Annotated in this window: 228 protein-coding genes, 7 pseudogenes, 3 riboswitches and 1 other annotated feature (1 of these 239 cut by a window edge); of the genes and pseudogenes, 49 read left to right on the forward strand and 186 right to left on the reverse strand. The window is 35.0% G+C overall.

Going from position 1 to position 230,686, the window contains the following annotated elements; translation table 11 throughout:
• Nucleotides 1–183: 183 nt before the first annotated feature.
• From AC1Q8M_RS11725 to AC1Q8M_RS11740, 4 genes are all read right to left on the reverse strand, one after another.
• The gene (locus tag AC1Q8M_RS11725; protein ID WP_000857802.1) at nt 184–1,341 is read right to left on the reverse strand and encodes a serine hydrolase domain-containing protein; all 1,158 of its coding nucleotides are present in this window, start codon (nt 1,339–1,341) and stop codon (nt 184–186) included.
• 503 nt (nt 1,342–1,844) lie between these two features.
• Complete coding sequence (locus AC1Q8M_RS11730) at nt 1,845–3,176, reverse strand: erythromycin esterase family protein (RefSeq protein ID WP_025118610.1); 1,332 nt, start codon at nt 3,174–3,176, stop codon at nt 1,845–1,847.
• A gap of 521 nt (nt 3,177–3,697) precedes the next feature.
• Nucleotides 3,698–5,287, reverse strand: coding sequence for a bifunctional metallophosphatase/5'-nucleotidase (locus AC1Q8M_RS11735; RefSeq protein WP_016512618.1), 1,590 nt, complete (start codon nt 5,285–5,287; stop codon nt 3,698–3,700).
• Between the two features lie 609 nt (nt 5,288–5,896).
• Nucleotides 5,897–6,733 carry a bromoperoxidase gene (locus AC1Q8M_RS11740; protein WP_098366012.1) on the reverse strand — a complete coding sequence of 279 codons (837 nt, stop codon included), beginning with the start codon at nt 6,731–6,733 and terminating at the stop codon, nt 5,897–5,899.
• 502 nt (nt 6,734–7,235) lie between these two features.
• On the opposite strand from AC1Q8M_RS11740, the gene ycaC reads away from it, so the two are divergent.
• The 4 genes from ycaC (at nt 7,236) to AC1Q8M_RS11760 (ending at nt 11,163) form a co-directional block, all read left to right on the forward strand.
• Nucleotides 7,236–7,880, forward strand: a complete 645-nt coding sequence (gene ycaC / locus AC1Q8M_RS11745) for an isochorismate family cysteine hydrolase YcaC (protein ID WP_000131214.1) — start codon at nt 7,236–7,238, stop codon at nt 7,878–7,880.
• Nucleotides 7,881–8,079: 199 nt separating this feature from the next.
• Entirely contained in the window at nt 8,080–8,724 is a 645-nt protein-coding gene (locus AC1Q8M_RS11750) for a hydrolase (RefSeq protein WP_000067162.1), read from the forward strand.
• A complete protein-coding gene (locus AC1Q8M_RS11755; protein ID WP_492334146.1) occupies nt 8,721–9,314 on the forward strand; it encodes an antibiotic biosynthesis monooxygenase in 594 nt (197 codons plus the stop codon). The genes AC1Q8M_RS11750 and AC1Q8M_RS11755 overlap by 4 nt, the downstream gene beginning before the upstream one ends.
• A gap of 13 nt (nt 9,315–9,327) precedes the next feature.
• Nucleotides 9,328–11,163, forward strand: coding sequence for an amidohydrolase (locus tag AC1Q8M_RS11760; protein WP_001052853.1), 1,836 nt, complete (start codon nt 9,328–9,330; stop codon nt 11,161–11,163).
• A 304-nt stretch (nt 11,164–11,467) separates the two neighbouring features.
• Here the strand turns inward: AC1Q8M_RS11760 and AC1Q8M_RS11765 are convergent, their stop codons facing one another.
• The 4 genes from AC1Q8M_RS11765 to AC1Q8M_RS11780 all read right to left on the reverse strand — a co-directional run bounded on the left by AC1Q8M_RS11765 (nt 11,468) and on the right by AC1Q8M_RS11780 (nt 14,669).
• Complete coding sequence (locus AC1Q8M_RS11765) at nt 11,468–12,346, reverse strand: LysR family transcriptional regulator (protein WP_061660758.1); 879 nt, start codon at nt 12,344–12,346, stop codon at nt 11,468–11,470.
• A gap of 219 nt (nt 12,347–12,565) precedes the next feature.
• Nucleotides 12,566–13,009: a MarR family winged helix-turn-helix transcriptional regulator gene (locus AC1Q8M_RS11770; RefSeq protein ID WP_061660759.1), complete on the reverse strand. Its 444-nt coding sequence runs from the start codon at nt 13,007–13,009 to the stop codon at nt 12,566–12,568.
• A gap of 559 nt (nt 13,010–13,568) precedes the next feature.
• Nucleotides 13,569–13,940, reverse strand: coding sequence for a hypothetical protein (locus AC1Q8M_RS11775; RefSeq protein WP_000929330.1), 372 nt, complete (start codon nt 13,938–13,940; stop codon nt 13,569–13,571).
• A gap of 60 nt (nt 13,941–14,000) precedes the next feature.
• Nucleotides 14,001–14,669, reverse strand: coding sequence for a lipoprotein BA_5634 family protein (locus AC1Q8M_RS11780; protein ID WP_075720177.1), 669 nt, complete (start codon nt 14,667–14,669; stop codon nt 14,001–14,003).
• 217 nt (nt 14,670–14,886) lie between these two features.
• Between AC1Q8M_RS11780 and AC1Q8M_RS11785 the strand changes: the two are divergent.
• Nucleotides 14,887–15,184: pseudogene (locus tag AC1Q8M_RS11785) on the forward strand (IS4 family transposase); the annotation flags it as partial.
• A 5-nt stretch (nt 15,185–15,189) separates the two neighbouring features.
• Here AC1Q8M_RS11785 and AC1Q8M_RS11790 read toward each other — a convergent pair.
• The 5 genes from AC1Q8M_RS11790 to AC1Q8M_RS11810 form a co-directional block, all read right to left on the reverse strand.
• On the reverse strand, nt 15,190–16,140 hold the full coding sequence (locus AC1Q8M_RS11790) for a magnesium transporter CorA family protein (RefSeq protein ID WP_098360721.1): 951 nt from the start codon (nt 16,138–16,140) through the stop codon (nt 15,190–15,192).
• 305 nt (nt 16,141–16,445) lie between these two features.
• Nucleotides 16,446–17,471 carry a ParM/StbA family protein gene (locus AC1Q8M_RS11795; RefSeq protein WP_000839448.1) on the reverse strand — a complete coding sequence of 342 codons (1,026 nt, stop codon included), beginning with the start codon at nt 17,469–17,471 and terminating at the stop codon, nt 16,446–16,448.
• 35 nt (nt 17,472–17,506) lie between these two features.
• The gene (locus AC1Q8M_RS11800; protein WP_000683216.1) at nt 17,507–17,908 is read right to left on the reverse strand and encodes a hypothetical protein; all 402 of its coding nucleotides are present in this window, start codon (nt 17,906–17,908) and stop codon (nt 17,507–17,509) included.
• A gap of 85 nt (nt 17,909–17,993) precedes the next feature.
• Entirely contained in the window at nt 17,994–18,380 is a 387-nt protein-coding gene (locus AC1Q8M_RS11805) for a YflT domain-containing protein (RefSeq protein WP_000557322.1), read from the reverse strand.
• A gap of 335 nt (nt 18,381–18,715) precedes the next feature.
• Nucleotides 18,716–20,254: an alpha/beta hydrolase gene (locus AC1Q8M_RS11810; RefSeq protein ID WP_000516847.1), complete on the reverse strand. Its 1,539-nt coding sequence runs from the start codon at nt 20,252–20,254 to the stop codon at nt 18,716–18,718.
• A gap of 573 nt (nt 20,255–20,827) precedes the next feature.
• Here AC1Q8M_RS11810 and AC1Q8M_RS11815 point away from each other — a divergent pair.
• Nucleotides 20,828–21,193, forward strand: a complete 366-nt coding sequence (locus AC1Q8M_RS11815; RefSeq protein ID WP_000714887.1) for a YxeA family protein — start codon at nt 20,828–20,830, stop codon at nt 21,191–21,193.
• A gap of 87 nt (nt 21,194–21,280) precedes the next feature.
• On the opposite strand, the gene AC1Q8M_RS11820 is transcribed toward AC1Q8M_RS11815, so the two are convergent.
• From AC1Q8M_RS11820 to AC1Q8M_RS11875, 12 genes are all read right to left on the reverse strand, one after another.
• Complete coding sequence (locus tag AC1Q8M_RS11820; RefSeq protein ID WP_000758821.1) at nt 21,281–21,991, reverse strand: alpha/beta hydrolase; 711 nt, start codon at nt 21,989–21,991, stop codon at nt 21,281–21,283.
• A 103-nt stretch (nt 21,992–22,094) separates the two neighbouring features.
• A complete protein-coding gene (locus AC1Q8M_RS11825; protein WP_141532439.1) occupies nt 22,095–22,550 on the reverse strand; it encodes a TspO/MBR family protein in 456 nt (151 codons plus the stop codon).
• A 111-nt stretch (nt 22,551–22,661) separates the two neighbouring features.
• Nucleotides 22,662–24,092 carry a cryptochrome/photolyase family protein gene (locus tag AC1Q8M_RS11830; protein WP_071714143.1) on the reverse strand — a complete coding sequence of 477 codons (1,431 nt, stop codon included), beginning with the start codon at nt 24,090–24,092 and terminating at the stop codon, nt 22,662–22,664.
• Nucleotides 24,093–24,202: 110 nt separating this feature from the next.
• The gene (locus AC1Q8M_RS11835; RefSeq protein ID WP_001093176.1) at nt 24,203–24,784 is read right to left on the reverse strand and encodes a PadR family transcriptional regulator; all 582 of its coding nucleotides are present in this window, start codon (nt 24,782–24,784) and stop codon (nt 24,203–24,205) included.
• 76 nt (nt 24,785–24,860) lie between these two features.
• Complete coding sequence (locus AC1Q8M_RS11840; RefSeq protein WP_000225812.1) at nt 24,861–26,384, reverse strand: MDR family MFS transporter; 1,524 nt, start codon at nt 26,382–26,384, stop codon at nt 24,861–24,863.
• Nucleotides 26,385–26,608: 224 nt separating this feature from the next.
• Complete coding sequence (locus AC1Q8M_RS11845; protein ID WP_061660766.1) at nt 26,609–27,826, reverse strand: NAD(P)/FAD-dependent oxidoreductase; 1,218 nt, start codon at nt 27,824–27,826, stop codon at nt 26,609–26,611.
• A gap of 172 nt (nt 27,827–27,998) precedes the next feature.
• Nucleotides 27,999–29,024: an alpha/beta hydrolase gene (locus AC1Q8M_RS11850; protein ID WP_098360719.1), complete on the reverse strand. Its 1,026-nt coding sequence runs from the start codon at nt 29,022–29,024 to the stop codon at nt 27,999–28,001.
• 326 nt (nt 29,025–29,350) lie between these two features.
• Nucleotides 29,351–29,872 carry a carbonic anhydrase gene (locus AC1Q8M_RS11855; RefSeq protein ID WP_098360718.1) on the reverse strand — a complete coding sequence of 174 codons (522 nt, stop codon included), beginning with the start codon at nt 29,870–29,872 and terminating at the stop codon, nt 29,351–29,353.
• A gap of 63 nt (nt 29,873–29,935) precedes the next feature.
• Nucleotides 29,936–32,542 (reverse strand): DUF2309 domain-containing protein, encoded by a 2,607-nt coding sequence (locus tag AC1Q8M_RS11860; protein ID WP_098360717.1) that lies wholly within the window; start codon nt 32,540–32,542, stop codon nt 29,936–29,938.
• Nucleotides 32,542–34,074 carry an NADH dehydrogenase subunit 5 gene (locus AC1Q8M_RS11865; RefSeq protein WP_098360716.1) on the reverse strand — a complete coding sequence of 511 codons (1,533 nt, stop codon included), beginning with the start codon at nt 34,072–34,074 and terminating at the stop codon, nt 32,542–32,544. The genes AC1Q8M_RS11860 and AC1Q8M_RS11865 overlap by 1 nt, the downstream gene beginning before the upstream one ends.
• A gap of 607 nt (nt 34,075–34,681) precedes the next feature.
• Nucleotides 34,682–35,044 carry a Na-translocating system protein MpsC family protein gene (locus tag AC1Q8M_RS11870; RefSeq protein WP_000842548.1) on the reverse strand — a complete coding sequence of 121 codons (363 nt, stop codon included), beginning with the start codon at nt 35,042–35,044 and terminating at the stop codon, nt 34,682–34,684.
• A 176-nt stretch (nt 35,045–35,220) separates the two neighbouring features.
• Nucleotides 35,221–36,381 (reverse strand): MFS transporter, encoded by a 1,161-nt coding sequence (locus AC1Q8M_RS11875; protein ID WP_176523641.1) that lies wholly within the window; start codon nt 36,379–36,381, stop codon nt 35,221–35,223.
• A gap of 137 nt (nt 36,382–36,518) precedes the next feature.
• Between AC1Q8M_RS11875 and AC1Q8M_RS11880 the strand changes: the two genes are divergently transcribed.
• On the forward strand, nt 36,519–37,394 hold the full coding sequence (locus AC1Q8M_RS11880; protein ID WP_065229043.1) for a LysR family transcriptional regulator: 876 nt from the start codon (nt 36,519–36,521) through the stop codon (nt 37,392–37,394).
• A 262-nt stretch (nt 37,395–37,656) separates the two neighbouring features.
• Here AC1Q8M_RS11880 and AC1Q8M_RS11885 read toward each other — a convergent pair whose 3' ends face one another.
• The 3 genes from AC1Q8M_RS11885 to AC1Q8M_RS11895 all read right to left on the reverse strand — a co-directional run bounded on the left by AC1Q8M_RS11885 (nt 37,657) and on the right by AC1Q8M_RS11895 (nt 40,534).
• Nucleotides 37,657–38,850, reverse strand: a complete 1,194-nt coding sequence (locus AC1Q8M_RS11885; protein ID WP_097946985.1) for a YhgE/Pip domain-containing protein — start codon at nt 38,848–38,850, stop codon at nt 37,657–37,659.
• A gap of 62 nt (nt 38,851–38,912) precedes the next feature.
• Nucleotides 38,913–39,497, reverse strand: a complete 585-nt coding sequence (locus AC1Q8M_RS11890) for a TetR/AcrR family transcriptional regulator (RefSeq protein WP_001004645.1) — start codon at nt 39,495–39,497, stop codon at nt 38,913–38,915.
• Nucleotides 39,498–39,691: 194 nt separating this feature from the next.
• Complete coding sequence (locus AC1Q8M_RS11895; protein ID WP_098360714.1) at nt 39,692–40,534, reverse strand: polysaccharide deacetylase family protein; 843 nt, start codon at nt 40,532–40,534, stop codon at nt 39,692–39,694.
• Nucleotides 40,535–40,929: 395 nt separating this feature from the next.
• Here AC1Q8M_RS11895 and satA point away from each other — a divergent pair, with 395 nt between their 5' ends.
• On the forward strand, nt 40,930–41,487 hold the full coding sequence (gene satA, locus AC1Q8M_RS11900) for a streptothricin N-acetyltransferase SatA (RefSeq protein ID WP_001054993.1): 558 nt from the start codon (nt 40,930–40,932) through the stop codon (nt 41,485–41,487).
• A 79-nt stretch (nt 41,488–41,566) separates the two neighbouring features.
• On the opposite strand, the gene menA is transcribed toward satA, so the two are convergent.
• The 7 genes from menA to AC1Q8M_RS11935 form a co-directional block, all read right to left on the reverse strand.
• On the reverse strand, nt 41,567–42,478 hold the full coding sequence (gene menA / locus AC1Q8M_RS11905) for a 1,4-dihydroxy-2-naphthoate polyprenyltransferase (RefSeq protein ID WP_000536385.1): 912 nt from the start codon (nt 42,476–42,478) through the stop codon (nt 41,567–41,569).
• A 279-nt stretch (nt 42,479–42,757) separates the two neighbouring features.
• Nucleotides 42,758–43,162, reverse strand: coding sequence for an arsenate reductase (thioredoxin) (gene arsC / locus AC1Q8M_RS11910; RefSeq protein ID WP_000428341.1), 405 nt, complete (start codon nt 43,160–43,162; stop codon nt 42,758–42,760).
• A 26-nt stretch (nt 43,163–43,188) separates the two neighbouring features.
• A complete protein-coding gene (gene arsB, locus AC1Q8M_RS11915) occupies nt 43,189–44,229 on the reverse strand; it encodes an ACR3 family arsenite efflux transporter (RefSeq protein ID WP_000826547.1) in 1,041 nt (346 codons plus the stop codon).
• 18 nt (nt 44,230–44,247) lie between these two features.
• Complete coding sequence (locus AC1Q8M_RS11920) at nt 44,248–44,685, reverse strand: ArsI/CadI family heavy metal resistance metalloenzyme (RefSeq protein ID WP_016512601.1); 438 nt, start codon at nt 44,683–44,685, stop codon at nt 44,248–44,250.
• 60 nt (nt 44,686–44,745) lie between these two features.
• Complete coding sequence (arsR, locus tag AC1Q8M_RS11925; RefSeq protein WP_000046018.1) at nt 44,746–45,051, reverse strand: arsenical resistance operon transcriptional regulator ArsR; 306 nt, start codon at nt 45,049–45,051, stop codon at nt 44,746–44,748.
• A 532-nt stretch (nt 45,052–45,583) separates the two neighbouring features.
• Nucleotides 45,584–46,093, reverse strand: a complete 510-nt coding sequence (locus AC1Q8M_RS11930) for a DinB family protein (protein ID WP_001076303.1) — start codon at nt 46,091–46,093, stop codon at nt 45,584–45,586.
• A gap of 752 nt (nt 46,094–46,845) precedes the next feature.
• The gene (locus AC1Q8M_RS11935; RefSeq protein WP_001968611.1) at nt 46,846–47,766 is read right to left on the reverse strand and encodes a Nif3-like dinuclear metal center hexameric protein; all 921 of its coding nucleotides are present in this window, start codon (nt 47,764–47,766) and stop codon (nt 46,846–46,848) included.
• Between the two features lie 234 nt (nt 47,767–48,000).
• Between AC1Q8M_RS11935 and AC1Q8M_RS11940 the strand changes: the two genes are divergently transcribed.
• Entirely contained in the window at nt 48,001–49,431 is a 1,431-nt protein-coding gene (locus AC1Q8M_RS11940) for an IS4 family transposase (RefSeq protein WP_098360713.1), read from the forward strand.
• A gap of 418 nt (nt 49,432–49,849) precedes the next feature.
• On the opposite strand, the gene AC1Q8M_RS11945 is transcribed toward AC1Q8M_RS11940, so the two are convergent.
• The 5 genes from AC1Q8M_RS11945 to AC1Q8M_RS11965 all read right to left on the reverse strand — a co-directional run bounded on the left by AC1Q8M_RS11945 (nt 49,850) and on the right by AC1Q8M_RS11965 (nt 55,412).
• Complete coding sequence (locus tag AC1Q8M_RS11945; RefSeq protein WP_000052084.1) at nt 49,850–50,794, reverse strand: acetyl-CoA carboxylase carboxyltransferase subunit alpha; 945 nt, start codon at nt 50,792–50,794, stop codon at nt 49,850–49,852.
• Nucleotides 50,795–50,826: 32 nt separating this feature from the next.
• Complete coding sequence (locus AC1Q8M_RS11950) at nt 50,827–51,273, reverse strand: MarR family winged helix-turn-helix transcriptional regulator (RefSeq protein ID WP_002094076.1); 447 nt, start codon at nt 51,271–51,273, stop codon at nt 50,827–50,829.
• A gap of 517 nt (nt 51,274–51,790) precedes the next feature.
• On the reverse strand, nt 51,791–53,647 hold the full coding sequence (locus AC1Q8M_RS11955) for an alpha/beta fold hydrolase (RefSeq protein ID WP_098360712.1): 1,857 nt from the start codon (nt 53,645–53,647) through the stop codon (nt 51,791–51,793).
• Nucleotides 53,648–53,705: 58 nt separating this feature from the next.
• Nucleotides 53,706–54,272, reverse strand: a complete 567-nt coding sequence (locus AC1Q8M_RS11960; RefSeq protein ID WP_001072309.1) for a TetR/AcrR family transcriptional regulator — start codon at nt 54,270–54,272, stop codon at nt 53,706–53,708.
• A gap of 375 nt (nt 54,273–54,647) precedes the next feature.
• A complete protein-coding gene (locus AC1Q8M_RS11965) occupies nt 54,648–55,412 on the reverse strand; it encodes an SDR family oxidoreductase (protein WP_065229047.1) in 765 nt (254 codons plus the stop codon).
• Nucleotides 55,413–55,580: 168 nt separating this feature from the next.
• Here AC1Q8M_RS11965 and AC1Q8M_RS11970 point away from each other — a divergent pair, with 168 nt between their 5' ends.
• Nucleotides 55,581–56,021: an Lrp/AsnC family transcriptional regulator gene (locus AC1Q8M_RS11970; protein ID WP_065229048.1), complete on the forward strand. Its 441-nt coding sequence runs from the start codon at nt 55,581–55,583 to the stop codon at nt 56,019–56,021.
• 166 nt (nt 56,022–56,187) lie between these two features.
• On the opposite strand, the gene AC1Q8M_RS11975 is transcribed toward AC1Q8M_RS11970, so the two are convergent.
• Together AC1Q8M_RS11975 and AC1Q8M_RS11980 are read right to left on the reverse strand one after the other, a co-directional pair.
• Entirely contained in the window at nt 56,188–57,393 is a 1,206-nt protein-coding gene (locus tag AC1Q8M_RS11975) for a M20 family metallopeptidase (protein ID WP_000501367.1), read from the reverse strand.
• Between the two features lie 88 nt (nt 57,394–57,481).
• Nucleotides 57,482–57,583, reverse strand: a riboswitch (SAM riboswitch).
• Between the two features lie 76 nt (nt 57,584–57,659).
• Nucleotides 57,660–59,969, reverse strand: coding sequence for an AAA domain-containing protein (locus tag AC1Q8M_RS11980; protein WP_141549490.1), 2,310 nt, complete (start codon nt 59,967–59,969; stop codon nt 57,660–57,662).
• A 111-nt stretch (nt 59,970–60,080) separates the two neighbouring features.
• On the opposite strand from AC1Q8M_RS11980, the gene AC1Q8M_RS11985 reads away from it, so the two are divergent.
• Complete coding sequence (locus tag AC1Q8M_RS11985) at nt 60,081–60,473, forward strand: VOC family protein (RefSeq protein WP_001145271.1); 393 nt, start codon at nt 60,081–60,083, stop codon at nt 60,471–60,473.
• Nucleotides 60,474–60,722: 249 nt separating this feature from the next.
• Here the strand turns inward: AC1Q8M_RS11985 and AC1Q8M_RS11990 are convergent.
• Nucleotides 60,723–60,910 (reverse strand): annotated as a pseudogene (locus AC1Q8M_RS11990) (hypothetical protein).
• Nucleotides 60,911–61,009: 99 nt separating this feature from the next.
• On the opposite strand from AC1Q8M_RS11990, the gene AC1Q8M_RS11995 reads away from it, so the two are divergent.
• Nucleotides 61,010–61,141: a hypothetical protein gene (locus tag AC1Q8M_RS11995; protein ID WP_000416932.1), complete on the forward strand. Its 132-nt coding sequence runs from the start codon at nt 61,010–61,012 to the stop codon at nt 61,139–61,141.
• 1,207 nt (nt 61,142–62,348) lie between these two features.
• On the opposite strand, the gene AC1Q8M_RS12000 is transcribed toward AC1Q8M_RS11995, so the two are convergent.
• From AC1Q8M_RS12000 to AC1Q8M_RS12050, 11 genes are all read right to left on the reverse strand, one after another.
• Complete coding sequence (locus AC1Q8M_RS12000) at nt 62,349–63,089, reverse strand: YrrS family protein (RefSeq protein WP_098855386.1); 741 nt, start codon at nt 63,087–63,089, stop codon at nt 62,349–62,351.
• A 237-nt stretch (nt 63,090–63,326) separates the two neighbouring features.
• Complete coding sequence (locus AC1Q8M_RS12005) at nt 63,327–63,761, reverse strand: hypothetical protein (protein WP_002094078.1); 435 nt, start codon at nt 63,759–63,761, stop codon at nt 63,327–63,329.
• A gap of 551 nt (nt 63,762–64,312) precedes the next feature.
• The gene (locus AC1Q8M_RS12010; RefSeq protein WP_090977659.1) at nt 64,313–66,397 is read right to left on the reverse strand and encodes a serine hydrolase domain-containing protein; all 2,085 of its coding nucleotides are present in this window, start codon (nt 66,395–66,397) and stop codon (nt 64,313–64,315) included.
• A gap of 93 nt (nt 66,398–66,490) precedes the next feature.
• Nucleotides 66,491–67,657, reverse strand: coding sequence for a serine hydrolase domain-containing protein (locus tag AC1Q8M_RS12015; protein ID WP_072939515.1), 1,167 nt, complete (start codon nt 67,655–67,657; stop codon nt 66,491–66,493).
• A 375-nt stretch (nt 67,658–68,032) separates the two neighbouring features.
• On the reverse strand, nt 68,033–68,338 hold the full coding sequence (locus tag AC1Q8M_RS12020; RefSeq protein ID WP_016512594.1) for a monooxygenase: 306 nt from the start codon (nt 68,336–68,338) through the stop codon (nt 68,033–68,035).
• A gap of 223 nt (nt 68,339–68,561) precedes the next feature.
• Complete coding sequence (locus AC1Q8M_RS12025; protein ID WP_033657524.1) at nt 68,562–68,912, reverse strand: DoxX family protein; 351 nt, start codon at nt 68,910–68,912, stop codon at nt 68,562–68,564.
• 329 nt (nt 68,913–69,241) lie between these two features.
• Nucleotides 69,242–69,661 carry a MarR family winged helix-turn-helix transcriptional regulator gene (locus tag AC1Q8M_RS12030; protein WP_001048563.1) on the reverse strand — a complete coding sequence of 140 codons (420 nt, stop codon included), beginning with the start codon at nt 69,659–69,661 and terminating at the stop codon, nt 69,242–69,244.
• A gap of 479 nt (nt 69,662–70,140) precedes the next feature.
• Entirely contained in the window at nt 70,141–70,539 is a 399-nt protein-coding gene (locus AC1Q8M_RS12035; protein ID WP_000589730.1) for a DUF1259 domain-containing protein, read from the reverse strand.
• Between the two features lie 336 nt (nt 70,540–70,875).
• A complete protein-coding gene (locus AC1Q8M_RS12040; RefSeq protein WP_029442740.1) occupies nt 70,876–71,037 on the reverse strand; it encodes a hypothetical protein in 162 nt (53 codons plus the stop codon).
• Between the two features lie 241 nt (nt 71,038–71,278).
• On the reverse strand, nt 71,279–71,602 hold the full coding sequence (locus AC1Q8M_RS12045) for a PepSY domain-containing protein (protein ID WP_000912137.1): 324 nt from the start codon (nt 71,600–71,602) through the stop codon (nt 71,279–71,281).
• 20 nt (nt 71,603–71,622) lie between these two features.
• Entirely contained in the window at nt 71,623–72,093 is a 471-nt protein-coding gene (locus tag AC1Q8M_RS12050) for a hypothetical protein (protein WP_000521297.1), read from the reverse strand.
• Between the two features lie 267 nt (nt 72,094–72,360).
• Between AC1Q8M_RS12050 and AC1Q8M_RS12055 the strand changes: the two genes are divergently transcribed.
• Nucleotides 72,361–73,035, forward strand: a complete 675-nt coding sequence (locus tag AC1Q8M_RS12055; protein ID WP_001264528.1) for a response regulator transcription factor — start codon at nt 72,361–72,363, stop codon at nt 73,033–73,035.
• Nucleotides 73,032–74,405 (forward strand): sensor histidine kinase, encoded by a 1,374-nt coding sequence (locus tag AC1Q8M_RS12060; RefSeq protein ID WP_072938990.1) that lies wholly within the window; start codon nt 73,032–73,034, stop codon nt 74,403–74,405. Before AC1Q8M_RS12055 ends, AC1Q8M_RS12060 begins: the two co-directional genes overlap by 4 nt.
• Nucleotides 74,406–74,596: 191 nt before the next feature.
• On the opposite strand, the gene AC1Q8M_RS12065 is transcribed toward AC1Q8M_RS12060, so the two are convergent.
• From AC1Q8M_RS12065 to AC1Q8M_RS12075, 3 genes are all read right to left on the reverse strand, one after another.
• Nucleotides 74,597–74,812: a hypothetical protein gene (locus AC1Q8M_RS12065; protein ID WP_001104104.1), complete on the reverse strand. Its 216-nt coding sequence runs from the start codon at nt 74,810–74,812 to the stop codon at nt 74,597–74,599.
• 346 nt (nt 74,813–75,158) lie between these two features.
• The gene (locus tag AC1Q8M_RS12070; protein ID WP_001064063.1) at nt 75,159–76,604 is read right to left on the reverse strand and encodes a L,D-transpeptidase family protein; all 1,446 of its coding nucleotides are present in this window, start codon (nt 76,602–76,604) and stop codon (nt 75,159–75,161) included.
• Between the two features lie 636 nt (nt 76,605–77,240).
• Nucleotides 77,241–78,119: a CPBP family intramembrane glutamic endopeptidase gene (locus AC1Q8M_RS12075; protein WP_072938992.1), complete on the reverse strand. Its 879-nt coding sequence runs from the start codon at nt 78,117–78,119 to the stop codon at nt 77,241–77,243.
• Nucleotides 78,120–78,478: 359 nt separating this feature from the next.
• On the opposite strand from AC1Q8M_RS12075, the gene AC1Q8M_RS12080 reads away from it, so the two are divergent.
• The 3 genes from AC1Q8M_RS12080 to AC1Q8M_RS12090 all read left to right on the forward strand — a co-directional run bounded on the left by AC1Q8M_RS12080 (nt 78,479) and on the right by AC1Q8M_RS12090 (nt 82,500).
• Complete coding sequence (locus AC1Q8M_RS12080) at nt 78,479–79,816, forward strand: erythromycin esterase family protein (protein WP_016512591.1); 1,338 nt, start codon at nt 78,479–78,481, stop codon at nt 79,814–79,816.
• Nucleotides 79,817–80,019: 203 nt separating this feature from the next.
• Nucleotides 80,020–80,598 carry a sensor domain-containing protein gene (locus AC1Q8M_RS12085; RefSeq protein ID WP_072938994.1) on the forward strand — a complete coding sequence of 193 codons (579 nt, stop codon included), beginning with the start codon at nt 80,020–80,022 and terminating at the stop codon, nt 80,596–80,598.
• Nucleotides 80,599–80,712: 114 nt separating this feature from the next.
• A complete protein-coding gene (locus AC1Q8M_RS12090; RefSeq protein WP_000886414.1) occupies nt 80,713–82,500 on the forward strand; it encodes a helix-turn-helix transcriptional regulator in 1,788 nt (595 codons plus the stop codon).
• A 161-nt stretch (nt 82,501–82,661) separates the two neighbouring features.
• Here the strand turns inward: AC1Q8M_RS12090 and AC1Q8M_RS12095 are convergent, their stop codons facing one another.
• The 6 genes from AC1Q8M_RS12095 to AC1Q8M_RS12120 form a co-directional block, all read right to left on the reverse strand.
• On the reverse strand, nt 82,662–84,491 hold the full coding sequence (locus AC1Q8M_RS12095) for an FtsX-like permease family protein (protein WP_098855389.1): 1,830 nt from the start codon (nt 84,489–84,491) through the stop codon (nt 82,662–82,664).
• 16 nt (nt 84,492–84,507) lie between these two features.
• On the reverse strand, nt 84,508–85,269 hold the full coding sequence (locus tag AC1Q8M_RS12100; protein ID WP_016512588.1) for an ABC transporter ATP-binding protein: 762 nt from the start codon (nt 85,267–85,269) through the stop codon (nt 84,508–84,510).
• 192 nt (nt 85,270–85,461) lie between these two features.
• Nucleotides 85,462–86,538 carry a HAMP domain-containing sensor histidine kinase gene (locus AC1Q8M_RS12105; protein WP_071714290.1) on the reverse strand — a complete coding sequence of 359 codons (1,077 nt, stop codon included), beginning with the start codon at nt 86,536–86,538 and terminating at the stop codon, nt 85,462–85,464.
• Nucleotides 86,535–87,221 carry a response regulator transcription factor gene (locus AC1Q8M_RS12110; protein ID WP_098855390.1) on the reverse strand — a complete coding sequence of 229 codons (687 nt, stop codon included), beginning with the start codon at nt 87,219–87,221 and terminating at the stop codon, nt 86,535–86,537. Before AC1Q8M_RS12110 ends, AC1Q8M_RS12105 begins: the two co-directional genes overlap by 4 nt.
• Before the next feature lie 190 nt (nt 87,222–87,411).
• On the reverse strand, nt 87,412–88,380 hold the full coding sequence (bla, locus tag AC1Q8M_RS12115; protein WP_098360709.1) for a class A beta-lactamase: 969 nt from the start codon (nt 88,378–88,380) through the stop codon (nt 87,412–87,414).
• A gap of 308 nt (nt 88,381–88,688) precedes the next feature.
• Nucleotides 88,689–89,120: a DUF5412 domain-containing protein gene (locus AC1Q8M_RS12120; protein ID WP_098360708.1), complete on the reverse strand. Its 432-nt coding sequence runs from the start codon at nt 89,118–89,120 to the stop codon at nt 88,689–88,691.
• A gap of 551 nt (nt 89,121–89,671) precedes the next feature.
• Here AC1Q8M_RS12120 and AC1Q8M_RS12125 point away from each other — a divergent pair.
• A complete protein-coding gene (locus tag AC1Q8M_RS12125) occupies nt 89,672–91,783 on the forward strand; it encodes a TerD family protein (protein WP_141533036.1) in 2,112 nt (703 codons plus the stop codon).
• Nucleotides 91,784–91,994: 211 nt separating this feature from the next.
• Here AC1Q8M_RS12125 and cypD read toward each other — a convergent pair whose 3' ends face one another.
• Nucleotides 91,995–95,192: a bifunctional P-450/NADPH--P450 reductase gene (cypD, locus tag AC1Q8M_RS12130; protein WP_098360707.1), complete on the reverse strand. Its 3,198-nt coding sequence runs from the start codon at nt 95,190–95,192 to the stop codon at nt 91,995–91,997.
• A 534-nt stretch (nt 95,193–95,726) separates the two neighbouring features.
• A complete protein-coding gene (locus tag AC1Q8M_RS12135; RefSeq protein WP_098360706.1) occupies nt 95,727–97,205 on the reverse strand; it encodes a DHA2 family efflux MFS transporter permease subunit in 1,479 nt (492 codons plus the stop codon).
• A 396-nt stretch (nt 97,206–97,601) separates the two neighbouring features.
• On the opposite strand from AC1Q8M_RS12135, the gene AC1Q8M_RS12140 reads away from it, so the two are divergent.
• Nucleotides 97,602–98,198 carry a hypothetical protein gene (locus tag AC1Q8M_RS12140; protein WP_098400755.1) on the forward strand — a complete coding sequence of 199 codons (597 nt, stop codon included), beginning with the start codon at nt 97,602–97,604 and terminating at the stop codon, nt 98,196–98,198.
• Nucleotides 98,199–98,578: 380 nt separating this feature from the next.
• On the opposite strand, the gene AC1Q8M_RS12145 is transcribed toward AC1Q8M_RS12140, so the two are convergent.
• The 55 genes and pseudogenes from AC1Q8M_RS12145 to AC1Q8M_RS12415 form a co-directional block, all read right to left on the reverse strand.
• Nucleotides 98,579–100,369, reverse strand: coding sequence for a S9 family peptidase (locus AC1Q8M_RS12145; protein ID WP_098400756.1), 1,791 nt, complete (start codon nt 100,367–100,369; stop codon nt 98,579–98,581).
• Nucleotides 100,370–100,659: 290 nt separating this feature from the next.
• Nucleotides 100,660–101,082 carry a YhfM domain-containing protein gene (locus AC1Q8M_RS12150; RefSeq protein WP_001178454.1) on the reverse strand — a complete coding sequence of 141 codons (423 nt, stop codon included), beginning with the start codon at nt 101,080–101,082 and terminating at the stop codon, nt 100,660–100,662.
• Between the two features lie 220 nt (nt 101,083–101,302).
• Nucleotides 101,303–102,298, reverse strand: a complete 996-nt coding sequence (gene cuyA / locus AC1Q8M_RS12155; protein WP_090977601.1) for a D-cysteate sulfo-lyase — start codon at nt 102,296–102,298, stop codon at nt 101,303–101,305.
• 355 nt (nt 102,299–102,653) lie between these two features.
• Nucleotides 102,654–103,886 (reverse strand): DUF4073 domain-containing protein, encoded by a 1,233-nt coding sequence (locus AC1Q8M_RS12160; RefSeq protein ID WP_098855391.1) that lies wholly within the window; start codon nt 103,884–103,886, stop codon nt 102,654–102,656.
• A 302-nt stretch (nt 103,887–104,188) separates the two neighbouring features.
• Nucleotides 104,189–104,602, reverse strand: a complete 414-nt coding sequence (locus tag AC1Q8M_RS12165) for a DUF6892 domain-containing protein (protein WP_098855392.1) — start codon at nt 104,600–104,602, stop codon at nt 104,189–104,191.
• 69 nt (nt 104,603–104,671) lie between these two features.
• A complete protein-coding gene (locus AC1Q8M_RS12170; protein WP_098855393.1) occupies nt 104,672–105,784 on the reverse strand; it encodes an aminopeptidase in 1,113 nt (370 codons plus the stop codon).
• A 113-nt stretch (nt 105,785–105,897) separates the two neighbouring features.
• Nucleotides 105,898–106,176, reverse strand: a complete 279-nt coding sequence (locus AC1Q8M_RS12175) for a hypothetical protein (protein WP_492334147.1) — start codon at nt 106,174–106,176, stop codon at nt 105,898–105,900.
• Between the two features lie 77 nt (nt 106,177–106,253).
• On the reverse strand, nt 106,254–107,213 hold the full coding sequence (locus tag AC1Q8M_RS12180; RefSeq protein ID WP_098855394.1) for an RtcB family protein: 960 nt from the start codon (nt 107,211–107,213) through the stop codon (nt 106,254–106,256).
• Between the two features lie 285 nt (nt 107,214–107,498).
• Nucleotides 107,499–107,714 (reverse strand): annotated as a pseudogene (locus tag AC1Q8M_RS12185) (RtcB family protein); the annotation flags it as partial.
• A gap of 143 nt (nt 107,715–107,857) precedes the next feature.
• Nucleotides 107,858–108,724: pseudogene (locus AC1Q8M_RS12190) on the reverse strand (class I SAM-dependent methyltransferase); the annotation flags it as partial.
• Between the two features lie 44 nt (nt 108,725–108,768).
• Nucleotides 108,769–109,560, reverse strand: a complete 792-nt coding sequence (locus AC1Q8M_RS12195; protein ID WP_098855395.1) for an N-acetylmuramoyl-L-alanine amidase — start codon at nt 109,558–109,560, stop codon at nt 108,769–108,771.
• 58 nt (nt 109,561–109,618) lie between these two features.
• Nucleotides 109,619–109,906: a hypothetical protein gene (locus tag AC1Q8M_RS12200; RefSeq protein WP_000427019.1), complete on the reverse strand. Its 288-nt coding sequence runs from the start codon at nt 109,904–109,906 to the stop codon at nt 109,619–109,621.
• A gap of 9 nt (nt 109,907–109,915) precedes the next feature.
• Nucleotides 109,916–116,086, reverse strand: a complete 6,171-nt coding sequence (locus AC1Q8M_RS12205) for a phage tail spike protein (RefSeq protein WP_255291843.1) — start codon at nt 116,084–116,086, stop codon at nt 109,916–109,918.
• A 3-nt stretch (nt 116,087–116,089) separates the two neighbouring features.
• Nucleotides 116,090–117,604, reverse strand: coding sequence for a distal tail protein Dit (locus tag AC1Q8M_RS12210; RefSeq protein WP_086385031.1), 1,515 nt, complete (start codon nt 117,602–117,604; stop codon nt 116,090–116,092).
• Nucleotides 117,605–117,615: 11 nt separating this feature from the next.
• Nucleotides 117,616–120,459, reverse strand: coding sequence for a phage tail tape measure protein (locus AC1Q8M_RS12215; protein ID WP_098360698.1), 2,844 nt, complete (start codon nt 120,457–120,459; stop codon nt 117,616–117,618).
• Between the two features lie 2 nt (nt 120,460–120,461).
• Nucleotides 120,462–120,734, reverse strand: coding sequence for a hypothetical protein (locus AC1Q8M_RS12220; RefSeq protein ID WP_061660386.1), 273 nt, complete (start codon nt 120,732–120,734; stop codon nt 120,462–120,464).
• Between the two features lie 20 nt (nt 120,735–120,754).
• A complete protein-coding gene (locus AC1Q8M_RS12225) occupies nt 120,755–121,174 on the reverse strand; it encodes a hypothetical protein (protein WP_061660387.1) in 420 nt (139 codons plus the stop codon).
• A gap of 65 nt (nt 121,175–121,239) precedes the next feature.
• A complete protein-coding gene (locus AC1Q8M_RS12230; protein ID WP_061660388.1) occupies nt 121,240–121,905 on the reverse strand; it encodes a hypothetical protein in 666 nt (221 codons plus the stop codon).
• Nucleotides 121,906–121,923: 18 nt separating this feature from the next.
• Entirely contained in the window at nt 121,924–122,325 is a 402-nt protein-coding gene (locus AC1Q8M_RS12235; protein WP_061660389.1) for a hypothetical protein, read from the reverse strand.
• Nucleotides 122,322–122,738 carry a hypothetical protein gene (locus AC1Q8M_RS12240; protein WP_061660390.1) on the reverse strand — a complete coding sequence of 139 codons (417 nt, stop codon included), beginning with the start codon at nt 122,736–122,738 and terminating at the stop codon, nt 122,322–122,324. The genes AC1Q8M_RS12235 and AC1Q8M_RS12240 overlap by 4 nt, the downstream gene beginning before the upstream one ends.
• The gene (locus tag AC1Q8M_RS12245) at nt 122,738–123,070 is read right to left on the reverse strand and encodes a hypothetical protein (RefSeq protein ID WP_061660391.1); all 333 of its coding nucleotides are present in this window, start codon (nt 123,068–123,070) and stop codon (nt 122,738–122,740) included. Before AC1Q8M_RS12245 ends, AC1Q8M_RS12240 begins: the two co-directional genes overlap by 1 nt.
• A 3-nt stretch (nt 123,071–123,073) precedes the next feature.
• Entirely contained in the window at nt 123,074–123,439 is a 366-nt protein-coding gene (locus tag AC1Q8M_RS12250; protein WP_000782183.1) for a head-tail connector protein, read from the reverse strand.
• Between the two features lie 36 nt (nt 123,440–123,475).
• Nucleotides 123,476–124,312, reverse strand: coding sequence for a major capsid protein (locus AC1Q8M_RS12255; RefSeq protein ID WP_061660392.1), 837 nt, complete (start codon nt 124,310–124,312; stop codon nt 123,476–123,478).
• A 76-nt stretch (nt 124,313–124,388) separates the two neighbouring features.
• Complete coding sequence (locus AC1Q8M_RS12260) at nt 124,389–124,985, reverse strand: DUF4355 domain-containing protein (protein ID WP_098855396.1); 597 nt, start codon at nt 124,983–124,985, stop codon at nt 124,389–124,391.
• Nucleotides 124,986–125,077: 92 nt separating this feature from the next.
• Nucleotides 125,078–125,278 (reverse strand): hypothetical protein, encoded by a 201-nt coding sequence (locus AC1Q8M_RS12265; protein WP_061660394.1) that lies wholly within the window; start codon nt 125,276–125,278, stop codon nt 125,078–125,080.
• Nucleotides 125,275–126,315, reverse strand: a complete 1,041-nt coding sequence (locus tag AC1Q8M_RS12270; RefSeq protein WP_061660395.1) for a minor capsid protein — start codon at nt 126,313–126,315, stop codon at nt 125,275–125,277. The genes AC1Q8M_RS12265 and AC1Q8M_RS12270 overlap by 4 nt, the downstream gene beginning before the upstream one ends.
• A gap of 66 nt (nt 126,316–126,381) precedes the next feature.
• On the reverse strand, nt 126,382–127,881 hold the full coding sequence (locus AC1Q8M_RS12275; RefSeq protein ID WP_098400757.1) for a phage portal protein: 1,500 nt from the start codon (nt 127,879–127,881) through the stop codon (nt 126,382–126,384).
• Between the two features lie 13 nt (nt 127,882–127,894).
• On the reverse strand, nt 127,895–129,217 hold the full coding sequence (locus AC1Q8M_RS12280; protein WP_061660397.1) for a PBSX family phage terminase large subunit: 1,323 nt from the start codon (nt 129,215–129,217) through the stop codon (nt 127,895–127,897).
• Nucleotides 129,218–129,322: 105 nt separating this feature from the next.
• On the reverse strand, nt 129,323–129,799 hold the full coding sequence (locus tag AC1Q8M_RS12285) for a terminase small subunit (protein ID WP_061660398.1): 477 nt from the start codon (nt 129,797–129,799) through the stop codon (nt 129,323–129,325).
• A 213-nt stretch (nt 129,800–130,012) separates the two neighbouring features.
• Nucleotides 130,013–130,115, reverse strand: a pseudogene (locus AC1Q8M_RS12290).
• A gap of 1,198 nt (nt 130,116–131,313) precedes the next feature.
• Complete coding sequence (locus tag AC1Q8M_RS12295) at nt 131,314–131,523, reverse strand: hypothetical protein (protein WP_086385036.1); 210 nt, start codon at nt 131,521–131,523, stop codon at nt 131,314–131,316.
• A 552-nt stretch (nt 131,524–132,075) separates the two neighbouring features.
• Nucleotides 132,076–132,216: a hypothetical protein gene (locus AC1Q8M_RS12300; RefSeq protein ID WP_154698406.1), complete on the reverse strand. Its 141-nt coding sequence runs from the start codon at nt 132,214–132,216 to the stop codon at nt 132,076–132,078.
• Nucleotide 132,217: 1 nt separating this feature from the next.
• A complete protein-coding gene (locus AC1Q8M_RS12305) occupies nt 132,218–132,397 on the reverse strand; it encodes a DUF4625 domain-containing protein (RefSeq protein WP_224980107.1) in 180 nt (59 codons plus the stop codon).
• 20 nt (nt 132,398–132,417) lie between these two features.
• Nucleotides 132,418–133,017, reverse strand: coding sequence for a DUF1064 domain-containing protein (locus tag AC1Q8M_RS12310; RefSeq protein ID WP_098365982.1), 600 nt, complete (start codon nt 133,015–133,017; stop codon nt 132,418–132,420).
• Nucleotides 133,004–133,177 (reverse strand): DNA cytosine methyltransferase, encoded by a 174-nt coding sequence (locus tag AC1Q8M_RS12315; RefSeq protein WP_228496055.1) that lies wholly within the window; start codon nt 133,175–133,177, stop codon nt 133,004–133,006. The genes AC1Q8M_RS12310 and AC1Q8M_RS12315 overlap by 14 nt, the downstream gene beginning before the upstream one ends.
• Before the next feature lie 260 nt (nt 133,178–133,437).
• Nucleotides 133,438–133,617 (reverse strand): hypothetical protein, encoded by a 180-nt coding sequence (locus AC1Q8M_RS12320; protein WP_061660403.1) that lies wholly within the window; start codon nt 133,615–133,617, stop codon nt 133,438–133,440.
• A 9-nt stretch (nt 133,618–133,626) separates the two neighbouring features.
• Complete coding sequence (locus AC1Q8M_RS12325; protein WP_098360694.1) at nt 133,627–133,809, reverse strand: hypothetical protein; 183 nt, start codon at nt 133,807–133,809, stop codon at nt 133,627–133,629.
• A complete protein-coding gene (locus tag AC1Q8M_RS12330; protein WP_224980105.1) occupies nt 133,806–134,009 on the reverse strand; it encodes a hypothetical protein in 204 nt (67 codons plus the stop codon). The genes AC1Q8M_RS12325 and AC1Q8M_RS12330 overlap by 4 nt, the downstream gene beginning before the upstream one ends.
• Before the next feature lie 7 nt (nt 134,010–134,016).
• Nucleotides 134,017–135,333: a replicative DNA helicase gene (locus tag AC1Q8M_RS12335; protein WP_098365981.1), complete on the reverse strand. Its 1,317-nt coding sequence runs from the start codon at nt 135,331–135,333 to the stop codon at nt 134,017–134,019.
• Nucleotides 135,330–135,554 carry an NINE protein gene (locus AC1Q8M_RS12340; RefSeq protein WP_098360692.1) on the reverse strand — a complete coding sequence of 75 codons (225 nt, stop codon included), beginning with the start codon at nt 135,552–135,554 and terminating at the stop codon, nt 135,330–135,332. Before AC1Q8M_RS12340 ends, AC1Q8M_RS12335 begins: the two co-directional genes overlap by 4 nt.
• 132 nt (nt 135,555–135,686) lie before the next feature.
• Complete coding sequence (locus tag AC1Q8M_RS12345; protein WP_172794254.1) at nt 135,687–135,836, reverse strand: hypothetical protein; 150 nt, start codon at nt 135,834–135,836, stop codon at nt 135,687–135,689.
• A 2-nt stretch (nt 135,837–135,838) separates the two neighbouring features.
• Complete coding sequence (locus AC1Q8M_RS12350) at nt 135,839–136,012, reverse strand: hypothetical protein (RefSeq protein ID WP_153593040.1); 174 nt, start codon at nt 136,010–136,012, stop codon at nt 135,839–135,841.
• Nucleotides 136,012–136,254, reverse strand: coding sequence for a hypothetical protein (locus tag AC1Q8M_RS12355; RefSeq protein WP_098360691.1), 243 nt, complete (start codon nt 136,252–136,254; stop codon nt 136,012–136,014). Before AC1Q8M_RS12355 ends, AC1Q8M_RS12350 begins: the two co-directional genes overlap by 1 nt.
• A gap of 298 nt (nt 136,255–136,552) precedes the next feature.
• Complete coding sequence (locus AC1Q8M_RS12360; protein WP_098365980.1) at nt 136,553–136,816, reverse strand: hypothetical protein; 264 nt, start codon at nt 136,814–136,816, stop codon at nt 136,553–136,555.
• A 201-nt stretch (nt 136,817–137,017) separates the two neighbouring features.
• Nucleotides 137,018–137,680 (reverse strand): Rha family transcriptional regulator, encoded by a 663-nt coding sequence (locus tag AC1Q8M_RS12365; protein WP_061660409.1) that lies wholly within the window; start codon nt 137,678–137,680, stop codon nt 137,018–137,020.
• Nucleotides 137,681–137,765: 85 nt separating this feature from the next.
• Nucleotides 137,766–138,521, reverse strand: a complete 756-nt coding sequence (locus tag AC1Q8M_RS12370) for an LvrA C-terminal domain-related protein (RefSeq protein WP_061660410.1) — start codon at nt 138,519–138,521, stop codon at nt 137,766–137,768.
• A gap of 11 nt (nt 138,522–138,532) precedes the next feature.
• Nucleotides 138,533–139,108, reverse strand: a complete 576-nt coding sequence (locus tag AC1Q8M_RS12375; RefSeq protein ID WP_061660411.1) for a hypothetical protein — start codon at nt 139,106–139,108, stop codon at nt 138,533–138,535.
• Nucleotides 139,105–139,647, reverse strand: a complete 543-nt coding sequence (locus AC1Q8M_RS12380) for a hypothetical protein (protein ID WP_061660412.1) — start codon at nt 139,645–139,647, stop codon at nt 139,105–139,107. The genes AC1Q8M_RS12375 and AC1Q8M_RS12380 overlap by 4 nt, the downstream gene beginning before the upstream one ends.
• Nucleotides 139,648–139,681: 34 nt before the next feature.
• A complete protein-coding gene (locus AC1Q8M_RS12385; protein ID WP_061660413.1) occupies nt 139,682–139,990 on the reverse strand; it encodes a hypothetical protein in 309 nt (102 codons plus the stop codon).
• A 3-nt stretch (nt 139,991–139,993) separates the two neighbouring features.
• Nucleotides 139,994–140,695 (reverse strand): Sak single strand annealing protein, encoded by a 702-nt coding sequence (locus AC1Q8M_RS12390; RefSeq protein ID WP_061660414.1) that lies wholly within the window; start codon nt 140,693–140,695, stop codon nt 139,994–139,996.
• 15 nt (nt 140,696–140,710) lie between these two features.
• A complete protein-coding gene (locus AC1Q8M_RS12395; protein WP_061660415.1) occupies nt 140,711–141,193 on the reverse strand; it encodes a siphovirus Gp157 family protein in 483 nt (160 codons plus the stop codon).
• An 11-nt stretch (nt 141,194–141,204) separates the two neighbouring features.
• Nucleotides 141,205–141,399 (reverse strand): hypothetical protein, encoded by a 195-nt coding sequence (locus AC1Q8M_RS12400; protein WP_086385038.1) that lies wholly within the window; start codon nt 141,397–141,399, stop codon nt 141,205–141,207.
• A complete protein-coding gene (locus tag AC1Q8M_RS12405; RefSeq protein WP_061660417.1) occupies nt 141,399–141,674 on the reverse strand; it encodes a hypothetical protein in 276 nt (91 codons plus the stop codon). The genes AC1Q8M_RS12400 and AC1Q8M_RS12405 overlap by 1 nt, the downstream gene beginning before the upstream one ends.
• Nucleotides 141,667–141,906, reverse strand: coding sequence for a hypothetical protein (locus tag AC1Q8M_RS12410; protein WP_061660418.1), 240 nt, complete (start codon nt 141,904–141,906; stop codon nt 141,667–141,669). The genes AC1Q8M_RS12405 and AC1Q8M_RS12410 overlap by 8 nt, the downstream gene beginning before the upstream one ends.
• A 248-nt stretch (nt 141,907–142,154) precedes the next feature.
• Nucleotides 142,155–142,391 carry a helix-turn-helix domain-containing protein gene (locus AC1Q8M_RS12415; RefSeq protein ID WP_042598360.1) on the reverse strand — a complete coding sequence of 79 codons (237 nt, stop codon included), beginning with the start codon at nt 142,389–142,391 and terminating at the stop codon, nt 142,155–142,157.
• Nucleotides 142,392–142,686: 295 nt separating this feature from the next.
• On the opposite strand from AC1Q8M_RS12415, the gene AC1Q8M_RS12420 reads away from it, so the two are divergent.
• Together AC1Q8M_RS12420 and AC1Q8M_RS12425 are read left to right on the forward strand one after the other, a co-directional pair.
• The gene (locus AC1Q8M_RS12420) at nt 142,687–143,319 is read left to right on the forward strand and encodes a LexA family protein (protein ID WP_061660419.1); all 633 of its coding nucleotides are present in this window, start codon (nt 142,687–142,689) and stop codon (nt 143,317–143,319) included.
• Nucleotides 143,319–144,692: a recombinase family protein gene (locus AC1Q8M_RS12425; RefSeq protein WP_098360688.1), complete on the forward strand. Its 1,374-nt coding sequence runs from the start codon at nt 143,319–143,321 to the stop codon at nt 144,690–144,692. Before AC1Q8M_RS12420 ends, AC1Q8M_RS12425 begins: the two co-directional genes overlap by 1 nt.
• A gap of 26 nt (nt 144,693–144,718) precedes the next feature.
• On the opposite strand, the pseudogene AC1Q8M_RS12430 reads toward AC1Q8M_RS12425, so the two are convergent.
• Nucleotides 144,719–144,784: pseudogene (locus tag AC1Q8M_RS12430) on the reverse strand (methyltransferase); the annotation flags it as partial.
• Between the two features lie 203 nt (nt 144,785–144,987).
• Between AC1Q8M_RS12430 and AC1Q8M_RS12435 the strand changes: the two are divergent.
• Nucleotides 144,988–145,471, forward strand: a pseudogene (locus AC1Q8M_RS12435) (ATP-binding protein).
• Between the two features lie 150 nt (nt 145,472–145,621).
• Nucleotides 145,622–146,734, forward strand: coding sequence for an LPXTG cell wall anchor domain-containing protein (locus AC1Q8M_RS12440; RefSeq protein ID WP_098365977.1), 1,113 nt, complete (start codon nt 145,622–145,624; stop codon nt 146,732–146,734).
• A gap of 49 nt (nt 146,735–146,783) precedes the next feature.
• On the opposite strand, the gene AC1Q8M_RS12445 is transcribed toward AC1Q8M_RS12440, so the two are convergent.
• Both AC1Q8M_RS12445 and AC1Q8M_RS12450 read right to left on the reverse strand, forming a co-directional pair.
• Nucleotides 146,784–147,455 (reverse strand): ABC transporter ATP-binding protein, encoded by a 672-nt coding sequence (locus AC1Q8M_RS12445; protein WP_000202606.1) that lies wholly within the window; start codon nt 147,453–147,455, stop codon nt 146,784–146,786.
• A complete protein-coding gene (locus tag AC1Q8M_RS12450; protein ID WP_098365976.1) occupies nt 147,455–148,519 on the reverse strand; it encodes an ABC transporter permease in 1,065 nt (354 codons plus the stop codon). The genes AC1Q8M_RS12445 and AC1Q8M_RS12450 overlap by 1 nt, the downstream gene beginning before the upstream one ends.
• A 185-nt stretch (nt 148,520–148,704) precedes the next feature.
• On the opposite strand from AC1Q8M_RS12450, the gene AC1Q8M_RS12455 reads away from it, so the two are divergent.
• Complete coding sequence (locus AC1Q8M_RS12455; protein ID WP_043352887.1) at nt 148,705–149,328, forward strand: ArsR/SmtB family transcription factor; 624 nt, start codon at nt 148,705–148,707, stop codon at nt 149,326–149,328.
• A 69-nt stretch (nt 149,329–149,397) separates the two neighbouring features.
• Nucleotides 149,398–150,657 carry an MFS transporter gene (locus tag AC1Q8M_RS12460; RefSeq protein WP_098360687.1) on the forward strand — a complete coding sequence of 420 codons (1,260 nt, stop codon included), beginning with the start codon at nt 149,398–149,400 and terminating at the stop codon, nt 150,655–150,657.
• Between the two features lie 104 nt (nt 150,658–150,761).
• Here the strand turns inward: AC1Q8M_RS12460 and AC1Q8M_RS12465 are convergent, their stop codons facing one another.
• The 4 genes from AC1Q8M_RS12465 to AC1Q8M_RS12480 all read right to left on the reverse strand — a co-directional run bounded on the left by AC1Q8M_RS12465 (nt 150,762) and on the right by AC1Q8M_RS12480 (nt 154,241).
• Nucleotides 150,762–151,232 carry a DinB family protein gene (locus AC1Q8M_RS12465; protein ID WP_086396821.1) on the reverse strand — a complete coding sequence of 157 codons (471 nt, stop codon included), beginning with the start codon at nt 151,230–151,232 and terminating at the stop codon, nt 150,762–150,764.
• Nucleotides 151,233–151,436: 204 nt separating this feature from the next.
• On the reverse strand, nt 151,437–152,813 hold the full coding sequence (locus AC1Q8M_RS12470) for a sensor histidine kinase (RefSeq protein WP_000839489.1): 1,377 nt from the start codon (nt 152,811–152,813) through the stop codon (nt 151,437–151,439).
• Between the two features lies 1 nt (nt 152,814).
• Complete coding sequence (locus AC1Q8M_RS12475) at nt 152,815–153,492, reverse strand: response regulator transcription factor (RefSeq protein ID WP_000781961.1); 678 nt, start codon at nt 153,490–153,492, stop codon at nt 152,815–152,817.
• An 80-nt stretch (nt 153,493–153,572) separates the two neighbouring features.
• Complete coding sequence (locus tag AC1Q8M_RS12480; protein WP_492334148.1) at nt 153,573–154,241, reverse strand: YczE/YyaS/YitT family protein; 669 nt, start codon at nt 154,239–154,241, stop codon at nt 153,573–153,575.
• A 114-nt stretch (nt 154,242–154,355) separates the two neighbouring features.
• Here AC1Q8M_RS12480 and AC1Q8M_RS12485 point away from each other — a divergent pair, with 114 nt between their 5' ends.
• Genes AC1Q8M_RS12485 through paiB form a run of 3 tightly spaced genes read left to right on the forward strand, consistent with a single transcriptional unit; the run spans nt 154,356 to nt 155,998 of the window.
• Nucleotides 154,356–154,808, forward strand: a complete 453-nt coding sequence (locus AC1Q8M_RS12485) for a MarR family winged helix-turn-helix transcriptional regulator (protein WP_000658984.1) — start codon at nt 154,356–154,358, stop codon at nt 154,806–154,808.
• A gap of 25 nt (nt 154,809–154,833) precedes the next feature.
• Nucleotides 154,834–155,352 (forward strand): spermidine/spermine N(1)-acetyltransferase, encoded by a 519-nt coding sequence (gene paiA, locus AC1Q8M_RS12490; protein ID WP_098360685.1) that lies wholly within the window; start codon nt 154,834–154,836, stop codon nt 155,350–155,352.
• A 22-nt stretch (nt 155,353–155,374) separates the two neighbouring features.
• Nucleotides 155,375–155,998, forward strand: a complete 624-nt coding sequence (paiB, locus tag AC1Q8M_RS12495; protein WP_098360684.1) for a protease synthase/sporulation negative transcriptional regulator PaiB — start codon at nt 155,375–155,377, stop codon at nt 155,996–155,998.
• A gap of 195 nt (nt 155,999–156,193) precedes the next feature.
• Here paiB and AC1Q8M_RS12500 read toward each other — a convergent pair whose 3' ends face one another.
• Both AC1Q8M_RS12500 and AC1Q8M_RS12505 read right to left on the reverse strand, forming a co-directional pair.
• Entirely contained in the window at nt 156,194–157,033 is an 840-nt protein-coding gene (locus AC1Q8M_RS12500) for a YitT family protein (protein WP_000747488.1), read from the reverse strand.
• Nucleotides 157,034–157,364: 331 nt separating this feature from the next.
• Nucleotides 157,365–158,006: an ATP F0F1 synthase subunit alpha gene (locus AC1Q8M_RS12505; protein ID WP_065484458.1), complete on the reverse strand. Its 642-nt coding sequence runs from the start codon at nt 158,004–158,006 to the stop codon at nt 157,365–157,367.
• A gap of 494 nt (nt 158,007–158,500) precedes the next feature.
• On the opposite strand from AC1Q8M_RS12505, the gene AC1Q8M_RS12510 reads away from it, so the two are divergent.
• A complete protein-coding gene (locus AC1Q8M_RS12510) occupies nt 158,501–158,911 on the forward strand; it encodes a DUF3224 domain-containing protein (RefSeq protein ID WP_090977593.1) in 411 nt (136 codons plus the stop codon).
• A 185-nt stretch (nt 158,912–159,096) separates the two neighbouring features.
• Here AC1Q8M_RS12510 and AC1Q8M_RS12515 read toward each other — a convergent pair whose 3' ends face one another.
• The 10 genes from AC1Q8M_RS12515 to AC1Q8M_RS12560 form a co-directional block, all read right to left on the reverse strand.
• Nucleotides 159,097–159,474, reverse strand: coding sequence for a MaoC family dehydratase (locus AC1Q8M_RS12515; protein ID WP_000776354.1), 378 nt, complete (start codon nt 159,472–159,474; stop codon nt 159,097–159,099).
• Nucleotides 159,475–159,558: 84 nt separating this feature from the next.
• A complete protein-coding gene (locus AC1Q8M_RS12520; protein ID WP_001063081.1) occupies nt 159,559–160,806 on the reverse strand; it encodes a DUF1015 domain-containing protein in 1,248 nt (415 codons plus the stop codon).
• A gap of 13 nt (nt 160,807–160,819) precedes the next feature.
• Nucleotides 160,820–161,992 (reverse strand): 3-phosphoglycerate dehydrogenase family protein, encoded by a 1,173-nt coding sequence (locus AC1Q8M_RS12525; protein WP_000490222.1) that lies wholly within the window; start codon nt 161,990–161,992, stop codon nt 160,820–160,822.
• A 12-nt stretch (nt 161,993–162,004) separates the two neighbouring features.
• On the reverse strand, nt 162,005–163,087 hold the full coding sequence (gene serC, locus AC1Q8M_RS12530; RefSeq protein WP_098360683.1) for a 3-phosphoserine/phosphohydroxythreonine transaminase: 1,083 nt from the start codon (nt 163,085–163,087) through the stop codon (nt 162,005–162,007).
• 209 nt (nt 163,088–163,296) lie between these two features.
• Nucleotides 163,297–163,488, reverse strand: a complete 192-nt coding sequence (locus AC1Q8M_RS12535; RefSeq protein ID WP_000670804.1) for a DUF378 domain-containing protein — start codon at nt 163,486–163,488, stop codon at nt 163,297–163,299.
• An 89-nt stretch (nt 163,489–163,577) separates the two neighbouring features.
• The gene (locus AC1Q8M_RS12540) at nt 163,578–164,645 is read right to left on the reverse strand and encodes a glycoside hydrolase family 113 (protein ID WP_141532511.1); all 1,068 of its coding nucleotides are present in this window, start codon (nt 164,643–164,645) and stop codon (nt 163,578–163,580) included.
• 295 nt (nt 164,646–164,940) lie between these two features.
• Nucleotides 164,941–167,331: a penicillin acylase family protein gene (locus tag AC1Q8M_RS12545; RefSeq protein ID WP_098360682.1), complete on the reverse strand. Its 2,391-nt coding sequence runs from the start codon at nt 167,329–167,331 to the stop codon at nt 164,941–164,943.
• Nucleotides 167,332–167,406: 75 nt separating this feature from the next.
• Complete coding sequence (locus AC1Q8M_RS12550) at nt 167,407–168,255, reverse strand: DnaD domain-containing protein (protein WP_141532512.1); 849 nt, start codon at nt 168,253–168,255, stop codon at nt 167,407–167,409.
• Between the two features lie 365 nt (nt 168,256–168,620).
• The gene (locus tag AC1Q8M_RS12555; protein WP_097998419.1) at nt 168,621–170,420 is read right to left on the reverse strand and encodes an S-layer homology domain-containing protein; all 1,800 of its coding nucleotides are present in this window, start codon (nt 170,418–170,420) and stop codon (nt 168,621–168,623) included.
• Nucleotides 170,421–170,741: 321 nt separating this feature from the next.
• Complete coding sequence (locus tag AC1Q8M_RS12560; protein WP_000591650.1) at nt 170,742–171,200, reverse strand: hypothetical protein; 459 nt, start codon at nt 171,198–171,200, stop codon at nt 170,742–170,744.
• A 282-nt stretch (nt 171,201–171,482) separates the two neighbouring features.
• On the opposite strand from AC1Q8M_RS12560, the gene AC1Q8M_RS12565 reads away from it, so the two are divergent.
• The gene (locus tag AC1Q8M_RS12565) at nt 171,483–172,190 is read left to right on the forward strand and encodes a DNA alkylation repair protein (RefSeq protein ID WP_000346347.1); all 708 of its coding nucleotides are present in this window, start codon (nt 171,483–171,485) and stop codon (nt 172,188–172,190) included.
• 104 nt (nt 172,191–172,294) lie between these two features.
• Here AC1Q8M_RS12565 and AC1Q8M_RS12570 read toward each other — a convergent pair whose 3' ends face one another.
• The 7 genes from AC1Q8M_RS12570 to phaZ all read right to left on the reverse strand — a co-directional run bounded on the left by AC1Q8M_RS12570 (nt 172,295) and on the right by phaZ (nt 178,534).
• Nucleotides 172,295–172,633, reverse strand: coding sequence for a DUF3895 domain-containing protein (locus tag AC1Q8M_RS12570; protein WP_001071899.1), 339 nt, complete (start codon nt 172,631–172,633; stop codon nt 172,295–172,297).
• Between the two features lie 594 nt (nt 172,634–173,227).
• Nucleotides 173,228–173,959 carry a M15 family metallopeptidase gene (locus tag AC1Q8M_RS12575; RefSeq protein ID WP_000241993.1) on the reverse strand — a complete coding sequence of 244 codons (732 nt, stop codon included), beginning with the start codon at nt 173,957–173,959 and terminating at the stop codon, nt 173,228–173,230.
• A gap of 48 nt (nt 173,960–174,007) precedes the next feature.
• A complete protein-coding gene (locus AC1Q8M_RS12580) occupies nt 174,008–175,243 on the reverse strand; it encodes a CapA family protein (protein ID WP_098352374.1) in 1,236 nt (411 codons plus the stop codon).
• Nucleotides 175,244–175,843: 600 nt separating this feature from the next.
• On the reverse strand, nt 175,844–176,044 hold the full coding sequence (locus tag AC1Q8M_RS12585; RefSeq protein WP_000166303.1) for an NETI motif-containing protein: 201 nt from the start codon (nt 176,042–176,044) through the stop codon (nt 175,844–175,846).
• A complete protein-coding gene (locus AC1Q8M_RS12590) occupies nt 176,028–177,224 on the reverse strand; it encodes an MFS transporter (RefSeq protein ID WP_061660430.1) in 1,197 nt (398 codons plus the stop codon). Before AC1Q8M_RS12590 ends, AC1Q8M_RS12585 begins: the two co-directional genes overlap by 17 nt.
• Before the next feature lie 118 nt (nt 177,225–177,342).
• Complete coding sequence (locus tag AC1Q8M_RS12595; protein WP_000549496.1) at nt 177,343–177,570, reverse strand: hypothetical protein; 228 nt, start codon at nt 177,568–177,570, stop codon at nt 177,343–177,345.
• Between the two features lie 67 nt (nt 177,571–177,637).
• The gene (phaZ, locus tag AC1Q8M_RS12600; RefSeq protein ID WP_000594880.1) at nt 177,638–178,534 is read right to left on the reverse strand and encodes an intracellular short-chain-length polyhydroxyalkanoate depolymerase; all 897 of its coding nucleotides are present in this window, start codon (nt 178,532–178,534) and stop codon (nt 177,638–177,640) included.
• Nucleotides 178,535–178,723: 189 nt separating this feature from the next.
• Here phaZ and AC1Q8M_RS12605 point away from each other — a divergent pair, with 189 nt between their 5' ends.
• The 3 genes from AC1Q8M_RS12605 to AC1Q8M_RS12615 all read left to right on the forward strand — a co-directional run bounded on the left by AC1Q8M_RS12605 (nt 178,724) and on the right by AC1Q8M_RS12615 (nt 181,715).
• Nucleotides 178,724–179,140 (forward strand): MarR family winged helix-turn-helix transcriptional regulator, encoded by a 417-nt coding sequence (locus tag AC1Q8M_RS12605; RefSeq protein WP_000343680.1) that lies wholly within the window; start codon nt 178,724–178,726, stop codon nt 179,138–179,140.
• A gap of 15 nt (nt 179,141–179,155) precedes the next feature.
• Entirely contained in the window at nt 179,156–180,355 is a 1,200-nt protein-coding gene (locus AC1Q8M_RS12610; protein ID WP_001190321.1) for an MFS transporter, read from the forward strand.
• Nucleotides 180,356–180,455: 100 nt separating this feature from the next.
• Nucleotides 180,456–181,715, forward strand: coding sequence for a serine hydrolase domain-containing protein (locus AC1Q8M_RS12615; RefSeq protein WP_098360679.1), 1,260 nt, complete (start codon nt 180,456–180,458; stop codon nt 181,713–181,715).
• Nucleotides 181,716–181,769: 54 nt separating this feature from the next.
• Here AC1Q8M_RS12615 and AC1Q8M_RS12620 read toward each other — a convergent pair whose 3' ends face one another.
• Genes AC1Q8M_RS12620 through AC1Q8M_RS12630 form a run of 3 tightly spaced genes read right to left on the reverse strand, consistent with a single transcriptional unit; the run spans nt 181,770 to nt 183,696 of the window.
• The gene (locus tag AC1Q8M_RS12620; protein WP_061660432.1) at nt 181,770–182,558 is read right to left on the reverse strand and encodes an ABC transporter permease subunit; all 789 of its coding nucleotides are present in this window, start codon (nt 182,556–182,558) and stop codon (nt 181,770–181,772) included.
• Nucleotides 182,555–183,460 (reverse strand): ABC transporter ATP-binding protein, encoded by a 906-nt coding sequence (locus AC1Q8M_RS12625; protein WP_098360678.1) that lies wholly within the window; start codon nt 183,458–183,460, stop codon nt 182,555–182,557. The genes AC1Q8M_RS12620 and AC1Q8M_RS12625 overlap by 4 nt, the downstream gene beginning before the upstream one ends.
• Nucleotides 183,457–183,696, reverse strand: coding sequence for a PLD nuclease N-terminal domain-containing protein (locus tag AC1Q8M_RS12630; RefSeq protein ID WP_000690914.1), 240 nt, complete (start codon nt 183,694–183,696; stop codon nt 183,457–183,459). Before AC1Q8M_RS12630 ends, AC1Q8M_RS12625 begins: the two co-directional genes overlap by 4 nt.
• 122 nt (nt 183,697–183,818) lie before the next feature.
• On the opposite strand from AC1Q8M_RS12630, the gene AC1Q8M_RS12635 reads away from it, so the two are divergent.
• Both AC1Q8M_RS12635 and AC1Q8M_RS12640 read left to right on the forward strand, forming a co-directional pair.
• A complete protein-coding gene (locus tag AC1Q8M_RS12635) occupies nt 183,819–184,364 on the forward strand; it encodes a transcriptional regulator (protein ID WP_492334149.1) in 546 nt (181 codons plus the stop codon).
• Nucleotides 184,365–184,961: 597 nt separating this feature from the next.
• The gene (locus tag AC1Q8M_RS12640; RefSeq protein ID WP_000490008.1) at nt 184,962–186,308 is read left to right on the forward strand and encodes a short-chain fatty acid transporter; all 1,347 of its coding nucleotides are present in this window, start codon (nt 184,962–184,964) and stop codon (nt 186,306–186,308) included.
• 40 nt (nt 186,309–186,348) lie between these two features.
• On the opposite strand, the gene AC1Q8M_RS12645 is transcribed toward AC1Q8M_RS12640, so the two are convergent.
• The 4 genes from AC1Q8M_RS12645 to AC1Q8M_RS12660 all read right to left on the reverse strand — a co-directional run bounded on the left by AC1Q8M_RS12645 (nt 186,349) and on the right by AC1Q8M_RS12660 (nt 188,264).
• Nucleotides 186,349–186,702, reverse strand: coding sequence for a hypothetical protein (locus AC1Q8M_RS12645; RefSeq protein ID WP_001006466.1), 354 nt, complete (start codon nt 186,700–186,702; stop codon nt 186,349–186,351).
• On the reverse strand, nt 186,699–187,274 hold the full coding sequence (locus tag AC1Q8M_RS12650) for an NAD(P)H-dependent oxidoreductase (RefSeq protein ID WP_001101578.1): 576 nt from the start codon (nt 187,272–187,274) through the stop codon (nt 186,699–186,701). The genes AC1Q8M_RS12645 and AC1Q8M_RS12650 overlap by 4 nt, the downstream gene beginning before the upstream one ends.
• 28 nt (nt 187,275–187,302) lie before the next feature.
• Entirely contained in the window at nt 187,303–187,686 is a 384-nt protein-coding gene (locus AC1Q8M_RS12655) for an SWIM zinc finger family protein (protein WP_000271532.1), read from the reverse strand.
• A 260-nt stretch (nt 187,687–187,946) separates the two neighbouring features.
• Nucleotides 187,947–188,264 (reverse strand): hypothetical protein, encoded by a 318-nt coding sequence (locus AC1Q8M_RS12660; RefSeq protein ID WP_002094089.1) that lies wholly within the window; start codon nt 188,262–188,264, stop codon nt 187,947–187,949.
• A 40-nt stretch (nt 188,265–188,304) separates the two neighbouring features.
• A riboswitch (SAM riboswitch) is annotated at nt 188,305–188,403 on the reverse strand.
• A 121-nt stretch (nt 188,404–188,524) separates the two neighbouring features.
• Between AC1Q8M_RS12660 and AC1Q8M_RS12665 the strand changes: the two genes are divergently transcribed.
• Nucleotides 188,525–188,716 carry a hypothetical protein gene (locus AC1Q8M_RS12665; RefSeq protein ID WP_000554029.1) on the forward strand — a complete coding sequence of 64 codons (192 nt, stop codon included), beginning with the start codon at nt 188,525–188,527 and terminating at the stop codon, nt 188,714–188,716.
• 32 nt (nt 188,717–188,748) lie between these two features.
• On the opposite strand, the gene AC1Q8M_RS12670 is transcribed toward AC1Q8M_RS12665, so the two are convergent.
• From AC1Q8M_RS12670 to rraA, 7 genes are all read right to left on the reverse strand, one after another.
• Complete coding sequence (locus AC1Q8M_RS12670; RefSeq protein WP_000779946.1) at nt 188,749–189,471, reverse strand: YwiC-like family protein; 723 nt, start codon at nt 189,469–189,471, stop codon at nt 188,749–188,751.
• Nucleotides 189,472–189,654: 183 nt separating this feature from the next.
• The gene (locus AC1Q8M_RS12675) at nt 189,655–190,356 is read right to left on the reverse strand and encodes an ECF transporter S component (protein WP_000044914.1); all 702 of its coding nucleotides are present in this window, start codon (nt 190,354–190,356) and stop codon (nt 189,655–189,657) included.
• Entirely contained in the window at nt 190,329–191,990 is a 1,662-nt protein-coding gene (locus AC1Q8M_RS12680) for an ABC transporter ATP-binding protein (protein WP_061660435.1), read from the reverse strand. Before AC1Q8M_RS12680 ends, AC1Q8M_RS12675 begins: the two co-directional genes overlap by 28 nt.
• On the reverse strand, nt 191,963–192,841 hold the full coding sequence (locus AC1Q8M_RS12685) for an energy-coupling factor transporter transmembrane component T (protein WP_061660436.1): 879 nt from the start codon (nt 192,839–192,841) through the stop codon (nt 191,963–191,965). Before AC1Q8M_RS12685 ends, AC1Q8M_RS12680 begins: the two co-directional genes overlap by 28 nt.
• Nucleotides 192,842–192,863: 22 nt before the next feature.
• Nucleotides 192,864–193,700, reverse strand: coding sequence for a DUF4430 domain-containing protein (locus AC1Q8M_RS12690; protein ID WP_071714308.1), 837 nt, complete (start codon nt 193,698–193,700; stop codon nt 192,864–192,866).
• Between the two features lie 57 nt (nt 193,701–193,757).
• Nucleotides 193,758–195,659: a DUF4430 domain-containing protein gene (locus tag AC1Q8M_RS12695; protein ID WP_340865043.1), complete on the reverse strand. Its 1,902-nt coding sequence runs from the start codon at nt 195,657–195,659 to the stop codon at nt 193,758–193,760.
• Nucleotides 195,660–195,998: 339 nt separating this feature from the next.
• Entirely contained in the window at nt 195,999–196,478 is a 480-nt protein-coding gene (gene rraA / locus AC1Q8M_RS12700; RefSeq protein ID WP_029442832.1) for a ribonuclease E activity regulator RraA, read from the reverse strand.
• Between the two features lie 199 nt (nt 196,479–196,677).
• On the opposite strand from rraA, the gene AC1Q8M_RS12705 reads away from it, so the two are divergent.
• Entirely contained in the window at nt 196,678–198,108 is a 1,431-nt protein-coding gene (locus tag AC1Q8M_RS12705; RefSeq protein ID WP_023522512.1) for a YfcC family protein, read from the forward strand.
• A gap of 157 nt (nt 198,109–198,265) precedes the next feature.
• Here AC1Q8M_RS12705 and AC1Q8M_RS12710 read toward each other — a convergent pair whose 3' ends face one another.
• From AC1Q8M_RS12710 to ybaK, 8 genes are all read right to left on the reverse strand, one after another.
• On the reverse strand, nt 198,266–199,093 hold the full coding sequence (locus AC1Q8M_RS12710) for an endonuclease I family protein (RefSeq protein ID WP_000672183.1): 828 nt from the start codon (nt 199,091–199,093) through the stop codon (nt 198,266–198,268).
• A 500-nt stretch (nt 199,094–199,593) separates the two neighbouring features.
• A complete protein-coding gene (locus AC1Q8M_RS12715) occupies nt 199,594–199,950 on the reverse strand; it encodes a hypothetical protein (RefSeq protein WP_001229424.1) in 357 nt (118 codons plus the stop codon).
• A gap of 212 nt (nt 199,951–200,162) precedes the next feature.
• Nucleotides 200,163–201,041: a 5'-methylthioadenosine/S-adenosylhomocysteine nucleosidase gene (locus tag AC1Q8M_RS12720; RefSeq protein ID WP_072939085.1), complete on the reverse strand. Its 879-nt coding sequence runs from the start codon at nt 201,039–201,041 to the stop codon at nt 200,163–200,165.
• 163 nt (nt 201,042–201,204) lie between these two features.
• Nucleotides 201,205–201,308: riboswitch (purine riboswitch) on the reverse strand.
• Nucleotides 201,309–201,488: 180 nt separating this feature from the next.
• Entirely contained in the window at nt 201,489–202,499 is a 1,011-nt protein-coding gene (locus tag AC1Q8M_RS12725) for an alpha/beta hydrolase (RefSeq protein ID WP_072939088.1), read from the reverse strand.
• Nucleotides 202,500–202,515: 16 nt separating this feature from the next.
• The gene (locus AC1Q8M_RS12730; RefSeq protein WP_097822602.1) at nt 202,516–203,640 is read right to left on the reverse strand and encodes a helix-turn-helix domain-containing protein; all 1,125 of its coding nucleotides are present in this window, start codon (nt 203,638–203,640) and stop codon (nt 202,516–202,518) included.
• Between the two features lie 354 nt (nt 203,641–203,994).
• On the reverse strand, nt 203,995–204,501 hold the full coding sequence (locus AC1Q8M_RS12735) for a DUF6141 family protein (RefSeq protein WP_072939095.1): 507 nt from the start codon (nt 204,499–204,501) through the stop codon (nt 203,995–203,997).
• A 25-nt stretch (nt 204,502–204,526) separates the two neighbouring features.
• Nucleotides 204,527–204,709 (reverse strand): hypothetical protein, encoded by a 183-nt coding sequence (locus tag AC1Q8M_RS12740; RefSeq protein WP_000875160.1) that lies wholly within the window; start codon nt 204,707–204,709, stop codon nt 204,527–204,529.
• A gap of 270 nt (nt 204,710–204,979) precedes the next feature.
• Entirely contained in the window at nt 204,980–205,456 is a 477-nt protein-coding gene (gene ybaK, locus AC1Q8M_RS12745) for a Cys-tRNA(Pro) deacylase (protein WP_000710860.1), read from the reverse strand.
• A 345-nt stretch (nt 205,457–205,801) separates the two neighbouring features.
• Between ybaK and AC1Q8M_RS12750 the strand changes: the two genes are divergently transcribed.
• The 3 genes from AC1Q8M_RS12750 (at nt 205,802) to AC1Q8M_RS12760 (ending at nt 208,374) form a co-directional block, all read left to right on the forward strand.
• The gene (locus AC1Q8M_RS12750; protein ID WP_098284688.1) at nt 205,802–207,079 is read left to right on the forward strand and encodes a histidine--tRNA ligase; all 1,278 of its coding nucleotides are present in this window, start codon (nt 205,802–205,804) and stop codon (nt 207,077–207,079) included.
• A 161-nt stretch (nt 207,080–207,240) separates the two neighbouring features.
• The gene (locus AC1Q8M_RS12755) at nt 207,241–207,552 is read left to right on the forward strand and encodes a hypothetical protein (protein WP_098360672.1); all 312 of its coding nucleotides are present in this window, start codon (nt 207,241–207,243) and stop codon (nt 207,550–207,552) included.
• A 222-nt stretch (nt 207,553–207,774) separates the two neighbouring features.
• Nucleotides 207,775–208,374: a hypothetical protein gene (locus tag AC1Q8M_RS12760; protein ID WP_065229113.1), complete on the forward strand. Its 600-nt coding sequence runs from the start codon at nt 207,775–207,777 to the stop codon at nt 208,372–208,374.
• 90 nt (nt 208,375–208,464) lie between these two features.
• Here AC1Q8M_RS12760 and AC1Q8M_RS12765 read toward each other — a convergent pair whose 3' ends face one another.
• A complete protein-coding gene (locus AC1Q8M_RS12765; protein WP_000340576.1) occupies nt 208,465–208,845 on the reverse strand; it encodes a winged helix-turn-helix transcriptional regulator in 381 nt (126 codons plus the stop codon).
• Between the two features lie 129 nt (nt 208,846–208,974).
• On the opposite strand from AC1Q8M_RS12765, the gene AC1Q8M_RS12770 reads away from it, so the two are divergent.
• Together AC1Q8M_RS12770 and AC1Q8M_RS12775 are read left to right on the forward strand one after the other, a co-directional pair.
• The gene (locus AC1Q8M_RS12770) at nt 208,975–209,658 is read left to right on the forward strand and encodes an NAD(P)H-dependent oxidoreductase (protein WP_000185605.1); all 684 of its coding nucleotides are present in this window, start codon (nt 208,975–208,977) and stop codon (nt 209,656–209,658) included.
• A 153-nt stretch (nt 209,659–209,811) separates the two neighbouring features.
• Nucleotides 209,812–210,093 (forward strand): DUF1292 domain-containing protein, encoded by a 282-nt coding sequence (locus AC1Q8M_RS12775; RefSeq protein ID WP_025118598.1) that lies wholly within the window; start codon nt 209,812–209,814, stop codon nt 210,091–210,093.
• Nucleotides 210,094–210,132: 39 nt separating this feature from the next.
• Here the strand turns inward: AC1Q8M_RS12775 and AC1Q8M_RS12780 are convergent, their stop codons facing one another.
• Nucleotides 210,133–211,191, reverse strand: coding sequence for a pyruvate kinase (locus AC1Q8M_RS12780; protein ID WP_025118597.1), 1,059 nt, complete (start codon nt 211,189–211,191; stop codon nt 210,133–210,135).
• A gap of 282 nt (nt 211,192–211,473) precedes the next feature.
• Here AC1Q8M_RS12780 and AC1Q8M_RS12785 point away from each other — a divergent pair, with 282 nt between their 5' ends.
• Both AC1Q8M_RS12785 and AC1Q8M_RS12790 read left to right on the forward strand, forming a co-directional pair.
• Complete coding sequence (locus AC1Q8M_RS12785) at nt 211,474–211,950, forward strand: hypothetical protein (RefSeq protein WP_001056361.1); 477 nt, start codon at nt 211,474–211,476, stop codon at nt 211,948–211,950.
• A gap of 71 nt (nt 211,951–212,021) precedes the next feature.
• Complete coding sequence (locus AC1Q8M_RS12790) at nt 212,022–212,960, forward strand: hypothetical protein (RefSeq protein ID WP_000810149.1); 939 nt, start codon at nt 212,022–212,024, stop codon at nt 212,958–212,960.
• A 61-nt stretch (nt 212,961–213,021) separates the two neighbouring features.
• On the opposite strand, the gene AC1Q8M_RS12795 is transcribed toward AC1Q8M_RS12790, so the two are convergent.
• The 5 genes from AC1Q8M_RS12795 to AC1Q8M_RS12815 form a co-directional block, all read right to left on the reverse strand.
• Complete coding sequence (locus AC1Q8M_RS12795) at nt 213,022–213,732, reverse strand: hypothetical protein (protein WP_000782546.1); 711 nt, start codon at nt 213,730–213,732, stop codon at nt 213,022–213,024.
• Nucleotides 213,733–214,070: 338 nt separating this feature from the next.
• On the reverse strand, nt 214,071–214,829 hold the full coding sequence (locus AC1Q8M_RS12800; protein WP_002094093.1) for an SDR family oxidoreductase: 759 nt from the start codon (nt 214,827–214,829) through the stop codon (nt 214,071–214,073).
• A gap of 57 nt (nt 214,830–214,886) precedes the next feature.
• Nucleotides 214,887–216,545 carry a putative ABC transporter permease subunit gene (locus tag AC1Q8M_RS12805; RefSeq protein WP_000036853.1) on the reverse strand — a complete coding sequence of 553 codons (1,659 nt, stop codon included), beginning with the start codon at nt 216,543–216,545 and terminating at the stop codon, nt 214,887–214,889.
• The gene (locus AC1Q8M_RS12810; protein ID WP_000570204.1) at nt 216,538–217,263 is read right to left on the reverse strand and encodes an ABC transporter ATP-binding protein; all 726 of its coding nucleotides are present in this window, start codon (nt 217,261–217,263) and stop codon (nt 216,538–216,540) included. Before AC1Q8M_RS12810 ends, AC1Q8M_RS12805 begins: the two co-directional genes overlap by 8 nt.
• 88 nt (nt 217,264–217,351) lie before the next feature.
• Complete coding sequence (locus AC1Q8M_RS12815) at nt 217,352–217,546, reverse strand: hypothetical protein (protein ID WP_000958863.1); 195 nt, start codon at nt 217,544–217,546, stop codon at nt 217,352–217,354.
• Nucleotides 217,547–217,725: 179 nt separating this feature from the next.
• Here AC1Q8M_RS12815 and AC1Q8M_RS12820 point away from each other — a divergent pair, with 179 nt between their 5' ends.
• The gene (locus AC1Q8M_RS12820; protein WP_000859208.1) at nt 217,726–218,085 is read left to right on the forward strand and encodes a DUF3796 domain-containing protein; all 360 of its coding nucleotides are present in this window, start codon (nt 217,726–217,728) and stop codon (nt 218,083–218,085) included.
• Nucleotides 218,073–218,273 carry a helix-turn-helix transcriptional regulator gene (locus AC1Q8M_RS12825; RefSeq protein ID WP_063675548.1) on the forward strand — a complete coding sequence of 67 codons (201 nt, stop codon included), beginning with the start codon at nt 218,073–218,075 and terminating at the stop codon, nt 218,271–218,273. The genes AC1Q8M_RS12820 and AC1Q8M_RS12825 overlap by 13 nt, the downstream gene beginning before the upstream one ends.
• Nucleotides 218,274–218,352: 79 nt before the next feature.
• On the opposite strand, the gene AC1Q8M_RS12830 is transcribed toward AC1Q8M_RS12825, so the two are convergent.
• From AC1Q8M_RS12830 to AC1Q8M_RS12850, 5 genes are all read right to left on the reverse strand, one after another.
• Nucleotides 218,353–219,318 (reverse strand): tubby C-terminal domain-like protein, encoded by a 966-nt coding sequence (locus AC1Q8M_RS12830; protein WP_098855400.1) that lies wholly within the window; start codon nt 219,316–219,318, stop codon nt 218,353–218,355.
• A 226-nt stretch (nt 219,319–219,544) separates the two neighbouring features.
• Nucleotides 219,545–220,255, reverse strand: a complete 711-nt coding sequence (locus AC1Q8M_RS12835) for a YjjG family noncanonical pyrimidine nucleotidase (protein ID WP_071714313.1) — start codon at nt 220,253–220,255, stop codon at nt 219,545–219,547.
• 89 nt (nt 220,256–220,344) lie between these two features.
• Entirely contained in the window at nt 220,345–221,364 is a 1,020-nt protein-coding gene (locus tag AC1Q8M_RS12840; protein WP_098360668.1) for a tyrosine-protein phosphatase, read from the reverse strand.
• 89 nt (nt 221,365–221,453) lie between these two features.
• Complete coding sequence (locus AC1Q8M_RS12845; RefSeq protein ID WP_071714315.1) at nt 221,454–222,293, reverse strand: hypothetical protein; 840 nt, start codon at nt 222,291–222,293, stop codon at nt 221,454–221,456.
• A 49-nt stretch (nt 222,294–222,342) separates the two neighbouring features.
• The gene (locus tag AC1Q8M_RS12850) at nt 222,343–223,065 is read right to left on the reverse strand and encodes a GNAT family N-acetyltransferase (protein WP_071714316.1); all 723 of its coding nucleotides are present in this window, start codon (nt 223,063–223,065) and stop codon (nt 222,343–222,345) included.
• A gap of 123 nt (nt 223,066–223,188) precedes the next feature.
• On the opposite strand from AC1Q8M_RS12850, the gene AC1Q8M_RS12855 reads away from it, so the two are divergent.
• Together AC1Q8M_RS12855 and AC1Q8M_RS12860 are read left to right on the forward strand one after the other, a co-directional pair.
• On the forward strand, nt 223,189–224,028 hold the full coding sequence (locus AC1Q8M_RS12855; protein ID WP_000355455.1) for a DUF2785 domain-containing protein: 840 nt from the start codon (nt 223,189–223,191) through the stop codon (nt 224,026–224,028).
• Between the two features lie 17 nt (nt 224,029–224,045).
• Nucleotides 224,046–224,501 carry an NUDIX hydrolase gene (locus AC1Q8M_RS12860; RefSeq protein ID WP_000540454.1) on the forward strand — a complete coding sequence of 152 codons (456 nt, stop codon included), beginning with the start codon at nt 224,046–224,048 and terminating at the stop codon, nt 224,499–224,501.
• A gap of 86 nt (nt 224,502–224,587) precedes the next feature.
• Here AC1Q8M_RS12860 and AC1Q8M_RS12865 read toward each other — a convergent pair whose 3' ends face one another.
• The 6 genes from AC1Q8M_RS12865 to AC1Q8M_RS12890 form a co-directional block, all read right to left on the reverse strand.
• Complete coding sequence (locus tag AC1Q8M_RS12865) at nt 224,588–224,842, reverse strand: YbeF family protein (RefSeq protein ID WP_001289515.1); 255 nt, start codon at nt 224,840–224,842, stop codon at nt 224,588–224,590.
• A 97-nt stretch (nt 224,843–224,939) separates the two neighbouring features.
• The gene (locus AC1Q8M_RS12870) at nt 224,940–225,320 is read right to left on the reverse strand and encodes a VOC family protein (protein WP_000687575.1); all 381 of its coding nucleotides are present in this window, start codon (nt 225,318–225,320) and stop codon (nt 224,940–224,942) included.
• A 61-nt stretch (nt 225,321–225,381) separates the two neighbouring features.
• Entirely contained in the window at nt 225,382–226,410 is a 1,029-nt protein-coding gene (locus tag AC1Q8M_RS12875) for an ROK family transcriptional regulator (RefSeq protein WP_000003038.1), read from the reverse strand.
• Nucleotides 226,411–226,532: 122 nt separating this feature from the next.
• Complete coding sequence (locus AC1Q8M_RS12880) at nt 226,533–227,726, reverse strand: MFS transporter (protein ID WP_071714317.1); 1,194 nt, start codon at nt 227,724–227,726, stop codon at nt 226,533–226,535.
• A gap of 12 nt (nt 227,727–227,738) precedes the next feature.
• Nucleotides 227,739–228,302 (reverse strand): maltose O-acetyltransferase, encoded by a 564-nt coding sequence (locus AC1Q8M_RS12885; RefSeq protein ID WP_098366147.1) that lies wholly within the window; start codon nt 228,300–228,302, stop codon nt 227,739–227,741.
• Between the two features lie 210 nt (nt 228,303–228,512).
• Nucleotides 228,513–229,511: a tryptophan--tRNA ligase gene (locus tag AC1Q8M_RS12890; RefSeq protein ID WP_071714318.1), complete on the reverse strand. Its 999-nt coding sequence runs from the start codon at nt 229,509–229,511 to the stop codon at nt 228,513–228,515.
• Between the two features lie 44 nt (nt 229,512–229,555).
• Nucleotides 229,556–229,763, reverse strand: a binding site (T-box leader).
• Nucleotides 229,764–229,901: 138 nt separating this feature from the next.
• Here AC1Q8M_RS12890 and AC1Q8M_RS12895 point away from each other — a divergent pair.
• On the forward strand, nt 229,902–230,686 hold the 5' portion of the coding sequence (locus AC1Q8M_RS12895; RefSeq protein WP_065229116.1) for a 1-deoxy-D-xylulose-5-phosphate reductoisomerase. Its footprint extends 373 nt past the window's final position; 785 of the gene's 1,158 nt are visible here — the first part of the coding sequence; its start codon is at nt 229,902–229,904; its stop codon lies off the right edge, out of view.

Consider the following 230,686-nt stretch of genomic DNA (forward strand, 5'->3'; position numbering starts at 1 on the left):
ATATCTGTTACTTCTTTAATCGGCTGGAGAGAATACAATATATAAACCAATCCTTTTACTTAGCCATCTCTCATTATCGGATTGATTGTTTCTAGATACTTAATTCCCTCTATACTAATTTTAATCGGTAATCTATTCCGATTAAAATTACAAATGATAAATGTATCCAGTTTTCCTTTTTGCCTACTTGCTAAATTCAGCAATTAAAACGTTTTTAAAAGACTCTGGATTATTAATCTTAAAACTGTTCGAATTGACGGCCAATGTATGTTTGCCTCCAAGTGTTCCACCAGCAAAAGTGGAAAACCCTAGAACGCCACCTCTGTGTCCCCATACCGAGACACCATTCGGAAGCTTAATTTCAAGGATTCCAAGACCATATCCGGTTCCCTCTCTATTTGTAGGAACTGTAGTAAGCATTTGTTTTAACTGCTGTTCCTTCAGTAATTTACCACTGAGTAAGTAAGAGAAGAATTTGTTTAAATCGTCAGCAGTAGAAATCATATCTCCATCCGAGCTACCTGGGTTAATATAAGTAACGTCTTTTAACTCACTCGCTCCGTCTAGTTGCAAATAGCCACGGGCATGCTTGGTGCCTGGAATCACGCTTGAATTACCAGGTAGAAATGTATTTGACAAATCAAGCGGTTCAATAATTCGGTTTTCAACCTCTTCCGCATAACTGTTGCCAGTTACTTTTTCAATAAGGATCCCCAGTAATACGTAACCTGTGTTTGAATAAGACCAACCCTTTCCTGGTGCAAAATCTGGGGGAAGAGAAATCCCCATTTTGACGAATTCTTCAGCCGTATACGATTTTTTTGTATCCATAATATCGAAGTCTTTTGAATTTATATAATCAGCAATACCACTTGTATGATTCAATATTTGCCGGATAGTAATCTGGTTACCATCATATCCGTTTCCTTGAATAACACCAGGTAACCATTTTTCAATGGAGTCGTCTAGATTCAAACGGTTCTCTCCAGATAATTGAAGTAGAACTGTTGCAATGAACGTTTTCGTCACACTGCCAATGCGAAAGCGAAAATCTGCTTTCATTGGTTTCTTAGTTCTCAGATCCGCTATCCCAGCGGTATAACTCCAAGTTTTACCACCCTTAGAAATTTGAGCGAGTATTCCCGGGTATCCAAGTTGCAGTTCATCTCGTATTGCTTTCTTAACGGAATTACGATCGCTTTGCGTACTTGTTTGTAACGAACTAGATACATTTTGCGTAGGTTCTGCTTTTACAACTGATGTTGGTGTTATGTATAACAGGGAACTTCCACCTATTAAAAGTGCTAGACTTGCACATGTAATTTTACTGCGTGTTTTCATAAAAAATTCCTCTCTTCTATTAAAATTGTATAGATAGTTGATAGAAGTGTCATATACGAACCACACAGCTATCCATTCTCCAAATGATGAAAAGGCAACAATGCATTTGCAATCATTGTACTCATTATTTTCACAAAACACTCTTGTTACTGATTGTTTGTTTTATATGTAGGCCGTAATTGTTCCCCCCTTCACGCCTCCTTATATTTTTATCCTACACAATGAAAATCTCTTTTTTCTTACCTATTCCTTACAAATTCCTTACATACAAAATCACTTGTACAATAGGGTTGAAGTAGCATCTGTGCCCGAAAGCGCAAAAAACACCGATGCTTTTCGCTTCAGTGTTTTTTGCGCTTTACATATTGAAGATTCGTTTTACTCTTAACAGCTTAAATTGCTGATTTTTTCTAATGCGATTATTCTTCTTGCTATATAAAACAAATTTCATAGTGTTATATGAAACACTATGAAATTTGTCATTAAGGCACATTATTCTAAATTTATTGATGTAGTTGAGATGGACTCACTTTTTGAATTTGAACAAGTATATCAAACGCTTTACCTAATGATATATCAACAGTTTTTGGTATATCAGGCCCTTCGGTAGTTATTCCAGCGAAAATTGGATGTTGTTCGTTTAACCAAGTTTTTGTCACGCCGTTCGCCTTACGTAAATCAATAAAAAATTGATCTTTTTTCACCTGTCCAAAAATGTAGTTATAACTGTTTAGATCATCTAATTTTAATGTTCCATATGGGCCGAATTCACCATTGCTATTCTTGACATTGTATTGTCCTTCATAAACTGACGTTCCAATAGATACGTACCGTTTTCCGTAATATTCTGCTAAATGCTGCCCAGCTACTTTAGGATATATAAAAGGAAGCATATTTGTTTTCGAAATGTGTCCATTATGTCCCCATACAATGGTTTTTCCTAAATGTTCTTCAGTCCACTTCGCATTTTCATACATTGCAATATCATGTTTCAAATAAAAATCCGCTGGTTTATCAGGAGGTGTCGCTAACATTGTAGTAAACTGTTCAATAATACGAGCATTTTGCTTTATCCATGCAAACTCTTTAGATTTTCCATTTAAATAGCTTTTATTTTCCTCTAATAAAGCACTAATTTGTTTAGCATCTAAAACATACTTTTCTTTTTCTTCTTTCGTAAGACTTTCAAAAGTATTCATATCCTTTGTTACAGGAATAAGACCTTTTATCTGCTCTTCTACTCTAGGCAATAGTTTTGAATTGTTCGCTTTAATATATTCTGTTATATTATTATAAACATTCTCGTTTACTGATTGAATGTCCATCCCGATGATACGTACTTTAGATTTATGTTTTGGATTAGCATTATATTGCCGAATCCAATCAAGTAAATCTAGCATTTCTTTCGTCTTAAATACAGGTGTTAGATGTTGGCTTGGGTTTCCCTTACCAGTAAGAACATATCGATCAAGTTCCAAGGCCCTGTCCCATCCCTCTTCTAAAACTAGATTGGTAAAGCCCTTTTCAGATACTAAATACTTAACAATGCGGTGTTTCATCGTAAAAACTTCATGAGCCCCATGCGTAGCTTCACCTAAACCTACAATTGAAGCTGAACCTACCATATCCTTAAGTGGTTTCAAATCATTAAGAGATGCAGTTGGATTAGTTGTTTTTAAAGGCTTTGCATGTGCTTCTAACCATTTCGCTATTTGATTTGTATTATAGGGAGCTGTAACAGAAACCTCTGTTTTCGAATCTGCATAAGTATTTCCTACAAAATGAGTCATTGTTATAGCAGAAGCAACAATTGCAATAATTATTTTCTTTTTCATAAAAAACCTCCTGAAATATTTACTTATAGCTTTTTGACATACTCTGCCAACTTCCGTTTAAAACATTCATTTTCTTATTACTGTTCAGATACATTTATTCTAGTTCCTAAAACTCACTTATTTCTTAATAGGTTCTTAAGAAATTCTTAATTCACTTATACGAATATAAAACTAAATAAGCTTCAATTCATTGTATTGTAAATTCCTCATTGCATAACATTATAATGTACAGATATTTGTTATAAATGATGTTATCTAAAGTATTCAATTTCAGTATGTATTATTAACGTAGTTAATATATGGTTAATATGAAGTTCCAAATTTTGATTGTTTGTAGTCTCTTTATCATAGAGTTAATTTAGGGGTTATTTTTTGTTCACTTCATTTTTTTCGGCACTCTGCATCTAGACAGTATACCCATTGGCCACAGTTAGACTATTTCAAATCAAAAAAATAGATTACCTGCACACTAAAGAGTATAGTGCACAGGTAATCTAGTTGTTTTTGAGATTAATAAAAAACTAATTTATTTTTTGAATTCTTCCATCAATAATAGACTGAATTGGTTCTTTTGATTTTTTTATATAATCTACTAATGCTTCAAAATCAGTTGGTCCTGTTTCAGCATCTTTACCGTTTTTAAAGGATACAAATCCATCTCCACCTGAAGCTAGAAATGCGTTCGCAACGACGCTGTAAGTTTTAGAAGGAATGATTTCTTCTCCATTTGTTAAGCGAATACTTGTTACTTTTTCTCCATTAGGCTTGTTCGCATCCCAAGTGTATTGGATTCCTGAAATTTGAAGCATTCTTGTTATGTCTTTTTGCCATTGTTGATTTAAAATATCACGAATGTCTTGACCTGTTAAATTTACTTTTATTAATTGATTTCCGAATGGTTGAATACCATATATCTCTCCCCATGTAATATCACCAGCATCTAAGTCATTACGAATACCACCAGGATTCATAAGTGCAATTTGAGATTGCATTGTTGTACGCTGGGCATCAGCAACTAAATTTCCAAGAGTAGATTCACCAGCCGTATTGAGTTTGCGATCTAGTGGCGCAATAGACTTACCTACAACTTCATTAACAAGAGGTGCGATTTTTGCTTGATATTTCTCCATCTTCTTCTTGATTTTTTTATCAGGCTCTATGCCTTCATGGTAAGTTGTAACAATTTCTGCTTTTTTCTCAACAATATCTTGTGTTTTACGATCAATCTTTACATCAACATCAGCAAAAGCCATACCATATGAATTTGCTTGTACGACAAGTTTATTATTAACAGTTCCATTTACATAGGTGTGGCTATGCCCACCAAAAATAACATCGACTTCTGGATCAGTCTCATTTGCTAATCGGACGATATCACCATTTGTTACGCCGTTCCCATCTGTTATACCTCCGTTATGTGCAAGTACAACGATAGATTTAACGCCTAGTTTTTTTAATTGCTTTACGGATTTGTTAATAGCTTCAACTTCATCTGTAATTTCTACATTCTTTAGCATAGTAGGCATAACAAGATTAGGAACATCCGTTGTTACGACTCCGATAAATCCAACAGGAACTCCTTGTACCTTTTTTATAGTGAATGGTGGTAAAAATAAACGACCGGTGGATTTATTATAGAAATTTGCAGCAACATATGGGAATTTTGCTCCTTTAAAATTCCCTGTTTTCTCATGGTATCCACCATAAATAAGGCGGTTCATTTCTTCAACACCTTCATCAAATTCATGATTTCCTATCGTTCCAACATCGAATTTCAAATCATTTAGAAATTCAATTGTAGGTTCGTCTTGTAATAATGCTGAAACAGGAGTACTTGCTCCAACAACATCTCCAGCATGTACCTTTAATGTATTTGGATTTTGTTTTTCACGATCACGTAAATAAGCCCCTAAGTACTCAATTCCCCCTGCATCTTTATTGTTAATTTTTTTTACAGTGTCTAGTTGCCCATGAAAATCGTTAATACCGAGCATTTGTACATCTATGTAGCGGTTTTGTTCTGTACTTGCTTGGATTGAAGGCGCAGCAAATACACTAGTAAAAGTAACTGTACTTAATGCTAAAGCAACTGGAATGATTTTTTTCAACATAAAATTTCTCTCCCCTAATTAAAATCTGACATAATACGATGTTATTTTAATATATTAAGAGAATTATTTCTACAAAAATTCTACTAATTATAAAAATTAATAAGATTTTATTGTTTTCTGACAAATAACTCCTTCCTCAAAAATGTGAAGGTGTAAAACGTCAATTTTAAGTGGAGGATGAATATTTGTAAGCTTAAGCCTACACTTTTTTATTAGGATGTAAAGGGCCCCACTCAACTTAAGAAACTTCACTACCCAAAACAAGAAAATGTGCGTTTCTTTGTTTGGAGGATTATTCAAAATATTATCTTGATCGTAATATAGCAATACATCTAAAAGACCTAAAAAAACTCTAATCAATAAATTTTTGCTTTTAAGAAAAATATTCAATTCGAAACTAATGAATATTTATCAACCTAACATATCATTACCACCATTAAAAAAAGAATAGAAATTTCGTTATGAAAGATTTCTATCCTTTGAATTGATTACGGTGGTGCACTACTCCGCATTAAAAAAAGATGCTCCTGGCTTTATCCAAGAGCATCTTTTTTTTAGATTTATTTTTACTTGTTTATAATTTATCAATTAACAATTATATAGTTGTAATCAGTCCTTTAAAAATAATAGGAGTGCTTCATTAAATTCTTTAGCATGCGTTGCATTTAGCCCATGTGGACCACCCTTTATTAAGGCTACTTTAGAATTAGGAATTGCTTCATGTGTTAATTTCCCACTATATTCATATGGTACAGTTGCATCAGAATCACCGTGAATAATAAGAGTAGGTATATTAAACTTCTCCAAGTCTTTTCTAAAATCTGTCTTACTAAAGGCGGTAATACAATCAAGTGTTCCTTTAGGTGATGCACTGGCTGCAATATCCCAATTATATAAACGGAATGGCTCACTAACTAAATCTGTTCGATTACCAGCCGCGAAAAATCCCTTAGTAAATTCATCAAGAAATGCAAGGCGGTCATTTATCACACCACTTTTGAATGCTTCAATTGTTGCATCATCTAAGGCCCCTTCAGGATGATCCTCTGATTTGTATAAATATGGAGGAACTGCCCCAGCAAAAACAACCTTTTCAATACGATCTGTTCCATACGTACTAATATACCGGGCTACTTCGCCTCCCCCCATAGAAAAACCAACAAGTGTGACATTTTGAAGCTCTAAATGTTCTAATAGTTGATGTAAATCAGAAGTAAAGGTATCATATTCATACCCTTCCCACGGCTGAGATGATTGTCCAAATCCTCGACGATCATATGTTATAACTCTGTATCCAGCCTCAACAAGAGCGGGAACTTGGTATTCCCAAGATCGACCACTTAACGGCCAACCATGAATGAGTACAACTGGTTTTCCTGTGCCATGATCCTCATAATATATCTCAATTGGTTCTTGATTTTCGGTTCCTACAGTAATTTTAGCCATGCTTCTACCTCCCAAAAATATTCTAATATGTATCCTTTTTTTCAATAATCCGGATGAATGTCATAACCTATTCATGCACGTTTATGTTGTGAACTCTAAGTATGAAACTCTATTGTTCCAATGCATTCATTTTCTCCTTTTGGAACAATCCCCCCTCTAATACCTTTTTCATCATAAAATAATTACTGAACATTACTCCTATTCAATTGTAATAACAAAAATAGGTGACTATCAATATCATTCTATCTATAGGATGTATAGGTAAAACCAATCTATTTTATAGTGAAAACAACTATAGTTACAACCTATACAAATTATAGATAATTTAGAATTGATTAACGAATCAGTTTTCAAATACTATAAATTTGTATAGCACTTCATGTTCTGTGAATGCTGCTATAACCAATATTATTGGTCAGCTTAGTTATAAACGAAGAAACTTATGATAGTATTCGACTATTTAAACTTTCTTTGATTACTTAATTTTTAGGAGGAATACATAATGACTGATCTCTATTCTCGTATTAACAAAGATGATGCTGTCGTGCTTTTAGTAGATCATCAAACTGGTCTTATGTCCGGACTAGTACGTGACTATGGTGTTGATGAATTCAAGAACAATGTTTTAGCTCTTGCTCATACTGCTAAGTTTTTTGATTTACCAGTTATTTTAACAACAAGTTTCGAAAACGGGCCTAATGGACCTTTAATGCAAGAATTGGTTGATCTCTTTCCTCATGCACCAAAAATAGCTCGACCTGGACAAATTAACGCATGGGATAATGATGATTTTGTAAAAGCAATCGAAGAAACTGGAAAAAAACAACTTATCATCGCAGGCGTAGTTACGGACGTTTGTGTTGCTTTCCCGGCACTTTCCGCTATAAAAGCTGGATATGAAGTATTTGCTGTTACGGATGCTTCAGGAACTTTCAGTAAACAAGTTGCAGATGCTGCCAATACTCGTATGGCACATAGTGGTGTGCAACTTATGAACTGGTTTAGCGTAGCTTGCGAATTACAACGCGATTGGCGCAACGATGTCGAAGGTTTTGGCAATTTGCTTGCTAGCAATCTTCCAGGCTATCAAAATATAATTGGAAGCTATAGGGGAGCTCAGCGAGATCTTAGTAAACAAAATGCATAAATGTATTTCAAAGAAATAGCTTTAAATCACTTTCAAAAAAATGGATAGTATACATTTAGTGCTGATTAAATCAGCACTCTCTTTTAATTTAAAAGGTATAGCAAAAATTTTATTTTTACGATTACAATTTCAAATTAACAGAAAATATATTATTTTCAATAATATCTATTTTAAACAATTAAAAAAGGGGCGTTTTATTATGAGTAATTTAGAATTGTTAAATCCGGAGAACAGTGCATTAATTTTGATTGATTTTCAACCTCAAATGACTTTTGGAGTTGCAAGTATTGATAGACAAACATTGATTAATAACGTTATGCTACTTGCTAAATCAGCAAAAACTTTTAACGTACCTACTATTCTTACTACAGTTGAGACACGCAGCTTTTCTGGTTATTTTTGGCCACAAATTCTTGACATATTCCCAAACCATGAAATTATAGAACGCAGTTCAATGAACTCTTGGGAAGATCCAAAATTTGTTGAAGCAGTTAAAGCAACAGGTAGAAAGAAATTAATATTTGCAGCACTTTGGACTGAAGTTTGCCTTGCATTCCCTGTGCTTGAAGCAATTAAAGCTGGCTATGAAGTGTATGCAGTTGATGATGCTTCAGGTGGTACTAGTCTGACAGCACATAACGCTGCTATGCGTCGTGTAGAACAAGCTGGTGCAATTCCAGTGACAGCAATTCAAGTTTTACTTGAATACCAACGTGACTGGGCACACAAAGACACTTATGATGCTGTAATGGAAATTGTAAAGGAGCACACTGGCGCTTATGGTCAAGGAGTAGAATACGCATATACTATGGTGCACGGCGCGCTTCCAAGCAGGAAAATATGAAACAAGAAGGAGTAGCTGTCGAAGAGACTTATACAGGGAACACGATGGATGCTGCTGATCCAGTAACAACGATTGTTACATGGGAAATTCAACAAGGTAAAGAAAAACAGTTTGAAACATGGAGACATGAAATCGAAGCTGCCGCTACTAAATTCCCAGGGCATTTAGGTGTAAATCTAATAGTTCCAAGTAACGAATCGAGAGAGTATACTGTTATTTTTCGATTTGATACGTATGAGCATCTACGTGCTTGGCAAGAATCAGACATTCGCCGGGATTTGTTAAAAACGGCAGCACAATTTCAAGCTACTAATCCAAGTTACAAAACTGAAAGTAGTTTGGCTTATTGGTTTGTTACTCCGAAAACGCCAGTTCCACCGCCAAAATGGAAAATGTCTATCGTTACCCTTCTGGGTGTATGGCCTCTTAGCATGTTAGTTCCTAAAGTGATAGGACCTATTATAAAACATATGAATCCTATTATGTCCGCTTTTTTCGTTTCTGTATGTATAGTGTCCTTGCTATCATGGGTAGTCATGCCGATTTTCGGTAAATTATTTCATCCATGGTTACAAAATAATAGAAAGTAGACGAGGTGTGAACATGAATTTACCGGATATGATCTTATATAACGGAAAAATTACTACCCTTGACCCATCTCAGCCTGAGGTATCTGCTATCGCCATAACTGATGGTTTAGTCACTGCAGTAGGTGGAGATGAGCTTCTTAATAGTGCCACGGAAAAAACAAAAAAAATAGACCTTAAAAGAAAGAGAGCTATTCCAGGCCTGAATGACTCCCATATACACGTTATTCGTGGTGGTCTGCATTATAATATGGAATTACGTTGGGAAGGCGTGCCATCACTTTTTATTGCTCTAGAAATGCTCAAAGAACAGGCAAGGCGTACACCTGCTCCTCAGTGGGTAAGAGTAGTTGGAGGTTGGTCTGAATTTCAATTTAAAGAGAGACGGTTGCCAACTTTGGAAGAAATTAATGCCGTTTCTGAAGACACTCCTGTCTTTGTGCTACATCTTTACGATAGAGCACTTGTAAATCGTGCAGGGCTACGTGCACTGGGATACACGAAAGATACCCCAGACCCTCCAGGCTGTTTAATTCAGCGGGATAAAAGAGGTAATCCAACGGGCCTTTTAATTGCTAACCCTAACGCTTCTATTCTTTATTCAAGTTTGGGTAAAGCTCCAGTACTTAATCTTGACGACCAGATTAACTCAACTCGCCATTTTATGCGTGAATTAAATAGATTAGGTATTACAAGTGCCATCGACGCAGGTGGTGGATTCCAAAATTATCCGGATGATTATAAAGTTGTTGAACATTTAGCTGAGAAAGATCAATTAACTTTGCGTATTGCGTATAATCTATTTACGCAAAATCCAAATCATGAATATGAAGACTTTGCTTCATGGGCAAAAATTGTTTCTCCAGGTCAAGGAACTGATAAGTATAAAATGAATGGTGCCGGAGAGATGTTAGTATTCTCAGCAGCCGATTTTGAAAAATTTCAAATGCCACGGCCTGAACTAGCTACGATGATGGAAGCTGACTTAAAGAAAGTAATTTCTCTATTGGTGGAAAACCGTTGGCCCTTCCGTTTACATGCAACTTATGATGAGTCAATCACACGTTTCTTAAATGTATTTGAGGAAGTTAACAGAGAAATTCCTTTTAATGGTCTACGCTGGTGGTTTGATCATGCAGAAACAATCTCAGATCGTAGTATGGAACGTGTTAAGGCTTTAAATGGCGGTATTGCCATCCAAGACCGCATGGCTTTTCAAGGTGAATACTTTGTTGATTTATACGGAAAGGAAGCTGCAAAGCATACACCTCCGATTTATCGTATGTTAGAACTTGGTATACCTGTTGGCGCCGGTAGTGATGCAACTAGGGTTTCCAGCTATAACCCTTGGGTTGCTCTTTACTGGATGGTTGCTGGAAAAACCATTGGTGGTCTTTCGATATACGATGAAAAAAATAAACTTGATAGAAAAGTAGCCCTGGAATTATATTCAAAAGGAAGTGCGTGGTTCTCTGGTGATGAAGGTAAAAAAGGAACCCTGGCAGTAGGTCAGTTTGCTGATATTGCTGTATTGTCTGCTGACTACTTTACTGTGCCAGAAGAAGAAATCAAAAACCTTGAATCATTACTCACCATTATGGGTGGACAGGTTGTTTATGGAAATGATGAATTTAAAAATTTATCACCTGAATTGCCGCCAGCATCACCTGATTGGTCACCGACGGGCATTTACGGTTATGGTGGTGCTAACCTAGCCAACACTATACTTTCCCACGATTCCCATGATAACAAGTTACATAGTTGTAGTAACCCTCTCCATCAACACACTCATACCGTAATAGGAAAAGATGGAACTAAATGGGGGATTGGTTGTACTTGCTTTGCTTTCTAAGTCAAAACCACCGGTATAATGCCGGTGGTTTTCTTTCTACAATAAGGGTATGTAGATTCGAAATAACATTGTATATCCCTACATGGAACCTGTTACTATGCGATAAGACCGAAGAATTGATTGATTAACTTAACTTGTTTTTGATAGCCTTCTCTCCTTGCAAAGTCTGTCCTTTTTTCCTTAATTAAAAGTCAATGGTATCCCCCTCTTGATCGACTACACCACACATATAAATCCACTGCCCTTTGACTTTAATATAGATCTTAATTTTTCAATTGTTACACTAGAATCATTATTATTTCTATTACACTGATACTTTTTGCGAATCATTTAACTTCTGCATAAAGATACGTGCTGCAAAACTTAAAAATTTATCATCAAAGTGAATAAGATTAATATCTTGGCTTGGTGTTGGGTCAGTAATACGAACTATGCTCAAAGTATCATTATTAACAAAGTTAACCAGTGAAAGAGGTATTATGGCAACCCCATGTCCATTGTATACAAGGCTCAATAGAGAAATAGAAGATTTTGTTTCTATATTTGCTTCAGATAAAGATAACCCTAAACTCTCACAATATATCTTAATAGATTCACGACAACTACATGAAACCATTATTCTACTCAGCCCTACTAATTCTCTAAAAGAAACAAATGATTTTTCATTCAAAGGATGATTTTTTGGAATTACAAGGACGAGCTCTTCACTATACAAAAGGGTGCTTGTTAATGTGTCTGGAATTTGAGCACTACGTGTAATCCCGAAATCAATATTTTTGTCAACGATTTGATTTACAGCAACTTCGGATTCTATAATTTTTACTACGATGTTGGGATAATGTTGTTGAAACTTCATAATATAAGGTGTTAAATAAGTGAGATCCTCTAATAGACCTCCTATAGTAATCACACCTCTTTTTACACCCTTTAATTCAAAAATTTCATTATAAACGTCATCAAATTGTTGCATAATAAATTTTCCTTTATCAAATAGCAGCTTACCCGCTTCTGTCATTTTGATACCTCTTCCAACTCGATGAAACAAGGGTGTATCAAGTTCACCTTCTAAAACACGTATTTGTTGACTTAAAGTCGGCTGTGAAATACCTAGAACTTCCGCAGCTTTAGTGAAACTATTATTATTACAAACTTGAATAAAATACTCTAAATGACGTAATTCCATTCTTGATACCCACTCTCCGCTTTATGAAAGATTTATAATTTAAAGGACGATATGTATACGTTAACATAACAACTTCATTTCATATTATACCGATTGAAATTACACGCTTTATTCATTTTGTATTATAATAAATTTACTACCATTTATTAATTTTTCCTCCTATTTATTTAATTTATATTTAATTAGGACATTACTAATTCGAGATATATTTCTAAACTTTTATAGTTCTAGTGCATAATACCCTAATTTTTTCAACTTTTCGATTATCATTTTTTTCTCAATATAGTCCAAACCACCAAATATTTGCCGAATCGCCTCTTTATGCTGAGGAAAAATAATATCCATTAATTCAATACCTTCTGAAGTAATTGACGCATACGTGACACGGCGGTCTTTAGGATATGGTTTTCGTATTAAGAACCTCTTCTTTTCCAACTTATCCACTACATACGTGATACTACTACTTGCAAGTAATATTTTATCTCCAATTTTTTGTATAGGCTGATCGCCTTTACTATATAGTAGCTCAAGCACTGCAAATTCAGTTGGATTAAGTCCATAACTTTTTATATCCTCTTCAATACGCTTAGTAATTGCCTGTGCTGCCCTTGATAATGTAACAAATAACTTTAAAGATAAGCTCTCATCATTAATCACACTCATAATTACCAATCCTTTACAAGTTATCTTGAATTCGAGATTTATTATATTATCGTCTAAATATTATGTCAATCATTCATTTTAGCTTTATCAATCCATTTATAATTTATTTCTCAACATATAACATATGGAATTAGAAGAAAACAATTGTTAATATATAAGTATCTCAATTACGTTATTTCTTTTAAAGAGAGCTTGTATTCTAACGCAAGTTCTCCTTTTTTATATTCTAAATTGAATCCGGACAAAGTTCACATATTGAGTCTGCCCATGTATATGATATAGTTTTTAAACAAAGATTAGAGCCCTCCTACAAGAAGGAGAGCTCTAATCTTTCATATAAATATTCACCATTTTTATCATTGCGGGGACATCAAAACTTTAACTTGATGGGGATATGGGACTACCCCATCGCCATCAAGCTAAGATTTTGAGACACCCCCATAACGAAATTTTTCCCTTTACAGTTATTTGTGAGAATTTAGCCTCTATATAAAAAAACCACTCCTTACAATAAAAGAAGTGATATTCCTAAATTATATATTTCATTAAAATCAAACTATTATAATATAGTTCCATTCAGCCATCCGTTTATGGCAATAAGGTCCATCAATACATGTAATTCTGTACCTATTAAAGCAGAAATAAAAATAATTTTTAATGAAGAGCTCTGTTTATAAGTAAACAGTTTCATTAATCTAGGTATTGTTTTAAGACCTATCATAATTAGTAAAGTCAAAACTAAAGCGCAAGCTAGTCCACCTATAAAACTCTCATCTACCGCTCCTCCTGGTATAAGCGGTACCTTTCCAATGAACATGCTTATAGCATCTGGAATCGCCATACCGAAAAATAAAGTTGTGATATTTAAATGTTTTTTATATACTAATCCTACAGTTGCTGTAACTACTGTATGTCCTATAACGCCAGCCATATGAATCCTCCGTAATATTTATATTATTTTTTAGTTAGTTTTCACCTTTTTTTAGGCTTATTATTTTATAATTGATAACGCTTCTAAAAACTGTGAATTATCTTTTCTACTCTCAATAATCTTTTGAAATTCTTTCTCCACTTGTACTGATTTTTTATCCTCGGTATCAACAACTCCATGATTATTTCCATAAACTTTGTTAAGTTCAAAAATTCCCATATAGGTTTCTTGTATAGGAATTTGAGTAAACATAGAATTATTGACAATTAAAATACACTGTTCATAATTCGAGTTACGATAATGCCCAAACCAAGTATTACTATCATATTTTACCGGTATTTCCTTGTCAGCAATTACTATTTTTTTTATATTTTCACTTTTTTCACCCGCGAATAACACAGCAGTATCATTTGTTATTGTAGGCATAGACTTTATTGGATCTGAAATCGGTGTAAAATGATCTTCTCCCTCTCGTAATATCCCTTTTTTTATTACGGCTTCACCTGTTTTTTGATCCATAATAAATACTGATTCTCCATTATATTGTGCTGTTTTAACTTTATATAAATCGATAGACTTAATTTCACTTTTATTTTCACTTCGTATATCTTGTAAAGCTTGTTTATCTCCTAACATCAAAATTCCATTTCTTGGTTCTTTAGGCGTGAACGCCAAGTATAAACCAAATAAGAGGGCTCCAATCATACATAGGTTAATGATTTTTCTCATTTCTAATCTCCTTAGAATTATTGTTTAAAGGTGGTTTAACTAGTTAAGATAATTGCTGCAAATCATCTATACGTATACCGTTTCTTTAATTCGTATTTGCTCCTTATATAGAATAATTGTTTTATGGAATTTTACATATTCATTTACCTTTCATTTGTATTACATTTATGTAAGGTAAAATTATTAGCAAACTACAATTATCGGAATAGCATCCTACTATTTCTATGGGCAACTGATCGCGATCCTACTCTGTTCGGCTACTATGGTTCAAATGCATCAATTACTTCTTATGAAAAGAAACAAGAACTGAGTGAATATAAGGTCATATATAGATTAAAGATTATTTTCTTCTTATTTATCAAGCCATACAGAAAAACACCTAATAGCTATCAAAGGTGTTAATTCGCCTGTTCAATCTCCTATAACAAAACGGACGAAAATCTCATTGGTATGAGAGGAAAACAGTCTTTGATATATTAGGTGTCGTTTACAATTGTACCAAGTCTAATAATTAAGCGGATTAATTAGATTTAAAAAAAGATTTCTTTTTCTTTACTCGTAATAAGTCACCTGTCCATCCTTTGAATCGCATATACATATACATCCCCCCTGTTGTGAGAATAATAAATAAGAGAGCGATTAAATAGCTATATTTCCATTCCAGTTCAGGCATGTATTTAAAATTCATACCCCATAATGCTCCTAAGGCTGTCAAAGGCGTACTCACAGCAGTTAATACAGTAAGAGCTTTCATAATTTCATTCCCACGATGAGAAGAAACAACTTCTTGCAAATGAATCATCGTGTCTAATTCTTCTTGGTACTCTTTAACAAGTTGTAATCCACGCTCTAATTTTACGTGTGTTTGTTTATAACAAAGGGTGTTTGTTAGTTTTTCTAACCAAGCTTCTTTTAGGCCTTGTAACACTTCTTGTATTAAGCGAAACACATGTGTGTTCATAAATAATTCATGACGAATATGATAAATCCTTTCTAAAACTGCTATGTTATTATGATGATAAAAATCCCATAATACATTTCTGAAATTGTTTTCAAAGTAGTCAACCTTTCGCAAATAATGAGATATAAACATTGATAAGATAGCACATAATCCTTCAGCAGAACTATTACAATTTTTTGTACCCATAGGGATATTATGTATTAATTTTTGGAAATCCTCTTCCTCCTTTTCCTGAACTGTTATCAGTATTCCATGAGCTACGAAATAATGAAGAAATTTTTGAATTTTGGCGTCCTTTTTATCTTGATCATATAAAAACGAACCATATACACAAGTTTGACTTGGTGATAACGTATAAACATATAATCCATTTTCACAAGGAGAACTTATTTTCTTTACAAATTGAGAGAAATAAGATGTTACATCACGAGGGATTATAGAAGAAAGTTTTTCAAGCTCACTAGTTTTCACATGATACCAACTCCATTTCGTCATTTTTATGCATTCCATACTATTCTTCCTTTCTAAATAGTTTTATGTTTGATCGAATCATATCCGTAATACGAAATTTGTATGTAGGTATTCATGTCTTGAAGGAAAAGTTTTTAGATCATCTAAATTATAAAATAAATGACATAGGAGGTCTTATTCTTTTAAAAGGAAGACCCCCTATATATTAGTTATTTTTATTTTCAATTTTAAACATTTCCTCTATACAAGCACTTTTTATCTTTTCTTATAAAGAATTTATTATATGTGGAAAAGAAGCTACATAATTTGGCACGTCTATTCAACGAACTCCATTTCAGTCGTTATTATAATTTGGATTCATATGCAGATTGATTGGTGATGTCGTCAAATACTTGACTCCCAATAATGTAGTATCCATGAAGTGCAGCCTCTTTCGAAGCGTCTACCATACGGAAAGAAGAAATTTCACTTTGCATTTTTTCAATTCGTTTTTTGTGGAGATCTACTATTCCTCCTGTCCAAATGATAGTATCATACTGTTCTAACGTAAATTGTTCTTGTAATACACGTATGACGTCTTGGAAGTGTGCATCCAACTCTTTTTGAATCAAAGTATGAACCTGACTTGTCTCATGATTTTCTTCTCGACATTCATATCCTTTTTCTAATATGTTTGGCATGTCGTTAATATGCAATTGATTACTTTCACCCTCATGATTCTGCACGATATTCTTAATATTTTTCAAAGGCTTGCTACATCCTAGTTCCGTCTCATAATGATTTAAAATGAGATTCTGTTTCATATCTGTCATTTCTAATGTACGAAATCCACCATCAATAATTAAGATGCGATCTCGTTCCTGAATGATTCCCTCTTTTAAGAGATAGGCATGTAAAGCGACCGGTTGCTGAAGAATCAAAGCATTTTCCACCGTAATATTAATAAATTTCCCATCAATTTGCACGGAAGTTTCTTTTTTTAGTGCACGTTGTAATTGCTCATGCTGACTACCAAAACAAGTGATGGGAAGCCCGGTAACAACTAGAGGTAACACGACATTTTCTTTATAATCCTTTGCAATGCAACCAAATATTTGTTGTTTAAACTCTTCGCTTTCATAATAATTTTCTATTTCATCGTCAAATGGAGGAAGAAATGAAGCGTCAGATTGATGTGCTTCATTTCCCATGTAGTATGCAAAGTCTAAGTCTATAAAACTTACCTTTGTTAAATCTTCACTTTCAGCATGATTAGGTACAGGGGCTAGTGTGGAAGCTTCACTCTTGACCGTCATCTCAGAATCTACATCCTGTCGATATGCCCTTTTGGTAAAGCCAATTCCTACATCAATTGCATACAGAGATTTCATACTTTTTTCCTCACTTTCTATTTTTAGAGTTAAATCTAGGCACTCTCTTCTTTCCCTTCTTTCACATATTTCTTTTCATTTTTCGTTTTTTCCCCGTCTAAGTTCTTACTATTTTCATTTATTTCGTAATCCTTTTCACCTGTTTTCTTTTTATTATTTTCGTTTTCTGTTAAGTCTTTAATGGTAGAAATGACAACTGGTGTGGCTGTAAGCAGTTGTGGTAATGTTTGTTTTGCAACATTAGCTGCAGTTACAGAAAATTGTTTACTTGTCTCAGTTACCTTCTCCAATGTTTCCTTTATGTTTCCTTCTTGTAGTTTTTCTTTTACGCTTTTTCCTTTTGTTTGTATAGCTTTCCGATTTTCTTTTTTTAATAGGGAGACTATGACTCCGGTCGTAATTCCAATCACAGCATATTTAAATATTGTATGTTTCATTTTTCTCATCCTTTTCTATTTTTATTTTCTTCAATGCTACAACCTAAAATAATTACCTTACCTATTTATCAGATGTTGCAATCTATTAGAGAGAATGATAGTTTTGCGGCTGCCTATCACTCGCCGTTAGTGTTTCATCTGTTACTAGGAGTAAAATTCTCCCTTGATCTAGTTTTTCTTCATATAAGTTAGCTTCCTCCTTCGACAACCCCATTTCCTCCATTTGATTTCGGAGCTCGTCCCCTTTTTTGGAGAAAAAGTTGATAATACTTGTGCCCAATCCTTGTTCTTTTACTCCAATCGTATTTGTGTTTGTATCATCCGCAATCCTTTTTGTTATATGTTTTTCATGTGCTAAAACATAAATGTCATCGTGGCGAACCCCTTGCAATTCTAGCTCTTTTACTTTCATAACTACTTCCTGTTCATTTTGATATTCATAAACTACCGTTTTTCTTTCATTCGTATGCATGGTATCTTTCCTCCTTTAGATTTTTTATTTTTTTATTTAGTTGTTATGTAATATGTAATACACCTATTTTAAAGATGTTAAACCTAAATTTTCGAAAAATTTTACACAATAGGTTATTCATGTTTTTAATATCAAAGAAATGTCACAAGAACTTTGCTTTGATAAAAGCGCTCCAAATAACGATTTGTTTGGAAGGTAAGCACATTGTTTTATAGAAATCATAGAAAAATAAAAAAGCACTCCTTTTCAAAGAGTGCTAAAAAAAAACATATAACCTAATAAAAATATTTCTATTTTGATTACAGAAAGAAAGTCTTTATTAAAACATATGGTTGCTAATTTAATTGCGATCTGCCTTGCACCCAAGCAGCAATATCATTTATAACATACTCAGGTATATTAGCAGGACTATAATATTCATCCGGCTTACTTATTTCCCCATCGCCCTCTGTAAAGAAATGATTTAACTTTGGATATAGTCGATAATCAACGTTATTTCGTTCTTTTAATTGTTCTTTCCAAAGAGGAATTTCGATTTTTGATTGAACTTGATAGTCTCTTTCTCCTTGAATAATAAGAAGTGGTGTCTTTTGTTCTTTTGACATTTCTGCTGCTTTAATTTTCCGAATAGAATCCCAAAATACTGCTGATCCTAAGTAAAAATCTTTTGGAGGATTCTGACCAGAGAAATTTGGATCATTTAATAATTCAAATTGCGATTTGTAGAATTTATATTGCTCCTGGTTCATTGCTCCAATAGAGAAAAGGTACTCAAATTGATCTAAAACAACGTCTTGGATCGTACGAGCTGGCCCTCCCATTACAATTGCTCCAGCAATATTTTTATTTTGGTCTTTTTCAATCATTTTCGGAAGCATCATTCCACCTTGACTATGACCCAAAATATAAATTTGATTTTTATTTATTAGAGGCTCATTTTTAAGAAATTGAGTTACAAGAAGAGCATCATCTGTTGTCTCTTTATCAACTGTATAAAAGGGACTAAATTGTGTTTTCAACCCATGTTCATAAGTTCTTTTATTATAGCGAAGGACAGCAATTCCCTTCGATGCAAGACCTTCAGCTAAATCGCGAAACGGTTTTAAAGCAAACGCTGTTTCATCCTGATCAGTTGCTCCTGATCCTTGAACAAGAATAACCGCTGGAAAAGGACCATTTCCTTTTGGAACCGACAATGTTCCTGGTAATGGAAATGCACCACTTCCAACTACTACTTCTTTATCAACAAATGATTCAGGCTTACTATATGACGGACGCTCAGCAACAGGACTAAACGACATGCTGAGTTGAAAATCGTCTATTTTTCCAGATGGATCTAGTTTAATTAGTAAAGGTACAGTCATTTTTTCAAAAACTAATTGAATCTCCACATTTGTATGAACAGGATTTGTCTCTTTTTGTGTAACCTCTCCAATTTCTATAAAAGAACCTGCTTGTAATTGAACTGGGAGTCCCTCCCAATAGCTCTTCAGCCATTCTTCGGATATTATTTTCTGTAATGACCTTGAGGTTAAATCAAATGCAGATTTATAATCTTCACTATTCATATGGCGAATAAATGAAAGAGTAGTAGATATAATAGGATTTTCATCATCACTATTGTCTATTTTTTTTATATTTGTGTTTACTTCCTTTAATTTTGAAATAAATTGGTGGTTAAATGGATTATTATATGTATTAGGATATAAATTTGTTTTCAAAATTTCCGTATTCCGTCCCTCATACAAACTTGAAGAACTCGTAAACTTTTCAGGTGAAATTACTTCCTCCGCATATGAGACTGAGGGAATTGCTATTGTAAAAATTGCACTGATAAGTAATAACTTATTACTTATTCTTCTTTTCTTACCCATACTTATTGATTCTCCCTTCAAAATTTAAAATTTCTAATACAATATGCCAACTATAAGGAAAATAAAAATTACCAAAGAGATTAATAATCTATTTTACGATCCCCCTCTCAAGTTAAAAATCTATCATTAACAAACTTCAATAAAAAACGCCTTCCCCCTCTTTTTTTATTGTTGGATTTTCCAATGACCTAGAAGCACAGCACGAAATCACATGTAACCTACCCATGAGATTCTCTGTTTCAAAAGAAAAAAGCACCCCACTAGATGCTTTCTTTAATTGTTCTCACTATCATTTATTTAGGTAATTCTCTTATTACTGTAAGATAAATTCATTCTATTTCCTAAATCTCACTTATTTCTTAATTCACTCATACCAATATAAAGCCTAATAACCTACCATCAAAAAATAAAGAAAACAGGTTATTTGGCTATTCATTTCGTAAACTTAATGCTCAAATTAGTTTTTTTCACAAAGTTAAACTTTATTAAGAAAAACTTAAAGAATTTCCCTCTATATTCATAAGAACTTTTTTCTATACTCAAAAATGTAAATAGACAAAAGGAGAAACAATCATGAAGAAATTTGTAATTTGCATACTAGGAATAGGCCTCCCTATATACTTACTACCTTTCATATTACGTGGAGATTTAGACAGATTTAATCCGATTGCTGAAGAAAAAAATGTATATGCCGTTGCGAAAGGATATGGTGTTCCAGATTATCATCATAAAGGAAAAGCTATGTACTCACTAAAAGCTGTTGACGAATTAAGTAATGAAAAAGAATATACAGTTGGAACGAACACGCCTAATGATTTTATAAGAAAAACTTACTTAAAAATTCATGTGAAAGGAAAATATGTGTATTCTTACGATATTATTTCTAAAGAGGATATTCCGGAGAAAATAAGGGGACAATTGGAGATAGCAAATAAATAAAAGAGCCAATTCATACGATTTGGCTCTTTATTCTCTCTCCCATCTACCGTTTGGATAATTCTTTCGGTAGATTTATTAAATTCGTTATCATTGTTCCAATAACCATTGTTCAATTACTTTTACTGTTTCATCTCGTTGTGCTTTTGCCGTAATTAAACTCGCATTATCACCTTTTTGCTCACCATACATGCCAAAATGAGCATGATTTCCCCCTTTTATCATGTGCATAGTTGTATTCTTTGACATGAACTTTTTATTGTTCTCTATTTTTTCTACAGTTGCTAAAGCATCTACTTCCCCATAAATTGATAACATCGGAATCGATTTTGTAGAAAAGTCATCTGCAGGATACGAACCTAAGAAAATAATCCCGTCTACCTTGTCTTCATGTTGGAAGGCATACTTAGAAATCATAGCTCCTCCCATTGAATGCCCTGCAACATACCATTTTTGAACTTCCGGATACTTTTCAATTACACTGTCTACCTCATTTATTCCAAGTATCGCTAAATTTAATGGTAACTTAGGCATTACTACAAAGTGCCCATCTTTTGCAAGCGCTTCTCCTAAGTAACTATAAGCCTCAGCTTCTACTTTAGCTCCTTGATAAAAAATAACCCCTACTTTCGCATCTTTCGCTCCAAAAACGATATTATCTTCATCTTTTTTATCATCTACTAACGACAAAGCCTCTTTCGTCGGTTTATAAGTAAACTGAGACCAAGTCAAAAAAGTAAAACTTCCTATAATTAAAATAGCTAGTAAAGAGTACAGCGTAATTTTTATCCATTTCTTCACAAAGATGACCTCCATAAGATGTATATATTCCATATTTCGGATTATCATTAACACACATAAAAACTCGAGCATTTTTATTGTGCTCAAGTTTTTAGTTCCGTCTTTAATTTATACTATAAATTGTCCAAGATAAATATGTAGCAAATGCAGACCATAAAAAATATGGTATTAGCAACCATGTCGATACTTTAGATAATTTGGAAGAAACCGCTATGAGAAGTAACGTAGTAATAGCGACAAGTAAACAATCTACTGTTGCTAAAAACAAATTCTTTTGGCTAAATTGAAAATAGCTGAACGCTTGATTGAATATATAATTTAAAAGGAATAAAAACCAAAATGTTTTTGGCTTGAATCCATAGTTTTTGTAAATAATTGCAACTGATAATGCAATAAGTCCAAATAATACAGCCCATATCATTCCGATTGTCATACCAGGAGGTGTCCAAGGCGGCTTTTCTAACGCATCATACCAAGTACGATCAATAGGGAATAAAACACTAGAAACATAAAACAAACCATATGTTAGTAAAAATACTATAATACTAGATTTTTTCATAAACATTCTCCTTTTTACTAGAAGATTATAGAAACTTTATATGATTAGTATGCCCTTGTAATGGATAAAATTCTAATATTTAAATTCCAAATACATATTGTTTAACCCATTTTATACAAATTCTTTCATACTTTTATATGCACAAAGGGCTCTCTCTCGTGCTGCCTTATGATCAACAATCGGATAAGGATATGTATCCCCAAGCTTTATATTGGCCTTTTGTAAAATATGCACAGGCGCTTCCCATGGTTTATGTATATATTTATTCGGTATATCGCTTAATTCTGGTACCCATCTTCTTATATACTCTCCATTTTTATCAAACTTTTCTCCTTGTGTGATGGGGTTAAAAATACGAAAGTACGGTGATGCATCTGCCCCACTTCCAGCAACCCATTGCCATCCCATTGTATTATTTGCAATATCAGCATCTAGTAGTGTATCCATAAACCATTTTGCTCCTTCTTGCCATGGAATTAACAAATGCTTTACAAGAAAAGAGGCTACAGCCATTCTTGCCCGATTATGCATAAAACCTGTTTGCCAAAGCTCCCGCATTCCCGCATCAATAAACGGATAACCAGTTTCACCCTTCTGCCATACGCTTAATAACTCCTCTTCCTTATCCCACGGGAAATTTTCAAAGCTCTTATTAAGAGGTTTAGATACTGTAAATGGATAATGATATAGTAAATAATAAGAAAACTCTCGCCAAATTAATTGACGTATAAAGCTATTAACTTGTTTTTCAAAAAGACTACATTGTCTTTCGGTACTTTTATTTATTAAGTAATGAAACATTAGCTTTACTGATATTTGACCAAATGAAAGATACGGTGCCAACATCGAATGGACATTTTGATCTGGAAAATCTCTTCCTTCACTATAAGAGGCTAATTTGCTAGAGAAAAATTTCTTGAATGTTTTATATGCCCCTTCTTCTGTCGGATCCCATATTGCTTCCATATGAGATGTCCACGGTATAGTCGGCAACAAGTGTAATTCTGAAACAGATAAGCTTGCTGGTAAAGAGTTTCCCCACTTTATACTCTGCACTCTGCTAATAGGTTTAGGTATTACCTGCTTTTGAAATGCATTGTAAAAAGGCGTAAACACCTTATATTCAGTGTTATCCTTCTTTTTTATAATCCACGGTTCTAATAATAAATGCGAATTAAATTCCTTACAGATAATACCTTTATCCTCTAACATCATTTTCATTTTTTGATTAGATTGTAATCTGTCCGGATCATAACAAATATTCCAATATACAGCCGTTATATCTAATTGTTCTATGAGAGAAAGTATTTCTTCCTCCGTACGTCCTTTACGAATTATTAAAGTAGAGCCCAATGCCTCAAGTTGCTTCTTTACATCTTTTACAGCATGGTGTAACCACCACTTTGCCGCACTTCCTATTGAAAAAGTTTCATCTTGTATATATACCGGAAGAACCTCACCAGACTGAACAGCTTCAAATAGCGCTGGGTTATCATATAAACGAAAATCTTTTTGAAACATAACAATAATTTTATTTTGCATGGCTATCCCTTCTAATTCTTAAAGCACAATTCATTCTTTATGAGAACAAGTACTTCTGTTATTTTTAAAATACTATAAGAATCATCCTTTTTATTTTATAATCTTCTTCACTATAAACATTGATTTTCTATCTCTCTAAGTACATCATTTCCTATATTATCTATCTTTTCATTTTTTATGGTGTTATATAAACTCTGTAAAACTTTTAACTCTGTTCTTAAATGTAAAATGACACTAGATAATATATATAACTTAGCTACACTCTCTTTTCCACACTTTTCTTCATATACTTTTTGAAGGGTAGTAAGATATAACGTCAGTTGAGAAATTTTAGTTTTTAGCTGTTCTAGAATTAATTCTTCCTCCCCATATTGTGCAAAAAGTAGCGCTTCATATATAGGACGATGCATATCCTCTTTCTTTATCATTTGCTCTAATAATAAATGCTCAAATTCTTGTTTACCACTTTTAGTAATACCGTAAATAGTCCTTTCAGGGCGTTGTTCATTACGAATAATATCAACAACCTCTATAAAGCCCTTCTTTTCAAGTTGCTCAAATGTATAATATAAAGAGCCTTTAGTAATTTTTATATAATATTTCATTTCACTATTTTTTAAAAGTTGCTGGACTTCATACGGATGCCTATTTTTCTCCATAAGAAGACCCAGCATAAAAAGCTTTGTATTCATAACTCTCCACTCCTTAATAACCTATACCAATAGTATAAGCTAAAAATAAGTAAAGAATCTTTTTGTTTTATAAAATTTATGACTTCAAATTCACTTTATTATCCTTTGTACCAGCTTTGGAATTTCCCATAAATAATATTGCTATAAACGAAACGATAATTGGAATTAAAGCTAATAGAAAAACAGTAGTAATTGAAGATGACATAGCAGCTATAATTTTTTCAAGAATAAACGTAGGGATACTGGATCTTACATCTGAGCGAAATATTGCACTTGGATCACCTAGATTATTTAACATGCTGGAACCATGTTCTATTCCCTTAAAAGCATCCTTTAAGTTAGCTGTAAAGGTACTATTTTGAATGGAGCCAAAAATCGTTACTCCAATTGTCATACCTAGTGAACGAAAGAATGAATTTGTCGAAGTAGCTGAACCACGGAATCTCGGTTCCATATTATGAATAGAAACTGTGGGAAGCAAAGAGAACGAAAATCCAACTCCAAATCCCGTTATAATCATGTATATCGTTAAAAGTACACGGCTTGTTTGCGGATCCATCGTTCCTAACAAATACATACCTATCCCAAAGGATATTATAGATAATAACATCAAGTTGCGGTAACTAATTTTCGTTTGAAATATTCCACCAATTGCACTACCTACTACAGAACCTAACATCATTGGGGTTAAAATTAATCCAGCATTAGTTGCTGTTCCACCATATACAGCCTGAACAAAAATAGGAATAAATACTGTTAAAATAACAAATGTTGCTCCATAGAAAAACGTAATAATTTGTGATATTGCAAACTCCTTACGCTTAAACATCCAAAATGATATTATCGGATCTTTCACTTTTCTTTCTACCAATAGGAAGCCAACAAAAAATACAATAAACGATGCAAATAACCCAATGATTTGTATCGAATCCCACTTAAATTCTTTTCCTCCCAATTCTAAAGCGAACATTAAGCTAATTACTGCTATGACGAGTGTTATCGCCCCCCACCAATCAATATTTTGCTTAGTAGGTGGATTATTTTCTTTATAAGCTTTTAAAATAAAAATTAATGACATTAGACCAATTGGAATATTGACGTAAAAAATCCAATGCCAACTAATATTTTCTGTTATATACGCACCTAATAAAGGTCCTAATACACTTGAAGAACCAAATACGGCCCCTAATAATCCAGTCATTTTCCCTCTTTTTTCAATAGGAAAAATATCAAATACAATGGTAAAGGCGATTGGCATCAGTGCCCCCCCACCTATACCTTGAATTGCACGATAAATACTTAGCTGAACAATACTTTGCGCAGTACCACATAATGCAGAACCAATTAAGAAGATTAATAAACCAAAAATATAAAACCTCTTTCTACCATACATATCAGATAATTTCCCGAAAATAGGCATACCCGCCATAACTGCAACCATATAAGCAGAAGTAACCCATATGAATTTATCCAATCCACCCAAATCTGAGACAATTGTACCAATTGAAGTGGCAACAATTGTATTATCCATTGCAGCCATTAAAATGCCTAGCATTAACCCAGCTATCACTAAGCGTAAGTTGCTCTCTTTTGCAACCATGCCTCTTTCCTCCTTTTTTCACACTCAACAAATTATATAGTCTAATTAAACTATATACTCATTATAGTCTAATTAGACTATTTTTCAATAAATCATAAAAAAAAAATAAATCCCCCCAAATATATTGGAGAGATTATAATTGTAGAATTGCTTCCTATATAAAGTAATTAAAACCGTAAAAACTATTACTTTTTTATACCACCTTGATTTTGCATACATGCAACTTACTCATTTAGTTTTGGTCTAGTTTGTAAATATAAATTCAAATCCGGACTTGAACCTTTAATAATTATATCTCGAACAATTTTAGAAAGTACCATACTATATACTAATCCATTATCTCCATACGCATAGATAAAGTGACAATTTGGAAACTCTTCATACATTCCAATTATAGGTAAACCATCATGAGTACCACCATAAAAAGCACTTAAATAAAATTCAGGTTCAACTGTTATATTGGGAAAGAGCTTATTAAATTCATTTACTAATTTCTCTTTTTTATGGATTAATTTTGAATCTCTTTCTTGAGCAATGTTTGTATCTTCATCTAGCCCACCTATAATAATCCTGTTATCTGCAGTAGTTCTCATATAAATATATGGTCTCGCAGTTTCCCAAATGAGAGTACGTTTATACCAAGAAGATAAATCTTCTACAGGATTAGTAACAACTGCATATGAGCTAATCAGTGTAGCGTTCTTTTCCTTTTTAAATTCCAATCCTTCATATCCTGCAGCTACAATTACTTTATTGGCAGTAATAGAATTGCCCCCCTTTGTATAAAAGATAGCACATTCTTTCTCTAACTTTTTGCCAACAATCTCTGTATCTTCATAAATTTGAACTCCTTTATTAGAAGCTTGTTCTAATAAACTATGTGTAAATTTATAAGGATTTATTTCACCATCATTATACGTATAAATAGCTGCACGTTTTTTAAATGGATATCTCTGTCCAATTTGTTCCTCTGATAGCCAAGTCGCTTTAAAATCATGCTTATGTAAATAATACAGTTCTTTTTCTAATTTCTTTATATCCTCTTCATAACTTGCATAATATAAACTGTCACGTCGTTTAAAGTCAGAGCAATAAGGTAAATTTTGATCAGCATATTCAATATCATTAATAGCTTGTTCACATAATTTCATATGCTTAACTGCATACTCTTCTCCAAATGTATTTACAAGTTCAAAAAACATCTTATCTCCTAAATATTGAATAAGTGCTGTATTTGTAAGGTTACTCCCGTGTCCTACCTTTCTTTTATCAACGACAACAATATTTAAATCTGATTCACTCAAATAATATGCTGATTGAGCACCTGAACTTCCTGCTCCTATTATTAGTACGTCACATTTTATATCTTCTTCCAACCGAGGATAAGAAGGTGTATTAGAAAAAGTTGTGTTCCAATATAATTTCCCTTTCTGTAAATCCATTTAAAGTGCACCGTCCTAAATAAAATAGTTATATCCCCATCTGTATTTCCAAATCATTCTTACTATATACTTCTTATCAAATTTATTTTTGCTACCATTAGATTATTAATGCAATATTTTGTTCACCCATATATGGTATTAAACTAGGCTTATAAAAAGTTAATAGTATATATTATTTATTTTCATTTAGAAATTTAAGAACTTGGTTAAAAGCTTCTTCACCTGCTGGAGTGTTCATTTTAAATTGAAATTCATGTGCTAACTCGCCAGAGATATTTTTATCAAAGAAAAGTGTATCTACAGGTACTCCTTTATTTTGTAAAGTAGAAGCTAATGCTTTACCTTGATCTTCGAATGATGCAGTATTTCCATCTGTGATGAACGTTGGTGGGTAATCTTTTGTAACGTGTTTATAAATAGAGGCGATTTCCATTTCAGGTAATGTTTCAAACTTCTTTTTCCCAAAGTAAGCCCAGCCAGTAGTACGCATAAAGTCTTGCACTTCTTTGGATGTTTCCATTTTAGCTAATGCAGGCATATTATACGGGCCACAAAATAGCAGTATACCTTTAATTGTAGAAGGAGCAACAACAGCGTCAATCCCGGTTAATTTCGCATAATCTGGAGATGTTTGAATAGTAACAAATTGTCCAGATATTTGCGCTCCCGCAGAATCTCCTGCAAAATATAGGTCATCTAGTTTTACATTATATTTCTTTGCATTTGCTTTTATATATTCATAAGCCTCACCAAGTTGTAGTACTGGTGTAGGATACTTTCTTTTAGGAGCAAGAGCGTAATTTATATTTATCACTGTATAACCACGAGCAGCTAATTCTACTGCATAACCAGTAATGTCTGATTTATCTCCACCTACAAATCCACCCCCGTGCACCCAAAAAATAACAGGTGTTTTCCCTATAAAATTTTTGGGATAAATAATGTCTAATGTACCATCAGGAAATTTAGAATTATAATTGATATCTTTAACAATTCGTGTCTCTTTTAGAGCGTTTTTATAATTATTAGATTGAACAAACATTCCACCTTCAAATGCTTTTTTTATGAGAAACGCTTTCGGAATAGGTGAAACATTCCAGAAAATCCCCCCCGCAATAATCAATCCGAAAACCATAAAAAGAGTTAGCAACATTCTTTTTTTCCATATCATTTTAGGTTTTAACTGTTTTATTCTCATAATTAAAGAATCTCCATTCTTTTTAATAATAATCTTAAAATAAAGTGAAAATTTAATCAGCCCTCACCAATAGAGCTGCCCGTTAATGCGGGATAAATCACAATATACACTTCTATTTTACGATCAACTTTATTATCACCTGCTAATCCGTCCTTAAAATTTCATGCAAAAGGTTATATATTTTTATTATGTACATGTGAGATACCTCCTATAAAACACATTAAAAATTCAAACAAAAAGAGCAAAAGATCCCCATTTATAGAAGATTTCTTTTGCTCTTTGTAAAGGACACAAGTCCAAATAAAAGTTGCTTATCTATCGATAACTTACACATAAAAATGCATTTGTTTCAGTACTTTATTAGCAGAAATTTTAACAACCGTTTCTTTTTCACCCGTTCTATCAATTATGAAACCATGAACTTTAACATTAGAAGGCACTAATGGATGATGACAAATCATATCTATACTCTTCTCAATATTTTCACTAACATTTTCTTTTCCACTTAACCATTCATCAAGGCTACCACTTAAAAATTCAGGCATGCAATTTTTAAAGAGATAGTCTAATTCTATATTATCTTTTATGAAATCACGTTGAGTTTGTAGATTAACTGAAGAAGTTTCTTTATCCTCTATTCCGACAACAAAAATTTCTTCAACATTTTCTTGATAGATAGCAATAATAATAGATCTCATTATATCTCCATAAGGATGTATAATTGCAGAATCATAGCTGTGTATAGTCAACATGTTTTCTTGTTGAATGTTAGTTACTTGTTGGATACTAGGTTCTATTCTGTGTTCAATGTCTGTTAATAATAAAACTTTTTTATTCTTTGAATTCATATGGAGCACTCCTTCTTCATTATTGTATTTATGAAACTTTTAAGCTAGTAACAATAATAATTGTTACCAGTTTTTCCAGCGTCCCTCTGGATCAACACTTGCAAGTCTAACCCATCCATTTTGAACTTTTTCTCGAAATGTGAAATCATTATTTAGTAAACGTTCTATATATTGAATAGGCGCTTGAATTACAATTAGTAAACGAAGTGGTGAATGATACATCTCACTATCTGACTGCATAACGGATTGCCACGGTAAGCCTGGCAACAAATCACTTGCATTTCCCTGCATAACACCAAGACCCGCCGTTACGGTTTGGGTTGTTTTATTTCCACTACCATAATAATGAGGAGCTACAGTTGAAGCGTAATATTGTAGATTTATCCACTGAGCTACTGTTCCTGGTCCTGCAATAATGTTAGCTAATATATCCCCACTTTCATCCTGTTTCCAATCATAATTATGGAGGAAAGCCCTACCTTCTAAGTCACAATCCTGAGTTAATTCCCGTTGCCCGATAATAAAAGATGCATTACGAGCTAATCCCCATTCTGGACGTATTTCACTCCAATCTTCTGCAAATCGATGTGCCTCTTTACTCGCATTTTTTATTTTCGTTTTTAAATTTGGTAATTGCGTTAAACGCTCTCTATTTGCATGTTGGCTCACATTTGGCATAATCGACTTGATACAATCAAATGCTTCTTGCGCAGTTTCCGAAAGTTCTGGGACGTAAATCCATTCCAATTCATCCACTGTTGTTTTATGTTCAGCTGCTGCAAAAATGGTATCCTCAGGAATTTTAATACCTTCAGCAAACAACGCCTCTCTCACTTCTGGAAGATTACATAAAGTAGCAAAAACTCTTGCATTGAATCCTCCTGCTGCTCCGCCACAAGCACCACACTCAAGTGCTGCAGCATAAGGGTTGTTCGTACTTTGACTACTATGTCCGCACATTACAATTAAAGGAGCAAATTTTTCTGTCAGTCCCACCATTTTTAAAGCTTGACGCACATAGTTCACTTTTTCTTCTTTCGTAAAACCGATAGGTATCTCACCCTTTGTGTCATGAACATGATTAAGCGAGAATGTTGTATCAGGTTTTTGTAACATAGTTTTACGAAGTTTACGAATGAAACCACCAACTCCTCTTGGGACAACGCTTCTTGTCACCATCTGTAGACCAAGTAAAGGACCACTTAACTCAGGTAGCGCCATACTTGTCATTACGTTCTGTTTCATCGTTTTAAATGTATAACGTACCGAACTGCCTACCCTCTTACGCTGCTCATAAGATTTAAGTTCATTTTCATTTGTGAGCTCTTTTATTTGATGTTTCGGTTTGAGTATAACTGGCAAAGAAGGATGGTTGTTATTACTACCTAGTTCACTAGTTGCAATTGGTAATCCAAAGAAACCAGCTATTCCAAATGTTTCAAACGGACCTAATTTTTCAAGGTGGCGACGAAACGGTTCTGAACGTACATCAATACAAAATGCTAATTGAGCTAATACACGCTTTTTATCATTGGTTACACGTTGTTTAGAAGCAATCTTCTCTCTTAATTGCTCTGCATGCGTTTGTTCCCAAGCTTCCAGCCAAAGTTTCCTGCGAATATTTTCATCAAAACGATAAGCGAATGCTAATAATTCACTTTGTTCAGCAGCAGGCATTTGTAACCATTCCCGTGTTGAAATATTCCCCCAATAGATCCAAGAAGCTATAAGTGGGACGATCGGAACTTTTTTCTCAACCTTTTGATTTTTTAAAGGTAAATAAGGTTTTGCAATAGCCAGCTCCATAGAAATTCGAACTGCTAAATATTCTATAAGAAGTTGCTGTTCCTGAATTGATTGTTGTGAGCGCCATCGTATCATTCCTGCCCACCCAGGTAAAGAAAGTAAGTGCCCTTCAAGATAAGCTTGTATGTTAGATTCAGAAATTCCTAGTTCAAATAACGCTCTCGCTAAAGCTACTTCGGCATCTTGTGGCCAATCTTTTAAAACTTTACGCTCATTTTTACTGAGCGCTGGATCAAATTTAATAAGGTGGTGCCATGCACGATAAAAACCTTTCTCTCGATTTGGCATCGTCCAACTTGATCCGGAGTCATCAAGATATAATTTACACCATTTAATGATATGATAATTAAGAATATCAGATAGGTTTTCACTATTTTGATTCTCTATAAGCGAACTTATTGGCTGCATAACAGAGGCTTTCATACTTGCTGTATTTATATAACTCATTTCTTCTGCCAATTTATTTACTTCTGGCGATGTTAATAGACTAGAAGGTAATTTTTCTAACTTTAAAGCTGCTTGGCAAAATCGCTCTGCTTTCTCTCGCGGAATATGAAAAGATTGTGAATCCAGCCAACGAGACAAACTCATTTGTAAAAATGATTCCTCAATCTCACCTTTCGCTTTTGCCGAATGAATCATGGAGGCACTAGGATAAATATCCACATTACGAGCTTCTTTTAACCAATTTGCGACTTGTTCAAATGATTGCTTTTCAAGTCCCATCCAAGGGTGATGAGCTGCAAACGTAGAGATAGGCCAAAGTGGTGCAATAACTTGGCTAGCAGATGCAACTAAATCATTTATATTATGTTCTTGCATATCAATGTTTGTGTCTTCCTTTAATATTGATGGTATGCTCATCACGAATTACCTCCCTTTGATACATAATGTTTCAGATAGCTTGGGTGACTTTCTACTGACTTTCGTCTCGCCTCACCTACTCGAACTAACCAAAGATAAAGTACAGCGAATAAAGTAGAAGATTGATGACGAGTAACGAAAGTACTAATAACACTACTAAATAGTAAAATACATATAACAAAGATAACGGCTGGAGCTGAAGGTTGAACACTTTGATAAATATCAGTATGTAACCATTTATAAAGAGAATTATGAACAGTAAAGTAAATGAGAGAACATCCAATCAAAACAATTACGCCAGCAATTCGTCCCATTCTTCCCTCTCCAAAAACAACAAGCTGTTTCCATGAAAAGTATAGTGACCAGCCTAAGATTAACGCACTAACTAGTTGATACCCATCTCCAGAAGTCATAAACCAGAAAGTAATTGCTATAAATAATCCTAAAACACGCCCGACTATAATCCATAAATTGGCCATCGTTTCATTAGACTGATTCACTACCTCAAAACGTTGCACTGAAGAACCAGCTTGTAAAAACAGTGTAGCTTTAAACAAACCATGTAAAATTAAATGAATAACAGCCGCTAAATAAGCGCCTAATGCACATTGAATAAGCATAAATCCCATTTGTGCAATAGTTGAACCTACTAGCTGACGTTTATAATCAACTTGGACTAAACTAATTCCTGTTCCGATTAAGACAGAAATACTAGAGAAAATAAGTAAAATGATTTGTGCAATATCATCATGAAAAAGAGGTGAAAATCTAGTTAACATGATACCACCAGCATTTACTAAACCTGCATGCATAATAGCTGAAACAGGAGTTGGAGCAACAGCAGACTCAATTAACCATCTTTGAAAAGGCCATTGTGCTGCTGGAATCATCACCGCTAATATAATTAATAAGTTAATTCCTGTTCTCTCCAATGTTCCATATAGCGCTACATTTTCATTCGTTAAAACTGATGTTAATTGCCACTGTCCTGTTATTTGAAAAAGCCAAATGATAGCTGATAGCAACGCAATCCAACTTATTGTAAATAAATAGCCAGAGATTTTAGTTGCTTCACTAACTACTTTCCACCCTTTATTTAGCCCTATGAGTAGAACCAATCCTATAAGCGTTGCTCCCCAACAAATAATCATGAAACGAAGATCATCACTTAACCATGCAACCGAAGATACACCTGTAGTAAATGTAAAAAGTGCAAAGTATTTTCGATATGAGCGATCTCCCATTAAGTAACGTACAGAAAAACGCTGAATGATTAAACCAATTGTAAGAACAAAGAAAGCCATTAACCAAGCTAAAGTATCTAGATGCCAAGGCCCCACAACTCTATCTCCATTGTTATTAACAAGTGCGAGTAAAGAAATCAATGAAGGCAAAGCAGCGATACCAATATGGATATGAACAAAACGTAAAGGCATCCTTGCATTTAAAAACAATAATCCACTTAGCCAAGAAGCACTAAGCGCTATAAAAAATAATGTTAACAGTGTTGATGAACTCAGCGAAATTAACATGTTAAATACTCCCTTCTAAGCGAAAATAACCTATAAAAATTCCTTTTAATTAAGATGTTTTTTTAAATTTCAATTTTCATTCACTCTTTTTAGTGCATCGTTTTTTTCCATAAAAAAAACCGACAACTTCCATAATTCAATGATTTTATATCATCATTGAATTATGGAGATTGTCGGTTTCCCTTCAACTAACTTCAATAAAGTTTTTTGAAGAGCTCCCATTTTATAGAGGATAATAATGTATGTATTACTCCTATTAAAAAGAAATGTATATTTCTGATCTCCTAAATTATGCAATCAATATATCAATTTATGTTATACGCTATCTTTTAATTAAGAAACTTTTTCATTTAGTCAATATTACATATTAAAAAAATGCTAAAGCCTTAATTATAGCAAACTGTTAAAATGAGCATCTATCAATTTTTTAAAACAATTATAAGATAAACCATATTAAGCAGTTTGTCAATTTCTTTATCCGTTTTTTAAGAGTTATTAGAATTAAGATTTATTATACCTAAATAACTTCAAGTTTTTAATTATTAGCCTGTTAATAAAGTGCAAAACTTGTAGGTTTCTTAATCCTTCCACTAACCTTAAGGTATTTTTAAAATTTCTCCTCAAGATTATGAAGCAATTTAAAAATCATTACTCGTTCGCCTGTACGGGAGCTTATATCCGTATGAAAGCTTTTCACTTTCTCTCCAGTTAATTCTAGTATAATCTCTTTCAGATCATCAATTCCAGATTCAACTAGCTCCGAACGATTTTTCTTTATCGTTAGCATACCGTCTTTTGTTTCGCAAACACTATATTCAGCCGGCGTTAAAACACCTTGTAAATTTACGATAATCATATCCCGTAATATATCTGTCTTAACGGATATAGACCCGCGTCCTAGGTAATCCTTTTCCCAGTGAGTAATTGCTTTACTTATCTCTGATTCAATCGAGCCTTTTGAGCTTTTCATCTATGTATCCTCCTTCAATAAAATAAATTTACAATAACAATATAATAATCCGGATTGATTTTATTTTCAATTATTGAGAAGAATTTATTGGGATTGCAAAAAAGAACTCTTATAAAATTAAGAGTCCCTTTTATATTAAATACACTTTTCCTCAGTAATGTAACGCAAAATAGCACTTAGGCATTTGTAGATTTATACAACATATTTCGAAGCAGAATACAAATAAACCCTAATACTAATGCAAACATGCCTACAAATAAAATATATTTCGTTCCAATTTGTGCAATAATTATCCCTGCGATCCCAGTACCAATTGTAGTCCCTAAATTACAAGAAGTTAAAAATAATCCATTAGCGAAATCTGGTGAATTAGGTGCTGAAGACATCATCCAATATTGATTGACATTACCACCAATCCCGCCAAAAATACCCCAAATTACAATAAAAATTACAGTTGGTATCGCAAGATCTGATACAAAGAAAAAGGAAAAATATAATATCATTAGAGCAATGGGATAAATGATTACCGTACGGACAGGAGCTATTGTCAGTAATCTCCCTGCAAGAATATTCCCGATAATATTTGCTAACCCATAAACAAATAGCATGATACTTATCATATACGGCGACATTTTCGTAACTACATCTAAATATTCGGCTAGATAACTATAAATTCCAAATACCGCTCCATTTAAAAAAGTTACAGCAAGTATGGATAGCCATGTGATACCTTTCGTTAAAATCTTAAGCTGCGAACCATAAGAAAGCTTTTCCTGAACAGGCATAGAGGGAATAAATACGATTGTCATAATAAACGCAAAAATATTAACAAGTGCAAAAAATGTTAATGATATTTCAAGTGTGAATACATTTGCTAAAAAGTTGACAATCGGTACACCTAAAACCATACCAGCTGAAACCCCAATAAACACTTTGGCAACTGCTTTTGGAGCTTCTTTTGCACGAACTGAAGTTGCTGCTACTGATAAAGCCATCGATACGTACACTGGATGAAAGAAAGCCGGAATTACTCGTGCAACTAAAGCAACTGTAAAATTCGTTGTAAAAATTGAAATAACGTTGCCGATAATAAAGATTGCTAGTACGAACAACATAACCGTTTTTCGATTTACACCCGAAAAAACTAAAGGAAGCGTTGGAGCCGAAATGGCAATGGCGAGCGCGAACAAACTAACCATTAAACTTACCTTCGAAACACTTACATCAAAATGATCTGATAATGCCGGAAGCAAGCCAATATATCCCATTTCAGTATTAAGAATACCGAAAACCCCTACTGCTAATATAAAAATTAATACACTTTTTGAATTCTTCATAAAAAACACTTCAACTCCTCTTTCACTTCTTATCAATGCTTTTGGTAATGTGATTATAAAATGGTATTATTGAGATAACAAATACCTATATTGAATACATTCCTATAATAAATAGGCATACGAAGGAGAAGAGTTTTTTGGACATACGTGTATTACGCTACTTCATTGCGGTAGCAACGCAAGAGAATATATCTGCTGCTGCAAATGCATTGCATTTATCTCAACCTACATTATCAAGACAGTTAAACAACCTGGAAGAAGAGCTTGGAACTACTTTATTTGTACGAGGAAATCGAAAAATCACTTTAACAGACGAAGGTATGTTTTTATTAGATCGAGCAAAAGAAATTGTGGATTTAGTAGAAAAAACAGAAGCTAATTTTAACCAAAAATCTGAAATTATTAGTGGAGAAATTCATATTGGAGCTGGAGAAACAGAGGCAATGCAGTTCATTGCACAAACTATAAAAAAAGTTGTTTCCCATCACCCTAACATTAAATTTCATTTATATAGCGGCAACGCTGATGACATTACAACAAAATTAGATAGTGGTTTATTAGATTTTGGTATCGTTATTGAGCCAGCAAATAAACAAAAATATGACTACTTAAAGTTGCCAGCTACTGATGTATGGGGCGTACTTATGCGAAAAGACAGTCCCTTAGCGGAAAAAGCTTATATCCATCCAACAGACTTACTAAATAAACCTCTTATCATATCAAGACAAACGGCTGTAAGTAATGAATTATCAGGATGGCTTGGAGAGGAAATTGAAAACTTGAATGTTATAGGTACATATAATTTACTCTATAATGCATCCTTACTCGTAAAAGAAAATATAGGCTACGCACTATGTATTGATAAGCTTATGAATACGTCTGAGGAAAGTACACTTTGCTTCCGCCCCCTATCTCCTAAGCTAGAGGCTGGACTAAATATTCTTTGGAAAAAACATCAAACATTTTCAAGTGCTACAAAGATTTTTCTAACATATTTGCGAGGAGGTATGTAAATATTTTTGATAAACTGTATAGACTTATTTCTAGGACACATCTAGCTAAAAAAGAAAAAATCTTAAATTAATTCTTTTTATAGTTCGATGGTGCTCCCTCATCACCATCGAACTATAAAAAGCAAATACCCCAAAACGAAAAAACAAGCCATTGTCTGTCAAACACACACTGGATTTTCGTTCTGGGGTGCTTATAAATGTTTTAAGTTGATAGGTACGGGGGCTACCAGAAAAAGAAGCCTATACATGTACCACAAGCTTTTTATCTGTTGGCAGTTTGTTTGATCAATTCACTTTTACTATCTGTTTGCAGCATAATTCTCCCCACCGCTATAAGAATGGTAATAATTGAAGTGCAAAGAAGAATATTCATATCGTGTGATAGATTTCCCCCACCAAAAATTATTGTTTGATATCCGTCAGCTACATAAGTTCCAGGGAAAAGAGAACCGACAATTTGGTAAAAATCGGATAGTAACACTTTTGGAACAATTACTCCACAAGTAACTAATTGTACTGACAGCGATATGATATTAAACATCATACCAGCAGGACCGAATAGAACGATAAACATTTGCGTTACGCTTAAAAAAGAGAAAAAGACAAGAGTTTGGAAGATCCATGTTTCAAACAAGCTTGTATTCAATTTAACGTTAAATACGGTCATCAATAATAACGTGATAATAGCTAAAATAACAGATACGACAATATTAATAACTTGTCTTGAGAAAAATATAGACCATTTTCCGTGCGTATTTTTTAATATTGTTGCAACAATATTAAGATTTAAACTCATAAGCATCGCTCCAACCCATGAAGCAAGAACAATTAAAAATGGAATCATGGTTGCTGCAAAGCCATCTGTATTGTTTGTTTTTTCGACAGATGATTGCACAGAATCAATGTTTAATGAACTCATAGCTTTCGTAATGTTTTCTGATAACTTTTGGACCAATTCTTCTGACGGCATCACTGTACTTAGTTCGTTAGATAGGTTAGATGAAATAAGCTTTTGTTTATACGCATATACATTTTTATTAACTGTTTGCGTAATATCCTTTGCCGCGCCTTCCATAATCTGTTTTGCCAAAGATGAGTTTGCTTGATTGATGAAATAGTTAATCTCTGTAGTATTATTTTCTTTCAATAGGCTTGAGAAATTTGCAGGAATTTGAATAACCATATCTAAGTTCCTGTTATCCATATCTTTTTGGGCGTGCGTTACCGAGCTATAGCTTTTAACTTTAAAGGGTAGATTTTCCTTCAAGCTTTTTTCAATATCGGTTCCCATTTGATTATCTTCATTAACTAATCCGACTTTTAATTGGTTTACCCGATCCGTAACACCATCGTATGCAGTCATCCACACACAAAAGAAAATTAACAGAAAGGCAAATGCTGTTGCAATTCCAATGAATGTTGGAGGGAATTTAAAGAAATTTTTTAAAGTTTTCATTGTCGTACTCCTTGTTGTTTTATTATAGCAAGTACTTACTTGCATTAGGTACAAAAAAAGACCTAGGGAGTTAGCCCCCTAGAAAATAGTTGGACACTATGTTTTAAAAAAATCTCTTTTGAATTGGAAAATAAATTGTCACCAAAGCGTGAGTTAGAAAGAAAGTAACCGAAATTCATCCAAATAAAGTTCATCGCCTGAGCTTCCATATCAGTTTCAATAAGCTTTCCCTTTTCTCTCATCTCAATGAAATATGAAACCAAATTATCTTTTAATTGTTTAGGAATTAATGCAATTTTTTCTTTGAGCTCTGGGAACATTTCAGCTTCCTGAAAACTAATCAAAATTAAATCCTTTAACTTTTCTATATATGCAAGATATCCTTCTGCAATAGATAGCAAGTCATCTTCAAGATTCCAAGTCATCTCTCCAGGCATTAATTTATTCAATTCCATATCACGCGATAAAGATTCGACAGCTTTTTCCATAATATTCTTTTTGCTTCCAAAATTCCGAAAGATCGTTACTTCGTTTACGCCCGCTAGTTCCGAAATCGAGCGTGTCGTCGTTCCCTTATAGCCATGAGTGCGGAATAATTCTAAAAAAGCCTCAATAATACGTTCTGATGTATTTGTCATTTCATTCACGTTTCATCCAACTTTCACATAATCTTTATCCAAACCCGAATGTAAGTATTCACTTGCACAAGTAGAATAAACCTTTTTGATCCAAAAGTCAACTTTATAAAAAAAGACGATTTCTTTATTGTATAGGAAATCGTCTTTTGGCTTAATTATTGATTTAGTAATAAAAACACCTTTTTAAAATAACTATGTTTATACTATAGACGTTGATCTTTTTGGAAGTTTAGACGAAAATGATCCTCGTCATTATATACCCCAAATTCATACCCTTGCTCTTTATAAAATTTAATAATTTCAGGAAGAGCTTGTAATGTTTGCGCCTTTTCATGCATTAATACAACTTCAACTTCTTCTGTTGTCTGTTTCTTTACATTTTCGATAATCTGAATGGGATTATCTTTTAATTTCCAATCATTTGAATCTATCGTCCAATCCCAAACTTTTATTCCTGCTTCTACGATTTTGTTACGAATGTCCTCGCCCTTTAATCCTGGTGCAGATCCATATGGGGGACGGACTAGTTTAGGAGTTGTACCCGTAATATTATGAATAAGAGCTAACGTTTCTTTCATCTCCGTTACAAATTGTCCTTTTTTGTATAGCTTATCACTATTATGTGTCATACTATGAGCACCAATATAATGTCCTTCTTTTACCGCTCGTTTTACGTTTTCCTGAAAACCTGTATTTTGTAAATTGCTACCTTGCATAAAAAATGTCGACGCAACATTTTGCTCTTTTAGTACATCTAAAAACTTCGCAGTTAATTCGCTAGGACCGTCATCGAATGTTAAATAAACAACCTTTCCTACCGGTTTTCCATCAGGTCTTTTCTGTTTTGCCGGTGGTGTTTCTTTTTTCTTTTCTTGTTGTTGCGTGTTAACTTGATTACTACTTTCGTTAGCTATTCCCTTCGCTGGGATAGAGTTCCATTTTCCAATTAAAAAGAAGGTGAAAAAGGTCGTTGCTAAAACAACTCCTAGAGATATTATTACCTTAGTTAGTCGACTTGTTTTTTTCTTACTTTGTGATTCTTTCATTATTTTTCGATCCTTTCCCTATTAATTTTTATATTCATTATTTATACAGCTGAGCATTAACTCCAGCTGATGTTTACAATAAATAGATTAATAGAGGAAGGTGAAGATAAAATGCAGATAATGTCGAATTTAGTTAAAGAATAACGTATGGCATCCACTCTTTAAAAAAATATTTGTTTCTCTACTACAGTTAAATTTGAAAACTGGATATACATCCAAAATAAAAGATACTACTCTTTCTAAACAATATTTTTATATCAAGATAACAACATACTGGTATAAAGATAAAATACAAAGATAGCCGTACTATTGAAATTCTATTATAATTTTGTAATTGGAATTCATTTGAACCAAATGAAGAACTAGAAGAAATATTATTATGTGGAGGTGCCCCGATGAACCTTGTAATTAGAGAGTTAGAAACAAATGATTTAGATAATCTCCCGGAGATTGATGACAGTTTTATAGTGAATGCTCGGTTAATTCTTTCTCTTTCCAAAGGAAATAAACGTATAGAATATACAGTAGAAGACGTTCCAAGTTATGAAAAAAGTTATTTACAAAATCAAGATGATAATGAAGAACTGGCTTACAATGAATATATAAATAAACCTAATCAAGTCATTTACATAGCACTGTTACATAACCAAATCATTGGATTAATGGTATTGAAAAAGAATTGGAACCACTATGCTTACATAGAAGATATAACGGTAGATAAAAAATATCGTACACTCGGAGTTGGTAAAAGATTAGTTGATCAAGCAAAGCAGTGGGCAAAAAAAGGAAATATGCCAGGTATCATGCTTGAAACGCAAAATAATAATGTCGCAGCATGTAAGTTCTATGAAAAATGCGGATTTGTAATTGGTGGGTTTGATTTTCTTGTTTATAAAGGTTTGGATAAGACAAGTGATGAAGTTGCAATTTATTGGTATATACATTTCAAATGATAATAGTTTATAACGTAAAAAACTCAAAATAAAACCCCAATTTCTCTATACTAAAATCGAGAAATTGGGGTTAAGTTATTTAAAACAAATAACTAATTAATAATCCTGCTGACAACAAGAAGCCGAAAATCGTATTTGTCATCGCTGTTGATTTCATTGCGATGCGCATATATCCAGGATCCTTTGCCCCTTTTTGGAAACTTTGAATCGCAGAAATTGGCTTTCTCAAACCTAGGAACATAACTAATGCCCAAGGGCTTATATAACCCATTAATACAATTACGGCAATCCATAAATACGCAATGAAAAAGGCTACCGCTAGTGTTACCACAGCTTTTTCTCTCCCAAGGAGGATTACTAATGTCTTTCTTCCACCTTTAATATCTTCTTCGATATCTCGGATGTTATTTGACATATTGATTGCACCTACTAAAATTCCAATTGGAATGGAAATCAATACACTTTCAATCGTTACAGTATTCGTTTGAATAAAGAAAGCAATGAGTACAAAACATGTCCCCATTAACAATCCAGAAACTAATTCTCCAAACGGGGTGTACGCAATTGGTAGTGGACCACCTGTATATAAATAGCCAACTGCCATCCCAATTAAACCAATAACCACTAACCACCAACTACTATTCATACAAATATAAATGCCAATAAAAGCTGCTACGACATATAATAAAAGCGCAACTGTTAACACATTTTTTGGCTTCAATCCATGACGGACAATTCCGCCACCGATGCCAACGGATTCAGCGGTATCTAATCCACGTTTAAAATCATAGTACTCATTAAATAAGTTCGTTGCTATTTGCAATGCTAAACATGCAACCATCATCGCAATAAATAACAGCCAATCAATTTTGGCAACATAAAGTGATGCCACTGTTCCTAAAATTACAGGAGAAAACGTCGCCGTTAATGTATGTGGGCGCGTCATCTTCCATATTAATTTAGCGGAACTAATTTCTTTTTCTGTCCCCATAACTCTGTTCAATCTCCCTACATTTTAAGTATAAATTACTAGCAGTATCTTTCTATCTATTTCCTGCCACGCATCCATTCATTATATCAATAAATGATTATCCTTTCTAACAAATCAACTTTTAATAAAGTAAAAATTATAAAATGAAACTTTACCATCTTCACATAATATTCTGTATTATTTCTAAGAGTGGTTTTAAAGCGATGCGATAAGTAAATGAAATACATAATAAAAAAGAGCCAATCCCCTATAAGATAGAAGATTGACTCTTTCCTTTATTTACTCCCCTGTTTCAGAAAATCGCTTTATACGTTCACCAATTTCATCACGAACACGTTGAAATTCGGACCACTCTTTTCCTGCTGGATCATCAAATCCCCAATGAACACGATTTACATGCGGCGGAGTGGATGGACAAACAGAATCCGCATGACTACACAGCGTAATGACTAAATCAGCACTATTTAAAATGTTTGCATCAATTATATCTGATGTTTGATTTGTTATGTCGATATTTACTTCGTTCATTGCTTTAAATGCATTTGGATTTACTCCATGTGCTTCGATTCCTGCAGAATACACATTCCACTTATCTCCTAAAAATTGTTTGCCCCATGCTTCTGCCATTTGGCTTCGGCATGAATTTCCTGTACATAAGAAATAGATTGTTTTTTTGTTTTCCATGTTGTTTTCCGCCTTTATTTTTAAATTTAGACTGGTTGGTCATTAAAATATTTACGTTTAAACCAAAAAGCAACGTTTACAAGTGCAATCATTACAGGCACTTCCACTAACGGTCCGATAACAGCTGCAAATGCTGCGCCCGAATGAATACCAAACACACCAACTGCTACAGCAATCGCTAATTCAAAGTTATTACTACCTGCTGTAAATGCTAGCGTTGTTGTTACCGGATAGTTTGCACCAATTTTTCTTCCCATAAAGAAAGAAACAAAAAACATTACAATAAAATAGATTAATAACGGAATCGCTATTCTTACTACATCTAGTGGCACGCTAACAATCATCTCCCCTTTTAAAGAGAACATAATGATGATCGTAAATAGCAATGCAAGTAATGTAAGTGGACTAATTTTCGGTATAAACACCTTTTCATACCACTGTCTTCCTTTTAACTTAACGAGTACAAAGCGTGTTAACATACCTGCTATAAAAGGAATTCCTAAATAGATAAATACTGATTTTGCTACTTCTATCATTGTAATATCGACAATAGCACCTTCAATCCCTAACCATTCTGGAATTACAGTTACAAATACGTATGCATAAACTGAGAAAAAGAGCATTTGGAATACCGAATTAAAAGCAACTAAACCTGCCGCATACTCTTTATCTCCATCGGCAAGATCGTTCCAAACAATGACCATTGCAATACAACGTGCTAACCCAATTATAATGAGACCAACCATGTATTCTGGTTTATCAGGAAGAAAAATAATTGCTAAAACAAACATAAGTACCGGACCAATAATCCAATTTTGTACTAAAGATAGAACTAACACTTTTACATCTTTAAATACTCGGCCCATTTCCTCATAGCGAACTTTCGCTAACGGTGGATACATCATTATAATTAAACCAACAGCCAGCGGAATAGACGTCGTTCCAACCTGTAATGTATTTAGTCCATCTACTACACTAGGAAACACAAACCCTAAACCAATCCCAACAGCCATCGCTAGAAAGATCCATAGTGTTAAATATCGGTCTAGAAAAGATAAACGTTTCATTTTATTTTCCATCTCCTATTAACAACAAGAATTTTTAGCTACCTCATTTGAAGTGGTGCAACAAGATGAATCTTCTATTTTGTGAACATCACTATCTGCTTTTGTATAAAAGAACTCCCACTCATTACCATCGGGATCCGTTACCCAAAACTTATCTTGTACTGCATAGCAACAAGTCGTATCCATCTCATCACGCGCAAAGAAACCTTCTTTTTCTAATCGTTCTTTATGTAATGTAATTTCTTCAGCTGTATCCACTTGGAAACCAAAGTGATTTACCTGATTTCCATTCACTTCATCTCGTACGTTCAGCGTGAAATTAAGACCTGGATTTTCTAATAAAAATTTTGCATAATCCGTTTTCACCTTAACTGGTGATACACCAAATACCTTTTCATAAAATTCAATAGACTTTTCTAAATTCGTAACGTTTATACCAACGTGAACATATCTCATACATTATTCCTCCTCTTTATATATCATTAATCAAATTTTTTTGATTAATAACGCAAAATTTTAACAGCAGCTACCTTTGCCTGTTTTTCTAAAGATACAGCACAATTCTTCTGATAATAAATTATTCACTTCCGCATCATTTAAATCATAATAACTCCACGTACCCTTTGTTTCTTTTACAATTAAACCTGCATCTAATAAAATCTTTAAATGATAGGACAACTTAGATTGTGTCATTTCAAAAACTTCTGTTAAATCACATACACATGTCTGACCCCGCTGGCAAAGCTCATACATGATTTCTAAACGTTTCTGATCCGCCAACGCTTTAAACTTTTTCTCATAGAGCTGGAAATCTTGTGCCACTGTAGTTCACTTCCCTTCATCAACTTTTTTTGATGTTTATAGTATATATGCTGTTTAGTTCTTTATGCAACTAATTCATCAATTTTTTTTGATTTAGAAAAAACTTCCTCGCATTATATCTTTGCTACAACTAAAAAGGACCATCTCCTTTTCAAAAATGAAAAACTACGGTTCTTTTTACAACTTAATAGTTACAATATTTCCTAGTAATGGAGTCTCTATAACTATTTAACTTTTAATTTGATTATTATAGAGTAGTGCCCCATTACCATCAATCTAAGAAAAACAAATACCCCCAAATGAGAAAAATCGATATAACTCTTCGGCAAATAAAGATAACTCTTGTTTTTGGTGCATATTCATAAAAAGCACGTCACCCTTTCTCATTAACATAAGAGAATAGTAACGTGCTTTTAATCTCAAAAATAGTCTAAATCCTTAAGTTGATGGTTGTGGGGCGGGACCCCAATAAGAACGGTATCTAAGATTGTATGAGAGGTGTTTGTTCCATTTCAAAGATCTCAGCCGACGATTAACTCAAGTACCGGTTTCGGATGATTCCCATGTGATGAAGTTCGTGTCCTGCGATGCCGTACGCGAGGGCGCGTGCCGTAATGCTTAGGTTGTTGGCTGTGCCCTTACGATTCCATGCCTCAGCCGGTAGCCCGCGCAGCAATGTGATCGTTGATTGCCTTACGGCCCGGTAGTCTTCGGCCAATTGCGCGGTTGTCCAGCTTCCGAAAGGAGGTAGGAACAATTCCTGATCGAAACCGGTCAGAGGCGTCTGGTCCCCTCTTGCGAAACGGAGCAGGCGGTAGGTCATGACGCGTTCCGCGTCTGCAATGTGGCCCACGACTTCTTTCAGCGTCCATTTTCCTTCCGCATACCGATATGCGGCCTGGCTTTCGGTCAACGATGCCAGGAGCTCAGTCATTTGCTTTTCCTGGGCGAGCAGAATGTTGATGATGTTACCGTCCGGCACCAAACGGATATATTCACCGGAGTTCCCGGCGTATTCTTCTTCTGACGGTCTTTGATTCATGCGTAGTCACCTCTTTATGTAAATATAGAAAATTATAGCACTCATCTATGTCTAATAAATTCGCGAAATGATAGAACTTCCCTTCTAATAATTGAGGAGAAGCAACTATTTAGTTGGTCGGTCGCCACACTATCCTGATTCGTTAGCACAATAAAAATTATCTGTTATACAATATTTCGAAGTTATTAATATATATAGGTAACCCCTTCTTTTTTTAATTTAAAGATGAATTTCCAATTATATTTTGAAATGAATTGGAGTAAAACACACTAGTCTAACTACTTTTTTATACAAGATTTTATGCGAAAAAGAATAGCGAGGATCCCTAGAATCTCCGCTATATCAATGATGTATAAAATCTTGTATAAGTGATAGATACACATAGAGACAAAAAATTTAGTAAAAACAAGGATTCTATGAAAAACTTGCTACCGATAATCAAGAATTATGTAAATAAGCTGTCCATGTGGACAGCTTATTGTTTTTTTTGCTTAGCGTGCAAAATTCGCGTCTTGTTGGCGGTACCCCATGCCCATCAAGCTAAGATTTTAAGACACCCCCATAACGAGAATTTTACTTTTTTACAGTTATTTATGAAAATTCCGCTTGTTTTTTTCATTTTTGGGGTGCTAGACCTAAAACTTCAGCAATATGCATAGACTGAAACATCTAGTTTTCACGATATAATTCTCAGCTAAATTCGAAAAAAAGAGCTTGAATTCCCAAGCTCTTTTAAATATTACTTAATAACTTTATAACCACCATTTTTCCTGTGGAATTAAAACTGTTTCAATATCAAAGTTATTCTCAAACCATTCCTTCATCAATGTTTTATGGACCAGATATTCTGATGCAGAATGGGAAACGCCGATTAAAGACATCGAAGTATTAGAAACATAATCCATCATTTGTTTGTATCTTTGTTTACCATATTCGTTATCAATATGGCAATGGATTTCGCCAGTGATATAGGCTTGAACTCCTCTTTCTTCAGCTTCCTCCATCCAACTTACTTTGTCGCCACAACCTGCAACGATAGCTATTTTCTTTACGTTATTTATGTTCTTACCTTCAAAATCAACATATGGAATATCGAATATTTCTTTTAAGTGAGAAGTTAGTTCACTTGTACTCTTTTCTTCGATGTTACAAATTAGAACTAGGTCTTCATTATTTATAGAACTTGTTAAAAACCCATCAATAATTTCTGCATTTAATTGTTTAGCAATAGCCACACTTGTACCTAAATTGGCATGATAATCCATTGGTACATGGCATGTATAGAATGATAATTCCTTTTCTTTTATTTGTTTAATGTATTTTTCTTTTATAGGAACAAAGCCTTTGCCCCATACTCCTTTGGGATCTCCACATTCCATCAATAAGGGATGGTGCATAAAAAGTAAGTCGCCGCTATTACTTTCTTCTATAAAGCGTTCCAACACTTCATCTGTAGGGAAAACGGCAAGAAAAATTTTCTTTACATTTTCATCTCCTTTTAACATTAGACCATTAAATAATTCCACAAAGTCTTTTTCAAAAACTGATTTCCAGTCAAACTTTAAAGGTTCATAGACCATTGGTATGAATTGACTGAAAGCAGAATCCTTCCCAAATGATTTTATATCAAGTTCAATGTCCAGTTTAGACACTATTTCACTTAGTTTAACCATAAAATTATTCCCCCAAAAAATTTTATAATTCAATACAAACGGTTAGAAAAATAACAATTATTATATTCTTTTAAATATTTTAACATATAAATCCATTTTTCTTCATGAAAAAATCACTCCTGTTCTTTAAAGTGGTCCCTCCACATTCACTTCAAGCAAAGTTAAAATCATACCTTCAAAATGAAAAAACGCTATGCTTATTGTAAACAGTTTATAAGAAAGGATGGCGTTTTGATGAAACCTATCATTTTAAATAGATTGAATCTTTTCGCTCAAGAGCTACAATACTTTTTATCTCCAGTGGTCCTACAAGATATTGCCAAACAAGTTGGCTTTGTACAGCGATCTAGTAAGTATCCAGCAAAAGAACTCATTGCACTTTGTGTATGGCTTAGTCAAGAAATTGCTAGCACATCACTTACACAATTGTGTAGTCAGTTAGAAGTTTCCACTGGGGTACTTATGAGCTCAGAAGGACTGAATCAACGCTTTAACCCAGCAGCTGTCACATTTCTTCGAGAAGTCTTTACTTCTCTTCTCACACAAAAACTCTGTTCAAATCACTCACTTTCTGCACATATAATCTCTACTTTCAATCGTATCCGTATTCTAGATGCAACAGTGTTTCAACTACCTGATCAATTCGCCACTGACTATCAAGGTTCAGGTGGGAGTAGTAATAAAGTAGGCGTGAAAATCCAATTGGAATATGATTTACTTAGTGGTCAATTTCTTAACGTGCAGCTTGGACCAGGAAAGAATAATGATAAAACATACGGTACCATCTGCCTTGAAACCGTAGAGGCGGGTGATTTGTGTTTACGTGATCTTGGTTACTTCGATTTAGGAGACTTACAAACTATTCATGATAAAGAGGCTTACTATATCTCGCGGTTGAAGCTGAATACACGCATTTATATCAAGAACCCTGAACCAGAATACTTCGATAATGGTACGTTAAAAAAGCAAACAGAATACATCCAGCTTGATATGACACAAATGATGTCTGGTCTAATCCCCGGTGAAACGATGGAAATCCCCGAGGCATACATTGGCCAAAATCAGAAACTTCCAGCACGTGTCATTATACATCGTTTAACCGATGATCAAACACAAACACGTCTGAAAAACCAAGCGATACGCGAAAAGAAGAAAGGCATTGTCATGAAGGATAAAAGTAAACGTTTAATGGGCATGAATGTATATATCACGAATACGTCGCTAGAAGAAGTACCGACGAACTACGTGCATTCATTATACTCACTTCGTTGGCAGATTGAAATTTTGTTTAAAACGTGGAAGTCATTTTTTGAAATTGATGAATGTAAAAACATTAAAAGAGAGCGCCTAGAGTGCCATTTATATGGACAACTAATCGGTATTCTCCTCTGTTCTTCTACGATGTTTCAAATGCGACAGTTTTTGCTTGAAAAAACAAATCAGGAGCTAAGTGAATACAAAGCGATTTATATGATTAAAGATTACTTTCCGTTACTGTTTCAAGCGATAGCCATTGGCACAGAACAACTTTTGAAAATTTTGCATCGTCTTTATCTATTGCTCAAAAAGAACGGTTGTAAATGTCATCGGTATAAGAAAATGACCGTCTTTGATATTCTAGGGATTGTGTATAAAACGACGGTGAAGCATAGACAAACTGCCTAGCGAAAAAATCAGATTTTAATAGGCTTCTTTAGTATGCCTACTTTTCTATCAATTGTTAGTTTTGAACCAAGGATCGTTTCATATCTAGTAAATTACTTGATTAGGTTGATGGGCATGTGGCGGTACCCCATTGCCATCAACCTAAGCTTTTGTGATACCCCCCATAACGAAATTTTCACCTTTTTACAATTATTTATGAGAATTCAGCTCATTTTTTCGTTTTGGGGAACAATCAATTTCTTAAGTTGATGGGTATGTGATAATGCTTCCATTTGAACAAATTTTCCTTTTCCATACCGATCACACATCTTTTGTAGAGTAATAGTATCAGCATATCCCAGTTTAAGAGGTTACTTACAAAATATTTAAAATTTTTCCGCGAGAATCCTCCGAAATGTAATACGGACTTTAAATATTTTCATTTATAATTCTTTATTTGTCTATACTTTTCATACCGCTGTTGTATAAGCTCTTCTGAGGATAATAGTATCAATTTTTTTAGAGATAATTCGATTACAGATTCAATCATTTTTGCCTGTGATTTTATATCATTTTGTGCTCCACCTTTAATTTCAGGAATGATTTCATCAATAATTCCTAAATGTTTTAAATCTTTTGCTGAAATTTTCATATGTTCAGCAGCTTCTGGAGCATACTTAGCGTCCTTCCATAGGATAGATGCTGCTCCTTCTGGCGAAATCACCGAGTACCATGAATACTCTAACATATGGATATGGTTACCGACACTAATGCCAAGAGCTCCACCACTTGATGCCTCTCCAATTACAATACAAACAATTGGCACTTTAAGTGTAGTCATTTCAAATAGATTTCGAGCTATCGCTTCAGAAATTCCACGTTCTTCAGACCCTATCCCTGGATAGGCCCCTATTGTATCAATAAATGTAATAATAGGGCGATTAAATTTATCAGCTTGTTTCATAAGTCTTAGCGCTTTTCTATAACCTTCTGGATGTGCCATTCCAAAATTTCTTTCTATACTTTCCTTTGTATTTCTACCTCTTTGATGACCAATAACCGTAACGGGCATTCCTTTAAATTTTGCAATACCACCTATCATTGCTTTATCATCACCATATAATCGATCACCATGAAGTTCGAGAAAGTTTGTAAACAATAAAGGTATATAGTCCAATGTCGTGGGTCGGTTACGTAGCCTTGCAATTTGAACTCGTTGAAAAGGTGTAATATTAGAATAAATTTTATCTTGCATTTTATTTAAACGTTTTTCTAATTCATGAATTTCTGACGATAAATCTACATTATTTTCTTTCATAATTTTCTTTAATTCATCAAATTTCTCTTTTAATTCAATAATAGGACGTTCAAAATGCAAACTCATTTTATCCTCCAAATGTTATGACTTACCTCACTCTAATCAAAAGACTTAGAAATAGAATCAATAAATAATTCAAAACCATCCACAACTATTTTTTGTTCTGATTCTGATAAATTATTGAGAATACTTTGATAAAATGTAATGGATTGCTCTCTTAAGCAATTAACAGTTATGTGACCTTTTTCTGTGAGGTGCAGAAAAAGTTCTCTTCTATTTTTTTCATTTACTTCACGATAAACAAGCCCCTTTTTTACTAACTTATCTACCAATCTACTTACAGTTGAAGTCTCTAATCTAAGTTTATTGGATAGTTGCCAAACAGTTAATTTTTCCACCTCTAGTTCCTCTAACGCCATCATTTGAGAAGTTGGTAAAGGTTTTTCAAATGGTCCATTGGGCAAATTTTGAGATTCAAAAACCCCAGTTATTATAATCATTTTCTTAATATCCGTTCTTAGTTTTAAGGCATCTTCTCTTTTCAAATAGGTCACCCTCCTACAACTAATGTATCATACATCAATTGTATTATACATGAATATGTTTTTTTCACAAGCTTAACGTAAGCCAATATTACAACATGGACGAGATATTTCTTCTTGTTAAAATGGTATAAGTGGATTGTTTTCTACAAATGGCAGAACATCAATTATGTATCAGGGGCCTTTATGGGGTACCGCTCATCGCCATCAAGCTAAGAAAATAAAACTACCCAAAAACGAAATTTTGTGATAACTTGTAACAAAAAACTCATAATTTTTTGGGGGAATTCTACATTCTTAAGTTGATGGGCATGGGGTAGCACCACATCGCCATCAAGCTAAAATTTTATAGAACCCCCAGAACGAAATTTTGTACTATCTTGTAATAAAATGCTCATTTTTTCGTTTTGAGGTATTTGCGTTTCTTAGTCTGATAGTGATGGGGTGGGCCCCCACACAGTACGATTTTATTTCAAAAACACAACGATTTTACTACACACTTTTTATTTATCCCAAACTCTCATCTGCTAGTATTACTATTTTTCATTACTAATCTTGCCGTTTCACTCGGATGGCTAAGAGGAAAATGATGGCCATATGGAACAAAATCAACCTTACCAAGATACGATGGAGCAGAATAACCTCTGTCATAATCCCCCCAAATAATGTGAAGATTATACTTTGTTACTTCCTTGAAATCACCTTGATCTTTTTTCAGTAGTAAACTGTTAAGCTGAACCGTAGTATTTAAAATTCTAGGAGAAGTAAAACTGTTACTTACTTTTTCGATATAATGTTCAGGGATGCTCTCCATACTTTCAAACAAACCATTATTTAATAAATAACGCCCTATCAAATTAGGAGTTGCCAATTTTAATGTCCATTTGTTTATAAATTGGGGAACATTTAGCAATTTAGCATTTTTTTTAGCAACAGGTGGCTGAAGTAACGTAATTGAATACTTCTTATCTATGTACTCTTGTACCAATGCTTCCAGAAGAATAAATGCACCGAATGAATGGCCAATTAGATGTGCACCATTCGTAGCTTTCTCCAATAACTTTTTCACTACATTCAAATAGATAGCTAGAAGATTTTTCTCTTGTTTAAAAGGAGAACGTCCCAAACCTGGAAGATCCAAAATCCATACAGGTTGACCAGTTTTTTCATGAAGCTCTTGTGCTAAAGGAAATAAATCCTCTCCATCACTCAATAAACCATGTAATAAAATAAACGGTTTACCCTCTCCTTGTAATTGGTAAAGGGTATTGTTATCGCATAATGTTCGTTTAAATACATGATTATGCTGGCCATATTGATACATCATTCGATAATCCAGATCAGCTACTACGGCAGGGAAAAATTTCATTACACTCGTCTCCTTAAACCAATCTCCTCCCATAATTTTTTTCGCTGAAACATTTGAAAATTTTCGTTTTGTAATAAAATTCAGTCCATCAGAAGGAATTTTTGTTATTTTACTTACTCCACTATTCATAATTGCTTTCATAAGTGGCATTGGGACAGAGATTTTTGGTGCCCTCATATTCATACTTTCTGACATAATACTTAATAACTCAGCAATGTTCTGATCGTGCTGTTTGTCTTCAACAAGTGTATATGTTTGAATAGTCGGTTGCTCTAATCTGAAAACCTGCACAATAAACTTCGCAAGCTCATCGTTTGAAATAAGTGGTAACCTATATCCCTTACCTCCAGGAATCATTGGCATGAGCCCTCTTCGCATACTCATCACAAGCAAACCTAATCCTGCTATCTGCTCTGTACTCCCTGTTTTACTACTACCGACTACAGTTGGCGGATTAATTACAGAAAGCGGATAACCTACTGCTGATGCCTGCTGACGGATATAAAGATCTGCTAAAAATTTTGTTCTCTCATATGGATTTTTTATTTTCAAATAATTATTTCCTTCTTGAAACACATCAATTGCAATCTTGCTATTTTTATCATTAAAGGGACTCATATAACCTACAACATGAATAAATTGTTGCAAGCCCTTCAATTGATGAATACTTTTAGCTAAGTCACTAATATGTTTGGCACCATGTAAAAATACGGAAGCTGCCTCTTTACTTGTCGCTTGAATATCCATGGGGCCTCCTGCGTGAATAATCACATCCGTTTTCAATACCCTCTCCTTATCTTCAGCACTTAGACCTAAATCTATTTTCGTCAAATCACCTTCAATAAAGTGCATAACTTCCTTTTTTAAGTTTCCTCTTTCTTGAAAAAGGCGTATTGCTTTACTTTTCGACCTTACTAAAAGAAGAATTTTAACATCCTCTTTGGCTAATTCTTTCACTAATTGCTGTCCAATAAAGCCTGTTCCACCAGTTAAAAATACTGTTCTCATATAAAATCCCCCTTTTAGTACTAATCAGTACTAATTTGATTTAAAAAAAATGCTTCTTTTATCGAAGCAATTTTAAAAAATGATCTGCTGTTTTCGTGATTACAGTTGCATCCTTCAATGTTTCTGAAATAAATAACGCTCCTTCAAGATTTGTAATAAAAAGTGATGCAACCTCATCAATATGAATCGTATTTCTAAATTCTCCATTCTCTACCCCTTGTTTAAGTAATAGAGAAACTTTCTTTTGTAATCCTGTAAAAAAAAGACCTATTTTTTCTTTTATTTGCGTGGCCTGTTTAGGACTTTGAATATAAAGAGTAATAAATGGACAGCTCCCCTTATACTCTCTCGACTGAACTCCTTGTGATAATTGCTTTAAAAACAGTTGGATACGATCTTCAACTAAAAATTGGTTCTGAGAAAGTACGTCATCAATTGCAGATTGATACATTTCAATCCAATAATCAACGACCGCTTCTAATAATACTTCCTTATTAGAAAAGTGATAATACACATTAGACTTTGAAACTTTGCTTACACGTACTAATTCATCCATACTTGTATAAGCAAACCCTTTTTCTAAAAATAATGTTGCAGCTACTTCAATCACACGTTTTTGATTCATTAATTTTACCTTTGTCATAACTAGAACTATATAGTACTAATTTAAATATTACAAGTATTTATGTTAATTTAGAAAAAAGTTTGTTTAAAAAAGTTCCACTAACATTGATTTTACTGCAAAAAAAATCTTATTTTGAATAAAGTTGAACTGAACCCCGAAATTGTTAATTCACTATCGTCTAATAGAGGTCACCATACATACCCATCAACTTAAGAAAAAGAAATGCCCCCTTATTCAAGTTGCCTAGCCAAAAAATCACGTTTTAATAGACTTCTTTAGCATGCCTATCTTTCTATAAATTACCAGATATGAAACAAGGATCGTTTCATATCTAGTAATTTACTTGATTAGCTTGATGGGTATGGAGCAGTGCCCCTATAAACAAAACCCTCCAGAAACATCTAAAATCTGCCCTGTTATCCAGCGGCTATCAGCAGAAGCAAGGAATGCTACTGCATCTGCAATATCTTCAACTTGCCCTATTCGTTCGAACACAGATGAATTCGTAGCAAAATTTCGTATTTCCGGATCATCTAGCAATTTCGCATTTATATCTGTCTTCGTATATCCAGGCATAATTGTATTCACTGTTATACCTCTTTCTCCAAGATGTTTAGCTAGAGGAAGTGTCATCGTATTTAGTGCACCTTTACTTAAACCGTATGCAATGGACCCTGTAAAACCAAGTCTTACTTCCGCTGATGAAATGTTAATAACGCGCCCTTCTACTCGTAGTAACGGTAATGTTTGCTGAATTAAAAAGAATGGCGCCTTAATATTTACGGCCATAATTTCATCAAAAATTTCTTCTGTCGTATTTTCAATCGTCCCTTGTGTACCTATCCCTGCATTGTTTACTAAAATATCAATCTCTGATGTACCAACTCTTATTTGTAATTCATTCTTCAATTGTTCTACTAACTGTTTGACACCATCCATTGAATTGAGTTCTGCTTCAATTAAAAACGCTTTTCCTCCATTAGATTCAATCTCACTAATTGTTTCATCTGCAGCTGCCTTATTTCGGCCGTAGTGAATCGCAACTAATGCACCGTCGTTTGCCAATCTCATCGCAATCGCACGACCAATTCCTCGACTCGCCCCTGTTACTAACGCTACTTTCCCATCAAGATTCTTCATATATTTCCAACCTTCCTAAATTCCCTTTTGATAAATCCTACACTTATATTTTCATGCAAAAACCAAACATTTTAAATACAGATTTATAGGTAATTTAGTTCGTTCACTTATGATATTATAGTTATAATTTGTGATTCACTTTAGAAAACATAATAAGGAGGCTACACAATGCAAAACGCTGTAAAATTGGATGAAATCGATCATAAAATTATGAACCTGTTATATGAAAATGCGAGAATTTCTGTTTCAGAAATAGGACGGATTATATCCATGACGCAACCTGCTGTAAAGGAGCGTATGAATAAACTTGAAGATCAGGGAGTTATAGCGGCTTACCGAACGAAATTTGAGCCTTCCAAAATTAATAAAAGCATTCAAGCATTCATCATGTTTAAAACGAGCCAATGCTCTGATTTCATCCAATATTGTAATGCCGCTCCTGAAGTAACTGATTTATATCGAATTAGCGGGGAATTTAATTATATGATGAAGGTCATGAGCGATTCGATGGATTCCCTCGCTGCATTTTTAGACTCGTTAATGCAATTCGGATTATCATCTCCTTTAATTGTTTTAAAGAGTGAGTTCGAGGAGAAATTGTCATTCTAATAAAGGGATACGTATTATCCTCACTAACAGTAAAATTTTCTCTTTCTTGAGAAAAACCAACAAAATCAATGACTAGCAAACAAAAAAGAACATTGATTTTTCAATGTTCTTTTTATATCTCTACTTATTAATTAGATTGCTCTTCGAAAAGAGCGCCTTAATCCCCTTACCCCTGATTCCTCTGTGCCTCCCTAAACTCCTCCTTCACCTTCTCTAACAACCCTTCTTCTGTAATTAATCGATACGCTGTATTCGCTAATGCTTTTGCCGATGTAATTAATGCTTTATCTCCTAGTTCTGAACGTGCTGCTTCTCTAAATTCATTCGTATGCGCAATTAAGTCATCTGGACCAATTTTAATGTACGGATGAATTGTCGGCACAACTTGGCTGACGTTTCCTGCGTCGGTTGAACCAATCCCTACTCTTTCTTTACGATTTACATCTTCACCTAATAGTTCTAGTTCTTCCGCTACGATATCGTTATATGTTTTTGTTACGAGTAATTCATCGATTTCATTTTGGAATTGATGGATTTTTACTTTTGCACCTGTTGCTAACGCTGCTCCCTCAGCAATGTTTCTTACTTTTTCTGTTACTTCCGCGCATCTCTTTCGCGTTGCTGCACGGATGAAGAACCTAGCCGCGGCATAGTCAGGAATAATGTTAGGTGCTTTTCCGCCTTCTGTAATGACGCCATGAATTCTCACGTCTGACGGAAGTTGTTGGCGAAGTGCGTTTATACCGTTATAGAGCTGAATAACCGCATCTAATGCATTAATCCCTTCTTCTGGTGAAGCTGCAGCGTGAGCTGTTTTTCCGTAAAAATGAAAATCAAGTGGATCGACTGCTAGTGAAGGACTCGTTGTCGCTGTTTTTCCGCTCGGATGAATCATAAGCGCCGCATCAATGTCTTTAAATAAACCTGCCTTTACATAACTTGATTTCGCGCTACCATTTGGCCCACCTTCTTCTGCTGGTGTACCAAACACGACAACTTCCCCGCCAATTTCTTCAAGTGTTTCTGATAATGCAATTGCTGCTGCAACGCTAATTGTGCCAATTAAATTGTGACCACACGCATGACCGAGTCCTGGTAAAGCGTCGTACTCCGCTAAAAATGCAATTGCCGGTCCTTGTTTTCCAGAACTTTTTCGCGCAATAAACCCCGTTTCATGTCCAGCTATATTGTGCTGCAACTGAAATCCTGCACTGCCTAGCAATAAACTTAACGTCCTAGATGCGTAAAACTCTTGGTTACCAATCTCTGGATTCGCATGAATATCATGACTTGTTTCTATGTACTTTTCCTTATTTCTTTCGATACTCTCTTCAATTGTTTTTCTTTGTGACGTTACTCCTGTCGCTCCCATTGTTCTTCCTCCTTTTATTTTCACGTAAAAAAGCCTCTTTCTAAAAGATAGAAAGAGGCTTCTGTATATACAGTCAAAATGAGCTTCTTTCTTATCTTTCAAGTTACCTTGCTGGAATTGGCACAGTATTCATAACGAATCCGCTGCCGAGGTATCATAGGGCCAGTCCCTCCACCTCTCGTGATAAGAATTTTCATAAAATTATATTAAATTATTTTTTATTCTAAGTTCATTCCAAGTAAAAGTCAAGGAATTCCTATCCGAATTTACCGAATATCTAAAAATCCTTTTAATACACCAATTGTCTCAGGTGCTTGCAGTCTTGCACATACGTACGGAAATTCCGTACTACCTTCAAATATCATTTGAGATGTAAGCGGTGCGCCTGCCCAGAAGATTTCATCATCAATTACTAAGAATGGGAATGCTTTATTTTGTCTTTGTAACTTTACATTTTTCAGCGGAACTGGTCCATCACTATAAACTGTTATTTGTGCATTTGTACGCATTAACGCTTGCCATACTCGTTTATCTACTTGTTTCGTACTTGGCAGTGAAATAATAATTTTTCGTTTTGCGGCTAAAATATCTTTTAATAGCCCTTTCGGCTCTTCAAGATTCATTTCCATAAACCAGCGTAAACGTTTCGAAATTTTCCGTTCCCACAATTGTCTTGATGTCGTGCGATCATACACATCTCCGTGACGTTCTATATGAGCTGTTAATTGTGATAACGCTTGTTTTCTAGAAAGATTTTTACGCATATAATGGCAATCTGATAATTGAATGAACTTCCCTCTCGCCCTTGTCACTGCTACATTGACGAGGCGATGATTTTTATGGTCAAAGAATAACACGCCAGGTCGTTCTTGCGGATAACTGTCAACCGTATCAAAGATCATCATATCTCTTTCAGAACCTTGAAACTTATGAACTGTCGCCGCTAAAACTGGTATGTTTTGATATTTCGTTCTCTGCAACATTTCTCTAATATACGTCGATAAAAAGCGTGACTGCGCCCTGTAAGGTGTCACAACACCAATCGACTGAACACCGTCTAACAATCCGATTAACATCATTTGCATCGCTACTAAACCAGACATAATGTTAAAACGGGAACCAGAAGCAGCATCTTTTAACGAAAAAGCTCCCATTTGGCTCGTATCAAATAAAACACTCGCTTCATTTGCGAACGGCTGCAATTGCGCAAGTTCTTTACGCTCTGAAACAGACGGATGATCGTATACTCTATTTTTATAAATAAACGAATTCGTAAACTTCGATATATCCGCATGCATACGTCTTTGTTCCTGCAACATAAATAGGTTTGGGTGTGCTTCTGATTTATTAACAGACTCAACAATCCCAGCATGGTAAAACATATCTTCCCCAAGCCATTTGCGAACGAGTTCATGGTTCGCCATCGCAATTGGAGGTAACTGTAAAAAGTCACCGCAAACGACGATACGTTTCCCAAGTGAAGCAGCTAATGCGATTTGCGGAACGAACGCCATACTCACTTCATCTACGACAACTAAATCGAATGTACGCTCATAAATAAGTGAATCAATGGCACATTTCGATAAAGTTGCACCAATTACTTTCGCATTTTCAATATATTCTTTTTCTATTTCTTTAATTTTCGCCTTTTGCTTTCGAAGCTCACTTTCAATCTCTTGTATACGCTTCTTATCAGCAGATGTTGCTTTATACGATAAGATTTTTTCACGAAGATCTTGGCGTGTCTCTTCTAAGTAGAGTCTTTCCTCACCCCATGATCCGTTCGTCGTTTCAACTAATTTCGATGCAAGTAACGTTTCATGATTTCGTATATGTTCATGCTGACTATAACCGTAACGAACAATTTCGCCAGGCGTCCATTTCTTTTTCTTTTCAATTTGCTTCGTTACTTCACTCATTAATACGTCTACTGCCGCGTTACTATGAGCTAACACAAGTACCGATTTTCCTTTTTGATAATGAGCCGAAATAATACGTGATAAATTGTAAGACTTCCCTGTTCCAGGTGGTCCCCATACGTACGTTGTCGGATTGTAAAATGCGCGATATGCCAGTTCATTTTTCGGATTTTTCATCTTCTCAATATGTTTCGGACTGCTCGTCCCATCAACGAGACGCTTTATACGATTACGTTTTAGCTTATCTTTACGTGCTTCTTTCAATCGCTCTTGCAGTTGCTCTAAAAGTTGCCACGGTTCACTGTATAAAACCGCTTCTCTTATTTCACCTTGTATATAATCATTTAATTTCAGTTCTATTTCTAATCCATGTACAGATAATACTTCTCCTGTCGCTTCCTCACCATCGAACTCAATTCGAATTGGTGAACCTTCAGGTAAGCTTACTTCCGAAATAAGCTGAAATACATACACTGTATTCTCATAATCTGTATATAAAAAACGACCGTTCATGATAGAAATTTTACTACCACCTATCGTTTTCCAATGTTTAATTTCATATGCTAATGCATAATGCCACTCTTTCATCGTTTCTGATAATGAAGGAGCTTGAGTAGGTGTATTCATCGTATAATCTCCTTCCTTCTCCCCAAACATACTTTCTCACTATACCATACAACACGCTAAAATTTGTAAGGTTTTTATCTTGCTTATTTTCTTAATTTTCAATAATATATTGTATATAATTTTCAGAAAGAAGGAATCTACATGCCAGTTAGAAGAATTGAACACGTAGGACTTATGGTTGCAAACTTAGAAGCATCTATCTCATTTTATGAAGAAGTAGTCGGCTTACAGCTCCTTCAACGTATGGGGCACCCGAATCCAGACTTAAAACTCGCTTTTTTAGGTGTGGAAGAATCGAAAGAAACGATACTCGAATTAATTGAAGGCTACAATTCTTCCTTGCCAGCAGAAGGAAAAGTACATCACATTTGCTTTAAGGTAGATTCATTAGAAGATGAAATCGAGAGACTAAAGAAACACGCAGTAACCTTTTTACTAGGAGAAGAAATCGAAACATTACCAGATGGAACACGTTACATATTCTTCGCTGGTCCTGATGGGGAGTGGATTGAGTTTTTTGAAACGGAGAGATAATCTGAAGAGACTTTTTACTTCAATAAAGTATAATAAAAGCCGTAGGAGTTTAATGCCTACAACTTTGTAAAAGGATCTTGATTCACTATAAAATATCCTCTATAGGTTTATTCTTAAAATTTACTTTTAACTTGATATTGATGTGACGTAACCTTAAATATGTAGAAATTTAAAAAGCCCCCTAATATTGTTAAAGGGGCTTTACTCATACGAATGATAATTTTTATAAATAATTGCTAAATAGTGAATTTACATAAATGCTTTTAGAAGCTCTTGAACTAATGGGATTGCTCCACCTATAAATTTTAAAACTGCCATTGCGATTTCCATATTATTTCCTCCTCTTTTGTTAGTACTGGGATGTGATTAAACTTTATACACTTATTATAGTAAACGCTTACATTTGTAACAATACATTTCTGTATGCAATATTGCATATTTATACGTTTTGACAATATTTGACCTCTATTAGCCATTCTTTAATGGTACCATAACGAAGTGAGAGTCTTTAAGGGTTCGCCTTAATAGGAGGAAATATGGAAAAAGTTCAAGATATTTACAGTAATATAAAATTTAAGAGTTGGTTTAAACAAGTATTAGCTGTAGGAGGAATATTAGGATTCTGCTACTTGGTGTTATATGGTTTCTGTTTTTTAGTTGATATGTAAATATTATACAGCTACACTAGTGGAGTCTTGCCTACAGAGGTAAGACTCTTTTATTGTACTTGAGATGAACAAACTACATACAATAGTTTTCAGGTTCTTCAGATTTCTCTATATGTTTCCTTGTTCCTCTATGTTCTAGACCCACTATTTCCTATCATTGAAAATAAATAAACTTCCGTTTATATTGAACATACAATTTTATTGATGAAAAATGTCTTTTTACTAGATACATATTAAAAAGAAAAGTATAAGTTTTATTCCATTTCGGTACAATCTTTTTATCTTTGAAAAGGACTTAAATCTTATTAATAGATTTGAGTCTTTTTGTATACGCCCATTTCTATATAACCATATAAATATAATATATTAAAAATAATTTAAATGCAAGAATACTTGTAGAGGAAGCGCCAGCACTTCGGAAAAAACAAGCTAAGCCAAAAAATACAATAAGCTGCCCATATGGACAGCTTATTTACATAATTTTCTTTATGGGAAATATACTTAAGGCCATTTTTAACTTAATAGGAGTCTAATATCTCAAGTTTCTTAGCTAATACCCAGCTATTTAGACCTAAATATGCATAAATATTGTAATAAAAATAATTCCGGTTTCTCAGTGTTTCCTATAATCTTTTAATATCTTCATAGAATATAGGCCAACCTTGCATTAAGATATTATATATATATTTCTTACTACAAATATGGACGGTATTATCCTTGTTGCAGTTTTAATTTTAATCAAGTCTATTGTAATTACACAGATTGAAATATCTATTCAATTTCAAAAATAGTAAAGTAAAGGAAATGTATATGAAAAGATCACTTGTCTTAGAAACAAGTGATCTTTTCATTAGATATACTGCAACTTGCTAACAGCAGGTAATTGTTATCCTATTCATCTGTTCAATAGATATTATAATACATTTTTTAGTTATATAGACGAAATTGTTTCTAATGAAATGAGACCAAAAATATTTCAAAAGGTACCATAAATTATTTAGTGCTTTAAAAATGCAATTTTGAACCTTTCGAAGCACTAAATCAGGTAGATTTTAATAAACTTCAAACTTTGTCTGCATCAGGATCTCACAATTGAGCCTGAGTAATTAATGCTGTCAACATAACAAAAAGAGTCCTGATTGAAACAAACTCTTTTATAAGTTTTTACAAGTATAAACTTTTAAACATATAATTACATTTCTATTCTTTATTTTACCACTTGTACAGATGCTGGTTTCCAACCTTGATTCTCTACCCAATCAATATTAACCTTATATTTTTTATTACTTTGTTTATCTCGTACATTACCGTAGGCTTTATTATTACCATTATTTCCAATAAAATCGAAAATCAATTGGCTCTCTGGAACATTAACAGCATAAGAGATTGCTTTTTTCATCTCACTCCAATCTACTGTTCCTTCTTTAAATTTCATTTCAGGTTTTGCTCCTTGCTCTGTACCAATTGGCTTCCATGAAGGATTAGTTTGAGAATCCTTTTCTTGAGATACCGTTTTTTCTTCCTCTTTATTTTCATTTCCGCTCGTTTTTACCGATTTTTCTACTTTTTGTTTCCCTTCTAACTGTGCTGCTTCTTTATCTTCAGTTTTCTTCTCTTGTATCTTTGCTGTTTCTTTATCTTCAGTTTTCTTCTCTTCTATCTTTGCCATTTCTTTATCTTCAGTTTTCTTCTCTTCTATCTTTGCTGTTTCTTTATCTTCGGTTTTCTTCTCTTCTATCTTTGTTGCTTCTTTATCTTCAGTTTTCTTCTCTTCTATCTTTGTTACTTTCTTTTCTTGAGCAATTGCTTTCTTTGATGTATTAGAAGGGGTAAACAACTGGTATGTCACTATACCAACTGTCACTAATACCAAAGTAAATGCAATATTAAAAATTGCCTTTTGACGACGATTCTGTTGTTTTTCTTGAAATCTGCTTACTTGTCCCATTCTTCAAACCTCCGTTTTTACTTTCTCCTCTACTCTTTATGTATTATCCCTAAAATTCTTAATATTTTTATTAAACAATAGAAATAAACTACACTTTCCATACAGGATTTCATATCATAATATAATTTGTGTTTTTTCAAGTATCTGACATATGTTATTCAAAATAGTTTAATACATTAAAAATTGATAAGCTTCTGCACTTAAGAAACCTTCAATTTTATTCAAAGGTGATTCCAATTACGTCCACATTAGATCTCCTGTAGAAAGCTTTTTAACAATTAAGCCTCTTCTTCCCTTATTTATAATTTTTAAATTAAATTTCCCTCTATAGTATAATAAAGATGTTTCGTTTTCTAATGGGGTATGTCGTAAAATCAAAAGAGATTTTATCTCTTTTACCTTCTTTTCAGAGTAAATTTCACCACTAGGAAATTCTATTATTCCTAATGTAATCTTTAATTCGCTCTCATCAAAAGTCCACTCTTTATTAAGTTCTCTTATCTTTTGTATAAAGCTTCTTTTGGTTTGTCCTATATAGAGCAATGTTACATTCTTAGCATATACTCTAGAGATTGCAAATATCCCCTTCTTAGAAGCTTCTTCCCTATTATAAAAGTCATTTATACTATACATGCCATACCACTTAATATGTACTGTTTCTATGAATCTCACCTCGTTTTTAGACAATATTATAATTTCTGAATGTTCAAATTATTATAGGTACATATGCTTGATTACTTGAATTATAAATTGTGCTTTTCAATAATACATTTTATTATTACTAATTTCAATAATGAAGAAAAAATATAATACTATAGTTTAATTACAAAGCTATATAAAAAACAAAGTGATGTCGTGCCACATATTTTCTTTTTTTACAATATCAAACTATCGTGAACAAAATTTTAAAAGTTATGGAATGAAAATACAATGTGTATGTACATACATTTCTATTAATTGAAGAAACCTTCTTAATTGAGGTCGTACCCCAATTAAGAAGAAAAAGAGTAGAAATTTAATCTCTCTACGCTGTTAAAATTATTCAACTCCCAAAAAACTGTACATCTTCTAGAGATACTAATTTTCTAGTTTTGATGTTTTTATAGTGCTTGAGAGTGATATTATTCAAGTTTTTTCATTGAGAATGCATAAATACAAACAAAACCAGTAATACATCTTTTCTGTACCGTACTGGTTTTGTTTAAGATCATCTTAAATTATAGCTAGTTCACCGAGATTGCAAATTCCGATTTCGGTGCCCCAGCGAATACGATTGTTCCGTTCTTCGGAAGTTCCACCTTGTTATTGCCACTCACAATGGTGAAGTTGACGCAAACTCCCTTCTCATCATACACCGCAAATGAACCATTTGATGGCAGCGTTACGGTCATCCTTTTGTCTGTTGCCGCTTGTGGAATTGTAAACCATTTCGCATGTCCATTTGCATCCAACGTAACTTTGGATGATTGGCCTACATCAATTGGTTTTACATTAGATTCACTTACGTATAACAATCCAGCCATCTCCATATATTCATTGCCGCCTTCTGTATAGAAATGCGTTTCCGTCGTATCACGACCATTCATCACGGGTACTTGGATCTGATGCACCGCGGTGTTCGGACCTGTAATTTTTCTGCCATCCCAATAGCCTGCTGGGCCTTCCTTGCGAGTAATTTGAGTACTAAGAAGTTTCGGTTGAACGAGATATTGAATAGAACTAAATTTCTCGTTCACAAGATAAAACTTGACACCTTCCCTCTTTGCCCATGCAGCAGCGGTTTTCTTCGAAAGCACGTTGTCTTCTAGTTTCTCAGCTAAATAGTGGGTCATCACACTTTGCCCTAAACCTGGATGCGATTTATATGCGCTCTCCTTCAAATAAGTTCTTCCATTCTTCTCGGTTACGAAGTTGAGCTTGGAAGTACCCCCCTCATTAATAAAGCTTCCATCAGCAGTATATACATATTTTTCTTGTGGATTAGATGGTAAGAATAGTTCACCGTTCTTCGTAATTTCAATCTTGAAATGAGTTTCGCTATTACCATAAAATCCAGCTTTCTTTGCTACGCCTTGAGGCATTTTGACTTTGACCGGCTTGCCAAAGGATTTGTTCGGCTTGATGTCCTTAATAGTACCTTTTTCTTTAAGCGTGGCGAGTAGCAATTCAGTTGCCATTAGTTGATTTGTAGAGCTCCGTCCACCAGATGACAATACAGCCGCTGCTATTTTCTGTTCCGGAAGCACGACTAATATAGCATGTTGCAGTGCCGTATCGCCGCCCTTAGTCAAAGCTTTGATCCCATATTCACTGAATGGGTATAGTTTCACACTATCCCAGCCAAGACCATAGTTAAAAATATTATCACCATCCCCCGGCCACATTCCTTTTTTATATTCATCTTGCTCCATCGCCTTGACTACCTTATCAGAGAGGATTCCTTTTCCCTGTCCCATAAATAGTTGTGAGAATCGCACCATATCTTCTGCCGTAGAAGATATGCCTCCCGTACCAATAACATTCACCGATTCAATTGGAAGTTGTCCTTGGTACGCCGGGAAATATAGTCCAGCCCGATTTTCATCCCTCCATTTGTCCTGCGGCGTTTTCGTATGATTCATCTTTAAGGGTCCTGTAAAGCTTTGATGTAGATATTCGGTAAAGCCCATACCACTAACTCTTTCCACCAAAATTTCGGCCAGCGTAAAGCCATCGTTACAGTATACCGAGAAAGCACCAGGGTCCGCCTTCAAGTTTTGATTTGACAATTGTTGTAACAAGGTATCATGGGCATAGGTATCATTATCGTTAAATAAAAATGCATTACCTAACGTAGAACCTTGCAATCCAGAGGAGTGGTTCAATAACATACGTGGTGTAATACGTTTATATCGACCGTCTTTCATCTTAAAATCAGGAACATAGCGGACAACAGGAGCATCTAAATCGACTTTTCCTTCATCGACCAATTTCATTACAGCCGCTGTTGCATACATTTTACTGACTGAACCAATCCCATATTGAGTATCTTTGGTTAGCGGCTTTTCCCCTTCCAAATCATTCTTGCCAGCCTGACCCGACAAAATAAGTTTTCCATTATCAATTAGCGCATACTGCACGCTATTCGCTTCATAAGACTTTGTAAGTAGCTCCGCCTTCTCTGCTGCAATCTTCTTCAGTTCCTGACTAGCTACTTCTTCACCAGTTACAACTGTAGTCTCACTTTCAGAAAATGCTTTCACTCCTGTTGGTAGAATCATAGTTACCGCTAATGCAGTGGCTAACACACCAGTTAGCTTATTTTTCATCACGGAATTACCTCCTTAGATAAGTGACCGTTTTCATCATTTGTTTGTTCCACTATGAAAATATGATAAAATTTATCCGTTCTCCTCTTTGACCTACTTGCTAAATTCAGCAAGTAAAATATTTTTAAAAGGATCAGGACTATCAGCTTTAATACTGTTTAAATTGACGGCCAATGTATGCTTGCCTCCAAGTGTGCCCCCAGCAAAAGTTAAAAAGCCAGGAATGGTTCCTCCATGCCCCCATATCGATTCACCGTTTGAAAGCTTCATTTTGAAAATTCCAAGCCCGGAATCGCCAAGCTCATCTACTCCTGTAGGGACTGTTGTAAGCATTTGCTTTAGTTGCTGTTCTTTCAATAATTTGCCCCCAAGTAAATAAGAAAAGAATTTGTTTAAATCATCAGCTGTAGAAATCATATCTCCGGCCGAGCTCCCCATACTTGGGTTATAATAAGTAACATCTTTCGGCTCACTTGCTCCGTCTAATTGGATATATCCACGGGCATGCTTGGTTCCTGGAATGACGCTTGAATTTCCAGGTAAGAATGTATTCGCTAATTCAAGTGGTTCAATAATTCGATTTTCAATCTCTTCCGCATAGCTGTTCCCAGTTACTTTTTCAATAAGAATTCCTAGTAATACATATCCTGTATTTGAATACGACCAGCTCTTTCCTGGAGCAAAATCTGGAGGCATGGATATTCCCATCTTTACTAATCCTTCAGCAGTATAGGATTTTTTTGTATCCATCATATTAAAATCCTTTGACCTTGTGTAATTAGCGATACCACTTGTGTGATTCAATAATTGCCGGATAGTAATTTGTTTATCATCATATCCATTCCCTTGAATGACACCAGGCAACCATTTTTCAATAGAATCGTCTAGATTTAGGCGGTTTTCTCCTGCTAATTGAAGCACAACTGTTGCAGTGAACGTCTTTGTCACGCTGCCAATCCGAAAACGAAAATCTGTTTTCATTGCTTTCTTGTTACTCAGATCAGCTACACCAGCCGCATAACTCCATGTTTTTCCACCCTCAGAAGTTTTAGCAAGTATCCCTGGATATCCAAGTTTCAATGTATCCCGCATGGCCTCTTTGACGGAATTTCGATTTCTTTGGTTGCTTGTTTGTAACGAACTAGATACATTTTGAATGGACTCCGCTTTTACACTTGAGGTTGGAGTTGTATAAAACAGGGAACCTCCAGTTATTAAAAGGGCTAAACCTGTACATGTAATTTGACGATGCTTTTTCATCAAAATAATCCTCTCCCCTATTCATATTGTATAAATGGTTATTTGCTGTTTGGAACTAATCACACAGCTTTCTTCTTAACCCACTGCAAAAGGACGACATTGAATCTGTAATGTCTCTTTTCCTCCAAACAAGTCTTATTAATTGATTTGTTTTTTATAGAAATATATAGTATTTTTCTCCTCTCACTCTTCTTTCCATTTTCATCTTACACAAGGAAAATCTCTTTTTTCTTACCTCTTCCTTACAAATTCCTTACGTTCAAAATCACTTTTATAATTGATTATTTTTTATGTGAGCCCCCTTACCATCAATTTAAGAATTAAAAAAAGAGGGGATTATCCCCCTCCTTTTTACGCTTGCTCCAACTGTCGAAATTATTTAATATACCCACGATTCAGTTCCGTTAATTTTTCATTGATGTTAAAAATTCTTACTCTAATATCTTTAACACCAGCTGCTTCAAGTCTGCTCTTGTGCATTTCCGCGTATTTTTCAGCATCTTGTTTTTCTTCAAATATATAAATGCCTCCAGCTTCTTTTGTTTCTTCATTCTCAGTCCATATTTTCCAGTGGAATCCTTCTTCTTCGTTAATACTATTTGCTAAATCCCAAAATCCTTTTTCCATTTCTTCACCAAAAGGACCTTCAAACGGAAAATCAACTTGTAATAAATATGCCATTTTCACTCACTCCTATTTTTAATATAAAATTCATCGGGAATTCCTTTGTATAAAAATTCTTCCCATTCTTTTACTGATTATGATCCGAATGATCGTAATGTCTAAATTCGTATTGCTATTATTATTCAAGCACTAATTGGAGAATCCCCCTATTTGTAACATAATCACAAAACGATAGTAACTTGAACGCATAAAGTGAAAGTTTAATAGTTTTCAGTTATGTTTAAAAAATGTGATACAAACTTATCCCTAAACTAAGGACAAACAAAACAAGTGCAGGTATTGCTTTCTTAAAGGGATCTCTCGCTAATACAATTAGAGTTAATGCGGCTGCAAGCATCGTACCGCCTAATAACAATCCTGCTAATAAAGCTACTGTTGGAATCCAAATTCCTATCAACATTCCAATCGCTCCTACAATCTCAAAAGCTCCAGTTAAGAAATTAAAAAACGAAGGTAAACCAAATCGTTTGAATTCATCTGCCATTTTCCCGGATATAATTTTCGTTCCTGTCATTAAAAAGAACAGAAACAACACTACTTTTACAATATTGATGAAAATTAAAATAGTAATCACACCTTTCTTATTATTTGATAAAAACTCAGTATTGTTCAGGTAGTAGTCACTACCTTTACCCTATTTCCTGAGATTACCCGTATGGAAGTCGCTTCAATTTACATTACCCTTCTCAATATTAAAGGGCCGAAAATTATATATGCTATAGCATATATAATACAAAAATTTGACTGGTACTAGGCAAAAAAGTGACCCTGAATCAGATATCATACAAAATAAAGTTATCTTCCCATTCGTCCAAACAAAAATTATATGCTATAGCATATGTAATACCTAAAACAAAGTTTGTTCCTTATGAATAGCGTAGCATCAATAAGGAACAAATATTAATAGTGTGTATCATACAATTTGTTTAATAACGATTGTAATACTTTAATTTCTTCCTCGCTCAAATTACTCGTAACGAAATGGTGAGCGTCTTTCACTACAGGCAAGATTGTTTTCTTTAACTCGTCACCTTTTTCAGTTAAAAATAGGTTATGTGAACGCCTATCTTGGTCATTCAAAGCCTTCTTTACAATCCCTTTTCTCTCCATTGACTGTATCATTCTAACAACAGTAGTTTGATCTTTATCAATAGCTTCCGCCAACTCTTTTTGAGTAGTGCTCCTTTGGCTACAAAGAACACTAATAATCCCCCACTGCTCTGGCGTAACTCCATAAGGCTTTAATTTCTTCGTAAAATAGTTGGTCATTTTCACATCAGTACGATGAACAAGATAGCCTATTAAATCATGTAAGTTCATATATCACCTCTATAAATTAAGATATAAAAGGATATAGCATACCAGTCAATCATTCACAATGAATGTATTTGTTTCACCATATATATGCTATGGCATATATATATATTAAAGTAGATTATTTTAATTGTCAAATGATTTACCTATTATTTTTCGAAAACAAAAACGTCCCCTTAGATTATAGAAGGAATGACTAATTTGACGTATTTCTCTGGCGATTTCTCCCCTGTCGTTTTATGATATGCTAATAACATTTGATAAAATATGGTATATACGGACAGTCAAAAACTTTTAAAGATACCTCGTCCAGTTTTTGCTGTTGCAAGATAAACAGCATATAATCCGTTAACCACCCACATTAGTAACGAAAACATAAAGAAAAGGCATTCCAAATATGAAACACCTTCTTTCGTTTTATAAAACCATCCAACACGCTGAACTTTTCAATTTAATATAATCACTCGTTTAACTAAAGAAATTGATTACGTGCATAACGCTCTTCTCACTTTTCTTGCAAAATTTAGTGGATCATCAACGTCTTCGATATTAACGTAAATCAAATTTGGATCATCACATAACCACTCATTGTGTATAGACGAAACGATTATTCCTTGTTTAATAATTGTCGCCACAAATTCAGTGACTTCTTTTTGTAAGAGTGCTACTCGGCCTAGGCATAATGCCCGTCCAGTTTTATTGTCTCGTGATTCGAATGAAAAGGAAGTTGTTACTCTAAAACGTTTTCCTAAGATTGTTGCTCGTATTTCATCCCTGTTTATTGTTGCCACGCATTTCCCACCGGCGAATCCTTCTTGCCCGCCGATAATTCTTGCAAACTGTTGACAAATTAATTCATCATTAAACGCCATACCTTTAATCATCCCCCCTTTTACTGTTAAGTTATGAATGAATACATAGGTCTGAAACGGTAATGAATCTAATCTATTAAAAAAATGATGGCAATCTACCGAGAGCTATTAGCTCAATTATTCTTGATTATTTAAATTAACTCGGCTATATATGTTAAGACATTTTTAAAGAGCGTAAAAAAAGACACCCTAAGGTGCCATCCTCCGACTTGAGAATCGTATCTATGTATGGAGAAATTTAGAAAAGACAAATACAAAAGGGAAGATTCTAACTATAATTTATAGAGCTCTTATGCCATGAATTACTTGCATATTTCCTTATTTACCAGAAGAAGAATCTCAATTACTTTATTTTCTGATCAGTCTCGTTAAAGCCATCCCAAGAAATCCAGCGCCCATTCCTATTAGCCATCCAGTTTGGGCATTACCTAACATAGATCCTACTCCTCCACCAAGGAACATACAGCCAACGAATACTAATCCTCCAATTCCCCAATTCGGCCGTTCCATAATTCAATCACATCCTTTCAATAAAATATATGCGATTAGCTCCCTCAACTTTCTTCCATAGGATAGTTCATTATTTTACTTAGGTTTAGCACTTCAGGGCATTCAAAAGATGCGAAGCTTGAGTCATTTATATAGATTGTAGAAGTATGGAGATTTTCCACATTTTAAAATAGTAAAGTATAAACATGAAAAAACTCCTAACAAATTTTGTTAGGAGTTTTTTCAAATAAGCGATATTTATTTAATCTTCATTATTGAGTTCTATTGTACCTGTTCTAGCACTAACTTTTAAAATATTTAACAGATTATCAGGTGTCTTGATTTCCACTTCATATTCAAATTTTGATTGTGCTAAGTTGTCATCTTCTAATTCAAATTCTTTTTTCACATTAATAATTTCTCCATTTGTATGAGCTAAAGAAATTTCACGAACTTGTTTCTCTGTGTAGTTTTCATTCTTTTTTGCATAATTGTAACCCATACCATAATATCCACCAACAATAGCAATACCACTTACTAAAATAGTAATTACACTTATAATTATTTTCTTTTTATGTTTTAACATTTTCATCCACTCCTTAATGATTAATCCTCTATTCCAAATCTTGCTTCAAGTGCATTTTCTGCTTGCTCTAATTGATCTTCCAGTATATCGTGTTCTTTTTCTTGCGTTTGATATTGCTCAACAGTTATCGTTCCAGCGTGATAATCTGCTTCTAGCTGATTATCAGATAGATCTATCTTGTCATCCAATTGGTCAATTTCTTTTTTTGCTGCTAAGTACGTATTTAAGTTATCTTCTTTTGCTCCAACTGGTTTCGTGTTATTTGCTTTTTCTACAATAGATGTGACTTCGTTTTTGAAATCTTGTGTTTGCTTCGTATCATTCGTAGCAGGCCCTATTTTGTTTGGTTCTTGTTGTAGTTGAGCAACTTCTTTTTGTAATTTATCATTTTCCACTTTCAGTTGTTGTACTTCTGTATTGTTATCAGCTTGAGTAGAACAAGCTGTTAAGAATAAACAGGACATTGCTCCAATCAGCATCCATTTTCCCATTCTGTTTTCCTCCCTTTACAGGTGCACCTTATCCTTGCCTTTATATTACTGAACAAACATTAAAGGAAGATTAATGTACAAAAAAATAAAGTGAAGGCTTTTACAGGCAGTTAATCCCTACCTACCTCGCATTCACCGAATTTTGAGGGAGTAGTCGTACTGCCCGTTAATGCGGGATAAAATGATATAATTAACTAGTTTCTAATCTTTCTTTAATGTTTTGAAATTATAGTGATACATATTAATAAGAAGAAAAGGAGAATGTTAATGCGAGTTCTTATCGTCGAAGATGAACAAGACTTACAAAATATATTGGTGAAACGATTAAATGCAGAACATTATAGTGTCGATGCATGTGGGAATGGAGAAGATGCCTTGGATTATATAAACATGGCTACCTACGATTTGATTGTGCTTGACATTATGATTCCCGGAATAGATGGTTTACGCGTATTACAAAGATTACGCGCGGACAATAATGCAACTCCTGTCTTGCTTCTTACAGCTAAAGATACAATTGATGATCGTGTAACAGGACTCGACTTAGGTGCAGATGATTATTTAGTAAAGCCGTTTGCTTTTGATGAACTGTTAGCAAGAATTCGAGTGTTAATGCGAAGAAAAACAGGAAATACATCTAATGTGTTTGAAATCGCTGACCTAGTGGTAGATTGCAATATGCATAAAGTAACAAGAGGAGACCAAGTTATCACTCTTTCCAGTAAAGAATTTGCTATTTTAGAATATATGATTCGTAATAAAGAAGTTGTGCTGACACGAGATAAAATTGAGCAACATGTGTGGAATTACGACTATGAAGGCGGATCGAATATTATTGATGTTTACGTCCGCTATCTTCGTAAAAAAATTGATAGCCAGTTTGAAACGAAGTTAATTCATACAGTGCGCGGAACTGGTTACGTATTGCGAGTAGAATCATGAAAAGACTATCAATAAAAATGAGAGTGACCCTGTGGTATACGGGGCTAATTGTAATTATTATGGCACTCGTGTTAGCTTTTATTTTAACTTCTTCAGATAAAGTTTTGCTTTTTAATATGAAAGATCAATTGAAGAGCACAGTAAAAGAAAGCATGGAAGATATCAAATATAAGCATGGGCAGTTAAAGATTGACGATGATTTTGAAACCTTAGAAGATGGAGTAAATATTAGTATTTATAGTAAACAAGGTGAGCTGTTGGTAGGACATAGTCCAACAAGCTTTAATAAAAAGATATCGCTTAAATCCGATGAAATACAAACCATTAAAGACGGCAATAAAGAATGGATAGTATATGATTTTCTCCATAATGCAGGCGGCGATGAGCAAGTCTGGGTTCGTGGAATAATGACTATGAACCAATTATCCTCAACGATGAATACGCTTATTGTGGTAACAATCATCTCATTCCCATTACTTATTCTCATTGCGGCAGTCGGGGGATATTTTATTACGCAAAGAGCGTTTCGACCTGTGCAACAAATGAGTGATTCAGCCAGTAAAATTGGTGATGGTAAAGACCTTTCGAAGAGAATTAATTTACAAGGTTCACCGAAAGACGAAATGTATCATTTAGCACAAACCTTTGACAAAATGTTTGAGCGATTGGAGACATCATTCGAAAGTGAAAAACAATTTACATCTGACGCATCTCATGAATTAAGAACACCAACATCTGTTATTATTTCGCAATGCGAATACGCTTTATCGCAGAGAAATAATCCGAAAGAAATGGAAGAATCGTTAGAAGTAATTTTAAAACAATCACGTAAAATGTCCGCTTTAATCTCACAACTCTTATTATTAGCACGAGCTGACCAAGGAAACCATAATACTTTCCAATTTGAATGTATCAATATGAGTGAATTAACGGAAATCGTTGTAGAAGAGCTTTCATTAATGGTTCAAGAAGCTTCGATTGATATAACAACTAATATAGAGGAAGACCTATTTATTAAAGCAGATCAAACATTGATGATGCGTTTATTAATGAATTTACTAACGAATGCGATTGCTTATAGTAAAGCGAGCGGAACTGTGCATATGCAACTATTCCGTGATGAAACCAACATAATAGGTAAAGTCTCCGATAATGGCATCGGCATCAGCGAGCAACATATTACAAAAATATGGGACCGCTTCTATCGAGTTGACGCAGCACGAACATCTTCAAACATCGGAAACACAGGTTTAGGATTGTCGATGGTAAAATGGATTGTCGAACTACATGGAGGAGAAATTACGGTTGAAAGTAAATTAGGAGAAGGCAGTACTTTTACATTTAAACTACCAATTGAAAAAAGAGCATAATTTATACGTGTCTGTCGCTTCAGAATAAAGATTGATTCAAAGGCTCTCTACAATCCTTATGTAAAAATAACTGACGCATTTTAAACATCATCGATTTTATCATTTTGGACAACCTATTCTGTTAAATTAATATACATGCGAAAAAACTATCAAAATAAAACCCCAGAAATCCAATGGTCTCTGGGGCTTCATTATATATTTAGCTCTTTTTGCTTTTTGTTTTGTTTATGTCTATACAGTAACTTTCGACTTATTAGAGAAATCACTAATAAGGTCAGAATTAATAAGATAAGTTGCATAAATGATAAATCAAAATATTTAGCACCTGTAACGATTAAAAGTGTAGAAATCGTGCCTTTTACAACGAAAAAAATAATAACCCATAACCCGCCTTTTTTCCAGTTCATTTTATATTACCCTTTCCTACGTTTAAATTCTTAAAATATTTAATAATAGTTCGTAAATATGACAACTTAATAGAAATCTATTATATTAACAAAAAATTCATGTCTAATTAAATGCGACGATTCTATATTAAGTGAAAATGATATTCATTGTCAATTTTATTGATTATTTGAATACTTATTCTTAATCTCTTTCTACTTTGTTTCTTATAAGCAATACACTCTTGTATTCAAACAAAAACACCTCCATTGCATTTGCACACTTAGTATGCGAATGCAAGAGGTGTTTTTTCATATACCATCAGATAAGATTTCCTGCTTTGTTTATTTCTTGATACGTAGCTATTTTCTAGTACACGATAACTGGATCATACGTGTTCAAACTATCATATACAGTTTTTGCAACATTAGGAAGAAGGTTCACACACCCACCTGATCCACCTGTTAAATAAGCATTATTTGCCCAGTCTTTTCGCCAGCCGGCATCGTGGAATCCTTGACCGCTATTTGTGAATGGAACCCAGTAATCTACTTTAACCGCATAATCAGCTTTCCCTACTGCGCTACCTCTTAGCGTGTATGGTGTTCGTTTGTATAGGACGTACCAAACACCTGGTGATGTATCTTCACCCGTGCTATGTTTACCCGTTACTACATTTGTTGTAACGACTAATTTTCCATCTTTATAAATCCAAATTTGTTGCTCTGCAATTGAAACTTCCGCATACGTGTCTCCGATGCCATTATTCGCTGTTGTTTTATAACCGATACCTTCCTTCTCCCAACCATTTCCGTGAATATTAGAAGCAGAAAGCGACTTTTCGCCTTTCTCAAAGGCTTGTTGAACTTGTTTAGTTTCTTTTTCAACATCTAGTGCCCAGCCGTATCCTTGCCCTTTTACTGATATGACTGAACCGGAATGCGTTTTAAATGAGAAATCTTTATTTAATGTTGATTTGGCATTATTAATTTCAGTAATTTTCTTCTTAATGTCACTCGCATCAATTGTAACTTTCATATCCTTTGACATAGAGGCATTTTGAATTAAATCTTTCGCTTTTAAAGGATAAACTTCATCCTGCACTTTATACTCAACAGACTGCCCAAGAAGATTCTGTAGTGCTTTCTCCTCTTTTTTGACAATCGGATCGTCTTCTTTAATAGGTTTTATGTATGCAGACTTCAGATGAATTTCGCTTTTATATTTTTGCTTATCGTAATCTTTCAGTAGACTAGTAACATCATACTGTTTTCCTTCAACACTTTTCGAGATAACAATTTTCCCTTGTTCTAGCTTCGCCATAGCATCTTGAGGCGCTTTTAATTTTTCATTCATAGAGATGAGCGTTTCTTCTACAAGTTTCTTCATCGTTTCACTACGATACTGATCTGCCTTCTCTGGTAGCAATGAATAATTTTCTCCCTTTGAGGAAGGGAAAAATGTCCACTGACTTTTTAATAGTTTCTTAACTTGAGGCAAATCTTTTTCCGTAAGTTCCGTTTTTGTATCTTTTTCATCTAAAATTTGTTGTTGATCAACATAGACTTTGTTTGCTAGTCCAGATGTCTTTAATTTCTGTATTGCCTGATCAGCGCTCAGACCACCAACTTTTGTGTCATTAATTGTAACATTCGAATTGAAGTGAGTTGCCTGATAATAACTCATTCCCCCAATAAGAAGTGCAATTACACCAATACCCGCTGCGATAAACTTCCAATTTGTATAACGTTTTTTTGATCTTACTCGTTTTTGATCAATTTCTTCAACTGATTCATTTGTTGTATTGTTGTTCATCAATCTTTCCCCCGTATGCATTAACGTCAAACGATTTTTAACTAAAATCATAGACTAGTGTACCTTATTTTTCCTAAAATTTCATTATTTCCGACCACATTTTATCGCAATTTAATGATTTAATTTAGATTTTTTAATAGTACGATGCATTGAACAGCCCTTTACAAGTCATAAAGTGAAACTTAAATTAACCGTCACACCAAGAAATTTAGCTTAATATTCTAGGGGAAAATTTTTCTCTTTACGTAAAATACGAATTATATTATCCATTTTTATGAACATCAACCCCTAATTTTGTCAAAAAAATAAACGATAGTCCTTCTACATTTTTGATAAAAGGACTATCGTTTTTTCAGTTAGAGTATTTGTATAATCGTTTAACTTTTTATTTCCTGAAGGTCAAACTTGATGAAGATGATGAAATTTCATCTCATAGCCTTTAAATGAAAACATTATGTTTTTTATGGCAACCAAGTTTATTTTTATAAATTAAACCCTTAGCTTGATGCCTCCCATATATCCAGCAGCCTAAGATTAAGTAAGAGTCCATTCAACTAGATTTTTTCTAATATTTTTAGGTGCATCTTATTTCGCCTCGTCATATTTCACTAATTGAATTTAAAACACATCCGTATGCTATTTAGTAAAATTTACGATTCGAGACGTAATTATTGCAGTAACCAAGATAATAATAGCGGTTATCAAGCCAGATTCTCCAATCCAAATCTCAGTTTGATATCCTGTACTTGCACGTGCGAAAGGTCCTTGAATAATGGCATTCCAAGTAGTATGGATGATAACCGAAGGCCAAACGCTACCTGTGATAAGTCGTAAATAGGCTGTAATATAACTGAAGGGCACAATACAAAAATAGATGCCAAGTACTGAAAGTAGGACAGATGATCCCTCTACATATAGACCAGCAATAACAATTGGAACATGCCACGTTGCCCAAATCAATCCACTAATAAGGATAGGCCGTGAAAACTCTGCATCGACTAGCCTTGTAAGCATATAACCTCGCCAACCCATTTCTTCTCCTAAAACTGGGATTAAGTTAAGCAAACTTCCTAAAACGCCGCTCAATACTACTAGATAAATAAAACTGAATGGTTCCGGTACATACTGAAGTCCAAGTATATTGTAGATTGGTTCTAACATACCACCTTCGGGATGCTGAAACCCCGCAATTCCGCTCAACCAGGCGATAGAATAAGTAATTCCACAAATAATCATAGGTATTAGCAGAGCAAACCCAATCCCCTTCCATATCTTTAAGTTACCGAGACTAAAAGATACATCTTTAAACCCTTCTTTCAGTATTATGCGAGTCAAAATAGAAGAAAATGCTGGGGTAAACATATATACCACAATAAGCGGCATACTTTTCGTAATTATTACTACTACATTTAGGATAATAGAAGTAATGATTAAGACACTCAAAAAGAGTTGAAGTCCTATTTTAGCACGTTGGATTTTATCTTTATTGTGGAACGATTTTGCGTGTAATATCATTTTAATCCGCCCTTCCCCTTTCATTCACTTGTTTATCGAATTTACTTCTTGTCATTTCCACAGACACAACTTAGAATAAAAATGTTTTTGTATACAGATTCATTCATCTTTAAAATCCCTCCCCAATTTATAGTCTAGTCTTACTTACGACTCATCAATGTAATTATTATTTATAAGTTGTCATAACCGATAGTACAAAAGTGTAATGATTAGTCTATGACCTGTGTCAATTAACCTTATGACAATATGTAACTAGAAAATATGATATGGAATAGATAACAATTGAATTAAGGCAATTGATTCATGCAAGTACAATGAATCAATCTTGCTTTACAAATAATTCAATTGAGGTGGAAAAAATGAATAAGAAAAGCATAATTGCAATGGTTAGTACAGCTTTATTAGTCACAGGATGCGCGGAAGTAGGAAAGGCTCAAACAGTAGCAGTCGAAAATTCAGGTCAATCAATACAAAAAAATATAGTTAAATCCATACAATCACAGGCTTACCCATTAAAAACGATAGAGCCGTCAAAATCATTTGAGGATTTAAAACCACTTAAGAAAATGATTGGGAGCGCACAATATGTAGGATTAGGAGAGAATACTCATGGAAGCTCTGAAATTTTCACTATGAAGTTTCGCCTTGTGAAATATTTGGTTACTGAGATGGGTTTTACAAATTTCACAATGGAAGAAGATTGGGGAAACGGCTTAAAACTAAATGAATATATCCAAACAGGAAAAGGAAACCCTAGGGAATTTTTAAACTTGTTATATCCTACTGATGAAATTATAGCCATGATTGAGTGGATGAAAGATTATAATGCTGATCCATCCAATAAAAAAAAGATCCAATTTATTGGGCTCGACTTAAAGGAGTTGGACCAAGGTTGCTTTAATAAAGTGATTGATTATGTAAGACTACATCGACCAGATTTGCTGGCAGAAGTAGAAGGAAATTATAAAGAATTGTCGGCTTTTAATGGAAGTACAAAGGAATATATGGACCTTGCTCCTGAAATAAAAGAAAAGTTCAAAGCAAACGCTGAGAGAGTAGCCCAATTACTAAAAGATGAGAATGGGCAAGCCAACACAGAAATAGCTTCACCCGAGTACATCTGGGCGCAAGCAACGGCAAGTGCAATAGAGAAATTTACCACAATGCTAATTCCTAACGACTATCCAAGTATGTTAAAGCTACATGAGCAATACTTGGCCGATCATGCAATGTGGGCACAAGAAACATTTGGTGGTAAAACGATGGTATGGGCACACAATATTCATATAGCTAAAGGAATTATCGATGAGAAATTATACCCTTATGTTGCGGGGCAATTTTTGAAGGAACGTTTAGACAATAATTATGTCACAATTGGTAGTACAACTACGGAGGGGAATTTTACCTTATACAGCGAATATGATCCTTCCACTGGAGGTAAGATTACAACCGACACTATTCCACAAGATGTAAAAAGTTTCAATTATACTCTCGGAAAAGTACCATATAACATGTTTTTATTGGATAACCGTCACCTTAAAGGACAAGCTGAAAAATGGGTTAAAGCAAAAAGACCATTACTAAGTATAGGGGGACAAATCTTCCCGAACGAATCGGCATACTTTGATACGTCATTGCTTGAGCAATTTGATATTATGTTTCATATTCGAAAAACAAGTCCATCTCATATTAAATAAAAGTATAAAACAATCCCGTTCTTGCATCTGCAAGAACGGGATTGTTTTATGGTGATTGATATAAGCATCTTTTTTAACCAGAAGTAGGTTACTCTCCCCCTTTTTATCATCATTTAGAAATGTCATATGACACTTTTACACTAGTGAGAATGACAAAAAAAGCAGTACAATTCGGTTATTACATAGATAGGAGCGAGAACTTTATGAAATCAAGATTCATCCAGAATGGTTATTTTTTATTGCTAACTTTCGTTACAGGATTTTTTTATTTTTGTTTTTATCTAATAGCTCTGCTATTCAGCTTCACCCTTTCATTTACGGTAATTGGAATTCCACTAGTTATACGCGTACTACAGACTACTACACCTTTTATCCAATTCGAGCGCATACAGACGAAAATTTATACAGATATTTCAACAGACTCTTATGATAGAAGTATAACAATAGATACATCAAACTGGGCTCAGGTGAAATTAGTGCTTACAGATCGTCGTACTTGGTGTGCTATCTTTTGGTTAATGCAGAAATTAGTGATTGGCATTTTCAGTCTCATTAGCGCAATCATTTTTTATGTAATGCCACTTATGTTGCTATTGGCACCACTACTGTATCAATACATCGAAATGAATATTATATTCATACAGATAGATACCTTTACTAAGTCACTCTTTGTAATGTTTATGGGTATAGTATTTACCGCCATAAGTATTAGAATAGTAGATCGTTTGACAAAGAAAATCGGTGGCTATACACGTAGCATGATTCGGCAACTAAATCGATAGAAGTTTGCAATCTGTGAGTAGTATCGCAGTTTTAAATTTAAAAGTATAATAGGCATGAAGGATTAAATTATAATATATGAAGTAAAAAGGTAGGCTACTTAGGGGGTAAATGACTTGTTAGATATGGTTAAGTATTGGTTTTGGTACGATTGGATTATGTTAGGAGTCCGTATACTTGTTAGTGTCTCTATCGCCATAACCACATTCGATTTTCAGGATAGTTTAACATTGCCACTTTGGATTGTTATTTTTTGGGAGGTTGTTGCCTTCTCGATTCCATGGGTAGCCTTACTGTTCAATTACAAATATTATTTGTTCACAGAAATACTGCTATATGGTGGACTGTGTATATATTTAACCTCTTTATTTCCGGAAGCTAACGTTACATTTCTGATATCGGCTTTTCTAATTGCTGCGAATAGTAAGCATTTGTCCTATTATTGGACAGCTCCAACAACAGTTTTTATAACAACTGGAATTCTCTATGCGGTTGCGCCAAGTAATAGCTATTGGATTTTAGTTACCTACTATGGACTTGCTTATGTAATGGGCTTCGCTTTCCATTTATTAATCGTCAATCATAAGCAAAATGAAGCGATTCGTAAACAAAACGCGGTACTTGAGCAATATATGTCTCAGATTGAACGCATTACACTGGCGGAAGAACGAAACAGACTGTCGAGTGAGCTTCATGATACAGTTGGTCACGCTTATACTTCTATTATTATGGGGATGGAAACGTTGCGTACCGAAATTGCTACTGAAATGGGTATACAGAGGCTAGATTCTCTGCTTGAAATGGGACGTAAAAGCATCGAGGATGTGAGAGGTTACTTACATCAAATGGAGTCTCCGTGTCAATCGCCTTCCTTAATTCAATCTCTACAAAATCTTGGAGTCGAATTTCAGGAGCACGCTCAGGTAAATGTAAGTTTTAGGACATTCGGAGAGGAATATCCACTGTCTCGGCAAGCGAAGATCGCATTCATTCGTTGTTTACAAGAGTCCCTTACGAATGCAGTACGTCATGGTCAGGGAACTGAAATTATAGTTTCATTGCAGTTTGAACAACAATATACGAGATTAGAAGTTCAAGATAATGGAAAAGGAAATGTAGAATGGCAGGAAGGCTTCGGTCTGAATGCGATGAAAGAACGAGCAATGAATTTACAAGGGCAATTGTCTGTATATACAAAGCCAGAGGAAGGAATGCTTGTTACATGTACCATACCGCGACAAACTGAAATAAAAGATGGACTTATTCGTTTGTTAATTGTAGACGATCAACCATTTGTTCGGGAAAGTTTGAGGACACTACTCGATAGATATGAAGATTTAAATGTAGTCGGTTTAGCTGAGGATGGCAATCAAGCCATCGATTTGTGTGGACGTCTTCAACCCCATGTTATACTTATGGATTTAGATATGCAGCACATGGATGGAGTTGAAGCAACCAAAAAGATTAAGCAACAATGGCCACATATCCGCGTATTGATTTTCACAACTTTTCAGGATACCGAACAGGCGTTGGAATCGCTTCGCAACGGTGCGGATGGCTTTTTACTCAAATCCATTGAAACATTGGAGCTAGCTAATACGATCCGACTTATTCACAAAGGTGGGACACTGATTGATCAAGGAATGTCTCACAAAATATTTGAGAAATTTGATGAGCAAAAAGAGACACCACAATCAAAAGCAACCGCTTATGAGCTAACAGCTAGGGAGATAGAAATATTGCAACTAGTAGCAAAGGGACTTCGATACACTACCATAGCATCAAGGTTATATTTATCAAATGGTACGGTCAGAAATTATGCTTCCACAGCTTATACAAAGCTAGGAGTCCGCAACAAAGAAGAAGCTGTGCAAAAGGCTCTAGAAATTGGAATTATTGAATAAAAAAACGTTTTTTGTTTCTTTACAGCAAGGTAAAATGTAGTTACAAGGTACAGTAAAAGATAAAGTGAAACTTTAATCAGTGGGGTTTGTTCATCCCCCACTGATTATCTGCCCTCACCAATCGTGCTGCCCGTTAATGCGGGATAAACAACATCATTACATTAATCTTTTTTAGGGAGTACAATTCCTTTAAATAATTGAACAGTAATCCAGTAATACATCGAATAAATTACTACAAAAATAACAAGTGGTAACCAAATGCGAGAGTACGGATCGATTACAAGAGGGCTAAACATGTTCATACCAACTAATATATGAGTAATCCCTACAATTGCTGGGAATAAGAATATGAAGAATAACTCTTTATAGATTGATTTTGTTAATAATTCTCGGCGAACACCAATTTTACGAAGCATTTGATAACGTGCTACATCTTTTGATGCTCCCGACAGAACTTTAAACATTAAGCAACTTGCCATCATTGCTAAAAATGCAACTCCAACGAAAAAGCCCATAAACATTAGTCCGCTGGAAAAATCCTGACTCGTAATATATTTTTGATACTTACTATCCAATTCTTCTGCTTTCACATTTTTATATTTTGCTATCTGTAATTCATCAAGTTTTTTCCATTCTTTTATGTATGATCCAAAATCATCTGTTTTCCCTATAAACACAGTACTTTCTTTACCCTTCAACCTATCGTATATGTTTTGTTCTACAATTTTGATTTCATAATCAGGATACATATAATTTGGCTGGATCGTTCTGAAAGCCTGAATCCATTGTTTTGTGTCGATCTCTCCTTTAACCCATTTTATTGAAAATGCACCAATTGGTATTTCCTCTGAAACTTTCTCTATTTTCATACCTTGCAAGAAAGGGCGATTTTTTTCTACATCTTCTTTAAGATAATAAACATACCTATCATCAACTTTGTAATGGTATTCGAATTTTTCTTGAAATAAGATATCACCCAAAATTGTCTTTTCTTCCGTAGTTGGATTATGAATGACTGAATCGTAAATTCGCATTTGATCTGTCATGTTTATAATGTTATTTTTAAATGCCATACCACAAGCAATTCCACCAGCACCAAGAGCCACTAAAATTGCTACTGTTGCAAGCACATTTGTTAGACTATTAATGCGGAAATTTAATTGTGCAAAAGTAAAAGCATTGAGGCCTTTTTCACTACGTTTTTTATTACTCTTTAGCTTGTTAATCATAACTGGGAGAAGGGATCCAAATATAAGGTAAGTACCCACGGTTGCTGAGATTAATCCAACGGCCATTAATCCCAAAGCAATTAGCGGATTTGCATATGACATATAGATCAGTGATGCATAACCAATACCTAATAAAAAAATACCAAGGAATGCAATTACAACTGTCATTTTTCCTTTTATGGCAACACGTTCTGTTTGTGCATCTGCATGTACAAGTTGCAGTACAGAAATACGCGATAATTTAATACTATTCATAATTGCAGATAATACAAATAGTGCAAAGAAGAAGACGCAAGTAATAGCTATTGATGGCAGATAAAATGCTTTATAACCTTCACCAGCAAACTCGAGTTGTTTCATTAATAACTGACCGATCCCTTCTGCAAGTCCTACACCAACTGTAATACCAATCGCAAGAGACGCAGCGCCTAATACGATTGTTTCGATAAACATAAGTAATGTAACTTTATGCTTTTTTGCTCCTAACATCATATACATACCAAATTCTTTTTGACGAAGAGCTGATAAGAAAGAGTTTGCATATAAAATATAAAAAAATGTGATAACTGCTAACAAAAAGGAACCAATTTTAAAGACAGCCACAATATCCCTAATAGAAGAGTTAGATTCAAGGAACGTTTTATTGGATGCTAGCGTTTGAAACATATAAAAAGTTGAAATAGAGACAATAAGACCACCAAGTAAAACAATGTAATCTTGCAACTTACTTTTTAGGCCTGACATAGAAAACTTAAATAACATGATTGAACTTCCTTCCTTACGCTTTTTGTGTGCCTAAGTTTGCAAGCACGTCTAAAATTTCTTTATAAAATTCTTCACGGGTACCACCGCGATGAATTTCTTTATATAACTCACCATCTTGAATGAATAAAATACGCTGACAGTAACTTGCGCTGTAAGGATCATGCGTAACCATCATAATGGATACACCTTGCTCTTTATTTAAGCTTGTCATAGCATTAAGTAAACTCGTTGCATTTTTAGAATCTAGAGCTCCAGTCGGCTCGTCTCCCAAAATAATTGCTGGTTCATGAACTAACGCACGTGCTGCTGCGGAACGTTGCTTTTGTCCACCAGATACTTCAGAAGGATATTTTTGAAGTATAGCTGTAATGCCTAACATATCAGCTACTTTTTCTACTTTCTTTCCAATATTACGAGATGAAACACCTTGAAGTGAAAGTGGGAGTGCGATATTTTCATAGATAGATAAATTCTCCAATAAGTTAAAGTCTTGGAAAATGAATCCTAACTTTTGTGAACGAAAATCAGAAAGTTCACCCTGCTTCATCCTCGTAATATCCGTTCCTGCAATTTCAACAACGCCGCCTGTCGCTTTATCTAATGTTGAAATTACATTTAATAATGTTGTTTTACCAGAACCAGAAGGCCCCATAATACCAACAAACTCTCCCTCTTGAATTGAGAATGATACACCTTTTAATGCGTGTGATTGATTCTCACCTTTTTTACCGTACAATTTTTGAATGTTTTTTACATCTACAACTGGCTTTATCATTTATATCCTCCTACATTTTTTTATTTCATTACAATAAGCTACAATGAAATCTTTCCTTTTATCTTCTTTGCTCACCTCATCACTTTGAATACACCCATGATAAACTATGAAAATTAGGAAACACCCCGTAAAATCCTTAAGATTTCTTAAGGTTTAAAAAAAGCTCATGGAACCTGTAGTTCCATAAGCTTTCTATCTAATTGGATGTTCAACAATAAAAGACATCCAACCATCTTTATATTCTGCATGTATATTACCATGATGAAGTTCAACAATTCTTTTTGCGATAGCAAGTCCCAGTCCATTTCCCTGGTCATCTTTTCTTGCCTTGTCCCCTCTGAAAAACCTTTCAAACAATTTATTTGGATCGCTAACAGGCGGTCTCTCAACTTTATTTGATACTTTCAAAATTGCCTTGTTACCTATTAGTTCAAGACATATAGATAATTCGGATGGTTTCATGCTGTACTTTATCGCATTCATAAAGAGATTTTCATATACACGTACCATTTTTTCTACATCTATGAAGATAGGTATTGTTTCTTCCGCGATAGATCTTTGAACGGTTAAACTTTCCTTTTCAAATATAGGTATGTATTCTCCAACTATTTGTTCCAACAAACCTGATAAATCAACTTCATTAAGGTTTAACTTAGCATCTATATCTGATAAACGAGTATACTCAAACAGCTCATCAATTAAATATTTCAGTCTCTGTGACTTTGAATACGTGGTTTCAAGGTATTCCTGTAATTGTATGTTACTGTTGTATTGCCCTCTTTTTAATAAATCTATATAGCCAATAATAGATGTTAAAGGTGTGCGTAAATCATGAGATACATTGGTGATAAGTTCATTTTTTGTACGTTCTAATTGTCTTTCTTGTTCAAATGTATTCTCCAATTCCTTGGACATATAGTTGATATTTTGAGCAAGTTGGGTCAATTCGTCCTTCCCCTTAATCCCAATTGTTAAACCCAGTTTTCCATTTGCAATATCATTCACATTTTCCGAAATGAGCTTCAAATATACTATTTTCTTTCGAACCAATAGCAAAAAGATTACTATAAAGTTTAAGATTGCGAACGTAAATAAGAACAACATTGCGAGTCTCGCTTCAAACATGCCAAAATCTTCGTGTTTTATAAAAAATGGATCTATGACGTATTGCACAATGAGGATTGTTAAACCAAATGAAATAAAAAAACTAATTGCAACAGCACCAAGAAGTTTTATAATGATCTTATTTCTGAAACTAATATTTTTCATATTTTATACCCAATTCCCCAAACAGTTTTAATATAAATGGGATGTTTAGAATCTTCTTCAATTTTGTCTCTTATTTTTGTAATATGCACCATAACGGTATTATCTGATTTATAAAAAACCTCTTTCCAAACTGCTTCATATATTTTTGCTACACTCAGGACAATCCCTTTGTTGCGGGCGAGTAGTTCGAGAATAGCAAACTCTTTTGGAGTTAACCTTGTTTCTTTTCCCCTTATCCATACTTGACGAGTATCTGTATTCACGGTTAAGTCACCAATTTCTAGAATACTTTTATTATGTTCTATGGACGTATTGTATTTTTTAAACCTTCTTAATTGGGATTTTACCCTAGCAATTAATTCTAGTGGGTTAAACGGTTTTGATAAATAATCGTCTGCACCAGAGGCTAGGCCCTGAATTTTGTCTATATCCTCAGATTTTGCAGATAGCATAATGATAGGCATATTGCGATCTTCCCTAATTTTCATACATGCTTCAATGCCATCCATATTCGGCATCATAATATCTAAAATAATCAAATCAAAGTCCTTTTCTTCTAACAGTTGTAAAGCTTGTATAGCATCTTCTGCCTTTTGAATTTTTAGGCCTTCATTTTCCAGATATACCGAGATAAGATTTCTAATCTCTTTATCATCATCAACAATAAGAATTTTCGACTCCATTTTATTCCTCCACATTAAATGCAATAAGTATTCAATAAAGCATATATTTGTTGTTACTTAGTTAATAAACTTAATAGAGATGGTTTCTATCTTCTTTCTTTACTTAAGACGATCTTTTGTAAAATACACAAAAAGACCGTCACAGTATTGTGACGGAAAAACAGGAAAATTTCAATAACTAATACTATTATTATTTATTTTTAGCTTTTAAGACACCCAGCGCTATTTTGGTTGCTTCTGCAATAAGCTTATCATCGTATTTAGCATCCTCTTTATCATGATTAGAAAGTATCGCAAGAACAATTGGCTTTTTATTTGGTGGCCAAATAATTGCGATATCATTTCTGGTTCCATAAGATCCCGAGCCCGTCTTATCAGCTACTTCCCATCCTCCTGGAACTCCAGCACGAATTAAGTTGTCTCCCGTAGTATTCCTTTTCATCCAATCTATTAATAGATCCCGTTTCTCAGTTGAAAGTACATCTCCTAGCGCAAAAGCCTGAAGACTAGTAGCTAATGCCTTTGGGGTACTAGTATCATGTACGTCTCCTGGATGCACTTCGTTTAACTCTGGTTCAAAACGTTCAGGATTTGTAACGGTATCTCCTATTTCTCTCAGTGATTTTTTGAATTCACTAGGTCCACCTAATTGTTTAAGAATAAGATTTTGGGCAGTATTATCACTATATCGAAGGGAAGCATCTGCAAGCTCTTTCAGAGTCATTCCCCTATCAACATACTTTTCTGTAATTGGATTGTAATTAACAAGATCTTCACGAGTATACAAAACTCTTTGATTTAGATCTTCTATTGATTTCTTTTGTAAAAGTACTCCCACAGCTAAAGCTTTGTGGGTAGATGCGTATGCAAACCGTTTATCTGATTGATACGTAACGGTTTGATTCGTATCAGTGTCCAATGCATAAATACCGAGTTTAGCATCAAATTCTTTTTCAAGTTTAGCAAAAGAATCATTACCAGTAGTTTCTTGTTTGGTTTGATTTGTTTGTTTTGTTTGTTTTGTTTGTTTTGTTTGTTTAGATAATTCAGATTGAGTATTACCATCGGAACAGCCTATAAGCGTTGCACACGAAAGAAATACTACAGGTACCATCTTTTTGTAATGTAAAATGTTAAAAAACTTGTTTAAGACTATCATATATTTTCAACCTCTTTCAAGAATATATAGTTTTTCTAGGTGTTATACATATCGATACAATTAAAGAGTGTATCGGATATCACTCTTCTTGCATCTCACTTTTCATAAAATGATTGAACTATCATGAACACCTGTTTTATACGTATACTTAATAGACAACCTAAGTAACAAGTTTGTTCCATTTTTATCAGTAGTCGTATCTAGAAACCTAAAAAAGTCCATTTAGAAGATTTAAATGGACTTTTTCACTCATATAATACTATCTATAGTTAAACAAATAAGATTAAATACATTTAAATTTTCTTGTTTTATCTAATAAACTGTTTAGGCATTTCTTTAACGTGCTTATCATCATCACGCCAATCATAGGTTTCTTTCTGCGAAACATCTAAAGTTTGATCTCCAATTCTAACAATATTCTTATTTACCCATTCAATATATGGATCGGTATCTGGATAATTCCAATATATATTTTTCTCTGAATCTGTATCAAGGTTAACTAATTCACCCCTAACAGCATCCGCACTTAATGATCCTGCATTATGAAAATAAGTCTTGATGAGATATTTTCCATCTGGAGATTTCACTGTTCGAATTAATTCCCCTTTTGGAACACCTTGCAAACTAAAAAGTTTCCAATATCCAAATCCAATTATAATTACTAACATAGTAAGTATAGTTAGTAATAATACTTTTCTTTTTGTTTTTTTAATTTCACCTTTTGTATTTATAATACTCATTCAACTCCATTCCATAATATATCAAAAATAAAAATCCTCCGTTACTACGGGATAAACATGAAAATTCCCCTTTAAGAAAAATATAAAAAATCAGACAGTATACTTGAATTGCTCTTCGCATGAGAATATACTAATAAAGCAGGCTATGACGTTCCTTCCTTCTAACTTCTTTGGCGAAATAGGGATGTTACTTTCCTGCTAAACACATAGGCTATGACAATTCTTCCTTCTTTGTAGAAATTTCAAATTGTTTTAGAGTTGTCAATTTCCTATGAAAATAATTAGACTATAAAACCTCTTTCTTCTTTGGGTTTGAATAAACTTTAGTTTATCAACCATTGATGTAGAGGTTTTCTTTTCTTAATTAACAAATTACCACTTAACAACTAAATGTTATACCCCTAATTTTTCACTAAAAAATAGCTTTATACCCTCAGTGCATTTCTCTACAATTAGTGTGTTTATGCATGTAAAAATAAAAATCTACCACTGAAAGGAGGACAGTCGGACTATTCCCCCTCTTTTATAAGGAGTGAATAATCGGCGTTCTCATGAAAAATTCTATTTATATAAGAAGAAGTTTGAAAGTAATTATAAAAAGAGAAGAAAATAAACTACCGAACATGTATTTAGCCACTGTTTTAAAAAACTTGGAAAGTTTAGGATTTACTTTTTCTGAGCCTTTAATAGAAGAGTTGCAAACACTTTCGGTTGATGCATTCACATCGTTTTACAAAGAGTTAGTAAAACATTTAAAAGAAATGGTTGGTGCACATATTCAGTTTACTCCTATGTATCCAAACTTTCCGCAACAAATGATGGATTTAAGTGACGCTGATTTATACATCAATGCCGTTATTCATTATGTGACGTTACGCATACCTGTATCAAAAGTAGAAGAACGACTTCCTCTTTTAGATAGAGTTGATTTGAAAGTTATTGACTTAGGAAGTGAAGAAGATTTCAATCAAATGATTTCTCAATTGATTAGTGCAAACAGCTCTATTTCCTCAACTGATAAGACAGATGTAGAATGGGCTATTACACACACTGAAGATGTTTCCTGTTTTCTACCTAATGTAATTCCTCATAAGGAAAATATGTCTTTTATAATTGGGGTTTTATTAATAAACAGAAAAATATCAGCCGATGCTGCTGCAAAGTATTTTAAAACAGCAACTGATGTTCTTCGCCTTGCAGTTGCTTTATCTGAAGGCGATGTGAGTTTAGCAACCTCTGTTCGATTCAAGAAGTTTAACCGAACAGAAAGACGCTTCCTTTTAGGCTTGTTAGAGCAATGCGGAAACATTACCGAAGATATGCTTCGATACAAAAAACGTTGGATTCGTTTAGGTGAAATTCTTCATCCAGCAGAATATCATACTCGTTTCCCAAAAACCCACCGAGCGTTTGAGATTCTTCGCAACAACATTAAAGTTGAAACATTTAATGGAAAAATAGAAGCAGCTTTGTTGAATCGTGATATCATGACAGCGAAAAATCTTTTAAAAACTCGCCCGGGGGAATTTGCCAGACGCTTGGATCATTTAATCCGTTTATGTAGTGATAAGTCAACAGATGTTTTCAATATTCTAGAAGAGTTTCTAAGTATAATAGGAAACGTTTCTACTCCTGTATTACTTCAACTCACGGCTCATTTTAAGCATCGAAATGATAAAAATGAATTTCGTACCTTTTTTCCAAAGGGAAATGTAGCAAAAGCTATAGGTATTGAAAATACACTTCCATTTATCTCAGAGGATATTTGTTTAATGATTGTAAAAATGTGTGAAGATACTTTAAAAAATCGCTTCGCAGAACTTCCAAGTCTCGGAAAAGTATTTTTGGATGAACAGTTAAAAAATCACTTAGTTCCCTTCTCTCAACGTTCAGCCAGCAAAGCGCTTCGTACATTATCTCGAGGGAGTAAAGTAGATTTGCCAGAAGGAGATACGATTCGTTTTTTCCTATGGTGGAAAGAAGGCTATGTGAATGGACAACATACAGGACGCGTTGACATTGATTTATCTGCTGCAATGTACGACGAAGATTGGCAATACAAAGAACATGTCTCCTTCACGAACTTACGTTCAAAAAATTTCAAAGCCTACCATAGCGGAGATATTACTTCTGCACCAAAGGGGGCATCTGAATTCATTGATTTCGATATTCCGTCTGTGCTGAAATATGGTGGACGCTATGTAGTTATGACTTTGCTTTCTTACACAGACCAACCATATAAAGATTTACCAGAATGCTTTACTGGTTGGATGGTTCGTCAATATCCTGGTTCAGGTGAAGTATTTGAACCTTCTACTGTTCAAGATAAAGTGGATATTACTGCCGACACCCAAATCTCTATTCCAGTTATTTTAGACTTAAAGGAACGAAAATTTATTTGGACAGATTTGTCTCTTACAAGAGATCTAACTTATGATAATACCATCGAGGCTAATCAAAAAGGTATGATACTAGTTGGAAAGGCTTTAACTAATTTAGTTAAACCGAATTTATATGACTTGTTCCGATTACATATTGAAGCTAGAGGTGAACTCGTTCAAGAAATTGAAGAAGCAGAAAGCATTTTTTCTTTGGATAAAGGGATTACTCCTTTCGATATCGAAAAAATAATATCTGATTTTATTGCTGACCCACAAGACTAACTACATTACAAACATTGATAATGTGTGGAAAATATCCATGTATAATGTCTATGTGAAACAGGACCTGATAGATGAATATCAGGTCCTGTTTTTTATTTAGTAGATACTAAATAGTCCAGTTAATCACTATTCATCTAAATACACTATACTAATAAAGTGAAATTTATTCGAAAGAAATTCATTAGTTAATACGTAACTAATTAAGAAACATTCATATACCAGCCCAAACATCTTTTCCATATCGCCCTTCATCTTGCACACGATCCAACCAATTTCTTGCTTCTTGTTCACTGACTTCATGAATTTCTTGATACGCTTGACAAAGGGTATCTTCTACATCCGGAGCCATTTTACTTCCATCACCACATATATAAAGATGAGCTCCATTATCTAATAACGAAATTAAATTGATTCTATCTTGTTTTATTAAATGCTGTACATATGTTTTTGGATGTCCCTCTAGACGAGAAAAAGCTGTGTGTAAAGAGATTAATCCATCTCTTTCATCATTTTCTAGTTCTGTACGATAGAGATAATCTTTTTCAGGATGACGACAACCAAAATATAGATGCGCTTGTCCTAAGTTAATACCTTTTTGCTTTTGAACACGACGCGCTTGCAAGAATCCACGGAATGGTGCAATTCCAGTACCTGGCCCAACCATAATAATTGGTGTTTCTGGATCTTTAGGCAATTCAAAGTTTGATTGTGGCGTTCGAATGAAACAGATAATCTCATCTTTACTATGACGCTGAGCTAAGTAATTAGAAGCGACGCCTTCATATGTCCCTTCTCCACTCCATGCAGGCGCATTAACAACACCGACCGTAATGCTCAGACGATTGTGTGCAACGAGTGGAGAGCTTGAAATAGAATAGTAACGCGGTTTGAGCGCAGGAAGAAGTTCTAAAAAGCGTTCAAATCGGATTTCACAAGCCTCATACTTTTCAAGAAGGTCCAACATTGAAATCCGTTTCTTTAGTATTTGTTCATGGTAAACTCCTTCTTCTAATAATGCTTCCAATTCTTTTTTATGAGGAGGACATGCTGTGAATGTTACCATTTCTCGTATTTGTGCTCGAGTGGCAGCTTCTTGAACTTCAACACTATAACTAAGAAGGTCCAATAAACTAACAGGACTGTCTAAAGGTATGTGATTTATACTTCGTCCACTTGCACTCAGTATAACTTGATCCTTCCCATTTAATCCAAAACGTTTTAAAATTCGGTTGATATTTTTCTCGCTATTAACTGGCAACACTCCAAGGTGGTCTCCTTCTTTATATGTAGCGCCTTCTGGCAAAGATACCTCGATATGTCGTGTACTTCTATCACTGCTGGGTGATTGGAGTTCACGATTTTCTAGTATAGATGCATAAACTGCTTCATATGTTCGTGCAAGAGGAGATCCTCCAAGACGACTAACAAATTGCAGACTCAAAGTACTGCGCTCTTTTTCCATATTTTTGTTGAGCTCCAATCCAAATGCCTTCATCGCATCAGACCACATGTTTTGTTTCCATTGCTCAAGCTGTTCCTCGAAATCACCACTTGCATCTGCTTCTCCGCGTTTAGAAAATCTTGTTGCTCCTTTTTGATCCATCTGCTCATCAATGTATCTTGGAATCCGTTGGTAGGTACTAGCCCAATTATGATCTCCACAACCAAAAACTGCGTATTGAACCCCTTTTAGCTCATCTGGTTTTAGTTCCTCCAACCATTGCACAAACTGCCCTGCATTACTTGGCGGTTTTCCATTATAAGAAGAAGTCACAATAAGTACCGCTCCTTCTTTTGGCAAACTTCCAATTCGATCGTTAAGAGCTACCACTTCCGTTTGAACTCCTTCTAAACTAGCTGTATCTGCTAATTCTCTTGCAATACCTTCTGCTACACCTGTATCCGAGCCATACAGAACAAGAAGTGAAAGATTATCGGCCCCAATAATAGAAGGTGTCTTCTGGACGTGCTGCTTAATTTCATCGTTTTTCAGCTTGTCCTCTGTAGGTGCAAGAACAGTAGGATGACTAATAGTTTGTTTTCGGGGTAGAATCCTAATCTTAAAATCACCGGGCTTTAGCGTTAATGTTTGTTTTACGTCCAGCTGATAGTTTTGATAATCGATTAATTCAAAATGTTGAAGAAGCATTCCCATTACAAGAGTGGCTTCATGAAGTGCAAATTGCATACCGATACATGCTCTCTGGCCATTTCCAAATGGCTTATAAGCATGATGAGGAACCTTATCCAGCTCTTCAAATCGTTCAGGTTGGAATTCTTCTACATTGTCTCCCCATGCATCTTTATCCCTATGTAGCTGTGGAATAAGAACAGAAATACGATCTTCTCCTTTCTTAATTGGGTATTTCCCGCCAATCACTGTATCTTCTTTTGCATAGAGACTGAATGCTGGAGCGGTAGGCCATAGACGTAGCGATTCATTTAAAATCATCCGTATATACTTCAGTTTCATAACTTGTTGGTATGTTGGAGTAGGATCCGTCAAAACACGGTCTACTTCTTCATAGGCTTTTTTCAACTTATCCGGATTCTTTAATAAAAAGTAAATTGCAAAAGATAACAATCCACTTGTTGTCTCATGTCCAGCTATTAAAAAAGTGATAATTTGGAAACGAATGTTTTCATCATCTAATTTTTCACCAGTTTCCGGATCCTGTACATTTAACATACGGGAAAGTAAATCATTTTCTTCCTGATTTCCACTACTTTTACGTTCAGCAATAATATTATCTACTAAAGAAAACATAGATTGGATATCATGTTGAAATTGACGTTTCGTTCTCCACATGAGTTTGTCTTCTATATCTAGCCGCTGCAATTGGTGCATCGCCTCATCTAGAGCACGGCTCATGCTAGTGATAAAAGGATGAGGGGTCTCACGATAAAAGCTATTAAATCGGTAATTAAAACCACATAGACCAATTGTATCTAACGTAAGACGAGTCATATCCTCCGGAACATCTACGTTTTCATTCGGATTAAGCCGTGCCCATTTTTGAACGAGTTGTACAGCAAGATCGACCATCATGGCATGGTAATCTTTCATTGCCCGTTGGCTAAATGTAGGCATCAAAATATTATGAGCTTTTTTCCAGTTAGGCTCGTGAGTCTCGCTAGTAAATAATCCATCCCCAGCAAAGGCACGAACTTTTGCTAAAGCACCCTCTATACTTTTATCGAACCGTGTTTCATCACAAACTTCTGCTACCAATTCATGTCCAGAAACGACAATGATGGTATCACTTAAAGTTTGAATTTGAAAAATGGGACCATACTCTTCCGCTATCTTGATAAAGGATAGCGTCGGTTTATCTTTATCGATTAATGGGAGATTACCCAGCGGTCCATATGTTTTCGGCTGAGGAATGGTAGATACTTTTTTTTCCATTTAAAACACCCTTTCAAAAAAGCATGAAATAAAGATATGTAATTGATTACCTTATTTTATCTTTTCCCTAACTATTCATGATTATGATATTGCGTATAAGCTTGGCAATTAAATTTATAACTTGTAGAAAAATACTAAATTAAAATGAAGCGAATAAATATAATTGGAGCCTTTTAATGTTGGTGTTAAAAGATAATCTAGACTTGTAATGTTTATGAGAAATTGCAAACGGATCTCATCTCTTGTATTTGTTTATAAAAACGATTATTTTGATTTATTTTCTTCTAAAATACCCCAAAATAGAAAAGTTGATGAGCTTAAGATTGTAGTATTCGAAAAATCAGTAGTTTAGTTAAACCAATACGATAAGCAAGTATACCGTGTTACTAATGAAAGAGGACCTGATATGAACATCAGGTCCTCTTTTACTATATAATTATTTCTCTGCTTCTTTTAGTTCTTTTCCAGCTTTAAATACCGGCGCCTTAGCAGCAAACCACTTGTAGGAATCATTATCTAACGTTTTATTCTTCTCTACCGATTTAACTTCTCGACAGCTTCCGCACTTGTATCTACACGTTTAACGAAAAAAACTAATAGTAGTGCAACAACATTCATACCAAGCGCTACATAAAATGAATATTGAATTCCAGATAATAAAGCCTTCTGAGTTACTATTGCCTTCGTAGTTTCTGTAAAGGTTGTTGGATCTATATCAGACATTAAACTTTCAGCTTTTGTTTTTGTTACAGAGTTCATAATCGTAACAAGAATAGCAGTACCAATCGAACCGGACACTTGTTGAGCCGTATTATTAACAGCTGTACCGTGCGGATTTAAGCGAGTTGGCAATTGATTAAGACCATTTGTCATAAGTGGCATCATAACCATCGCCATCCCAAACATCCGCAGTGTGTAGATAAGAATAATATGTGTGTGACTAGAGTCAATTTGCAGACTTGCCAACATATAAGTTGAAACAGCTGTAATGGAAAGCCCCACTATGCCAAGAATCCGAGGACCATATTTATCAAATAGTTTACCTGTAATTGGTGACATAATCCCCATTATAACCGCACCTGGAAGCATCATCAGCCCAGAGCTCAGCGGCGAAATACCACGGACGTTTTGTACATAAGCTGGTGTTAAAATCATACCCGAAAACATGGCCACCGCGTTAACAATTGCAATTACAGACGCAAGTGCAAACATTGGGTACTTGTAAACACGTAAATCCAATAACGGCTCATCCATTTTTAATTGACGAATAATGAAAGCAATTAGGGCAATAGCGCCTATGATTAAGGTTGTTAAGACAACTTTATTTGTCCAACCATCGGAGCTTGCAGAACTGAATCCATATAACAAACCACCAAAACCGACAGAAGATAATAGTAATGAGAGATAATCAAGTTTTGCATTTTTGTTTTGTTTCATGACATTCTCAGATTTCCAAATCCCTAACAGTAAGCTAATGATTGCTAACGGTAAAATCATTTCAAAAAGCAAACGCCAGTCATAATACTCTACAATATAACCTGATAGTGTCGGCCCAATTGCTGGAGCTGTAATCATAACTAGTCCAAAAATCCCCATTGCTGTTCCCCTTTTTTCTCTCGGAAAGCTTACTAGCATAATATTCATTAACAAAGGCCCCATAACTGAAGAGCCTGCCGCTTGAACCATCCGACCAGTAAGTAATAAACCAAAGTTCGGTGCTACAGCCGCTAAGGCAGTACCAAGAATAAAAATCACCATAGATGTAATAAATAGGCTCCTATTTGAAAAACGCGTTATTAAAAATGCTGATGCCGGAATTAATATACCACTTACAAGCATATACCCTGTAGAAAGCCACTGGATCGTTGAATAATCTTGAATGTTTAAATCTTTCATTATTGATGGCAAGGCTACATTTAAAAGCGAGTTATTTAGAAATGAAACAAATGCCCCAATAAAAAGAATTACAAGCATTAAATATGGTGGTTTTCTTTTATGTAATGTTTCACTCATATATTTAATTGCCCCTTCATTGTAAATTTCATTGATTCGTTTAAATCGTTTACATATTTGCACAAGAAAACATTACCCTTGCAGTATTTTGCCAAACTCTTCGAATGGATATTCTCTTTTTAGCAATTCCACTTGCTCAACATACCATTTTAAAATCTTTTTGTTGATGAAACCTTTATAAAAACGTTTGTTAACGGAATTTAAATTAGGCTGAAATATATAAAAGAAGCAACTGAAAATACCCTTCTAAAATAAAGTGAAACTTTAAATCAACAAGTCCACACACCCATTCCTTTAAATACAGGCTTGTAGATTTAGTTATGTAACCATCCATAAAAAGGAATATTACATAGGCTAAGTCTAACATTACATTTTTAAAGTGAGGAGAATAAGCGTATGCACCAATATTGGTATTTGAATTCAAAGGGAAACGGGGAGCAATATACTAACCAAATTTCATTATATTCACAGCCCGAAATAACTAAATCTGAGGTAATGAATGATTTGAAGATTCCTGAGAATTGGAGTTATCGAGTCTATCCAGTTAGTTGGGATTCATCAGCCAATTATACGGGATTCAATCCCCAACCCCCTCCCTTCTCTTGGGGGCAGCAGCCAATCAATTATGCAGGGATAATGCCACAAGGTCATCCTGCCAATTGGACTCCACTACCAGGTCATGCAGGTTTTAATTTTCAAAAACCTTCCTTCCCCTGGGCCCAACCATTCAATCATACAGGGATGTTCGCACAAGGGCATCTTGCCGCTTTACTATCGCCGCCAGCCAAGTATTTTCATTTCAATACCAATAACTCGGGTGTTTTTGGAAACCCTCCAGGATGGGGTAGTCCGTGGGCCCCAATGGGATGGGGAAATAACGGAGGTAACGGTCAGCTAGGAATGCTTGGAAACTTACTTACAGCAGGAAAAGGCACAATGAGTGGAATAGGAATGATTAGTAGTCTAATCGGGATGGGGAAGTTCTTCTTTTAGTTAATTAAAGTGATAGAATTGGTCCGCAGCTCAGACATTCCAACAAAATATTTCATTCTCCATTGATTTAATGTTTTCAAACATGTACTCCTCAATATATTTATTGTGTGCTTCCAATACTCCATCCAAGTTCGTCTCCTTGTCTTTCAATTTATAAAAAAATCTGTTGCAACTCTTTAGACAACAATTCCAGTTCATACAAAATCAATAAGTTCACAACAAAAACGCTATCCTTTCCTATGATTCTAGGGAAAGAATAGCGTTTTTGTTACGTAACGATTAAGTTGTTTCATTCTTATTTATTCAATAATTTCATTGTCATTTCTCTGCATTTTTAGCCTGATAGCGATATGATTATACCCCGTAAAATGCCATTTCTTTTACTTATGCTTTGCTAAAAATTCTGTTATGCGACGATATACATATATTTCATTTTCTTTTTTTGAAAATCCATGCCCTTCATCGTCTAATACTAGGTATTCTACATCTACTCCTTGTTCTTGCAACGCGTGAAAAATTTGATCCGATTCTTCCTTTACAACTCGTGGATCATTTGCCCCTTGGATGATAAGGAGTGGTTTATTCATTTGATTTAAGTAAGTAATTGGTGAATCTTGTATAAGCTTATCTTTATCATTATTAATATCACCTATTAAATTAACTGCGAGCGGTTTCCAATTTTCAGGCATAGATTCGATAAAACTAAATAAATTGCTAGGTCCAAAAATGTCAATGGCTGCACGGAAATACTCTGAATGACGCCCGTGAAGCAATAAGGTCATATATCCTCCATAACTACCGCCCATAACAAATAATTTATCAGGAGTTGATATCCCCTGTTCAAATAACCATTCGATCCCTGCTACACAATCTAAACGCGGTGCTTCTCCCCAATCACCTTCAATCATTTTTGTAAACGTTGAACCATATCTTGTACTACCTCTAAAGTTTGGCGCAAAAATATTATATCCCTGCCTTAATAAATATTGAAATAATGCTCTGAAATCTTTCGTCTCAGCACTTTGTGGACCACCATGAGGCCAAAATATTGTATATCCGTTTTGTACTTCTCCTTTCGCCCGGAATAATAATGCTTCTATGTTTAACCCATCAAAAGAGACATATGTTATAACATCCGGTTCAACAAAAGAAGATTCAGATAGACCAATAACATAGTTTTTTGTTAATGCTTCCCATTCTGTATCTCTATTCTTCTTGTAATAGATGTTTGCTGTTTTCGTCGCACTTTCACCTAGCAAATATAAATTTTCCGATTTTGTAATTTCAATTTGACTTATCGTATCTACCGGAGAATTCAATAGAATTAACTCTTTTTTATCCCATACAAATTTATATAACCTATCTGTAACACCTATCGACGAAACAATGTAGCCATTTTTTGTTTCAGCATGCCATTTTATATCGGATATATCTTCCTTCTCTATTTTACAGATTGGTTTGAATTCCTGTTTATTTAAATCAAAAGAAGCTACATAGGAAAACTCTTCTTCATAATTTGTAACGAAAATCACTGTATTTTCATCAATATAAGAAATGGAGCCTACAGTATGTTCTTTCTCACTGGAAGGTACTAAACAAATAAGTTCTTCTCCTTTTTTTACATATCCTACATTATATGTATTACTATATGACTTTAAAACAATGTAACTTGATTCATTCGGACTTACTGCCTCTACATATGTAGGTGTCTCCACACCAGTTAACAACAGCGTATCTTCTTTTGTGCGTATATTATAACAACGAGAGTTTAAGAACATTGGGTTATCTTTACTTGTGACATAGTATAATCGTTCCCCATCCTCTGTTAAATGCACAAAGTAATCCTTTTCTGTCTCTCCTGCTGGAATCAATTCAAGCAATCCACCACCCTCTGGTTTTAATGCATAAATATGATAATTTTCATCCCCATCTTTATCAAATCCAGCTAAAATAAATCGATTTAAAGAATCCATTTTAATAAAATTGCTTGATTGATTACAATATGTTAATGGATAAGGGGATAAATTGGGTAAATCCATCGCCCATAAATTAGAATGACCATTTAAGTTTGTACTAAAAATTAATTTCCCTTCATCTTCACTAACTGTAAACCTACCAATACTATAGGATCTAAAAAATTGTTCAGCATCTTCCATAGGAAATTGAATCATCTTTCTTCCTCCACTCTACCTTATATCTAAAAATTCAGAACATCTTATATATAAAGATTCTACATTTTCCTATTTATCCCTTTTGGGTTTTATTTAGATTTACTTCTACCTTCTACTTCTTCTTATTAACATTACATAACGATGCGGAGAGTTTTTTAAACAACTCCTCTTTTAGCCGTGAATATATTCTTTACTATTTCACGATTACTTCTCATTCGATATTTCTCACTAATTATCCCTCAAAGCGAAAAATAAGTGGGGAATTAGAGAGCAAAATCTACCATATACTTTTATTCAGCTAACTTCTCACCAGTAACAATCTTCATAAAAGCAGCTGCGTCTTTCTCTGCTAATTGAGCGTACTGATTATCCCCCGCCATTATTTCTAATTTATCCTTATTAGGACTAATCCACATTTGATATAAAACAGCTTTCGCTTCTATTTTCGGATTTTTAAACTGAAAAACAAACTGATAATCAGCTGAACGAGACATTTCCACCTTTTTATTTTCAAAGTTAGTATCATTTAATATTTTCTTTACTTGCAATACTTTATTCTTGTCTGTAATTACCTTCAAATCCTCATAATGATTATCACCAGCATATTTTTGCACTTCGATTGTTTGATTATGATTTCCTATATTATTTGAACAGCTGGTTACTACAAATAAACAAATCACGCTGAAGACTAAATACAAATTTCTCATTTGCATAGCGCTCTCCGCCTTTAGTGTATATAATAGTTCACTTCCATTACGCTTTTAAAATGTAAAATAAGAATACACCCCATAAGCCACAAATAAGATTAATAGAATAGAAATACCGAGTACCGTATATATAATCCATTTTAAATTTGAATTCATATCATCCTCCTACCTCTCGATAATTCCAGTATATAACAAAAAAGCATTGGATACCCAATGCTTTTTACACTTACGCAAATAGAGACGTATTCGCATATAAAGCTGGTGAACCACCTGAATGTACGAATAAAATATTGTCTTCCTTATTAAAATTACCTTTTCTAATTAAGTCGATTAATCCCGCTACTGCCTTACCTGTATACACTGGATCAAGTAAAATACCTTCTGTTTTCGCAAGTAACTGAACTGCCTCTACCATTTCCGGCGTTGGTAACGCATAGCCTGGCCCTACATATTCATCAAAGCACATAACAGCGTCGCGCGGGATAAAGTTTGGAATACCAACGTGTGCTGAAGTTTCATCTACAAGTTTTGCTACTTTCTCTTCTTGCTCAGCTTTTCCTCTACTTACGTTAATCCCGATTACAGGAATATGGCTTTGCGTTCCAGAAAAACCAGTAATTAAACCCGCATGCATACCAGCGCTACCGCTTACGCAAACAACTGAACTGAAATCAATTCCTTGCTCAAATGATTGCGCCATAATTTCTTGGGCACAAGCAACGTATCCCATTGCGCCCGTAGGGTTTGATCCACCAACTGGAATTACATATGGTGTACTACCTTTTTCACTTACTTCTTGTGCTACTTTATGCATCTCTTCCATCAGGTCTGCTCCGTTCGGTACAACAATGACGTTTTCAGCACCTAATAAGTGATATAAGAAATAGTTTCCGTTAAAGTCTCTCTTCTCTTCTGGCTCAAGCCCTTCCTCTAATACAAGAATACATTTCATTTTTTCTTTTACCGCAGCAGCAAGTGTCAGGCGGCAATGATTTGACTGAATACCACCAGCTGTAATTAACGTATCTGCACCCTTTTCCTGTGCATCCGCAACTAAAAATTCTAACTTTCTCGTCTTATTACCACCGGCTGTTAAACCAAGTAAATCATCTCGTTTAAAATAAATAGTCGGGCCACCAAGTGCTTCTGAAAAATTGTTTAACTTTTCAATTGGTGTATATGATTCTGTATATTTTTTTCTCGGGAATTTAGCTAAATTCATTGTAACGCTCCTTTTGTACTTCTTTCACAATATATGTAACGTTACTATTATTACATGTAAAAATGGTGAAGTCATCTTTCTCGGTTAAAAATGTATTAGAATTTCATTTTGATAAGTAAAACCGTATTAATGATTTTAACTTGATTACGGTACATGAAATTTACATCAACGATTTTTTAAATATATCGTTCATTACTTACAATATATCAACGATTTTTCAAATATATCGATCGTAACTTGCAGTATATCAACGATTTTCTTAATATATCGATCTATCGACAAAAAACGACAGACAAGCAACCCCTTTCTCATCAACAAAAAAGAGCCCACACATTCAAATGCAGACTCCCTCCAATCACTTATTTACCGAAAAACGAAGTAACTGCGTTAATCCCGGCTCTAAATTCATTTCACCTTTATGGCGTACGTATACGACTTTATCTCCATCAAATTTCGGAGGATTTGCTTGACTATACGTATGCCACTCATTCGTTCCTTCTATAGAATACTCCATATATTCATTTGCACCGACAATTATATTTTTACGATCATTTGCCGTTACATTTGGTGCCATCTGCGCAATTTTTGAATCACTAATTAATAACTTCTTTATATCCTTATCACGTTTGTAATCGTAAGCTGTCACAATTACATCGTTACCATATGCTTTCACTTGTAACCCTTGTTTAAATGAATAGCCATCTGGAGCAGTTTTCTCTCCTCCATTTGGTCCCGCTGACATCCAGCCTGTTTCAATCCCGCCCGTATTTACAACAGTGAAACCTTTTTCATCTCCGCCTGTAATTTTCTTTTTACCAGCCCAGTCAGGTAAGTTTAAATCCCAATGTGTATGACTCGTGAAGAAAACAACCTGCGGATAGTCTTTTAATATATCGTACAATTTATCCACGTTTAAATAATCTTGTAAATATGGTGATTGTCTTGATCCAGATACTGTATCAGGTAAAACGTGATGAGAGAAAATAAAGATTGGCTTATTTTTATCTTTTTGACTATACTCTTCTAAATTTTGTTTTAACCAACCTAATTGCTCATCACTCATATATACTTCGTCCCACATTTTTGAATCGTGGTATTTCATATATTTTTCAGTTCCTAAAAATAAAAGTGGATAGCCATCTAATTCTTTTTTATGATATACCTTTTCTTGTCCACTAAATTGTAAGTAGCGACCAAATAGTGTTTCTTCCGTTACACCATTTGGCCATGTACTTTGAGAGAGTTTCCCATCCGCTGTCCATTTACCAGCATAAAACTCATGATTCCCAACAGTAGACCATACATTTTCTGGATGCTTATTTTTATTTAACACACGCTTTACATCATCATATTGTGACTGTTGTCCAGTCGGCGTTATATCCCCATTCATAATAAGCGCTCTAGAAAGTGGCGTCACTTTGTTCATATCTTTTAGCACATGATCAAAATCCCCTAAATCCCCTTGAATATCACTAATAACGTTAAAAGTCGTAGCTGATTTTCGGACTTGCTCTTTCCCTTCCGCATGCACTGAAAACGTCGGTAATAATGCAGTCATAACTGCTAACGAAGCAACCGTCTTTTTCATACAAATTCTCCCCCTAATAATAGAATGTACAAACTGACATGTTCTGCTTTCTCTTAGGTGCTTGTCCAATTCACATTATAGGGGGCGATTGTAAAGATTAATGGAATAAAAAATTAAGTGTTTTTTAAGAGATTTTGTCTTTTTTACACGCCCCATTTAACAATTAACACTAATTTTTCTATTAACCTACTAATATTAACTGAATGTAAATTTATACGATAAATCACTTCGTTTAATATGTTGTGTTTTAATTTCCTTTACACAATTTCAATAAAGTACTTTACCATTTTAAATTCTCTTCATTAATCCTCAATTTCTATTCCAGCTTGTTTTAATGGTTCTAATACTTTCGGGTAACACATTGAAATATATTCCACTGTTTTTAAATTTTTTAGATTTTGAAATCCTTCAACAGATATAACATCAAATAAACTGTCTCCACCGTCCCAATCAGGCTTTAAAATATGATAAATTTCATTCCCAGCATCAAAGCAAAGGGACTCAATCTTTTCCAAATCACTTATTTCCAAAGTTAACGCTTCTAAAAAAGCTTTAATTTCAACAATTGGCCCAACTCCTGAATACCATTCAAAATTATTCGTATGCTTTTCTATTAAGTCTTTCAATTCTTTTAGAAATAGTGGCTCTTTATCTAATAAAGCTTCAATTACCACTAACTTAAAATTAAAATCCTGAAACATTTCACTCTTTCCCATTTTAACTTCCTCCTATCTTGCCCCTGTCCTAGGGTTTTAATCTCCTTTACACAACTTCCAAAAAGCACTTTACCTTTTTAAATTCTCTTCATTTAATCCTAACAGCCCTGGTAAAATAAAACACCCATCTTTTCTAATCAGTACATCATCAAACCAAATTTCACCCCCGCCATACTCTGATCTTTGAATATTCACTAAATCCCAATGTATCGCTGATTGATTCCCGTTTTCTGCACCTTGTAACGAATCCCCAATTGCTAAATGATAACTACCATTTATTTTTTCATCAAATAACGTATTATTCATCGGATGTAGTATGTAAGGGTTAAAAGCCAGTGCAAACTCTCCGATATATCTTGCTCCCTCGTCCGTATCAAGAATTCGATTTATTCGCTCTGTATCGTTTGCATATGCCTCTATTACTTTCCCATCCTTAATATGTAACTTAATATTTTGAAACGCATAACCTTGTTGAATAGATACTGTATTGAACGCTACTATCCCATTCACTGAATTTTTGACAGGTGCTGTATATATTTCGCCATCAGGTATATTATCTGTACCATCTCCCTTTAAAACACCGATTCCTTCAATGGAAAAATTCAAATCCGTACCATTCCCAATGATTTTCACTTGTTTTGTCTTTTCCATTAATTCTTTTAACGGATTCATTGCTTTCGACATTTTTTTGTAATCTAACGTACAAACATCATAATAAAATTTCTCATAAGCCTCGGTACTCATATTCGCTTCTTGCGCTGAAGCCGCATTCGGAATTCGAGTTGTCACCCATCTCGTTTTATACACTGCTTCACTATGAGCCTTTCCAAATACCTTTTGATATAATTTCATTTTTTCTGCTGGTACATCTGCTAGTTCGTATGCATTTCTAGGACTACGGAGATTAATATATACTTGCATCTTACTTAAACGGTAACACTCCCGATCTGCAAATAACTTAAACTGTTCTTCAGATCCAGACAAAATTAATTGCCGCGTAACAGAAACGTCACGCATTGATACATGTGCATATCCACCTGCTTTTTCCACTGACTTAATAATTTCACGAACTACTATAGGGTCTATTTCCGTAACACTTTGAATTAACACATGATCACCAGGTTGCACTTTAGTAGAATGGTTGACTAGTATATCTGCTAATTTAGATAATCCCCTCTTCATTACGTCCCTCATCCTTTCATTTCCGTTTCAATAGCTTAATAAAAAATAAAAAGAGAACTACTCTCTTTAAGCAATTCTCTTTTTCACCCAAACGATAGATATAAAATAAACCCTTAAAAATAATTCCGTAACGTTGGCATTGCAGCTATACTAAAGTACAGAGTCCCAGGTACTAACCACGCGCCACAAAGCATCAGCAACACAGTTTTCCTAACAAGCCCTGCAATAAAAGCTAAAAAAGACGGAAGCACAAAAATAAACAATACAGTGATATATACTTCTTTATCAAGTAATTGAGTGCTATAAGGGTTGAAATATAGAAAAATAATTGAAAGGATAAACATACTTACAGCTGCTTTTACACCTAAATAAACATTTAAATTATTCTTCACAATTTCCCTACTTCCAATAGCACCATGCTTAATACTTTCCAGCACTATACCTCATTACAATAAAAGTTACTCCCCTTCTAGTTCGCTTTAAAATTATAAATCGGCTTAATAATATGTTTAATATCAATTGTGTCCTTTGTATTCTCAACAATCTCATCCATTGGCTTATATACCATTGGTGCTTCATCTAAAGTACTTTCTGCAACAGATGTCGTCCAAACCTCTGTCATTGTATTTTGAAAATCCTCTAAGTTAAGTACTTCTTTCGCCTTCTTACGGCTCATAATACGCCCTGCTCCATGAGGGCCAGAAAAGTTCCAATCTGGATTCCCTTTACCAAATGCAATTATAGAACCGTCTCTCATATTAATTGGAATGATTACTCGTTCATCTTTCTGAGCTGAAATAGCACCTTTTCGTAGAATCATATTTTCCATATCGATGTAGTTATGAATTGTAGTGAATTGATCGGTTACTTTCCAATCCATTTTAGTGACGATTTCATCAATCATTGCTTTACGATTTAACTCCGCATATTTTTGTGCAATTTTCATATCATTCATGTAATCTTTAAATCCTTGTCCTTCTAAATAAGCTAATTCTTTGCGAATCACCGGTTTCTTAATTTCACCTAAAGCTTCATGTATTTCTTGTTGTCTACCTTCTATCGTTAAACGCTCAATCATTTCTTCTTTAATAGATTTAACGTTTATAAGTTGCTCGTAAGCAAAATTTTGATAATACTCTGCTACTTGTTTCCCTAAATTACGCGAACCACTATGAATGACAATGTATACATTTCCTTTATCATCCTCATTCAGTTCGACAAAATGATTGCCCCCGCCAAGTGTACCAATACTTTTTTGAGCACGTTGCAATGTAAACGGGGCTCTTACACTATCAAAATCAATCATTTTTGAAAATCTATGTTCCTTATCTCGAATACGAAAACCACTTGGGACAAATTTACGTATCGTTTCGTCTAAGTGATCGAAGTTGATTTCCTCTTTTTTCTTATTAATCATCACAACTTCCATGCCACAACCAATATCGTACTTACCTCTCAGTTTCCTGAAAGAGTGGACTATACCTTCTCTACAGTCATCGAGATATGCAGTCTCTACTGTAGGCTCACCGTATTAATTATTCCTCTTCAATTCAAAATGGATGAGGAATAATTCTGTACCTTAGTCTGCTAACATCGTACAAGTCTCTGAACCATTCGATTATGTCACCATAACCACTGGCTGCTGATTGCCCTCGCCTTTTATCGTTAGGGTTCCCAGTCAATTGAGTGAGTAGTTTAAAGTCTGAGCCGATTAGTTAACCCCGACTAAATTAGGAACAATTTTATCTTGAATCGTCATTGTTGTCCCAATCGTACAACCTGCGCCCGCATGTGTATCTGGCATAATACGAATCTTGCTATCCTTTACGAATTGTTGGTTACAAAGATCAATAATTTGACCTGCTGCAGTTTTTTCTACATTCGTAGTAAACACTTTCGCTTCATTGTATTTCCCTTGTAATTTCAACATCTTCTATTTCCCCTTTCCTTTAGTTTCTACAAAACATTAATTTATATATATTATATATTTATAATTATATTTTCCAGCACTACAGCTCATTTCCTTTTTTTGTAAAAAAGACACAGAGATTCCTCCCTATGCCCACAAATCATCTATTTCTTCACCGCATGCACATAATGCACCGTCTCAAAAGCTTTCAAATAATCGTTTCGTCCTTCAAAATATAATGTATTTATGTCTTCTGGCGATAAATGCTCATAAATAAGTAAGCCCGCCTTCTCTAACAGTGCTTCCATTTCGGCATAAGAAAAACATGATTTCATTGGTTCTCCGCCTACCGCAACCATTTTCACCATATTTTCAACTCGATTGGACAGTCCCTTTTCCGTAAACAAATTTTCATCGGGATAATCAAAAACGATAGAACTACCTGCCGGAACCATCTCGAATAAACATTCTAATAAACTAGCAAGTTCCTCTTTCGTTAAATAGTACGTAACACCTAAAAGGCTAAAGAAAGTCTTTTTATTTTCAAATCCTTCATTGCGTAACTGTTCATAGGAAAATCCTTTCGTAAAATCCATTGAAACAAAATGAAGGTTATTTGGAACTTCAATTTCTACTTCTTTTATTCTTTCCTTCTTAAACGCCTGCGTAGAAGGATGATCCACTTCAAATATTTCTATTTTATTTTCTAATTCTCGGTGTCTAAAACTGAACGTATCTAAGCCTGCACCGAGTATGATGTATTGTTTTGCTCCTAATGTAATTTCATGTAGTAATACTCTTTCACAATATGCCGCACGTGCTAAAGGTGTTGGTGATAACTGAACTTGCGTAATCCATTTTAATATTTCTTTTGGATTGTCTTGAAACTGCTCTGCAATGTCTTTATTGAAAAAGTGAATCCCTTGAACCATGTTCGTTTCAATATTGTTACGTTCTTTTTGTGAAATGAAATCTTTAGCTACATAATCATCAAAGATTTTAGGATTATCAAATTCACTAGTAAATGTTTTATTAACCCAAAAAAAGAGTCTTCATTATGAAGACTCTTTTTCTTTTATTTAAATGACCCCCAATAATCTACACGCTTTCCGTTTGCGCTCTTACCAGTTGCCATGTAACCATATGTTTCGTTTGCTCGTGGTTGTCTGATCCAAACGTGACCATCTTGCTCAATGCCATAGCCATCATATGAAACTGATTGACCCTTTGAAAGAGTCGCGATTAATGGCGCGTTACTGAATGGAGCTGTACGTAAATTGATAGTTGTATTCAACGTGAATGCTCCGCGCTCCCTAGCAAACCAACTAGAATCATATTGTCCAGAAGGTAATTGTGGTTGAGGTTGTGGTGTTGGTTCAGGTGGTACATAATCGCCAGAAACTAACTGTTGTTTAAACCACTCCACACGACCCTCAGCCAACATACGATGAGGACAATATTTTCCGTTTCGTTCCTGGTGTGTTTTAACGCGGTCGATTGGAATATTGAACTGATCCATTAACTGTCTAATGACAATGATCGCATTTTTTACAGCCTGTTCATAGCGTGAGCCACCAGATTTAGAATAACATATCTCAACTCCAATAGAATGGCGGTTACCGCGTCCGTTTGCGCCGTCTCCAGCGTGCCACGCGTTGCGATTGAATGGAATTAATTGAATTGCTTCTTTATCGTCTACAGCAATGTGAAAACTTGTTCCGGTTGAGTTATTAGCGACATTGTTTCGCTCATTAATTGCTGGGGCGTCATTATAAGTATTATGGAAAGTAATTTCCGTTGGTGTCATAGGATTAGGGCACAATAATTCATATTTATATTCTGGTACTAACATTTGTTTGATTTGCATATAATCAGCCTCTCTCATATTGTTTAATAGAATTGGATTTAAGTGCATTGATATTGAATCAATGCACTTCGTCCACTTCTCTTTCTTTCGTTTTAATTTGTAATATATGTTTAATCTCGCCAATATCTCGAATTGATTCGGCTTGTTGTTTCATAATATCTTGATTATCTCTAATGACTGTTACATATTCTTTTTCTCGTTCGACACCTCTTTCGATAGTGTTTTCTAGTTTTTCTTCCCTTATCTCGTTACGCTTTAAGACATAGCGGAAAAGCCAGGCAAACCCACCGATACACAAGCCGACAACACCACCGCTTGCAAGTTGCTCCATGATGAAATTTTCCATTTTAGTTTCTCATTCCTTTCCTAATAATTCTAACACCTGGTTTAACTTTGTTTCTAGAGTGGAAATTGTATCACTTTGATTTTTCATAGTAATTTCTAAATCTTTCATTCTAGTTTCTTGATCATTTAAACGTTTGTCTTTATCTTGTATATCTTTGTGATTCTCCTGTATTCCTTTCCAACCTAGTGAAATCATCGCGTAAAGATCGACAGCAGAACCATCTTCATTAGCAATTAATTTTGGCGCGAATTCGGAAATAACACCTACACGAACAGGGCCGTATGCTTCGCCGATTTCTTGATCTGATTCAATCACATTCCCTTCCACATCAACAAACTGGGCTGACTCAATGTTCTTGTAACGGTAAGTCATGATGTCAGTTTCTAGAATTATTTCTAATGCTGATCCTTCAAAGTTGCTAATGTCTTTTTTCCAAACTAGTGAAGACGCGTTTTGGAATGATCCCGCCGTAGCGTTAGACCAACCGCCGTCGTCACCTGTACGGAATTCAAAACGTCTTGCATTATTTTGCCATTTGAAAATGGCGTGTGTTCCAAATTGTTGCATCCAGTTAGCGCCTTGAATCCACATTGCACAAAGGCGTGTTCCGTTGTGGTTAAACGCATGACCGCCACCATATGAAGAGTATTCCGTTGTTTGCGATGATCCGACACCGACGCCCGTTATATATTTAAGTCTACCTTGTGCGTCTTTGATAGACCATGTAGACCAATCCTTTGCATATTTACCGCCTACGATATTTCCGAATCCATCAAAGTAAATGGCTTCTGGAGGGTTGAATTGGATTGTTGGACGCGTTGATCCTTGCGTTGCTTGTACCATGATTCCCTCTGGAGCAGTTAAACGCAACCCGTAACCATCAGTTGCAAGCGGTACTTCACCTAATGCGATTGTTGCCAGGTTATTCGGGGCCCAGATTCTAAACTCACTAGGCTCTATAGCTGAAGACCAGCGATCACTAGTAACATTTAAACGGCCCGGCAATGCTTCAACATGCTTCCCGCCATAAGGTGAACCGTTCGGCGCTACTTCGTAAACCTGTAGGCCACCTTCTTTTAACTCGGCATAGTTTTGAGCGTTTCTAGATTTGTCCAACGGGCCAAAACTTTTAATGATACTGTTGAATATTTCAACTCTGTTTGTTGCGTCTTTAGCGTTATGACTTTCATATTTAACACCCTTAATAGTGTTAGCCTGGAAATGTTGGGCCGTAATTGCACCGATAAGGTTTATCTTACTTGCCTGGATCGTTGCTGTTTCTTTTGTCAAGTTAATACTTGCGATTAGGTTGTTTTCTTTTACTGATAGATTGATATTTTTTTCGTTAACCTGGATTCTACCCTCTAACGTTTTTACATGTGCGTCCTTCGCAAAAGTTCCGTCAGCTTGTACCCTTGTGTAAACTTCTGTTTTCGTTGCCCTTAGATCAATGCCGTCTTTATTTGCTTTGATTGATCTTTCTAACTCTGTGACCTTCTGGTTGTATTGTTCTGTTGCGATACGTTTTGCAATATCTTCCCTTAGATCATCCACTTCAGAAACATCGGCAGGGTTTAATTGGAATTCACTAGCAACCTTCCCGCGTTGTAACATCGGTAACGCTGTTCGCAAACGGCCGTTTCTTTGAATATAGAATCTCCATTTGATCCCAACTGTATTAGCTGGCGTTTTTATTGCTAGTGTCGCTCTTTGCCACACTGTTTTTACATCTAACTTTTCTCGCGCCGTTGCAATCCTTGTTCCAGAAGCGTTGAAGTATTCGATTTCCATATAAGCACCATTGTCAATAGACGCCACATTATCAGTAACGAACCATATTGACGCAACAAAATCTTCGCCAGGTTGACACGGATAAAGATTAGAAATAGCGCCCGCCCAATCATCAGCAGTACGGCCCGTTTTCACACTCCAGAATGTATTTTGACTACTGAACTTACTACCTGTATCAACTACAGTTCCAGGCGTTAAACCGAAATAAAGTGTCTTTATGTCTGTTCTCAATCCCGCGTTTCGTAGAATGTTAGTAGCACCAACGCCCGCAACGTAGTCTTCAACTTGTTTAGACGTCATTTTTGCGCTTACTTCATCAGATAACTGTTTTAGACTTGTTTCTGATTGTGTGATCCGTTGCCCGTGCTTCGTCGTTAGATCAGTAATGTTTTTCAGGTTCGTCTTAATCCCGTCAGCGTCCTTCGTGATCTCCGTTACTTTTTGATTAAATAACACTTCTTTCACGCCGTCTTCTGGTGAAGGAGCGAATGCTTTTGGCATTGATCCCTTTAATACAGATACATTCTTGAAATAGCACTCACTACCATCATTTGAACGTTCACCGTAAAGGTATAAAGCGAACTCTTTTTTCATATCAGATTTTTCGTGTAACGTTCTTGTGAAGTGGATTCTAACCCATTTTTTAACAGGGTTAATAACCAATTCTGGCAAACCGCTATGAAAACTTTGTGTAGGGCTACCCTCAATAAAATGATGGAATCCAATAGCCAATTTATTGTTTGCTGTTTCTGTCCATACATCTACAGCGATTGTATATGTATCTCCTGGTTGAAAATCATCACGGAAACTTTTTGGCATACCTTGAGACATGCCCAGCCACCTTTTAGAATTCCCAAACTGGCCATTCTTGTTAATTACAGCAACTACAGGATAGCCAAACTTTTTATCATTTACGTGCATGTGATAACCCTTTGTAGGGTCTTTAGTTCCGCTGTTATAACCGTTAGACCAATTTCCAGCGCTCAAATTACCATTTAGGGCCTTATCCCACTGTATACCGTTATCAGCCCAATAGTGCGTGAAATCCCCGTTTCGTACATAGTTACGATCACCAGCGTCATTAACGACAGACTCTGTTTTTGTTATACGCTCTGTTACACCGTCAACACTTTGTTCTAACTCATAAGTTGACTTACTAAAGTCCGTCGGTACTGATCCCTTTTCCAGTTTAGGACGTTTAAAGCCGAACTTCTTACCTTTAGACGCTTCTGATCTCGCAAACCTTAAACGCATACCCCAACCCGTGGCGCGTCCGTCTATCTGGAATGTAAATGATCTTCTTGACCAACCGCCAGCAGGGAAGCCAGTTTGAAGGTTTTCTGTCCATGATCCATTGATAAATTGGAATACAAGAAAATCAACATGAACATCATTCTGTAGATCGACACTGAATGTCATATCTTTCCCTTTTTCATAGTCTCCCATTTTCGTATTATCTAAATGGAATTGATAGAAAGAGTCGGTTTGATCTGTACATTCGACAATCATGTAATCCTCGTGGAACGAGTGGCCAGCCTTATTAAGCATTGCACCGCCGACCATTCCGATTGTTTGTGGTCTTTGATTTCGACCTGTATTAATGATCCAGTTTTCACCGCCGACCGTGCGCGCTTCAACTTTTTCTAACTTTGTAGAAATTCTTCCCGCTTCTTCTTTGATCTCTGTTGTAACGCTTGTGAATTTCCCCTCACTTACTGTATCTTCTGGCGCTTGTCTCCACGGGTACGCCTTTTTAGTTACTGATAACATAGGACTAGACTGTTGATAAACCCACCCTTTAGCGTGCGAACTTTCCCAGGCTTCAACACGAATAACATTATCTTTAGAGTCAAGGTGTTTTTGTTCAATCTTAAATGATCCACTAACCTGTTTCCATTGGTTTGTGGCGCTCTCTACCTCTGGGCCGAAACCTAAACCATCATACATTCTTTGTTGCATTCTCTCGCCATCTTTAGCGCCTTTTATCCTAACCCAAACGGAATATGTTACCGTGTCGCCTAAATTCAATTTACCTTCATTTTTAAGGGTTGTGAAGTGATAGGCCAGGCCGTGCCATGCTCCCAAAATATCGACTACAGCATTATCATTAAAACGATCTTTAGAAAGGGCAACTGATTCACCTTTAAAATAAGTTGGTGGTATTAATTCCTTTGTACCTCTCATAAGGTTAATTACATCAGTGTCCATGTTCTTGACGTCTGTTTCAACTTTCTGGATCAACTTTTTATTTCCGTCAACTGTACTTTCTAGCGTGTTTATTTTTTGCGACTGACCACTAATGTTTTTGTTAACTTCAACAATAGAATTAGAAATACCCTTGATCGACTGTTCTTGTTTTACGGTGATTTCTTTTAGTTCTCCGTCAGTTTTCTTTAACTGGCTGATCTCATTTGTGAACCCGTTTAAAGATTGCTGGTGTTTAACTAACGTTTCGTTAATTTCTCCATCTTTCTTTTTTAACTGGCTGATCTCATTTGTAAAACCATTTAAAGATTGTTGCTGTTTAACTAATGTTTCATTGATCGTTTTATCAGTGGTTTCTAGTTTCTGAATAGACTGACTAAAGCCGCTTATTGTTTGTTGCTGTTCCGCTACTGTTTTGCTAGTCGTTTCCGCGTCTTTCTTAATCTGACTAATAGAAGTGTTGAAACCTTCTAAAGACTTTCCGATCTGTACAATTGTTTGATCAACTTTTTGGCCGTTAACCTTCAATTCCTTCAATGTTTCTTGTGTACCGCGTTCCGTTTCTTTTATCTCTTTTGTGATCTGATCTAAAGACTGTACACCACCCTTTAAACCTTCTATTTCTTTGTTTAGATCGTTAGCTTTAGTTTCTAATGATTCAGCTTTCTTTTCGACTTCTCCAGCGCGTTTTTCCATATCTGATACACTTTTGTTTAATTGATTTGTCTTTTCTTGCACATCTTTTGCAACCTGGTCACGGATTTCCTTCTCCAGTCCAGAAAAATCTTCTGTTACATCTTCCCACTTACCACCACGCCATATTTTCAGAATGCCAGGTTTTCCGTTTGAAGTGTCCAACCATAATGATTTCCCTTCTTTTAATCCTTCTGTTGGCGCGTTTGGGCCGTCGTGGATCGTAACTGAATTATTTGTAACCATTTCATTTAACTTCTCTGTAATCTCTGTTACACGCTTGTTAGTTTCAATAACTTCATTCATTTTGCTTTCTTGTTCCTGGACAAGTTTGTTGAGCTGATCCAGCATAGGTTTACCAGCTTTATTTTCAAGTAATCCTTGAACACGGTTATACATTCTTCTCATTTCCGCGTCATAATCAACGATTTCATGATATTCACCGAAAGTATATTTGTTTCTATCTGGATTAGTATTAGACTCTTTCCCACCGATCGCTCGCGCTTCTAAATACAAGGCAGGTGTAAACGCCGTGTCTTTAATTCCGATCGTATCACCTTTCATGATCAATTCATGACGTAGGCCGAACACTTCAGCAATATCTAACGCGTCCACCTCATAACCGACTGAAGAATTCTTTCTTTTCTCCATTTCAGTTTTCATAAGAGTCATTAAACGTTTTGCGTCAATTTCTCCTTCTGTTTCTGGTTGATAGAAACCGTATTTATGTTGGCCGTTCTCACTCCAGCGCTGAAATGCTTCATTATCAACAATGTAAGGTGATCCGTTGTTGATCTTTTCTATTGTGATAACTTCATTATCCTCACCACGCGCGAAACCAAGCAGGGCCGTACAAATATTTTTAGTGTGTTCAATACGTGTTACATTGATCAAGTCTTTTCCTAGTTCGATTTCTTTTCGTGTAACGCGTCCAATCTTTTCGACTAGATCAACGAACCAACCTGTTATAGTGTTTCCGTCTACTTCTACACGATAATTCAATTCTAAGTTAAATAAAGTTGCTGTTTTCTTTAATAGAGTTAGAGGGTCTGTGAATTCGTCTAGTGTCATTGTTCTAAAGGAAGCATAAGCAATATTCCCTGGTTGCCACTTAGTACCAGCAGTTGCAAGCGCTACATATTGATGTGCTGTTAACCCTTCTAACTTTTGTGGACGAATAAAGTTGGCCTTTCTTAATCCTGTCCATGATCCGACCGCCCTAACTGTAATAGAACGATCACTTGCCGTTTTTTCAACTTCGTCTTCAATAGTGTATGGAATTACATTTCCTTCACGATCCTGGCGCAACACTAAGTTTTGTTGCTGTAATGCTATAGCCTGGCGCGTTCCGTCAAAGACTTTGAATTCTAGAATGTCAACATTGTTTTTTAATTCCCACTCGCGCATATCATCCCAATAATCTTGATCCTGGAATGTTGCCACGATTGATTGTGTTTTAAAATCTATTATGTGAAGTTCGGTATTTTGCATTTATTATCTGTACCTCTCTCTATATGTTACTTTTGCCTTTATATCTGGTGGCATAATTGAAAGTCTGTTCTCCCCTCTTATGATCTTAGGGAATGAACTAAAAATATCTTTAGCGGAAATAGCGTCCTTTCCATTGATCGTAACAAGCGAACGCTCTGTATCTATTATAATTTTGTCGCCAGTGTCTAGCAAATAAGGCTTGCCACCTGTTCCGACCTTATTAACCTTCCAAATTTTCAGATCATCAATTCTCATATCATTGACAAACCTGTGATCTTGCCAGCGTTGAATACCAATAGCGATTTGGGCCACTCTTCGGCCTGTTACCGTCATAGGGTTGTTTTCATCGTCTGTAAAGAATTGCACCGCGCTTGCGTCGTCTATTTCCGTTCCTGTTCTAAACCTAGCAAAGTATACAGACCACGTTTTCCCGCGTCTAGCTAAAGAGATACGGCCATAAAAGTTATTGAATGCTGTATTTCCACCACCAGCAGAATCATACATTTTTCTAGTGTTGTTCGGTTGCATACTATTTCCGATCCTTGCATATCCGTGCGCGCGTTCTACAGTCCAATAAAGATCATTCATGTTAATATCGGCCACTAAATCACCTTGTTCATCCAATAAGAATAGTGATACACGGCCCATTTCTCCAGGGTCTTTACATTTTAGCGTTACGTATGCTTCAACTTTAAAGTCTGTTAACGGCCCGCCTGGAATTGATCGTTTTAAAATAGGGCCTGTGAACGCTCCCTGTTTAGGCGTCCCAAAATCTTCAACTTCAAATGCATATCTACCAGAATTAACTCTAAATTTACCCGTACTTTCCATTCCTGGTACTGTCTTCCCCGCGTCAGTCCATCCGACCAGGTTGTTCATTTCGTCCCACAATACGCGTTCATTCTCCTGGACAGGTTTGTCATTGATCGACATAGGTTGACCGATACGGAAATACTGGCGTTCTTGTGGATATTTACCAAACCATACATCAAGATTTGTCGCGGGCTTAGTCATTTCTAATTCGATAATAGGCTTAGCTTCTATTGTACCTTTATTGCGAAAATATGCGTTTTGTTCCGTCGTCCAGTCCTGTTTAAAATCAATGGTTTGTACAGCGCCTAATTTATAAGGCATAGGACATATGAACTTCAACGTACCTTGTCCAATATCGACTAATTGATCTGGATCAAGTTCATCGTCAATAACAGCTAAATAAGTACGATCTTTTTCGTCATCGAAAATTAATTCGGCTGGCTGATCCGTATAAAGCCAATCGGCCAATTCTTCTTTTAACTTTTCACCTTGTTCCGATGTTTCATACATAAATGCTACTGGTATTAAAATTTCTCTCATTTTCGTTTCTGTACGCAATAAGCGCCCGCCAGGATAATGTGGTACTTCTAAGAACGATCGTTCAATAGGCGCCCATGCAGGACGTTTAACGCCCTGTAATGGAATCACCTTATCATTTCTTTTTCCATTAAAACTAAAGAATGCTAATTTATCAAAACACTTCATTCTTTCACCTCTTAAAATAGTTTTCTAGTTTCTTTCTTTCTAGTGTTTACACGTTCTACAGTGTCGGCCACCAATTCACCTACAGCCTTTCCATCCATTTCTACAGTTGCTCGCAAATGAATTTCCTTGTCTTTGTCGCTAACACCGCCTAACGATTCCGCTACACCGTTTCCGATCTTCTGGAATACATCGTCATTTAATGGCATGATCGCTTCATCGTAGCCTTTAGCGTCACCGATTTTAACCATACGTTCCATACCTGGTTTAAATACACCACCGTTTGCGAAACCGCCAACACTAGCGGATACAGCCATACTACGGCCACCACCAGATGCAGGAGCAGGAGCAGAAAAACCTAGAGCGCCAGCGACAGCACCGCCAACAGCCTTTGCAGAATCTGCTATACCACTTATGAAACCTTTCACTTTATCTACAGCTTTTCCAATCCATCCGACAACTTTATCAACAATCTTCCAAGCGTCTTCAAATGGCCCGCCTATAGCTTTTGCTACAACTTTGAACACTGTACCTATTGTGTTAACAGTACCCTGAAAAAATGATAACAGGCCGTTTAAAACACCGTCAGCAACATTCACTATCGTATCCCATGTTTGTTGGAAGAATGTAACTATTGAATTCCAGACACCTTCCCAATTTCCAGTGATCAAGTTTAAAACAAGTGATATTACTAATTGTATCGCGTTCATTACCGTTTCGATAATACCACGAACTACAGGAAAAACAGTTGTTATAATGCCCAGGATAACGTTTAGTGCTGTTTGGAATACTACCGAAATTACACCCCAAATAACTTCAGTTATCTGTTTTATTGCCTGGTTGTTATTATCCCAGAATGATTTCACACGGCCGATTACCGATGTTACAACAGAATTCACCTGGTTTACTATAGTTGTTACATATGGAGAAATGGCACCCCAAACAGCATTAGTAACCTGTAAAATGCCATCCCAGCACATAGATATGAACGATCCAATAGGGCCGATAAGAGACATTACACCGCTAGCTAAGTTTGTTACAATACTGATAACGCCTGTTACAACGTCAGCTATTGTTTGTTGAGTTTGTGGCGTTAGTCCGATCTTTTCCGCTATCTTGCTAGCTTCTCCCCAATCACCCGTAACCAGGGCCATGATCAAATCAACACCCTGTTTAACACCTTCAATAACAGCCATTGCCATTTCTTGCGCTTCTGGAGATAGCCCCATCTTTTCAAAAATCTTTACAGCACTATCTGGCACACCTTCACCAGACTTTGCATTCCATAAATCAACAAAGGCAGTACCTAAAGTTTGCAAAGGCCCCATGATCCCCTCAATTACAGCAGACCATTGTGCTTCCTTTTCCTGGGCTAAACGTACAGCTTCGGCGCGTTGTTCCATGACAACTTTCGCTTCTCGCATTTGTGCGTCATATTGCTCTTGTGTGATCAATCCCGCATCAAGTTGTTGAGCCAATTCTTGTTCTTTAGTCGCTAACATACCTTTTGCAGTTAGGTTTTCTTCCATAACTTGTTTCGCTTGTCTTTTTTTCTCCGTGTATTGATCTTCGTTTATAATCCCTTGTTTCAGTTCATTCTGTAAAATCAATTCTTCCATTGCTAACTGGTTTTTCGTACCCGCCAGCAATTGCGTTGCTTCTACAGCTTGTCCAGTTGGATCAAGATAGTTCGTGATGCCTTCTATAAGCCCAGTTGTTCCATTTGTTGCACTCATTAAGGCTGGTGTCATTTTGTCGTATAAAACCAACCCCAGGTTTGACGCACTTGACATCATGTTTTTAGTTGCCCCATCAAGGTTGTTAGACATGACTTTGGCCATCATATCAGCAGACCCGCTCGACATATCCATGTAGCGTTTTAATCTATCAAATTCCGCTGTACCGCCTTTAATAACTGGCAACCATGCAGAAAAGGCTTCTTGTCCAAAAATAGCTTTTGCGGAAACAATTTGTTGTTCTTGTGATAAATTACTGAAACCTTTTGATAAATCGCCGACAATATCGCGTATATTTCTCATTGATCCATCAGTGTTAGTTGTCGAAACTCCCAACGCGTCAAGGGCTTTACTCGCTTCTTTAGGTGGCCCAGCTAAACGAGATAAACCAGCACGCAAAGCAGTACCCGCCATTGATCCTTTTGTACCAGCATTTGCGAATTCACCGAGGATAACGTTTGTGTCTGATAAGTTCATACCAAACGAGTTTGCAACTGGCGCAACATATTTCATTGCTTCCCCTAATTGATCAATACTTGTATTTGTTTTTGACTGTGTAACCGCGAATAAATCAGACGCTTTTCCAGCTTCGTTCGCTTGCATCCCAAAACCAGTCATCGTATCGGTTACAATGTCGGTTGCCCGTCCTAAGTCCATATTACCAGCTGTGGCCATACTTAATAGCGGGCCAATCGCGCTAATTTGCTGGCTAGCATTCCAACCAGCTAAAGACATAAATTCGAAACCTTCAGCAACTTCAGTGGAACTATAGCGGGTTGACTTACCTAATTCACGAGCTTTTGCGGTTAATTCTCCCATTTCATGGCCAGATGATCCGCTAATAGACTGTACTTTACTCATTTGTTTTTCAAATGACATACCTTCTTTTACAGCGCCGACCAATCCAGTTGCTAAACCTAAAGAAGCGCCAGCAACTCCAGCAAGGCCAATCCCCATTGCTACAGTGCTAGCGCCTACCATGCCAAATGTTTTATTAACAGGATTAAAGCCATTAGAGATAGATTGAGAGGCTTTTCGCCCCTCGTTCTCACTCCTTCTTAGGCCGTTCCTGTATTCAGTATCTTTTAAACCTAGTGTTCCAAATATCTTGAATACTTCCAACCTTATTCCCTCCTAAACTGTTTACTTAACTCACGCGCGTTTTTCATGACTTGTTCAACAGGGATTGTTTCTTTTTTGTATTTGTTACCCCTATCGCGGTAACCTGTTTCAATTAAGTAATCACTAAATGACTTATCACGGAAAGGATTATTTATATAAGCGTCCCAGCGCATATCGTATTCAATAGCCTTGTCCGTTACAGTCATATATAAATCTATTAAGAAACTCCAGGGAAGTTCTAACACATCTTTTAACGATCCGTAACGTTTGGCCATGCGATCAATAATAGTACCTATTACATGCTTAGGTTCGTCACGGATTTCATAAAAGCCGAAATACCACCAACACGCTTAAATGCATTGAATACAATGTCAAAATCTGATCCACATAACTCTTTCATTTCACCTTTAGGAAGGTCTGACATACCCGCCATAAGGTTGAACATTGCTTCAGCATCTTCACCCATCATCATCAGAATTTTGTTGTTTAACAGCATTGCAAAGTTGAACATACTTGAATTCTCTTTATCAGTTAGCTTTTTCCCTTCAGCTTGCTTTCGCGCACTTTTAAAGAAGTTATCAACGTCACTCGCAGGTACGTCACCTAATAATTGATGTTTACCAGCTAAACCAGCAATAACCATGCGTTGCATTGCGTTAGGCTCTTTCATATTGTATTTATTACCGTTTAATAGTTCGAATTGTACTGATTCCATTTATATAACACCCTTCTGAGATAAGTATTTTAATATTTAGAAAGAGGGCCTAAACCCTCTGTTTTTTATTCTTCGATCTTTTCAGCGTCTATAAATACGCGCGCATGATTTTTTTCAAAGTCTGGCCCGCACTTACCGTCTGGCTCAAAGATTTCAATTTCAAATGGTGGTGTCATTGGATCGTTTGGATCGTTATGTCCTGTGAATTCCACCTCTGGAGCAACTTCAGCTTCACTGAATACAGCTTCAAAACCAGATGTAGGTAACGCGTTAAACATCGTGATTCGATAAACGTTACCGTCATTACTTCGACCAATTACAGTAATGTCATCAATGTAAACATCATCCCCACAAGCGTTCATAAGGTTTTCATTTCCACGAATGATTACGCCTTTACCTTTTACTTTTCCTGGCCCCGTTCCATCTTGTGTGTACTCTTGAATTTGGGCATTTAACAAGAAGTGTTTGATTAAATCTTTTCTGATCCACTCCAGGAAGCCCGCTTTCATTTTTGTTTCTGATTCAGATACATATTGTAGGCCTTTCACCTTACCGCGCACACCGCGTGCTTTAATAGCTTCTAAAGAAGGTGCGTAAGTAAATGACAAGTCACCTTGTGTAGCGCCTACGTCGATCATTTTTTCTTCGCCTTGTTTCCAGTTAAAGAAAATGCCTGTACCAGATCCCAATACAATGTTTTCTGGCGTGAATTTATTAAATTGTGCAATCATGTTTTGTCACCTCGTGAGTTATTTTGTGTCGTGTCCCGACGTTCTATATTTAACTAGGCTGAATCTAACTTCTTTACACCTCATTTCGAGATCATCGACAGGAAGATTCATTCTAGATATAAAATCAGTTTGGATCGTTAGCGATTTACATGCATTGATCAATGTACGATTTACAACCGCGTCATAGATTTCCTGGCTCGCAACGTCCAGTTTGTTGAAGTGTTCTGAAACACCCCATATATTTACGGTTACCGTAAACTTTTCACTGTACTTACTCATAGTAGCGTCACTTTGCAGATCAAATACCATGTAAGGTAGTTGTATATTTTCGTCTACAGCTTCCTCATAATGCACATCAATTCCGAGTGGATCAGCAATGTCCCACAACAATTCATTGACGTACTCAACAACCTGGATCATTTATCCATACCACCCTTCATTGTTTGCGCAATAATTTGTTTTACTTGGCCTTTTGAACTCTCTCCAGCTTTACGCATGGCCCGTGTTCCTTTTTTACCGCGTGTAACGTACCATTTACCTGTGGTTTTATCCTTGTACTTCCACGGTGTTTTTCGGCCATTTTTTTCGGAATAAATACCCGTTCCGAATTCTTCGTATATTAAATTGTCATCGTTCCCGCCCACAATCGCCTGTAAGTTTTGACCTTCACCAGTTACTTTGCTTGTAATTGTTCTGGCTGTTGCGCCACTCTTTTTCCTGGTGTTTATCTTCGCTTGCGCTTCAATATGTTTGATCGCTCTTTGAAGGGCCACTTTTTGCAATTGCGCCGTTCTTCTTTCACATTCAGCGCGCCTTGATATGAATTCGCCCATTATGACCACACATCCAGCGCGACCTCTATATGATCGTTAGAGTTATAAGGGTTTGACGCTTTAGTTGCACGGTACTCTTTCCCATCTTGTATAACTTTATCGCCAGCCCTTACATCAATAACGGAACAATACATAATAGCGTCAGTTGAGTTAACAATGCGATCCTGTTTAAAGCCCGCTGGTGATCCTGTTACCAATTCATCAACAATGGCTACAACCTCATTAATCTTCTTAAATTCGCCTTTGTCATACGGGTTTTTCTTGTCCCGTTCGCCTTTACGCTGTATTTCCGTAGGTTTGCCGTGTTTGGCCAGTAATCCCGCGATACGCATTTGTTACCTTCCTTCTGGCCTACGTCCGCGAATACGCACACTTGGTGTTCTCATTCGCCTTGATAGCCCTGTTAATAATGTTTTGGGATAAATCCCTTCTGGCCCATATTGAACGCGATACGATCCCATTTGTTCACTTACAACGTCAGCACCTTCGCCAGATAAGTGATAAGTTATTAATCTAAACGCTACAACCTCATAAGATTTAGGGAATTCACGCCCTTCAGCTTCAAAATCAACGCCAGTATAACCAACGATAAACTCTGTCACTACAGGGATAAGAATGTCTTCAATGTATTCCTTTTGCATGGCCGTATACTCTTTTTGAGTAGATTTAGCGTAACGATCAAAAGTAGTTATCATTTTCATGTGTTAATCTCTAAAAAAGGGAGAGCCAAAACCCTCTTAATTTTTAGCAGTAGCCTTTTCAACTTTTCCAGCGTGTGCATAGATTGCGTTTTTCTTCATGTCTAACACGAATGCATCATAGTAGAAACGGCCCTCTACTAACGTTCCAGAAATTCCTGGTGGATCAAGGTGTACTTTTGTTTCAGCCAATTTAACAGGCGCAACAGTTGCCGACTTATGAGTGATAATGAATTCTTGACCATTCATAAATGACTTTGGTGTTTTGATGATAGCAACGCCGTCAACCTCACCGACTTGACCTTTTAAAAGGATTGTTCCTTGTGCTAAATCACTAGCTTTCGTGTAGTTATCGTCTAGCTTTAATTTATTGATATATGCAGGTGTTGCATGACACACGCGGTTTTCTGGTACAAAGTGATCATCCAACGTTTCTTGGCCAGCTAGGAAGGATTCATAAGCATTTGTCTTAGTAATAGCACCGTCTACTTTTGTTCCAGCACCTTCAGACATAACTTTTAAGCGGTATGTTTCAATTTCTGGAATAACAACTTCACGCATTTGACGCGCGATCGCTGGCGCAACCTTTACTTCACTTTCTTCTTCGTTCATTTTGTCCATTGTGAATGTGAATGAGCGGTCTTTTTTCATGATTTCTTCCTGTAGATCGTTGCCTAATTCATCAGCTTGACCGTATCGACCTTGACCAGAACGCTTATAATCATTCATTTCTACAGTTTGAACAGATGTAATTTTGATTCCTTTTGCTCCAGTGAATTCATAATCCTGGTTTGTTGAAGCAGTTGTAACAGCAGACGGCGCGAAACGCTCATCTACTAAAGGTGAAAACTTATGTGTTAGATTTAATGTAGTCATTCTATAAATCCTCTCTCTTTGTTTAATAGTTTTGGAATAGCTTTTATAATGACGTCAATTCCGTTGGTCATTATCCTTATTGCCACTCTTTCATGAAAGCGTCACGGATCGGATCACTACCGCCTTTGTCACCAGCGCCTTTTGATCCACCTGGTGTTTTATCAGTTAAACTCGTTTTAACACGCTTAGTTAATTCACTGTCAAGATTTGCTTTGAATGCTTCTACATTCTTTGCAATCTCTTCTTCAGTGTCGCCGATCACGTTCATAGCAAAGCCAGCACCAAAACCAGCTCCTGCTAACTTAGCAACGGCAACGTCTTTCATTTTAAGATTGTGGGCCGTTTGCTTCTCCTGGTCACGCTCTGTTTTGATCTGGCGCATTTCGTCCATTAATGTTTCCACTTCTGTTTTATTCTTTTCACCGAATTCCTTTTCGGCACTTTCGCGGGCTTTTCGTTGTTCCTCTTTTCGGATTTTACCCGCAACGCGATTTACTTCAGCTTGAATTTGCGCTTCCACTTGCTCTTTAGTAAATGTTTCTGGTGTTCCTCCACCATCTCCAGCAGGGTCATCACCTTCGCCACCTTCAGAAAAGAATTGTAGGCTGTTCTTAAGATCAGATAATCGAATTGCAGGTTTTACAATCCCCGTACTAACTAAAAATTTTTTCATGATATTACCTCCACATTTTAAGTCGGTGTGTGACTATGTTTGCCTCGGTTTTTCGCGTCCGTTTCCACACTTATTATGTAAAAATTATATAGTTATAGACTTTCTAATAAGTTAGTCGTAACTTTTTTAATAGTTTCTCTACGTTGTTTCGGTGTTGTTTCGTCTGTCATTTCGTTTAACACAACAACTTTGTCATTAAATAAATCTTGATCAATTTCTTCCTGGTGTTTTCCTAGCACTCCTAAAAGTACACTAATCAATGCCACCTTCTCTTTTTGATCTAAGTTTTTCATGTTATCACCCCTTTTTTCGGCTGGAATAACTTGTCATATTGCTGATAAGTCATTTCCACATCGTTTGTTTCGACGCTCTTTCCGTTCTTATCTCGTACCATACGTATATTTGCGTATCGTATGCCCTCAAGGTATGGAATAGCTAGCGTTCGACAGCGTGCATGTAATGGAGGGTAGTTGCTTCCTGGGCTTGCATCAGCCGTTATATAAATCTTTCCAGTGTCTAACGATCTACAGCGGGTAGAAGTCCTAGCATCGAATATTACATGTAGTTTGTATTTATCAATGTCAGCTTCTTCATAACTGTCTAACGTGGCCTTTCCGTAGAAATAGGCTTGTTCTGTATAGATCATAGTAATGGCATTACGCAACGGCGCTTTCATCTTCTCCGCAAACCGTACAGCTATTTCATCAGCGTGTAGGCCCTGTAAAACACCTTGTGTCATTTCGCCTCGTAAATGGAATAATAGTGTTCTCTTATTCTCCCATAAACGATCACTGAATTGGTTACCACTCCAAGGGTGACTTAACACATTTTCAATCATCTTGTCATTAATTTCATAGACCTTACTTTGTATACCATGTCTGTAAAAGTCGTATTTATTACTGATCAAAGTGTCCTTAAACGTTGTTGTAAATAGGCTGCAAAGGCTTTTTTCTTCTGTCAACGCTCTTTTTCCTAACTTGATTAGCATTTCACTTTGTACGGCTTCTAATCTACTAAGTTTTTTCATGTCCAGATGGGCTTTCACATCCTGGGCAATGTTCGGCGCTATGATCTGATCACTATTCTGTAATTCATTCAGAAACTCTACTAAACTAATACGCCTGTCATGTTTCTCACGCTTATTAAGAGCCTTGACCAATTCGCTATAGTCAAAACCCTTTCGCGATAGATAGGCCCTCATTTCGGCCGTTACTTCTTTTTCAGCGCGTGCGAATGATTGACGCATACGCTTTTCTAGTTTCTCGGCTTCAATGTATCCTTTCGCTTCCTGGGCTTCAGCACGTTTGGCCCAATATGCTTCACTGTTCATAGGCCACCAGCACCAGCAAGGGCAATAATAGAATCAATCTCTTTTTCTGTAGGTTCGTAGCCTAAACTATTTCTGATTGATCTTTTTACTGTCTCCCTGTCCTTTTCCTGGCGTTTGATATTTGTCACTGTCAGATAGTTGTCGCTCTTGTGTAGCATCGTTCTTTCCTTGTTCTTCCACGTTATCATTTTCCCCACTGAAAGCATCTTTGTACGAGTCATACTCTTCTTCCTCCTGTTCTTTCTTCATTTCTATTAAGTGTTCAATGTCTTGTACAGCAGATAGATATTGATAGATAAACTTATCTGGCAGTCCAGCTTGACGCAATTTCACAACAAGATCAGCTTCTTCTAAATAGTTAGCTGGTAAGTTAGGTGTAAATTGGATTTTAACGTCTTTTAATCCAAACTCTTTTGATCCTGGTAATTTATCAAGGTATCCTTTGATGATCCCTAATTGATCTGTTAGCGCACGATTAAACATACGCTCTTTTTGCCCGCGTACTTGCTCCAGGGCCAACAATTTATATTTAATAGCGATCCCAGACAGGTTACCGCCGAATTCCTTGTCATTCATGTTCGGAACGAATGTATATTTGTGTATATCGTTTTCTACACGGGTTTTCATGTTTTCGTTGAACGTGTCATTGATCTGTTTTACAAGCCATTCAGCATCCCCATTTTCATCTAACAGCATTACTTTATCTTCTTTTAGGCTGTTTATATCATCCTGGTTTGTTTCGTTCATGTTAACTAACTTTAGGATCGCGTCAGTGAAGTCAGATAAGTCTTCCATTGATCCAGATTGCAGATCATTATACGCGTCAATAATCGGAAGAATATCTTCATAGTCTCCTAATTCAAACTTATTGTTCTGTATCTTAATAACTGGAATACGTGGGTTTCCGTCTTCATCTACAATGTTGTGTGCCTGTTCTTCTTCTTGGCTCATGTTCTCAATGGAAATGTCCAGGATTTCGTTTAATGGTTGTCCTAAAATCTTTCCTTCATACACAAACGAGTATTTAATGTATTGCACTTTGTCATAGATCGTCATTTCTACCTTGATTTCATTATCTTTCGTTACTGTCTCACTAAAACGAATAACGTCTGTAATCTTAGGTTTGATAGAGTCATCATAGACAGCAATCGTATGACGCGGATCAATGTCTTTATAATTCAATTCGCCTTCTTCATCGTGATAGAACAAGCGGAATGCACGGCCATAAATAGACATATCAAGGGCATTATCATAATCTACTGTCTGTCCGTCGTTTTCATCCATTATGTCAAGCGCTGGCTCTAACGCTTCAGTTTCCGTTGTATTATACGTTACAGGCATTCCCATGAAATAACCCGTGCTGATCGTTGCTGTGTACTTAGGGAAGTTGTGAACGATCCTAAACGTCTTGTTACCGTTCTTCCTATCCTTCTTATTCTTTATTTCATGATGTCCCATGTAGTATTTGTATAGTTTTTGCAGGGCCAAATACCCCTTACTATTCCCAACTCCTTCTTTGATACGAAAATCAAAGTAAAATTCTTTTGCTTCTTCAAATGTAAGCATCTTATCTTCCTTTCTAGAATCCTAATTGTAATCTGGACATACTTCTTACTTTTCCTTGTTTCTTCATGTCCTTTTCCATTGCATAACGCACCATATCAATTGTGTGATTATCTTTATCTTGTAATCGTGGTCGCGGGTTTCCGTCTTTGTCCGTTTCCCAATCAGCATTTTCAAACTCTTTTAACGTGTTAGGGCAACGTTTCGGATCAATAACGATTGCGTATAGATCGCCTAGCCATTCTGTGCCGTACTCAACGCTATCTGGCCCTTTTTTAGCGCCTTTAACCTTTCGTATGTCATGTTCATTCTTTAACTCGGCTATAGACTTCGGCTCGGCGCTATCACATGTTATTTCAATGTCCTGGTATCCCTTTTTCTTGATCCATTCAGCCAGCTTTCTATTAGATATTTGAACGCCGTATAATTCATCGAATATGTATAACGTGTTCTTCTTTTTATCAAAGTGCATACGGCCAAAAGCTAGCGGATCGGTTGCATAACCAAAATCGACACCTTGACGAATGTTATCAAACTGACTAATCTGTTCGTCTGTTATTTCAGCGCTAACAATATTATCGAATGGTACAACGCCAGACCCTATTGCTTCACCGAGATATTCCCAGCGATATTTTAGCGGGTTCATTTCCTTTTCAATTTCAGCTTCTTCATAGAATGCCTTTGTTAAATGCTTGTTATCTAAATACGTTGAATGATTTACGTGTGTGTTATCTGGTATGAAAGAACTGTTATATTTCTTGTTCAGCCAGTGCGCACGGCGTTTAGGTGGGTTGTAGCTGTAGAAGAATGTATATTCATAGTTTGGTAACTCTGGTCTATGCTCTGGATTGATTTCGAATTCACCACGTAGCACCGACTTTTCAATGATAGATATTTCTTCTTCCGTTCTAAACTCGCCAATTTCTTCCACCCATAAGCCCATGATAGGGAATTTAGCGTCTTTAATAGACTTGATCCTTTCTGGTTCTTCACATCCGAGAAAATATATCTTATTTCCTCTGGGCTTGTATTCGATCACCAGGCGTGACGGAATGCAACGGAATAGATGACTAATGTTTAATATCTCCATTGCTTCTTTTAGCTGTTCAAATACCGATCTAACAACTGTATTCTGTACTTTACGTAATACCAGCCAACTAATCGGATATTCCATAATGTCCATCAATATGCGGAATGGTATGAAGTAACTCTTACCTGAAGCACGACCACCTTTCAATACATACCGCAGGTGTTTCTTCATTTCTGATAGATAATAGACTTTCTTGAAACGCGGTGAAATAACGTTTCTCATGTCAATATGATCAACGTTTTCGTTCATGCTCTTCCCGCGCTTTCTTTTCGTATTTGTCTATTAGCGCCATCGGTACAGTTACTATCAATAACGCAGAGAGAGTTAGTAGCAAGCCTTGATAGTTTTCAATCATTAGCATTCACACTCTTCATAATGTTTTCCGCACTCTTCGCACGTATTACCAATAGAACCGTTGATAATAACTTGTGCAACACCTTCAATTTCGTGTTTTTCAGTCCATAGTCGATAACGTTTACCCAATTGGACAGCAGCATCTTTCCGTTCTCCAATTGACGGCTCTATATCACTGATAACTTGTTCACCCATGCCCACACCCCGTAACGTCTTTCCTGTTGCTTCTCCGCGCATTACCGATGTAAGAAACTCTAAAACTTCATTTGCATCAGCAATACGTTTAGAATCCACGCCAGCCATGTGAGAATCAATATATACTGAAACATTAACATTCGCTAACAGACGAGAAGAACCAGCGGTAATAACCTTTTTATTATCGCTCTTGTATCCCGCCCGCATGTAAGCTTCTGAAGCGTTCCCTGTTTCAATGTAATAATCCGCGAAACGTTTTTGACGTTCGTTTAATTCATGCATGTTACCACCTCTCAATATTTAGTTATACGTTCTTCTTTTCAATATAACTCATATCGTTTAATAAAATTGAATATTTTCCATCATTGTTAAATAGATTTAAAATAGGTTACACATTAAGTGCAACCTATTTCTTTTTATATCCTCCTTCTGATAAAGAAAAGAAACAGAAATGGCGAAATCTCTGCTTCTCAACTTGTAACTATAAAAGATAAAAGCCCACGACTGGAATCGAACCAGTATAACTATAATCATTGACGCTTCCCAGACATTGCCCCAGGTGTTTAATTATTCGCGTTACCAAGTTGCGTACATAGGCACGATAAAGGGTAATTAGCCCCTTCAATCGGTTTATAGTCCGTAGACTCGCAATTCATACCGTTATCGTACTTCATGCAATTTAAGTGATGTTATATTCGCTTAGTTATCATATTTTGCAGCTTCATTGCTGCTCTTTTATGATATTTAACTACCAATTGTTTGATAATAACCTTTGATAGTTATTTCACTTTTAAGGGAAGTGATTACCCGTTTTGTGTTTATAAGTCAGTAATCAGGTATCTGAAAACAGCTTAAAAGGCTTCCACGCCTCATTAAACGCATAAGAGAAAAAGGAGGACGGCTCTATGCCCAAAGCCGCTGTTCACCGTTCCGCACAGCAAACATAAAAAACTCTTATACGCTTAATGAGAAGAAGAAGAAGAAGAACTTCTCATATATGTGTTGGATTCAATAAATGCAGAAACTCTACATCAAGTAATAAAAACTACCTTTACTAACTTTTACAAGTAGATATTCAATAGTTTTATTTGAAGTTATTCACTTCTTTGAAAGTAGGAAGGATTTTAACCTTCTATGCGTTGCAATGCTCATTTTTATTCTACTCTCAAAGAAGGGAAGAACCCTTCTCACAATTTAAAGGAGTTTTTACAATGTTTAAAACAAGTATTGAAGTAAGCAAGTTTATCAAAACAGATAGATTGGAAAGGTGTTATAATCCCCCTGGAAGGTACAAGTACGGTTATGTGTGAGCAAAGTAGGTACTTGAAAGATTAACGTTCTTTTGGAGGTGAACAAGTTTTCAGTACGCCTTATACCTTCCAGGCAGCTTACAGACTGCCTTTTTTGTCAGTTCATTCAATCAGCGTGTCCACTGCTCAAACTAATGACGACCCATTGTGATAAAGACCTGTTAGTTAAAACAAGAAATCAAGACTATTTACATAAACTTAGAACATTTCAGAACAAAGGATAATTTATGTATCTACACTAGTAAGAATGTGAGTAATTACCATGTATCAATAAGAGCAAGGAACCACGTTTATAAAGAAATAGAATAATTTGTATGATACAAAATTTATTTTTATTTACGCGTTTTCCGACGCTTGTAAGATATCCTCATGTCTTACAGTTACTATTGTATAACGTTCCAAATCTATTTAACAAAGATTGTCTAATGATATCTATTGCGTTTTTCAGAATAGGTTGAAAAGCTTTTTGAAAATAAAAAAGAGTCCTCAGACTCCCCCGTTGCTTTCGCCTTCTTTATATTCAGTATAAGTAGGTAAATTAAAATATAGGATAGACTCTATTCTCGCTATATCTTCATTATACTTTTTGCAATAAGCCATCATTATTTTCATCATATCGAACTCACTTAATTTATCTTCATAAATGTAAACATTATATGTATGTTGCAATTGTTTAAAATCTTTTTTTTTGTCCATTATTTCTCCTTTTCCTCTTAAACCTTGATATCATGCATTTGTTCACTGTTTTTAATTGTTTTCTTAAAAGAATAGAGTTGTCCTTAAACCGTTAAAATATATGATGGTTTCACCTCGTTCTAAAAAACTTAAAACATTTAAGGTCAAAAGAACGAGGAAAGCACAATATTAAGACTTTCCTCTAAACCATTATACATAAGAATCTAGGAACTCATTTACTATTTTGTATCGTTGAAAATAGACAACATTTGTTAAATAGAATTGGATTGCGTAAAATTATACATCTTATTTTAATAAGTTAGCCCATAAAGTCTATTTCCACAATGAACATCACAAAAGCCATACTTCACTTGATACCCGTTTCTCGATCCCATTCGTTCCCTGCATTGCTCACAAAATATAGGTATCTTAGTAAACATATAACGTTTGTTTTTATATTGGCTCCAATCACTATCACTCATAATCATTTTTTTACCCATTCTCTCATTTCCTTGATATCTTTCATACTAGGTTTATTTGTTCTTTTCGGCAACTCTACTTTAATTTATCTCATTAAAAACACCCCTCATGCACTTCAAATATAGAATAAATACTAATCTCTTTATCTCGTTTATCTAGTGGTTTCCCACACTCTAAACAAGGATATTGTTTACCTTTCGTGAAATAACGTTTAATTCTCGTTCTTCTATTCATCCTATCTCCTCCATATAGCCTTTTGTGCTAACTCACGTTGTTTAGCTGTTGTTTTTTTATCTAATCCACCATGATAAACATAACGGAACATTACGAACGTTTTAGTTAGGTCCCAGTCTTCTATTTCTTCACGGCGCTCCCATCCTAATTTATCTGTTAAATAGACTTTCATGTGATACATATGCCTTTCATCCTGATAACTCAATGGAATTTCCACCCTTCCTTTTTATCAGGTGTAACAATAACTAACTGTATTCCGTATTTAGATTCAAATAAGTGCCTTCTTAATGACAGGTCACGCGGTATAGATTTGATAGAACCTTTAACTTCAAATGCAATTTCTTCACCTGCCATTAAACATACGAAATCAGGCGTATAACGTTTTTCTCTGACTTTCCTAACACCTTTCTTATTAACGATGCTAGGTATTTCATAACCGTCTAACAGGTGGTATCTGTTATGAATTTCTATGCGCTCGGCTAATTTATTGTTTTGTAGATAGATATAAAAATCACGTTCTGTAATAGAATCAAATTCTTTTCCGTCATACTCTACTTTTGTAGACATTACACGCCTACGTGGTAACTTTTTAATCTTAAATTGACCTTCTATATCAAAATGCTTCTTTAACTCTGTCCGCGCCTGTTCCTTGCTTGTGAAACCATCCACAACGCTGTTCTCATTACCGTTTGCCGCTATAATAACCGCATACTCGTAATGTAAAACGTTTTTATCCCTCCTTTCCCTTATCTCGAATGTTAATTGACCTGTAGCATTGGTCCACGTTTTATTCAGTTTCAATTTTCATTCTCTCCCCTATAAATCTAGCTACGTCCACAGTTAGACCATTCCCAGCCTGTTTGTATAATTGATTGCTAGATGTAACTTTTTTCGCTCGATTGAAATACTCATCAGGTATCCCTTGTAATCTCCACGACTCTCTTTCTGTGAGCCACCTCATACGCCCGTCCTGGATTACGATTTGCTCACGAGAAGTAAGTAATGTTTGTGCTACCCCTTTCTCTACATGCCCACGCCGTGTCTTCGATTTAGGGTTTGATACGTTTATTGCATCACCTTCACGTCCGATATCCCATCATTCATTGTTTTGTAGCCTGTCTGACTTTCACTTCTTTTCCATTAAACTCAAGAATGCAATCGTGACCGCTTGTTCGAGTCCGATTCGCATCATGCCTACACCCCCAAAGAAATCCATAAACCTCATTTGATTTTTCCCTCGCATCTAAACACTGTTACAAATGGATCGTATTGCATAAATTTAGCCCAGGCATTAAACATATCTAATGCTTCTTTACCTGTTGGTGCATTTACCTTTACTGTTTTAAATTCGCTGCTTGCATCATTTTTGTTTACTCTAAAATTAATATGCCAATTCTTCATTTTTTCACCTTAGTTAAATAGATTTGGATATATGTCTAAAATTTTATCTCGTCTTTTTTTAAGAACCCTAACTTCTCTAAGTTCGCGTTCAGTTTGTTCTTTGTAGAACTTATACGCTCTATCATGTTTTATAATCTTATCAGTTAACTGATTTACTTCAACTTGTAACTGTACCTTTGTTTCTTCCTTCATGCTGCAATACCTCTCTTTCTCATTTCATTTATTATAATCCTGTTCCATTTCTCTTTATTTGTACTCATATAGAACATTAAAAGCCCTGAATCATCTTTCCACTTTATCTTTCCATGCTGTAATAGTAAGTCTATGATAACGATTAAAGACATAAGTTTATCTTCCTTCGCGCTCATATAGACTTCTTTAACCGTCACCACAAATGTTTTACTCCTTATCTATAAATATATTTGTCACGGTGTCAAACGTTTGAATAAATGTTCCAGCGCGTCCGTTTCTGTACTTATCAACGATTATCTCCATTTCTTGGTATCGTTCACCTTTTGTTTCGTTGTCGTAATAGTTCTCTCTGTGTGGCATTATAATCATGTCAGCAACCTGTTCAATTTCTCCACACGCTCTTATGTCTGCCATTGTCGGGCGCTTGTCTTCTCTGTTTGTATTCGCTCTGCTCAACTGCACTAGTAGAATGATAGGCACTCCTAATTGTACCGCTGTATGCTTCAACTCGCGTACGATGTGAGCGAACTTGATAATATCCTCTTTCACTCCATCTACGTTAATATGCGAAATATGGTCAATCATAAATACGTGTTTCTTGTCAGGATTATTTTTTACTTCTTTTCTCATATCCGCTTTTATCATGCGTAAATCTTTTTCTTCACTAATATCTAAAGGCATTTGACTTAAATTACCTACAGCCATTTGATACTTAGCAAAAGCCGTTCCTGGTTCGCTGTTCGTATTCTTATCGAATATTGGTAGAAATCTATTAGGATTCTTCATACAAGCTACAGGAAGTTGCGACTGTCCCGCTATCCACCTATCAATACACTGACCTTCAGGCATTTCGGCGGAATAATATTTCCCTTTGTAAATACCTTTTTGGTCCCGTTCGGCGGCTCTGCGCATACTATCCAGGGTCCACGCTGTTTTACCCATACCAGGACGACCGCCAACTATAATCAAGTCGCCTTCTTGCCAGCCATCTGTAAAGTTGTTGAATTTATCCCACCCTGTATCGACTCCTGACAAACCATCTACTTTCATTTGCGCATGTTTGTCTACACGTATAGACAGCTTTTCCATGAACGTTTCCTTACTTACTACCTTTTCTTCACTCGTTTTCATAACACTGTTGATAAAGCGTTCTGAAGCTTCTAAAACATTTCTTTCTTCAGTGTCGCTCAAAAATGTTGCTGCCAGCTTTCTAATCTCTTCTATTTCGATGAAATCAAACATTTTTCGTTGGTAAAATTCAAAGTTAGAAGTCAGAGAGCCATTTGACATAACCCTCATAACATCTTTAATTTCTAATTCACTATGACTTATAATCATTTGCGGGTTGATATCAATCTCTTTATCATTTAATTCGCAAATTGTTTTATAAAGTTCTTTGTTCTTACTGTCCAGGAAATGCTTTTGATTCAAACGACATTCGTCAATCAAAGTATTATCCCCTAGCATTGCTTCCAGGACGCTTATTTCCATTTCCTCATGATTTGAGTATTTAGTTGCGATCATTCCATCACACCTTTCATCATTCTAGCTTGTTGGATTGCTCTGAAGTTCGCCGCGTCTACATCATTGTTAATACTAAATATATCAATGAATAGCCCTATAAAAAAACAGTTAGCTGTAAATAATTTTGTAATCGCGCTAATAAAGTTCCCTGTATAGAACTTGTGCGCTCCGAACACTCCTAAGAATAACCATAATAACCAAGCTGTACTTTTTTGTTTCAATGTAATTTCCTCGGATGTATGTAACAGTCATCGGCTTATAGGTTAACGATTGCCCAACTTAATGCATAACCTGCCGCCCATAAAACTGCTAACATACCTGAACTGACAAATAAAGCTTCTTTAAAATCTTCTTTAATCATTATCAATTACCTCTTGCATATCTATCGTTCTCTCGTAATCACATTCTATAAGTTCGCATTCAAAATGTGCTTCTTCTCCATCAAAATGAATGTATAAGCTGTTGCTACATTTAGGACAAGATAAAGCTGTTGGTTCCCACATAATCAATTCCCCTTTCCGTTCACAATGCTGTATTCTATTTTGAATCCACGGTCAAAATCTATTGATTTACACCAGACAATAAAGTCATTCATTGACTCGACACTTTCGTTTTCTTGTGTATCATAGTATTGAATCTTTCCGCTTTCTAAATCGACTTGTTTAATAAATTGCGCCATTATGCTAACCACCAATCAGTGTTTAAATCTTCAATAATGTCAAACAACGTATTCTTGCACACACGATTGTTAGCCCTTTCAAAATCTTTAGAAAATACATCTTCTGCAAGAGCTATAGCCTTACGTGGCTGCACCCCAACTCTTATTCCAGCGCCCATTAATACCTGAATAAATTGCGCCCTAGTTTCCACTACTTCACTAACTGCTTTACGGATAGCTTTTATAATTTCGTGTTTTCTCATTGTATATTTCTCCTTTTAAGTTAAATAGAATTAGATTTATTCGGTTAACTTACTATGTATCATTTCTAAACGCGGCTGATCAGTGCCGCCGATACTTCTAAAACGCCTTGCATACTTTCCTGAAACCGAATAAATCTCAAAGTGTAGTTTCTTTTATTACTTCGTTAACTCACTTCTGTGATACGCCATAAAATACCGCTATATCTTTCACACTTACCATCATATCCACTCGAAACCAATCAGGTTGTAATTCCATTACGTTCGGTCCTTCAAGTTCAATATAGTTAAATAGATTTGGTTATTCAGCCAATTCAAGTGGATCAGGTTCAAATGGAGCCTTTTCTTTTTCCTTGATTTCCTTGCGTGGACCCCCAGCCTTTTGTAGAACATCTACTTTCCAATAGTCATGTTCAATTGTTGTAATGTGTTTAAAGCCTTCATTACCTAACTTTAAAACCAATGAACCGCGTTCTTCTCTATGTTTACGATCATACATGTTGTATTTAATTGTTGTTACCGTTGTTAATTCATCTATATGTTTTGTTTGCACTTCTACCTTCATTTTCGTTTCCTTCCAATTAAGTGAGCGGCTTTTCTTGTCCATAACCACCCAGGCATTTAATTGCCTTGTCCTTTTGACAAGATTTATCTTACACCACTTTTTTAAACATGTAAACCAATATATTAAACTTCTTACCCAATTAGTTAAATAAATTTGGAATTGACTGTATCTTAGCCTAATCCGAAATCTATTATATTTTATTTAAAACAAACTAGGACGCCACGCCTTAGCGTAATTAATGGCTTCTTCAAAGTCTTTTGCTGCAATATCTCTGTAACTAGAAACAGCGAATGCGTTCTTTAAATCTTTACCAAACTTAGCATACATTTTCCTTTTTGTATCATAGACACGAATCCCTCCGAACTCTTCCCACATCTTTTCAACTCGTTGCATTTTAATATTGTTTAAAACTTGCTGCTGTCCATAATCAATAGTCATAGTGTTCCGTAATATTGCAACGTTACTTTCTACAGTAGATAGACGTTCTTCAGTATCTAGTGAGTTCGCCATTAATAATTTAATCTGATCAATTGGTTTTAGTTGTTGTGGTTGTTTAATGTGTTCTTCCATACGGTTAAACTCTTCTATATAAGCCATTTTAAATTGAAGTGCTTCTTTGCCATTGAATCCCATAACAAGCAAAGTGAAGCCGTCTTTTGTTAAGTCGTATTTCAGTTGCTCTCTATTGAAACTATCTTTGTAAGAGGTCGGCTGAAAAATCAGCTTACCTTTTTCTCCTAACTCGGAATGTAAATTATGTATTGATTGGATAACATTTTTATGCTGTTTTCCGAATACTTCAGCCACCATTAAAGAGTCTGTTACCGCTTCATTGTTGTTGTTTAAGAATACTAAGTTTGTCATTTTGCTTACCGCCTTTTTATTTATTTTTATTTTAATTTAGTTTAATAAATTTGGATTTGTAGAGACTACTCATCCATTGAATAACCTACCATAATGTTATTTCAGCTCCTTGTTTAGCTTCTGCTACTTTTTGTTTCACTTCGTCCATACGTTTATATTCTAAGTATCTTTCATCATTTAGGAAGCCTTCTAACATCTTTATATACTGCATATCTTTATTCGTGCATTCTTCAGCGTATTTAGTTACACCATATAGAATTACCTCATGACTATGATGTTTTGCTCTAACTTCATTATATCTCTGATAAGCTTTAGGTTTGTTTCTTTTTTTAGGATATACAGACCATACTTCTTCAAATTCAGGAGAATAAGTTTTCTTGTTTCTTTTCGTTTTAACATCTTTAACGTTTATATTAGAAGTAGTTTCTGTTATTCTCTGTGTAGTCTCTGGTAATGGTTTAATCATATTGAGCATATCCAATTGTTCATTTTGATTAGTTGCCATTTTATCATTTTGATTAGATGGATTACTCAATCTTTTATAGTCGATAGAATACCATTTTGTACGGTCGATTTTTAATTTATTATAGTTTCCCACCAGCAATAGTCCACTGTTTTCTAACTTTGTGAATGTGCGTCTTATAGTTGCGATTCCCCAAAAAGGAAATTGTTTCTTCCATTCTTCTGCTGAATTGTAAATCCATTTACGCCCATCATATTCATGATTAGATTTCTGAAGCCAGTAATGTATTTGCTGCACTATAATAGCTTCATTTAATCCAATCTCCACCGCTAAAGACGGTAATACAATTAATGGATGTTCATTTAATAAGTTGCTCATTGTGATTCTCCTTACTTGCTTTTAATCTCTTTGTAAACTTTGTACCCTACCTGGTCTTTGTAAACTACGCCTTTGTTACTTCCCATTTCAAAGGTTAAATAACCGTCACTAACTAACGCGCTTAAAGCTTTTCTTACACCCTGTTCCGAAATAATATCCTGGGATTCTTCTATTAAAATTCTAACTAAAGCCGCTTCGTGTAGTTCTATTTCTTTAGGGTAAAGATCACACAAAAGATTATGAACGTAATTACGTTTAATCCCCTTATTAGAAAGGTATTCAACATGAATGTTATTGTCAGGATTCACACGCTCTTTTGTGAGTTTGAAAGAAGGTTTCCTATGTTGACCTGCTCCTTTTTTTAAAACTCCATATCCAGTGTCATGAAGCTTCTCAACAGTATTCTTAAAATGTATTCTGTTGTCCATGTATTCAGGTATTCCAGGTAGAATACTTTCTTTGTAATCAATCACGATTTCAGGACCTTCAACCTTCGAACGTTCATGAAACCTTTCTAATAATATTGCTGCATGTACAGAAAGTGTTTCCTGTGCTACTACTGAACTGAACCATATATATTTACTCATGCTGTTACCTCTGCAATTTTGAACTCAATTCTTTTACCACTTATTCCACTTCCCTTTTTCATTTTTGTTGCATCACGTTTTAACAACTCGCCTTTTCTAAACATGCTGTTTAGTGCCGCATTAGCTGCGTCTTTTGTAAAAATACCTTCAGATGCATCGCCTACTTCAACAGAATTCATCCAACCACCATGTTCATGAAGGATTGTCAGTATCAGCATTCTTTTGGGTGAAAATTGACACTTTAAAGGAAACTTCAACAAATTATTATCAGCTTGAGGAGTTTTTTTGCACATTCTAAAACAGAACTGATTTTTATTAGGATGTGAAGAATATGTAAACAAGCCCGTGTCCCTAACTTTTCTCAATGCCCTTTCAGTTGCTAGTGGTTTAATCCCCATTGCTTCCTCAAATTCTGCACCGGTAATTGTTACCTTCTTTTTCCCTTCTAACTCACAAATATCCCTAATGTATTCCGCTAATAAAGCCGTTGTTAAACTCGCTTCTTTTGCTAATTCAGTGTTAAAATATAGTTCATTCATTGTATTTCCTCCTTTTTAGTTGAATAGAATTGGATTAATTAACTTTAATCATCATGCATTCATAATACATAAGTTCTTTTAACATTCTTGTTCTTATTCCAACATCGCTATTATGTCTAGAAGACTGGTTAAAACGTCTTCTATTTAAACCAACGTTTTCGTTACGTCTAGTTTCAATAACTTGATAGAATTGTGTTTTAAAATCATACCCGCGTTCTAGAAGTGCATTAGTTTTCTTAATCAGTTCCGGAACTGTCGCACCCGTTACAGCAAACGGCAAACCTTTATCATTCGCTGGATTCGATTTACCTCTATTAGAATAGTTTCTTACAACTGTCTTCATTGTTTACACTCCCCAGGATTGTAATAAGTCTTTAGCTTGCTGTAATAATGAAGGGTCTTTAGTATACGGAACCCAACCTACAATATTTTGTGCTAATACTTCATTAACTTCTGTTTCTGTTTTTCCGTGTTTCTGTTCTAATGCTTTTCGTTTTGCATAAACTATTTTCCCTAACTTCTCCTTATCATCATTACGAGAACCTACATTAGCCTTTTCGCTAATAGTCTTTTTGCCGCCTTCTGTATCTTCAGGTAAGTCTTCGCCCGCGTATATATAAAGACCTAAACCGTGTAAAGCGATAGCTTTAACCAGGCAACGTTTCTGATTTTTATTTAGTTCAAACGCGTTAGGATTTGCAATAGGTTTATTTCTGTGATCAAGTACAGGTAACATTTCTGTTTCTGTATGTCCATGAATAGTAACCGATACTTGAACAAAATAACCATTAGGCGTTTTAAGATAAGGTACTTGAATATCATGATTTCCTTCATACGGGAACCAGTGAATTTTTTGTACTGCAAACTGATCAATTTTTTTGGTTTCAGCCCATGCCCACGCCCATGAAAGATAAGTTAAATTTTGTTTCTTTTCTACTACATCATTTACATTGATTCCAAACATTCTTTTGAAGCTATAAAGTTCTTCATCTGTTACCCCCACTTCATCAGGTTTGACTTCTTCAACCGCATTTTTTTCTTTAGTCATTTTCATTTCCTCCAATTATTTAATTTGTAATGTTTTAGTTCGTTTTGTTGTTACACCTTCTATTTGAATACCTTTTTTAACCGCATCTAACAATTGCTTTCTATCTAATGAGGGTTCAACTGACTTGTAATACATTTGCGGTATTTGAGCACCTTCAGCTATGTCTAATGACGGTGCGTTAGTTCTGAATTTAAGTGTGAGAGTTTCGTTTTTCACTTCATCCATTTCAGCCGCTTTTAATGATTGTTCTAAGAATGAATGTAAGTTTTTCGCATTATTTTCTAAAGTTCTTCTTCTTGCCGCTAAACGTTTTTCTTCTATTTTAATAGTTTCTACGTTTCCCTCAATAGATTTGATGATGTAAGCCGTGTTTAAAGCCTTTTGTTCAATAGCTTCTTCAACCGCTTCTAATGTATCTTGAATCACTTCAGGGTCTACTCCGTCAGTAATCATGTTTTGAATGTTTAAAAATTGACCAGTTAAATTATATAAGTTCATTTTATTTCCTCCTAGAATTCAATATATTTGTTTGGTTTACCAGTGATAGTTGATAGAAGTAAATGTAGTTGCACTGCTTCAGCCTTAACTTGAAAGTTACTTCCGAATAACTTTTCGTTTTTAGCTAATGTTTCAAGACGTATATTTATTTGACGTTCAGCTAAATCAAGACGTGCTTGCATGCATTCTTTTTCGAAATTTTTCATTACCTAATCAAATCCTTTTTGTAATTTTCAGATGATACAACTAACTTTTTAGCTCCCATACCGCCACTATGTAGCACTATGTCACCTGTTCTATGACCTTGCACAGCGACACAATCAACAAACCACGTTATTTCCCTGTTTCTATATTCAACCGCTAGGTGATCACAACCCACATCCCAAGCTTCTTGTAATGTGGGTTGTTTATGAATTTCAATTACCTTTTCAACTACTTTAACTTCAGGTTGTTTAGTGCAGTGACGTTTCTTCTTAGCCATTAATAACACGCTCCATTTTTCTTAATTGTAATGTTACTTGCTTCAACTCTTCATTGACTTCTCTTTCTTTGTCCAGCCAGTGAAGCATTGATTTAGCATAACCTCGCGTAACCTCTAAAGGTTCGTTTCTCGCCTTCCTTGCTTGCATTTGCACTAAACGTTGATTAGCAATGTAACTGTTTTTAGCTTGCTTTAACTCTATTACTCGTTCCCTTAATCTTTCGACTCCCATCGTCTTCTCCACCTTCGTTAAATAAATTTGGATTATCTTGTATAAACTTTATGATCGGTTTCAAAAATTGTTGCTGCTGTTCGGTTGTTAAAATTAATTTTTTCATTCAGTGTACCTAACTCCTTACATAACTTTTAGTTTGGTAGAATAATTGTGATTAGTATATAAATTATTATATCCTAATTTGTTAAATAAAAATGGATTTCAAACTAACATAAGTTGTCGCACACTAACAGCAAGTGCAAGTGTTACCTTGCTAAAAACTCGCTTTTCACTTGTTTTATGTAATCTTCCTCTTTGCCATAATAAAGCTTGAATGGATCAATATAATAAATGTCAGCCAGCTTCTTAGCAATTTCCATTTTAATTTTAGAAGTATCGCCTTCTAACTTTTGTAAGGTATTATAGCCAATACCAGCCGCTTTTGCTGCTTCTCTTAATGATAAACCTACGCGCTGACGCGCCAATCTAAAAGTTAACTCCATGGAACTTCCCCCACTATTCTATTATTTTTGTAACATAGTGATGTTCAAATATCCCAATATCAGATATGCAAACAGACCTCGCTCGATACGAACACTTGTTCACCTCTGCTACATGAGTAATCTTACCATGCAAAAAAATCAAATGCAATACTTTTTTGTCCAAATTTATTTAATTTTTTGGGTAAAAAGTTCATTTTTATGAGTGAAAAGTATAGATTTTATTGTTCTTTCTATTATATAATGAATTAAGTAATACTGAGGTAATAACAATAGATGCCAAAAGGAGAAATTTACTATGCCTAGAAATTTCAAGACCGCCAATGATGATATGATGGCTAAAAAAATGAGTGAAAACATTAAAACCTTAATGAAAAGGAAAGGTTTAAGACAAATTGACTTATCTGATAAGACTGGTATAAAACGTTCTACTATAAGTAATTATGTTAATGGAAAAACAATAATACCGATGGTTGCCCTACAACGTATAGCAAATGCATTAGGAGTTACTAAGTCTGAAATCGTTGAATTAGATGAATCCAAAACTATTGAAGTAATTGGGATTAAAAAGGTTCCTGTATATGATGCTATAAAGAGTGAATTTGGATCCACTTCATTTAGTGACCCTATTGAATATATTGATACTCCTTTCAGTTGGATTAGTGAAGGTGACTTCTTCTATATAAATGTAAAAGATAATTCTATGCCTGGTATATTTGAAGGTCATAAAGTTTTAGTAATGCAAACATCAAGTTTAGAAAATGGGGATATGGCTCTTGTTTCTGTAAATAATGAAATTATAATAAGAAGAATTTATAAAGATGGTAATTCAATAACATTAGATTCAATTTATAAAAAAGATATTATAGATGATAGGAAAACACTATTTTCGATAATTGGACGTGTAAAGAAAGTTATTGGTGATTTCTAATGAGATGCGCTATATATAGAAGGGTCTCTACAGATGAACAAGCGGAAAAAGGATTCTCTTTAGAGAATCAGAAATTAAGACTTGAATCCTTTGCAACTTCTCAAGGTTGGGAAGTTGTTGAGGATTATGTTGATGATGGTTTTAGCGGAAAAGATACAAATCGACCTGCATTACAAAGAATGTTCAGTAATGTTGATAAATTCGATGTAATACTTGTATACAAATTAGATAGATTTACTAGATCAGTTAAAGATTTAAACGAGATGTTAGAAACAATAAAAAAAAATGAAATAGCTTTCAAAAGCGCTACAGAATCTATAGATACCACTACCGCAACAGGACGAATGATATTGAATATGATGGGAACAACCGCACAATGGGAACGTGAGACGATTTCAGAAAGAATAAAAGATGTATTTGGAAAGTTGAGAGAAAACGGCATTTTTTCAACAGGTCATCCACCATACGGTTATAGATGCAGTGGTAATAAATCAATTGAAATAGTTGAAGAACAAGCGGAAATGGTACGCTATATATATGAGCTATCCAAGACCATGGGACTATTTAAGATTTCCGTGGAATTAAACGGGAAAGGTATTAAAACAAGGCGGAATAATAAGTTTGGGCAGTCGGCGGTAAAAAGAATACTGCACAACCCTTTCTATTGCGGATATATGGAGGTTGATAACAAATGGGTTCCGATTAAGAATGAAGGTTACACGCCTATAATAAGTGAAGAAGAATTTAAGACGACTCAAAAAATATTAACGAAACGTACTAAGGCACAGACAAGATCGAGAAGCGTTTCTTATTATCCGTTTAGTGGAATTGTACTTTGTCCTGAATGTCAACGGGCAATGAGGGGCGATAGAGCTAAATACGGCGATTATTATTATCGTTACTATCGCTGTGTATACGGACGAGAAAATATTAATTGCACTAACAGAAAGCGAATTAGAGCCGAACAAGTTGACAAAGCTTTTGCTGAATACATTTCAAGGTCTTTTGAGAATACTACAATAAAACTAGATTCCAGAGATATTAAAAGCGATATAGAGTATGAACTGAAACACTTAGATAGTAAGATAGAAAGATTGAGTGATATCTATATAGAAGGAGATATCACTAAAAGTAAATACAATGAAAAAATGAACTCCCTTCTAAATGAAAAAGAGAAATTAAAAAAAGATTTGACATCATGTAAGGAACATGTTGACGCCGAATTTGTTCGGAATCAAATAAACAAACTGGAAAGTATTTGGAACTTAATAGACGATAAAACCAAATCCGAATCTATAAGAAGTATTTTTGATACTATAAAAATAAAACAAGACAAGAATACGGTGACTATTATGGATCATACCCTACTTTAATTTTAGGTTAATGGTCCATTTCCTCTATGATACGCCCTTCCGAAAGCTGATACTAACGACGTTATACTTGCTTCACCTTGTTTCACACACATACACTCTCCTTCATTTTCACAACAAAAATAGGGTTCCCCTGGCCAGGAGAACCCTATTATACACCTTATTTTTATATTGGTAAATTATAGAATAAATAAGTTTTTTTGTAAAATTTTCAACCTACTAACGCTCCAACAATTTGTGTAATCTCTAGCAGGAAGACTTCGATCTACACCGAATATTCCAGTTTATAACAACACAAATGGAGGGCGTCATGAAAAGATTAGTCATCATTACAGTAGGGAAAATTACAGCCGACAGAAGGTTCAAATATACTAAAGCACGGTCTTTCAAAATTCATTGTTGATTATGCGAAAGAACATACAAATTTACACCTTATTATTTGTAACTCCAATCGCAGTAAAAACGGAAGATTCTATTTACTAAACGAAGTATTTCCACAAAATGAATATATACGCATACTCGTTCATTTTGCCATTCCAGATGATGTACTTTACGAAAGAGTGGCTAGAAGCACGCGAAATACGAATATTTTTAGAGGTGGCTATTCTAGTTTCAAAGAAGTACTTGATCGACAACAAACTGAATTACTTCACGATGATGTAGTAGATCCTATAGAAAATGAAGCTGATTATTTGTTTGTTATTCGTAACAGTAAGGATGTAAACTCTACTATATTAAAAATTGTCCATCTTGCTAAAGAGTTCTCCCCTACTCCAAAATAAGAGACTATAAAAATTACATAATCATAGATTATTATGCAAATACTTCCTCTAGACGGCGCAGATGGTATATAATGATGGAAGAATCTACTTCTATATGCTCAATTTTACACAAAACAGCTCATGCATATGAAAGAAAAGAGGTACAAAAATATGAAAACAAAACAAACAATTGCTGCGTCTACACTAGCTTTAGCAATGATTGCTGGCGCGAACTCTGCTCATGCGGAAGTAAATGATGCTACTCCTCAGCAAAGTACGGGAGATCGATTAGCTGAAATTAAGCAACATAAACAAGAGTTAGATGCGAAATTACAGCAACACAAAGAAAACGTGGATCAATCATTAAATGAACTTAACAAAGTTAAGGAAAATGTTGATACTAAGGTGAATGAACTACATGAACGTAAACAAGTTGCTGATGAAAAAATTAACGAGATTAAACAACATAAACAAGAGTTAGATGCAAAACTTCAGCAAGACAAACAAATCGCCGAAGATAAAATCGCTGAAATTAAAGAGCATAAAAAACAAGTAGAAGATAAAGTTGCTGAAGTAAAAGAGCATAAACAAAATATCGATAACAAAGTGAATGAGATTAAAGAACATAAACAAACTGTCGATGAAAAAGTGAATGAAATGAAGCAACATAAAGAGAACATTGATCAAAAGGTTAATGAACTTAAGGAAGTTAAAAAACAAGTAGATGAAAAATTAGCTGAGTTAAAGAAAGCGAAACAAACTGCTGAAGACAAACTCGCTGAACTAAAAGAAAACAAGCCGAATACTGGTAACACGTTAGAGGAACTTAAGAAAATTAAAGGCAATTTAGACAGTCTTTCCGCTAACTTAGAACTAGCTAAACAAGATGTAAAAAACAAACTAGCTGAATTACAAAAGGCTAGAGAAGATTTACTAAATAAAATTAACGAAATTAAACAATCGAAACAAACTGTTTCAGACGATTTAACAAAGAAAAAACAAGACTTAGATATTAAAATCAACGACTTTAAGCATACTGAGAAAAAAATTGACGACAAATTAGCTGAGTTACATACAACGAAGCAAAATGTTGATAACAAGATTAATGAAGTATCACAGTCTAAACAAACGCAAGCAGATAATGGTACTAAAAACAATAACGCTAAAGAACTTCCTAACGCTGGTAGCGAGCAATCAAACAATATGGCTCTAGGAATGCTATCTGTATTAGGTGGGATTTTATTACTTACTCGTAATAAAATTAAAACGTTATTCTCTAAATAAATCCATTAAAAAAAGGAAAACCGCACATACATGTACGGTTTTCCTTTTTTTATATTAACTGTCCATCTCGAAGCGTCAATATACGATCACATACATCAAGCATTCTTTCATCATGTGTAATCATAATTGCTGCTTTTTGGCTCTCTTTCACTTCCCGTTTCATCATTTCAACAACTTCACGTGCGCGTTTTGAGTCTAAGCTTGCCGTTGGCTCATCCGCTAATATTAAATCTGGGTTGTTCATGAACGCACGAGCAATTGCTACCCTTTGTTTTTCCCCACCAGATAGTTGATTTGGATAATGATTCTTTCTTTCTCCTAATCCAAATGCCGCTAATAAATGATCCGCACGCTTTTCGGATTCTTGTTTACTTTCCTTTTTTAGCTTTGCAATGTAAAGCAATTGTTCTTTCACATTTAAATATGGAACGAGATTTGCGAATTGGAAAATGAAGCCGATTTTTTTCAAACGAATATCTGTCATTTCCTTTTCCGATAACTTCGTAATATTTTGCTCACGAATGTAAATATCCCCTTTTGACGGTGATAATAGTGCACCCGCGATTGATAATAATGTACTTTTCCCTGATCCAGAAGGACCGACGATTCCGATAAACTCTCCAGCTTTCACATCAAGCGACATCGGATGAAGGGCTGTTACTTCCGTATTCCCTTCTCCGTACACTTTACTTACTTTGTCTAATTTCAATAATGAAGTCATTACATCCCGCCTCCAATTGCTTCTAATGCATCAACTTTTAATACTTGGTATAACGAAATAAGTGTTCCTAAAATACTAATTACGATAAAGATTGCTGCGTATTGTGCAATCATCGGTGTTGTTAATAAGAACGGCATACCCGCTGGTAAAATTTGTTCTAATCCTTGTACAAGAACGATACTAATTACCATCGCAACGACTGATAAGAATAACGCCTGTACGACTAAACTATTTGCTAAATACGAGTTCTTCGTACCAATTGCTTTTAATACACCTAATTGCTGTGTTTTTTGTAGTGTAATAACATAGAAGAATACACCGATTAATAACGCAGCGATCACAAGTAAGAACGCAATGATCATCGTTAAAGTTCCTTGCTCTTCTTTAAATCCTGGAATACTTTGCAGTACTTCTTTTTTATCGATAACGTGAGCATTTTTAATTTCTTTATCTGTGTTAAGTGCAATTGCACTATAATCTTTTTGGTTTGGTTGTGAAATAGATCCCCATACGTCTTCATTTACATAAACGACTGGTGTATGGCTAAACATTTGATCTTTCGTAAATCCGACGATTGTAAATTCTTTCTTTGAAACAGGATCGATAATTGTATCCCCAATATTGATTCCTTTTTCTTTAATTGATTCATCAGCAACCATTTCATTATTTGCTGTACCTAATTTCTCACCTTTTACAATGTTCGGTTCTAAAAATGAATCGCGTTCACTTGAAAAAATAGCGATATCAACCTTTTTCGAACTATCTTTCTTTTCATATGTTGAAACTTTCACACGAAACGGAACTGCCTCTTTCTCGCCTACTTGACTTACTACATTATCTACATCGTCTTTCTTAATTTGTGAACGAAGTAATTTATTTTCCGCATCATCTGCTAAAACGAACTTATTTGCCTCCATATTTTGAATCGATGAAGCATTATCATATGATAATCCATTTGCTAATCCTGAAATAACAAGGACTAAAAATGATAGTAACACCATAATGAGTCCGATTAATCCGTATCTTAATTTTGATTGTTTCAATTCACGCAGAGCTAAAAACATTTCGCTCGCTCCTTCCTCTTTCTTTCTATGCACTAATCATAAAAAAGAAATATGAACGGAATATGAACAGAAGATTACAGAGTAAAAAAAGAAATTTTCTGAAAGTATTGAAAATAAATAGAATCCTTGATACAATTCAGTCAAATAATATTGACCGAGTAATTTAATTCAAGGAGTTGATCATGTTGAAGCCCGTATTAACACTAACTACTTATAGCCAACTAAAAGCATTAAGCGATCCACTACGTGCCGAAATGATGATACGTCTATGCGAACGTCCTTATACTGGACAGTTACTCTCTGAGAAATTCGGCATTTCAAGGGCGAAAATTCATTATCATTTAAAAGAATTAGAAAAGAATGGTCTTATAGAGATCGTTTATACAGAAGAAAAGAATGGGATTATTCAAAAGTTTTATCAATCTGTCGCTAAAGGCTTCACCCCTGCTACAGATCTATTACCTCATTTAGAAATATTAAGCGAATCAGGTCGCCAAATCTTTTTACAAATGATAGAAAGAACGAAAAGCCAAATTCTCGCTGCACCAGAAGAAGCTTTTACATTACGAAATGCAAGTGAAGATCCAGCTAAGTGGAATTACGTTTCATCCTGCTGGGAATTTGATGCTACGCCAGAACAATTTCAAGTGTGGGTGAAAAAGTTTCATCAATTGATGGCTGAATTAAACGAAATTACAAAAGGTGCAGATAAAGATCCGAATAGTAAACCTTATTATATTTCTACTACTGCACTTCAAATCGCTGAGAGAACAATGCAGCAATTTATTAAAAAAGAAGAAAAATCGTAATACGATTTTTTTTACATAAACGGTCAAATTTATTTTACCGAATAAATTTATTATAAAGGAGTAGATAAAGTGGACATATTAAAAAACCGGAATTTCCTCTTATTATTTTTAGGAAGAATTTTCACCAACATAGGAGATAGTTTGTATTATGTAGCCGCGATGTGGCTCGTATACAAATTAAGTGGTAATCCTTTTTATTCTGGATTGGCTGGTTCCCTTACGTTATTACCTTCTGCATTACAATTTCTTACTGGTCCATTCGTTGATAGATGGTCCATTAAAAACACCCTCGTCATCACACAAGTTTTGCAATGCATTCTTATTTTAATCATTCCTATTACACACTACTTCGACCTATTAACAGTCCAACTACTACTCATCATCATGCCCATCGTAGCCTTTATCGAACAATTCGCCTATCCCGCACAGTCAAAAGCTTTACCACTTCTACTGCATAAAACACAATTATTAAAAGGAAATTCACTTTTCTCATTTGCATACCAAGGCATTGATTTAATTTGCACGACTCTTTCCGGAATATTAGTAGCACTATTTGGCGCAATTACTTTATATGTGATCGACTCTTTTACATTTGCGATTACTGCCCTTTTGTTCGTTTCATTGAAAATGCCAAAACAAACCGAAGCAAACACAGTACTTTCAACTAAGCAATATTTCACTGATTTAAAAGAAGGGTTTTCAATCGTCTTTCGTTCCTTAATGGGCGTCTTCTTAATCGGTTCCGTTGTCGCTAATTTTTCAATCGGTATGACGATGGCCATACTCCCTTCTTTCGCTGATTCTTTAGGTGGTGTGAGATTATATGGGTTCTTTTTAGCCGCTATATCAGCCGGTTGTTTAATTGGAGCACTATTCAGTTCATGGGTTGGTAAACATAATGTTGGCCGTGTCTCCATTATTAGCTTCGCAACTGGCGCTTTCTTTTGGTTTCTCTCTACGATTGTACCATTTCAATGGTTATCCATTTTTTTATTCGGCTTAGCTTGGATACCAATTGGTGCGACCAACATATTATTTGCGACAATTGGTCAAATTGTAATTCCAAACCAATATCTTGGGCGCATCAATTCAGTCACACGGAGCATGGGCACAATTGCTATGCCGCTCGGCTCTTTAATTGGCGGATACACTGCGAATGTATATAGTAGCCAACTTATTTTCGCGCTTGCTAGCATTGGGATTTTATTCATTTCCCTCATATGGCTACTTCATCCGAAATTACGGGCTTTTCCAAAAGCTGATGAAATTACAGCGGATACTTTTGAGCTTCGGTTTAAGGAAGAACGCGGGAAAGGTGCGGCTTTATAGCAGAAACAAGCATAACCCCGTTCTAAATTTAGAACGGGGTTATGCTTGGATGTTAAGTTTTATTCAATAATAACGCCTTTAATAGAACGATCTAAAAAGTTCAATCAACGTTTTGCTGGCCATGCCCCCTGCATTTTCCTTAATTGAATAATTTGGCCCGTATGATAGGCATCATGAAGCATGATATCCAGTAATTTCCCCTCAAGTGAATTTTGTTCAAGCTCTTTTTCAGAAATTGCACTCAATACCTGTCTTAAATTACGTTGAGCATTTTCAGAACGTTCAACGACTTTCTTCCATTCTTTCTCATCATTAGATTGATTGGTAAGATAGAAGGTTTCACCACCATCGAGATTATTTGTCCATTCACGGCCTTCCAAGTTTGCAGCAAGTCGCTCTTTGTAATAAGTGAGATGATTAACGTTCTCCCAAATGGTATTCGTTACCTCTCCTGATGGTTTCCACATAGCCTGTTCGGCTGTAAGCCCTCCTATAGCATGTTTAAACGGTGCATACCAACTCTCTTTATCGAATGTTGAATCTAGTGCGTTTAATAACAAGTCAACTCGTTTCAAAATAATCTCCCCCTAAATAGTTACAGTTCTCATCAGACCCTTATAACTCTGTAGGGATTCTACATGTTCAAATAAACTTCCTGCTAATCTCACTCCACAAACTCATCCGATTATGTAATTAAAATGACTCACATTTTTTCACTTTACATGTATACTAACGATCAAAAAAGAAGAGGCCGCTCCAAACAGCCTCTTCCCTTACATCTATTTCGGAAGCTCCACCCGAACAGTCGTCCCTTCCCCTTTCGTGCTATATACCAAAACGGTCCCTTTATGCAGTTCAACAATCTTCTGCACAATCGACAATCCTAAACCGCTACCTTCTACGTTTCTTGCCCTTGCTGTATCCACCTTGTAAAAACGATCAAAAATACGATCCATTTCTTCTTGCTCCATACCGATTCCGTTGTCTGATATAGAAATTATAACGTTAGACTCTAACTCTTCCACGAAAAACTCAATCGTTCCACCATCGTTCGAAAACTTAATGCTATTCGTGAAAATGTTACTCCATACTTGATGAAGTAAGTTTTCATCACCTTTTATAGTGATATCTGGCACATCAAATTCAACGGCGATATCTTTTTCCCGCCATTTCCATTCAAGCATAAAAATGACGTCTTTAATTTGTTTTTGTAAGGAAAAGTCTTTTATTTGTAAAACCTTTTCCTCCTTATCTAATGAAGCGAGCGTAAGTAACTGTTTACATAAACTAGACATTCGCTTACTTTCGCCTTCAATAATTTGTAAGTAATGATTTCTTTCTTCCTCACTCATCTTTTCTGTTTGCAACGTCTTTGAAAAACCTTGTATGGAAGAAAGCGGCGACTGAAATTCATGTGAAACGTTCGAAACGAATTCTTGTCTCATTTCATCTAGTTCTTTTATACTTTTCGTCATCTTTTGGAAGCTTGTAGATAACGTTCCTATTTCATCTTTTCGTTTTACATCTAATTCAATTTCATATTCCCCACTCGCAATTTTTTGCGTAGCCTTCGTAAATTTACGGATTGGGCGAACGATATAACCTGCTGCAATCGCTATAAAGATAATGCTTAATAGTACGATAAACCCAAGTAATACCGCTAAGAAAATTCGCATTTCGCCAAATTGGTTCTGAATGTCGGGGCGAATAAATAACGCGTACTGTTTATCACCGTGCTTTACCGGTACACCAACACTATTTATTAATTCATTATCGAAAAATCCTGTAATAAAAAGACGCGTTGGATACGTAGAAACACCATTAAACGTTTCTCCTTGCAATACTTTATGAACAGTAGCATCGCTAATAGACGTCTTACGAAACGCATTGCCGATACGCTTTCCATTCTTTTGATCATCGACAATATAAATTTCATACCCTAACTTTGCGATAGAATGTAAGTACGCCTCTTGATTTTCTTCACTTTGCTTTTCATATAACGATTTAACTTCTTCAGCATACTTTAAAATCTTTTCACTGTTATACGGTTTTAACTTCACTTGATAATATACGTTCGTTAATAAAAAGCCGATAATACTACTAAGTAGCATAATGCCGACCGTCATAAATACAAATCTAGAATATAGTGATTTCATCTTATTTCAACTCCAACTTATACCCGAGGCCGCGCACTGTCGTAATTTGAAAATCATCCGTTCGTTTTGAGAAACGATCTCGTAGTCGCTTCACATGAACATCAACTGTTCGTTCATCTCCTTCAAAATCCATTCCCCATACTAATTCAATTAATTCTTCTCTTGAAAATGTTCTTCCAGGATAACTAGCAAGTTGTGATAATAGCTCAAATTCCTTTAAAGGAAGCAAAATTGTTTGGCCGTTACACTTTACTTCCACACCTTTTCGATCAATTGTCGTTCCGTGCAACGTAATAATATCTGCACTCAGCATTTGATAACGACGTAATAAAGCTTTCATACGGAAAATCACTTCAGCTGGTTCAAATGGTTTCACAATATAATCGTCTGTACCAGAAATGAAGCCTTTTTCTTTATCCACTAACTGGTCTTTCGCAGTTAATAAAATAACAGGAATATCATGATACTTCCGTATTTCCTCACATAACGTATAGCCATCAACAAATGGCATCATAATGTCTACAATCGCAAGATGAATATTTTCCTTCTCTAATACGTCTTGCGCTACCTTTCCATCTTCTGCTTCAAAAACTTTAAACCCCTCTTTTTGTAAATGGTAATGCAATAACTCTCTAATATGTTTATCGTCATCAGCTAATAAAATATGTATCATCTTCATTAAACCCTCTCTCGTTCATCCTTCTACATCACTACATTAAGAAACAATTAGATTTTTTGCAAGAAAAAGAAAAGGATTCCTTAGAAGATACTCTTGTTATCATTGTGGTCAGCTGCTTTATTACTCTTATAACTTGGTGATGTTGTACTCTGGTGTACGAATAAGTGATCTATTACTTTTTTAGTAAGTGGCATAAAGAAATTCAGTAATAGCCCACCTAAACAAACAGTTAATATAGTCCCAACACCAATTGGTCCATGTAAAATCGTTGCCATTATTAAGAATATAAGGTAAATACATGTTCGTGCTATAAAGATATTCGTTCTAGTTAATTCTTGTATGATTAAAGTTAATCGGTCAATTGGAATGGGAGCAAAATTTGTTTGTAAATATATTGCAGTTCCTAATCCTGTAATAACTAATCCGATTCCAAAATAAATCATTTTACTGTACCATATTTCAGGTGTAATTAAATTGCGTAATAAAAATAGCCACACATCAATACCAATACCCGTTATGAATGCTGTTAACAACCCTAGTACCTCTGATTTTTTTCTTTTTAATATCGAATTACAATATATTAATAATAAAGCTATTATTATTTCCCAGCTTCCCACAGTAAGCCCCACATTTAAAGAAAGTCCTACTAAAAGTGCATCAAAAGGTGAAGTGCCAAAATCTGATTGTATTGTGAAAGAAATACCAAGGGTTAATATTAAAATTCCTAATACATAAAAAACATACTTCATTTTAATCAACCTCTTCATCGTTATTTTTGTTGCATTTACAATAAAAATATTTTATATTAAATGTAACTTTAAATTGTTGCATTTGCAATAAAAATAAAAGATAAGGAGTTCATTATGAAAGAAATTCTTCGTGAAATTGGCATGATTGCAAGGGCATTAGATTCTATTAGTAATATAGAATTTAAAGAATATGAGCTTACAAAAGGTCAGTATTTGTATCTTGTGCGAATATGTGAAAACCCAGGAATCATTCAAGAAAAGCTATCTGAGATGATAAAAGTAGATCGTACAACTGCAGCCCGGGCTATCAAAAAGCTTGAAATCAATGGATTTATCGAAAAGAAAGAAGATGAATCTAACAAAAAAATTAAAAAACTTTTCCCGACAGAAAAAGGAAAAAATGTTTATCCTTTTATTAAGAGAGAAAATGATTATTCCAATACTGTTGCATTAGAGGGATTTTCGGAAACAGAAGCGGAAACTATTTCTAACCTTCTTCAAAGAGTAAGAAAAAATATAGAAAAAGATTGGGAATTTGTAAAAAAGGGAAATAAGAGAGATTATTGATTATATAAAGGAGCGAACTATTAATATGACTACACATATAGAAAAGTGCACCCTTAAAGATATACACAAACTTCAAGAAATTAGTTATGAAACATTTAATGCAACTTTTAAACATCAAAATTCACTCGAAAATATGCATCATTATTTGGAAAAGGCATTTAACTTAAAGCAATTAGAAAAAGAATTATCCAATAACTCTTCCCAATTCTTTTTTGTCTACTTCAACGATGAAATTGCTGGGTATCTGAAGATCAATACTGATGATGCTCAGTCTGAAGAAATGGGCGATGAATCACTTGAAGTCGAGAGAATTTATATAAAGAGCTCCTTTCAAAAACATGGTCTTGGTAAACACCTACTAAATAATGCTATTGAAATTGCAATAGCAAATAATAAAAAGAATATTTGGCTAGGCGTATGGGAAAAAAATGAAAATGCTATTGCTTTTTATAAAAAATTTGGTTTTGTACAAGCTGGCTCTCACTCCTTTTATATGGGCGATGACGAACAAGTTGACCTTATCATGATCAAAACACTCATATAACTTTTTTGAGAGGTGGGCTATTATGTATATTCCAAAGTATTTTAAAGTCACAAATGTTGATGAAATTTGGGATTTTGTTCAAAAAAACTCTTTTGGAACAATCGTCACAACAAAAAAAGAGAAACCAATCGCAACTCATTTGCCTTTTGGGTTAACTAAACAAGGTGATGATTATTTTATTACTGGACATATGGCTTATGGGAACCCCCAGTGGAGAACATTTGAAACCTGTGAAGATGTTCTTGTAATATTTCAAGGACCACACTCTTACATCTCTTCTTCTTGGTATGAAAATGAAGAAGTTCCAACATGGAATTATCAAGCTGTCCATATATATGGTAAAACAAGTATTTTAGATAAAGAGGAATTAATAGATGAATTAACAACAATGCTGAAAAAATATGAAGAGCATCGTGAAAATCCAGTATTATGGGATAAACTTTCCCCTACTCTCTTAGAAAATGAACTGAAAGGTATAGTTGGATTTAAGGTTAAGGTGGGAGACATCCAGGCTGCATATAAATTAAGTCAAAATCGAAATGAGACGGATTATATTAACATTATTGAGAAATTGTACGATGAAGAAAATCCAGATGCAAAACAAATGGCGAAACTCATGGGGAGTAGATTAAAAAATCACATATAATCCATCGTTATTCAACTATCACATTTCAAAATTAAAGAACAGACTGGAGCGTTCTATCGGCAGTTTTCTTTAAAATGTAAAAGTTTGAACTTAAAGTCTATGGTGTTTAATAAAAAAGAATCTATTTTGAAAAAAGATTATTCAAAATAGATTCTTACGTTTTAGTATTAAGATTATTTTAATGAAAAATAATTTCTATGCTTTAGAAATATCAACGAATCCTTCTCCAAACACATCACGAACATCGTGTATAGCGATGAACGCAGCCGGATCTGTAGTTTGAACAATCCGTTTTAGCTTCACTACTTCTTGCTTATTAATAACAACATAAAGAATTTCCTTCGGAGTTTTCGTGTAATAGCCATGACCTGAGTACACAGTAACCCCTCTGCCCATTAAGGTAGTTACCTTCCCGGCTATTTCATTCGGATTATCAGAAATAATCGTAATGGCTTTCTTCGGATTTAAACCTTCAATTACAAACTCCATCACTTTCGTTGCTACATATAACATAATAATTGTTATCATCAGTTTTTCTGCACCAATGATGAAATACGATGAAAACGCAACGATTAAATCGAAGAACAGTAGACCGTAGCTAATGCTCCATCCTAAATATTTATGTGTCATCCTTGCTAAGATGGTAGTACCTGCAGTTGTTCCGCCAACGCGAATAATAAGACCAATCCCGCATCCAATAAATATACCTCCGAAAATGGCATTTACGAGCATTTCATCCGAAGCGATCGTCCAACCTTCTGTTAAATGAAGAAATAGTGAGTTCGTAACTACAGCGATAATCGTATAAATTGTTGTGATCTTATTTAAAAATTTATAACCGGCTATTAACAAAATCGCATTTAAAATTAAGTTAACTAAACCCGGTGACCATTCAAATAAATAGTACGTAATAATCGTGATACCTGTTACCCCGCCCTCACCAAACTCATTCGGGATAACAAACAAATTGACACCTAATGCAAAAAGAAATGCACCGATAATAATAAAAATAATGTCTGTCGTTCTTTTTTTCATACAGTACCTCACTTCTTATGTAAATATTTATTCTGTCATAAACTCTCACTATTATATCGTGGAATATTCAAATCGAACAGTGGTTTGTTTTTATTTTAATATAAGATAAAAAATCAACATTATTTATTATGTACTGCAAATAAAGTTTTGATTTCACCCGTAATTTACTCTTAAAAAGAAATGCTGAACATTGACTTGCACAAATTTCAAATAAAAAAGTACCCACCTAATTGTCATACGCAATGATAATTAGATGGGTACTGCATGATACATTTAGTTTTCACATGTATTGTTTGGAGAAAATTGCAAATAACGACCTATACTCGCCTTATTAAGACCAAATCCATACATCATCATTATTTTCAGCGTTCGTCTTTGCTTCATGAACTTTTTCAATATGATCAACTGTGTTCCAGTTAATAGAAATACCGCCCCAGCCTACATACTTCATATCAATTTTTACTTTCTCACCCACATTAAATACTTGTCCCTTTGTTAAGAAAACATCAATAATATCTTTCTTCCCGTTTAGCGATGGATACTCAACTACAACATATTTAGTAGCACCGTCTCCCTCATCTTCCATCGTTCCTACTTTTGATACTTCTCCAATTACATAATCGGGCGAGCCATCTTCTTTCATGTGCATACCTAACTTGTTTGTTGTATTTTCAACTGCAGTTGCAACCATATATTCTGTAAAATTACGCATCATAGATCCAATAGCTTTTACTTCATCTCCTACTTTCACGTTTGAAAGTGAATCAATATACACACTAACAGGTTCCTCATATTGCTTAGATTTTACAACAATCACACCGTTATCTACTTCTACTACTCGTCCTTCTAACGTCGAGAAATTCGATTCAATAGAAGCTGCACTTGCTTTTGTTAGTTCTAATCCTGGTACATTTGTTCCTGATAATGCTGCGATCCCTAAAGCACCTGCTAAAATTATTTTTTTCATACCCATATGTAACATCTCCATTCATGATGATTTTATTTTTTTGATTGGTATCGACCAACCTGTAATCATTATAGTTACAGGTTATAGAAAATAGCAACCATCTTTCTTATGCAATGATGCATACTGTGATTTTCAAATATAAATTTTAGCAAAGAATATTTGTAGATTATTCCTATATTCAGCACTAATACTAAATTCTCAAATTACAGCAGGTGAACTTATTGAAGGCGGAGAAACTAATGTCATGTACAATGTTCTTCAACTCTACGGTTTGTATAGCTGTAGTTCATTAAATTATATAGGAGCGGGATTCATATGTTAATAAAGCCAAAGAGGTTACAAGTAGGAGAATATCGTGGCGACAGTAAGTCCTTCATGGGGAGGCGCAGGTGATTCTGAGATAAGATAACGATATGACAGGGCTCAAATAAATAAAAACACTCCTATAAGATATGACTGTGAATTAGTACTTTTCAAATGATAAAGGGGGATTTACGTGTATGGAAGTAACATTTACAGTAAGTAAATGGGATGAAAAACCAATTGATGATACTAGAAAAGATTTCCCTTTTAATATTGCTCATGTCGAATATGATATTGATGGGGAATTAAAAGGAAAGGCTTTTGTTGAATACTTATTATATTATTTAGACTCAAATATAAATGATGGTCACTTAGCTACTGCTAAAATTTCTGGATTTTTACACTTTGAAGGGATTTATAAGGGGCAACAAGGAACATTTACAGCTCTAGAGCAAGGAATATTTGATAAAGGAAATTTAGATTCCCCAGGAACAATTATTAAAGCTACCGGTAACTTAGAAAACCTGAGAGGATCCTATAATTATCAGTTTACAGGTCAAACTAGTAAACTAATTTTAGAGTTTGAATTTCAGCAAAATACCTTATAATTTAGTGGAAAGGACATTTCTTGTAATACTAGGAATGTCCTTTTTGTTGACGAGTTTATTCAAGTTAAAAATGAACAGAGTATATTATCAGTATTCAGCAATGCATAAAATTTTCTTCATGGGGGAATTAAAAATCTACGCCCTAGAGACATCATGCCCCACCTATTCATTTCTTTTTTTACTAATTAAAGAATAATCCCCGAAAAACTCCCCTTCATAACTTCCTTTTCAAGTTGATTCCTACATATAAACGTCGCAATAATTTTTGTACGATTTTTTTCATCAGGCTCAAATTGTTCAATAGTTACGTCACAACGAATCGTATCGCCGCTAAAAACAGGACGTAAAAATTCAAAATCCATTTTGCGAGCTAGTACGTTATAATCACCGCCAATTTTTGTAGGCAATGTTGATGTTAACAGCCCTTGTACAACAAATCTTCCCTGCTCATCTGGTGTAACATGATGAACGCCTTCATCTTTCGATACTTCTGTAAATAACGCAACATCCTCTTTCGTAAAAGTTCGTTCAAAGTTGATTTTTTCGCCTACTTGCAATTTCATTCATACCCCTCCTCAAAAACACTTGTAAAATAAGAAAAACCGAAACTAAAAATCATTTCGGTTTTTCTAACTAAAGAAGTCTATTTATTTTAAAGAATGTACAAACAACCCGCTACGCAGTTTCGGTTCAAACCACGTTGATTTTGGCGGCATGACTTCTCCGGCATCTGCGATTGCTAATAAAGCTTCCATTGATGTCGGATATAGTGAAAACGCCACTTTATATTCACCGCTATTTACAAGACGTTCTAGTTCTTCTAATCCACGGATTCCTCCGACAAAGTCGATGCGTGAATCAGATCGCGGATCATGTATTTCAAGCACTTGGCTTAATAAATGATCTTGCAGGATAGATACATCTAAACCTCTAACAAGATCATTCGCATCAAACGTTTCCTCTTTCACAGTAAGCTTATACCACTTCTCATTTACATACATACCAAATGATTTGGGCTCATTTGGTTTATACGGAGAAACAGTTGCTTCTTCTACATAAAAGTACTGCGTAATTTGATTTAAAAACTGTTCCTCTGATAAGCCATTTAAATCTTTCACAACTCGGTTATAATCCCAAATCGATAATTCATCATGAGGGAATAGAACCGATAAGAAGAAATTAAATTCCTCTTCTCCTGTGTAATTTGGATATTGTTCTCTTCGCATAAGTCCTACTTTTGCAGCTGATGCAGAACGGTGATGCCCGTCTGCAATATAAAGATTAGGAATATCTTCAAATGCGTTTACTAAAGTCGTAATTACATCTTCATCTACAATCTTCCACACAACATGCTTAACACCGTCTTCTGCTGTAAATGTATAAATTGGCGTATGTTCTTCTTTCCAGCTCCTAATTAAATGCTTTACTTCATCTTTTGTACGGTACGTTAAAAAAATCGGACCTGTATTTGCGTCACACACATCTACGTGGCGAATACGATCTAGCTCTTTTTCATGACGTGTTCTTTCATGTTTTTTAATTGTATCATCTTCATACTCATCAATAGATGTACAAACGACAAGGCCTGACTGCGTTCTTCCTTGCATCGTCAGTTCATAAATATATAGCGCTGGCTCTTCATCTTGTATGAACACTTCTTCTCGTATAAATTGCTTTAAATTGTCGCCCGCTTTTTCATACACGCGATCATCATACGGTGACAGTTCAGGATCTAAATCAATTTCTGCTTTATCAACATGCAAGAAAGAATATGGATTCCCTTTTACAACTTCCCTTGCCTCTTCACTATTTAATACGTCATACGGTAAAGCTGCCACTTGTGCCGCTTTTTCCTCTACTGGACGAATGGCCCGAAACGGTCGTATTTTTGCCACATTCCTCTCTCCTTTACACAATCATTCGAACGGCTACAACACCTGTAATTTTGCTTATATTTTCTACAATATTCTCTTTTATTATATCATCAATTCCGTTATCGATATCAATCATTGTGTATGCCCAAGAATGTTTACTACGATTAATCATATCGGCAATATTAATATGATGTTCTGCTAAACATCCTGTAATTTGTCCTACCATGTTTGGAACGTTTTGATGCATAATTGTAATTCGTTTCTTTCCGATATACGGCAATTCTACGTTTGGATAGTTTACTGAATTACGAATATTTCCTGTCTCTAAATATTCACGTAATTGACGTGCTGCCATTACTGCACAATTTTCTTCTGATTCAGACGTAGATGCACCAAGGTGAGGCGTCGCTGTTACATTTTTCATCTTTATTACATTTTCATTTGGGAAGTCCGTTACGTAATGTGTAATAATATCTTCTTCTAATGCTTTTTGAAGAACCTTTTCATCTACAAGTTCTCCTCTAGAGAAATTAAATAGACGCATCCCTCTTTTCATCTTCTCTACAGCGTGTTCCCCAATAATCCCCTTCGTTTGATTCGTAAGAGGAATATGCAGTGTAATATAATCACACGTTGCAAAAATTTCATCAAGGCTAAATGCTCTTTGCACATGTGTAGAAAGACGCCAAGCTGTTTCAACTGAAATATAAGGATCATATCCGATAACATCCATCCCTAATGCTAACGCATCGTTCGCAACTAAAGCACCAATTGCGCCAAGTCCGATAACACCTAGACGTTTCCCTGCAATTTCTGATCCAACAAATTGTTTTTTTCCTGATTCAACAAGCTGTGGTACTTCTTCACCCTCTAAGTTTTTCGTCCAACTTACACCATTAATAATGTTACGTGAAGACATAATAAGACTGGCAATAATGAGTTCCTTTACAGCGTTTGCATTTGCCCCCGGCGTGTTAAATACTACAATTCCTTTTTCTGTACATCGCTCGACAGGAATATTATTTACACCAGCGCCAGCTCTTGCAATCGCCTTTAAGTCTTTTGAAAACTCCTCTTGATGTAAAGAGTAGCTACGAAGCAAAATTCCATCTGGGTGATTGATTTTATCCCCTACTTCATAACGTTCTTCAGTAAAAACTTGTAAACCTTTTTCTGCAATTTGATTTAACGTTTGAACACGAAACATATCCCCATCTCCCTATCTATTCTCAAGCTCAAATTCCTTCATATAATCTACTAATTGTTTTACACCTTCCACTGGCATCGCATTGTAAATACTTGCACGCATACCGCCGACTGAGCGATGTCCTTTTAGCGTAACGAAACCGCGTTCCTTCGCTTTTTGTAAAAACTCATTGTTAAGTTCTTCTGACGGTGTTGTAAATGGAATGTTCATAAGTGATCGATACGCAGGATCAACTGGTGAAGTAAACAATTTAGATTCATCTAAAAAATGATAAAGAAGTGAAGATTTCATTTTATTTTGTTCTTCAATCGCAGATACTCCGCCTTGCTCTTTCAACCACTCTAGTACAAGTTTTGTTACGTAAATACTAAAGGATGGCGGTGTATTATATAAGGAGTTATTTTTACTGTAAGTTTCATAATTTAACATTGTCGGACAAGAGCAATCTGCTCCCCCAATTAAATCTCTTTTTATAATAGCAATCGTTAAGCCCGCAGGTCCTAAATTCTTTTGCGCCCCCGCATATATAAGACCAAACTTCGAAACATCATATCGCTCTGATAAAATATTTGAGGACATATCCGCAACGAGCGGCACTCTTTCTGCATGTGGAATGTCCACATATTTTGTCCCCTCAATTGTATTATTCGTTGTAATATGTACATAATCTAGTTTTTCATCACTTAATAAACCGTCCAGTTTAGGAATCGTAGTAAACTTCTCTTGCTCGGAAGAAGCAATCACTTGTACTTCCCCAACTTTTTCGGCTTCTTGTAGTGCCTTTTTAGACCATGAGCCAGTTAGTACGTATCCAGCTTTTTTATACGTATTCATTAAGTTCAACGGTATCATAGAGAATTGTAATGACGCACCGCCTTGTAAAAATAAAATATCATACTCATCAGGGATGCTCATTAATTCACGAAGTAAGTTACTCGCTTCCTCTATAATACTTTGAAAATAAGAAGATCGATGACTCATTTCCATAATAGACATGCCTGTCCCGTTATAATTTAAAAGCTCCTTTTGCACTTTCTCTAAAACTGGCAAAGGGAGTATTGATGGTCCTGCTGAAAAATTATAGACTCTCTCCATTACCCTCATAACCTCCCTATTTCTCATTTGATTATTTTTTAAACTTTCTGAATTATAACCTAAAATATAATATGTGGTCAATTTGTTTTCTATTATTACGGCGCAAGACGCGATGGAATCGCTTGCAAGTGCAGACTTTTTTATGGACATATAAAAAAGTGTTAAGTACATAATCGTACTTAACACTCTAATAATAGAAATAATAATAGCTAGTCGTTCGTAAAGAACCGATCAAAAATTTGATAAATAGCAGAAAGACCAATGAGCCAATAAATAGTGTCCACAAGCGCCGGCATAGAACCAAACCATTTCTCAACTACATTGTAATCTAACGCTACAAATAACCAATTCAAACCGCCGAGAATCACCAAAATTACTGTAAGGTAAGACAAAAATTTCATTATGATTGCCCCCTAGGTGATAAGATGGTGAAAGGCCTTTCACTAGAAATATATGTAGTAAACTTTAAAACTTACCTATTTTATAAAAATTATTTTCGGTACCACCCGTTAATAACTGCCTCTGCTTCTTTACTATGTATTTGATACGCATGCGTACTATCATTAGAGCCAATAAACCAAATTGAAAAACCTTTAAAATATGGTTTCGGTTCTAATACATCACGGTAAGCACGCCATCCATTTAATTGTACATCTTTTGAAAATACATTTGAAACATCTGGATTCCACGGATTTTGCAACCCAAGTTCACGTGCTGGAACGTTAAACCCACCGAAGTAAACTGGCTTTCCTGTTACATTATGTAATTGTTCCAATTGCTGAACAACATTTTGCCCACGATTATATACTGTTGTCGCAAATAAACTTTGCTTCACTTCTTCGTATGACGGATTCCTTTTTCCTGAAACTTCAAACCAACTATCAATACTAACAATATCCACCTTTTTTAAATACGGGCGATTGATTTTCTCTTTAAACTTTGCTTCATATGAAGGATCCCAACTTGCCGTTAACCACCAGTTCATTTGATACAAAACATTTCCTTTATACTGATTACGAACAAAATCAATTGTATCGCTCCAATATCCTTCTGCATACTCCATATTCACGAAATTAGAAGCAATCTTTAGTCCATACACATTGTATTTACTTGTAATGGAATTAAAGATATCTTGCAGAATAACCGTCTTCCAATTCCAGAAGAAATCATTAATGTTACTTGGGTTCCATTCTGTCTCTCCAACATTCCCCTGTTGAATATACGGGAACGGTTCCACTATAACTTGAATATTACGCTTTAATAATTCTTGAATTAAAATAATAGCTTGTTGCTTTTGCGCTTGATTAATTACCATGTTAGTAGAAGTCACATTTGGGATATCTACTTGAATCGGTACATTTACTGTATTTAAATTTAAGCGCTCCACATCCGCTAATACTTTCGCTACATTTCCAACTTCCCATACTGTTACGTTTCCTGATTTGATTTTTCCAGATTGAACAGTATTTACATCTGCCTGTACATTTCCTTGAAAACAAAAAGAAAACAACATAATAAACACTCCTAAAAAACTTATTAAACTCTTATTTTTCTTCACAACTTTCCCCCTATAATTTTTGGCTTTCTTGATTATTTTATACAACGTTTCACATTTATTCCAGAAAAAAAATGAAGTGCCGTTCAACTATATTCATATAAATCTCCTAAAAATAGTAGGGAAAATAAAAAAGGAGCAGGTTTCCGCTCCTTTTTCCTCTCTTTTCACGATTGAAATTATCAAATTCCTTCTAGTAACTTACTTAAGGAATTTTTTCAAATGAATCAATACTCATAATTAAATTCATATATTCTTCATCTACACTCAATTTTATATTGCTTCATCAAACAACCCATCACTTCGGCTCTAAATTTAATACCTTCCCCTCTATCCCCTCCGTATTCAATGTAGTCGTATGATACGTGCCACTTACCCAATCATCTATTTGATCATGATACCAATCGCTTCTAAAATGTCCCGACTGTCCTGGTCCCACTATATGATAACCGTTTGACATATCTTTCGTATCAATAACGAATCGCCAAGAAGCACCATGATTTACAATACCGTTATCGCCGTAACTCGCTGCTTGGACGGTAACTTGACTTCCGCCAATTGGAACTGGTTTCTCACGATTAAAAGCTAGTAATGCTAACATACTCGATGATTTCGAAATTGGATGTGTAAAAGCGAGTTGATGGTAATCGCCCCACTTCCAGCTCCCAACATCGGGTCCATATTCCTTCTGCAATTTCTTCATTACATTCTCGTACGATGTATGCACAACTTTTGTGAAACCTCCGTACTTCGTAAACCAAGCGCTATTTTCTCCCGCTATTTCTTTTCGAATCAATTCATCAACAACTTGTGACTTCCCTTTAAATAACTCCATCACATCTTTCGGTATTTCTTTTGAAAATAACGTATTCGAAATCTCTTTCATTAATAAATGAAAAATTAGTGGTGCCGCTTCATCTTTACTATCATAAAAATTCCACTTTGTTAATTGGTTTACGCCTTCTTTCTCTAACTCATTTAAAGATGCTTTATTTAACTCTTTTAAAAATATAGGAGTAAACTCTTTCCCATATAAATTCTTTTGATCCATCTGTAACTCTTCTAAATCTTTCACCGTATACTTTTCCTTCTCTTGCAAAAATTCTTGAATACGCATTTGCCTATATGGCTGTGCCCACGTATTGCTAATATGGTACGGATAATCATCATCAACAATTTTATTATTCGCAGTTGAAATAAAACCTTCTTTCGGATTTATAACTTTCGGCAGCTGATCAAATGGAATATATCCTTCCCATTCATATTCATCTGTCCATCCTGGAACAGGCAAGCTACCATCGCCTTTTTTACGCACTGGTATATTTCCATTCGCTTTATAAGCAATCGTGCCATCGTTTGATGCAAACACAAAGTTTTGCGTTGGTGTATGGAAATCTTGAAGAGCGGTTTCAAACTCAGTCCAGTCTTTTGCTTTGTTCATATTTAATACAGCTTTTAACTCAGCTGACGGTTCTAAAGCAGTCCACTTTAAAGAGAATACGGTTTTCGTTTTCTCCTTCCCCTTATCCGCAAACTCTGAAATTACTGGCCCATGCCTCGTAATCGTAACGTTATAAGGAATTGTCTTCCCGCCTTTTACTTTAATCGATTCATCAACTACCGTAGCTTTCTCCCATTTATCGTTATACAGAAATTCATTTTCATTATTAGGATTTCTCTTCTCAATATATAAATCTTGCACATCAGGCCCTGTATTCGTAACGCCCCACGCTATTTTGTCATTGTGGCCTAATATAACACCTGGTACTCCAGCGAAAATAACGCCACTCACATTTAAATCTTTCATTTCAAGTCTCGTTTGATACCATATAGAAGGTGTCGCAAGGGATAAATGAGGGTCATCTGCTAAAATCGGCTTACCTGACGCACTCTTCTCACCGCTCACAACCCAGTTATTACTACCGTTAAACTCCGGGGGAATTATCGTTTTTGAAAAACTTTGTGCTACGTCCACATTTGTAGTTTTTAGTTCAGCTAGCAATCTAGGTGCATCTTTCGGATATGTAGGAAATAGCTCATTTGCTTGCTCTTTCGGAAGATTTTTCAGCGCCCAATATCGAAATGCCTGTCCGTGCCAATGTCCTCCTAAGTCAAACGCCATATACTTCCCGATCGTTAAAGTATCAACAATTGACCACTCAGCAGGTTCATAACCTAATATAGTAAACTCAACTGGTAATTTCTTTTCCTCTTTCGCCTCACGTATAAAAGCGTTCACCCCATCAGCAAATGACTGCAGGGCATATTTTGCTTCTCCATCATATTGACTAACTGAAGCTTCTGCCGCTCGCCGTAAACCGAGTGTTCGAAATAATTTATCTCGGTCAACAGCTGCTTCCCCAACAACTTCACTTAACATACCAGAAGCTTGTCTTCTACTTAAATCCATTTGAAACAACCGATCTTGCGCTTGTACATATCCTTGTGAAAAATATAAATCATGTGCATTTTCCGATTTAATATGCGGGACACCTTTACTATCCCGCTTCACCGTAACAGCGTGTTGTAAATCCTCTAGCTTTATCGTTCCATCTATCTTTGGCATAGATTTCAGCGTATATATATTCAAAAAAATCACAGCGGAAATAACTAACAAGAGAACGATACCACTAGCCCAAATAAAAATTCTTCTTCCCCTTTTTCGTTTCTTCTTTATAACGACTTCCATATAACCACCCCTTTCTCACACTATTCGCTTCTATAGTAAAAGAACCTTTTAGAATAGAAAAAATCCTTATCCAAACTATGGGTCATACAAACCGAATACTTCTCTCCTATGCATTCCTTCACTAAAATCTACTCGTTCTTTCTTACACCAATTCCTCAAAATCCCCCTCACATAAGCTAACGTTTTCTTATTATTTTCAAACGCAATTTTAAGTACCTCTAACACTTTCTCTCCAGAAAGTCTTTGTATCCAATTCTTCAATTCCTTCACAATATATGGGGATAAACTACTAATATTTTGTTCATAAAACTTATAAACTTCACTATTTGGAACGTCCTCTTCTATGGTTTCCACCTCTATCTCTTCCGCTTCTTCTTTCTCTTCAATAACTACTTGTGAACTACTATTATCCTCTTCTTTTGGCATACCAAAATGCTGCAATAATAATGGAATCTTGTATTCTTCTTCAAGGCATTTACGTAAAAATATATGTATGAACTCATTACTTTTTATAGTCTTTAACTCACGTAATACGCACTTCTCCACATTCGTATTTGAAATAGGGTTATAGTGTAACCAATTTATTATGAATACCTCTTTCGTTTCCGTATCATATAAAATCTTTCCATACTCAACAAACCTGTTTAGCAACTTCTCAACAGTCTCCATACTATAACCTGTTTCAAGCTCTGCCACACGCTTCGGTAATATGTAAATACCACATTGCTTTGTTTTCGTACCAGTTAACAAATATATGTAAAAATAACGCTCCTCTGGCGTTAAATCTAATATGAATTCATCTTGCCAAAAGTTCACCTGCACATTACGGTATACCGCCATATGTTTCCCTCCACTCTTTGCTAGTAAATAGGAAAATTTTAATCCTTCATTATAAAGATAGGCATACGGGAATGGTTTTGGCATTCGAATTACAATTTTTTTACTACTACAACGCCGGTTTCATTTTTTCGCGCTTGTTTTGTTCTTGTTTTTGTTTTTGTTTTTTCTTAGTGATTTATTACTTGGTAGGGGCTTATAAGGGGCTTGGAAGGGCATTCTACATTACAATCTATGAAATACAATTTGTTCTTCCTACTAAATAGGAGCTATTCCAAATTATTATTTTGGATAGCTCCTTTCAAATTCTTCTTATTTTTTACTTCTACCAATGTCAGCTTCTACATACCATTTATTCTGCTATTTGCGGGCAGTAAAACTCTCATTTCAAAATTCGGTGAATAAACTGCTCGATTGCAGTGCGAGTGGCCCTCACTGATTAAAGTTTCCTTTTATTTTTGCATTGAATCTAACATCTTCACAATAAAGGCAGCTGCCTGACCACGAGTTGCTGTACCTCGGGGATCAAACTCATTATTTCCAATACCATTAACTACCTTTAGACTGTATAATCGTTGAACCGATTCTTTATATGTTATTAAATGCTTATCTGTAAATGGTAATGCTGCTAACTCACCTGTAATTCCTTTATATCGTAATGCTTTGTCAATCATAATAGATACTTCTTCACGAGTAATTGGTGAGTTAGGATCAAAAATCCCTTCACCACGACCATTAATAATTCCTGCACTTGCACAACGTTTAATACCGTCATGAAGTGATGGATGTGCCTCATTAATATCTACAAATGACTTATTTCCCTCTGGTAGTTTAAGAGCATTCGAGATTAATTTCGCAAACTCCGCTCTCGTTACATTTCGATATGGCGCAAATACACCATTACCTTCGCCTTGCATAATACCTAGACTGTTTAATTTACGAATATGCTCTTCAAACCAGCCACCTGTAATATCATCTTTTGGTTTTTGTACTTCTTCCTTAGGCTTTTGTACTTCTTCCTTTGGTACATTGTAGTTAATTTTAATCCAGCTTGGGTCATAGAAAATCCATTCTCCATTACCTACTTTATACCAACCATTTTTAACCGCTAATACTTTGTAACGATCTCCGGTTGAAGCTTTACGTACAACACGATGTTCAATACCCGCATCACTACGTACATTGATGCCACTACCATTTACCACTAGTTCCATGCTAGGTTCAGCTGGATTATTTTCATTTGGATTAAATGAGTCATTTTTATCTTGTAAAGGCGTATCAATCTGCGCATTTATATTTGCATACCACTGAATTCCTTGTACGAAACCAGCCCAATTACCACGTGAAATTAAAATGTCAGGACATTTTTTCCCGCTCCATTGTTGATGCTTGTAAATATGATCTGCACCAATTCCTTCTTTGTTCATTAAATAACCTGCAAGTCGTTTTGCATTTTCTAAAGCTTTATTGTAATCACCATCTTGGTTAACCGCGATCTCGATACCGATAGACTCCCTGTTTCCTGATCCATCTCCATCTCCTGCATGCCAACCATTTTCGTTTGTTGGTAAGTGTTGATAAATTTGTTTATCGTCTACAGTAAAATGCCATGAAGCTGTTCGGAAAGTGCCTTCAGTTGCTTGCTTGTATAAATATTTCGCATGATTTTCAGCATTAGCACCAGCGGCTGTATTTGCGGTCTCATGAATTGTAATGTAACGTGCTTTCATCGGATTTGCAGGACGAATATCAGGATTTCCTGCTGGAACAATCCACTCCACAAATGGAACTCCTGCAAGTGTTCCATATTTCTTCGTACTCTGTGCACTATATTGAATACCTCTTGGCTTTGCAACAGGTTTCATTTGACGATCAGATCCATCATTTCGACCATCTACAGATTCAAATGCCTTTTCAATGTTTGAAATAGCTTCCTTTTCTGCTACTTGTCCCTTCTTAGCATTTTGCATTTTGTTTAATTCTTCTGTTTCATCATGTTTATGCTTATATTCTTCTAAAAGCATTTTTTCATTTTCAGATACTTCTGCTTCGTTAATTTGTACATGATTAGGAACTTCCAACTTGAAATTAGAATAATTTAATCCGCTCGTTCCGTGTTCTCCTTGGGCAATATTAAGTTGATCAGTTTGAGAGTTGTTTATCTCTTCTGCTGATGCTGATAAAGGTACACTCCCTAAAATCACTAGACTTGTTGATAGTGCGATTACTTGTTGTTTGATTGTCTTATTCATTATTATAATAAATACATACACACTCCCACCGTGTATGTATCTCAACCTCCCTTTATTGTCACATTAATTTTAAAAATACGAATCTATTATGTACTTCTAATATATTTTCTTTTTATTTATATATTTAAATTATATTATTTTATGCCCGTTAAGAAAATATTTATATGTCATCCCTACAAATGAATTTCATCTAACATACTTTTTACAAAATCCGTCAACAAAAATTATTTTACAACTAATTACCAATACCGTCAAAAGCATTTTCAACAATCCACACTTTAATAGCTATAGTAAATGCTATTTCTTTCACATTATATACTATTACAAATTACCTTTAACTTGTCCGACAATTTCGTTTATCGTATTTCGATCAAACTTATCACTAATTTCGTATGGCTCACGATCTCCTACGAATTGCACGCCTACAATATCATTGCGATCCTTACCGTATTGCACTTCAATAATAGATCCACGCTCTATTTGTTTCCAAATGAGACCTACTTCATCTTTATTATCTAAAATAATGCAGTCTTCAATATTTTCATCAATCCCAATTAACTTGTTATCATCTATATATCCAATCTCGTATTGTTGCCGTTCTTTCGCTTTTCCGCTTACTAGTATACCTTTGCTACCATATGAGTAATCCGTATAGTCCTTTTTCTCCTTTTGTACCCCTTTCGGCTTTTGTGCTTCAGTTTTTTCAGCAGCTCCACAACCTGTAATAAGACTGATTGGCATAACCATAGTTAATACTACTCTAGTAAATTTCTTTATCATTTATAACTAACCTCACATACTTAATTTAAAATGCTATTTATTTCCTTATTATAAAATAACATGATAATACAGAGAAAGAGCCAAAGATAAAATATTATTTACATCCGTATTGTCCCTCCCTTTACATTAATATAGTACCCTCATAAGTATGAATAGCTAGGCTTTCAAAATTAATACGGGAATATTATAGAAAGTAGACATCCTACTCACATACGATTAGTATTAGAATTGAAAATATATAAACTAGATGATTACTTATATTAAGGAAGGAAGTGCACAGCTATGGATTTTAAAACAGTCATGCAAGAGCTTGAAGCCCTTGGTAAGGAAAGAACGAAAAAAACATACATCTCTAACGGTGCACACGAGCCGGTTTTTGGCGTAGCTACAGGTGCTATGAAACCAATCGCTAAGAAAATAAAAGTAAATCAAGAGTTAGCTGAGGAACTTTATGCTACAGGTAACTACGATGCTATGTACTTTGCAGGCATTATTGCAGATCCAAAAGCTATGAATGAGTCTGATTTTGATCGCTGGATGGACGGGGCATATTTTTATATGCTATCTGATTATGTGGTAGCAGTAACTTTATCGGAGTCAACTATCGCCCAAGACGTTGCGGATAAATGGATTGCAAGTGGGGATGAGCTACGAATGTCAGCGGGCTGGAGTTGCTACTGCTGGCTTTTAGGAAATCGCAAAGACAATGAATTTGCCGAAAGCAAAATTTCCGATATGCTTGAAATTGTAAAAAATACAATTCATGCTGCGCCAGAACGAACAAAATCTGCTATGAATAATTTTATAAATACTGTAGCAATTTCATATGTGCCACTACACGAAAAAGCAGTCGAGACTGCAAAAGAAGTTGGTATAGTTGAAGTAAAACGTGATAATAAAAAAAGCAGTTTGTTAAATGCTTCCGAAAGTATTCAGAAAGAAGTCGATAGAGGAAGAGTTGGTTTCAAACGTAAATACGTTAGATGTTAGATTATTAAAAAAGGTGTCAATCAAGAAAGATTGGCACCTTTTTTTAATGTAGAAGTAGAAAATGGACTACCTCCCTAAAAATCATTCATTTCCCTCTTTACAACTTATATGTTAGAAATTTCTTCTTTCACTTTATACACCCTATCTCTTTTCTCATCGTTTTTAACAAAAGTAAGCTTTCCTTCTGTAACAAAGCCTTCCAACGCTAAGCATACTTGTCCATATGCTTTTGGCTTATTCGTTGTAAATCTTTCGTCTGATATTTTACCAGATCGTATTAACTGTTCGCATAGCTCCAATGCACTTATTTCTTCAGAATCCATTAATTCCAATATATCTTTTTGCAATGTTGATAAAGGTGCAGGTATCTCGGCTACCTCTACCTTTTCTTGTTTATTTTCTTTTTCGTCTTCAAATAAATCTTCAAATGAAATTTGATTCATTACATCTTTTCCTTTCTCACAACGAATTTGCTTAACATGAACTGAACCCTATATGTACTAGAACTTTTACATTTAGTTATTGTTATGTAGTCCTTACCTCTTTATATAGATTTTATAACTCATGTACATTATTTTAAGTAGTATATTTCCATTATACCAAATATACGTTCTGTCATCTATTGTAGAATTCGTTATTACTGAACTGAAATCAATAGTGAATATCCGGTGCACAAATCATGCAAACAAAAAAATGCTAATCGCATTGTTTGAACTACTTCCACATGTCTATCAAGCTAAGAAAAACGAACATCCAAAATAAAAAAGCGAGGTTACTATTGTAGTACCTGAAAAGCAGGCAGTCTTTAAGGCTTAGTTAAGTAAGTATTATATGTTGTGAATGAAAAAGGATCTGATATGAATATCAGATCCTTTTTCATTGCTTCTTTTATAAATGTAACTTTTTTATACATACATCGTTTCACACGATAACTGGTTCATACGTGCTTACATTATCATACACTGTTTTCGCAATTCTAGGAGGAAGATTAACACACCCTCCAAATCTGACTTTTTATATAGAATCAAAGTGTATTTTTACTTACCAGACTTAATTTTTTCGTTATATTCTTCTAAAGTTAACCCTTTTTCTTTTAGATAAACAGCAACTTCTTTTCCTACATAACGATAGTGCCATGGCTCATACTTAATGCCAGTAATATTCTCTTTATCTTTTGGATAGCGGAGAGTAAATCCATACTCTGCAGCATTCTTATCTAACCATTTGAATGCATCGGTAGTTTCAAATTTTGCATTTAAATCTTCTACAGTATTCTGCCATTCAACTGAAATAATGTCTAACGCTAATCCAGTATGATGTTCACTTGCACCAGGATACTGAAGATATTCCAATGCTTTAGCACTAGCTTCTTTGTCCGACAAACCTTGAGATTTATAGCTTTTAACTGAAGCATCATAATACGTTTGTTGTAATTTTATAGCTCGATAACCTGATCTTAAATAAAGATTGATTCCCTCTTTTTTTGCAGCTGCTACCATATCCTGATAGGAAGTTGCAATTCTACTATCTATTTTCATATTCGGCTTAGCATTTTGGGTAATACTTGTTAATTCAATTCCTAATTCCTTTGATAACATATGCTCTCTATTTACAAGAATAATTCTCCAATCATTAGGATCAGAGATAGGTAAAACATCTTTTTTATTCGCATGTATCTCTTTTTTATTTTTATCGTTATTATTAGTAGTTTCCTGAGATGTTTGCTTTCCACTACAAGCAGCAAGACTCCATCCCATTGCCAATACCAATGCTAAAATTATAAATTTTTTAATTGTATCTCATTCCCTTTTTGTTTATTAGTCTTTATACCAATTTCCCAACACGTCTCTAGGAATCTCCTTGAAATCCTTCAAAGAAACGGGGCCGACAAATTTTTTAATTCCATGTTTTTTAGAATCTTCATCCGAATAATCTTTTAAAAATTGAATTTTAAATTGTTTCTTACCATCAGCGTAGTCGGTTACTGTCGGTACGATTGCCGCTTGTCGTATACCAAAAGTTTTATCTTCATACTTAACAAATTGTACATAAGATAATCCTCCAACCAATGTTTCTAATTTTTCTTGCGCAGAGATAAGATTTCCAAGAGAATAATAGATTAGCGTTTCATGTCCACCTTTATTTTGTTTCCACTCAATTGGTTGAATTACATGTGGATGATTTCCAATTACTACATCTACACCTAAATCTGTTAAATATTGAGCAACTTCTTTTTGTTGCTTTGAAGGTGTAGATGTATATTCTACTCCCCAATGCACCATAACAATCACCATATCAGAGCTATTCTTTGCCTTTTCCACATCATTTTGTATCGCTTTTTTATCAATTAAATTTAAAGCCCAAGACTTATCAGCCGGAATTTTAATTCCATTAGTACCATATGTATAATTTAGTAACGCAAAGCGAATACCATTTTTTGTAATCGTTTTTATTTCATTACGCTCGTTTTGACTCTCATTAATGCCTACTGGGATAACATCCGGATATTTCTTCCAGTATTCTCTTGTATTCGCAACACCTTTAATACCCATATCCATAGCATGATTTGTCGCTTGAGTCACTATATTGAATCCAGTGTCCACTAAAGATTGGCCTACTTCTTCAGGTGTATTGAAAGTCGGATATCCCTGTACTTTTAGATTATTTCCTGCAATTGGAGTCTCCTGGTTCACGATAGCAAGATCACTTGATTTAACAGCTTTTTTGATATTTTCATAAATATAGTTATAATCATATGAACCGTCTTTTTGTTTGCCATCTTTAATTACTGCGTCATGATATAAATTATCACCCGTTGCTAGTAAATTCACAACCGATTTTACTTTTTTATCTTCCGCAAAATTAGGAGACTGTTGGATAGGACTCTTCTCTACCCAATTTGGTGCTTTTAATGATGTATCTATATTAGATTCAGCCGGTGGTAATGAAGCTTTAGATGTCTTAACATCTGTATTACCACAAGCAGTTAAAAGCACTAAAAAAATAAGACATAATAAAAAAAACTTTTTACTTCTCTGTAAAGTATCTAACATGTGATCCTCTTTTCTGTTTTATTACTTATAACCAGTTCTAACAAATCATTCTTTAAAACAACGTATTTTGGTTTTACCCTTAATTATGGAAGGACACTCTGTTACATCTGCTTCGGAATATACAGATAATCATTTTCCATTCTCTAGCAATCTATCAATTCCATCAGAATTGATAGATTGCTAGAGAAACATGATCCATCAGGATGTCGACTAGTTTCATATACCTGTTCCAATTGCAGTAACTCGTTTAATCTAAACAAGATAGAAGAATAGTTCATATAGCCTCTTCTCTTGCTTTACGTTTGTGAGTGGCTCCAAAAAGAGGGGATCGTTGCTGTACCCCCTTTAAATATTATGGAATCTTTGTAACTAATTTCTTTACGTTAAGCGACAAACATTATACCGATAACAATAAGTAAGACCCAAGAACTTATTTTACCAATATACGAAAAAAGTAGCAATCTTTTGACCCATATAATGAAGCCAATTAGGAGAAATGAACGAGAGATTCATTCTATTCAATTCCTGCATTGATTAATAAAAAAACAAGCCACCCAACTATTGGATGGCTCTATACTATAAAGAGAATTTGTTATTGGATTACTTCAATTTCCCTTCAAAAACAATCTTCCTACCGCACGGCTCAACTACTGTTTTGCCGTCTTTCTTTACTTCATGAAAGATCGGCTCTTCCATACGACGAGACGGAGCGTAGCCTTCTTGTTCCATACGTGCTAAGCAGTCTGTAATTGTTTCATTTTCAAGTACTTCAAATTTCTTTTTATTAGGTTGTTTTGTCATGCCCTAACCTACTTTCTATTTTTCTTGATGCGAATTGATTCTTCATGTAGACCATGTATAACATTGCTAGAATTCCCATTATAATCATAACCGCAATAAAAAAGCTTGTATACTGTATTTTTTCTATAAATACGCCGCCTAATACAGGCCCCATAATACTTCCTAAACTAAAAGCGATTCCGGATAATATATTACCTGCCGGTAGTAAGTGTCTCGGTAATAAATCAGTCATAAATCCAAGCCCTAAAGAGAAACACGATCCAATAACCATACCCGCTAAAAGCATGCAGGCAAAGACGATCCAGTAATATTGATCAAATACGGCGGCAAGTAGAAAAATGCCCGTACTTATGCTAAACGTCCAGGTTAATATACGATCCCTTCCGTATTTATCACTCAATATACCGAGCGGAATCTGTGTAATAATACCCCCAACTGCAAATGCTGGTAATAAGAAGGATACATCTGAAACAGACCACCCTTTACGAAGTGCGTATACTGGTAAGTTACTATTTAACATCGCCTCAAGTACACCGTATGCAAGTGGTCCTAGTAACGCAATCCATCCTAATCCAACAACTTGTTTATAACGAGAAAATGATGATTCACTCTTCACTTCTCTTTCATCTTGCGCTGGGAATGCATTTTTTGTTGGTAATAGTAACAGCCAACCTATTAGACAAAGTATAGTAGATATAATAAATGGCGTTGCAAGACCGTACTGTACAGTGCTTGCTAAATACGGACCAACGGCAAAACCAATTCCGAAGAATACACCGTATATCGATACTTGTCTCCCTATTTTACTTGGGTCCGATGTTGTCGTAATCCATGTTTGTGTTCCGACATGAAGCATATGATCTCCGACTCCAACTAGAAATCTAAGGATAAACCATACCCAAAATGAAATTGTTTGTGTAAAAAAGAATAATGAAATAATAACGAGAAACCCACCTATAACAATAATTGGCTTCATTCCAAACCTTTGCATCGGTTTTTCAAGAAACGGCGAAATAACTAATATCCCGATGTACAATGCCGTCGCATGAATACCGTTAATACTTGAACTAACCCCTTCTTGTTCAAAAATCATTGCAATGGCAGGTAAGAGCATTCCTTGTGATAAACCAGAAATTGCTACAATCCCAACCATAATCCAAAATGTAAAACGCATTGACATCCCTTTCCCTCTCCTTCTCACGCTTTCCACTTTTCATTATAAACTGTTTCTGCAAATGCGTGTACGAATATTCGCAATAAAAAACAAGCTAAAAGAATGAACCTTTTAGCTTGTTATCTTATCCTTCCCAAACTTGTGCTTTCACATTATAATGAAAATGTTTAAAATATGGATTTTCATAAAATGATGGTCCATATAAGTAATGTTGCATATGAGCTGTTAGTGGCTGCTGCATTTGTAAAGGAACTACAGCTGGTGAAACTTGCATATACATCGGATCTATCATTATTTTTGTATAGATATGATGATCATATGGCGAATAAGCGATTAAGGATGGTTTATGCATTGATAATCTCCCCTTATACATACAAATGTTATAGTATATGCAAAACTTTTCATTTTGGGGATTCTTTCTATTCTAGCCAATCTTCTACATGTTTTATAAATACATCTAAACAATCAATAAACGGTGAGTGTCCGCAATCTTCTAATACCTTCAACTCTGCATTTGGCAAATGTTTCGCTAATTCCTCACCGACTACTTGCGGTACGACATAATCTCTATCACCTTGTATGACGAGTGTCGGCGCTTTAATATGATGAATTTGCTTACTTCCCTCTACAACCCCATTATGTTCATCCGAAATATTAAATGTAATGAGCGCATAATTCACATCTACGAAATTACGTTGCGTTAACATATCATCTAAATACTTTTCATAACGGTCCGGTTCAGGTTGATTATGTGTATATATTAATAGATTCCATACTGTACGGTAATATAGTTTGTTCATATTTTTTATCGCGTCTAATACTGGAGCGATTTGTACTGGATCTTGCGCAATTTCTTCTTTTGTCTTTACTAAACTTGATACGATTGGCTGCCCATTCGTATCTTTTTTAAAGATTGGGTATCCTTTCATTCCTACTGATTCTACTAAAATTAACTTTTCTACAAAAGTTGGGTGATTCGCTGTAAATTGCATCGCAACGCCACCGCCCATTGACCAGCCCATTAATGAGAATTTCTCTAGCTTTAACTCGTCGATAAATAATTTTACATCTTCTGCAAAGTCTTGTAATGAATCTATCGACTGATTATACGTTGATTGTCCAAACCCTCTTAAATCAAGAGCGTAAATATGGTATTGATCTTGCAACTTTTCAATAACTAAATCCCAATGTTGTGACGATGTCATGTTCCCGTGAATGAGTACAAGAATATCTGTATTTCGCCTTCCAACTTCCTGATATGCAATCGTTTCTCCGTTCGATAGTGAAACAAACTCCATTGTTGCAGGCTTAATCATCACAAGTTCCCCCATTCTATTTAATAGAAAGAAAATTCTTTACTTAATTAAAGAATAGCACGTAGAATATACGTTCGCAACATAAAACCTATAAGAATTTTTCACATAAATCAATATGTCTATTACTAGACAATTATTATAAAAAAGTATATAGTTAGCTAGGTAACTAATTTGAAAGGATCAAAATACATGGACGAAAAACAACATTTTTTTCATATCGTCAGCCAGACTTCTCGAAAGTTTACGAAGAAATTTAATGAACGTGTATCTCCAACTGGGTTATTTAGTGCGCAGTGGGCTGTTATTTTCCGCATTAATCAAACTGGTTCTTGTACGCAAACAGAATTATGCCAATATTTAAATGTTGAATCACCAACGATGACTCGTACGTTAACACGTATGGAAACGATGGGATGGATTATTCGTACAGAAGGTAAAGATCGCCGCGAGAAGCTCATTTCTTTATCCGAAACAGCGATAAAGATGATTCCAGTATGGCAAGAAGAAGTTGATACTTTCGAAGAAAAAACGCTAGAAGGTATTAATGAAGATGATTTACATCAAGCATTTCAAGTGTTACAACAAATTATTAAAAATTTAGATTAAATTGGAGGGATGACGATGCAAAGTGAGAAACTTTGGACGAAGGATTTCCTCGGAACTTGTTTTAGTAGTCTATTTCTCTTCTTAACATTTTACATGCTTATGACTACTCTGCCTGTCTATGTAATAGACGGCCTAAAAGGAAAACCTGAGGAAATTGGTTTAGTTGCAACTGTGTTTCTTATTTCTTCTGTTTTATGTAGACCATTCACAGGAAAATGGCTCGATGATTTAGGAAGAAAGAAAATATTATTTATTTCACTTTCATTATTTTTAGCCGCTACTGTTATGTATTTCGGTGCGCAAAGTTTATTCTTATTACTTGCCCTTCGCTTCTTGCACGGTATTGGGTTCGGGATGGCAACGACAGCTACCGGTACGATTGTAACTGATGTTGCGCCAGCTCATCGACGAGGCGAAGCACTTGCATATTTCGGCGTATTTATGAGTCTGCCGATGGTAATTGGTCCTTTTTTAGGTTTAACAATTATTTCTCATTTTTCGTTTACTGTTTTATTTATCGTTTGTTCCGTATTTTCATTACTTGCATTTTTATTAGGACTACTTGTAGATATTCCGCATGAAGCACCTGTGAGCAAACAAAAACGTGAAAAAATGAAATGGAAAGACTTAATCGAACCATCTTCTATTCCGATTGCACTTACAGGATTTGTTTTAGCCTTTTCTTATAGTGGTATTTTATCCTTTATTCCTATTTATGCGAAAGAACTCGGTTTAAGTGAAATTGCAAGTTATTTCTTTATTGTATACGCACTTGTTGTTGTCATTTCTCGTCCATTTACAGGAAAGATTTTTGATCGCTTCGGTGAAAATGTACTCGTTTACCCCGCTATCATTATTTTCACAATCGGAATGTTCATATTAAGCCAAGCACAAACTTCATTTTGGTTCCTTGGCGCAGGTATGCTAATCGGTTTAGGTTACGGAACATTAATTCCGAGTTTCCAAACGATTGCGATTTCTGCTGCTCCAAACCATAGACGTGGTTCTGCGACAGCTACGTATTTCTCATTCTTTGATAGTGGTATTGGCTTTGGTTCTTTCATTTTAGGTATTGTCGCAGCGAAATCTAGTTATCATAATATGTATTTTATCGCAGCTATTATCGTTGCTTTCACTTTACTTTTATATTATGGATTACACGGACGAAAACAAAAATTCAAGAAACAATCTACAGACGGAAAAATTTCCGCTTAACGTTAATAAGGAAAGTAAACTTCCCCGTTTACTTTCCTTATTTTGTATTTCTTTCAAGACGAGCGTATACTTATAGTAGAAATAAAAAGGAGGGTCATATATGAAACTAAAAAAATCTCCCCTACTCTTACTTATACTAACATTCATATTTGTAATTACAGGACTTGGGTTTACTTACTTCAAACAAAATAAAACGACCCCATCAAAACATAATGTGACAAAAGAAAACTGGTTAAATGACCCTTACTTACGTTGGTCGTATACACATATGAAAGAATTCACTTTAGTTAATGACGTAAAAATCAATCCTGACCAAACTGCTCACTTCCCTTCCGCATTGCAAAACTTAGACGATTTTGCTGTGGAGCGTAGATTCGGAAATACAACTCCTCTAAAAAAACTTTTAGACGATAACAAAACAGATGCTTTTGTCGTTGTACATAATGGACAACTTGTTTATGAACGATATTTCAATGGGTATAAACAGAATGAACCTCATGGTATGGCATCATTAGCAAAAGTCTTTACCGGGGCAATTATACAATCTCTCGCTGAAGAGAATCGTATTGATTTAGAGAAAACAGCTGACACTTACATAAAAGAATTAAAAAATACACCGTTCGGAAAAGCGACACTTCAGCAATTAATGGACATGCAAGTTTCAGCAGAATACCCGACCCACGGATATGAGCAGCCTGGGCTAGAAAATCAAGATGCACAATTATATTTAGCTAGCAATATTTTACCCCGCGGCAAAAATTACGACGGTCCGATGAAAATTTATGATATGTTACGAGAAGCCGAAGAAACTGCACCGCCTGGTTCTTCCTTTTCTTACAATAACGGATCAACAGAAACGCTCGCTTGGATTATTCGAACTATTACTGGTAGATCACTAGCTGAAAATGTAAGCGAACGAATTTGGTCTCAAATTGGTATGGAAGAAAACGCGTATTACGTTACAGATGAAACGAAAATAGAACAAGCAAGCGCTGGCTTAAATGCAACTGCTAGAGATATGGCGAGATTCGGGCAATTACTATTAAACAACGGGGAATATAACGGAAAACAAATTCTCCCTTCTTCTATTACTGGAGATATAAAAAATGTCCAAGAAGGTGAACTTGCAATTGGCCCTGGAGCTTCCATTTCTTATCATAATCAATGGTGGATTCCCCACAATGAACAGGGTGCTTTTGAAGTGTTAGGTAGTTACGGACAAACACTTTACATCGATCCGAAAGCAAATATGGTAATTGTCCACTTCTCTTCTAACGCTACGCCAAGTAATGAAATACATTCAGTTTACTCAAATATGTATGTTGATATTGCACATCATTTGGAGAAGCTTCCACGGTAGTGGAAGCTTCTTCTTATTGCGTTGTTTTATTTGAAACCACTACCCTCATCACGGTTATTCATAATGAAACTTTTTATTAGCAATCCAATAATACGTTACGAAGAGTGTCAATAAAATCCACACTATAGTTAGTAATCCAGTAATTATTGCGTTTGAATTTACTACCCCCGTGACTAACGTTTCCATTGCATACTTACTCATACCGGCTGGATTAAGCTGATCCATTATTGGATTCAAACCGACGATTACTCTGCAGGCTAAAAGGAATACAATTGAAATTAATGCAATAATACCTTGACTGTGAAAAATAGCACTTATCATTGTTGTGAAAGATACGATAAAAAGAACCCAAATTAGATAAAATAGTAATCCAGTAATTAGGTGTGCAAATGGAACGGCAGTAAAAAGAAAATTTACATATAGATAAGAAGCTACGTATCCAATTGTTACACTAAACGCTACCATTAAATAGTTTGACACTATTTTCCCACCTACATATGAAGTAACAGTAACGGGCCTTGTTAAAATAAAGGCCAACATACCATTAGCTTTATCTGTTTGAATTGCACCCATCATAGAAATCACTAGAATCATAAGTCCAAGCTGATCAAACTGGGATCCCAAAGTACTCGCTAATACTTCGCCCCCTTTTTGCGTTGCCATACTCGGATCAATGGTAATTCCCTGTCCTCCACCTAACGCTTCTAAAATTGATGGCAAATAATGAATTACTATCGGTTGTGTTGCGCCTAAAAATATAAAAACAATTGGTAGCCAAATAATCTTGAAATCACGTAACATTTGAACACATTCTTTTTTTATCAATACAATTGAGTTATTCATTTTTGCACCACCAAATTCAAGAAGATTTCTTCTAAAGTATCGTTGCTCATTTCAAATTTAACGATGTTCACTTTCTGTTCGAGTGCATTTTGCAATAACATATTTTTATTTATTTCAATACTTTCAACCTTCACTTTGATTTTAAGCCCAACCACTTCAACGTCCTTCACATACGGTAATTTTTTTGCAATTTCAATCCACTTTTGATCTTTTGCTGTTATTTCAATCATTAATTTATTTTCACTATTACGATGTAAAAGTTCCGTAATCGTTGTATCTTCTATTTTTGTTCCATCTTTTATAATGACAAATCGTTCACAGATTTCTTCTGCATCGCTTAAGATGTGGGTTGATAATAAAATGGTTGTATCTTTTTTTATTTCTTTAATCAGATTCAATACTTCCCGCCGGCCGATCGGATCTAATGCGGATACTGGTTCATCCATGACAATAAGCGAAGGTTTATGCAATAATGCTTGTGCAATACCAAGTCGTTGTTTCATTCCACCAGAAAATGTACTAACCTTTGCATTTTCTTCTTCCTTTAGTCCAACTTTCTCCAACATTTTTGGAATCGACTTTGACAATTCTTCTTTTTTCAACCCCGAAAGTTGGCCCATAAAGGTAAGTGTTTCCCTCGCTGTCATCCAATGAAAAAAATTAGGATATTGCGGTAAATAACCAATTTCACTTTTCATTTTTGATATTTTTATCCCATTCAATAAAACTTCACCAGCAGTTGGATGAATAATATCCGAAATTACTTTTATTAATGTGGATTTCCCTGCTCCGTTCGGTCCAATTAATCCGACGCATTCCCCCGCTTGCAGTTCCATCGAGAAATTATTCACAGCAATTTTTCCTTTAAATGATTTTATTACATTTTTAATCTCTAATTTCATAATTTCTCACTGTCCTTTCTCCCTATAACAAAGTACAAGATAGGTCCCAATATATTAACGAAAAGAATAATTAACGTCCATACAAGTACATTTTTTCTTGTTTTCCTATGTCGATATAAATCAATGAATGCAATTAAAACTAAAAGTGCTCCCACTGCAATAACTGGTAATATAATGGGTAGAAAAGCCATAATATCAATGTCTTTAAGATCATTCAATCCATAATGTATTTTCATTGTCATCACTCCTTTTAAATCTCATTATCATTATTGATAATGATAAAATAAAAACGGATGGATTGCAATCATTATTCTCATTATTTATAATGAGAATAAAAAACAATACATAAGGTGATATAATGAGTAATAAAGTTGAAATTTTAATGCATCCGGTAAGAATGAAAATTTGCCAAGTGTTAATGAGAAATAAAGAAGATGGGTTAACACCATTAGAAATGGTAAAAATCATTAAAAATGTACCACAAGCAACACTATATAGACAGCTACAAACTATGGTTGATTCAGGTATCGTTCATGTAATTAAAGAAAAAAAGGTAAAATCTGTTTCTGAAAAATATTACGCAATCAATGAAGAAGATGCAAAAATTGAAGGAAGTGAATGGAAAGGATTATCTGATGATGAAAAGTTAAACTACATTTCCTATTATCAGTTATCACTTATGACACAATATCAAAGTTACCTTAAGAAATTAGAGGAACAAAACAGTCAAGAAGATAAGGCTACTTTTTCTGTAGTAGAATTAAAGCTAGATGAGGAACACTTTGAAAAATTTCAAAACGAACTTAACGAATCAATGATTAAATACTACAATAACCAAAGTAAAGATGACGAAATAGAGGCTCCGATTCGGACCGTTGCTATTACAATTATTCCAGAAACTTAAATTTAATCGATATAAAAATGCAAATCAATAATCTTAACTAAATCCTGAAAACAGGATACTTCTCAAAACATCTAAACCATCTGCTTCCTATATTCTCTTTAGGAGCTAGGTGGTTTAATTTTTCTTGAATTCGCACACAAATGTAGTAATGAATGTATTATTTTTGTTATCTTTTATAAGTAGAAAGCTTCATCTTTTTAATGAAGCTTTCTATCACTTTATTAAAAAGATAATAAATTAATCGTTTCCTTTAAAACACTTCCCTTACAAAGATTGTCTGTTCATATTGGTCGAAAATTTCTTCTATAGATGAAAATAAAGTTTCTTCAGGGATGATGAACTTTATTTTTTGACCATTTTGCAACAGTTGCTTTGAAGCCAGCTAGTAACCTTTCTCTATACTTATCCTTATAAGTGCTACCCCATTTCCAACCGTTTTCTTCTAGTATATTAAAAGCAGAATCTGATACAAGGCTCTATATCAACCTATCAATAAATTACCACTCTATAAATATCTGAATTTTCTTTACATTAAAGGTTATCTCCCAAACAACCTCGAATAATTTTAATACATATACATAAGGAGGTTGATCTATTTTGTTTCGTTCCTTTACAAATGGTTGCGTCGCCTTAGTGCAACGCTTCTTGCCAGAACCGTTTATTTTATCATGTTTACTAACTGTTTTCGTTATCTTCTTTGGTATGTTTGCGACTCACCAAACACCTGTAGAAATGATTAATCACTGGGGTAATGGAATTTGGGGACTCCTCGCCTTTTCTATGCAAATGGCGCTTGTACTCGTGACTGGATCTGCTTTAGCAAATGCTCCTCTTATTAAAAAAGGATTAACGAAAGCTGCCAGACTACCAAAAACGAATGGCCAAGGCATTATTGCCATTTCAATTGTAAGTTTACTTGGTGCATACATAAACTGGGGCTTTGGAATTATTGTATCTGTTTTATACGCAAAAGAAGTGGCAAGGCAACTGGACGGATTAGATTATAGACTAGCAATTGCCTCTTCTTACTCTGGATTTCTCATTTGGCATGCCGGTCTTTCTGCCTCTATCCCTCTTACGTTAGCAACAGGCGGTGAAACGTTAATTAAAACGACTGCTGGAAGTATTAAAGAGGCGATTCCGATAACAGAAACGTTATTCTCACCATACGCTCTCGTTCCAGTTATTATTTTTCTCGTTACGATGCCTCTCATTAATAAAGCGATGCATCCAGATGAAAAACATACGATAACTGTAGATCCTAGCGTGTTCCATGAAGAAGCTGCTGCTCAAGAAGTAGAAAATAATACGTTCGCTGAAAAGATGGAAAATAGCATTATTATTACACTTTGCGTTGGATTGTTAGGTCTCATTTATATTTTCAATTACTTTTATACGAAAGGTTTTAACCTTACTCTCGATATCGTGATTTTTATGTTATTAATTGCCGGTCTTATTTTCCACCGTACTCCGATTCAGTATATTCGCGCTTTTTCAGACTCTACGAAAAGTGCTTCTGGCATTTTACTTCAATTTCCGTTTTACGCAGGAATTATGGGCATGATGATTGGAGTAAATAGTGAAGGACTTTCACTTGGAGGAGCTATTTCTAATTTCTTTATTAGCATTTCAAATGAAACGACTTTTCCGCTCTTTACATTTTTAAGTGCTGGCATCGTTAATATTTTCGTTCCATCTGGTGGCGGTCAATGGGCCGTGCAAGCACCAATTATGATTCCAGCTGGCGCTGAACTTGGTGTACCTGCTGCAAAAACTGCAATGGCCATTGCGTGGGGCGATGCTTGGACGAATTTAATTCAACCTTTCTGGGCATTACCAGCATTAGCGATAGCTGGTTTAGGTGCTCGTGATATTATGGGATTTTGCGTTGTGAACTTACTATATGCAGGTTTTATCATTAGTCTATGCTTCTTATTTATTTAAACGAAAAGCTAGTTTTATACTAGCTTTTTTACATAATAAATCATTTATTTCCCATGCAATTTATAACTGTATTCCACTCTATGTCCTTAAGATGTAGTGACTCAAATGCAAAAAAATCTTCGCAAATTTTTCCAATCAGGTGTGGATGTTCCCTCAAAAAATTCCACTGTAATACTTTAGGAAGAAAATGCATTTCATATTCTTTACTTCCCCGTACTACCTCATCAACTTCTCTTTCACAAATTCCCCTTATTAAATAATCATTTCTTAACTCTATTTGAATTTGTTGAAATGTATCGCTGCATTTTTTCAATTGAAGTAAACACGTAATATACTTCCGAAAAAGTTCGTTATCATACTGACAACAGTTTATAATACGATCGACTTCATTCATAATGTACGAGCCTTTTCTTCTATTTGTAATAACCATTTTTCGCGCTTTGATACTTTACTCGTTTTCACAGATTGAAAAACTGACCGTTTTATATCACGAATGCCACAAAAACGTAAAACACCTCTCTTCATCATAATCCAATCTGCTGATCGATATAACAATGCGACGTACCATAGAGGCGAGTCTAACGTATTAATAACCCACGTTTTTTTCCCTTGCAATAATCCTTTCGGCAGAGCCCCTTCATATTTATAAGCAAATCCAGCTACGAAAATACGGTCAATAAAACCTTTTAAAATAGCTGGCATCCCCCACCACCATATCGGATATATAAAGAGAAGTGTATCTGCTTCTTCCACTAATTTTCTATACCGCGCTGTCTCTTCTTCATTTATTAAATCACGTCTTTTCTTCTCTTCATTGAATACAAGTACCGGATCAAATTGTTCCTTGTATAAATCAAGCAACGTAACCGAATGATTTGTTTCCTGTAGCCCTTTTTGCACATGCTCTAAAATTGCCCCGTTAAAACTTGAAGGATTAGGATGAGCGTATATAATCAGTACGTTCACTACAAAACAACTCCCTCTATCGTTAAAGTTATCCCTTCTTTAATAACTTCTCTACAATTTGTACGTTTTTCGAACTTTGCAACAGTCGATTTAATACAGTAAGTAACTCTTCTTTTTCTAAATCTTTCAGTTTCTCTTTAACTGCACTCTCACCAGCACCTTGAATATCATAAACAACTGCCGCCATATGTTTACAATAATTTTCATACGGACATTCGCAACTACTTTTTGAAAAATCTTCGAGATCGATAACTACTTCATAATTCCCTGCATTTCCAGTAACGAAAGCAAACACTTTTTTATCTTGTATTTCAACATCTTCTACATGTCCATCTTCATAATATTCATATCCCTTATCTACAATGTACTTTGGGATCCATTTCGTTATATCTTTTAATAAGTAAGCGTACATAATTGTACCCCTTCCTTTAATTCCCTTTTGACTTCAAAAATCCTGCATGTTATTCTAATTACTGTTAAGTAGCAAGTCTACGTGACAAAACGACTGACACCTATTCGGCGAAGGTGTCTCTTTTCATTTGCAGCCGATACGAATTGCCTCTTTCAGGCACATTCAATTTTTGACACTACACACTCAACACCATTCCCTGTATCAGGCTGCTTAAGCAGTCTTTTACTCTACATACTCCGTTATTTTAAAAAAAAGAGAGCTTAGCTCCCTTTTCTCGCCTTATAAAATACCCCTTTTTCAGTATAGAGATATTCATCAGCTAATGTAATTTTCCCATCCAGTTTCAGTTCATCTAATAGTCTTGATAAATAAAATTGATGTAACATCTTTTTCGTGAATTTTCCTTCATGATGCGAAACGATATGTTCTTGAATATCTAACAATGATATTGGCTTATCTTGCTCTATCATATATTCATAAACTGTACTACGCAGTTTTACGTATTTTTCGAGTGTCACAGCAATGCGCAACCCCTTTCTTCTTAATATAAATTTTCGTAATCGGTTTTTTTGCAACAAAAAAACCTCTCCGATAAGAAGAAGTTACGTATATATCTTCGTCTTATCTCCCAGAACAAATATGTTCTGCTGGAATTAGCACCTGCATCGCGGTTGCTGGGTTTCATCGGGCCAGTCCCTCCACCTCTCTGGATAAGAAATATTCACTTAATTCTTACTATACGTAATTTCATTTTAATTGTCAAACAAATATAACAAATAATATTTTCTTCTTTACTGTTCATACTATACATATATGAATATGCAAGGAGGATTATGAAATGCATCAAAATGCTCGCGGATATGTACAAGATTCTTTTCAATCATTACAAGAAGCAAAACATTGTTTAGAAGAAGCACTACAGACTGTTGAAAAAGATTTTAATCGCGCTCGTATTGAGCAATCCCTTTATGCGATCGAACAAGCTATTCAACGCTGCGATTACACCGTTCACATTTTAGAACAAGATTGAAAAAACTTCCCATCATAAGGTGGGAAGTTTTTTCAAATGGCATACTTCATAATTATTGCCGTTATGATTAAAAAATATACAGAATTCACAATTTCTAAAACCCCTACTTTTATAATAGAAATTTTTTTGCCATACAATATAATGGCTCGAATGACACTTGGTATAAAAATAAGGGAGCACCACGGATTAATTGCAAATACAATGATTGTTAATAGAATATGATAACCCCAAGATATAAAACGATACTTCGGATTATTTTTCTCACGTATCATCGTTTTCACATAAAACGTACTTCCTAAAAAGTATAAGAATGAAATAAGTGCAATGAATAATGCTGTATGATCGATTTGTTTCATTGAAAAATAATAACTAATTAACCCACCAACACAAAACACAATGATCGCACAAATATCATTTAATAGTGCCCTTTCATTTTTTTGACGAGCATAATGCATATTTACTATAAATAGTGGAATCATGACTATTACGAATAAAAGAATGCGCCATTCATATAATAGAGAAATCATCCCAAATACGAACGCAATAATAAAATATACAATTGAAGCATGTAAATACTCTTTTTTTCGTTTTTGTTTTATGTACATAAGGAATGGATACGTAGCTAAATAGATAAAGAACCAAGCTATAAACAATGGAATGTGATATATAGTAGGTTTTCCAAGTATGACACTTAATAGAAATGGTATAGCAAGCATCGCCCATGCACCATGTTGCTTCGGAATAACTAACTTCATTAACTATACACCTCCCTTTTGAAAATAGTTCTCACCTATTATTATACAAATAATTTTATATAGTAACGGATATATATTGGACTATTTTTTGACAATAAAAAATGCTCCTTACAATATGTAAGAAGCATGAAAGAGGCAAACGAATATGTAAGTCGCGACCCTACCTTATATGAGTATGCTTTTCTATGCTATGTTATGCTTATCTAATATACCGTATTTCTTTTTAAATCTTGTGAGAATCGTAATCCAAGACGTACTAAATAGTAGTAAGAAAATAACATTCGAAATCGCATGACTTAAATCAAAGTAAAAACTTGCGATGTAATACGAAATGACAGTTTCCCACGTTGCTTCTCGTATAAAACCGAGAAGGCCCCAGAAATTCATAATCCAACCAAATAAAAAACCAACAATTACTCCGTAAAGAAGTCTCCCCCATAGCTTTTTCATTAAAAATGTATTACGCAATAATCCAGCTATAAAACCAATCATACCCCATGAAAACATTTGCCACGGCGTCCACGGACCTTGCCCTAAAAAGATGTTAGACACAATCGCTGCTGTTGCACCGATCATAAAACCCGCTTCACTTCCAAACACAATTGCAGAAACGATAATAACAAAAGAAGTTGGTTGTACACTCGGTAAAATAGAAAATGGTACGCGGCTAACTGCTGCAATTGCCGCTAATACAGCAACGAGAACAATTTCACGTGAAACAAACGACTTCCTTTCAAAACGGATATAGAAAGGTAACATAATAACAACTAATAAAAACAAACTACTTAACATGTAATAACCGTCCATAATAAGTGTAGTAAAGAGTAATGTGCCTATTATTACTGCAAAAATACCTATTATGAATGCAACATATCGTTTGGACACGCTTCGTACACATCCTCCCACGTTAATGCATATGGCAATTCTTTTCGAATGAATCGATTAATAGATGTTGTATAAAAGAAGTTACCACTAAAAAATTCTTTCGGTGCATCATTCATAATGACTGTCCCATCAAATAACATCATACATTGATCCACGTATTTCGCTGCAAACTCAATATCATGCGTTGCCATTACAATTGTTGTACCTTCTTTTTGTAGCTTCCTAAATAGCTCTCCTACTCTTTCTTTCTTCCACGGATCTAGCCCCTTTGTCGGTTCATCCAGTAATAATAAAGTTGGCTTTGATAATAATGTCGTACATAACGCAAGTAATTGTTGCTCTCCTCCGCTACAATCGTGCGGATGGCGTTCTTTAAGCGAGTACAACCAAAACTGTTTTAGCGTATCTTCTGCTATTTCTTTTCCTTGTTCTCCGTATAATTCACGTGCACGTTCATACACCTCATCCCACACTGTATCAAATGTAAAATGATAATATGGATGCTGCGATACATACCCAATACTTTTAAATCGTTCTTTCGAATCAATTTTATGTATCACTTTCCCATTCCACTTTACTTTCCCTCTTCTCACTTTTTGCAAACCAGCTAAAAGCGTTAACAGTGTAGACTTCCCTGTCCCATTCTTTCCAACGAGCGCTACCCATTTTCCTTTTTCAATCGAAACTGATAAATCACGTAAAATAAGCGGACTATTTTTTTCGTACTGGAACGAAATATGCTCTGCGCTTAAAATTACCTCTTGCTTTTCACTTTGTGCTATTAGCTCATTTACATATGATATCGCTGAAAAATTATTCATTTTCATTTGCGCCTCTCGCACCGTAAACGGAATATCTCTCACATTCCACTCTAAAAATAGCCTTGGAATTTGCGGAATAAATGGACGGAATGTTTCTACTCCCCACATATTCGTAATAACAGTTTTAGGACTACCATCATACATAATACAGCCATTATCCATACAAACAACGCGTGTTGCAAGCGGGATAACTTCATCTAAACGATGTTCACTTAAAATAATCGTAATTCCAAGTTCTTCATTAATCCGTTTTAATAATCCTAAAAACTCTTTTGCAGCAATTGGATCTAACTGCGCTGTCGGTTCATCTAATAATAGCAATTTCGGCTGCATAACTAATACCGCAGCTAAATTAACAAGTTGCTTTTGCCCACCAGATAACGTGTGAACAGATTGATGCAATAAATCTTGAAATCCTAAAAAGCTAATAAGCTCTGCTATTCGTTTTTGAATAATATGTGATGGTAACCCAATATTTTCTAAAGAAAATGCTAATTCTTGAATAACTGTATCCATTACGAGTTGATTTTCTGGATTTTGAAATACCATACCAATTTCTTGAGCAGATAACAAATCAGGTACATTTTCTAATAAAGTACCATCATAATATGTATCCCCAGTACGCTTACCAATTGGAAGTAATTCTTTTTTAAAATGTTTTAATAAAGTCGTCTTCCCGGATCCTGATCCGCCGGCAAGTGCAATAAACTCTCCTTTTTGAACAGAAAGAGAAATATGCTGTAACGCTTTTTCGTTTTCATCAGCATATACAAATGATAAATTGTTTATTTCTGCATGCGCCACCATAACCATTCCCTTCCTTCCATTATAATTGGTAAACTAATAAACATCGTAAATACGATAAACATCATCCCATCGTATTGCTGAAATAAAATAGATTCGACTTTCGGATAAATGATTAACTTTCCTCCGCCATACGTACTACATATGATAGCAATTATAAATAGAATACTTAAATAACTGAGCGTATACCAATCTCGTTTTTCCATTCTATAGCGAATATATGTCGTACGTTTCGTTACACCAAATCCACGAGCTTGCATAGAATCTGCCGTTTGCAATGCATCTTCCAATGAACAAATTAATAATACTTGCAGCAATTGCATACCATTTTTGACGCGTTCAATTATCGAACCTGAATCTACCTGCACACCTTTCGTCTTTTGAACGAGTGTGATTTTCTTTAATCGCCTTATAAACAAAGGAACAAATCTCACTGTAATCATCGTTAACAATGCAACTTTCGGTGAAATTCTTGAAAACAAATATAAAAATTTATGACTGGAAATAATATCATTGTATGACGCAAACGTAAACATAACTGCAACTAGTAATAACCCCATTACTATTCCAAACATAATCGTCTCAAGCTTAATACGGCTATCACCTAACCAAAACAACGTAGTTCGACCTCTATGCGTTAATAACGAATTAAATAAAATTACCATAAAAAAGAAAACAATTGTGCTCGGTAGCATCTTTCTTATCTTTTCGCTATTTCCTTGCATCACATTTAACATAATAATTAATACTATTGCTCCAATTAAAAAAAGAGGATGAAGACACATCATACATAGTATCATCACCCCGATATAATAGAAAAAATTCACAAAAGGATGTAAAGAAGAAAAACTTATTTTCATAGCCCTTTACCGAATGCCTTTCTTATTGTAATACGTATACCCACTCAATTGTATCTCCTGGTTTTACCGTAGCTACACCAGCACTATGGTTTGGAAAAGCACCGTTCACACGATATTTCCAACCACTAGTATCCGAAATATCTTTTTCATATAAATCATTAATACCTTTTACATAAATACTATCTCTAGATCCGCTTGCATCAACATCTAATCCTGTACGTTGTAATACTTTATACACAGTATCGCCATCTTGTACATCCATCTTTTTCGCACCCATTATATATCCGTTATTTCCTTTTACCGAGATTGTTACTTGTTTTGCTTTAGGTACTGGTGGTACTGGTGGTGGCACTGGGTTTGGTGGTGGTACCGGTGTTGGTGGAGCTGGTACACTATTGTTCTCTTCTGACTTTTTCTTTTGCTCCTGCTTCGGTGTTTCTTTCGGCTGATTCACAACCTTTGCTTCTTCTTTTACTTCTGGTGCTTTCGGTTGTTGTTTCTCTTCTTGTGCTTGTTGCTGCTCTGGTTGCTTATTTACAGCCGGCTGTTCTTTCGGTTGTTCCTGTTGTTTCTCTTCTTTCTTTACCTCTGGTTGTGCCTGCGGCTTTTCCTCTTTCGGCTTCTCTTCTACTTTTTGTTCTTGTTTCTCTTTCTGCTCTTCTTGCTGCTTTTGCTCTGATTCAGCTTGCTTTTCTTCTGTTTTTTCTTCCGGCTTCGCTTCATCTTTTTGTTCTTCTTGTTTCGCTACCTCTTCTTGCTTCGGTTCTACCTTCTTCTCAGGCTTTACAGCTGCCTCTTCACATCCGGCAAGTAGCCCGAGCGAAAGCAGTAAAGAAATGAACCATTTCACCTTACTCATCCTATCTCTCACCTTTCATACGAAAATTAGGAGCAAATAATTGCTCCTAATTTTTTGTTAAGCTGCTTTACGTCTCCATAATACATATGCAGAAGCAATACATAATACACCCATACCTACTTCTGTTGCTGCACTATGAGAAGATGCTCCTGTTTTTGGTAGACTGTTACCGTTTCCGATTTTTTTATTCTTAACCGGTTCGTTATCTACAACTACTTTTAGATTTTCATCTTTTGTTTCTTGTTGTACTTGGTTTTGTTCTTTCGGTTCTTCAGTAACTTCTTTTTCTACTACATTATTTTCTGGTTCAACGACCTTTTCTGGCTCTTCAATCGGTTTTGGCTTAATTACATCACCAGCGTCTACATTAGACCAATCATAAATAGATTTTCCCATTTCTTTAAATTGAAGTAATGCTAAAAGAGCCTGTTCTGTAGCCATTCCGTTACCATTTTGATCACTTGGTAACCATTTAAATTCACCATTTGACAGTTGATATGATAATAGGTTTTGCATTGCCTTATAAAGACCATTTTGATCTACATCTTTAACAAGTGATAATCCAATAATTGCTTGCGCAGTACTATTTGAATTTTCTTGTCCATCAGCTGAAAAACCGCCATTTTGCAGCTGTTCGTTATATAAATACGCAACAGCTTTTTGTATAGCTGGTTTCACATCTGATCGCTCTTGATAAGGAGCTAATGCTGATAAAACCATACCTGTTACATCAACGCTACTAGCACTATCTTTACTACCTGAACTATTATAAGTCCATCCACCGTCTGTATGCTGATTATTTAACAGTGCTTCCACTAGAGCAACTCTGTTCCATTTTGATTCAACTGGAATCTCATACTTCTTCGTATCAAATGCAAGTAAAGCAAATGCATAACCTGTAACAGAATTCACTTTATCTGACTCATACAATTTTTGAACTAAATTATGTCCACCTACATTTTTAGGGTCTGCACTCATTGCATTCATCATAATAATTGTTCTAGCTAAATCTGTCGCTGAAAAACGATTAATGCGCTTTTCTACTTTTTCAGTTACTGACTTAACATAATTTAATTTTGCCTCAATTGGCACATTCTTTCCAGAACGAGAAAGCGCTACAGCTACCCAATCACTTTCAATTCCATCTTGTAACATCTTGTCTGATGTTTTAGAAATGGCTTCATTTAATTGTGCACTTGGAACTTGAATGTTCTCTTGCTGTGGTTGTTCTGGTTTTTTCCCATCTGGCGTTTTACCGTCTTGATCACCTTGGTTTTTCTCATCTGGCGTTTTACCGTCTTGGTCACCTTGGTTTTTCCCATCTGGTTTTTCACCGTCTTGATCACCTTGGTTTTTCCCATCTGGTTTTTCACCGTCTTGATCACCTTGGTTTTTCCCATCTGGCGTTTTACCGTCTTGGTCACCTTGATTTTTCCCATCTGGTGTTTTACCGTCTTGACCTTCTGGTTTTGGTTCTTCTGGTTTGCCACCGTTAGGTTCTTCTGTTTTACACGTTCCGAACTTATCTAACGTTTCTTTCAATGTTTCCTGGCTTATATTGCTCCAGTCTGAAACAAAACGAAAGACAACAACGTCTCCAGATTTTAATTTATAACTATCTGCTCCGACTTCTGCAGACTGATCATTTACATCATACAGCCAAGCACTTGTAGCCCCGGCCATTAAACCATCGATGCCTTTTACATATGTTCCAAACGACATCGTTTCAGATTCTACCTTGTCCCCCATGACCTTTTGCAGCAAACTTAAAGCTGTTTCTCCATCTTTAATTTGCTCTTCTTTCGGACATAACATAATGCCTTTTTGTGATTCCCCAATAATTGCAAGTTTTGCTGTATTTCCTTCAGCAAACGTAATATGTACTGTATTCGCAAAAGAAACAAATACAAGTGTCACTGCCATTAATGATGTAAGCAGCCATTTTTTCAACATTGCCATCCCAAAATTTCCTCCCTTACTACCATTTACACAAAAAAAGGCCCTTCAAGGGCGTGCGATTGACACTCTCTTTTTGTAAGTGTCGAACAAAAATGTACAACACCTCCTACCCGCATCATTCGCGGCTATATTTGTATAGGAAAAATAATTTTGTTTATGAACGTATCATTGTGATAACATTCACTTTTCTTGGCACAACTTACTCCCATTTAAGTTATCGTAAAACGATAAACCTATACATTCTGTAAATTTTAAATTTCTGTATTATTTTACTATTGACAAAGAATTTTGTCCATGCTTTATCGGATTTATTTTCTAAGAATAATAACTTATTAACTCTTAACTATGTAAACTCTTTTCACTAATAATGACGCCATCTTCATCCGCATAGACATATTCATTTGGATTCCATTCTACTTGTCCAAAGTGCAATGAAATATTTCGTTCTCCTTTTCCTTCTTTCACACTTCTATTTGGCATCGTTCCTAACGCTAAAATACCAATATTAATATTCTTTAGTTCACTAGAATCACGAACATACCCATTCACAATAATTCCTGCTAGCTTTCTTTCTTCCGCAATAGCTGCCAAATTATCACCGAGTAAAGCACAATTCGTAGACGCTCCGCCATCAACAACTAATACTGTTCCTTCTGGTAATGTTTGCAATCCTTCCTTCACTAGTACATTATCATCTTTCACTTTTACAGTTGCGATTTTCCCGTGGAATTGTTCTTTCTTCCCAAAAGACCGAAAAGACTGGCGACATATTTGTAATTCCTTTTCAAATTCATCACATAGATCAGTAGTTTTCCACATCTTGTTCCCTCTTTTCCTTTTTCTTTCTACATAACATATTCTTGGCTTATTATCGTTTCCCTGTCTAATATTGCAATAATTTGTATGTACGGGAAAGGATACAAAAACTATTGCCTTAAGAAGCTACCTTTATTATAATCTATTTCACGGATTAAATTCAGAATATTAAAAATTAACAAAGTGAAGAAGGAGGGATTTTATGCAAATACAAACTGAGGCAAAAAAACAACCTAGTAAACCAAAGTTTAAAATGCCTGATGCGTACGTACTACTATTTTTTATTGCCTTACTTTGCGCCATTGCTACGTACTTCGTTCCTGCTGGAGAATTTAAAAGGGTTACAAACGGGACCGTTACAACGACAATACCAGGTAGCTACCATTCTGTTCCGCAATCACCCGTAGGATTTGTTTCTTTTTTTACCGCTATTGAAAAAGGAATGACACTTGCTGCTCCTATTATCTTTCTAATTTTATTTACAGGTGGAGCCATTGCAATTCTTGAAAAAACAGGTGCTCTTGACGGTTTAATCTATCATGTTATTAACAAATTTCGTAATCAGCAATTACTTTTCATTTGTATAGTTGCTGCGCTTTTTTCTATTCTTGGAACGACTGGTATTATCGTTAACTCAGTTATCGGTTTTATCCCCATCGGCATCATCGTTGCACGCACGTTAAAATGGGACGCTATCGTCGGTGTAGCAATTATTTATTTAGGTACTTATGCTGGTTTTAATGCTACTATTTTATCTCCCTCACCTTTAGGCATTTCACAAAAGATCGCAGAACTTCCGATGTTTTCCGGGATTGGTTTACGCACCGCAATCTATATATCTTTTTTACTTGCCACTATCCTTTATATAAATTGGTATGTAAAACGCTTGAAAAAATCAAATAAAGGAAGCATCCTTGGCGACAACTGGTTTCCCAGTAACGCTCTTTCAAGCGAAAAAGAAACAGAGAAAAAAGAAGTCCCTTGGACGATACGTCATAAATTAATTTTACTCGTTTCAGCTTTATCATTAATTGCATTTTTAATAGGCGCTTTTCGTCTACATTGGACGGACGCAGAAATGACCGCTACTTTTATTTTCATTGCAATTACAGCAGGAATAATAGGTGGCATGAAAGCAAACGATATCGCATCCACTTTTCTAACTGGCTGCCAAAATCTTATCTACGGTGCTTTAATCGTCGGAATGGCTCGCTGTATTTCAGTCATTTTAGAACAAGGCAAATTACTTGATACAATCGTTAACCAACTCGCACAAGCTCTCGAAGGACAAAGCCCTGTATTTGGTGTTATCGGCATGTATGTGAGTAGTGCCGCATTACATTTCCTCATTTCATCCGGGACAGGAGAATCGGTTATTTTCATTCCGATATTAGCTCCATTAGCTGATTTCATGCACATTACACGCCAAGTTACAGTACAAGCTGTTATGCTTGGAGAAGGTGTAGTAAACTGCTTAAATCCAACTTCTGGTGTTTTAATGGGCGTTCTCGCAGCGAGCGGGATTTCTTATGGAAAATGGATTCGTTTCATGGCTCCACTTGCACTCATTTGGTTTATCATTGGACTTGTTTTTCTTATTGTTGGGGTGAATATTGAGTGGGGACCTTACTAAATACTTAACTAGATAAATAAGTACTATCGTTCCATATAAATATCTATTCTATTTCCCTCACTAGTCCTATTAAAATCATTTTTTCTAGTAAAAATATAAGAAGGGATTGATCATAATGATCAATCCCTTTTATCAAACTATAATACCTTTAAAAATCTTAGTTCCAGATTTTATTTACCCATTCAGGATGATCAATAAAAGGATTGCGGTTATGTTGATATTTTGTAAAAATCACTTCATTACGCTTTCGCTCTAAATCATCGACCGGGTCTTGTTCATTCCATTTTAATAAAACCGATAGTTTCCCCATGTATGGATCTTTATTGTTATTCACTTTTTCATTTAGTTCTAAATCTATTTCGCCGTTGTCCCCCTCGTAACGAACAGCCATATAAAACAGCATTCTAGCAATATCTCCTTTTACACTATCACGAGGTTCCCAAGAATCACTATCATATTTACATTCTGTCGCTTCAGAATGATTCACACCACCATTATCAAAATCTAAATTCCCTCGTGAACTATTTACAGATACATCCGTCGCTCTTAAATGATGTAGATCTGTTCCAGGTCCTGCAGTCGTTCCAAAGTCACCGTGAGATTTTGCCCAAACATGCTCACGGTTCCAGTTATTTACTCCTGATCCATTCGTAAGCTTCCCTTGCGAACGACCAGTATATAAGAGTATCACATTATTTTTATTATTTGGATCTTCATCAGTATCTCTTAGTGCTTCCCAAACCGCACTGTATGATAACTTTGTATGATTATCAATAATATTATGCAGTTCCTTCTTTAATTCTAAGCCCGTTTTTCCTATTGCGTTATTATAATATGTATCGTCATAACTTTTTACAATAATCTCTTGTGCTGATGCAGAAGCTACTTCACCGTGTATAGTATCTGTGAATGATAGAGATGCAGAACCTAAAATAAAAAATGAAGATAGTGTAATCATAGCAATCTTTGTATTTCGAAACTTCATATACCCATTCCCCTTTAAAATATAATTTGAAGCTACTAACTAAAAAATGCTTTCTCCCCCAAAACTTTTAGAAACCCATACCCACCCTTTTCTTTTTATTTAATACAAAACTCTATTGAGTTTATATCATTTCCAAACTTTTTGTTTATCTACTTTCCAAACAATTTTACTTTTCACAAGAAATATCCTTCTCCCGTAAAGATTATTAAAATATTCTTTACAATTAAAAAGTAGTTTAATATTAACTTATAAATGTAAATTAATTTATGCAATAATGCATATTTGATAAATACTTAAAAAAAACAGTTTGAATAAAAAGCATTCAAAGAAAACCGTGCAACAAAACAGATACAGTCTAAGACAGAAATAATAAAAATCAAGATGATAACTCGACTTTTCCCGTTTCCATAACTGTCTTTATTTTTGTGTAAAACCTTTCTTTCTCTGAATAATACGTACAAAAATAGATTGGATACCATGTAGGCACCAATCTATTTTAATTAAAGAAACTGTGTCAATTCTGAGTTCACAATACGTTGTGCAGTAATGATAACACTGTCAGCTGTTAGTCCATAAACACTATATAGTCCACCAGGTTGATTAGGAACAATTTGAACTTCATATTCAAATGCTTGTCCAAGAGCAGGATGAACTAAACTTAGAGTTGCAAAAGTAGAAGCATTAGAATTTACATTGAAGTTTACCTGTTCAATTAATACTAATGAACCGTCAAGTCTAAAAACTCTAGCTACTCCAGTAAGCGGGCCCGCAGTACGGTTAAGGATCTTCACCCTAACTCTATTTGCATTAGCAGGTTGATTTCCTACGTTTTCAATTGGTCCTGTAGTAAGAGCCATATAACATCACCTCCATTATATTATTATGATATTCAACGTTATATATTGATGTTATAGTTTAATTACCCAATTTATTTTAAATAAAAAAGCTTGTTTCTTATATTTTCTATAAGAAACAAGCTTTTCTTTTTCAACTACCATTCCTAAGACAAGTTTATCCGTCTCGAAAACATTTACAGTTACTTGACGTTTATGCTGGAACAGAACTACTACTATTTACTTTGCATTGAATCTATATATTTTTTAACTACTTCATATACATATTCTTGATTTGCCGCTGCTGTATTTGGGTTATATTTCCCACCGTTTGTTTTATTATTAGATAATACTCGAATCCCTAAAAACGGGACGTCATAAGCTTTTGCGATTTGAGCTGCAGCAGCTCCTTCCATTTCTTCTACAGATGTACCGTATTTTGTATGGAACCACTTAATTCTATCAACTTCGTTATTCCAAACGTCTGCTGAACCAATCGTACCTTCAACTACTTTACCTTTTGTATATTTATCTTTCACTGCATGAGCCGCTGCAAGTAATTCCTTATCTCCTTCGTAGTATCGGATTTTCTCAGCATTTGGATCTTCTCCTGCACTTCCTTCAGAAGCCATTAAGTCCATAGATATCCATTTTGTCGGCTCAATTCCTTGGTTCTCATCCATATTTGTTGTTTTTAATGAACCTATATTTGCAACTTGTTTTCCTAACACAATATCAAATACATTTAAATTTGGATCATGTCCACCTGATGTTCCTTGGTTAATAATTGCTGTAGGTTTATATTTTTCAATAGCCACCGCTGTAGCAGCTGCTGTATTCTCCATTCCTTTACCTGTTTTCGCAACGATTACAGGATAATTGTCGACAGTTCCTTTATAAAATACAAAAGTTCCAGACTTTTCTTCTTTCACATTTTTTAGCCTTTTCGCAAACTTTTCTGCTTCTATCGGCATTGGCCCTTGAATTAAGATTGGTTTTTGATTGCTTTTTGCCTCAACTTGTTTCGGACTCGCATCACATCCCGCAAGTATCGAGAATGACAATGCAACAGTAGTTACTAGGGTAGCACATTTTTTCAACGTATTCTTCTTCATAAATAATCTCCTCTTTCTCTTGTTGTTTTCTATACTCGATGCTTTTGGTCCAAACAAAAAAGTTCTAGAAATTGTAGAAGATTCTCTACTTTCTAGAACTACGGTAGTCAAAGTTAATTAAGCACATGCAAAATTATAAATCGGTAGCGCACATTACATAGAGCGCCCGAATACTTTAACCCGTAGTCCAGTTCTTTCATTGGGAACTAGGTAGAAACGCTCGGACCATATTACCGAGTATATACGAGTGATGTTATTCAAAATTATTATATGGATAATATAACAAACTACTAGTATATGCGTAAGAAAAAAGTGAACATTTTCAATTAAATAACTTAAAATGTTCGTTTTTAAATGAAGATTAGATAAAAAAGCCTATCTCTTAACAGATTTTTTCATTAAAAACTTTTATATACTAAACTAGATTCCCACTCAACAACCAATCTTTTACAAGCAGTTTCTTTCTTTCCCAACTTCCTCACCTAATTTTGATGTAAAAGCTTTACTGCCCGGGATAAAATGTGCTTCCATCCAATTCACAATTATTTCTTCCAACTCTGGATGAAGTGGCTTTCCTGCCCCTTCTTCATAATTCTTTTTAAACTCTAATGCTTTAAGTTCACCTTCAAAACTTTTTAAACTATGATCCATATTTTTTACTACACGTACTTCAGAATCACCCTTCACATACTCACCGATCCGCTTCGCTCTTTCAGGGTCAGCCTGAATATCTTTATCACCAGCAATAGCTAGTACTGGACATGTTACTTGTTGTAAGTCTTTATAGATGTCATGCTGAAAATGCTCTCTAAACCACTTTGCATTCATCGGTTTAAAACCAACTTTAATCGTATCTTTTTCTGTGTTCATCATTTTCTCTTTTATTTTTTCCATCTGTTTTTCTCCGCGTTTCTCTACATTAAGAAGACGCATTAGTTTTCCTTTTATTCCTTTCTGCTCTTTTAGTTCTTTATAAGCAATTTCTCTTTGTCTTTTTGTAGCTTCTTCTAATGATTCTGCAGCTCCTGTAATAAGTATGAGTCCATTAACTGGTGTTCTTGCGTTTACTACAGTGGCTAACATACACCCTTCACTATGACCAGCTAAAATGATATTTTCTGGATCAACAAATGGTTGTTCTTTTAAATACGTTATCATGGCCTCTATATCACTAACTAAATCCCACATTCCAGTCTTCAGAATTTCTCCGTTACTCTTTCCTACTCCGCGCTTATCGAAACGGAGCGTCACTACTCCAAGTTGCGCCATTACATGTGCTAAATCTTTATATATGTTCGACTCAAGCTTTAGCGGTACTATCGTTCCATCACGATCAACTTCTCCAGATCCAGCGATAATTACAACAGCAGCATACTTCCCACCAGCTTTTGGCTTTGTAATCGTACCTTGCAAAGTTAATTCACTTTTTACCGCTACTTCATATTCATCAAAGATCATTATATTAATCCTCCTTCTATTCCGTTATATCTAATTTGAATTTCAAACTCGCTATTATATTTTTGTACTCTCTTACATCTTTCATCGGAACGAAAACCGGGTTCTCTGCAATGCTTTGTAGCATGCTTCGCTTTATAATCTCTTCATTTCTAACTGTTTTAGCACCAAGTGGAAATTCTGCAAACCATCCATCAATCGCATCAAAATAGGAATCGCCGTGTAAATGCAGGCTATTTACTGTGAAGCTATTCGTACAAACCGCTGCATATTTCCGTAGCATTTCTAATGAACCTTCAAAATTCCCTTGCATGCAATATACTTGTGCAGCAGCATAGTATACTTTTAAAGTCATATTGGGATGTAACGTTTCTAATTCATATATATCTATTAATATAAAAGCTCTATTTAAAATTACCTCTACTTTTTCAGCGCTTGAAGCATTTACTACTACATAATTCGGTATTGTCCCAACGAGTTGTATTAAATGTTGATACATACTAATTTGCATCACTTCATTTGCCTTCTCAGCATTTCCAAGCATTTGATACGCCTGTGCGATTAGATCTCCCTCTGGAAAGTTAGGACGTATCGTTTCGCCAAGTAATTGAAGCACCTCATTTGGTCTATTAAGTATAAGATAGCAAGTTGCTTGAAACGATGCCGCCTCTTTCACAAGAGAAACATCGTCACTTTCTTCCTGCACTCTGCTAAAGAGATTCATTGCCTCTTCTAAAATTTCAATTCCTCTATCCGTGTCCTCTGTTAACATGTGATGATTAATAAAAAGTATTCCTATTTGAATTAATAATGGAAAACAAGAATAATATTTTTTGATTATTCCCCTGCACTCCATTATTACTTCATCAAACGGTTCTTCACTAAAAGCTTCGGCTAGTCGATGATATAAATTTTTAATATCTTCCTGCTCCATTTGTGGTGTATAACTAATTAGTTCATCAATACTTATGTTAAAGTACGATGCTAATAGTGGTAAAAATGTAATATCCGGATAACTCTGCCCCGTCTCCCATTTGGAAACAGATGCCTTCGTAATACCGATATACGCCGCTAACTCTTCCTGCGTAATTCCCTTTTCTTTTCTCTTATTCGCAATGATTTTATGAATATGAATCTCTCTCACTGTATCACCTCATACTTTTATTATATGTTTTATATTTCACACAAAATATGGATTTAAATTCGACTTTCATTTACAAAATCAACTGTTAGGAAACATCTGTCTAAAATCAAAGGCAGGAACATATTTGATATGTTCCTGCCTTTTTAATGTCGGTACCGCTACATAGCCATCTAGCTAAGATTTTGAAGTGCTTCAAAATCAAACATTTCATCTCATCACAGTTTTCTATGGGAATCCAGTGAACAGCTTATTTACATAATTTTCGATATTGGAAGTAAATTTAAGTTGTTTTTAAAGTAGGTATACCTAGTAAAAATTGTTGAATTGTGCCCGTTTGTTAAAGTTTAATTTTCATTATACTTTTTGTACTGAGTCCAGTGCTTTTTTTAATTCATCTGATTTTTGAGTGCCGATTACTACTGTGTTATATTGCAACTTTAACTCTATACCTTTATTTCCATTCATGTTATAGGCTTTTTCATTCTTAAGGTTAAAACGAATTCCCCATCCTCCAAATCGTTTTATTGGACTGTAAGTAATGCATTCATAATGATGTATATCTTTGAAAAGGTACTGCTTATATTGAAAATGAAAAGGAACAAAGCGGACATAAAGACCTTTTTCACGGACCTCAATGATCAGTTTCAATACTCCAAGCATTAATACAGGAAAGGCAATCCCGAACAACCACATAACAATTAAGACACCATTAGAAGCTGGTTTATCTCCAAATGGGATATCAAGAATAATTTGTTGAATAAATCCATACCACATCAGCATGGAGATCCCTAATATGAGTATCCATACCCAAATTGGGGATCTCTGAACCTCACGAAAGATGACTTGTTCTTGTTGTTTCATTAATGATTATAACCTCCTAAAAGGTTTATTTTTTCTCACTCATTTTAAGCCGTTTTGCACTTCCAAAAAATGCGCTCCCAATTATGAATATAACGGAAGAAAGATACATTGTTATCCCTGAGTATTTATTATCAAAAATTGTGAAATTAAGTAAATTAATGAACATCATCAATATAAGTGCTATGTACAATCCATTAATATATTTCATTTATCCCCCCCCTTTACTTTTTTGAAAACCCCTATGTGATAAATAGTGGTTTCTAAAGGTATTATTCAGAATGCCCTTTTCCCTATTTTACCATTTTATAGAGTTGATATGTTGTTTGTTTTCGGTTGAATATTGTATAAACACTCGGTTAACATAACGTCTCATGATCAGTAGCAAGAAAAAAGGATAATCCGTCCTCATAATGGACTAATTATCCTATAAATCTTTATCTAAATTTAATAAAACAAGAACTTCTTTTCCTATGTATCATTACTTCGTTACCTCACCAAACTGCGCTCTCGTCACTTTCGCCAAGTCATCTACTTTAAGCTCAATTTGTATACCGATTTTCCCTCCACTTACAATCATCGTTTCAAGTGATTGGGCACTTTCATCAATACATGTAGAAAATAGCTTTTTCATTCCAACTGGTGAACAACCGCCGCGAATGTATCCTGACACTTTCGTAATATCTTTAACAGGAATCATTTCAATTTTCTTTTCACTTACTGCTTTTGCGGCAGCTTTTAAATTTAGTTCCTCATCTACCGGAATAATAAACACATGATAATTTTTACTATTCCCTTGAGCGATTAACGTTTTATATACTTCTCTCACTTCTCGTCCAATTTTCTCGGCTACTGATACGCCATCAATTTTCCCATCGTCTGGATCATATGACATCATCGAATATTCAATTTTTTCTTTATCTAATATTCGCATCGCATTTGTTTTATCTTTTTTCATAACGTTCTCCTTAAAACTTTATTTCATATCATTAAGTTTTCCTTTATTATACACCCTTTTCCATTTCTCCTACATAACTTCACGTATTTTTCAAAACTAAAAATATTGATAATTCAAAAATCATCTGATATAATTTGGAAAAACTTACGTTAAGGAGAGATTTGCAATGCGAAATGTTAATACTTCTTTCCAACTTCATCATCAAACGTAACGCCGTGTATCCGAAGAAAAATTTTTCTTCGTGGGTACAGGGCTTTTCCTGTTGACCCACGAAGCGTTCATAAAGCTATGTGGGTATTTTTATACCTGCATAGCTTTTTTTAATTTGAAAAAGGAGTGATTATGATGGAAATGAGAAATGTAAAAGGAACGAAAGACTATTTACCAGAGGAGCAAGTGCTGCGAAATAAAATTAAAAGGGCTTGTGAAGATACGTTTGAACGATACGGATGCAAACCGTTAGAGACACCGACGTTAAATATGTATGAGCTTATGTCTTACAAGTACGGCGGTGGCGATGAAATTTTAAAAGAAATATATACACTTGAGGATCAGGGAAAACGTGAGCTTGCCTTACGATACGATTTAACTATTCCATTCGCAAAAGTTGTGGCAATGAATCCGAATATTCGCCTCCCTTTTAAACGTTATGAAATTGGGAAAGTATTTCGAGATGGGCCAATTAAACAAGGAAGATTTCGTGAATTTATACAATGCGACGTTGATATAGTCGGTGTAGAATCAGTCATGGCAGAAGCAGAACTCATGAGCATGGCGTTTGAGCTGTTCCAAACATTAAACTTAGAGATAACGATCCAATATAATAACCGAAAATTGTTAAATGGTATTCTTCAGGCCATTAACATCCCTACTGAATTAACAAGTGACGTCATTTTATCATTAGACAAAATCGAAAAGATTGGGATTGATGGTGTACGAAAAGATGTATTAGAGCGCGGCATTTCTGAAGAAATGGCTGATACAATATGTAATACTGTATTATCTTGTCTAAAGCTTACAATTGTTGACTTTAAAGAAGCTTTCAATAACCAACTCGTTGCCGATGGAGTAAACGAATTGCAACAATTACAGCAATATTTAATCGCTCTCGGAATAAATGAAAATACGATATTCAATCCGTTTTTAGCAAGAGGACTCACAATGTATACAGGGACTGTATATGAAATCTTCCTAAAAGATGGCTCAATTACATCTAGCATAGGTAGTGGCGGCCGTTACGATAACATTATCGGAGCATTCCGTGGTGATAATATGAACTATCCAACAGTCGGCATTTCATTCGGTTTAGACGTTATTTATACAGCACTTTCGCAGAAAGAAACATTATCATCTACAGCGGATCTATTTATCATCCCACTCGGAACAGAATTACAATGCTTACAAATTGCCCAGCAATTACGTTCTACCACTTCCTTAAAAGTTGAACTTGAACTAACAGGACGCAAATTAAAACGTGCCCTTAATTATGCCAATAAAGAGAATATCCCTTATGTGCTTATTATTGGTGAAGAAGAACTTAGTACAGAAACCGTTATGCTAAGAAATATGAAAGAAGGTAGTGAAGTGAAGGTCTCCCTTTCTTCTTTAAGTAGTTATTTATAATACGAACCACCCTCGTTTGGGTGGCTTTTCTATTTTATAGATAATCAACAATTAGTTTACATAAAATAATTACAAGCTACCTAAAACTAAAAATATATAATATCCAATTACCTGTTATTTTTAGTAATATATAGATGTATATTGTTTTAGGAGGATTTACTTTGAAAACTTACATACAAGCACTAAAGTGGATCACAGGAATCTATCATCTTTTATTAATTCCTTGTTATTATTTATTTCCAAGTCTTGTTAACCTATATGGGATACCTTTACTACTATTGATTACTTTACATATCACTACTATTTTATTAGCTAAAAAAGCAGGGATGAATACGTACGCTCATTATATAGGTATTATCGTTACTCTAGTTGCCTTCTTTCCTTATATAGAAATCCTTCTACATATTATAGCAGCCATTTTTCTTTTATTAGATGCTGTTTCTATGAATGCAAAAGAAGTGTATGATTCATAGATGGATAAAATGAAACTTTAATCCATAGAGTTTTGAGATAGGTTGGCAAAAAGGATTTACTTTTTAAGTAAACCTTTTTTTCATTTTTAATTACTTTCCTTACTCAAGACTAATAAAAGAATATTCTGTTTAATTTTTATAAATTTCTAAATATTTATAATATATTCAAATTAACATACATTTTAGTTATGTAAAAAATCTAAGTTTTAAGGAGATGAATCCATGCTGAAAAAGTTGGTAGCAGGTGCATTATTAACTGTTTTGTCGTTAACTGGAGGACTGGGATCAGTATCAGCTAGTACCGAAAAAGATTATACGATTTCCTCTTTCGAATATGTAACTGTAGATGAAAAGACTGTTGATTCGTTTAACAAATTGAGTGCTCCATTAAAGGAAGACGTAAAAATAACGTTAGTTCTACCGAAACAAAATCAAAATGGAGACTGGTTATCTTATGGATTTTCGAGCAAAGAAAGTTTAGAGTCTTTTATTGAAAAAGATAAACAAAGGTTGAATAATTCAATCACTCCCCTTGGTGTTGGAGGAAGCGGACCTGGTAGTACAGACTTCTATAAACTCACAAATCAAGGTAGCGAGTATTTTTCTCTAAGTAGCGGTTATAAAAACTTGTCTGCTGGTTGGCAAAATCAAATTGTTTCTGTACGTACAGCATCCCCTACCGCTAGCTATTCAACAACACTATGGGAACGTACTTCAACTGAAGGATATGGAAAAGGTGTTGTTTTTAAACATGCTGATTGGTATGGTCAAATTGCAAACTTAAATAACTTTCCAACTTCAGCAGTTGAAGTTAAAAAGTAAAAATATAGAAATAAAAGGTGTTTTCACGTATGGAAACACCTTTTATTTCTACAACTATTTCACATATCTCGTCTATACCAATTTCAACTCTTAATTATTATCTTTCGTATTCCTACTCTCCAAAACCTTCTCCATATTATGAGTTGCCCATTCCATCATTAATAGAATCATTGGACGAAGAGATTCACCAAGATCAGTTAATGAATATTCTACTTTTGGCGGCACTTCACGGTATACTTCGCGATGTATGATGCCATCTGCTTCAAGTTCTCTCAGCTGCAGTGTTAACATTCTTTGTGTGATATTTGGTTTTAATCTTTTTAATTCATTAAACCGCTTTGTACCATCTAATAAATGATACAAAATTACCCCTTTCCATTTCCCTCCAATCACCTCAACCATAGCTTCAACTGGACAAGAATATTTATTTAAAAATGGGTAATTTATATTATTTTCGTTTGGACAATCCATAATAAATCCCTTCCCTTAACATTAGTATCTTTTTTGATACTATACCACATAAATGTGCGTACTTGTATCTATGTTACTTCAAAAATATAATTTACTTACAAAAATAAATTCATGAAAAGAGGAACTTTTATGACAAATACAAAAGAAATTACAAAAGAAAAAATTATGGAGGCTTTTCATTTCAGACATGCATGTAAAGAATTCGATCCTATGCACAAAATTTCAGAAGAGGATTTCAAATTCATTTTAGAAACAGGCAGATTATCTCCTTCTTCTTTTGGATATGAGCCTTGGAAATTTATTGTCGTACAAAATAAAGAATTAAGAGAAAAACTACAACCGTATTCATGGGGCGCTGGTGGGCAACTTGCAACAGCTAGTCATTTTGTTATTGTTCTTTCAAGAAACATTAAAGATATGCATTATGATGCAGAGTATATTAAATATATGATGAACGATATTATTGGATTGCCTGAAGACACTCAAAAAATTAGATATGAATTCTTCAAAAAGTTCCAGGAAACAGATTTTAACTTATTACAATCCGATCGTGCTGTATTTGATTGGGCATCCAAGCAATCTTATATCGCTTTAGGTAATATGATGACGAGCGCAGCTCAAATCGGTATTGATTCTTGTCCAATAGAAGGATTTGATAAAGAGGAAGTAGATTCTTTACTTCGTCAAGAAGGCATTATACAAGGCGATAATCTTGAAGTATCAGTTATGGTTGCCTTTGGTTACCGTAAAGAAGAGCCAAAGCGTGATAAAACAAGACAGACTATGGATACAATTGTTGAATGGATTAAGTAATATAGCACAGACAAATAATGCTCCTAATAGCTGTATACTCATACTAAAGAAGAATCAATTGTTTTCTTACGTATGAATTTGGTTTTTCATGGAAAGATATGTTAGTATGTATACAGTTTGAGTGCTCTATTTTTAGAGTCGAACAGGAGGAGAATGAATATGTCTGATATTGAAGTTGGCGAAGTGTTTACTCTTAGTGATGAGAATAACGAAGAGCAAGAAGTAGAAGTACTTGGAGCGATGGATGTCGAAGGCGCAGAGTATATTGCAGTTGCCTTTGTTGAAGATATCCAAACAGAAACTGAGGAAGACATTGATATTTTCTTTTTAAAAGTAGAAGAAGATAATGAGTTTTCATACATTGAAAATGATGAAGAGTTTGATAAAGTATCTGCTGCTTTTGATAAGATTTTAGATGAACAAGAACAAGAGTAAACACGAGGGGGATGCATATCCACCCTCTTTTTTTATTCATCACTCATTCAGTGATTTATGCAGTAACTCCAGTACATCTTTCATCGCAAAAGGTCCATCTTTTTTAACATGCTCCGCAAATTCTGAAACGAGACGTAATGTTCTCACACTTTCGATTGGATGTTCTCCTGATGCACTTTCAGCTGAAAGCATAACTGCATTCGTCCCGTCCAGTACAGCTTGAAACACATCAGTCACCTCTGCTCTTGTTGGAATAGAATGATCTACCATAGATTGAAGCATTTGTGTTGCTGTAATGACATATGTATTCGTTCGATTACATTCCTGAATCATCATTTTCTGTAAAAGCGGAATGCATTGATACGGTAACTCTACTCCTAAATCGCCCCTTGCAATCATAATTCCATCTGCTTCTTTACATATATCTTGAAAATTCTCGATTGCTTCCATCGTTTCTATTTTTGCAATTAAATTAGGTGACGTTTCTTTATACTGTTGTATAAAATCTCGTATTTCTTTTATATGACTAGGTTTTCTTACGAAAGAACATGCGATAAAATCAACATTCTCCTCTAAAAGAAACTGAATATCTTTTTTATCTTTCTCTGTAATAGCTGGTAAACGAACAGCCGCATCTGGTAAATTAACTCCTTTATGAGATGAGATATTGCCACCTGTTTTTACCTTCGTTTCTATTTTGTCCGTACTTATCTTTTCAACAATTAATTCAACTTCTCCATCATTAATTAAAATTCTACTGCCTACTTTCACATCATTCGCAATTCCTTCATAATCAACACTCGCTTCTGTATTACTCCCTGTAACTGGTTGTGTATGTAAAATAAAAGAATCTCCTGCCTGAAGTGTAATTTGCCCTCCTTTCACTTCACCTAATCTTATTTTAGGTCCTTGTACATCACCCAAAAATTTAATAGAGTCATCTAATGATTTCACTAAACGAATGATGTCTTTATGACTTTCATGCGTGCCATGCGATAAATTCAGTCGAACAATTTTCATACCATTCTTTATTAACTGTGCTAATGTTTCTTTATTATTACTTGCGGGTCCAATTGTACAAATTCGATCGATTGTCATTTTTGTCACCATCCTTTTTTTAATAAGTTTCCCATATGAACTTAAAAATAACAGAGATTCTGACATGAATAGATTTAAATTTACATGAATTTCATAAAATTAAACCTGTATCCCTTGCTAGCTAAGCATTAGAAGATATATTCGCTTTTTTGCAAATGAAGACATGTTGAATCGAAAGTAAAAGAAAAGTTAAGTATGGGATAAACCATTGAGAGTTTCGAAATTTTCATATATTGTATGAATTGAGTTCGAACTCAAAAATTTAAAAAGGTGGGAAAATTAGTGAATATGAAAAAATCTTTATCGGTGACAACTTTAGGGTTAGCGGTTTTAGGTTTTGGTTTTACTAATAACGCAAGTGCTTCAGAGGTCGATACTGTAGACAGGCAGCCCGTTTTAGTTGACTTTGATACAATTCAATCAACAAAAACATCTAGTGTTCCTAGTTTGACTGTTGCAGCTGCACCTAAGAATGACTCTAACATTAGCGTATATACTCCCTTTTTTGGTAACCCATATGCAGTTGCTAAATCGAAATCAACTACGACCGAAGACTATGTTTATGCAAAAGCAAGAACTTTCAATGGCGATGGCTCATTAGTAAATACGAAAAGTAATAGTGCAAAAAAATCATCCTTTGTCAGTGCTACAGCGACCAACACAAGCGTTTATTATGGAGATGATTACGCTATCGGTAATCATACCTATAAATTAAGTGGTTATAATGATGTGAATCACGAAACAAAAGCCTTCTGGTAAGAAAGAGAAAAAAGATATGCATCTTGCATATCTTTTTTCTCTAATACTTTACATATATTGAGGTGCTATTTATGAAACAAATATATATTATTATCGGTGTTTTACTCATTTCATTACTTACAATTTATATTTTGTTCAATACTTCAATCATACAACCTCATCCACCTTCTAAAGAAAATAAGAGAGAGCAACAAACCAATACTATTTCTTACGGATTGAAGGATAATCAAGGCCAACATATTAACAACGGTAGCACAATTACTAGTGAGGATAATAAAATTAATGTATCATTATCATTCGTACATACTATTAACGAAAACCGAAAATATGGATTAATTGTTCTAGAAGATTACGAACAAAAACCTTTTAAAATAGAAGATACTACTAATGAAATATCACACTATTTTTTTGATATGAAACCAAACAGCTCAATGACTACGAAAATCTCTTTACACACTTCTCCTAATGCAAGTGAATTAACCTTTTTAATAATTAAAAAACCTGAATACAAATTAAAAGATAATAACTTAAATAAAGCAGCTATTTTAGAAGATATTCTAAGTATGCGATACTCAATGCATCCTCCTCAGAAAGAAAGCGAAAAAATAAAACTCTCCCTTATAGATCCAGATGCTATTTTAAAAGATGGTCTTTACGAACCATTATTTGTTACGAACCGTGAAGAGAACTTACAAACTGTCTTCTTTGAAAAGGAAGGCAAGCAATTAACCCTATCAAACGGTAATGAAACGAATGATGAAATGACTTACGCAATCGTGGCTTTTAAAGATTGGAAACAAGTTGAAATATTTAACAATAGAAAAGTCGTTTATACTAAAGTTGCACCTGAAACGAGGCAAATCTTTAATTTCATATTGCCTTCAGTGGATCAGGAAAGTAATTTTCAACTCGTCGCTTTTCCATTTCCTTTTAAAGTTAGCGAAGAAGATTATGTCAGTCAACAAGCATTCAGTTCTTTTCGCATCGTAATTGAAAATGAAAATAAATAAGTTATACTATGCACAGTATAACAACCAAAAAAGGCCTACTCACACGAGTAGGCTTTTGAAACTACGAAAGTTTCGTCAATAACTGATTTAAATCTTTTTTCGTTTTCGTCGTTAAAGATTTCATTTTATTAATATCGATTTTTTCTTTCTCCGCTCCTACAATTAACGGATACATACTTTGACCGATTGTTTTAGAATCCGTCGGATGTGATGCCTCTAGCTCTTTTTCAATCACATCCCACTTTTCATTAATTTGTTTGCCAAGCTTATTCACTGTTTCCAATTTCGGATTAGCAGCTAACTGCTTGTCCAAGCTATCAATTAATGCTACAACTTCTTTAACATTCGTTTTCACAGCAACACTTTTCTTCGGATCTTTCGTTGTCTTTCCGTTATTGTTTGTACTTGTGCTTGAATCTGTTGTTTTCCCGCTAGTCGTTTGATCATTCGTTTTTCCTGTCGTCTCTTTTTCTTTTGTTTTTACATTCTCGTTTTGAGTTGACGTTTTGCCATTACTTTCTGTTCCTGATGATTCTTTCGTATTTTTTGCATCCTTATCTGTTTTTTCATTTGAAGAAGTATTTGTTTCTTTTTCAGTATCTTTCGTTGTTTTTGACGCTTCATCTGCACTTGTCGTTTTTGCTTCTCCATCATTTTGCGCAGTTACTTGCTCTTTCTTTTCCGTTTCTTTATCTGCTGAAGGACTACAAGCTGCCATAGTAAGCATTGTACCAATTGTTATCGATGCGATAGCGACCTTTTTCATTTTCATATAAATCCCCCTATGTTTTACATAATTTATCCTCCCCTTTACGATTCGATTCCCCCTTAAAAAATCCCTTTTCATACGAATTACCATCTTTCCGACAGTAATCTTCATAATAATACGTACAAAAACTGATAAACTCATTTTAATATTCGAGTTTCTTCTACTTCATTTTTCTACTCGCAAGTAAAAGAAAAAGAGTATATTGTCACATTAAGAATTACTATCTTCATATGACGATATACTCTTCTATCAAATTTTTATGTTTCTTGACATTTTATTTATACAAAAAAATAAAATTTTCTTTCGTTTTTTGTTTCTCAACATTTGTTAACATAATATTTTTATGAATAACCACCATTCGAGTGAATGACTTGCCCAGTAACCCATTTCGCTTCTTCACTTACTAAAAAAGAAATTAAGCGCGCAGCATCCACCGGTTCTCCTACTTTACCTTGTGGGAACTTCCATACTAAATGATGCTTCAGCTCCTCTGTAATCCATCCTGTATTCGTCGGTCCTGGATCTACAGCATTCACTGTAATCCCCTTCTCCATCGCAACTGGTGCTACTGACTTTGTAAATGCTTCAATTGCCCCTTTCGTTGCTGCATATGCTAGTTCATCTGGCATTGGACCTACTGACTGTCCTGAAGTAAGATTAATAATACTCCCGCCCGTTTTAAGTGAATAATGTTTTATAAACAATGAACTTAATAGCATAGTAGCCCGAATATTAACTGTATAATGTTTATCCAACTGCTCTACATCTAATTCCTCAATTCTCGTATGAGTAGAATATACTGCATTATTAACTAGAATAGATGGATCACCTAACCGTTCTGATACCATATAAAACAAACGATTTGGCGAATAAGACTGCGATAAATTGATTTCTGCCATTTCACATCGAACATCGTAACTTTCAATTTCCTTTTTCAGCAAAAAAGGTTCTTGATCACTCATTCCCCATGGCATCGCTTTATCATACTTTGGCCAGTACGTGAAAAAAATGTCTATCCCCTTTTGAGCAAGCACCTTGCATACAGCTGCACCAATTCCATTCAGACGAGTTGCCCCTGTTACAATTGCTATTTTCTTCACCTTTTTCTCCTCCATCTATACACAGATCCCCTGCATGAATACAGAGGATCTATCTTCTTATTGAATATTTGACAGTATACGTTCAGCACCTAATTTTAACATTTTAATAAAGATATAATTTACAATCGTAAACATTACAAATAAAACGATAAACATAACCCACAGTCCGACATGAAGGAAGAAGTATAATACACTTACTCCCCCCACAATAATTAAAGCTATTAAAATATTAGCTAAAAAATTCCACAAAGTTGTATATCGACTTTTAAATAATTTCTGCTCTGTATCCCAATGAATATCTGCAGTTTGCGCGTCCCAGCGTGTTCCGATTAAATTAATTAATAACAACCCGTTCGCACTTAGTAAAAACCACAGTATCATAAAGACTGGAGAAATCCCAGCTACAACTGCCATCGTAATACCGAATACTGCTAAAATGATCACATTAATTAACCAAGCAGTGATTGCTTTCGCAAAAAAGATATCCGAAGCCTTTACTGGTAAATAACGATTCACAAACCAAGAGCTTCCATCTCGCGAAAATGACGTTGTTGCAATGACGTTACTACCCATTAAAAATAACGATGCACAAAGACCAACACCAATTGCAAATCCTGTTGTCTTTGGATTGTTAATATACTCTGTAATAAACTTTAAATTTCCATCTTGCACAAATAAAATAAAGAACAACATAATTGGCATAACGAAAGTTTGTACAATGCAATTTAAGAAAAATTGTGGTGTACGGAATAACGTTTTAAATTCTTTTTTCACATACGCTTTTAAATGCGAACTTTGTACTGTTGATTTCTGTAAACCTTCCGCCGAAATAACTTGTTTCTTTGCTGTACTCGTTGAAAGTCCAATAACCCCTTTTAAATATGTACGCTCTGCTATGTAATAAAACAACACAAAGAAGACAAATGAAATAACTGCAAAGATTATTACATATAAAGGTCCCTTCCAATTTGCATTTTCTACTAATGCCACTGCTCCAAAATATGTAGTTGGAAAATAATTTGTCATTTGTACTAAAAGAGAAGATTGATTATTTACAAGGTATTCCGCAGCCCCATCTCCAGAAAACGCACTTTTATTTCTCCACTGCATAAATACGTTAATTCCTACAATAAATAATATACTTACGATTCCAATAAATATATTTCCTCGATCTTTATTTTTCGCTATATTTGTATACCTCATAATAATTGTCATCAGTAACGAAGCTAATACTAACGGCACGATTGGGAAGAGTAAGTAAATAAAAATCATATATATGTAATATGTAATAAATGCGCCACTTTTTAAACCGTACGTAATGAAGATTGGTAATAAAATAAATGAACTCATTACGTATTGTGTAATTAATACCGTTAAAAATTTTGCCGAAATAATTTGCGCTGGTTTTAATGGTAACGGCAGTAACATTTCAATATCATTGCTGTAGTAAAATACAGTTAAAATGTTCGTTATACTCATTAAAAATACCCATATACTCGCAATCGCAAGTCCCATTGCAATAATCATTCCCGGCCCTTGCCCTAATTGTTTCAGACCTTCATACATTCCGTGCGTCATCGAACCAAATATTAAAAATCCAACAAATAAAATAGCTGCAAATGAAAATAAATACGCCCATCGCTTCTTCTTATCTGCTATAAAATCTGCGTAATTTAACTTTAATAGTACCTTCGTTAACGTCCAAATTTTACTCATTGCCCGTCATCTCCAAGAACATTTTTTCAAGTGATTCATTGGATTTAAAATGATCTCTCATTTCATCTAAATTTCCTTTAAACTGCAAATTCCCCTTATTAATAATAGCAACCCGGTCACATATTTTTTCCGCTACTTCTAATACGTGTGTAGAGAAAAATACAATCTTTCCTTTATCCGCATGTTCTCTCATCATTTCTTTTAAAATATATGCAGATTTCGGATCAAGCCCTGTTAACGGTTCATCTAAAATCCATACATCTGGTTCATGCACGAGCACACCAATAATAACGATTTTTTGTCTCATACCGTGCGAATAACTTTGAATTTGATCAGATAATGCATTATAAAGATCAAACTTCTTCGCTAAAGACTCTATTCGTTCTTGTCTTACTTCTTTCGGCACTTCATACATATCAGCCATAAAGTTTAAATATTCAATTCCTTTTAAACGTAAAAACATATCTGGGCTATCCGGCACATAACCAAACGTCTTCTTTGCTTCCATCGGCTCTTCCATAATATTTTTTCCATTAATCGTAATAGTCCCTTTGTCCACCCCGTGAATGCCAGTAATCATCTTAATTGTCGTGGATTTACCCGCACCATTTGGTCCTAAAAATCCAAAGATTTCGCCGCTAGGTACAGATAAACTTAAATCTTTTACTGCATAAGTAGACCCATTATAACTTTTTGACACATTCGTAATTTCAATCATTCCATCCAATCCTTTCCTTAATTACCAAATAACTATATTGATATTATAGCATACTTCTATTTTAAGATTTTTACATTTTTCAGTTTATTTAACCTTTAAAATAAATATACACCCCTAATCCAACAACTAAAACGACAGCTAGTATAATATAAATCATTGTTAATCGTTTAATATTCCCCTTTGTCGCTTTGCTATAATTTGCATCACCATTCCGCCCAATTAACACCGTCGCAATGACAGTAATCACTACAAGTAATACAACGATCATGATCCAAGTTAGCATTTCTTCCTCCCCCTCCTTACAACCATTTTACAATATTATCCTCTTTATTTCGCAGCATATTTCCTCTTTTTACTATTATTATGAAGCAAACTGGAAAACTATTATTACCATTCCTATCCAATTGTGATATATTTGTAACATAACGTGACTTATTTCTAACAACGTAAGGAGGACCTATCATGAAAACAACTTGGATAAAATATTTAGGATTTCTCGGTTTCTTCGGTTTCCTCGGATTTTTTTATGAAAAAGGATTGTTTACTATGTTCTGTTTCTTCTCCTTTTTCACATCGTATAGAACAGTTCAACACGATGAACTGTTTGAACAAATTGTCAATAAATCGTGTCGCAATGCATTTATCGTTACATTACTAACTACCGCTATCATTATATTTATTGAAATGTTATTTCCAAACCCGGCGCTACAAGAAATTGATATCGCTCTTATTTTCGGCACACTCATTCTTACGTTCGGTTTTTCTATGTTCTTTTATGATAAACCTGTTGATGAAATGGAAGATGCACCATGGCGTTCGTAACGAAGATAAAAGAATACCGCGCAAAATTGAACATGACACAAGAAGATTTAGCGAAGCAAGTTGGTGTACGCCGTGAAACAATTAGCCACCTTGAAAAAGGTAAGTATAATCCTTCATTGCAACTCGCTCACGATATAGCGAAGGCACTTCATAGTACGATTGATGAGATTTTTATTTTTGAGGATTGATTAAAGGCGTCCTGTCACCAGAATCACATAAAAAAATACCGTCATTCTTTCCAAGAAGAATGACGGTATTTCTCATTGATTATCCATATAAAACCGCATGAAATACGCCTAATAGTAAGTATTGATCCTCCATGTAATCTCCAGCATATGCATTCATCTCGATGTAATACGTATCTTCCTCAAGACGAATATTCCAATCTGCAATTACATAGCCTTTTCGTAATAATTTTCCCATTCCAAATGAAGTTTTATGAACAACATATTCTTCTGCCTTATATGTAAAGGTAAATATGAAATTTGCATCCAATAACTTTCCGTCACATACAAGTATTTCATGCTCTGCATCATTATTATCGATGTACGTTACTAAAATCTTTCTTTGGCGCTGCCTACTTACATCCTTTGCAATGACGCGAATATTGTCCTTACTATCCTTTATTTCATAAATGATATTACTACCAATTTTCGGAATAAAATCCAGCACTCTCATCAGCGTATTTTTATAATAGCCCCTTACTACGCCTACTTGCTCGCTTCCATTATAAACCTCTACCGGCGTCGTATCTGCTTTGCTATCACACGGTCGTTTGTAAGAGAGCTGCATCATTCGCTCTCCTCTTAAGTACTGATCAAACGTCACAGGATATTCTATCATGCGCAGTTCTTTATTTAGCTCATACAAATAGTGTTGAACACTCTCTATTAATGTTGTAGTAGATATAAGCTCTTGAAGTTCAAATTCTTGCCAGCTGGAAGAAACATTCCATTGATTATGATCCTCTTCATAGAAGAAACCAAGAATTACCCCTTCACGGTCAGCCGTTTCATATTTCATAGGTACGTTCTGCCCGTGTTGAACTTGTTCCATCCACTGACCTAAATAAATGCCCAGCTCAGCAACCTTTATACTTGATTTTTGAAAAAATACGCTTTCACTCGCGCAAATCGTTACATCTCCTTCAATAAAGCCCTTTGAATAAGCATCATACCGCGGCTCATCCTTCTGCGGAAGATTCTTGTCTAACTCAAATAAAAACGTTAACATCCTTTATTCACCTCTAGTTGTTACACTAATCATACATGACATCGCATCACGCTGGGAAACTATTTATATACGCATATTTAATTCACGCACTATAACACGTGAATGACCTTGTATAGTAGCTCTATTTTTTGTTCTATATCTTAGTATATGAACTTATAAGAGCGATTTTTCAAATATATCTATCACAACTTACAATATATCTATTTTTCGACAAATATCAGCACAATTAAAATGAGGCTACTTTTTCTCCTGCCAACTCCACAATCTCTAAAATTTGTAGCAGGCTCTCCACTTCATAAGTCGGCTTAACACTTGCCTTATTCTCTTTCAAACTCGGATTATACCAACACGTATCAATGCCGTAGTCTTCTCCACCTTTCATATCAGAAGTTAGCGAATCTCCAACCATTAGTACACTTGATTTATCCGTAATTCCGAATTTCTCAAATGCATAATCAAAAATCTCACGTGCTGGTTTTTGATGACCAACTTCTTCAGAAATAATAATATGATCAAAGAAATTACATAAAGGCGAATTTCCGATTCTTGATTGTTGCACCTTCGTATATCCATTCGTAATAATACCTAACTTGCAGTCTTGTAGATTTTCACATAATTGTACTGCGCCTTCTATAAGATGTACTTCTTTCCCTAAATTTTCAAGATATACATCACTAAATTGCTGTGCATCTACGTCTATATTATGAAGTGCAAATAATTGTCTAAATCGATCTACTGCTAATTCACTTAGCGTAATCATTTTATTTTCTAAATCTCTCCATAATCCATTACTAATCTCTTTATAGCTTGCAAGATAATCATTATACCCTGTAGGCATGCCGAACTGTACAAACGCATTGTGTAATGCATTTCTTTCCGTTTCAGGGAAATCTAATAATGTATCGTCTACGTCGAATAGTATTACTTTGTATTTCATGATGTTTTCCTCAACTCCTATATTCTCATAGCTTAATTATAACAACAATAGTAAAAGGAGGCTAATCCAAATCAGCCTCCTTCTCATTATTAATCTTCCAGCAATAACACTTTCATTTCTTCTAACGAATCTTTCGTAAAGCCAAGAGCTTTTTCGGCGTATGCTTCAACTGATCCGTATTGATTTTGGATTCCATCAATCGCAGCTTGTAAATATTCGGCGCGCGCTTCAAACATTGCACCTAATATTGCTCTGCTCTCATCATTTTGTAATTTTGCACCTAAAAAGACCATCATTTTTTCATTTAGCTTTTCACGGAATCCGTTACTTAATAAGTAATCTTCCATTACTGTTTTTTCCGGTACACCTAGTAAAAGTAATAAAAGCGCTGAACCAAATCCAGTACGATCTTTTCCAGCTGTGCAGTGGTTTACTAATGGTAAGTTTTCCGGGTTTTGCGCTAAGTTTAAGAAGCTCACGAATGCCTCGTTACCACTTACGAAATCTTGATTCATTTTCACAAGATACTCACCTGGTTTTCCTAACATAGAAAGGTCACCAACTTGGAAAAATTCATTTATATTTAGATCTTTCGCTAAGTCTTGCATAACTGGTAAGCACACTTGACGAGCACCCGTAATTTCTGGATTCGGCTTATGCTTCACTTCAAAGTCTGTACGGTAATCACAAATTAACTTTAAGCCAGACTTTTGTAAATACGCAATATCCCATTCTGTTAGTCCTGCTAATTCTTCAGAACGGTATAATTTGCCCCATTTCACTTTACGGCCTTCTGTCGTTTCATATCCTCCCATATCACGGAAGTTAAACGCGCCTTGTAATGGCAGTCTACGCTCAGCTACTGTTACTGCTTGTCCATTACTTCCTACTAATCTAAAATATGGACGTTCATTTTCACTCGGGTTTTCAATTGTATATGATAATTCTCCATTTACCGTTGCAAGTAATTCTCCAGTTTCTTCAATATGTTCTGGTGAAGTACTCCAATAAATACGAACTTCTTCTATATTATTTTCCCATTTTATTTGTAACGTATTATCTTCATTTCTCTCTACAGTTGCTTGTAACCAATGTCTTTGCTGCTCCATTCTTTCACCAACGCTTTCTCTTATAGTCAAATCTTACTCTATTTTATTATAGGAATAACTACTTTGTCGTTCTCATTTTTCTTTTTATCTTACAAACAGGCGAAAAGTTCTTTTACTTGTTCAAAATTTGTACACGGGTTCCCTCGAAATACATATGCAATTTGTTCCATACCTAAATCCTGATATACAACTGTTCCCCGCTCTCTATGCGAATAAAAATCTAATCCATTTATAATCTGTTTAACACCATAGTTCTTTGTCCATGAAGAAACAGGATAATACGATTTGTTTTTATGTCTACAAACCCAAAGTGCATATAGTTTATTACCTTCGTCCCAGTATACATACTGCATTTCATCATTTCCAAAACCGACCGATTCAAGTTTCCAACTCAGCTTTTTATGAATTGATAACTTTACATAGCGTATGTTATCTGGATCATTCCACTCACAACATCTTCCTATCTCACCCATTTCACCTCTCTTCGCTTGAAAGCTTAATAAGTGAAACGGTGTATGTAATATCATTTTTGCAAACTCCGTATGTGCCGGTTGTAACCCGAATAGAAATCTTTCCATTTCATCTTTGTTTACATATCCACGATCAATAGAAATTTCAATTTGTGTTTTCCATTTAGAGGTAACATAACTTTCTTTCCCCTTGTAATTTATACCTTTCCAATACACAAGCCCTTTATATTGAAAACAATATCCTTTCGCCTGAGAAATACAACTATCAGGGAATACTGGCTCCATTATATCGAGAAAAAACTCTTTTACCCGAAACATTCCGGTTGGAGTAACAACTTGAAACCAAAAACTTTCCCACTTTTCACCTTCATAACGTTCTGAAACTTTTTCAATTTTCCAGCCTTCTAACAATACATCTGGATACAGTAAAGCCAATGAATGAAATGTCTGCTTTAACATATATAGCCCCTCCCGCTAAATGAGTTCGAGAGAGTACATCATTCATCCTTTAAAACTCCTTCACATACCGCTCAGTACAACTCAGCAACTGACATCCGTTCTTTTCAAAAACATCCTTCATCCACTCATTTTGTATATTTGTCTCACCAATATAATAAGATGCACCTATTTCCTTTAAGACAAACATCGCACCTGCAAATAGTGCAGCTTCATATCCCTTGTTACGCATATTTGGAGTAACTGCGAAGTACATAAGTTTCCCTTCTTCTAACGTACCTCTTTCAATATGCGGGATTACAATTCCTATCGGCTCTTCATCGACACTTGCTGTTAAGCAATGTTCTTTCCATTGCTCACCAATTTCTTGTAGCATCATATGCACAAATTGATCATGAGCAACTGGTTCTCCCGTCGCTTCATTCCACAGTGAATAAAAAGCCTCTTCTCCAACTTCTTCAATAAGCTTAAAATCAATTTCACTTTCTACATCTTCTACTTCGTATATATCTTTAAATACAATCATGTTTTCCGTAACATATTCAAATGAATACGTTTCAAAACATTTTTTATACACATCATAATTTGGACTTTTTGAAGAGATTTCAAAATGTAGTTTTTCTAATCCACCTTTTTTAGCTTCGGCAACGCAATACTGCATCATTTCCTCTAATTGCTCTTCTGTAAAAATCTCTGCATTATTTTCTTTTATCATAATAGAAGAAGCACTTCTTCTTATTTTAAAATGTTTTTCTAACTGTTCTATCGTCGTCATATTCTTCCCTCATCTATATCATACTCGAATTTCTAATCGTTCTCCTTGCATGAGCAGGATTGTCCTTGAATATATAGAATACTAGAAAAGATCGCATCTTTAAAGTGCGGAGGAGGTTCTCCAGTGGATATTACAGCATTGCAACAACAGTTAGAGCTTATACAACAAAATGACTATACGCAACTGCAACATATAGACGTAAATGAGTTAACTTTGAACATGCTTCAGTATATCGGAACGACTGATAGCTACGTTCGTTACCAACTTATATATAAATGTTTTGCGCATTTCATTCATCATGAATTCCTTATGGACGATCAGCTGAAATTACTTCTGCAAACTTGTTTAAGTGATGAGTATTTATATTGTGACATTTACTCCCCACATACAGATGGGGTTTTCACACGTTCTTACACTGTTTCGTTAATTGCGTTAATACTCCAATTCGCTAATTCGCACTACTTTTGTACAGAGGAGGATATCGAAGAAATAAAAAATAAACTCATTACTTACACAAACTTAGAAACAGATTTTCGGGGCTATATCGAAAATAAAGGATGGGCTCATTGTCTTGCTCACGTATCTGATGCCTTTACTGAAATTGTTCATAATACGTATACCACTTTTGAATGGTACGAAGAATTAATTCATTGTTTATTAAATAAAATCTTTATTCCATCTGACCTTTTTCATAATAACGAAGATGAGCGCATCGTTACTCCATTACTAGCAATGCTGTATCATGATTTTCCTCAAAACGAGTTAATTTCTATTATTCAAAAAAAAATAAAAAGGCTTCCTCAAATTAGAAAACGCCTTTCGCTTACTGAGTATTGTATTTTATGTGCCAATATTAAAACCTTTTTACGCACATTATTTTTCAGAACGAAAGATGACCATAACTTAGCCTTTACAGCACGTAAAACAGAAAGAATGTTAAAAGAACTTCCTAACTATTATTAAATACAAGGAGCAATGACATGGGTTATATTGAAGATATGAGAAATCTAGTAGGAAATCATCCACTTATTTTAATAGGATCACACGCCATTATATTAAATGAAAAAGATGAAGTATTGCTGCAGTTCCGTACAGATTTTAACCTCTGGGGCATTATTGGCGGTGCCCTAGAATATAACGAAACGTTAGAAGATGCTTTAAAACGAGAAGTGTTTGAAGAAACTGGACTTATTATTAAAGAGCCAGAATTATTCCGTACATACTCAGGACCAGACTTCTTTCAAATCTATCCAAATGGTGATCAAGTACATGGTGTACTCGTTGTTTATATTTGCCGAGAATTCCACGGTGAGCTTGTATGCGATCAAAGGGAATCGAAAGAATTACGCTTCTTTCCGCTTGATGAGTTACCTAGTAATCTTCATCCAGTCATTGAGAAGATTCTTCGCGATTTTCATCAATCCAATAAAAAATAGAAATCAAACAACCTCATTTCCCGTCATTACAACGTGAAATGAGGTTGTTATCGTTCACCGTAAATCCCTATTTCCCCAAAATGATATTAACGCTCTCTTTTTACAACTTTATATCCCTTTATAAAAAGGATAGTTATATAAGAAACAATAAATGAAAGAATAGTATACATGCCCACCCAAAAGAAAAATGCTGGATCGTGCACTGTAACATTTAACATAAGAAAAATAAGAAATGTTACTATTGGCATCACATAAAATGTACCTACTTTATATGCTCCAGCTATTGAAACAATACAAACAAGCAATGGATATATACAGAAAATAAAAATGATTTCACTCAACGTTATGTCCCCCTTTCTGCAGAAATAATAGGTTTCTCGTTCACATTTGGGGGAACAACAAAATTTTATTTTTTATCAATTATTAGTAAATATAATGTTAGATTGTTATCTCAATCTGATTTCCTTCAGGATCACTTACTACACTTTCATAATAACCATCCCCTGTAGTACGCGGCCCATTTAACACTGAGTATCCTGCTTCTCTTAATGTATTAGTTAATTCGTTCACTTTTTCTTTACTATCTACTGAAAAAGCAATATGCGCATATCCTATTGTTTGTGTTTGTACTTTCTCGTCTATCCCTACCTGCTTCATAAGTTCTAGACGCGCACCGCCTTCAAAAGTTATGAAATAAGATTTAAACTGCTTTTTCGGATTGTGATATAAGCTATTTTCTTCACCACCGAAGTACTGTTTATAGAAATCACGCATTCTTTCTAAATCATTCACCCAAATTGCTACATGCTCAATTTTCATAATCGACACCTTTTCTTTTATGTTATTCAACTGGCAATTGGATGCTTCATTGCCAGTACATTTAATTTTCTTTATTTGTTCTCGTAATCATAAGATCAAGTCCAAGGCTTTTTAACCCATATAAATAATCTTCTTTCCAGTTGCTCACTGTTATTTTCGGAATATGTTCTGCCGGAATGTACTGTGGACAACTTTTTACAATCTGATCTATAACAATTTGGTTCACTTCATCATCACAGAAGATGAATCCATGAGGATTAATAATAGCTATACATGTAGCTATTAAACGAGTAATAGCATCTATATTATATTCCTCTGGATTATTCGAATCTTCACTTCTCAAAGCTTGCAAGAAATTTTTATTATCGTACTGCGGGACGAAAGATATCTCTCCTGAGAAAAATGTGCTTCCGCGTACGACATCTCCATTTACCATAATCCCCGCACCTGGGCCATTTTGACCTGAATACAAATATACAAGAGAGGAATTTTCATTGTTTCCAGTATTTTTATGATAGCCGAGCACTGCAGCATTCATATCGTTTTCTATTACTACTGGTATAGAAAACAGTTCCTCCAAGTGACTTTTCAAATTAAAATTTTGGAACTTTTCATATCCAGGAATATAGAAAATACGCCCATTATCGACAGCACCAGGAACACCAATTGAGATTGAACTTATCTTTGGAAACGTAGCTATAAGACTTTCTATATGTTCTGTCAATACACTTAGACCCGTATCAATTAATGCACTTGAAGTACTACCTTGTTCTTTTACTTCCCCTAAACAGTTAAAAATTGTATAGTTCGTCTCATTTTTTTCTAAAAATATCGCTAAACCTAACATATATTCTGGATTATATTCATATCGTTTTGCTCTTCTTCCACCACTTGAATCATCTAAACCGGCTAAAGTGACTTCACCGTCTTGTTTCATTTTTTCTATAAATTTACTTATCGTTGGAAAACTGATTTCTAATGTATTACTAAGTTCAACTTTCGTTGCACTACCTCGCTCTAGAAGAGCTGTACGAATGCCGCGAAGGATCGTCTCTTTAATCGATTTTTGAGTAACAAATTGTTCACTCAAATCGCTCACCACCTTAATCAACATACTTATTAAACACTTTTAATAAGTTGCGTTGACAATATATCATACATCATTTTCTAAAGCAATAGAGATGATATATTTCTACTAGCGGCACTCCGTATTTAACTCGATGCATTCTCTCTCATAACAGACGATACAATTCCAGACAAGATAACAAATAATAAAACAGCTAGCAAAGCATTACGTATCCCGAATGCTTCTCCAAGTATTCCTAAAAATGGTGGTCCGACTAAAAACGCTGTAAAACCGATGATAGAAACTGCAGCAACATTAGAAGTCGCATTTTCACTGTCACCTCCAGCAGCAGAAAGCCCAATCGGGAAACCTAACGCGGTACCAATCCCCCACAGTACTACACCAAGTGCTAGAAAATATGAGTTACTCCCAAATATGACGATTGTCATTCCTATAATCGCCATCATAATAGTAGCACGCATAACCGCGACACGACCGAATCGATCAAGAAAATAACTACTGCACATTCGAGCTAATGTCATTGCCAATACAAAAATAGTGTACATAATAGAACCTGTTACTACACTTTGCTGATGTCCATCTACCATCACAATAGGTAGCCAATCATTTGCACTCCCTTCTGCAAATGCCATTCCAAGCACGAAAAGACCAAGTAAAAGCACCCTTCTTTCCATACGTAAGGAAGTATGCTTCGCTCGCTTTTTGTTCCGCGATTTCTCCTTCTTTCCTGTTCCATGCGGAAGAAAACGATACAACATACATACAAGTAATACAAACATGACCGAAATCGCAAGAAATTGATACAGAATTGGGATGTGAAGCGAGATGGCGGCAGAACCACTAAGCGCGCCTACTAAAGTTCCTATACTAAAAAAACCATGGAATTTCGGAAGAAGAGTTGTTCCTAATTTCTGCTCAATGGCAGAACCTTCTACATTCAATGCGACTTCTGCTAATCCATATCCTACTCCAAATACTAGTAAGCTACCAAAAGCCCCCATACTAGAAACAAAATAAATAGTAATACCTAAACAAAGCAATCCAACAATCATAAAAAACATACTGCCTATAATAACGTCTCTAGCTCCCTTACCGTCAATAAAATGACTTGCACTTAGTAAACCAATTATTGAACCGACAGATAATCCGAACAAAATCCAGCCCATTTCTGCATTTGACACTGCTAAAATATCTCGAGTAGCTGCTGTTCTAGAAATCCATGTAGCAAATGCCACACCTGGCAAAGCAAATAAGAGGAATAGAGCATTTCGAGAGACAAGTAGCGTCTTTGTATCATTTTCCGCAAAATCTTTCTTCATATGAAACACCTTTTACTCTTCTATCGTTTTAATAACTTTAGCTGGGTTACCACCAACAACTACATTATTAGGTACATCTTTTGTCACAACTGCCCCTGAAGCAATTACAACATTATCTCCAATTGAAATACCAGGGTTAATAATAGCGCCTCCGCCAACCCAAACATTGTTACCTATCTTTACCGGTTTTCCATATTCTTTGCCAGAGTTTCGTTCCACCGGATGTAATGGATGAGTAGCAGTATAAATGTGAACACCAGGTGCAAACATACAATTATCACCAATTCGAACTTCACAAACGTCCAAAATCACACAATTGAAATTTGCGAAAAAGCTCTTTCCGACATGAATATTGTAGCCGTAATCACAACGAAAATCAGGATTAATTTGTGCTTTCCCATCAGTTGAAGAACCTAAAAGCTGATTTAATAACGTAAAACGCCTCTCATCTCCTGTCTCCATCGCCTCGTTATAAAGGCGTGTTAAACGTTTTGCCTCCACCCTATCAGCCACCAATTCTTCGTCATCCGCAATATATATTTCTCCTGCCACCATCTTTTCTTTCTCCGTTTTCATACATTCATCTCCTTTTTTATTGAATGAGATTCACTTATTAAACACCTTTAATAAGTACCTTTAATTAAACTTATTAAACACGTTTAATAAGTAACCCTATATTATCATACTTTTTCATATATGCAACTAATAAGTTCGGAAAAGAAGTGCGAACTCCTTGCTCTACGTATCAATATGAAGAATAATTTATATCGAAAAACGAGGGAACGCTCAGCGCCCCCTCTCAAATCCAATCCTTTTTTTAATTTCTACTAAATTTACCTTCGCGATTTTTCTTGCTCGCTCAGCACCTTTTTCTAACGCTTCATATAATAAATTCGGCTCATTCATATACATTGCGTACTTTTCACGAGGTCCAGCTAACTCACGATCTACAATGCGAAACAACTCTTTTTTCACATCTCCCCATCCGATTCCAGTCTCATATTTTTCACGTAATGACTGTACTTCGTCTTCTGTCGCAAATTCTTTATAAATTGTAAATAAGGTTTCTAGTTCTTTCGGTTCATTTGGAAGTGAAGAATCTGTTTTGATTTTAAATATTAACTTTCGTAGTTTTGCTTGCTCTGCAAATAATGGGATCACATTTCCGTAACTTTTACTCATCTTCCTTCCGTCAAGACCAGGTAAAATAGCTCCTTCTTCTTGTATGACATACTCTGGAAGTGTAAATGTCGTGCCAAATGTATGATTAAAATAAGTCGCAATATCACGCGCAATTTCAATATGCTGAATTTGGTCTTTTCCAACTGGTACATGAGTAGCTTGAAATAATAATATGTCAGCTGCCATTAAAATCGGGTACGTGTATAACCCCATATTCACTCCCGCATCGACCTCTAACCCTGCTTCTTTATTTTGCTCCACCTTCGCTTTATACGCATGAGCACGGTTCATAAGACCTTTCGGAGTTAGGCAAGCTAAAATCCAAGCTAATTCTAGAATCTCCGGCACTTCTGTTTGCCGATAAAAAATAACATCTTCTCCAAGTCCAAGCGATAACCAAGTAGCTGCTACCTCTTTCGTATAACTGCTGAACTTCTCTGAATCATGAACAGCATTTAATGCATGATAATCAGCTATAAAGTACAATGCTTTTCCTTCATTATTCTTTGACATTTGTAATGCAGGTTTAATCGCACCAATATAATTTCCTAAATGCGGATAACCTGTCGGCTTAATTCCTGTTAACATTATTTTCTCACTCACACTAACTCCTCCTTTCTCAAAATAAAAAGAGCCTCTCATCCTTAAAAAAGGACGAGAGACTCCCGCGGTACCACCTTAATTAGCTATCATTATAGCTCACTTCAACTTCTTAACGTGAAGTAACCGTCTTTACCTACTCATTTCAGTTAGAAGCTCCAGAGCCCATTCCATATTCATCCCTTACTGATTTCCACCACACATCAGCTCTCTAAAAAGTTTCGAATATGTACTCTTCTCTTTCATTGCTTTTTCGTTATTTTTTACAGTTTATCACATTTCACTTCCAAACAAACCCTAATTTTCTATTTTATATAGCAGGAATTTCCACTTCAATTGTCTAATGTTATATAGGTTTGTAGAAATATTCGAAACAACTTTGGAGGTTTTTTCATGGTGAAATATATATCAATTTTAGGTTCAACAGGATCCATCGGCACATCTGCATTAGATGTCGTTTCAGCTCATCCTGAACATTTTAAAATCGTTGGTTTAACCGCAAATTATAATATCGATCTTCTTGAGCAACAAATCAAAACGTTTCAACCTCGTATTGTAAGCGTTGCGACAAAAGACTTAGCAGACAAGCTTCGTACGCGTATTTCAGCAAATACAAAAATTACACACGGGACTGATGGCTTAATTGCAGTAGCTACTCACCCTGATTCAAATCTTGTATTAAGCTCTGTTGTAGGTGTTTCAGGATTACTCCCAACAATTGAAGCATTAAAAGCGAAGAAAGATATCGCTATTGCTAATAAAGAAACTTTGGTTGCAGCTGGACATATCGTAACTGAACTAGCGAAACAAAACGGATGTCGCTTAATTCCAGTAGATAGTGAGCATTCAGCTATTTTCCAATGTTTAAACGGAGAAAATAATAAAGAGATTGAGAAGTTAATTGTAACAGCTTCCGGTGGTGCTTTTCGTGATAAAACACGTGAAGAAATGCAAACATTACAAGCTAAGGACGCTTTAAAACATCCAAACTGGTTAATGGGTGCAAAACTAACGATTGATTCTGCCACATTAATGAATAAAGGCTTTGAAGTAATGGAAGCGAGATGGCTATTTGATATTCCGTATGAAAAAATTGATGTAATGATTCATAAAGAAAGTATCATTCATTCTTTAGTAGAATTTATTGATGGATCAGTTATGGCACAGCTCGGTGCTCC

The organism is Bacillus sp. GW823-FHT06A10 (assembly GCF_058795375.1).

Bases quoted from the DNA above. Each gene is read 5' to 3' on its own strand.
- AC1Q8M_RS11725 (WP_000857802.1), bottom strand. From the start codon at position 1,341: ATGAAAACACGCAGTAAAATTACATGTGCAAGTCTAGCACTTTTAATA.
- AC1Q8M_RS11730 (WP_025118610.1), bottom strand. From the start codon at position 3,176: ATGAAAAAGAAAATAATTATTGCAATTGTTGCTTCTGCTATAACAATG.
- AC1Q8M_RS11735 (WP_016512618.1), bottom strand. From the start codon at position 5,287: ATGTTGAAAAAAATCATTCCAGTTGCTTTAGCATTAAGTACAGTTACT.
- AC1Q8M_RS11740 (WP_098366012.1), bottom strand. From the start codon at position 6,733: ATGGCTAAAATTACTGTAGGAACCGAAAATCAAGAACCAATTGAGATA.
- ycaC (WP_000131214.1), top strand. From the start codon at position 7,236: ATGACTGATCTCTATTCTCGTATTAACAAAGATGATGCTGTCGTGCTT.
- AC1Q8M_RS11750 (WP_000067162.1), top strand. From the start codon at position 8,080: ATGAGTAATTTAGAATTGTTAAATCCGGAGAACAGTGCATTAATTTTG.
- AC1Q8M_RS11755 (WP_492334146.1), top strand. From the start codon at position 8,721: ATGAAACAAGAAGGAGTAGCTGTCGAAGAGACTTATACAGGGAACACG.
- AC1Q8M_RS11760 (WP_001052853.1), top strand. From the start codon at position 9,328: ATGAATTTACCGGATATGATCTTATATAACGGAAAAATTACTACCCTT.
- AC1Q8M_RS11765 (WP_061660758.1), bottom strand. From the start codon at position 12,346: ATGGAATTACGTCATTTAGAGTATTTTATTCAAGTTTGTAATAATAAT.
- AC1Q8M_RS11770 (WP_061660759.1), bottom strand. From the start codon at position 13,009: ATGAGTGTGATTAATGATGAGAGCTTATCTTTAAAGTTATTTGTTACA.
- AC1Q8M_RS11775 (WP_000929330.1), bottom strand. From the start codon at position 13,940: ATGGCTGGCGTTATAGGACATACAGTAGTTACAGCAACTGTAGGATTA.
- AC1Q8M_RS11780 (WP_075720177.1), bottom strand. From the start codon at position 14,669: ATGAGAAAAATCATTAACCTATGTATGATTGGAGCCCTCTTATTTGGT.
- AC1Q8M_RS11790 (WP_098360721.1), bottom strand. From the start codon at position 16,140: ATGGAATGCATAAAAATGACGAAATGGAGTTGGTATCATGTGAAAACT.
- AC1Q8M_RS11795 (WP_000839448.1), bottom strand. From the start codon at position 17,471: ATGAAATCTCTGTATGCAATTGATGTAGGAATTGGCTTTACCAAAAGG.
- AC1Q8M_RS11800 (WP_000683216.1), bottom strand. From the start codon at position 17,908: ATGAAACATACAATATTTAAATATGCTGTGATTGGAATTACGACCGGA.
- AC1Q8M_RS11805 (WP_000557322.1), bottom strand. From the start codon at position 18,380: ATGCATACGAATGAAAGAAAAACGGTAGTTTATGAATATCAAAATGAA.
- AC1Q8M_RS11810 (WP_000516847.1), bottom strand. From the start codon at position 20,254: ATGGGTAAGAAAAGAAGAATAAGTAATAAGTTATTACTTATCAGTGCA.
- AC1Q8M_RS11815 (WP_000714887.1), top strand. From the start codon at position 20,828: ATGAAGAAATTTGTAATTTGCATACTAGGAATAGGCCTCCCTATATAC.
- AC1Q8M_RS11825 (WP_141532439.1), bottom strand. From the start codon at position 22,550: ATGAAAAAATCTAGTATTATAGTATTTTTACTAACATATGGTTTGTTT.
- AC1Q8M_RS11830 (WP_071714143.1), bottom strand. From the start codon at position 24,092: ATGCAAAATAAAATTATTGTTATGTTTCAAAAAGATTTTCGTTTATAT.
- AC1Q8M_RS11835 (WP_001093176.1), bottom strand. From the start codon at position 24,784: ATGAATACAAAGCTTTTTATGCTGGGTCTTCTTATGGAGAAAAATAGG.
- AC1Q8M_RS11840 (WP_000225812.1), bottom strand. From the start codon at position 26,384: ATGGTTGCAAAAGAGAGCAACTTACGCTTAGTGATAGCTGGGTTAATG.
- AC1Q8M_RS11845 (WP_061660766.1), bottom strand. From the start codon at position 27,826: ATGGATTTACAGAAAGGGAAATTATATTGGAACACAACTTTTTCTAAT.
- AC1Q8M_RS11850 (WP_098360719.1), bottom strand. From the start codon at position 29,024: ATGAGAATAAAACAGTTAAAACCTAAAATGATATGGAAAAAAAGAATG.
- AC1Q8M_RS11855 (WP_098360718.1), bottom strand. From the start codon at position 29,872: ATGAATTCAAAGAATAAAAAAGTTTTATTATTAACAGACATTGAACAC.
- AC1Q8M_RS11860 (WP_098360717.1), bottom strand. From the start codon at position 32,542: ATGAGCATACCATCAATATTAAAGGAAGACACAAACATTGATATGCAA.
- AC1Q8M_RS11865 (WP_098360716.1), bottom strand. From the start codon at position 34,074: ATGTTAATTTCGCTGAGTTCATCAACACTGTTAACATTATTTTTTATA.
- AC1Q8M_RS11870 (WP_000842548.1), bottom strand. From the start codon at position 35,044: ATGAAAAGCTCAAAAGGCTCGATTGAATCAGAGATAAGTAAAGCAATT.
- AC1Q8M_RS11875 (WP_176523641.1), bottom strand. From the start codon at position 36,381: ATGAAGAATTCAAAAAGTGTATTAATTTTTATATTAGCAGTAGGGGTT.
- AC1Q8M_RS11885 (WP_097946985.1), bottom strand. From the start codon at position 38,850: ATGAAAACTTTAAAAAATTTCTTTAAATTCCCTCCAACATTCATTGGA.
- AC1Q8M_RS11895 (WP_098360714.1), bottom strand. From the start codon at position 40,534: ATGAAAGAATCACAAAGTAAGAAAAAAACAAGTCGACTAACTAAGGTA.
- satA (WP_001054993.1), top strand. From the start codon at position 40,930: ATGAACCTTGTAATTAGAGAGTTAGAAACAAATGATTTAGATAATCTC.
- menA (WP_000536385.1), bottom strand. From the start codon at position 42,478: ATGGGGACAGAAAAAGAAATTAGTTCCGCTAAATTAATATGGAAGATG.
- arsC (WP_000428341.1), bottom strand. From the start codon at position 43,162: ATGGAAAACAAAAAAACAATCTATTTCTTATGTACAGGAAATTCATGC.
- arsB (WP_000826547.1), bottom strand. From the start codon at position 44,229: ATGAAACGTTTATCTTTTCTAGACCGATATTTAACACTATGGATCTTT.
- AC1Q8M_RS11920 (WP_016512601.1), bottom strand. From the start codon at position 44,685: ATGAGATATGTTCACGTTGGTATAAACGTTACGAATTTAGAAAAGTCT.
- AC1Q8M_RS11930 (WP_001076303.1), bottom strand. From the start codon at position 46,093: ATGAATCAAAGACCGTCAGAAGAAGAATACGCCGGGAACTCCGGTGAA.
- AC1Q8M_RS11935 (WP_001968611.1), bottom strand. From the start codon at position 47,766: ATGGTTAAACTAAGTGAAATAGTGTCTAAACTGGACATTGAACTTGAT.
- AC1Q8M_RS11940 (WP_098360713.1), top strand. From the start codon at position 48,001: ATGAAACCTATCATTTTAAATAGATTGAATCTTTTCGCTCAAGAGCTA.
- AC1Q8M_RS11945 (WP_000052084.1), bottom strand. From the start codon at position 50,794: ATGAGTTTGCATTTTGAACGTCCTATTATTGAATTAAAAGAGAAATTT.
- AC1Q8M_RS11955 (WP_098360712.1), bottom strand. From the start codon at position 53,647: ATGAGAACAGTATTTTTAACTGGTGGAACAGGCTTTATTGGACAGCAA.
- AC1Q8M_RS11960 (WP_001072309.1), bottom strand. From the start codon at position 54,272: ATGAATCAAAAACGTGTGATTGAAGTAGCTGCAACATTATTTTTAGAA.
- AC1Q8M_RS11965 (WP_065229047.1), bottom strand. From the start codon at position 55,412: ATGAAGAATCTTGATGGGAAAGTAGCGTTAGTAACAGGGGCGAGTCGA.
- AC1Q8M_RS11970 (WP_065229048.1), top strand. From the start codon at position 55,581: ATGCAAAACGCTGTAAAATTGGATGAAATCGATCATAAAATTATGAAC.
- AC1Q8M_RS11975 (WP_000501367.1), bottom strand. From the start codon at position 57,393: ATGGGAGCGACAGGAGTAACGTCACAAAGAAAAACAATTGAAGAGAGT.
- AC1Q8M_RS11980 (WP_141549490.1), bottom strand. From the start codon at position 59,969: ATGTTTGGGGAGAAGGAAGGAGATTATACGATGAATACACCTACTCAA.
- AC1Q8M_RS11985 (WP_001145271.1), top strand. From the start codon at position 60,081: ATGCCAGTTAGAAGAATTGAACACGTAGGACTTATGGTTGCAAACTTA.
- AC1Q8M_RS11995 (WP_000416932.1), top strand. From the start codon at position 61,010: ATGGAAAAAGTTCAAGATATTTACAGTAATATAAAATTTAAGAGTTGG.
- AC1Q8M_RS12000 (WP_098855386.1), bottom strand. From the start codon at position 63,089: ATGGGACAAGTAAGCAGATTTCAAGAAAAACAACAGAATCGTCGTCAA.
- AC1Q8M_RS12010 (WP_090977659.1), bottom strand. From the start codon at position 66,397: ATGAAAAATAAGCTAACTGGTGTGTTAGCCACTGCATTAGCGGTAACT.
- AC1Q8M_RS12015 (WP_072939515.1), bottom strand. From the start codon at position 67,657: ATGAAAAAGCATCGTCAAATTACATGTACAGGTTTAGCCCTTTTAATA.
- AC1Q8M_RS12020 (WP_016512594.1), bottom strand. From the start codon at position 68,338: ATGGCATATTTATTACAAGTTGATTTTCCGTTTGAAGGTCCTTTTGGT.
- AC1Q8M_RS12030 (WP_001048563.1), bottom strand. From the start codon at position 69,661: ATGAACTTACATGATTTAATAGGCTATCTTGTTCATCGTACTGATGTG.
- AC1Q8M_RS12035 (WP_000589730.1), bottom strand. From the start codon at position 70,539: ATGATTAAAGGTATGGCGTTTAATGATGAATTAATTTGTCAACAGTTT.
- AC1Q8M_RS12040 (WP_029442740.1), bottom strand. From the start codon at position 71,037: ATGGAACGGCCGAATTGGGGAATTGGAGGATTAGTATTCGTTGGCTGT.
- AC1Q8M_RS12045 (WP_000912137.1), bottom strand. From the start codon at position 71,602: ATGTTAAAACATAAAAAGAAAATAATTATAAGTGTAATTACTATTTTA.
- AC1Q8M_RS12050 (WP_000521297.1), bottom strand. From the start codon at position 72,093: ATGGGAAAATGGATGCTGATTGGAGCAATGTCCTGTTTATTCTTAACA.
- AC1Q8M_RS12055 (WP_001264528.1), top strand. From the start codon at position 72,361: ATGCGAGTTCTTATCGTCGAAGATGAACAAGACTTACAAAATATATTG.
- AC1Q8M_RS12060 (WP_072938990.1), top strand. From the start codon at position 73,032: ATGAAAAGACTATCAATAAAAATGAGAGTGACCCTGTGGTATACGGGG.
- AC1Q8M_RS12065 (WP_001104104.1), bottom strand. From the start codon at position 74,812: ATGAACTGGAAAAAAGGCGGGTTATGGGTTATTATTTTTTTCGTTGTA.
- AC1Q8M_RS12070 (WP_001064063.1), bottom strand. From the start codon at position 76,604: ATGAACAACAATACAACAAATGAATCAGTTGAAGAAATTGATCAAAAA.
- AC1Q8M_RS12075 (WP_072938992.1), bottom strand. From the start codon at position 78,119: ATGATATTACACGCAAAATCGTTCCACAATAAAGATAAAATCCAACGT.
- AC1Q8M_RS12080 (WP_016512591.1), top strand. From the start codon at position 78,479: ATGAATAAGAAAAGCATAATTGCAATGGTTAGTACAGCTTTATTAGTC.
- AC1Q8M_RS12085 (WP_072938994.1), top strand. From the start codon at position 80,020: ATGAAATCAAGATTCATCCAGAATGGTTATTTTTTATTGCTAACTTTC.
- AC1Q8M_RS12095 (WP_098855389.1), bottom strand. From the start codon at position 84,491: ATGTTATTTAAGTTTTCTATGTCAGGCCTAAAAAGTAAGTTGCAAGAT.
- AC1Q8M_RS12100 (WP_016512588.1), bottom strand. From the start codon at position 85,269: ATGATAAAGCCAGTTGTAGATGTAAAAAACATTCAAAAATTGTACGGT.
- AC1Q8M_RS12105 (WP_071714290.1), bottom strand. From the start codon at position 86,538: ATGAAAAATATTAGTTTCAGAAATAAGATCATTATAAAACTTCTTGGT.
- AC1Q8M_RS12110 (WP_098855390.1), bottom strand. From the start codon at position 87,221: ATGGAGTCGAAAATTCTTATTGTTGATGATGATAAAGAGATTAGAAAT.
- bla (WP_098360709.1), bottom strand. From the start codon at position 88,380: ATGATAGTCTTAAACAAGTTTTTTAACATTTTACATTACAAAAAGATG.
- AC1Q8M_RS12120 (WP_098360708.1), bottom strand. From the start codon at position 89,120: ATGAGTATTATAAATACAAAAGGTGAAATTAAAAAAACAAAAAGAAAA.
- AC1Q8M_RS12125 (WP_141533036.1), top strand. From the start codon at position 89,672: ATGAAAAATTCTATTTATATAAGAAGAAGTTTGAAAGTAATTATAAAA.
- cypD (WP_098360707.1), bottom strand. From the start codon at position 95,192: ATGGAAAAAAAAGTATCTACCATTCCTCAGCCGAAAACATATGGACCG.
- AC1Q8M_RS12135 (WP_098360706.1), bottom strand. From the start codon at position 97,205: ATGAGTGAAACATTACATAAAAGAAAACCACCATATTTAATGCTTGTA.
- AC1Q8M_RS12140 (WP_098400755.1), top strand. From the start codon at position 97,602: ATGCACCAATATTGGTATTTGAATTCAAAGGGAAACGGGGAGCAATAT.
- AC1Q8M_RS12145 (WP_098400756.1), bottom strand. From the start codon at position 100,369: ATGATTCAATTTCCTATGGAAGATGCTGAACAATTTTTTAGATCCTAT.
- AC1Q8M_RS12150 (WP_001178454.1), bottom strand. From the start codon at position 101,082: ATGCAAATGAGAAATTTGTATTTAGTCTTCAGCGTGATTTGTTTATTT.
- cuyA (WP_090977601.1), bottom strand. From the start codon at position 102,298: ATGAATTTAGCTAAATTCCCGAGAAAAAAATATACAGAATCATATACA.
- AC1Q8M_RS12160 (WP_098855391.1), bottom strand. From the start codon at position 103,886: ATGAAAAAGACGGTTGCTTCGTTAGCAGTTATGACTGCATTATTACCG.
- AC1Q8M_RS12165 (WP_098855392.1), bottom strand. From the start codon at position 104,602: ATGGGAAAGAGTGAAATGTTTCAGGATTTTAATTTTAAGTTAGTGGTA.
- AC1Q8M_RS12170 (WP_098855393.1), bottom strand. From the start codon at position 105,784: ATGAAGAGGGGATTATCTAAATTAGCAGATATACTAGTCAACCATTCT.
- AC1Q8M_RS12180 (WP_098855394.1), bottom strand. From the start codon at position 107,213: ATGGAAGTTGTGATGATTAATAAGAAAAAAGAGGAAATCAACTTCGAT.
- AC1Q8M_RS12195 (WP_098855395.1), bottom strand. From the start codon at position 109,560: ATGCAAATCAAACAAATGTTAGTACCAGAATATAAATATGAATTATTG.
- AC1Q8M_RS12200 (WP_000427019.1), bottom strand. From the start codon at position 109,906: ATGGAAAATTTCATCATGGAGCAACTTGCAAGCGGTGGTGTTGTCGGC.
- AC1Q8M_RS12205 (WP_255291843.1), bottom strand. From the start codon at position 116,086: ATGCAAAATACCGAACTTCACATAATAGATTTTAAAACACAATCAATC.
- AC1Q8M_RS12210 (WP_086385031.1), bottom strand. From the start codon at position 117,604: ATGAAGTGTTTTGATAAATTAGCATTCTTTAGTTTTAATGGAAAAAGA.
- AC1Q8M_RS12220 (WP_061660386.1), bottom strand. From the start codon at position 120,734: ATGGCCAAACGTTACGGATCGTTAAAAGATGTGTTAGAACTTCCCTGG.
- AC1Q8M_RS12225 (WP_061660387.1), bottom strand. From the start codon at position 121,174: ATGGAATCAGTACAATTCGAACTATTAAACGGTAATAAATACAATATG.
- AC1Q8M_RS12230 (WP_061660388.1), bottom strand. From the start codon at position 121,905: ATGATTGCACAATTTAATAAATTCACGCCAGAAAACATTGTATTGGGA.
- AC1Q8M_RS12235 (WP_061660389.1), bottom strand. From the start codon at position 122,325: ATGATCCAGGTTGTTGAGTACGTCAATGAATTGTTGTGGGACATTGCT.
- AC1Q8M_RS12240 (WP_061660390.1), bottom strand. From the start codon at position 122,738: ATGGGCGAATTCATATCAAGGCGCGCTGAATGTGAAAGAAGAACGGCG.
- AC1Q8M_RS12245 (WP_061660391.1), bottom strand. From the start codon at position 123,070: ATGCGTATCGCGGGATTACTGGCCAAACACGGCAAACCTACGGAAATA.
- AC1Q8M_RS12250 (WP_000782183.1), bottom strand. From the start codon at position 123,439: ATGAAAATGATAACTACTTTTGATCGTTACGCTAAATCTACTCAAAAA.
- AC1Q8M_RS12255 (WP_061660392.1), bottom strand. From the start codon at position 124,312: ATGACTACATTAAATCTAACACATAAGTTTTCACCTTTAGTAGATGAG.
- AC1Q8M_RS12260 (WP_098855396.1), bottom strand. From the start codon at position 124,985: ATGAAAAAATTTTTAGTTAGTACGGGGATTGTAAAACCTGCAATTCGA.
- AC1Q8M_RS12265 (WP_061660394.1), bottom strand. From the start codon at position 125,278: ATGAAAAACTTAGATCAAAAAGAGAAGGTGGCATTGATTAGTGTACTT.
- AC1Q8M_RS12270 (WP_061660395.1), bottom strand. From the start codon at position 126,315: ATGAACAGTGAAGCATATTGGGCCAAACGTGCTGAAGCCCAGGAAGCG.
- AC1Q8M_RS12275 (WP_098400757.1), bottom strand. From the start codon at position 127,881: ATGCTTACATTTGAAGAAGCAAAAGAATTTTACTTTGATTTTCGTATC.
- AC1Q8M_RS12280 (WP_061660397.1), bottom strand. From the start codon at position 129,217: ATGAACGAAAACGTTGATCATATTGACATGAGAAACGTTATTTCACCG.
- AC1Q8M_RS12285 (WP_061660398.1), bottom strand. From the start codon at position 129,799: ATGCATGAATTAAACGAACGTCAAAAACGTTTCGCGGATTATTACATT.
- AC1Q8M_RS12295 (WP_086385036.1), bottom strand. From the start codon at position 131,523: ATGGACAAAAAAAAAGATTTTAAACAATTGCAACATACATATAATGTT.
- AC1Q8M_RS12300 (WP_154698406.1), bottom strand. From the start codon at position 132,216: ATGAATAGAAGAACGAGAATTAAACGTTATTTCACGAAAGGTAAACAA.
- AC1Q8M_RS12305 (WP_224980107.1), bottom strand. From the start codon at position 132,397: ATGTATCACATGAAAGTCTATTTAACAGATAAATTAGGATGGGAGCGC.
- AC1Q8M_RS12315 (WP_228496055.1), bottom strand. From the start codon at position 133,177: ATGAGGTGGCTCACAGAAAGAGAGTCGTGGAGATTACAAGGGATACCT.
- AC1Q8M_RS12320 (WP_061660403.1), bottom strand. From the start codon at position 133,617: ATGAAGAATTGGCATATTAATTTTAGAGTAAACAAAAATGATGCAAGC.
- AC1Q8M_RS12325 (WP_098360694.1), bottom strand. From the start codon at position 133,809: ATGAAGGAAGAAACAAAGGTACAGTTACAAGTTGAAGTAAATCAGTTA.
- AC1Q8M_RS12335 (WP_098365981.1), bottom strand. From the start codon at position 135,333: ATGATCGCAACTAAATACTCAAATCATGAGGAAATGGAAATAAGCGTC.
- AC1Q8M_RS12345 (WP_172794254.1), bottom strand. From the start codon at position 135,836: ATGTGGGAACCAACAGCTTTATCTTGTCCTAAATGTAGCAACAGCTTA.
- AC1Q8M_RS12350 (WP_153593040.1), bottom strand. From the start codon at position 136,012: ATGGCGCAATTTATTAAACAAGTCGATTTAGAAAGCGGAAAGATTCAA.
- AC1Q8M_RS12355 (WP_098360691.1), bottom strand. From the start codon at position 136,254: ATGAGAAAACACGAAATTATAAAAGCTATCCGTAAAGCAGTTAGTGAA.
- AC1Q8M_RS12360 (WP_098365980.1), bottom strand. From the start codon at position 136,816: ATGAAGGTAGAAGTGCAAACAAAACATATAGATGAATTAACAACGGTA.
- AC1Q8M_RS12365 (WP_061660409.1), bottom strand. From the start codon at position 137,680: ATGACAAACTTAGTATTCTTAAACAACAACAATGAAGCGGTAACAGAC.
- AC1Q8M_RS12370 (WP_061660410.1), bottom strand. From the start codon at position 138,521: ATGAGCAACTTATTAAATGAACATCCATTAATTGTATTACCGTCTTTA.
- AC1Q8M_RS12375 (WP_061660411.1), bottom strand. From the start codon at position 139,108: ATGAGTAAATATATATGGTTCAGTTCAGTAGTAGCACAGGAAACACTT.
- AC1Q8M_RS12380 (WP_061660412.1), bottom strand. From the start codon at position 139,647: ATGAATGAACTATATTTTAACACTGAATTAGCAAAAGAAGCGAGTTTA.
- AC1Q8M_RS12385 (WP_061660413.1), bottom strand. From the start codon at position 139,990: ATGAAGACAGTTGTAAGAAACTATTCTAATAGAGGTAAATCGAATCCA.
- AC1Q8M_RS12390 (WP_061660414.1), bottom strand. From the start codon at position 140,695: ATGACTAAAGAAAAAAATGCGGTTGAAGAAGTCAAACCTGATGAAGTG.
- AC1Q8M_RS12395 (WP_061660415.1), bottom strand. From the start codon at position 141,193: ATGAACTTATATAATTTAACTGGTCAATTTTTAAACATTCAAAACATG.
- AC1Q8M_RS12400 (WP_086385038.1), bottom strand. From the start codon at position 141,399: ATGAAAAATTTCGAAAAAGAATGCATGCAAGCACGTCTTGATTTAGCT.
- AC1Q8M_RS12405 (WP_061660417.1), bottom strand. From the start codon at position 141,674: ATGGCTAAGAAGAAACGTCACTGCACTAAACAACCTGAAGTTAAAGTA.
- AC1Q8M_RS12410 (WP_061660418.1), bottom strand. From the start codon at position 141,906: ATGGGAGTCGAAAGATTAAGGGAACGAGTAATAGAGTTAAAGCAAGCT.
- AC1Q8M_RS12415 (WP_042598360.1), bottom strand. From the start codon at position 142,391: ATGGAGTTAACTTTTAGATTGGCGCGTCAGCGCGTAGGTTTATCATTA.
- AC1Q8M_RS12420 (WP_061660419.1), top strand. From the start codon at position 142,687: ATGCCTAGAAATTTCAAGACCGCCAATGATGATATGATGGCTAAAAAA.
- AC1Q8M_RS12425 (WP_098360688.1), top strand. From the start codon at position 143,319: ATGAGATGCGCTATATATAGAAGGGTCTCTACAGATGAACAAGCGGAA.
- AC1Q8M_RS12440 (WP_098365977.1), top strand. From the start codon at position 145,622: ATGAAAACAAAACAAACAATTGCTGCGTCTACACTAGCTTTAGCAATG.
- AC1Q8M_RS12445 (WP_000202606.1), bottom strand. From the start codon at position 147,455: ATGACTTCATTATTGAAATTAGACAAAGTAAGTAAAGTGTACGGAGAA.
- AC1Q8M_RS12450 (WP_098365976.1), bottom strand. From the start codon at position 148,519: ATGTTTTTAGCTCTGCGTGAATTGAAACAATCAAAATTAAGATACGGA.
- AC1Q8M_RS12470 (WP_000839489.1), bottom strand. From the start codon at position 152,813: ATGAAATCACTATATTCTAGATTTGTATTTATGACGGTCGGCATTATG.
- AC1Q8M_RS12475 (WP_000781961.1), bottom strand. From the start codon at position 153,492: ATGAAGATGATACATATTTTATTAGCTGATGACGATAAACATATTAGA.
- AC1Q8M_RS12480 (WP_492334148.1), bottom strand. From the start codon at position 154,241: ATGAAGTATGTTTTTTATGTATTAGGAATTTTAATATTAACCCTTGGT.
- AC1Q8M_RS12485 (WP_000658984.1), top strand. From the start codon at position 154,356: ATGAAAGAAATTCTTCGTGAAATTGGCATGATTGCAAGGGCATTAGAT.
- paiA (WP_098360685.1), top strand. From the start codon at position 154,834: ATGACTACACATATAGAAAAGTGCACCCTTAAAGATATACACAAACTT.
- paiB (WP_098360684.1), top strand. From the start codon at position 155,375: ATGTATATTCCAAAGTATTTTAAAGTCACAAATGTTGATGAAATTTGG.
- AC1Q8M_RS12500 (WP_000747488.1), bottom strand. From the start codon at position 157,033: ATGAAAAAAAGAACGACAGACATTATTTTTATTATTATCGGTGCATTT.
- AC1Q8M_RS12505 (WP_065484458.1), bottom strand. From the start codon at position 158,006: ATGGGTATGAAAAAAATAATTTTAGCAGGTGCTTTAGGGATCGCAGCA.
- AC1Q8M_RS12510 (WP_090977593.1), top strand. From the start codon at position 158,501: ATGGAAGTAACATTTACAGTAAGTAAATGGGATGAAAAACCAATTGAT.
- AC1Q8M_RS12515 (WP_000776354.1), bottom strand. From the start codon at position 159,474: ATGAAATTGCAAGTAGGCGAAAAAATCAACTTTGAACGAACTTTTACG.
- AC1Q8M_RS12525 (WP_000490222.1), bottom strand. From the start codon at position 161,992: ATGTTTCGTGTTCAAACGTTAAATCAAATTGCAGAAAAAGGTTTACAA.
- serC (WP_098360683.1), bottom strand. From the start codon at position 163,087: ATGGAGAGAGTCTATAATTTTTCAGCAGGACCATCAATACTCCCTTTG.
- AC1Q8M_RS12535 (WP_000670804.1), bottom strand. From the start codon at position 163,488: ATGAAATTTTTGTCTTACCTTACAGTAATTTTGGTGATTCTCGGCGGT.
- AC1Q8M_RS12545 (WP_098360682.1), bottom strand. From the start codon at position 167,331: ATGGAAGTCGTTATAAAGAAGAAACGAAAAAGGGGAAGAAGAATTTTT.
- AC1Q8M_RS12550 (WP_141532512.1), bottom strand. From the start codon at position 168,255: ATGCCAAAACCATTCCCGTATGCCTATCTTTATAATGAAGGATTAAAA.
- AC1Q8M_RS12555 (WP_097998419.1), bottom strand. From the start codon at position 170,420: ATGAATAAGACAATCAAACAACAAGTAATCGCACTATCAACAAGTCTA.
- AC1Q8M_RS12560 (WP_000591650.1), bottom strand. From the start codon at position 171,200: ATGATAAAGAAATTTACTAGAGTAGTATTAACTATGGTTATGCCAATC.
- AC1Q8M_RS12565 (WP_000346347.1), top strand. From the start codon at position 171,483: ATGGATTTTAAAACAGTCATGCAAGAGCTTGAAGCCCTTGGTAAGGAA.
- AC1Q8M_RS12570 (WP_001071899.1), bottom strand. From the start codon at position 172,633: ATGAATCAAATTTCATTTGAAGATTTATTTGAAGACGAAAAAGAAAAT.
- AC1Q8M_RS12580 (WP_098352374.1), bottom strand. From the start codon at position 175,243: ATGTTAGATACTTTACAGAGAAGTAAAAAGTTTTTTTTATTATGTCTT.
- AC1Q8M_RS12585 (WP_000166303.1), bottom strand. From the start codon at position 176,044: ATGACAAAACAACCTAATAAAAAGAAATTTGAAGTACTTGAAAATGAA.
- AC1Q8M_RS12590 (WP_061660430.1), bottom strand. From the start codon at position 177,224: ATGTCAATGCGTTTTACATTTTGGATTATGGTTGGGATTGTAGCAATT.
- AC1Q8M_RS12595 (WP_000549496.1), bottom strand. From the start codon at position 177,570: ATGCATAAACCATCCTTAATCGCTTATTCGCCATATGATCATCATATC.
- phaZ (WP_000594880.1), bottom strand. From the start codon at position 178,534: ATGATTAAGCCTGCAACAATGGAGTTTGTTTCACTATCGAACGGAGAA.
- AC1Q8M_RS12605 (WP_000343680.1), top strand. From the start codon at position 178,724: ATGGACGAAAAACAACATTTTTTTCATATCGTCAGCCAGACTTCTCGA.
- AC1Q8M_RS12610 (WP_001190321.1), top strand. From the start codon at position 179,156: ATGCAAAGTGAGAAACTTTGGACGAAGGATTTCCTCGGAACTTGTTTT.
- AC1Q8M_RS12615 (WP_098360679.1), top strand. From the start codon at position 180,456: ATGAAACTAAAAAAATCTCCCCTACTCTTACTTATACTAACATTCATA.
- AC1Q8M_RS12620 (WP_061660432.1), bottom strand. From the start codon at position 182,558: ATGAATAACTCAATTGTATTGATAAAAAAAGAATGTGTTCAAATGTTA.
- AC1Q8M_RS12625 (WP_098360678.1), bottom strand. From the start codon at position 183,460: ATGAAATTAGAGATTAAAAATGTAATAAAATCATTTAAAGGAAAAATT.
- AC1Q8M_RS12630 (WP_000690914.1), bottom strand. From the start codon at position 183,696: ATGAAAATACATTATGGATTGAATGATCTTAAAGACATTGATATTATG.
- AC1Q8M_RS12635 (WP_492334149.1), top strand. From the start codon at position 183,819: ATGAGTAATAAAGTTGAAATTTTAATGCATCCGGTAAGAATGAAAATT.
- AC1Q8M_RS12645 (WP_001006466.1), bottom strand. From the start codon at position 186,702: ATGAATGAAGTCGATCGTATTATAAACTGTTGTCAGTATGATAACGAA.
- AC1Q8M_RS12655 (WP_000271532.1), bottom strand. From the start codon at position 187,686: ATGTACGCTTACTTATTAAAAGATATAACGAAATGGATCCCAAAGTAC.
- AC1Q8M_RS12665 (WP_000554029.1), top strand. From the start codon at position 188,525: ATGCATCAAAATGCTCGCGGATATGTACAAGATTCTTTTCAATCATTA.
- AC1Q8M_RS12670 (WP_000779946.1), bottom strand. From the start codon at position 189,471: ATGAAGTTAGTTATTCCGAAGCAACATGGTGCATGGGCGATGCTTGCT.
- AC1Q8M_RS12680 (WP_061660435.1), bottom strand. From the start codon at position 191,990: ATGGTTATGGTGGCGCATGCAGAAATAAACAATTTATCATTTGTATAT.
- AC1Q8M_RS12685 (WP_061660436.1), bottom strand. From the start codon at position 192,841: ATGAAAATAAGTTTTTCTTCTTTACATCCTTTTGTGAATTTTTTCTAT.
- AC1Q8M_RS12690 (WP_071714308.1), bottom strand. From the start codon at position 193,700: ATGAGTAAGGTGAAATGGTTCATTTCTTTACTGCTTTCGCTCGGGCTA.
- AC1Q8M_RS12695 (WP_340865043.1), bottom strand. From the start codon at position 195,659: ATGGCAATGTTGAAAAAATGGCTGCTTACATCATTAATGGCAGTGACA.
- rraA (WP_029442832.1), bottom strand. From the start codon at position 196,478: ATGTGGAAAACTACTGATCTATGTGATGAATTTGAAAAGGAATTACAA.
- AC1Q8M_RS12705 (WP_023522512.1), top strand. From the start codon at position 196,678: ATGCAAATACAAACTGAGGCAAAAAAACAACCTAGTAAACCAAAGTTT.
- AC1Q8M_RS12710 (WP_000672183.1), bottom strand. From the start codon at position 199,093: ATGAAGTTTCGAAATACAAAGATTGCTATGATTACACTATCTTCATTT.
- AC1Q8M_RS12715 (WP_001229424.1), bottom strand. From the start codon at position 199,950: ATGGCTCTTACTACAGGACCAATTGAAAACGTAGGAAATCAACCTGCT.
- AC1Q8M_RS12720 (WP_072939085.1), bottom strand. From the start codon at position 201,041: ATGAAGAAGAATACGTTGAAAAAATGTGCTACCCTAGTAACTACTGTT.
- AC1Q8M_RS12725 (WP_072939088.1), bottom strand. From the start codon at position 202,499: ATGATCTTTGATGAATATGAAGTAGCGGTAAAAAGTGAATTAACTTTG.
- AC1Q8M_RS12735 (WP_072939095.1), bottom strand. From the start codon at position 204,501: ATGAAACAACAAGAACAAGTCATCTTTCGTGAGGTTCAGAGATCCCCA.
- AC1Q8M_RS12740 (WP_000875160.1), bottom strand. From the start codon at position 204,709: ATGAAATATATTAATGGATTGTACATAGCACTTATATTGATGATGTTC.
- ybaK (WP_000710860.1), bottom strand. From the start codon at position 205,456: ATGAAAAAAGATAAAACAAATGCGATGCGAATATTAGATAAAGAAAAA.
- AC1Q8M_RS12750 (WP_098284688.1), top strand. From the start codon at position 205,802: ATGGAAATGAGAAATGTAAAAGGAACGAAAGACTATTTACCAGAGGAG.
- AC1Q8M_RS12760 (WP_065229113.1), top strand. From the start codon at position 207,775: ATGCTGAAAAAGTTGGTAGCAGGTGCATTATTAACTGTTTTGTCGTTA.
- AC1Q8M_RS12765 (WP_000340576.1), bottom strand. From the start codon at position 208,845: ATGGATTGTCCAAACGAAAATAATATAAATTACCCATTTTTAAATAAA.
- AC1Q8M_RS12770 (WP_000185605.1), top strand. From the start codon at position 208,975: ATGACAAATACAAAAGAAATTACAAAAGAAAAAATTATGGAGGCTTTT.
- AC1Q8M_RS12775 (WP_025118598.1), top strand. From the start codon at position 209,812: ATGAATATGTCTGATATTGAAGTTGGCGAAGTGTTTACTCTTAGTGAT.
- AC1Q8M_RS12780 (WP_025118597.1), bottom strand. From the start codon at position 211,191: ATGACAATCGATCGAATTTGTACAATTGGACCCGCAAGTAATAATAAA.
- AC1Q8M_RS12790 (WP_000810149.1), top strand. From the start codon at position 212,022: ATGAAACAAATATATATTATTATCGGTGTTTTACTCATTTCATTACTT.
- AC1Q8M_RS12795 (WP_000782546.1), bottom strand. From the start codon at position 213,732: ATGAAAATGAAAAAGGTCGCTATCGCATCGATAACAATTGGTACAATG.
- AC1Q8M_RS12805 (WP_000036853.1), bottom strand. From the start codon at position 216,545: ATGAGTAAAATTTGGACGTTAACGAAGGTACTATTAAAGTTAAATTAC.
- AC1Q8M_RS12810 (WP_000570204.1), bottom strand. From the start codon at position 217,263: ATGATTGAAATTACGAATGTGTCAAAAAGTTATAATGGGTCTACTTAT.
- AC1Q8M_RS12815 (WP_000958863.1), bottom strand. From the start codon at position 217,546: ATGCTAACTTGGATCATGATCGTTGTATTACTTGTAGTGATTACTGTC.
- AC1Q8M_RS12820 (WP_000859208.1), top strand. From the start codon at position 217,726: ATGAAAACAACTTGGATAAAATATTTAGGATTTCTCGGTTTCTTCGGT.
- AC1Q8M_RS12825 (WP_063675548.1), top strand. From the start codon at position 218,073: ATGGCGTTCGTAACGAAGATAAAAGAATACCGCGCAAAATTGAACATG.
- AC1Q8M_RS12830 (WP_098855400.1), bottom strand. From the start codon at position 219,318: ATGTTAACGTTTTTATTTGAGTTAGACAAGAATCTTCCGCAGAAGGAT.
- AC1Q8M_RS12835 (WP_071714313.1), bottom strand. From the start codon at position 220,255: ATGAAATACAAAGTAATACTATTCGACGTAGACGATACATTATTAGAT.
- AC1Q8M_RS12840 (WP_098360668.1), bottom strand. From the start codon at position 221,364: ATGGAGCAGCAAAGACATTGGTTACAAGCAACTGTAGAGAGAAATGAA.
- AC1Q8M_RS12845 (WP_071714315.1), bottom strand. From the start codon at position 222,293: ATGTTAAAGCAGACATTTCATTCATTGGCTTTACTGTATCCAGATGTA.
- AC1Q8M_RS12850 (WP_071714316.1), bottom strand. From the start codon at position 223,065: ATGACGACGATAGAACAGTTAGAAAAACATTTTAAAATAAGAAGAAGT.
- AC1Q8M_RS12860 (WP_000540454.1), top strand. From the start codon at position 224,046: ATGGGTTATATTGAAGATATGAGAAATCTAGTAGGAAATCATCCACTT.
- AC1Q8M_RS12870 (WP_000687575.1), bottom strand. From the start codon at position 225,320: ATGAAAATTGAGCATGTAGCAATTTGGGTGAATGATTTAGAAAGAATG.
- AC1Q8M_RS12880 (WP_071714317.1), bottom strand. From the start codon at position 227,726: ATGAAGAAAGATTTTGCGGAAAATGATACAAAGACGCTACTTGTCTCT.
- AC1Q8M_RS12885 (WP_098366147.1), bottom strand. From the start codon at position 228,302: ATGAAAACGGAGAAAGAAAAGATGGTGGCAGGAGAAATATATATTGCG.